Source organism: Lysobacter sp. Soil_N_51 (genome assembly GCF_057655755.1).
Genome location: NZ_JBDGLR010000002.1, coordinates 1 through 230,686, shown reverse-complemented (window position 1 = coordinate 230,686; position 230,686 = coordinate 1). Strand labels below are relative to the sequence as shown.

Annotated in this window: 188 protein-coding genes and 1 pseudogene (1 of these 189 cut by a window edge); 90 read left to right on the top strand and 99 right to left on the bottom strand. The window is 66.2% G+C overall.

What is annotated here, in order from left to right:
• The 3 genes from AC3A4T_RS03990 to AC3A4T_RS03980 all read left to right on the top strand — a co-directional run.
• Positions 1 to 2,260: the 3' portion of a type 2 lanthipeptide synthetase LanM family protein gene (locus tag AC3A4T_RS03990; protein ID WP_487674207.1), read on the top strand. The gene continues 581 nt to the left of window position 1, outside the view; 2,260 of the gene's 2,841 nt are visible here — the last part of the coding sequence; the start codon falls outside the window, past its left edge; the stop codon is at positions 2,258 to 2,260.
• 88 nt (positions 2,261 to 2,348) lie between these two features.
• Positions 2,349 to 4,424 carry a M13 family metallopeptidase gene (locus AC3A4T_RS03985; RefSeq protein WP_487674206.1) on the top strand — a complete coding sequence of 692 codons (2,076 nt, stop codon included), beginning with the start codon at positions 2,349 to 2,351 and terminating at the stop codon, positions 4,422 to 4,424.
• A gap of 145 nt (positions 4,425 to 4,569) precedes the next feature.
• Complete coding sequence (locus AC3A4T_RS03980; RefSeq protein ID WP_056115669.1) at positions 4,570 to 4,782, top strand: hypothetical protein; 213 nt, start codon at positions 4,570 to 4,572, stop codon at positions 4,780 to 4,782.
• Positions 4,783 to 5,111: 329 nt separating this feature from the next.
• Here the strand turns inward: AC3A4T_RS03980 and AC3A4T_RS03975 are convergent, their stop codons facing one another.
• The 3 genes from AC3A4T_RS03975 to AC3A4T_RS03965 form a co-directional block, all read right to left on the bottom strand.
• A complete protein-coding gene (locus AC3A4T_RS03975) occupies positions 5,112 to 6,695 on the bottom strand; it encodes a class I adenylate-forming enzyme family protein (protein ID WP_487674205.1) in 1,584 nt (527 codons plus the stop codon).
• A gap of 103 nt (positions 6,696 to 6,798) precedes the next feature.
• A complete protein-coding gene (locus tag AC3A4T_RS03970) occupies positions 6,799 to 7,686 on the bottom strand; it encodes an alpha/beta fold hydrolase (protein ID WP_487674204.1) in 888 nt (295 codons plus the stop codon).
• 49 nt (positions 7,687 to 7,735) lie between these two features.
• Positions 7,736 to 9,982 carry a TonB-dependent receptor gene (locus tag AC3A4T_RS03965; protein WP_487674203.1) on the bottom strand — a complete coding sequence of 749 codons (2,247 nt, stop codon included), beginning with the start codon at positions 9,980 to 9,982 and terminating at the stop codon, positions 7,736 to 7,738.
• 277 nt (positions 9,983 to 10,259) lie between these two features.
• On the opposite strand from AC3A4T_RS03965, the gene AC3A4T_RS03960 reads away from it, so the two are divergent.
• Positions 10,260 to 11,222, top strand: a complete 963-nt coding sequence (locus AC3A4T_RS03960) for an AraC family transcriptional regulator (protein ID WP_487674202.1) — start codon at positions 10,260 to 10,262, stop codon at positions 11,220 to 11,222.
• A gap of 19 nt (positions 11,223 to 11,241) precedes the next feature.
• Here the strand turns inward: AC3A4T_RS03960 and AC3A4T_RS03955 are convergent, their stop codons facing one another.
• Positions 11,242 to 11,703 carry a MaoC family dehydratase gene (locus AC3A4T_RS03955; RefSeq protein WP_487674201.1) on the bottom strand — a complete coding sequence of 154 codons (462 nt, stop codon included), beginning with the start codon at positions 11,701 to 11,703 and terminating at the stop codon, positions 11,242 to 11,244.
• A 364-nt stretch (positions 11,704 to 12,067) separates the two neighbouring features.
• On the opposite strand from AC3A4T_RS03955, the gene AC3A4T_RS03950 reads away from it, so the two are divergent.
• Complete coding sequence (locus AC3A4T_RS03950) at positions 12,068 to 13,012, top strand: extracellular catalytic domain type 1 short-chain-length polyhydroxyalkanoate depolymerase (RefSeq protein WP_487674200.1); 945 nt, start codon at positions 12,068 to 12,070, stop codon at positions 13,010 to 13,012.
• A 68-nt stretch (positions 13,013 to 13,080) separates the two neighbouring features.
• Here AC3A4T_RS03950 and AC3A4T_RS03945 read toward each other — a convergent pair whose 3' ends face one another.
• The 3 genes from AC3A4T_RS03945 to AC3A4T_RS03935 all read right to left on the bottom strand — a co-directional run bounded on the left by AC3A4T_RS03945 (position 13,081) and on the right by AC3A4T_RS03935 (position 17,022).
• Positions 13,081 to 15,963 carry a type 2 lanthipeptide synthetase LanM family protein gene (locus tag AC3A4T_RS03945; protein ID WP_487674199.1) on the bottom strand — a complete coding sequence of 961 codons (2,883 nt, stop codon included), beginning with the start codon at positions 15,961 to 15,963 and terminating at the stop codon, positions 13,081 to 13,083.
• A 259-nt stretch (positions 15,964 to 16,222) separates the two neighbouring features.
• Positions 16,223 to 16,411: a DUF6229 family protein gene (locus AC3A4T_RS03940; protein ID WP_036102482.1), complete on the bottom strand. Its 189-nt coding sequence runs from the start codon at positions 16,409 to 16,411 to the stop codon at positions 16,223 to 16,225.
• Between the two features lie 443 nt (positions 16,412 to 16,854).
• Entirely contained in the window at positions 16,855 to 17,022 is a 168-nt protein-coding gene (locus AC3A4T_RS03935) for a hypothetical protein (protein WP_487674198.1), read from the bottom strand.
• A 98-nt stretch (positions 17,023 to 17,120) separates the two neighbouring features.
• Here AC3A4T_RS03935 and chrA point away from each other — a divergent pair, with 98 nt between their 5' ends.
• From chrA to AC3A4T_RS03920, 3 genes are all read left to right on the top strand, one after another.
• On the top strand, positions 17,121 to 18,362 hold the full coding sequence (gene chrA / locus AC3A4T_RS03930; protein WP_487674197.1) for a chromate efflux transporter: 1,242 nt from the start codon (positions 17,121 to 17,123) through the stop codon (positions 18,360 to 18,362).
• 107 nt (positions 18,363 to 18,469) lie between these two features.
• Entirely contained in the window at positions 18,470 to 19,525 is a 1,056-nt protein-coding gene (locus tag AC3A4T_RS03925; RefSeq protein ID WP_487674196.1) for a sensor histidine kinase, read from the top strand.
• Positions 19,513 to 20,271, top strand: a complete 759-nt coding sequence (locus AC3A4T_RS03920) for a LytR/AlgR family response regulator transcription factor (protein WP_487674195.1) — start codon at positions 19,513 to 19,515, stop codon at positions 20,269 to 20,271. The genes AC3A4T_RS03925 and AC3A4T_RS03920 overlap by 13 nt, the downstream gene beginning before the upstream one ends.
• Before the next feature lie 8 nt (positions 20,272 to 20,279).
• On the opposite strand, the gene AC3A4T_RS03915 is transcribed toward AC3A4T_RS03920, so the two are convergent.
• The 6 genes from AC3A4T_RS03915 to AC3A4T_RS03890 all read right to left on the bottom strand — a co-directional run bounded on the left by AC3A4T_RS03915 (position 20,280) and on the right by AC3A4T_RS03890 (position 28,653).
• Entirely contained in the window at positions 20,280 to 21,551 is a 1,272-nt protein-coding gene (locus AC3A4T_RS03915) for a hypothetical protein (protein ID WP_487674194.1), read from the bottom strand.
• 144 nt (positions 21,552 to 21,695) lie between these two features.
• Positions 21,696 to 22,352 (bottom strand): DUF2894 domain-containing protein, encoded by a 657-nt coding sequence (locus tag AC3A4T_RS03910; protein ID WP_487674193.1) that lies wholly within the window; start codon positions 22,350 to 22,352, stop codon positions 21,696 to 21,698.
• Between the two features lie 6 nt (positions 22,353 to 22,358).
• Complete coding sequence (locus AC3A4T_RS03905; protein ID WP_487674192.1) at positions 22,359 to 23,000, bottom strand: OmpA family protein; 642 nt, start codon at positions 22,998 to 23,000, stop codon at positions 22,359 to 22,361.
• Entirely contained in the window at positions 22,997 to 25,267 is a 2,271-nt protein-coding gene (locus AC3A4T_RS03900; RefSeq protein WP_487674191.1) for a DUF802 domain-containing protein, read from the bottom strand. The genes AC3A4T_RS03905 and AC3A4T_RS03900 overlap by 4 nt, the downstream gene beginning before the upstream one ends.
• Before the next feature lies 1 nt (position 25,268).
• On the bottom strand, positions 25,269 to 26,012 hold the full coding sequence (locus AC3A4T_RS03895) for a DUF3348 domain-containing protein (protein ID WP_487674190.1): 744 nt from the start codon (positions 26,010 to 26,012) through the stop codon (positions 25,269 to 25,271).
• A gap of 346 nt (positions 26,013 to 26,358) precedes the next feature.
• Positions 26,359 to 28,653 carry a hypothetical protein gene (locus tag AC3A4T_RS03890; RefSeq protein WP_487674189.1) on the bottom strand — a complete coding sequence of 765 codons (2,295 nt, stop codon included), beginning with the start codon at positions 28,651 to 28,653 and terminating at the stop codon, positions 26,359 to 26,361.
• Between the two features lie 462 nt (positions 28,654 to 29,115).
• On the opposite strand from AC3A4T_RS03890, the gene AC3A4T_RS03885 reads away from it, so the two are divergent.
• The 7 genes and pseudogenes from AC3A4T_RS03885 (at position 29,116) to AC3A4T_RS03855 (ending at position 35,205) form a co-directional block, all read left to right on the top strand.
• Entirely contained in the window at positions 29,116 to 29,793 is a 678-nt protein-coding gene (locus AC3A4T_RS03885; RefSeq protein ID WP_487674188.1) for a winged helix-turn-helix domain-containing protein, read from the top strand.
• A complete protein-coding gene (locus AC3A4T_RS03880) occupies positions 29,777 to 31,009 on the top strand; it encodes a sensor histidine kinase (RefSeq protein WP_487674187.1) in 1,233 nt (410 codons plus the stop codon). The genes AC3A4T_RS03885 and AC3A4T_RS03880 overlap by 17 nt, the downstream gene beginning before the upstream one ends.
• A 138-nt stretch (positions 31,010 to 31,147) precedes the next feature.
• Positions 31,148 to 32,284 carry an agmatine deiminase family protein gene (locus tag AC3A4T_RS03875; RefSeq protein WP_487674186.1) on the top strand — a complete coding sequence of 379 codons (1,137 nt, stop codon included), beginning with the start codon at positions 31,148 to 31,150 and terminating at the stop codon, positions 32,282 to 32,284.
• 266 nt (positions 32,285 to 32,550) lie between these two features.
• A complete protein-coding gene (locus AC3A4T_RS03870) occupies positions 32,551 to 33,936 on the top strand; it encodes an amidohydrolase family protein (protein WP_487674185.1) in 1,386 nt (461 codons plus the stop codon).
• Between the two features lie 498 nt (positions 33,937 to 34,434).
• Positions 34,435 to 34,635 (top strand): FAD-dependent monooxygenase, encoded by a 201-nt coding sequence (locus AC3A4T_RS03865; RefSeq protein ID WP_487674184.1) that lies wholly within the window; start codon positions 34,435 to 34,437, stop codon positions 34,633 to 34,635.
• Positions 34,632 to 34,985, top strand: a pseudogene (locus AC3A4T_RS03860) (FAD-dependent monooxygenase); the annotation flags it as partial. The gene AC3A4T_RS03865 and the pseudogene AC3A4T_RS03860, both read left to right, overlap by 4 nt.
• The gene (locus tag AC3A4T_RS03855) at positions 34,936 to 35,205 is read left to right on the top strand and encodes an aromatic-ring hydroxylase C-terminal domain-containing protein (RefSeq protein WP_487674183.1); all 270 of its coding nucleotides are present in this window, start codon (positions 34,936 to 34,938) and stop codon (positions 35,203 to 35,205) included. The pseudogene AC3A4T_RS03860 and the gene AC3A4T_RS03855, both read left to right, overlap by 50 nt.
• Positions 35,206 to 35,262: 57 nt before the next feature.
• Here the strand turns inward: AC3A4T_RS03855 and AC3A4T_RS03850 are convergent, their stop codons facing one another.
• From AC3A4T_RS03850 to AC3A4T_RS03830, 5 genes are all read right to left on the bottom strand, one after another.
• Positions 35,263 to 35,835: an SRPBCC family protein gene (locus tag AC3A4T_RS03850; RefSeq protein ID WP_487674182.1), complete on the bottom strand. Its 573-nt coding sequence runs from the start codon at positions 35,833 to 35,835 to the stop codon at positions 35,263 to 35,265.
• Between the two features lie 366 nt (positions 35,836 to 36,201).
• Positions 36,202 to 36,696, bottom strand: coding sequence for a VOC family protein (locus AC3A4T_RS03845; protein ID WP_487674181.1), 495 nt, complete (start codon positions 36,694 to 36,696; stop codon positions 36,202 to 36,204).
• A 169-nt stretch (positions 36,697 to 36,865) separates the two neighbouring features.
• Positions 36,866 to 37,558: a phytanoyl-CoA dioxygenase family protein gene (locus AC3A4T_RS03840; RefSeq protein ID WP_487674180.1), complete on the bottom strand. Its 693-nt coding sequence runs from the start codon at positions 37,556 to 37,558 to the stop codon at positions 36,866 to 36,868.
• A 248-nt stretch (positions 37,559 to 37,806) separates the two neighbouring features.
• Positions 37,807 to 39,615 carry an XVIPCD domain-containing protein gene (locus tag AC3A4T_RS03835; RefSeq protein ID WP_487674179.1) on the bottom strand — a complete coding sequence of 603 codons (1,809 nt, stop codon included), beginning with the start codon at positions 39,613 to 39,615 and terminating at the stop codon, positions 37,807 to 37,809.
• Between the two features lie 3 nt (positions 39,616 to 39,618).
• Positions 39,619 to 40,533, bottom strand: a complete 915-nt coding sequence (locus AC3A4T_RS03830; RefSeq protein WP_487674178.1) for a hypothetical protein — start codon at positions 40,531 to 40,533, stop codon at positions 39,619 to 39,621.
• Between the two features lie 199 nt (positions 40,534 to 40,732).
• Between AC3A4T_RS03830 and AC3A4T_RS03825 the strand changes: the two genes are divergently transcribed.
• The gene (locus AC3A4T_RS03825; protein ID WP_487674177.1) at positions 40,733 to 40,936 is read left to right on the top strand and encodes a hypothetical protein; all 204 of its coding nucleotides are present in this window, start codon (positions 40,733 to 40,735) and stop codon (positions 40,934 to 40,936) included.
• 11 nt (positions 40,937 to 40,947) lie between these two features.
• On the opposite strand, the gene AC3A4T_RS03820 is transcribed toward AC3A4T_RS03825, so the two are convergent.
• Both AC3A4T_RS03820 and AC3A4T_RS03815 read right to left on the bottom strand, forming a co-directional pair.
• Positions 40,948 to 41,340: a DUF6869 domain-containing protein gene (locus AC3A4T_RS03820; RefSeq protein ID WP_487674176.1), complete on the bottom strand. Its 393-nt coding sequence runs from the start codon at positions 41,338 to 41,340 to the stop codon at positions 40,948 to 40,950.
• Positions 41,341 to 41,786: 446 nt separating this feature from the next.
• On the bottom strand, positions 41,787 to 42,377 hold the full coding sequence (locus AC3A4T_RS03815; protein ID WP_487674175.1) for a hypothetical protein: 591 nt from the start codon (positions 42,375 to 42,377) through the stop codon (positions 41,787 to 41,789).
• Between the two features lie 109 nt (positions 42,378 to 42,486).
• Here AC3A4T_RS03815 and AC3A4T_RS03810 point away from each other — a divergent pair, with 109 nt between their 5' ends.
• The gene (locus AC3A4T_RS03810; RefSeq protein WP_487674174.1) at positions 42,487 to 43,692 is read left to right on the top strand and encodes an XVIPCD domain-containing protein; all 1,206 of its coding nucleotides are present in this window, start codon (positions 42,487 to 42,489) and stop codon (positions 43,690 to 43,692) included.
• A gap of 85 nt (positions 43,693 to 43,777) precedes the next feature.
• On the opposite strand, the gene AC3A4T_RS03805 is transcribed toward AC3A4T_RS03810, so the two are convergent.
• The 8 genes from AC3A4T_RS03805 to AC3A4T_RS03770 form a co-directional block, all read right to left on the bottom strand.
• On the bottom strand, positions 43,778 to 44,863 hold the full coding sequence (locus AC3A4T_RS03805) for an MrcB family domain-containing protein (RefSeq protein WP_487674173.1): 1,086 nt from the start codon (positions 44,861 to 44,863) through the stop codon (positions 43,778 to 43,780).
• Positions 44,864 to 45,394: 531 nt separating this feature from the next.
• On the bottom strand, positions 45,395 to 46,522 hold the full coding sequence (locus AC3A4T_RS03800) for an XVIPCD domain-containing protein (RefSeq protein WP_487674172.1): 1,128 nt from the start codon (positions 46,520 to 46,522) through the stop codon (positions 45,395 to 45,397).
• A 31-nt stretch (positions 46,523 to 46,553) separates the two neighbouring features.
• Positions 46,554 to 47,108, bottom strand: coding sequence for a hypothetical protein (locus AC3A4T_RS03795; protein WP_487674171.1), 555 nt, complete (start codon positions 47,106 to 47,108; stop codon positions 46,554 to 46,556).
• A 268-nt stretch (positions 47,109 to 47,376) separates the two neighbouring features.
• Positions 47,377 to 47,730 (bottom strand): helix-turn-helix domain-containing protein, encoded by a 354-nt coding sequence (locus AC3A4T_RS03790; RefSeq protein ID WP_487674170.1) that lies wholly within the window; start codon positions 47,728 to 47,730, stop codon positions 47,377 to 47,379.
• A gap of 177 nt (positions 47,731 to 47,907) precedes the next feature.
• Positions 47,908 to 49,050, bottom strand: coding sequence for a DNA cytosine methyltransferase (locus tag AC3A4T_RS03785; RefSeq protein ID WP_487674169.1), 1,143 nt, complete (start codon positions 49,048 to 49,050; stop codon positions 47,908 to 47,910).
• A gap of 172 nt (positions 49,051 to 49,222) precedes the next feature.
• On the bottom strand, positions 49,223 to 49,951 hold the full coding sequence (locus tag AC3A4T_RS03780) for a hypothetical protein (protein ID WP_487674168.1): 729 nt from the start codon (positions 49,949 to 49,951) through the stop codon (positions 49,223 to 49,225).
• Positions 49,952 to 49,954: 3 nt separating this feature from the next.
• On the bottom strand, positions 49,955 to 50,764 hold the full coding sequence (locus AC3A4T_RS03775; RefSeq protein WP_487674167.1) for a hypothetical protein: 810 nt from the start codon (positions 50,762 to 50,764) through the stop codon (positions 49,955 to 49,957).
• Complete coding sequence (locus tag AC3A4T_RS03770; RefSeq protein ID WP_487674166.1) at positions 50,764 to 52,575, bottom strand: hypothetical protein; 1,812 nt, start codon at positions 52,573 to 52,575, stop codon at positions 50,764 to 50,766. The genes AC3A4T_RS03775 and AC3A4T_RS03770 overlap by 1 nt, the downstream gene beginning before the upstream one ends.
• Before the next feature lie 399 nt (positions 52,576 to 52,974).
• On the opposite strand from AC3A4T_RS03770, the gene AC3A4T_RS03765 reads away from it, so the two are divergent.
• Positions 52,975 to 53,259, top strand: coding sequence for a very short patch repair endonuclease (locus tag AC3A4T_RS03765; RefSeq protein WP_487674165.1), 285 nt, complete (start codon positions 52,975 to 52,977; stop codon positions 53,257 to 53,259).
• 256 nt (positions 53,260 to 53,515) lie between these two features.
• On the opposite strand, the gene aceE is transcribed toward AC3A4T_RS03765, so the two are convergent.
• The gene (gene aceE, locus AC3A4T_RS03760) at positions 53,516 to 56,221 is read right to left on the bottom strand and encodes a pyruvate dehydrogenase (acetyl-transferring), homodimeric type (RefSeq protein WP_487674164.1); all 2,706 of its coding nucleotides are present in this window, start codon (positions 56,219 to 56,221) and stop codon (positions 53,516 to 53,518) included.
• 366 nt (positions 56,222 to 56,587) lie between these two features.
• Here aceE and AC3A4T_RS03755 point away from each other — a divergent pair, with 366 nt between their 5' ends.
• Positions 56,588 to 57,070, top strand: a complete 483-nt coding sequence (locus AC3A4T_RS03755; protein WP_487674163.1) for an REP-associated tyrosine transposase — start codon at positions 56,588 to 56,590, stop codon at positions 57,068 to 57,070.
• Positions 57,071 to 57,244: 174 nt separating this feature from the next.
• Here the strand turns inward: AC3A4T_RS03755 and AC3A4T_RS03750 are convergent, their stop codons facing one another.
• Positions 57,245 to 57,574 (bottom strand): DMT family transporter, encoded by a 330-nt coding sequence (locus AC3A4T_RS03750; protein WP_487674162.1) that lies wholly within the window; start codon positions 57,572 to 57,574, stop codon positions 57,245 to 57,247.
• Positions 57,571 to 58,215 carry a glutathione transferase GstA gene (gstA, locus tag AC3A4T_RS03745; protein ID WP_487674161.1) on the bottom strand — a complete coding sequence of 215 codons (645 nt, stop codon included), beginning with the start codon at positions 58,213 to 58,215 and terminating at the stop codon, positions 57,571 to 57,573. Before gstA ends, AC3A4T_RS03750 begins: the two co-directional genes overlap by 4 nt.
• An 86-nt stretch (positions 58,216 to 58,301) precedes the next feature.
• On the opposite strand from gstA, the gene AC3A4T_RS03740 reads away from it, so the two are divergent.
• Positions 58,302 to 59,180, top strand: coding sequence for a LysR family transcriptional regulator (locus AC3A4T_RS03740; protein ID WP_487674452.1), 879 nt, complete (start codon positions 58,302 to 58,304; stop codon positions 59,178 to 59,180).
• A 358-nt stretch (positions 59,181 to 59,538) separates the two neighbouring features.
• Here the strand turns inward: AC3A4T_RS03740 and AC3A4T_RS03735 are convergent, their stop codons facing one another.
• Positions 59,539 to 60,435 carry a LysR substrate-binding domain-containing protein gene (locus AC3A4T_RS03735; RefSeq protein WP_487674160.1) on the bottom strand — a complete coding sequence of 299 codons (897 nt, stop codon included), beginning with the start codon at positions 60,433 to 60,435 and terminating at the stop codon, positions 59,539 to 59,541.
• Positions 60,436 to 60,635: 200 nt separating this feature from the next.
• On the opposite strand from AC3A4T_RS03735, the gene AC3A4T_RS03730 reads away from it, so the two are divergent.
• Both AC3A4T_RS03730 and AC3A4T_RS03725 read left to right on the top strand, forming a co-directional pair.
• The gene (locus tag AC3A4T_RS03730; RefSeq protein WP_487674159.1) at positions 60,636 to 61,280 is read left to right on the top strand and encodes a flavodoxin family protein; all 645 of its coding nucleotides are present in this window, start codon (positions 60,636 to 60,638) and stop codon (positions 61,278 to 61,280) included.
• A gap of 48 nt (positions 61,281 to 61,328) precedes the next feature.
• The gene (locus AC3A4T_RS03725; protein ID WP_487674158.1) at positions 61,329 to 61,529 is read left to right on the top strand and encodes a DUF6053 domain-containing protein; all 201 of its coding nucleotides are present in this window, start codon (positions 61,329 to 61,331) and stop codon (positions 61,527 to 61,529) included.
• A gap of 89 nt (positions 61,530 to 61,618) precedes the next feature.
• On the opposite strand, the gene AC3A4T_RS03720 is transcribed toward AC3A4T_RS03725, so the two are convergent.
• The 5 genes from AC3A4T_RS03720 to AC3A4T_RS03700 form a co-directional block, all read right to left on the bottom strand.
• Positions 61,619 to 62,680, bottom strand: a complete 1,062-nt coding sequence (locus AC3A4T_RS03720; protein ID WP_487674157.1) for a glycosyltransferase — start codon at positions 62,678 to 62,680, stop codon at positions 61,619 to 61,621.
• 11 nt (positions 62,681 to 62,691) lie between these two features.
• Positions 62,692 to 65,004 (bottom strand): NADP-dependent malic enzyme, encoded by a 2,313-nt coding sequence (locus AC3A4T_RS03715; protein ID WP_487674156.1) that lies wholly within the window; start codon positions 65,002 to 65,004, stop codon positions 62,692 to 62,694.
• Positions 65,005 to 65,252: 248 nt separating this feature from the next.
• Positions 65,253 to 66,347, bottom strand: coding sequence for an ABC transporter substrate-binding protein (locus AC3A4T_RS03710; protein ID WP_487674451.1), 1,095 nt, complete (start codon positions 66,345 to 66,347; stop codon positions 65,253 to 65,255).
• Positions 66,348 to 66,427: 80 nt separating this feature from the next.
• Complete coding sequence (locus tag AC3A4T_RS03705) at positions 66,428 to 67,861, bottom strand: sensor histidine kinase N-terminal domain-containing protein (protein ID WP_487674155.1); 1,434 nt, start codon at positions 67,859 to 67,861, stop codon at positions 66,428 to 66,430.
• Entirely contained in the window at positions 67,854 to 68,561 is a 708-nt protein-coding gene (locus AC3A4T_RS03700) for a response regulator (protein ID WP_487674154.1), read from the bottom strand. Before AC3A4T_RS03700 ends, AC3A4T_RS03705 begins: the two co-directional genes overlap by 8 nt.
• Before the next feature lie 216 nt (positions 68,562 to 68,777).
• Between AC3A4T_RS03700 and AC3A4T_RS03695 the strand changes: the two genes are divergently transcribed.
• From AC3A4T_RS03695 to phbB, 3 genes are all read left to right on the top strand, one after another.
• Positions 68,778 to 69,983 (top strand): OprO/OprP family phosphate-selective porin, encoded by a 1,206-nt coding sequence (locus tag AC3A4T_RS03695; RefSeq protein WP_487674153.1) that lies wholly within the window; start codon positions 68,778 to 68,780, stop codon positions 69,981 to 69,983.
• A gap of 238 nt (positions 69,984 to 70,221) precedes the next feature.
• On the top strand, positions 70,222 to 71,550 hold the full coding sequence (locus AC3A4T_RS03690) for a CitMHS family transporter (protein WP_036102571.1): 1,329 nt from the start codon (positions 70,222 to 70,224) through the stop codon (positions 71,548 to 71,550).
• A gap of 228 nt (positions 71,551 to 71,778) precedes the next feature.
• Complete coding sequence (phbB, locus tag AC3A4T_RS03685; protein ID WP_056115541.1) at positions 71,779 to 72,519, top strand: acetoacetyl-CoA reductase; 741 nt, start codon at positions 71,779 to 71,781, stop codon at positions 72,517 to 72,519.
• Between the two features lie 82 nt (positions 72,520 to 72,601).
• Here phbB and AC3A4T_RS03680 read toward each other — a convergent pair whose 3' ends face one another.
• The gene (locus AC3A4T_RS03680; protein WP_487674152.1) at positions 72,602 to 73,879 is read right to left on the bottom strand and encodes a flavohemoglobin expression-modulating QEGLA motif protein; all 1,278 of its coding nucleotides are present in this window, start codon (positions 73,877 to 73,879) and stop codon (positions 72,602 to 72,604) included.
• A 396-nt stretch (positions 73,880 to 74,275) separates the two neighbouring features.
• Positions 74,276 to 75,439: a ribosome small subunit-dependent GTPase A gene (rsgA, locus tag AC3A4T_RS03675; RefSeq protein ID WP_487674151.1), complete on the bottom strand. Its 1,164-nt coding sequence runs from the start codon at positions 75,437 to 75,439 to the stop codon at positions 74,276 to 74,278.
• A gap of 220 nt (positions 75,440 to 75,659) precedes the next feature.
• On the opposite strand from rsgA, the gene AC3A4T_RS03670 reads away from it, so the two are divergent.
• The 3 genes from AC3A4T_RS03670 (at position 75,660) to AC3A4T_RS03660 (ending at position 78,458) form a co-directional block, all read left to right on the top strand.
• On the top strand, positions 75,660 to 76,922 hold the full coding sequence (locus tag AC3A4T_RS03670; protein WP_487674150.1) for an aminotransferase class I/II-fold pyridoxal phosphate-dependent enzyme: 1,263 nt from the start codon (positions 75,660 to 75,662) through the stop codon (positions 76,920 to 76,922).
• Positions 76,923 to 76,929: 7 nt separating this feature from the next.
• Entirely contained in the window at positions 76,930 to 77,553 is a 624-nt protein-coding gene (locus AC3A4T_RS03665; protein WP_487674149.1) for an SGNH/GDSL hydrolase family protein, read from the top strand.
• Between the two features lie 236 nt (positions 77,554 to 77,789).
• Positions 77,790 to 78,458, top strand: a complete 669-nt coding sequence (locus AC3A4T_RS03660) for a methyltransferase domain-containing protein (RefSeq protein ID WP_487674148.1) — start codon at positions 77,790 to 77,792, stop codon at positions 78,456 to 78,458.
• Between the two features lie 175 nt (positions 78,459 to 78,633).
• Here AC3A4T_RS03660 and AC3A4T_RS03655 read toward each other — a convergent pair whose 3' ends face one another.
• A complete protein-coding gene (locus tag AC3A4T_RS03655) occupies positions 78,634 to 79,419 on the bottom strand; it encodes a polysaccharide deacetylase family protein (protein WP_487674147.1) in 786 nt (261 codons plus the stop codon).
• A 255-nt stretch (positions 79,420 to 79,674) separates the two neighbouring features.
• On the opposite strand from AC3A4T_RS03655, the gene AC3A4T_RS03650 reads away from it, so the two are divergent.
• Positions 79,675 to 80,601, top strand: a complete 927-nt coding sequence (locus AC3A4T_RS03650) for a glutaredoxin domain-containing protein (RefSeq protein ID WP_487674146.1) — start codon at positions 79,675 to 79,677, stop codon at positions 80,599 to 80,601.
• A 380-nt stretch (positions 80,602 to 80,981) separates the two neighbouring features.
• On the opposite strand, the gene AC3A4T_RS03645 is transcribed toward AC3A4T_RS03650, so the two are convergent.
• The 3 genes from AC3A4T_RS03645 to AC3A4T_RS03635 form a co-directional block, all read right to left on the bottom strand.
• Positions 80,982 to 81,539 (bottom strand): DUF924 family protein, encoded by a 558-nt coding sequence (locus AC3A4T_RS03645; protein WP_487674145.1) that lies wholly within the window; start codon positions 81,537 to 81,539, stop codon positions 80,982 to 80,984.
• Between the two features lie 533 nt (positions 81,540 to 82,072).
• Positions 82,073 to 82,642 (bottom strand): lysozyme inhibitor LprI family protein, encoded by a 570-nt coding sequence (locus tag AC3A4T_RS03640; protein WP_056115520.1) that lies wholly within the window; start codon positions 82,640 to 82,642, stop codon positions 82,073 to 82,075.
• 381 nt (positions 82,643 to 83,023) lie between these two features.
• Entirely contained in the window at positions 83,024 to 83,800 is a 777-nt protein-coding gene (locus tag AC3A4T_RS03635) for an AMP nucleosidase (RefSeq protein ID WP_487674144.1), read from the bottom strand.
• 151 nt (positions 83,801 to 83,951) lie between these two features.
• Here AC3A4T_RS03635 and AC3A4T_RS03630 point away from each other — a divergent pair, with 151 nt between their 5' ends.
• Positions 83,952 to 85,409, top strand: a complete 1,458-nt coding sequence (locus AC3A4T_RS03630; protein ID WP_487674143.1) for an amidohydrolase — start codon at positions 83,952 to 83,954, stop codon at positions 85,407 to 85,409.
• Entirely contained in the window at positions 85,406 to 86,707 is a 1,302-nt protein-coding gene (locus AC3A4T_RS03625; protein ID WP_487674142.1) for an amidohydrolase family protein, read from the top strand. The genes AC3A4T_RS03630 and AC3A4T_RS03625 overlap by 4 nt, the downstream gene beginning before the upstream one ends.
• Before the next feature lie 144 nt (positions 86,708 to 86,851).
• On the opposite strand, the gene AC3A4T_RS03620 is transcribed toward AC3A4T_RS03625, so the two are convergent.
• Both AC3A4T_RS03620 and AC3A4T_RS03615 read right to left on the bottom strand, forming a co-directional pair.
• Positions 86,852 to 87,100 carry a hypothetical protein gene (locus AC3A4T_RS03620; protein ID WP_487674141.1) on the bottom strand — a complete coding sequence of 83 codons (249 nt, stop codon included), beginning with the start codon at positions 87,098 to 87,100 and terminating at the stop codon, positions 86,852 to 86,854.
• Between the two features lie 58 nt (positions 87,101 to 87,158).
• Positions 87,159 to 87,530 carry a hypothetical protein gene (locus AC3A4T_RS03615; RefSeq protein ID WP_487674140.1) on the bottom strand — a complete coding sequence of 124 codons (372 nt, stop codon included), beginning with the start codon at positions 87,528 to 87,530 and terminating at the stop codon, positions 87,159 to 87,161.
• 534 nt (positions 87,531 to 88,064) lie between these two features.
• Between AC3A4T_RS03615 and AC3A4T_RS03610 the strand changes: the two genes are divergently transcribed.
• From AC3A4T_RS03610 to AC3A4T_RS03590, 5 genes are all read left to right on the top strand, one after another.
• Entirely contained in the window at positions 88,065 to 88,469 is a 405-nt protein-coding gene (locus AC3A4T_RS03610; RefSeq protein WP_487674139.1) for a DUF1761 domain-containing protein, read from the top strand.
• Between the two features lie 10 nt (positions 88,470 to 88,479).
• A complete protein-coding gene (locus tag AC3A4T_RS03605) occupies positions 88,480 to 89,121 on the top strand; it encodes a DsbA family protein (RefSeq protein WP_487674138.1) in 642 nt (213 codons plus the stop codon).
• A 101-nt stretch (positions 89,122 to 89,222) separates the two neighbouring features.
• A complete protein-coding gene (locus tag AC3A4T_RS03600) occupies positions 89,223 to 90,179 on the top strand; it encodes a DegV family protein (protein ID WP_487674137.1) in 957 nt (318 codons plus the stop codon).
• A 560-nt stretch (positions 90,180 to 90,739) separates the two neighbouring features.
• Complete coding sequence (locus AC3A4T_RS03595) at positions 90,740 to 94,249, top strand: amidohydrolase family protein (protein WP_487674136.1); 3,510 nt, start codon at positions 90,740 to 90,742, stop codon at positions 94,247 to 94,249.
• A 366-nt stretch (positions 94,250 to 94,615) separates the two neighbouring features.
• On the top strand, positions 94,616 to 94,960 hold the full coding sequence (locus AC3A4T_RS03590; protein WP_487674135.1) for a hypothetical protein: 345 nt from the start codon (positions 94,616 to 94,618) through the stop codon (positions 94,958 to 94,960).
• 156 nt (positions 94,961 to 95,116) lie between these two features.
• Here the strand turns inward: AC3A4T_RS03590 and AC3A4T_RS03585 are convergent, their stop codons facing one another.
• The 4 genes from AC3A4T_RS03585 to AC3A4T_RS03570 are packed head-to-tail and all read right to left on the bottom strand — an operon-like array spanning position 95,117 to position 97,051.
• Complete coding sequence (locus AC3A4T_RS03585; RefSeq protein ID WP_487674134.1) at positions 95,117 to 96,046, bottom strand: ADP-ribosylglycohydrolase family protein; 930 nt, start codon at positions 96,044 to 96,046, stop codon at positions 95,117 to 95,119.
• Positions 96,043 to 96,417 carry a cupin domain-containing protein gene (locus tag AC3A4T_RS03580; RefSeq protein WP_487674133.1) on the bottom strand — a complete coding sequence of 125 codons (375 nt, stop codon included), beginning with the start codon at positions 96,415 to 96,417 and terminating at the stop codon, positions 96,043 to 96,045. The genes AC3A4T_RS03585 and AC3A4T_RS03580 overlap by 4 nt, the downstream gene beginning before the upstream one ends.
• A gap of 59 nt (positions 96,418 to 96,476) precedes the next feature.
• Entirely contained in the window at positions 96,477 to 96,683 is a 207-nt protein-coding gene (locus AC3A4T_RS03575; protein ID WP_036102620.1) for a twin transmembrane helix small protein, read from the bottom strand.
• A complete protein-coding gene (locus AC3A4T_RS03570) occupies positions 96,680 to 97,051 on the bottom strand; it encodes a hypothetical protein (protein ID WP_487674132.1) in 372 nt (123 codons plus the stop codon). The genes AC3A4T_RS03575 and AC3A4T_RS03570 overlap by 4 nt, the downstream gene beginning before the upstream one ends.
• A gap of 374 nt (positions 97,052 to 97,425) precedes the next feature.
• Here AC3A4T_RS03570 and AC3A4T_RS03565 point away from each other — a divergent pair, with 374 nt between their 5' ends.
• Positions 97,426 to 98,838, top strand: a complete 1,413-nt coding sequence (locus AC3A4T_RS03565; RefSeq protein ID WP_487674131.1) for an aminotransferase-like domain-containing protein — start codon at positions 97,426 to 97,428, stop codon at positions 98,836 to 98,838.
• On the opposite strand, the gene AC3A4T_RS03560 is transcribed toward AC3A4T_RS03565, so the two are convergent.
• Positions 98,762 to 99,226: an MmcQ/YjbR family DNA-binding protein gene (locus tag AC3A4T_RS03560; RefSeq protein WP_487674130.1), complete on the bottom strand. Its 465-nt coding sequence runs from the start codon at positions 99,224 to 99,226 to the stop codon at positions 98,762 to 98,764. The two genes, AC3A4T_RS03565 and AC3A4T_RS03560, sit on opposite strands and share 77 nt — an antisense overlap.
• Before the next feature lie 191 nt (positions 99,227 to 99,417).
• Positions 99,418 to 99,825 carry a GFA family protein gene (locus AC3A4T_RS03555; protein WP_487674129.1) on the bottom strand — a complete coding sequence of 136 codons (408 nt, stop codon included), beginning with the start codon at positions 99,823 to 99,825 and terminating at the stop codon, positions 99,418 to 99,420.
• 99 nt (positions 99,826 to 99,924) lie between these two features.
• On the opposite strand from AC3A4T_RS03555, the gene AC3A4T_RS03550 reads away from it, so the two are divergent.
• Positions 99,925 to 100,881 (top strand): helix-turn-helix transcriptional regulator, encoded by a 957-nt coding sequence (locus AC3A4T_RS03550; protein ID WP_487674128.1) that lies wholly within the window; start codon positions 99,925 to 99,927, stop codon positions 100,879 to 100,881.
• A 163-nt stretch (positions 100,882 to 101,044) separates the two neighbouring features.
• On the opposite strand, the gene AC3A4T_RS03545 is transcribed toward AC3A4T_RS03550, so the two are convergent.
• The 8 genes from AC3A4T_RS03545 to AC3A4T_RS03510 all read right to left on the bottom strand — a co-directional run bounded on the left by AC3A4T_RS03545 (position 101,045) and on the right by AC3A4T_RS03510 (position 115,037).
• A complete protein-coding gene (locus AC3A4T_RS03545; protein WP_487674127.1) occupies positions 101,045 to 103,060 on the bottom strand; it encodes a S8 family serine peptidase in 2,016 nt (671 codons plus the stop codon).
• 984 nt (positions 103,061 to 104,044) lie between these two features.
• Complete coding sequence (locus AC3A4T_RS03540) at positions 104,045 to 106,021, bottom strand: GMC family oxidoreductase (RefSeq protein WP_487674126.1); 1,977 nt, start codon at positions 106,019 to 106,021, stop codon at positions 104,045 to 104,047.
• The gene (locus AC3A4T_RS03535; RefSeq protein WP_487674125.1) at positions 106,018 to 106,512 is read right to left on the bottom strand and encodes a hypothetical protein; all 495 of its coding nucleotides are present in this window, start codon (positions 106,510 to 106,512) and stop codon (positions 106,018 to 106,020) included. Before AC3A4T_RS03535 ends, AC3A4T_RS03540 begins: the two co-directional genes overlap by 4 nt.
• 11 nt (positions 106,513 to 106,523) lie before the next feature.
• On the bottom strand, positions 106,524 to 107,861 hold the full coding sequence (locus tag AC3A4T_RS03530) for a hypothetical protein (protein ID WP_487674124.1): 1,338 nt from the start codon (positions 107,859 to 107,861) through the stop codon (positions 106,524 to 106,526).
• A gap of 653 nt (positions 107,862 to 108,514) precedes the next feature.
• A complete protein-coding gene (locus AC3A4T_RS03525) occupies positions 108,515 to 110,920 on the bottom strand; it encodes a S8 family serine peptidase (RefSeq protein WP_487674123.1) in 2,406 nt (801 codons plus the stop codon).
• A 538-nt stretch (positions 110,921 to 111,458) separates the two neighbouring features.
• Entirely contained in the window at positions 111,459 to 112,409 is a 951-nt protein-coding gene (locus AC3A4T_RS03520) for an AraC family transcriptional regulator (protein WP_487674122.1), read from the bottom strand.
• Positions 112,410 to 112,625: 216 nt separating this feature from the next.
• Positions 112,626 to 114,437, bottom strand: coding sequence for an XVIPCD domain-containing protein (locus AC3A4T_RS03515; RefSeq protein ID WP_487674121.1), 1,812 nt, complete (start codon positions 114,435 to 114,437; stop codon positions 112,626 to 112,628).
• Between the two features lie 3 nt (positions 114,438 to 114,440).
• On the bottom strand, positions 114,441 to 115,037 hold the full coding sequence (locus AC3A4T_RS03510) for a hypothetical protein (RefSeq protein WP_487674120.1): 597 nt from the start codon (positions 115,035 to 115,037) through the stop codon (positions 114,441 to 114,443).
• Here AC3A4T_RS03510 and AC3A4T_RS03505 point away from each other — a divergent pair.
• The 3 genes from AC3A4T_RS03505 to AC3A4T_RS03495 all read left to right on the top strand — a co-directional run bounded on the left by AC3A4T_RS03505 (position 115,036) and on the right by AC3A4T_RS03495 (position 120,448).
• A complete protein-coding gene (locus tag AC3A4T_RS03505; protein WP_487674119.1) occupies positions 115,036 to 115,440 on the top strand; it encodes a hypothetical protein in 405 nt (134 codons plus the stop codon). The genes AC3A4T_RS03510 and AC3A4T_RS03505 overlap by 2 nt on opposite strands.
• A gap of 671 nt (positions 115,441 to 116,111) precedes the next feature.
• Positions 116,112 to 119,306: an efflux RND transporter permease subunit gene (locus tag AC3A4T_RS03500; RefSeq protein ID WP_487674118.1), complete on the top strand. Its 3,195-nt coding sequence runs from the start codon at positions 116,112 to 116,114 to the stop codon at positions 119,304 to 119,306.
• Complete coding sequence (locus tag AC3A4T_RS03495) at positions 119,303 to 120,448, top strand: efflux RND transporter periplasmic adaptor subunit (protein ID WP_487674117.1); 1,146 nt, start codon at positions 119,303 to 119,305, stop codon at positions 120,446 to 120,448. Before AC3A4T_RS03500 ends, AC3A4T_RS03495 begins: the two co-directional genes overlap by 4 nt.
• 173 nt (positions 120,449 to 120,621) lie before the next feature.
• On the opposite strand, the gene fghA is transcribed toward AC3A4T_RS03495, so the two are convergent.
• The 4 genes from fghA to ppc all read right to left on the bottom strand — a co-directional run bounded on the left by fghA (position 120,622) and on the right by ppc (position 126,466).
• A complete protein-coding gene (gene fghA / locus AC3A4T_RS03490; protein ID WP_487674116.1) occupies positions 120,622 to 121,452 on the bottom strand; it encodes an S-formylglutathione hydrolase in 831 nt (276 codons plus the stop codon).
• A 196-nt stretch (positions 121,453 to 121,648) separates the two neighbouring features.
• Positions 121,649 to 122,758 carry an S-(hydroxymethyl)glutathione dehydrogenase/class III alcohol dehydrogenase gene (locus tag AC3A4T_RS03485; protein ID WP_056116473.1) on the bottom strand — a complete coding sequence of 370 codons (1,110 nt, stop codon included), beginning with the start codon at positions 122,756 to 122,758 and terminating at the stop codon, positions 121,649 to 121,651.
• 94 nt (positions 122,759 to 122,852) lie between these two features.
• A complete protein-coding gene (gene frmR / locus AC3A4T_RS03480; protein WP_487674115.1) occupies positions 122,853 to 123,128 on the bottom strand; it encodes a formaldehyde-responsive transcriptional repressor FrmR in 276 nt (91 codons plus the stop codon).
• A 575-nt stretch (positions 123,129 to 123,703) separates the two neighbouring features.
• Entirely contained in the window at positions 123,704 to 126,466 is a 2,763-nt protein-coding gene (gene ppc, locus AC3A4T_RS03475; RefSeq protein ID WP_487674114.1) for a phosphoenolpyruvate carboxylase, read from the bottom strand.
• Positions 126,467 to 126,725: 259 nt separating this feature from the next.
• Here ppc and AC3A4T_RS03470 point away from each other — a divergent pair, with 259 nt between their 5' ends.
• Positions 126,726 to 127,481 carry a tetratricopeptide repeat protein gene (locus AC3A4T_RS03470; RefSeq protein WP_487674113.1) on the top strand — a complete coding sequence of 252 codons (756 nt, stop codon included), beginning with the start codon at positions 126,726 to 126,728 and terminating at the stop codon, positions 127,479 to 127,481.
• Positions 127,482 to 127,653: 172 nt separating this feature from the next.
• Here the strand turns inward: AC3A4T_RS03470 and AC3A4T_RS03465 are convergent, their stop codons facing one another.
• Positions 127,654 to 128,577, bottom strand: a complete 924-nt coding sequence (locus AC3A4T_RS03465; RefSeq protein WP_487674112.1) for a LysR family transcriptional regulator — start codon at positions 128,575 to 128,577, stop codon at positions 127,654 to 127,656.
• A 138-nt stretch (positions 128,578 to 128,715) separates the two neighbouring features.
• On the opposite strand from AC3A4T_RS03465, the gene AC3A4T_RS03460 reads away from it, so the two are divergent.
• On the top strand, positions 128,716 to 129,600 hold the full coding sequence (locus AC3A4T_RS03460; protein WP_487674111.1) for a DMT family transporter: 885 nt from the start codon (positions 128,716 to 128,718) through the stop codon (positions 129,598 to 129,600).
• Between the two features lie 248 nt (positions 129,601 to 129,848).
• Here the strand turns inward: AC3A4T_RS03460 and AC3A4T_RS03455 are convergent, their stop codons facing one another.
• Positions 129,849 to 131,228, bottom strand: coding sequence for a glutamate--cysteine ligase (locus tag AC3A4T_RS03455; RefSeq protein WP_487674110.1), 1,380 nt, complete (start codon positions 131,226 to 131,228; stop codon positions 129,849 to 129,851).
• A gap of 234 nt (positions 131,229 to 131,462) precedes the next feature.
• Here AC3A4T_RS03455 and AC3A4T_RS03450 point away from each other — a divergent pair, with 234 nt between their 5' ends.
• The 4 genes from AC3A4T_RS03450 to AC3A4T_RS03435 all read left to right on the top strand — a co-directional run bounded on the left by AC3A4T_RS03450 (position 131,463) and on the right by AC3A4T_RS03435 (position 135,865).
• On the top strand, positions 131,463 to 133,088 hold the full coding sequence (locus AC3A4T_RS03450) for a peptide ABC transporter substrate-binding protein (RefSeq protein WP_487674109.1): 1,626 nt from the start codon (positions 131,463 to 131,465) through the stop codon (positions 133,086 to 133,088).
• 10 nt (positions 133,089 to 133,098) lie between these two features.
• Positions 133,099 to 133,809, top strand: coding sequence for a VIT1/CCC1 transporter family protein (locus AC3A4T_RS03445; protein ID WP_487674108.1), 711 nt, complete (start codon positions 133,099 to 133,101; stop codon positions 133,807 to 133,809).
• On the top strand, positions 133,809 to 134,729 hold the full coding sequence (locus AC3A4T_RS03440; RefSeq protein WP_487674107.1) for an ABC transporter permease subunit: 921 nt from the start codon (positions 133,809 to 133,811) through the stop codon (positions 134,727 to 134,729). The genes AC3A4T_RS03445 and AC3A4T_RS03440 overlap by 1 nt, the downstream gene beginning before the upstream one ends.
• A 104-nt stretch (positions 134,730 to 134,833) precedes the next feature.
• Positions 134,834 to 135,865: a LacI family DNA-binding transcriptional regulator gene (locus AC3A4T_RS03435; protein WP_487674106.1), complete on the top strand. Its 1,032-nt coding sequence runs from the start codon at positions 134,834 to 134,836 to the stop codon at positions 135,863 to 135,865.
• Positions 135,866 to 136,060: 195 nt separating this feature from the next.
• Here AC3A4T_RS03435 and AC3A4T_RS03430 read toward each other — a convergent pair whose 3' ends face one another.
• From AC3A4T_RS03430 to AC3A4T_RS03420, 3 genes are all read right to left on the bottom strand, one after another.
• Positions 136,061 to 137,746 carry an alpha-amylase family glycosyl hydrolase gene (locus tag AC3A4T_RS03430; RefSeq protein ID WP_487674105.1) on the bottom strand — a complete coding sequence of 562 codons (1,686 nt, stop codon included), beginning with the start codon at positions 137,744 to 137,746 and terminating at the stop codon, positions 136,061 to 136,063.
• Complete coding sequence (locus AC3A4T_RS03425; protein ID WP_487674104.1) at positions 137,743 to 139,272, bottom strand: MFS transporter; 1,530 nt, start codon at positions 139,270 to 139,272, stop codon at positions 137,743 to 137,745. Before AC3A4T_RS03425 ends, AC3A4T_RS03430 begins: the two co-directional genes overlap by 4 nt.
• A gap of 199 nt (positions 139,273 to 139,471) precedes the next feature.
• Entirely contained in the window at positions 139,472 to 142,282 is a 2,811-nt protein-coding gene (locus AC3A4T_RS03420; RefSeq protein ID WP_487674103.1) for a TonB-dependent receptor, read from the bottom strand.
• 288 nt (positions 142,283 to 142,570) lie between these two features.
• On the opposite strand from AC3A4T_RS03420, the gene AC3A4T_RS03415 reads away from it, so the two are divergent.
• Together AC3A4T_RS03415 and AC3A4T_RS03410 are read left to right on the top strand one after the other, a co-directional pair.
• A complete protein-coding gene (locus AC3A4T_RS03415; RefSeq protein WP_487674102.1) occupies positions 142,571 to 144,223 on the top strand; it encodes an alpha-glucosidase in 1,653 nt (550 codons plus the stop codon).
• Positions 144,224 to 144,344: 121 nt separating this feature from the next.
• Complete coding sequence (locus AC3A4T_RS03410) at positions 144,345 to 145,229, top strand: putative signal transducing protein (RefSeq protein ID WP_487674101.1); 885 nt, start codon at positions 144,345 to 144,347, stop codon at positions 145,227 to 145,229.
• Between the two features lie 48 nt (positions 145,230 to 145,277).
• On the opposite strand, the gene AC3A4T_RS03405 is transcribed toward AC3A4T_RS03410, so the two are convergent.
• Complete coding sequence (locus AC3A4T_RS03405) at positions 145,278 to 146,126, bottom strand: tetratricopeptide repeat protein (RefSeq protein WP_487674100.1); 849 nt, start codon at positions 146,124 to 146,126, stop codon at positions 145,278 to 145,280.
• 329 nt (positions 146,127 to 146,455) lie between these two features.
• Positions 146,456 to 147,160 (bottom strand): ribosome biogenesis GTP-binding protein YihA/YsxC, encoded by a 705-nt coding sequence (gene yihA / locus AC3A4T_RS03400; protein ID WP_487674099.1) that lies wholly within the window; start codon positions 147,158 to 147,160, stop codon positions 146,456 to 146,458.
• Positions 147,161 to 147,356: 196 nt separating this feature from the next.
• Here yihA and AC3A4T_RS03395 point away from each other — a divergent pair, with 196 nt between their 5' ends.
• The 5 genes from AC3A4T_RS03395 to AC3A4T_RS03375 all read left to right on the top strand — a co-directional run bounded on the left by AC3A4T_RS03395 (position 147,357) and on the right by AC3A4T_RS03375 (position 151,566).
• A complete protein-coding gene (locus AC3A4T_RS03395) occupies positions 147,357 to 148,232 on the top strand; it encodes a c-type cytochrome (RefSeq protein ID WP_487674098.1) in 876 nt (291 codons plus the stop codon).
• Positions 148,233 to 148,629: 397 nt separating this feature from the next.
• The gene (locus AC3A4T_RS03390) at positions 148,630 to 149,292 is read left to right on the top strand and encodes a thiol:disulfide interchange protein DsbA/DsbL (protein WP_487674097.1); all 663 of its coding nucleotides are present in this window, start codon (positions 148,630 to 148,632) and stop codon (positions 149,290 to 149,292) included.
• A gap of 235 nt (positions 149,293 to 149,527) precedes the next feature.
• A complete protein-coding gene (locus tag AC3A4T_RS03385; RefSeq protein WP_487674096.1) occupies positions 149,528 to 150,385 on the top strand; it encodes a thiol:disulfide interchange protein DsbA/DsbL in 858 nt (285 codons plus the stop codon).
• Positions 150,386 to 150,410: 25 nt separating this feature from the next.
• On the top strand, positions 150,411 to 151,169 hold the full coding sequence (locus AC3A4T_RS03380; RefSeq protein WP_056115394.1) for an endonuclease/exonuclease/phosphatase family protein: 759 nt from the start codon (positions 150,411 to 150,413) through the stop codon (positions 151,167 to 151,169).
• Positions 151,170 to 151,347: 178 nt separating this feature from the next.
• Entirely contained in the window at positions 151,348 to 151,566 is a 219-nt protein-coding gene (locus tag AC3A4T_RS03375) for an ATP-grasp domain-containing protein (RefSeq protein WP_487674095.1), read from the top strand.
• A gap of 359 nt (positions 151,567 to 151,925) precedes the next feature.
• Here the strand turns inward: AC3A4T_RS03375 and AC3A4T_RS03370 are convergent, their stop codons facing one another.
• From AC3A4T_RS03370 to AC3A4T_RS03360, 3 genes are all read right to left on the bottom strand, one after another.
• Positions 151,926 to 154,820, bottom strand: coding sequence for a TonB-dependent receptor plug domain-containing protein (locus AC3A4T_RS03370; protein WP_487674094.1), 2,895 nt, complete (start codon positions 154,818 to 154,820; stop codon positions 151,926 to 151,928).
• A gap of 505 nt (positions 154,821 to 155,325) precedes the next feature.
• On the bottom strand, positions 155,326 to 158,253 hold the full coding sequence (locus tag AC3A4T_RS03365; protein ID WP_487674093.1) for a TonB-dependent receptor plug domain-containing protein: 2,928 nt from the start codon (positions 158,251 to 158,253) through the stop codon (positions 155,326 to 155,328).
• Positions 158,254 to 158,535: 282 nt separating this feature from the next.
• Positions 158,536 to 159,333, bottom strand: a complete 798-nt coding sequence (locus tag AC3A4T_RS03360; RefSeq protein ID WP_487674092.1) for a sulfite exporter TauE/SafE family protein — start codon at positions 159,331 to 159,333, stop codon at positions 158,536 to 158,538.
• Between the two features lie 461 nt (positions 159,334 to 159,794).
• Between AC3A4T_RS03360 and AC3A4T_RS03355 the strand changes: the two genes are divergently transcribed.
• From AC3A4T_RS03355 to AC3A4T_RS03340, 4 genes are all read left to right on the top strand, one after another.
• Entirely contained in the window at positions 159,795 to 161,867 is a 2,073-nt protein-coding gene (locus AC3A4T_RS03355; RefSeq protein ID WP_487674091.1) for a lytic transglycosylase domain-containing protein, read from the top strand.
• A gap of 10 nt (positions 161,868 to 161,877) precedes the next feature.
• Complete coding sequence (locus AC3A4T_RS03350) at positions 161,878 to 162,789, top strand: complex I NDUFA9 subunit family protein (protein WP_487674090.1); 912 nt, start codon at positions 161,878 to 161,880, stop codon at positions 162,787 to 162,789.
• Positions 162,790 to 162,960: 171 nt separating this feature from the next.
• Entirely contained in the window at positions 162,961 to 163,338 is a 378-nt protein-coding gene (locus AC3A4T_RS03345; protein WP_036112450.1) for a PH domain-containing protein, read from the top strand.
• Positions 163,339 to 163,375: 37 nt separating this feature from the next.
• Complete coding sequence (locus AC3A4T_RS03340) at positions 163,376 to 164,614, top strand: multifunctional CCA addition/repair protein (RefSeq protein ID WP_487674089.1); 1,239 nt, start codon at positions 163,376 to 163,378, stop codon at positions 164,612 to 164,614.
• Between the two features lie 300 nt (positions 164,615 to 164,914).
• Here the strand turns inward: AC3A4T_RS03340 and AC3A4T_RS03335 are convergent, their stop codons facing one another.
• The 3 genes from AC3A4T_RS03335 to AC3A4T_RS03325 all read right to left on the bottom strand — a co-directional run bounded on the left by AC3A4T_RS03335 (position 164,915) and on the right by AC3A4T_RS03325 (position 169,497).
• Positions 164,915 to 167,413 carry a TonB-dependent receptor plug domain-containing protein gene (locus AC3A4T_RS03335; protein WP_487674088.1) on the bottom strand — a complete coding sequence of 833 codons (2,499 nt, stop codon included), beginning with the start codon at positions 167,411 to 167,413 and terminating at the stop codon, positions 164,915 to 164,917.
• Between the two features lie 421 nt (positions 167,414 to 167,834).
• Positions 167,835 to 168,260, bottom strand: coding sequence for a VanZ family protein (locus AC3A4T_RS03330; protein WP_487674087.1), 426 nt, complete (start codon positions 168,258 to 168,260; stop codon positions 167,835 to 167,837).
• A gap of 52 nt (positions 168,261 to 168,312) precedes the next feature.
• The gene (locus tag AC3A4T_RS03325; protein ID WP_487674086.1) at positions 168,313 to 169,497 is read right to left on the bottom strand and encodes a class I SAM-dependent methyltransferase; all 1,185 of its coding nucleotides are present in this window, start codon (positions 169,495 to 169,497) and stop codon (positions 168,313 to 168,315) included.
• A gap of 229 nt (positions 169,498 to 169,726) precedes the next feature.
• Between AC3A4T_RS03325 and AC3A4T_RS03320 the strand changes: the two genes are divergently transcribed.
• Positions 169,727 to 170,593 carry a hypothetical protein gene (locus tag AC3A4T_RS03320; RefSeq protein WP_487674085.1) on the top strand — a complete coding sequence of 289 codons (867 nt, stop codon included), beginning with the start codon at positions 169,727 to 169,729 and terminating at the stop codon, positions 170,591 to 170,593.
• A gap of 186 nt (positions 170,594 to 170,779) precedes the next feature.
• On the opposite strand, the gene AC3A4T_RS03315 is transcribed toward AC3A4T_RS03320, so the two are convergent.
• The 3 genes from AC3A4T_RS03315 to tsaD all read right to left on the bottom strand — a co-directional run bounded on the left by AC3A4T_RS03315 (position 170,780) and on the right by tsaD (position 173,385).
• Complete coding sequence (locus AC3A4T_RS03315) at positions 170,780 to 171,607, bottom strand: DUF6159 family protein (protein ID WP_487674084.1); 828 nt, start codon at positions 171,605 to 171,607, stop codon at positions 170,780 to 170,782.
• 248 nt (positions 171,608 to 171,855) lie between these two features.
• Entirely contained in the window at positions 171,856 to 172,212 is a 357-nt protein-coding gene (gene folB, locus AC3A4T_RS03310; RefSeq protein WP_487674083.1) for a dihydroneopterin aldolase, read from the bottom strand.
• A gap of 150 nt (positions 172,213 to 172,362) precedes the next feature.
• The gene (gene tsaD / locus AC3A4T_RS03305; protein ID WP_487674082.1) at positions 172,363 to 173,385 is read right to left on the bottom strand and encodes a tRNA (adenosine(37)-N6)-threonylcarbamoyltransferase complex transferase subunit TsaD; all 1,023 of its coding nucleotides are present in this window, start codon (positions 173,383 to 173,385) and stop codon (positions 172,363 to 172,365) included.
• Positions 173,386 to 173,533: 148 nt separating this feature from the next.
• On the opposite strand from tsaD, the gene rpsU reads away from it, so the two are divergent.
• The 6 genes from rpsU (at position 173,534) to dnaG (ending at position 178,859) form a co-directional block, all read left to right on the top strand.
• Entirely contained in the window at positions 173,534 to 173,749 is a 216-nt protein-coding gene (gene rpsU, locus AC3A4T_RS03300; RefSeq protein ID WP_031371286.1) for a 30S ribosomal protein S21, read from the top strand.
• Between the two features lie 206 nt (positions 173,750 to 173,955).
• Positions 173,956 to 174,402, top strand: coding sequence for a GatB/YqeY domain-containing protein (locus AC3A4T_RS03295; protein WP_036112471.1), 447 nt, complete (start codon positions 173,956 to 173,958; stop codon positions 174,400 to 174,402).
• 118 nt (positions 174,403 to 174,520) lie between these two features.
• Complete coding sequence (locus AC3A4T_RS03290; protein ID WP_487674081.1) at positions 174,521 to 174,865, top strand: SEC-C metal-binding domain-containing protein; 345 nt, start codon at positions 174,521 to 174,523, stop codon at positions 174,863 to 174,865.
• A 420-nt stretch (positions 174,866 to 175,285) separates the two neighbouring features.
• Complete coding sequence (locus AC3A4T_RS03285; RefSeq protein ID WP_487674450.1) at positions 175,286 to 176,191, top strand: YihY/virulence factor BrkB family protein; 906 nt, start codon at positions 175,286 to 175,288, stop codon at positions 176,189 to 176,191.
• Positions 176,192 to 176,285: 94 nt separating this feature from the next.
• A complete protein-coding gene (locus AC3A4T_RS03280; RefSeq protein WP_487674080.1) occupies positions 176,286 to 176,912 on the top strand; it encodes a glutathione S-transferase family protein in 627 nt (208 codons plus the stop codon).
• A gap of 195 nt (positions 176,913 to 177,107) precedes the next feature.
• Positions 177,108 to 178,859, top strand: coding sequence for a DNA primase (gene dnaG, locus AC3A4T_RS03275; protein ID WP_487674079.1), 1,752 nt, complete (start codon positions 177,108 to 177,110; stop codon positions 178,857 to 178,859).
• A 444-nt stretch (positions 178,860 to 179,303) separates the two neighbouring features.
• On the opposite strand, the gene AC3A4T_RS03270 is transcribed toward dnaG, so the two are convergent.
• Positions 179,304 to 180,452, bottom strand: coding sequence for a dipeptidase (locus tag AC3A4T_RS03270; protein ID WP_487674078.1), 1,149 nt, complete (start codon positions 180,450 to 180,452; stop codon positions 179,304 to 179,306).
• A gap of 182 nt (positions 180,453 to 180,634) precedes the next feature.
• On the opposite strand from AC3A4T_RS03270, the gene AC3A4T_RS03265 reads away from it, so the two are divergent.
• Entirely contained in the window at positions 180,635 to 182,617 is a 1,983-nt protein-coding gene (locus AC3A4T_RS03265; protein WP_487674077.1) for a S9 family peptidase, read from the top strand.
• 253 nt (positions 182,618 to 182,870) lie between these two features.
• Here AC3A4T_RS03265 and AC3A4T_RS03260 read toward each other — a convergent pair whose 3' ends face one another.
• Positions 182,871 to 184,898 carry a hypothetical protein gene (locus AC3A4T_RS03260; protein ID WP_487674076.1) on the bottom strand — a complete coding sequence of 676 codons (2,028 nt, stop codon included), beginning with the start codon at positions 184,896 to 184,898 and terminating at the stop codon, positions 182,871 to 182,873.
• A 194-nt stretch (positions 184,899 to 185,092) separates the two neighbouring features.
• Here AC3A4T_RS03260 and AC3A4T_RS03255 point away from each other — a divergent pair, with 194 nt between their 5' ends.
• From AC3A4T_RS03255 to AC3A4T_RS03245, 3 genes are all read left to right on the top strand, one after another.
• The gene (locus AC3A4T_RS03255) at positions 185,093 to 186,040 is read left to right on the top strand and encodes a DNA/RNA non-specific endonuclease (protein ID WP_487674075.1); all 948 of its coding nucleotides are present in this window, start codon (positions 185,093 to 185,095) and stop codon (positions 186,038 to 186,040) included.
• 36 nt (positions 186,041 to 186,076) lie between these two features.
• The gene (locus AC3A4T_RS03250) at positions 186,077 to 186,451 is read left to right on the top strand and encodes a hypothetical protein (protein ID WP_487674074.1); all 375 of its coding nucleotides are present in this window, start codon (positions 186,077 to 186,079) and stop codon (positions 186,449 to 186,451) included.
• Between the two features lie 324 nt (positions 186,452 to 186,775).
• On the top strand, positions 186,776 to 187,780 hold the full coding sequence (locus AC3A4T_RS03245; RefSeq protein ID WP_487674073.1) for a bile acid:sodium symporter family protein: 1,005 nt from the start codon (positions 186,776 to 186,778) through the stop codon (positions 187,778 to 187,780).
• A gap of 333 nt (positions 187,781 to 188,113) precedes the next feature.
• Here AC3A4T_RS03245 and AC3A4T_RS03240 read toward each other — a convergent pair whose 3' ends face one another.
• The 5 genes from AC3A4T_RS03240 to AC3A4T_RS03220 form a co-directional block, all read right to left on the bottom strand.
• Positions 188,114 to 189,424, bottom strand: a complete 1,311-nt coding sequence (locus AC3A4T_RS03240; protein WP_487674072.1) for a Xaa-Pro dipeptidase — start codon at positions 189,422 to 189,424, stop codon at positions 188,114 to 188,116.
• A 55-nt stretch (positions 189,425 to 189,479) separates the two neighbouring features.
• Positions 189,480 to 190,412 (bottom strand): heme o synthase, encoded by a 933-nt coding sequence (locus tag AC3A4T_RS03235; RefSeq protein WP_036112490.1) that lies wholly within the window; start codon positions 190,410 to 190,412, stop codon positions 189,480 to 189,482.
• The gene (locus AC3A4T_RS03230) at positions 190,412 to 191,560 is read right to left on the bottom strand and encodes a COX15/CtaA family protein (protein ID WP_487674449.1); all 1,149 of its coding nucleotides are present in this window, start codon (positions 191,558 to 191,560) and stop codon (positions 190,412 to 190,414) included. The genes AC3A4T_RS03235 and AC3A4T_RS03230 overlap by 1 nt, the downstream gene beginning before the upstream one ends.
• Positions 191,561 to 191,639: 79 nt before the next feature.
• The gene (locus tag AC3A4T_RS03225) at positions 191,640 to 192,221 is read right to left on the bottom strand and encodes a hypothetical protein (protein ID WP_487674071.1); all 582 of its coding nucleotides are present in this window, start codon (positions 192,219 to 192,221) and stop codon (positions 191,640 to 191,642) included.
• A complete protein-coding gene (locus tag AC3A4T_RS03220) occupies positions 192,218 to 192,958 on the bottom strand; it encodes an SURF1 family protein (protein WP_487674070.1) in 741 nt (246 codons plus the stop codon). The genes AC3A4T_RS03225 and AC3A4T_RS03220 overlap by 4 nt, the downstream gene beginning before the upstream one ends.
• 192 nt (positions 192,959 to 193,150) lie before the next feature.
• Between AC3A4T_RS03220 and AC3A4T_RS03215 the strand changes: the two genes are divergently transcribed.
• Positions 193,151 to 193,378 carry a twin transmembrane helix small protein gene (locus tag AC3A4T_RS03215; protein ID WP_036112601.1) on the top strand — a complete coding sequence of 76 codons (228 nt, stop codon included), beginning with the start codon at positions 193,151 to 193,153 and terminating at the stop codon, positions 193,376 to 193,378.
• Positions 193,379 to 193,795: 417 nt separating this feature from the next.
• On the opposite strand, the gene AC3A4T_RS03210 is transcribed toward AC3A4T_RS03215, so the two are convergent.
• From AC3A4T_RS03210 to coxB, 5 genes are all read right to left on the bottom strand, one after another.
• Complete coding sequence (locus tag AC3A4T_RS03210) at positions 193,796 to 194,674, bottom strand: cytochrome c oxidase subunit 3 (protein ID WP_487674069.1); 879 nt, start codon at positions 194,672 to 194,674, stop codon at positions 193,796 to 193,798.
• A 31-nt stretch (positions 194,675 to 194,705) separates the two neighbouring features.
• A complete protein-coding gene (locus AC3A4T_RS03205) occupies positions 194,706 to 195,365 on the bottom strand; it encodes a cytochrome c oxidase assembly protein (protein ID WP_487674068.1) in 660 nt (219 codons plus the stop codon).
• Positions 195,362 to 195,493, bottom strand: coding sequence for a hypothetical protein (locus AC3A4T_RS03200; RefSeq protein ID WP_487674067.1), 132 nt, complete (start codon positions 195,491 to 195,493; stop codon positions 195,362 to 195,364). Before AC3A4T_RS03200 ends, AC3A4T_RS03205 begins: the two co-directional genes overlap by 4 nt.
• 76 nt (positions 195,494 to 195,569) lie before the next feature.
• Entirely contained in the window at positions 195,570 to 197,198 is a 1,629-nt protein-coding gene (gene ctaD, locus AC3A4T_RS03195) for a cytochrome c oxidase subunit I (RefSeq protein ID WP_487674066.1), read from the bottom strand.
• Positions 197,199 to 197,225: 27 nt separating this feature from the next.
• A complete protein-coding gene (gene coxB / locus AC3A4T_RS03190; protein ID WP_487674065.1) occupies positions 197,226 to 198,173 on the bottom strand; it encodes a cytochrome c oxidase subunit II in 948 nt (315 codons plus the stop codon).
• A gap of 569 nt (positions 198,174 to 198,742) precedes the next feature.
• On the opposite strand from coxB, the gene putA reads away from it, so the two are divergent.
• Positions 198,743 to 201,907 carry a bifunctional proline dehydrogenase/L-glutamate gamma-semialdehyde dehydrogenase PutA gene (gene putA / locus AC3A4T_RS03185; protein ID WP_487674448.1) on the top strand — a complete coding sequence of 1,055 codons (3,165 nt, stop codon included), beginning with the start codon at positions 198,743 to 198,745 and terminating at the stop codon, positions 201,905 to 201,907.
• Between the two features lie 375 nt (positions 201,908 to 202,282).
• The gene (locus AC3A4T_RS03180) at positions 202,283 to 202,735 is read left to right on the top strand and encodes a DUF3574 domain-containing protein (RefSeq protein ID WP_487674064.1); all 453 of its coding nucleotides are present in this window, start codon (positions 202,283 to 202,285) and stop codon (positions 202,733 to 202,735) included.
• 129 nt (positions 202,736 to 202,864) lie between these two features.
• Here AC3A4T_RS03180 and AC3A4T_RS03175 read toward each other — a convergent pair whose 3' ends face one another.
• A complete protein-coding gene (locus AC3A4T_RS03175) occupies positions 202,865 to 203,119 on the bottom strand; it encodes a DUF2164 domain-containing protein (protein WP_036112510.1) in 255 nt (84 codons plus the stop codon).
• 137 nt (positions 203,120 to 203,256) lie between these two features.
• The gene (locus AC3A4T_RS03170) at positions 203,257 to 203,979 is read right to left on the bottom strand and encodes an MOSC domain-containing protein (protein WP_487674063.1); all 723 of its coding nucleotides are present in this window, start codon (positions 203,977 to 203,979) and stop codon (positions 203,257 to 203,259) included.
• Positions 203,980 to 204,326: 347 nt separating this feature from the next.
• Here AC3A4T_RS03170 and AC3A4T_RS03165 point away from each other — a divergent pair, with 347 nt between their 5' ends.
• From AC3A4T_RS03165 to AC3A4T_RS03135, 7 genes are all read left to right on the top strand, one after another.
• Entirely contained in the window at positions 204,327 to 204,725 is a 399-nt protein-coding gene (locus AC3A4T_RS03165; protein ID WP_056115301.1) for a heavy metal-responsive transcriptional regulator, read from the top strand.
• Positions 204,722 to 204,979: a YHS domain-containing protein gene (locus tag AC3A4T_RS03160; RefSeq protein ID WP_487674062.1), complete on the top strand. Its 258-nt coding sequence runs from the start codon at positions 204,722 to 204,724 to the stop codon at positions 204,977 to 204,979. Before AC3A4T_RS03165 ends, AC3A4T_RS03160 begins: the two co-directional genes overlap by 4 nt.
• A 217-nt stretch (positions 204,980 to 205,196) precedes the next feature.
• Positions 205,197 to 206,216: an HOASN domain-containing protein gene (locus AC3A4T_RS03155; RefSeq protein ID WP_487674061.1), complete on the top strand. Its 1,020-nt coding sequence runs from the start codon at positions 205,197 to 205,199 to the stop codon at positions 206,214 to 206,216.
• Between the two features lie 35 nt (positions 206,217 to 206,251).
• Entirely contained in the window at positions 206,252 to 207,241 is a 990-nt protein-coding gene (locus tag AC3A4T_RS03150; RefSeq protein ID WP_487674060.1) for an HOASN domain-containing protein, read from the top strand.
• A gap of 41 nt (positions 207,242 to 207,282) precedes the next feature.
• Positions 207,283 to 208,653 carry an adenylosuccinate lyase gene (gene purB / locus AC3A4T_RS03145; protein ID WP_487674059.1) on the top strand — a complete coding sequence of 457 codons (1,371 nt, stop codon included), beginning with the start codon at positions 207,283 to 207,285 and terminating at the stop codon, positions 208,651 to 208,653.
• A 58-nt stretch (positions 208,654 to 208,711) separates the two neighbouring features.
• A complete protein-coding gene (locus AC3A4T_RS03140; RefSeq protein WP_487674058.1) occupies positions 208,712 to 210,169 on the top strand; it encodes a class-II fumarase/aspartase family protein in 1,458 nt (485 codons plus the stop codon).
• Between the two features lie 76 nt (positions 210,170 to 210,245).
• Positions 210,246 to 211,313 carry a class I SAM-dependent methyltransferase gene (locus AC3A4T_RS03135; protein WP_487674057.1) on the top strand — a complete coding sequence of 356 codons (1,068 nt, stop codon included), beginning with the start codon at positions 210,246 to 210,248 and terminating at the stop codon, positions 211,311 to 211,313.
• Between the two features lie 88 nt (positions 211,314 to 211,401).
• On the opposite strand, the gene AC3A4T_RS03130 is transcribed toward AC3A4T_RS03135, so the two are convergent.
• Positions 211,402 to 212,769, bottom strand: coding sequence for an OmpP1/FadL family transporter (locus tag AC3A4T_RS03130; protein WP_487674056.1), 1,368 nt, complete (start codon positions 212,767 to 212,769; stop codon positions 211,402 to 211,404).
• 265 nt (positions 212,770 to 213,034) lie between these two features.
• Between AC3A4T_RS03130 and AC3A4T_RS03125 the strand changes: the two genes are divergently transcribed.
• The 3 genes from AC3A4T_RS03125 (at position 213,035) to AC3A4T_RS03115 (ending at position 214,867) form a co-directional block, all read left to right on the top strand.
• The gene (locus tag AC3A4T_RS03125; RefSeq protein ID WP_036112535.1) at positions 213,035 to 213,730 is read left to right on the top strand and encodes a rhomboid family intramembrane serine protease; all 696 of its coding nucleotides are present in this window, start codon (positions 213,035 to 213,037) and stop codon (positions 213,728 to 213,730) included.
• A gap of 139 nt (positions 213,731 to 213,869) precedes the next feature.
• Positions 213,870 to 214,187 (top strand): DUF1820 family protein, encoded by a 318-nt coding sequence (locus AC3A4T_RS03120; RefSeq protein WP_036112538.1) that lies wholly within the window; start codon positions 213,870 to 213,872, stop codon positions 214,185 to 214,187.
• Between the two features lie 41 nt (positions 214,188 to 214,228).
• Positions 214,229 to 214,867 carry a hypothetical protein gene (locus tag AC3A4T_RS03115; protein ID WP_487674055.1) on the top strand — a complete coding sequence of 213 codons (639 nt, stop codon included), beginning with the start codon at positions 214,229 to 214,231 and terminating at the stop codon, positions 214,865 to 214,867.
• Between the two features lie 213 nt (positions 214,868 to 215,080).
• Here the strand turns inward: AC3A4T_RS03115 and AC3A4T_RS03110 are convergent, their stop codons facing one another.
• The 4 genes from AC3A4T_RS03110 to gpmI all read right to left on the bottom strand — a co-directional run bounded on the left by AC3A4T_RS03110 (position 215,081) and on the right by gpmI (position 220,473).
• Positions 215,081 to 215,305: a hypothetical protein gene (locus AC3A4T_RS03110; protein ID WP_487674054.1), complete on the bottom strand. Its 225-nt coding sequence runs from the start codon at positions 215,303 to 215,305 to the stop codon at positions 215,081 to 215,083.
• A gap of 491 nt (positions 215,306 to 215,796) precedes the next feature.
• The gene (locus AC3A4T_RS03105; protein WP_487674053.1) at positions 215,797 to 217,329 is read right to left on the bottom strand and encodes a S41 family peptidase; all 1,533 of its coding nucleotides are present in this window, start codon (positions 217,327 to 217,329) and stop codon (positions 215,797 to 215,799) included.
• A gap of 340 nt (positions 217,330 to 217,669) precedes the next feature.
• Complete coding sequence (locus AC3A4T_RS03100; protein WP_487674052.1) at positions 217,670 to 218,938, bottom strand: murein hydrolase activator EnvC family protein; 1,269 nt, start codon at positions 218,936 to 218,938, stop codon at positions 217,670 to 217,672.
• The gene (gene gpmI, locus AC3A4T_RS03095; RefSeq protein ID WP_487674051.1) at positions 218,938 to 220,473 is read right to left on the bottom strand and encodes a 2,3-bisphosphoglycerate-independent phosphoglycerate mutase; all 1,536 of its coding nucleotides are present in this window, start codon (positions 220,471 to 220,473) and stop codon (positions 218,938 to 218,940) included. Before gpmI ends, AC3A4T_RS03100 begins: the two co-directional genes overlap by 1 nt.
• Positions 220,474 to 220,714: 241 nt before the next feature.
• Here gpmI and AC3A4T_RS03090 point away from each other — a divergent pair, with 241 nt between their 5' ends.
• From AC3A4T_RS03090 to AC3A4T_RS03060, 7 genes are all read left to right on the top strand, one after another.
• Positions 220,715 to 221,380 (top strand): DUF4097 family beta strand repeat-containing protein, encoded by a 666-nt coding sequence (locus AC3A4T_RS03090; RefSeq protein ID WP_487674050.1) that lies wholly within the window; start codon positions 220,715 to 220,717, stop codon positions 221,378 to 221,380.
• Positions 221,381 to 221,567: 187 nt separating this feature from the next.
• Positions 221,568 to 223,346, top strand: a complete 1,779-nt coding sequence (locus AC3A4T_RS03085; RefSeq protein ID WP_487674049.1) for a M28 family metallopeptidase — start codon at positions 221,568 to 221,570, stop codon at positions 223,344 to 223,346.
• A 137-nt stretch (positions 223,347 to 223,483) separates the two neighbouring features.
• On the top strand, positions 223,484 to 223,945 hold the full coding sequence (locus AC3A4T_RS03080) for an MAPEG family protein (RefSeq protein ID WP_487674048.1): 462 nt from the start codon (positions 223,484 to 223,486) through the stop codon (positions 223,943 to 223,945).
• Between the two features lie 95 nt (positions 223,946 to 224,040).
• A complete protein-coding gene (locus AC3A4T_RS03075; RefSeq protein ID WP_487674047.1) occupies positions 224,041 to 224,775 on the top strand; it encodes a 2OG-Fe dioxygenase family protein in 735 nt (244 codons plus the stop codon).
• Between the two features lie 91 nt (positions 224,776 to 224,866).
• Positions 224,867 to 225,982: a DJ-1/PfpI family protein gene (locus AC3A4T_RS03070; protein ID WP_487674046.1), complete on the top strand. Its 1,116-nt coding sequence runs from the start codon at positions 224,867 to 224,869 to the stop codon at positions 225,980 to 225,982.
• An 18-nt stretch (positions 225,983 to 226,000) separates the two neighbouring features.
• A complete protein-coding gene (locus AC3A4T_RS03065) occupies positions 226,001 to 226,675 on the top strand; it encodes a response regulator transcription factor (protein ID WP_487674447.1) in 675 nt (224 codons plus the stop codon).
• Between the two features lie 17 nt (positions 226,676 to 226,692).
• Positions 226,693 to 227,988: a sensor histidine kinase gene (locus AC3A4T_RS03060; protein ID WP_487674045.1), complete on the top strand. Its 1,296-nt coding sequence runs from the start codon at positions 226,693 to 226,695 to the stop codon at positions 227,986 to 227,988.
• Positions 227,989 to 228,559: 571 nt separating this feature from the next.
• On the opposite strand, the gene AC3A4T_RS03055 is transcribed toward AC3A4T_RS03060, so the two are convergent.
• On the bottom strand, positions 228,560 to 230,203 hold the full coding sequence (locus AC3A4T_RS03055; protein ID WP_487674044.1) for a pectate lyase family protein: 1,644 nt from the start codon (positions 230,201 to 230,203) through the stop codon (positions 228,560 to 228,562).
• A 268-nt stretch (positions 230,204 to 230,471) separates the two neighbouring features.
• Between AC3A4T_RS03055 and AC3A4T_RS03050 the strand changes: the two genes are divergently transcribed.
• Positions 230,472 to 230,686 (top strand): hypothetical protein (locus AC3A4T_RS03050; protein WP_487674043.1); only part of this gene is annotated, 215 nt, incomplete at its 3' end.

Here is a 230,686-nt window from a genome sequence, read left to right as displayed (position 1 = left end):
GCGCGTTTTCGGCGACGACGCCGATCGCGTGCGCGTGCCCGCGGTGATCGATCGCGAACGCTACGGCTGGGCCGCGTTCGCCAAGCATCGCCACTGCGACGGCGACGATGAACTGCGCACTTTCTATCGCGGCCTGGGCCACTGGCTGGCGGTGTTGCGCCTGCTCGGCGGCACCGACATCCACCTGGAAAACCTGATCGCTGTCGGCCCGGTGCCGGTGGTGATCGACGTCGAAAGCCTGTTCGAGATCGTGCCCGAGCCGGTGCCCACGCCCTATGGTCAGGCCTTCGATTTCGCCCAGTCGCTGATCCGCAATTCGGTGCTGCGCACCGGCATCGTGCCGTTCCGCACCCGCGCGCTCGGCTTCGAAGGCGTCGACATGTCCGCCGCCGGCGCCTTGCCGGAGCAGCAGCCTCGCGTGCGCGCGCCGACCATCGTCGACGAAGGCACGACCCAGGCGCGACTGAAAGTCATCGAGGTCGATGTCGACATCGCCCAGAACCACCCCAGTCCGCGTCCGGACGTGTCGCGGTACTGGGACGAGATCAGCGAAGGCTTTCTCGACATCACCGCCCGCCTGCGCCGGCTCGACCAGACCGGCGAACTCGCGCCGCTGCTCGCGCGCTTCCAGGACTGCAAGGTGCGCGACATCCGCCGCACCACCCGCGCCTATGTCGAAGTCGGCCGCATGCTCTGGCATCCGGCCTCGCTGCACAAGGAAGCCGAGGCGATCGAGCGCGCGCGCGACCTGTTCGAGCGCAACGCGATCATGCTGCCCAACGAGCGCTCGAGCGACGCCGACGTGATGGCCGAGATCGACGCGCTGCGCTACGGCGACGTGCCGATCTTCGTCGAGCCGTTGAGCGCCGCGCGCATCGACGGCGTGCTGGCCGACTGGCGCGGCATGCGCACCGACCTGGAGGAACTGACGATCCGCAGCGCGCTGGTCGCCACCGACCTCAATCAACGCATGCGCGATCGCGAAGAAGAGCGCAGCGGCCATCGCTATGTCGCCCGCCATCCGCATCGCGAACGGCTCGAAACGCGCCGGCGCAAGCTCGCGGCCGAGGCGATCGCGCGACTGCTGCGGCTGTCGGTGCGCGGCGACGACGGCTCGACCACCTGGATCACGCCCGAGATCACCCAGGGCGGCTGGCTGGTGCAGCCGGTGCGCGCCGATCTGTATTTCGGGCTCGGCGGCGTCGCCGTGGTGCTCGCCGGCTATCAGCACGAAGTCCAGCACGGTCGCGCCGATCCGGTCGACGGCGTCGAACAGGCGCTGCAAGGCGCGCTGCAAAGCCAGATCGCGATGGAAGCGATCGACGTGCCGGACAAGGTCGGCGGCTTCACCGGTTACGCCTCGCAAGTGTGGACCTGGCTGACCCTGCACGATCTGCTGCGCCGGCCGGAACTGCTGCCGCACGCGATCGCCAGCGCGCAGGCGCTGGAACAACGCGGTTTCGACGACGACGAGCACTTCGACATCATCGACGGCGCCGCCGGCGCGATCGTGCCGTTGCTCGGATTGGCCGAAGCGACCGGCGACGCGCGCTGGACCGCGCTGGCCGCGCGCGCGGCGCAGCGGCTGGAAGCGGGCGCGATCGTCGACGAACGCGGCGCGCGCTGGCCGACCAGTGGATCGCCGCGGCCATCGAACGGCTTTTCCCACGGCGCCACCGGCATCGCCTGGGCGCTGGCACGGCTGGTCCTGGCCGGCGCCGGCGACGCGCCGCAACGCGCGCGCTGGAGTGCGCTGTCCGACGCCGCATTCGCCTTCCAGGAATCGTGCTACGACGAAACCCTCGGCAACTGGGTCGATTCGCGCGAGGTCGACGGCAGCTTCAACTTCCCGACTTGGTGCCACGGCAGCGTCGGCATCGGCCTGAGCGCCTGCGATCTGTACGCGCGCACGCGCAGCCCGCGCCATCTGCGCACCATGCGCCGCGCGGTCGCCACCGTGCGCGATCAATGGGGCACCAGCCACACCCTGTGCCACGGCGATATGTCGCTGCGCGAATTGCTGGTCACCGCGGCCGCGCTGGATCCGGAGCAGTGCGCGACCGATCCCGACGAGGCCACCGCGCAGATCGTTTCCTCGATCGAGGAACATCGCGGCATGGTCGGCGGCCTGACCCGCGCCGCGTTCACCCCGGGCCTGATGACCGGCCTGTCCGGCGCGATCCACGGCCTCAACCGCATGCATCCGCAATCGGGACTGGCCTCGCCGTTGCTGCTGGAACGACGGGTGGCGATGGCCTGAGCCGCGGCCGACGCGACGGCCTCGGTCCGTTGCCGCGGCCTTGCATCGTGCTAGTGTGACTACACCTGTAGTCACAAGAGCCGCGCGCATGAGCGATCGCGAACCACCGTCGGGCCTGCTCCTCGAACGCAGGCGGATCTGCATGGGGCTGGCGCTGCTGCCCTTGGTCGCGGCGACCCGTCACGCCTTCGCCGCCACGGCGACGCCCGCCGCCGACTGGGGCATCGAGCTGAGCCATATCAGCGACACGCTGCGACCCGGCGACGACTTCTTCCAGTACGTCAATCAAGGCTGGATCGACACCGCCACGCGGCCCGCGGGCTATGCGCAGTACGGCGAATTGAACGCGATGTTCCTGCGCACGCAGGCGCGCATCAAGACCATCATCGAATCCGCCGCCGCGCAAGCCGCGGGCGGCGACAAGCTCGCCGATCTGTACACCAGCTACGCCGACGTGGCGGCGATCGACCGCGCCGGCATCGCGCCGATCCGCGCCGACCTCGATGCGATCGCGGCCATCGCCGACCATGCCCAGGTCGCGCAGCGCATGGCCCATCCGCTCTCGCACACCATCGTGGGCTGCTACGTGTTCCTGGATGCCGGCGATACGCGCCGCAGCCTGCTGCATCTGGACCAGCAGACCGCGAACGGCCGCATTGTCGGCCTGCCGAACCCGGGCCACTACGACACCGGCAGCGACCAATACGCCAACCTGCGCGCGGCCTACCTCGACTACATCGCGCAGACCTTCGCCCGCGTCGGCATCGCCGACGGCGCGGCCCGCGCCGCCGCGATCCTGGCGCTGGAGGCGAAGCTCGCCAAAGTCCAATGGAACGCGCAGCAGCTGCGCGACCGCACGTTGAACTACCACCCGATGCCGTTCGCCGAACTGTCGGACTACGCGCCCGGCTTCGACTGGCGGGCGTTCCTCGACGCCAGCGGTTATCCCCCGGTCGATACCGTGGTGCTCAACACCGACACCGCCATCCGCGACAGCGCGGCCATCTTCGCCGCGACCCCGGTGGACACCTGGCGTTCGTACCTGGCCTTCCACTGGGTCCACAACCACGCGCACCTGCTTCCGACCGCGTTCCAGGATGCGAGCTTCCAGTTCTACGGCACCACCCTGGCCGGCCAGAAAACCCGACGCTCGCGCGCGGAGCGCGGCATCCAGTTCGTCAGCCAGAACCTGCCGGAACTGGTCGGCGCCCGCTACGTCGCGCAGTTCTTCAAATCGGCCGACCGCGACGCGGTCGAGGCGATGGCGCCGTTCATGAAGCAGGCGTTCCGCGCGCGCATCGCCAAGGCCGACTGGCTGGACCCGGCGACGCGCGCGACCGCGCTGGCGAAGATCGAGCGGATGGGGCTGCGTCTGGGCTATCCCGACGACCTGCGCGACTACGCCGAAGTCGAGATCCTGCCGAACGATCCGATCGGCAATATCCATCGCCTCAAGGCCGCGCAGATCAAGCTCGATGCGCTGTATCTCAACGATCCAAAAAGACCGTACCGCTGGCATCTGCCGCCGCAGTCGGTCGACGGCAGTTTCAGCCCGCAACTCAACGCGGTGACGTTTCCGGCCGGGCTGCTGCAAGCGCCGGCCTTCAGCGCCAGCGCCGACAGCGCGGTCAACTTCGGCGCGATCGGCGCGGTGCTCGGCCACGAGATGGCGCACGGCTTCGACGATCAGGGCTCGCGCTTCGACGATGCCGGCAATCTGCGCGACTGGTGGTCGCCGCCCGCGCGCGCCGCGTTCGAGGCGAAGACCGAGGTATTGGTAACCCAGTACTCCGCGTATGCGCCGCTGCCCGGCGCGCATCTGGATGGCCGCCGCAGTCTCGGCGAGAACCTCGCCGACCTGGTCGGCGTCACCGTGGCCCTGGACGCGTATCGCCTGTATGCGGCGGCGCACGGCATCGACACCCACGCGCTGCGCGACGGATTCAGCGGCGAACAGCGCTTCTTCCTGGGCTGGGCGCAGTTGTGGCGCTCGCTCGACAGCGACGAATCGCTGCGCGCCGACATCGAGCGCGGCTATCACTCGCCGTCGCGGTATCGGGTCAACGGCGTGGTGCGCAATCTGCAGGCCTGGTACGACGCGTTCGACGTGGACGCCGGGGCGAAACTGTTCGTCGCGCCCGATCGACGCGCCTCGATCTGGTAACCACCTCGGTTCGATGATCGCCGTGGTCCGGACCGACCCGGACCTCCCGAGACCGCCCGCCGGGTCGGCGCCGACGACACCGCGTTCTTACCCATGACACGCGGCTGATTTATCCTTGTCGGCCGCCCTCAAGGAAACACCCACAGTGGATTTGGAAACGATCGGAACGGTCCAGGAGACCGACAGCGTGCAGGACGTCAATCGGTTGCTGGACGAAGGCTGGGTGCTCATCGCCATCGCCACCGGCAAGCACACCGAGGGCGAGCCGTGGATTCGCTACTCGCTGGGCCAGCAGTACGAGGATGAGGACGAAGAAGACGAGGACGAAGAAGAGGAAGAGGAAGGCGAGGACGAATAAGCCTGCACGGGCGTGAGGCGCACGCGGGATCGCCCCGCGTGCGGACGGTAACGCCCGACTTGTTCGATCGTCGACGCGCCAAGCGGATCGACGGCGCGGACTGAAAGCGTCCGGCGATTCGCCATATACAAGCCGCCGCCGGGGCCTGGCCCCGGCGCGCGGTCCGGAACGCGCGCGACATCGCGGCGCGGGCCGCCCGCGGTCGCAACCGATGACGGGCGGATCGAAGACCCGATAATTCAAGCGGATATCGTCGCGCGGAATCGCCTCCGATCGGGGTGCGATGCCGACAGCGCAACTACCAGACGACAGGCGAATATGGCCGTCGATCAGGCCCCGGACCTAACATCTCGCCAATACGGCGCGCGCAGTTCGCGCTTGAGCAACTTGCCGGTGGGATTGCGCGGCAAATGCTCGCGCAGCTCGACCGCGACCACGCGCTGTTGCTTGCCCACGCGCTGATTGAGCCAGGCCTTGATCTGCTCGGCATCGCCGGCGCCGCGCTGCTTGAGCCCGCCATCCTTGAGCACGACCAACGCCAGCGGCGATTCGCCCCAGGTCGGGCTGGGGATGCCGATCACCGCGCATTCGCCGACATCCTCGTGCTCCATCAGCACCGCTTCGATATCGGCCGGATACAGGTTCTGCCCACCGGAGATGATCAGGTCCTTCTTGCGATCGAGAATGTACAGATAGCCCTCGTCGTCGAAGCGTCCGATATCGCCGGTGCGCAGCCACGGCAGCCCATCCGCATCGATCCACATCGCCTCGGCGGTCGCCGCGGGCCGGCGCCAGTACGCGTCCATCGCGAACCGGCTGCGGCCGACGATCTCGCCCGCCTGCCCGGCCGCGACCGCGCGATCGTCCGCGTCGAGAATCGACAACTGCACGCCCGGCAGCGGCTTGCCGACCGAGGCCAGCCGGCCTTGCGCGTCTTCCGGCGCCAAGGCGGTGAGGATGCCTTCGGTGGTGCCGTACACCTCGACCACATCGCAGCGGCAGGTCTCGATCAAGCGCGCCTTGGTCGTCAACGGCAACGACGACCCCACGCTCATCACCATTTGCAGCGAGGAACGATCCGTCGCCGCGAACGCGGGATGATCGAGCAGCCGCTGGTACTGCACCGGCACCATCGCCGTATGCGTGATCCGCTCACGCGCGATCGTCGCCAGGGTGTCGGCCACATCGAAGCCATGGCGCAGCACGACGGTGCCGCCGCTGAGCCAGGTTCCCAGCAAGGCCGCCCAGCTGATGTTCGAATACAGCCCGGTCACGATCAGGCTGCGCGCGCCCGAATGCTGGCGCAGGGCCAGGCCGATGTCGTAGGCCCACAGCAGTCGCGCCTGGTGGCTGTGCACGATGCCCTTCGGCTCGCCGGTGGTGCCGGAGGAATAGATGATGTTGCACAGGTCGGTGCCTGCGGTCGGAACATTCGGCGGCTCGACGCCGGCGCTGCCGAGCCAATCGACGTAGGTTTGCCATCCGGCCGCGCTCGAAACGTCACCGCGCGAACCACCGACCGCGCCGACTTCGATCCGCGCCACGCCCGCCATCGGCTGCAAGCGCGCGGCATGATCGGCGGTCGCGAACACCATCGTCGCGCCCGCGTCGGCGATCATCGCCGCCGCGCTGGCGTCGCTGACCGCGGTATTGAGCGGGACCGCGACGCAGCCGGCCTTCATGATCGCGACGATGAGCTCGGCCATCTCGATGCAGTTCGACATCAGCATCGCGATGCGATCGCCATGGCACGCGCCGCTCGCGATCAGCGCATTGGCGATCCGATTGGTCTGCGCGTCAAGGGTGCGCCAGTCCAGGCTTCGGTCCGGCGCGACGATCGCGGGCTTGGTGCCGAGCCAGCGGCCATGGGTCGCGAAGATCTCGGGCAACAACGGCGCGGGAATGGTGAGCATGACGCGGGAGTCTCCGGGCTGCGAGCTAGCCACGTGATTTTCATGGGCGGGACCTGAGTCCCGAGGCTTTACGATCGGGTTGCGACAAGCTCGGGCGATCGATTCAATCCACCTCGCGCAACAACGCCATGATCGCGGCGACCGCATCGGGCTCCGATAGCGACGGCGCATGCCCGACCTGCGCTACTTCGACCAGACGGGCGGTGGGCGACACCGCCGCCATGCGCCGCGCGGTGCGCGCTTCGAGCACGTCCGACAACTCACCGCGCAGGATCAAGGTCGGCCGCTGCGTGGCGAGCTTGCGGTACAGGCGCCACAGCAACGGCCGCAGCAACCACAGCTTGATCGGGCCCAGGGTGCGGATGATGCGCGGGTCGTAGTTGAGCACCAGCAGCCCGTCGTCGCGCACGCGGAACATGCGGTCGACCATGCCCACCCAATCGGCCCGCGTATAACGCGGATAGGCCGCGGCGCCGATCCGCTCGATATAGGCCGCGGCGTCCTCGCGCGTCATCGGCGGCACCGGGATGCCTGCGTAACGCGCGATCCGGTCCAGCGCGGCCTTCGGCGCTTCCGGCCCGGCGTCGTTGAGCACCGCCGCCACCACCGCGTCGGCGCGCTTGGCGGCGAGGGTCAGGGTCACCCACACGCCGAGCGAGGTGCCCATGAACACCGCGCGCGAGATCGATTGCGAGCGCATCAGTTCGAGGATGTCGAGCGCATAGGTATCGACGCTGTACGTCGCCGGATCGGTGGCGTAATGCGACTTCCCGCGTCCGCGCAGATCCACGGCGATCACCCGCCGTCCGCTAGCCGCCACCGTCGCCGCGATCTCGTTGAAATCGGCTGAATTGCGGGTCAGGCCCGGAATGCAGATCACCGGGCAACGCGCCGATGCCTCGGCGCCGGGCGCGCCCGGGTAATCGCGTGCGTACAGCTGCAATCCGTCCTGGCTGCGCCAGCGCAGCGTATTGAATCGTTCGGCCGACATGGTGGGTGTCAAATCCCCTGCGTGCGATGGGTTCGCGACTGGCGAGTGCTCAGAATTCATAGCGCGCCGACAAGGTCACCGTGCGTGGCGCACCATAGAACCCGGTCACGATGTCCAACGCGGCGACGTTGTAACCGGTGGTTCGATACGACTTGTCGGCCAGGTTGCTGCCTTGCAGGCTCAGCGTCCACGGTTCGTTGATCTGCCAGATCACCCCGGCGTTCCACAGCCCATAGGCGCGCTGCGCGATCAGCGGCGACAACGTGGTCTCCGGATAGATCTTGGTCTGATAGCTGTAGTTGATCCGCCCGCCCAGGCTGCCGCCGCGGGCCAGCGGATAATGCCCATCCAGACTGAGCCCACCCGACCAGCGCGGCGCGTTGGTGAAGCGCTGGCTGTCGGCGATATCGACGCCGCCGCTGAGGTACTCGCTGTACTTGGTGCGCAGATAGGCGAGGTTGCCGCTGAGCGTCCAGTGCTCCGACGGCTTCCACGCGAACTCCTGCTCCAGCCCCTGGATATAGCCCTTTCCGGCGTTGGTGTAGTCGCCGAAGAAACCGGTGCTGCCGCCGGGCAAGGTGTAGGAGGTGAACACCGACAACTGGATATTGGAATAGTCGTTGTGGAACACCGAGGTGTTGATCATCAGGCGATCGTCGAAGAAGGTCATCTTGCTGCCCAGCTCGTAGGACTGGACCTTCTCGTCGTCGATCGGCCGGCACGAACTCGGGATCACCGCGCAGTTGGCGCGGATGTTGTAGCCGCCGGAATGAAACCCGGTGTTGTAGCTGGCGTACAGGTTGATGCGATCGTTCGCGCGCCAAGACAGCGATACCTTCGGCGAGACGTTGCGCGAGGAATTCGAGCCGGTGAAGTTGGCCAGCTCCGCGATCGGCCGCTGGAACTCCGGATCGGCGTAGGCGTAGTTGAGGATCAGCGCGCGCTTGGTTTCGTCGGTGAAGCGCAGGCCGACGTCCAGGCTCCAGTCCGGATCGATGTCCCAGCTGAAATCGGCGTAGGCCGCGACGCTGCGGGTGTCGACCTTGCCGCTGCTGACGGCGAACTGCGACAGGCCCAGCAAGGTGTACGGCGGCGATCCCAGGAACGTGCTGCGGTTGATGCCGCCGGCGGCGCCGTTGAAATAGAACAGCCCGAACACGCCGTGCACGCTGCCGCCGGAATCGAAATTCGCCTGCAGTTCCTGGCTGAACTGGTGATCGCTGTAGCTGCCGCCGGCATCGCCGATCTTCTGCGGCAAGGTGTCGAAATCGATGTTCGAGCGGGTTTCCGAACTGCGGTAAGCGGTGACCGACTTGAAACTCCAATCGGCGTTGGCGATCCACTTCGCGGTCAGCGCGGCGCCTTCGAGTTCGCTGTGATTGACCTGCGGCATGCCGCTGCGGGTGTCGTAATCGCTGTCCAGCGGCCGGTACGACGGATAGAAGCGGTTGGCCTTGAGCATCCTGGCGCCGCGCGGGTTCGAATTGTCGTGCATGCCGTCGATCGCCAGCTCGATGCTGAACTCGTCGGACGGAAAGAAACCCAAGGTCGCGCGCGCGGCATTGGTGTTCTTGTTGCCGTTGCGGCTGTCGTAGGTCAGGTTTTCGCCATAACCGTCGTTGTGCATGCTCGCCGCCGCGACCCGCGCGCGCCACACGCCGTCGTCGCTGGCGCCGCCGAGGCTCGCCTTGATGCCCTGTTCGCCGTGCGTGCCGATGCTGGCCTCGACCGAGCCCTGGGTGGTTTTCGGCAAGGGGTTGGACACGTACTTGATCGCGCCGCCGATGGTGTTCTTGCCGTACAGGCTGCCTTGCGGGCCGCGCAGCACTTCGATCCGGCTGACATCGAACACGTCGAGCAACGCGCCCTGCGGCCGGGCCAGGTAGACATCGTCGAGATACACGCCGACCGCGGGATCGAAGCCCCAGGTCGGATCGGCCTGACCGATGCCGCGGATGTACGCGGTCAAGGTGGTGTTGGAGCCGCGCGCGGCATACACCTGCAACGACGGCACCTTGCCCTGCAGGTCGCCGAGGTTCTGCACGTTCTGTTCGAACAGCGCCGACGCGGTGAACGCGCTGACCGCGATCGGCACGTCCTGCAAGGTTTCCTCGCGTTTGCGCGCGGTCACGGTGACCGATTCGAGCTGGGTCGGTTTCTTCACCGACGCTTCGGTGCTTTGCGCCTGCGCCTGCGCCTGCGCCTGCTCAGGCTCGGCCGCGTCCTGCGCTTGCGCCTGCTGCAGATGCATCAGCATCGCCAGACCGATCGCCGCGCTCAAAATCCCTTGCTTCATTTCGTTCGATCCCCTCGCCCATGGCCGCGCAAGGCGCGGCCGTCATCGGATGCATGCCGCGCCGCGTGCGGCCCGGACGCCGGACCGCGTCCGACCCGAACCGCGCCCCATCGGCGCCGGTGTGTCGCAAGCAACATAGCGGCCATGGGTCGGGTCGGTTCTACGTTTGCAGCACCGCGCATTGACGATGACTGCACTCGATGTGCTGCGTCGCAGCATGCGGCGCGGGCCGGATCGCTCCTAAGATGCCGCTGATCCGATGCGCCCGAGGTGGCCGATGTCCGCAAGCGTTCCTTCCACGCGCGTGGTGTTTTCCGCGAGGAATGCGCCGAGTCCCGCGGTCGCGACGGGCGGCTGGTCGACCGTGTCCTCGCCCGGGTTCGGCAGCGCCGACATCCAGCTGACCCGGCCCGAAGGCCGCATGGGCTGGCTGGCGAGCCAGTCGGTCGGCGCGCTGCAGCTCAATCACATCGCGCTCAGCGGCCTGCACATGCGCCGCACCTCGGTGCATCTGTCCGGGCTGGCGCAGAACTACGTGCTGGCGCTGCCGGCCGCGGGGCGCTCGCGCAATGTCGTCGGCGGCCACGAGGTGCTGCTGGAGCCGCGACGCATTTATCTGATCTCCGCGGCGGTGGTCGGCGACGTGCAGCCCGAAGGCCACTACGAAAGCTTCAACACCCTGATCCCGGTGCACCTGCTGCGCCAGCGCGTGTCCAACCTGCCGACGGTGTTTTCCGCGCCGCTGGACGGCAGCGACCCGCGCGCCGAATTGCTCGGCGTGTACGCGCGCCAGATCGATCGCCTCGCCGGCCAGATCGGCGACAGCGAAGCGCAGGTGCTGACCACCCAGCTATGCGATCTGGTCGCGTTGATGCTGCGCGGCGATACCCGCACCTTCTGCGACGATCGTTCGCTGGCCGCCGCGCACAAGCAGAAGGCGCTGGACTGCATCGAATCGCATTACGCCGACGAAGATCTGTCGGCCGAGACCATCGCCCGGCGCTGCGGCATCTCCGAGGGCTATCTGCATCGGCTGTTCCGCGACAGCAGCCAGTCGGTGATGGAACGCTTGCGCGCGCTGCGCCTGAGCAAGGCGCGCGAGATGTTGACCAGCGCCGCGCTGGCGAATCTGCCGATCTCGGAAATCGCCTACCGCAACGGCTTCCGCTCGCAGTCGAATTTCTGCCGGGTGTTCCGCCAGATCTACGGCGTGTCGCCGACCCAATTGCGCCGTCACTGAGCGCGACCAGCGGCGACGCTTAGCGATACAACATAGCCGCCATGCTCGCGGTCAGCGCCGGCTTGTCCTTACCCTGCACCTCCAGCACATTGCGGGTGACCATCAGCAAGCGATCCGCGCCCTTGGGTTCGACCGAGGCCAGGGTCACCCGCAGCCGCACCGATTCGCCGGCCAGCACCGGCGACTGGAATTTCACTTCGCCCAGGCCGGCGTTGATCGCCCGCGACACGCCCGACGGCATCAGCCCCAGCCGCATCTGCATCGGCGCGAGCAGCGACAGCAACAAGAACCCGTGCGCGATCGGGCCGCCGAACGGGCTTTCCCGACGGCAGCGCTCGACATCGACATGGATCCATTGCCGGTCGCCGGTGGCCGAGGCGAACTGATCGATCGTCGCCTGCTCGACCGTCTGCCAGTCGGTCACGCCGATTTCCTGCGACACGAAATCGGCGACGGTATCCAGGCTATAGCGAGCGGTCATGCCCTCTCCACGGGTTGCGATGGGATTGCGCGGCGAGCCGCCAAACGGCGGCGTTTCGATCGGTTCGTGACGCGGCAGCGAACCCGCACCGGCGTCGCCGCATCATTGCGGACCTGCCGCGCGACTACAAGGCGGTTGCGGGCGTCGCGCGATGCCGCTCGCAATTCGGGTTCGGCGTACGTCAACAACGAGTTCGCCAACGGTAAAACGCAGTGGCCCGCAAGCGGCTACAACACCGTTATTCGAGCGCTCGTCTCCCTGCGCACCGCAGGCAGCGGCAATCGCGAACATCGCCGGCCTCGCCGATGATCGGCCCACGACGTCCGCACGCTCCACCCCGCCGTACCCACCAGGAGACAGTGGCATGTACGAGTTGCGCAAGTCGCTACGCCGTCGCCTCATCCTCGCGCTGGCCGCGCTGATGCTGGCCGTCGCGATCCCGAGTCCCTCCTACGCCGCCGGTTATTTCAACGGCGCCTACGTCAGCGTGTTCGGCGCGCGCGACTACCATGGCTATGTACCGACGAGTTACCGGCCGGGCGTGGCGATGCCGCTGCTGGTCGCGCTGCACGGCTGCACCGAGAACGACGTCGGCTTCGAACTGCTGTCGGGCTGGGCGCGCGTGGCCGAGCAACGCGGCTTCATCGTGGTGTTTCCCGACCAGAACAATTTCGCCAACCCGGCCGGCTGCTGGAACTGGTTCCTGAGCAGCAACCGTCATCGCGGCATGGGCGAACCGGCGCTGATCGCCGGCATCACCAACAAGGTGCGCTCGCAGTACAGCGTGGATGCGAAGCGCATCTACGTCACCGGCGTGTCCGCGGGCGGCGTCATGGCCAACATCATGGCCATCACCTATCCGGACGTGTATGCGGCCACCAGCATCCTGGCCGGCTGTGAATACGATTGCGACATCCTGCAACAGCAATCGGGAGCGGCTGCGGGAAACAAGGCGATCGCGGAAATGGGCAGCCGCCGTCGCGCGGTGCCCGCGATCATCTTCCAGGGCACGGCCGATATCGTGGTTCCACCGGCCACGGCCGATCGCATCGCCGCGCAATGGGCGACGATCGATGGCATCGATGCGGTCGCCGACGAGGTCGAATACGGTCAGGTTCCCGGTGGTCGTTCGTATACGCGCACGACCTATCGCGACGCCGCGGGTCAATCACTGATCGAGCAATACATGATCGACGGCGCGGGCCATGCCTATCCCGGCGGCTGCGCGTGCAGCCTGTACGGCGATACCTCCGGCCCCGATGCCAGCAACCTGACCTGGGATTTCTTTCTCGCCCATCCCAAGCCCTGACCGCCGCGTCGCATCGATTCGATCGAATCCGATGCGGCCGCCGCGCGCCGCATCGGATATCGACGTGCTCAGCGGCCCGGATCGGCCAGCGTCAACACCGACGGCAGGTCGCTGTCGGGATGCGCCCTGAGCAGTTGATAGGCGATGCCGCCCAGCCCCGACATCAGGCCCGGCACGAAGGTATCGCGCAATACGCCGCAGGTCGGGCCGTGATCCTCCAGGCTGGTCAGGATCGACGCCAGCAGATGCTCGCCACTGAGCCCTTGCGGCGCTTCGCCGAGCGCGATCGCGTGATCGAGCAATTCCCACGCACCCAGATCGCCATGGCACAGGCCGTGATTCGCGCCGAACCCCATGCGCCAGGTCGCCGCCGCCGCGCGCCGCACCAGCAGGCGCGTGGCGGAATCGCTCAACCGCGGATCGAGATCGACGTGAGCCAGGCCGATGCCGACCGAGCCGTGGCACCACGCCGCGGTCGAACGCGCTTCTTCGAAGTCGCGCAGATCCAGCCAGTTGTCTTCATCGTGATCGAACAACGAATCCTCGAACGCGAACGCCGCTTGCGCCAGCGCCTGATAACTCGACCGGCCGGAAGCGCGAGCGAGCCTGCTCAAGGCCCAGCCGATACCGGTGGCACCGTGGGCGAAGCCGCCCATGCCGTCGGGCCAGCGCGTCTCGGCCCAGCATGCGGCGCCGCCGCGATACTGGGCGCGTTCGGCCAGCAGATCGCCGAGTTCGCACGCCATCGTCAGATACGCCGACTCGCCGCTCGCGGTGGCCAGTGCGAGCAAGGGCGCGATCGCGCCGGCCACGCCGTCGATCAGATCGTTGCTGCGCTCGGCGGCCGCGGCGGCCGGAATGCGATCGGCCAGCGCGCGCGCGCGTTGCACGCCCTGACCGCCGTCGCGACCCCAATGCGCCAGCACGAGATGGGTCCATATCTGCGAACCCAGGCCGATGTAAGCGCCGATCGATCGCGGCCGCAGCTTGAGCGCGCGGCTTTCGGCGACGCGGCGTTTGTCCTCGGCGAGATCGAGCGTATGCAACGTCGCCGCCAACAGCTCGTCGACGCCGTCGACCGGATCGGCGCGGCCGGCCTGCATCTCGCGCGAGTAGGCCGCCGCAAGCAACGCGATGCCGCACACGCCGCCGTACAAGTCCTGCTCGATCGGTTGGATCGACGAACCGGTCGGACTCACGCTCGGCGCGATCCAGGCGACGCTGCCGTCGCGGCCGCGAATCGCCGCATCCAGTAAGCGGCGCATGATCGCGGCCGCCTGCGCGCGCCGGCGCGAGTCGATATCGCCGTCGCGCACCTGCTGCGGCCGCAGCGATTGCTCGCTCGGCACCCAGCCATCGTTGAGGTAGGCGCTGACCAGCGCGGCCTGGATGATGCTTCGTTCCAGCGGCAGGTCGGAGCTGCGCCATTGCTGCAGGGCGTGATCGACCAGATCGCAAGGCGCAAGCCAGAACGTGCCTCGTGGACCGGCCAGACGGCCGTCGCGCGCGAGCGTGCTGAAGAACGGCACGTCGCCGTCGAGCAGATCGTCGATCTCGGCGTCGATCACCGCCGGATCGGCCGGCGCGATCGAGTTATTGCGCGCCATCTTCGCCAGCACATCGTGGGCGCGCCGTCGCGCGGTGGCATCGTCGTGCAGCGAAACCGGATGCCACAGCATCCGGCCGATTTCGGCGTAGACCTCGGTCGCGCGCGTGACCACGCGCACTTCGCAATCGGCAAAACGCTGTAGACGTTGCCGCAACGCGCCGCTGTCGTCGAGCCGTTGCAGATGCGCGGTCATGCCGTCGAAGGCATCGAGCACATCGGGCCAGAACCTCGCCAGCGCCGGTTGCGCGCAGGGATGGTTCTGGGCCACGCCGGCCTCGAACATCGCCATGCCGATATGCGCCCGGTCGGTGCCGGCCTGGAGAATATGCGGCAGCGGCATCATCGGCTGCTGCCCCGGCAGCATGCCGATGCCGGAGTTGTCGACCCCACGCCAACCCAGCCCCTGGCCGCGTCCGGGCAGCAGGCCGATGGTCAGCACGCTGCGACCCAGCAGGCCCGCGGCCTGATCGTAGGCCTCGCCGAAACCCGACGGATGCGGCGCGATGCGCGGGGTGAACAAGGTTTCGCAATCCACCACCACCGGGCTCGGCCCTGTGGCGATCAGGTTCTCGGCGTGCAGATCGCTGCCGCCGAGCGCGCGCATGATCGCCAGCCAGTGACCGATGCCGCGATAGAACGCGCCGAGTTCGACCTCGTCGGCGGCGTAACGGTGGGCGACGAATTCGGCCCAGCCATGCTCGCCGCCCTCGATGACGCGCGGCACGCGGATGCTCGATTCGATAGCGGCGTCGGCGCTGAGTTCGCCGACGAACGCATGCAAGGCGCCGTCGATCGCGACCGAACGCGGCTTGTACACCAGCCGGCCGCCGTCGCAACGCAACAGCGCGACCGACAGCCCGCCGCGATGGCTGTCGCCGGCGCCGAAACTCAGTTGCCGCAGTTCGCCCGGCGCCTGACCGCACAACGGCGCCAGCATTTCTTTGTCGGCGCCCCAATGGCGGGCGAAATCCAGCGACGCCGCGCAGCGATTCGCGACGATCCGGCCGATGCGCAGCGGCAAGGACGGGTAATGCGGTGCGAGTTCGTCCCAGAACGAGCGCTGCGAGGACAGCTCGCGGAACTGCGCCCAGCGCAGCGCGGCATCGCTGCCGTCGAGGCGGCCGGTGACGCGCGCGGCGTTGAGTTCGAGCACCAGCACACGGGCGAGCTTGCCGTGCAGGAAGGTCAGCAGCGATTCGCGCGTCGCGGCGAGCACCGCCTCGGATTCGCCCGCGCCCAGGCCGTCAATCGCCGCAAGCTCGGCGCGCAAATCATCGAGCGCCGGTTCGACCAGGCAATGCAGCGAGGCCTCGAAATTTTCCTCGATCGCGGCGACGGTCACGCGCGATCGGCCGCGATGGCTGGCGGGAAACGCAACCGCGCAACCGGGCTCACGTCATCGCGACGGCGACGCCCGCCGCGCGCATGCTGCATTGCATCCATGGCATCGCCCTTGCGGCCGTAGCGAATCGGTAAGAAGTCGGGTCGTTGCCAAACCCGGGGATGCGCGACCGGCGCGCGGGCGCGGCCGATAAACCAGGCCGCCGACGCCGCTTGCGAGAGTCGGCGGACGGCCTGGCGCACATCGAGTGTCGCGTGGATCAGGCGCAGCAGTTAATGCGCATCGAACCGGTACAAAGCGAACACCCGGTGATGGCCGGAGCCACTTCACCGATGATGTCCGACTCTACGTACTCGCCTCCGATGAACAGAGGGCCCGCCGGGTTGTTGCTTTCAGCATCGGTGCGCCACTGGGCGACCAGGGCCGCGCCTTCGGAAACATCGCTCATCACCTACTCCTTGGTTGCGTCGACTGCGGTTGAAGTGCAGGAAAGACGTCTCGCGTCCATGCGTTGTTGCAGCGACTCCAGGCACGGAACGCGAGCGCACACGCTAGAGGCACGCTTGAGCGGTGTCAATCGGGATCGATTGCGGTATCGGCGTGTGAGATCGCGGGGCGATGAGTTTTTGCGCGGGTCGAAAAGGATCCTCGGATGGGAAACGCATACAGGCCCGGATTCGGACGCTGCGACAGCTTGCGCCCGGTCAACTAAAGGTGACCGCATCGACGCTTTTCCGCGGAAGACATCGCGAATCAAACACGTCGGGCGCGTCGCCACGGCGACGCCTGCTCTGTTGCGATGCACAAGCGTCTGTAGAACTCGATCGTGCGACGTCGGATCGATGCGACGCTCAAGCGCAAAGTGCGACTCGCGAGAGTTGGCTCATCGCCTCATGCGGCGCCACTGCGCGTGTCGATGTCGATAGCATTGGCGTGGCGCATGCCGAGGGAAGTATCGACGGGAAGATCGGCCCGACCATTTCGTCCGATGCTCGCTGCGCAATCCGGACGGTTGCCCGGTGTCCGATACGCCGCTTCGCTCACCTCGCCGACCGGCATGCGCAGCTCCACTCCGTTCGGTCCGCCGCGTTCGACCGATCGGCCGACTCGCCGGTTGTCGCCGTCATCGATCGAAATCGTCCCGCTACAATTCAGGCATGAATCCGCAGCCCGACCCCCAGTCGCATCCTTCGTTCACGACGCGCGGCGATGCAAGCGAAGTATTCCGGATCTTTCTTCGCCTGGGCCTGACCTCCTTCGGCGGGCCGATCGCGCACTTGGGCTACTTCCGCGAGGAGTTCGTCTCGCGTCGCGGCTGGTTCAGCGATGCCTCGTTCGCGCAGTTGCTGTCGCTATGCCAGTTTCTTCCCGGGCCGGCCAGCAGCCAGATGGGCGTGGCCATCGGCCTGTTTCGCGCCGGATGGTGGGGCGCGGCGGCGGCGTTCATCGCCTTCACCGCGCCGTCGATGCTGTTGATGTTCTGCCTCGCCGTGTATGCGCCGCGCCTGCTCGGTCATGCCGCCGGCGCGGTGGTGGTGCATGGGCTCAAGCTCGTGGCCGTGGTCGTGGTCGCGCATGGCCTGATCGGCATGGCGCGTACCCTGACGCCCGATCTGCGGCGCGTGGCGATCGCGGCCGCTGCGTGCGCGCTGGTGCTGCTGCTCGGCGGCGCCGGCTGGCAGTTGCTGGCGATCGCGGCCGGCGGCGCGCTCGGCGCGTGGTTGTGTCCGGCCGTCGCCACCGGCGCGATCGCATCCTTTCCGGTTGCCTACGGTCGCCGGACCGCGGCGATCTGCGCGCTGCTGTTTTTGGCCGGACTGGCCGGCTCATTGCTGCTACCGGCCGGGTCGCCCTCGTTGGGCGGGCTGGCGAGCGCGTTCTATCGATCCGGCGCGCTGGTGTTCGGCGGCGGACACGTCGTACTGCCCTTGCTCGAAAGCGAATTGGTCGCCACCGGATGGATGAGCGCCGATACGTTCCTGACCGGTTACGGCGCCGCGCAGGCGATGCCAGGGCCGATGTTTTCATTGGCCGCTTACCTGGGCGCCAGCGTCGACGCGGGCGCGGCGCCGCTGGCAAGCGCCATGCTCGCGCTGTTCTGCCTGTTTCTCCCGGGTTTCCTGCTGCTGTTCGCGACGCTGCCGGTATGGGCCGCGATAGCGCGGCGTCGCCTCGCCGCTCGGGCATTGGCCGGCGTCAACGCCGCCGTGGTCGGTCTGCTCGCCGCCGCGTTCTACGACCCGGTGTGGCGCGAGGGCGTGAACAGCCCGAGCGATATAGTCATCGTGGCGATCGGGCTGTGCATGCTGGCGATCTTCCGGTTGCCGGCGCTGTGGGCCGTGGCCTGGTGCGTGGGCTCCGCATCGGCCTGGGCATGGCTGAGCGGCGCGATCCAGTGAGGCGGGATGAAGCCGCACACGACGGCATCGTCCCGCCTCAAAGCGAATTATCCGGGCTTCGCGCCACAATCCTTGGCATCGCGCAGGTCAGCGGGCACCCTGGTTCGATGAAACGCCTGGACCTCCGCGCCGATCGCATCGAGACATGGGCACGGCTGTGGGTGCCGGCTTTAGTCGCCGGCCTCGCATTGGCCAGCATCGAGCTGGCGGCGATGTTCGACGAGCCGCCGGGTCGGTCGTGGTCCGCGCTGGGGCTGTACCTGTTCAATATCTACGTGATCGCGGAAGGCATTCGCGCGATTTCGCGCGGCCTCGACCGGCATGTGTCGTGGCGGACAGCCGGCGCGTTGCGGGTGGTGGCGCAGCTCGGCTTGTCGGTGGCGTTCGCTTGCGTTTACCTGTTGCTGATCTATGTGCCGCTCAAGCTCTACGAAATCGCCCAGGGCGCCGACGACGTGCTCGGATGGCCGCATATCGCCTTCACTCTGCTGCTGGCGCTGATCTTCGGCACCACCCTGGCCGCGTTTCAACTCCTGTTCGATTTCTTCCGGCAGTGGCGGGCCGCCCAGGCCGAGGCCGAACAGCAACGTCTGGCCGTCACCCGGGCCGAGCTCGACGCGCTCAAGGCCCAGGTCAATCCGCACTTCCTGTTCAACAGCTTCAACACGGTGTACGGACTGATCGAACACGATCCCGCGCGGGCGCGCTCGGTACTGCTCGATCTGTCGGACATCTTCCGCTACGTGTTGCTGCACAACCATCTCGACCTCGTGCCGTTGCCGCAGGAGCTTGCGTTTCTCGAGGCCTATCTGAAGATACTGCGGGCCAGGCACGGCGAAGGTCTGCAGGTGCGGATAAGCGGTTGCGACGAAGTCGCCGGCCGCGCGATCCCGCCGATGACCCTGCAACTGCTGCTGGAAAACGTGGTCTGCCACAACGACATCGAATCCGGACAAGGCATGCAAGTGGATATCCGCTGCGAGAACGACGCGCTGACCGTCAGCAATCCGATCCGCGAGCGCCGCGGCGATACGCGCGGAACCGGTAACGGCCTGAGCCATATCCAGGCGCGTTATCGCCTGCTGTCCGAGCGCGAGATCCGGATCGAACGCAGCGCGCACGTGTTCCGCGTCACCGTGCCGTTGCTGCCATGCGCGCCCTGATCGTCGAGGACGAGGCCATCGCGGCCCGGACGCTGCTGGATCTGCTCAGGCAGACCGCGCCTGAGTTGCAACTGGAACCGCCACTGGGCTCGGTCGCGGCCTGCATCGAGCGATTGTCGCGGCGGCCGCTGCCCGATTTGATGTTCATGGATGTTCATCTGTCCGACGGCCTGTGCTTCGAGATTCTCGATGCGATCCCGGCCAGCATTCCGGTCATCTTCACCACCGCCTACGATCAGTTCGCGCTGAAGGCGTTCGATACGTTCGGCATCGACTACCTGTTGAAGCCCTTGCGGCCCGAGCGCCTGGCGCTCGCGCTGTCGAAGTGGCGGCAGCTGACCCTGGCCGGTACAAGCCCGGCCCCTCGTCCTGTCGATCTGGCCCAGGCCTATTTCGGCCCGGGCCAGCGCTATCGCGAACGTTTCCTGGTCGCCACCGGGCAGGTGCTGACCTCGGTTCCGGTGCGCGACATCGCCTACTTCCACAAGGACCTCGTGGTCCGGCTGGTGACCCGCGAGGCGCGCGGCCATGTCATGTCGCAAAGCCTCGACGAGCTGATGCCGATGCTCGACCCTGCGCGATTCTTTCGCGCCAACCGCCAGACCATCGTCCAGATCGACGCGATCGCGCGCGTGCATCGCGGCTTCAAGGGCAAACTGGAACTGGAATTGATCGCCGGCTGCCAGCAGGACATCGTGGTGAGCCAGGAACGCGCCGGCGCGTTGCGCGATTGGCTCGGGGCCTGAGCCGCCGGTTAGTGATTCGACGCGGCATGGCCCTTGGACACCAGCACCACCGCGTCGTAGGTGTAGATCAGGCGATTGATCGGATTTCCAGCCGGCATGCGCGGCCCATCGGCCCGCAGCGAGGCCAGATCGATCACTACCGCGTCGTCCGCCGGCGCAACCGTCAGCAGCGCTTCGATGCCCAGGGTCTTCAATTCTTCCTTGGCATCGTAGGCGGTGCGTTCGTCCGTGGCGTCCTTCGAAAACGGGAAGTGGCGATTCACCTCGCCGCCGTTCATCAGCACCAGCACATGAAAGCTGCGCCCGCCGTTCGACTCGGCCAGCTCCGAGGCCAGATTGCCGATGTCGAATTGCTGGGTCGGGGTCAGGCCGCGCGCGGCGTGGTACGCGCCGAGTTTGAACAAGGCCCGCGGCCGCGGCTGTTTCGCCTGCGCCGCCTGATAGTTGCGCATGAACAACGACTTCATCATCACCGAGCGGGCGCGGTTGGACGCGTAGGCGCCGGTGTTCTGCGAACGATAGATCTCCGCGCTTGCGGCCATCGCGTCGATCAGGGCCACCGCTTCCTTGTCGCGGCTGGGATCGAAGATGCCACGCAGGCGGGCAAAGTCCTCGGCGCTCCAGTTGACCAGCACGATCGAGCCCGGATCGTGCTTGCTCACCATCTCGTCCCAGGCCGCATCGGCCTCGCGGCGGAACACCGACAACTGCTTGCGCTGCGGCTCGCTCGTGGTCAGTTGCTGCAAACGGTCCAGATGCAGTTGCGACGACAGCAGAAACTCCTGATCGATGCCCCACAGCGACGGCGCCGCGGGATCGCAGGCGGCGAACGAGGCCGCCAGCGCGCCGTCTTCGCTGAAGTTCACGAACGGCGAGAAGAACGGAAACGCCTGGTTGAGTCGCGCCAGCCCGTCCTTGCGCTCGCACTGGGCCGCTTCGACCCGGCGGGCCGCGTAGTAGCCGATTTCCAGGACCAAGTGATCGAGACGCTTGTCGCCCAGCGAGGCCTGCAAGCCTTGGGCGAACCGCGGCGTGTCGGCAAAGCCGTGGTCTTCGCCGATCAGGACGAACTGCGAGGCCGCCGCCTGCTCAAGCAGAAACCCGGCCCCCGCGCCCGACAGACCGCTCGACGCGATCCGCAGCGGCATGGCGCGCGCCTTGACCGCATCGACGAAGGTTTTCTCGGTTGCCTCGGGGGCCTCGGTCGTCTGGGCGCGGACATCAGCGCTGCCCAGCGCTATCGCCAGGGTCGCGCCGAGCAGCATCAGCAAAGACTTCATGCACTTCTTCTCTCATGGGTTGAAGTCTGAATTGTGGGCCAGCCGGCCTGCGTTGCGAGTAGAAACGTCACCAAGCGGGACAAGACCATGTCGAAGCCGCAGATCTCGCCTGCGAACCGGAGCGGCGCCGGTGTCGCTACCGCCTCATTCGCGCCGCTTGCGCGGCTTGTCGCGGGTACGCTTGCCGTTGGCCGCGGCTTGGGAGGTGTCGTCCGGCGCCAGCACGCCGTCGTCGCTCATCCGCTCCAGCCAAGTCAGGGCGTCGACATAGGCCATGAAGTGCTGCAGATAACCCGGCGACACTTCGCGCATCAGGGTCAGCGAGCGATGCACCAGAGCGCCGGAATTAAGCGGGCCGGCATCGGTGGGCACCTGCTCCAGCGACACCCGGGTCTGGTTTTCGACGCGCACGGCCGACCACAGCTTCCTGAAATCGTCGAGCGCGGCGAGTTCCGGAAATGCGGGGCGCGGTGTGGCGTCGTCTGCCGCGACCTCGTCGCGTAGCGCCGCCTGCTCGGCGATGTAGCCGACCAGTGCGCTGATCGCATCGCTCGCGGGCATGTTCGCCGCTGCCTCGTCGCGCGTCGCGAGCGGGGCTGCGGCGGTTTTCAGATCGGCGGCATAGGCCGCGATCAGTTCGGCCAAACGAGCGTCGAGAAGACGCCGCACTTCGCCGTCGTGGCTGGCGGCGCGGCGCTCCAGCGCATCGAGGCGGTAAAACCGCACGCGGCTCATGCGATCGGCGCCTTGCTCGCGCCATGCATCGAGTACCGAGCGCGCATTGGCCTGGCTATCGCGCACGGTGCGTCACTTCGCCTTGGGCGGTTTGGGGATCGGCGCGATTTCCACCCGCCGGTTCTTCGCCCGCCCTTGTTCGTCGGCGTTGGAACTCACCGGCTGCTCCGCGCCGAACGCGGCGGCGAATACCGACGAGGCCGGCACGCCTTCGGCGATCAAGGTGCGAGTCACGGTCAACGCGCGCCGCGCCGACAGTTCCCAGTTGTCGGCGAACGGGCCGCTGCCCTCGCGCACCTGGCGGTCGTCGGTGAAGCCGCTGATCATCAGGATTTCGTTGCGGCTCTTGAGGTAACCCGACAGCGGGCCGGCCAGACTCTTCAACAGCTCGCGGCCTTCCGGCTGCAGGTGCTCGGAGTTGAACGCGAACAGCACGCTGCCGCGAATACCGATGCGACCGTCGACCAGGGTCACCCGTCCCGCCGCCAGCGGCACCGCCAAGGCCTGTTCCAGCGAACTGCGGCGTTGCGCTTCGAGCCGACGCTGCCTGACCTCTTCGTCCAGTCGGCTCGACAGCTGCATCTGCACGCCGAGCACGCCGACCAGGATCAGCACGAACACGCCCAGCAGCACCGACATCAGGTCGCCGAACGCAGCCCAGACCGGCGCGGTCGATTCGCCGTCGCCGCCGTCGTCGTAGATGTCCGCGCTCATGCCGCCTGCTCCCCGTCGACGGCGCGCCGATCGGCCAGCTGATGCATGTCCTCGATGATCTGCTTCTGCGAGAGCATGCTCAGGTCGATGACTTCCCTGGCCTGCGCCACGTAATACGCCAGTTGTTCGTCGCTGCGCGCGAGCGACTTGTCCAATGCGGTCTCGATGCCCTGCAAACGAATCACCAGGGCTTCGTTGGATTCGCCGAACTGCTGCACCGCCGCGCCGAACGCATCGCCCAGGCTCGCGACCTCGACCGCGCCCGCGGCGACCTGGGCGGCGACGACCCCGAGCTTGCCGGTTTCAGCGCCGACATGATCGATGAAGCGGGTGCCGACGCGATCGAGCAGATCCGCCGAAGTGGCCACCAGCGCATCGACCGCGACCCGCTGTTCGGTGGACGCGTGATTGACCGCGTCGAGCAGGGTTTCCAGCGTGGCCAGCAGACGATTGCGCTCGTCGAGCATGGCGGTGTCGCGCGCCATGCTGTCGGACAGTTTCTGGCGCAATTCGGCGATGACCTCGGCCGCGGCCTTGGGCGCCTGCGACGCGGCATCGACCAGACGCGACATCTCGGCGATCGTCTCCTGCGCCTGCGCCTGGGTCTGCGCGGCGATGTCGCGCGCGGACTGCGCGAGGACATCGCAGATCTGTTGCTGGCGTTCGACCGAGTGCTCACCGCTGCGTTCCCAGCGCTGGCCCAGTTCGGCGGCCATCGACGCGAACGCGCCGGTCCACGCGGCCAGGCGCTGTTGATCGCGCGACTCCAGCTCGGCCTGCAGGCTTGCGTGCGACTCGCGCATGGCCTGCAGCAGTGACGCGGCGTGCTGCTCGAACGTCGCCGCGGCCGCGATCAAAGCTTGCTGATTGCGCGTCGCCACCTCGTCGTTGGCGCTCGATTGCCGCGACAGAGCCTCGTTCCATGCATCCGCCGCCGCAACCTGTACTTGCTGATTACGCGCGGCCATGTCTTCGTTGGCGCTCAACTGACGCGACAGCGACTCGTTCCAAACATCCGCCGCCGCGACCAGCGCCTGCTGGTTGCGCGCGGCCACGTCCTCGTTGGCGCTCGCCTGCCGCGATAGCGCGGTGTTCCAGGCGTCCGCCGCCTGCTCGGCGGTGGCTTCGAATCGCGCGCAGACGGTGTCGACCAAACCGGTCGCGCCGCGATCGAAGCTGTCGGTGAAGCGCTCCAGCGCGCTGCCCAGGTTCTGCACCAGGCCTTCATTGGACTGGCGCTGGTCGACCAGCGCCTGGCTCCAGATGCCCGCCACGGTGCTGGTGCTGGCGGCGAAACCCGCCGACAGCCCATCCATCTGCCGCTGCACGGACTGGGTAACGGCCTCGTGCAACGACGCGGTCTCGCGCGCGATCGCCGCCATCGTGGTTTCCACGATCGGCTGCAACGCCGCGCTGGTGACGCGCGCGCTCTCGGCGATGCTCGCCTTCAACGATGCCTCGACCGACGACGCCAGTCGGCTGTAGGCCGCGTCGGTGCGCTCGTGAAACGCGTCCTGACGCGACGTCAGCTGCTCGTGCGCGACCTGACTGTGCTGTTCGATCGCCGCGGTCATCGCCTGCAGCCGCTCGACCAGGGTCGGCATCACCTCGACTTGCTGTTGCAACAGCTTGAACGCTTCTTCCCGGCGATAGGTTTGCGAATGCGTGCGCAGCGTGGTCGCGATGGCGACATCCAGCCGCTGCGCCGCCAGCGCGCGCTCGCGCCGGCACAGCGCGGACAGCAGACCGAGCATCGCCGACGCAGCGACACCGGCGATCGAGGTGCCGAAGGCGAAGCCCAGTCCCGCGACCGGCGCGGCGATGGACTCGCGAATGGCCTGCAGGTCGCTGGCGCTTTCCAGCGCCATGCCGGTTCCGCGCAGCGTGGTCATCATGCCCAGCAAGGTGCCGAGCATGCCCAGCAGCACCAACAGGCCGACCAGATACGGCGTCAGCGACGGCGCCGGCAAGGCCACGCGCTCGCCTTCGATGCGCAGGCGCGCCGCGTTGCGTATCGAAGGATGCAGGCGACCGAGCCAGTCGCCGAGGTTCGACGGCGGCTGCGACAGGTCGGCGACGGCCTGCTGCAACGTCGCGGTGGCTTGACGGTAGCGATACAACTCGAACCCGCCGGCCAAATAACACGCGGCGATCAGCGCCACCACCGACAACGCCAGCGGATTGGCGGCCACATAGCCCGCGCCGACCCAGCACACGGTGATCAAACCGGCGGCGAAGACCGCGGGATAAAGCAGATTTCTGAGCATTTCAGTTCTTTGCATGAGTGCGAAGGGCCGCGAGCAGGCCCTGCGCCGGTTGTAGGCGAACGTCCAGTTCGGCGAGCAATACGTTCTGCATGTCCTTGCGAAATACGTCCAGCCACGCGGTCGGCGCGGCGGTCGGCGCGTCGCCCTCTGCGTCGTCGGCGGCGGCGCTCAGCGCGGCCTGACGCAGGCGCTCGAAGTGTTCGCTCAGCAGCGTCGGCGCGGCCGCCAGCAACGCCCGCTCGCGTCGGCTCAAGGCCCGCTCCATGACCGCATCCACGGCGGCGAGCCGGACCAGGCCGGGCGCGGCGTGCGTGAGCAGCGCGCGCAGGCGCTCGCGCAGGCGGCCGACACCGGCTTCCATGGTCTGTTGCAGGGCGAGATAACGCTGACGGTAGAACGGGAAATCCAGCGTTTCGTCCGTGTCGGCGGCGTTGCCCGGCCCCGGCCCACGCGGCGTCGCCGCGGCGAAGGCGCGGTCGGCGGCGATCGCGCCCGTCAGCGAGGCGCGCACGCGCGCGCATTCGTCGTCGTCGGCGCTGCTGAGGATCCGGTCGTCGAGCAACGCCGCGGGCGGCCTGCCGTCGAGCGCCGTGGACAGCGCCACGGCGTGGGTCCAATCGACCCATTGGCTCAGCTGATCCGACAACGATCGCGCGGGAGGTGGTACGTCGGCGGCGGTCAGGCGAGCGAGCGTGCGGATGAACGTCGGGCCGCGAACCGTAGCCCGTCGAGGTGCTTGCATCATTACTACTGGCTAAAAGATCGCCATTTTACACGCGAATGGCCGCGGCCTGCCGATCGATGCGTACGCGGACGGGCCGACGCGCCGATATTCGCGGCGCTCGCGGCCGATTTAGCGAATTCATGCGCGCGCGCACTGCGTTCCCTAATTGTTCATAAACCGGACGGCCGCGATTGGCCAACACCGCGAAAACCCCTTGTTCTCATGGGTTTCCGACCGCTTTCGCCGGTGTGAGCCTCGCCATCCGCGCCAACGCCCCACAACGCAACGCCGAGGGATCGCTCCCTCGGCGTCGCTGCTACCGGCCGCAACCGTCATCGACGGCCGGCCATTGCCTGCTTCACTTCGCTCAGTCGCCCGCGGCCTTCGCGGCCTCCTTCGCGTTGACTTCCTGGGTGCGCGCGTAGGTCTGCGCGAAGCCGCGCTCGCCGGTGATCATCACGTCGAACACGCAGTTCTGGCGGGTCCGCTCGTCCTTCACGATGCGGCATTCCTGCACCGCGACTTCAAGCGGCAGCGGCTTGACCGGTTCGGCGCCCGGCAGGTTGCACGGCGGGCTTTCCATCGGCCAGTCCTTGTTGGTGAAGGTCTCGGTCGAGGTGCCCGGCGCGTAGTCGAACAAGGTCGTGCTGTGGTTCACCCGCCACGCGTCGCCGAACTTCTTGTACAGATGCACATAGCGATCGTGCAACGCAGCCGGACGCAGGCCCAGGCCCGAACCGTCGGGCAGCGGCGGCAACCAGCTCTTCGGCGCCAACGGCGCGCCGATGCCGCCGACCAGGTTGCTGCCCGGCTGCGCGCCGTTCGCGCCATCGGCGACCTTGCGGGTCACGCCGATGTTGAGATACCACTTGGATTCGCTCGACCACCAGCCCGGCGTCACTTGCAGGTTGTACTTGTCGGGATAGGTGATCTTGATGCCGCCCGGCGCGGAGGTCGGATTGATGCTGCCGCCGTTGCCCAGGTTGATGCCGCCCGAACCGAGCTGGGTCAGCCGGCCGTCGATGCGCAGTTCCAGTCCCTTGGGGTCGGGCACGCCGTTGAGGTTGGGCTGATAGGTGACGCGGTACTTGCCCACGCGGGTGGCGACCGCGCTGTTGAGGCTGACGCAGGTGGCCAGCCCGCTGTACGGATCGGCGCCCGGCGTGAACGAGGTGGCGATCGGCGTCTGCCGCGCCTGGATTTCCACGCCGCTCGGATCGCGCAGGATCGTGTACTCGCCGGCTCCCTGGAAATCGTAGCGGGTGCCGTCGAGCGTGGTCACGTGCGGGTCGCCGTCGACACCGATGATGCCGGTGTTGGTCGGATCGAGCCAATCCTTGAGCCGCGTGGCGGCGGTGCCGCCGCCGTTCCAGCTCACGCTGAGCTTGCCGTACCAGTCCGAGGTGGTCGGCGCGCTGCACGAAGCGTAGCCGCCATGCAGTTGACCGACGCAGCGCTTGGTCGACGCGCTCCACAGACACGAGCCGGACGAACCGCCTTCGGTGGTGCCGTCTTCCCACGCATCGACCCGCCAGTGGTTCGCCGCGGCGTTGACGGTGTTGGACAGATACGCGGTGGAGGTAACCGCATTGGTGTTGAACGAGATCGCCTTCTCATCGCCGGACGGATGATGAATGCCGACCGTCGAAGCCGGCGCCACGCCGCTCGCGTCCCAACCCGAGTAGAACACGTTGGACAGCGGATCGGGCTCTTCTTCCAGCTCCACCAGCAGGAAGTCGCTCGGCGAGTAGGACGCACGGAAGATCGCGCCGGTCTGGTTGTCGGCCAGACTGCCACCGCTGAGCGCGCCGCAGGTGGGCGACTGGAAGTTCCAGTAGAACACCAGGGTGTCGTCGTTGGCGGCGGTGACGCCGCAGTGGTGGGCGCTGAGGAAATACGGCGTGAAATCGAACGAGGTGTTGTTGACCAGCTGACCGCTGCACAGCGAAGTACCGCTGATGCTGTAACGCGCGACCGAGCGAATCTCGTTGGCCCACGGAGCGCCCACCGGGCAGACCACGTCGTTGTTGCACGAGCCCTGTTTTTCAGTACTGTCGTCGGCGAAATCGCGATAGCCCTGATTGACCTTGCCGATCGTCACCGCCGGTTGCGCCACGCCGTTTGGCACGAACACTTCGACGATGATTTCGTCGCCCTTGATGATCGGCGTCCACAAGCGGCCGTCGTGGCTGCGGTTGTGGGTGAGGTACGGGCCTTCCACTTGCTTGCCGGCCGTATCGTAGATCCACAACTTCGCGCCCACCGGCATGTCGAACCGGGTCAGGCCGAGGTTGTGGCTGACCGCGCCGGGCGACTGGATGCGCAGACGCCACAGGCGTCCGTCGGCGAGTTTCTGCCAGGTGCCCGCGTTGTTCAGATCGAACGCCACGCCGGCATCGACCGCGAAGCGGATCGGTTGCGGACCTTGCGCGACTTTGCCGCGCGCGCGGTCTTCGGCCAACAGGCGTTGCGCATCGACCGCGGTCAGCGTCTTGCGCTGCACGGCCTTGAGCGATTTGTCCTGCAGCGAAAAACTTCGGGGTGTTTCGTGCATCCTGGCCACCGCCGCTTGCAGCGGCACGCAGACCAGCACGGTCGCAATGGCCAGACGGCGCAGCCATCGCCTGCCGCCGGTTACGTCTTTGAGCCATGTGGTTCTCATAGCACTCTCCTTGACTGAGTCGGATTTCCCTGCTGCAGGCCTGGGTGAAGTCGCAACTTCGTTGTGGCGTGGATCACGCCTTGCGCATGCCGTTGGATCGCATGCGGGGCATCAGCGGTCGTCGTGCGAGCCGGCCTGCGCGGCTTGCTGATTCGCTCAATGAGAAGGTCAATGAACTCGCCCCGTTCTGGTCAACGCCCCGCACCACGATCAACGGACAGGTGAAGAGGCATTGAGTTGTTAAATCAATACGCAGTTCACCTTCCGAAGCGTTCCGCGATCCATCGCATCGGTGCGCGGCAGCGCTGGCGCGACGGCCAATGCAGCACACATCAAAGTGGCCACGGCCGCGGGCGGGCGACAAGGACGATCCAGGGCGGAAAACGGGCATTGCCGGGAAGGTTTCGAAGCAAACTGTGACGCCCCGCGCGTCCGCGCCGCGGCGGCGGTAAGCTCTCGCCCATGCGCCTGCTCGTACTCGAAGACCAGACCGATTTGCGCGATGCCGTCGCCGGACGCTTGCGCGCGCACGGGCACGCGGTGGACGAGGCCGCCGATCTGGCGACGGCCGAATCTTTCGTGCTGTCGTATGGCTACGACGCATTCGTGCTGGATCGCACCCTGCCCGATGGCGATGCGCTCGCGTTGTTGCGGCGATGGCGCCAGCGCGGCATCGCCACGCCGGCCTTGTTCCTCACCGCGCGCGACGCGGTCGAGGATCGCATCGACGGTTTCGCCGGCGGCGCCGACGATTATCTGATCAAGCCGTTCTCGATGGACGAACTGATGGCGCGCATCGGCGCGATCGGCCGACGCGGCGGCGCGATCCGTCCCAGCGTGTTGCGCGTGGCCGATCTGGAAGTCGACCTGGGCCGTCGCGAAGTCCGTCGCGGCGGCATCGCGCTGCCGCTGCGGCCGAAGGAATTCGCGTTGCTGCAATTGCTGGCCGAGCGCGCCGGGCAAGTCGTCGCCCGCGGCGACATCATCGCCAGTTGCTGGGGCGAAGGTCAGGAGCCGGCATCGAATGCCGACGAGGTGTTGATCGCCGCGTTGCGCCGCAAACTCGGCAGCCCGCCGTTGCTGCACACGGTGCGCGGCGCGGGCTATCGACTGGACGGACGCGATGACGCGACGGCGTGATCAGGTCCTGCGTCGGCTGCATCTGCGCCTGACCGCGGTGTGGACGGCGGCGTGGTTGCTGTGCGTGGTGGTGCTGTGTTCGGTCGCCATCGCCACGCATGCGCGGCTGGCGCAACTCGACCTCGCCTCCAGCGCCAAGCTGCGTGCAACGGCGGTGTACGGCTTGACGTGGTTCGACAGCGACGGCCGCTTTCACGACGAAGTGCTGCGCAAGGAACCCGACGTGATCGACAGCGGCAGCGATATCTGGGTGATCGGCAAAGGCCCGCCGCCGAAGGTGTTGCTGCGACCCGAGCATCCGCGTTTCGATCTCGCCGAACCGTTCGCCTTGGCCGAGGCCGTGATCGCCGGCGGCCGCGATATCGCCAACGAAGGCCACGACCGGCGCGGCCGCGCCTACCTGCTGCAGGCCAAGCCGACCTACGACGATCGCGACCGACCCATCGCCGCGATCCTGGTGTTGGCCGATCCCGGCGCGCGCGATGCCGCGCATGCCGCCTTCGTTCGCTGGACCGTGTCGATCGCCGCGGCGCTGGCCGCGTTCGGCATCCTCGTCGGCCATGTGCTGTCGCGCCGCTCGCTGCGGCCGGCGATAGCGTCGTTCGAACAGCAGGAACGTTTCATCGCCGCGGCGGCGCACGAGCTGCGTACGCCGGTCGCGCGCTTGCAGGCGCTGTGCGAATCGGCGCACGACGGACGCGAGTCGCCGGCGCAGGTGCTGGCCAAGATCGAGCGAGTGACCACGCAGACCGCCGGTCTGGTCGATCAGTTGCTGCTATTGGCGCGGCTGGATGCGGCCGACACGCCGATCACCAAGGAACCCGTGCGCCTGGATCTGCTGGTCGAAGCGATCCTGCCAGAGGACCGGCCGATCGCCTTCCACGCCTCCGAGTCAGTGGTGAACGTGGATCTGCGATTGGTGCAGACCGCCGTGCGCAATCTGATCGACAACGCGTTACTGCACGCGGCGACCGACGCCAGCGATGAGCCGATCAGCGTGACCGTCAGCGGCCGCAAGGTGATCGTCGAGGACCGCGGCCCGGGATTTCCCGATGCGTTATTGCAACGCATCCGCGAACCTTTCGTGACCGGCCCGGGCAGCCGCGGCAGCGGACTCGGCCTGTCGATCGTCCAGCACATCGCCCAGTTGCACGGTGGCGAGCTGCGTCTGGAAAACCGCGCCGACGGCGGCGCGCGGGTGGAATTGGCCTTGTGATGGCGCGGGCGTGATGATGGCGCGGGCGTCATGGCGGCCGCTGTTGACGGGTAATCCATCAGCAAACCACCGCTATCAGCTGGATGTCAGGTTCGCTGGCTAAGGTGCGCCTCCAAGCCCACCCGACAGGCTCCTCCCATGAATATCTCCACCCTTCCCCGCGCCGGCTGGTGTCCGCTGGTCGCCGGCGTGCTCTGCGCCCTCGCCCTGAGCGCCGCCGCCACCGGCGCGGCGCGCGCGCAGAACGGCGGCTACATGCCCGACGAAACCGCGCGCCACGAGGGCACCTGGCTGCAATGGCCGCACGCCTACACCCACGGCCGCGCCTACCGCGACCGGCTCGATCCGACCTGGGTGGCGATGACCCGCGCGCTGGTCACCAGCGAGAACGTGCACATCATCGTCTACGACACCAATGAGCAGAGCCGCGTGCGTGCACTGCTCAACGCCGCCGGAGTCGCGCTGACCAAGGTGAGTTTCCTGATCCGCCCGACCGACGATGTGTGGGTGCGCGACAACGGCCCGCTGTTCGTCTACGACCGCAACGACCAACTCACGATCACCGACTGGGGCTTCAACGGCTGGGGCCTCGATGCGCCTTACCGCAAGGACGACGCCGTGCCCGCCACCGTCGCCGGCCACCTCGGCCTGCCGCGCATGAACGTGAACGACGTGGTGCTGGAAGGCGGCGCGATCGAAGTCGATGGACGCGGCGTGCTGATGGCCACGCGCAGTTCCACCCGCGAGCGCAACCGCAACGCCGAACTCAGCGAAGCCGAACTCGAAGCGGTGCTGTCCGAGCAGCTGGGCGTATCCAAGTTCATCTGGCTCGACGGCGCGCCCGGCGGCAAGGACGACATCACCGACATGCACATCGACGGCTTCGCCCGCTTCGGCACGCCGGACACCGTGGTCACCATGAGCCGCGCCGATTTGCGCCAATGGGGCCTGTCCTCGGCCGATATCGATCGCCTGTACCGCGCGAGCGATATCGACGGTGCCGCCTATCGCATCGTGCAGCTGCCGCTGACCGCGCGCGACGTGGTGACTGCGTACGGCTATGAACTGGGCTACAAAGGCTCGTACGTGAACTACTACGTCGGCAACAGCGTCGTGCTGATGCCCGAGTACAAGGATGACAACGACACCGTCGCCAAATCGATCCTGCAAGGCCTGTATCCGGGCCGCAGCGTGATCGGCATCGACGTGCGCAATCTGTATCGCAACGGCGGCATGGTGCATTGCGTGACCCAGCAGCAGCCGGCTGCGCGTTAAATTGGTCGCAAGCCAAGGGCCTCGATTGCGGTAGTCGGTAGCGGTATAACCATCTGTGCTTGCCCTGCTCGCGGAAAAGCAAAACGCCCGGCATCCGGCGACAGCACGGGCGCGGATTTCCACGACCCGCCTCGCGCCGGCGGAACGGTTCGTGCCGATGCGGCATCCGCGTTAGTCTTCCGCCTGGCGCTTCGCGTCCGGCCCGGACCCGCACCAGGAACCGCGGACGACGCGCAACCGCCCTGGCACGAACATGAGGCTACCCCATGCTGTTGCGAACCGCCCTGCTGATGACACTCTGCGGCGCAATCCTGACCGCGAACACCGCAATCGCCGCGACGCCACCGTCCGTCACCGCGTTCATCCGCGTCAACGTCGTGCCCATGGACCGCGAGCGCGTGTTGCGCGATCAGACCGTCATCGTCGAAAACGGACGCATCCGTGCAATCGGGACCAGGCTCAGCGTGCCCGAACACGCCCGCATCGTCGATGGCGGCGGCAGCGCATGGCTGTCGCCCGGGTTGGCGGACATGCACAGCCATTCCGACAGTCGCGAGGACATGGCCGTCTACCTCGCCAACGGCGTCACCACCGTGCTGCACATGGGCGAGGCGCCCAGCGCCTTCATCGTCAAGACCCGGGCGGCCATCGACCGCGGCGAGTTGCCGGGACCGCGCGTGTACGCAGCCATGATGATCGACGGCTCGCATCGATATGGTCATCTCGCTGTGCATACCGCGCGGCAGGCGCAGGCCATCTCCGCGTTCGCACAGGCCAACGGCTTCGACTTCATCAAGGTCTACAACGACCTCGGCGCCCCGGCATTCGCCGCGTTCGTCGATGCCGGCAAGGCCGGCGGCCCACCGGTGATCGGCCATGGCGTGAACGCAGTGGGGCTTCGGCACCAGATCGAGGCCGGTCAGGCGCTGGTGGCGCACGCGGAAGAATTTTTCTACTCGGTGTTTTTCGCGCCCGGCGAAGACGTCGGCACCGCGGCCCCCGATCCCGCGCGTATCGCGCCGCTGATCGATTTCCTGAAACGCCATCGCACTTACCTCACCACCGACCTGGCCACCTACGCCACCGTGGCCTCGCTGTGGGGCCGCGCCGATGTCGCCGCCACCTACCTCGCACGGCCGCAAGCCCGTTATCTGGCGCCGAGCGAGCGCCTGGACTGGCGCAACCGCGGCAACGGTTATGCCGCGCGCACGGGGTCGCTCGCGGAGCGTCTCGCATTTCTGCGGCGCTTCGTCGGGGCCATGGCCGACGCCGATCTGCCGTTGGTGACCGGCACCGACGCGCCGGTGGTTCCGGGCGTATTCCCCGGTTACTCCCTGCACGCGGAACTGGCCGAATTGGAAGCCGCGGGCTTGAGCCGCTATCAAGCCCTGCGCGCCGCCACGCGCACACCCGGACGCTTCATCGCCGAGTACCGGCCGGGCGGCGAGCGCTTCGGCGAAATCGCGCCCGGGTATCGCGCCGACCTGATCCTGACGTCCGCCAATCCACTCGACGCGCTCGGCGTCTTACGCGCTCCACTCGGGGTGATGGCGCAAGGACACTGGTACTCACGGTCGGCGCTGCGGGCCATGACCGACAAAGTGGCGGCCGATTACCAAGCCGCTGCGTTGCCGTCCACGAAAACGCCTTGATCGACCCATGTGCTTTTAGGCAGCGCGTCGTTCTCAAGCCCACTCCCGCTTACGAAGCGGGAATCGCCGGGGCGCGGATAAGGCTCCTTCTCAGCCGAATCTTCTCGCCGCGACGAGGGCGGGCAGATGGACCGGCGGAATTATTAGAGCTGGTGATTTCCTGAGTGGATGGCGCAAGTCCCCAGGCGCGGTCGTATCGACCTGAAGCAGACAACGCGGGTGCCGCCCCTCTTTAAAGGGGGCAATGTTTCCGTTCGCTGTTGTTGTTGATGTTTTTGTTTCTGCCACTGCCTTTGTCGCCCCGCTTGGGAACTGCTGTTGCTGTTCCCGCCTTTGGAAAATTGGGGTACGGGATTCGCTTGGACGCGGACAAACTCCGTTCGGGTCGTCACTACACCGCGACCGGCATGTTCACCTATCAGCCGTCCGGCACCATCGCGATGCTCGATTTCGACGGCGGCGCGTATATACCGAACCCAGCCGATCACGCCGGAGCATGTGCAGACGGTGTTGCGCCGCGTCTGCGGCACCGACGTCACCGTGACCGCGCTGCAACTCGCCACGACCTGGACCGACCGCACCTATCAGGCGACGGCCTATCGCAACGCACGCGTGTTGCTCGCCGGCGACGCCGCGCATATCCATTCGCCGCTGGGCGGCCAGGGGCTCAACCTCGGTCTCGGCGATGCGATGCGATGAACCTGGGATGGAAGCTCGCCGCGACCATTCGCGGCGACGCGCCGGCCGACCTGTTCGACAGTTATTTCAGCGAACGTCATCCCGTGGGCGCGCAGGTGCTGGACTGGTCGCGCGCCCAGGTCGCATTGATGCGGCCCAGCCCGAGTACGCGCGCGCTCGAAGCCATCATCCGCGACCTCATCGACACCCGCGACGGCGCCGCCTATTTCGCCGAGCGCGTGTGGGGCGTCGGCCTTCGCTACGACCTGGGCGACAGCCACCCGCTGGTGGGGCGCAGCGCGCCGGACTTCGAACTGGCCGATGGAACCCGGCTCGGCGAATTGCTGCGCAATGGCAAGGGCCTGCTGCTGGACTTCGACGCCGATGCGCGGTTGCGCGCGGTTGCGCACGCTCGCGCAGCGCTGGAGCGATCGCATCGCGTATGTCGCCAGCGACGCCATGGATCGGCTCGGCGTGAGCGCCGTGCTGGTGCGTCCGGATGCCTTCGTCGCATGGGCAAGCGAACATGCGACCGACCATGACCAAGCCGCTCAAGCCGCGCCGCGATGGTTCGGCGAACCCGCAGGCTGACGATCGGTTCCGATCCGCGGCGGTTTCGATCCGAACGCGGATTCGGATTATCGGCGTTCAGTCGCCGATGCCCCGCGGCAGCGCCAGGCCCGACGAACCCGCGACCACCTTGCGCACGCTGGAGACGGCGGCCGAGGCAAGCGAACGATGCACCAGGAACGCCGGCGCGCTGCCGCCGATGTCGGTCAGCGAGGCGTAGGTCAGGCGCGTCCCGGCGCCGGTCGGCGTCATCGTCCACTCGCCGCGCGCGCGCAAGGCGATGCAGTCGGGCATCGGCTTTCGGCCGGCATAGTCGAGCGATACGAACGTCACCCGTATCGCTCCGTTGGCCAGCGCCTGCCGCTCGAAGCGCATCGAGTAACAACGATCGCTGGCGACCGAGGTGCTGAGCACATCGGACCACAGCGCCATGTCCGGCCCACGCTGGATGAACGTCCGGTTGATGTTCTTGTTCTTCTCGTCGAGGTACTTTCCGAGCAGATAGTCGGCGACCGTCTTCGGCGAGGCTTTCAGCGACGTGGTGACGCGAAGCTCATCGAAACGCTCGCCGGGAATGCGCCGCGCCTCCAGGCGGATGCCGTCCTTGTCGCTGAGCGATCGCCACTGCGAAGCCTGCTCACTCGCGAACACCGGGCACGCCGGCAGAAAGAACACAAGCCAAGTCAAATACAGGACAAACGCGCGCGAAACAGCCGGAACCCGGCCTGAGACTGGTATGCGGAACGGAGCCATGCTCGTCTCCCGGCGCTTGAGCCGTTGCGCGGATTCGATGCCACGCGCATGACAGGGTCAAGACAGCCGCGATTCGAGCGGCGGCGCCCGGCCACCTAAGACGCGGGGAATGGAGTTGCGACGCAGGCAGCACGAGCGCGTCGCGGGCCACCGGGACCCGGCCCTGGCGGCATCCCGTGATTCGGCGAATCTGAGTTGCCGCCGGTGCCGGCGCGAAACCGCCGCTTCAATCGCGGCCTCATCCACCGCAGTCGCGCGCTCCGATCAGCCGCGCACCGCGGCCTCGATCGTGGCGATATCGATCTTCTGCATCTTCATCATCGCGTCGAACGCGCGCTTGGCGACCTTTGGATCAGGGCTGGTGAACGCATCGGTCAGCACGCGCGGCGTGATCTGCCACGACAGACCCCACTTGTCCTTGCACCAGCCGCACTCGCTTTCCTTGCCGCCGTTGCCGACGATCGCATTCCACAAGCGATCGGTTTCGGCCTGATCGTCGGTCGCGACCTGAAACGAGAACGCCTCGGTGTGCTTGAACGCAGGTCCGCCGTTCAAGCCCAGACACGGAATGCCCATCACCGTGAACTCGACCGTCAACACGTCGCCTTGCTTGCCGTCGGGATAATCGCCGGGCGCGTGATGCACCGCTCCGACCGCGCTGTCGGGAAACGTCTTCGCGTAGAACGTCGCCGCGTCCAGCGCGGTGCCGTCGTACCACAGACAAATCGTGTTCTTGCTGATCGCATTCTTGTTGACCATGGCCGTTCTCCTGGTTTCAGGTGGATACGTGCATTCAACTGGCGCAGAGCACTGGCAAGCGTTTATGCCCTGCCTGCCACGAAGCGCATGCGCGATGGTCTCATGGCGCCGCCGCATGCCCGATCACATCTTTAAACAGGACCCCGACGAGTGCCGGGCAAAAATAGCATCAAGCGCGCGGAAAACAACGGCATGTCGCCATCATTCGCAGATGCCTGGTCGTATTGATCGACGGCGTGTGCAAAAGCCGCATGTCCATCAGACAAATGTCACCCGCGCGGCCTGACATTTCGACGATCGATACGCCCGATCCGCGAAGATCGCGCTCCAGTTCATCGGAAGTCTTCAACACCCTGCGCAGCTCGGACGCGGACCCCGGCCCCAGCGCATCGACCCGATGCGATCCCGCCAGCGCGAGCGTCGCGCCGCCGCGCGGCGACACATCGTCGATCAGAAAGAACGCTTGAATGCCGGGCAGCCGCTGCGACGGATCGGCCGTAACATCCACATGCCAGTTCAAGCCTTTCAAGGTCCACTCGCCCTGGTTCGGCGGCGACAACAGCAACTGAGTGCCTTGGTTTGGCGTCAATGTCCGACCGCCCAATCGGGCGATCAGTTCGATGAGCTCCGGCGTCGCCAACGCGTCGTGCAACCCCGGAACATCCACGAGCGCCGACAGCTTTCCGATCTGCTGAAAGAACGGAAGTTGCCGCAACGACTTCATCGGACTCGTCCGCGCCGACAGCCGTTTCATCTCATCGAGCACCTTCTGCCTGATCGCCGCCATCCGGCTCTTCGGATGGAACGCATCCAACCGCAAGAAACCTTGCGTGGCGAAGAGTTCGGCTTGATCCGGTTTCATCAGGTCGCCCGAGCGAGAAATACGAGGCCTTCGTCCTGCGCCAATGCTTCGTCATCGTAATGGATCAGCCCAAACGCAGCGACCTCGATGATGCAGCCGTGCAGCAAATACACCCGATCCACGGCCACATAGCCAGGCAGCGCCGTCTATTCGCCGATCACCACCACGGCCAGCCCACGCTCATCGTGACCCCAGCGAAGCACTGTCGCCCAATCGCAGGCCTTGACCCTCTTGCTAGTGCAGTGCAGTCATCGCCCCATGCCCGGCGCCTTGGTTGGCTCCTCTTGCATCTGCCCGAGTGCCTGCGCCTGAGCTGTTTGCCGGGCGATACGCTCGTTGATCGCCTCTACCGTTTCGAACGAAGCCGCCTCCGGCGCACGAACGGCCTCGTCCGTTTTCATATGCGCCCGCAGATGCGCCGGGTCGTCGATCCGCCCTTGTACGACGAATACGTTCTCGCCCGCGGCGACTTTTTCATTCCTGGCGCTGAAGACCACGTGATCCACCCGCGACAAGCCATTTTCTTTCGCCAGAACCAACAGGCTTGCGGTCATACGCTCGCTGGTTTCGTCCCATTGACGGCCGTGCTGTTGATCCTGTTGTCGAACCTGGGTCGCGATCTGGCAGTACAAGCCGTGATCCGGATGACTTTGCTCCATCGGCGTCAAACGCTCGCGGCCCAGAGCGACAGGATCGTCCGCCAGAACGGCCGCATCGATGGGCACATGCTGGCTCAAGCTGCGTCCCGTCTTGGTGTGATCGAAGTGCTGGAGTGCGGGCGGCGACCGGCTGGTGTCGTAGTAGGCCTGCCGTTGCTCCGGACGCGGGTCTATCTCCAACCCAAGCCGCTCGATCAAGCGCTCGTTGAGACGCAAAGCCGCCATATCGATGTGCATCTGCGGCTCGACTCCGTTGATCGTGCGCGCGTGCTTCCTGTCGATCGTTATGAGTCGCTCGATCGCGTTTCGTCCGTAGTAGTTGGCATAGTCGGCCTCTCTATGCGGACCGAGCGTGGATATTTCGCGGGCATTCTTTCCGGGCGTGTTCAAGGGCTCCCGATCGAAGTAATTCTTGCCAAGAGTCTCGATGTTGGCCGCCGTCGGCTCGAGGCTGAGTCCAGGTCCGAATGTCAGTCCCGGACGTCCCTCAAACTTGCGCGTGGCGTCGTTCCTTTCGACGAATAAATGGCTTCGTATATTGTTTACACGCCCCATGGCATCCAGTCCCGCCTCTGGATTGACGTGTTTCACCATGCTGGCCACCGCGTTCCATCCGGCGATCTCGGCCTTGGCCTCGTCCTGCCGACCTGCACCGATCAGTCGACCTATCGGTGCGGTGTAGTCGTTGATTGGGTTCTTATCGCGTGCGATATCCCGAACCTCGCGATCGAATACAACATAGGCCTGTCGCTTGGCCGCATGATTGAACCCATGCTGGGTTTCATGCGCGAGCGTGTAAGCCATGCTGAACGGATCGAATCCATCCTCACTGGTGGCGGACGAATTCTGCAACCTCGCGGCTGGAATGTTGATCGACTTGCTGTCGCCGTCATAGGTCGCCCCCGCGCCAAAGCCGGCATCGAGGATGTCGAACTTGATCAAGTGCGGGGAAGGCTTGGCGCTGACCGCCGCTTTCATTTGCGCGGCCAATTCCGGCGACTGGTTGATCGAGTCCTGCAAGTTTCCGAGCATTTCCTGCGAGACAGGAACTTTTCTGCCCGACGTATCCGCATAGACACTGTTTCCGAATCTCACGGACATGTCCTGCAGCTTCAAGACGGCGGTCAGATCTTCCGAGGCAGATACGCCTGATGGACGAAAGCTGGCAGTTGGCAAGGTCACCGCGCCCGATTGGATGTCGTAGCGTCCCGCCGGCCCTTCTTCACCGATGACGAAGGCCTTGATATGCCCCAGTTTCGCCTCATCGTTCATGCGATCCAGCAGCTTGCTATCCGAAGCGAGCGCGTCACGTAACTGAGCGACCCGGTCCGCGGTGGCGCCCGGGTCCGCCGCTAGCCGATCGATGGCGTCGGATAGCTGTTTATTTGGTCTGGCCATGGATTAACCCGCTGAATAGACAGTCAGGCGCTCGACACACAAGGGCGCATCAACGTCTTTTACGGTCCGGTTTCGGGGTCCTATCCGAATCTTCAGCCCTTCGCGATGAAAAATGTATTCATCCAACATTCCGATCTCATTGCGATCCTCACTAACGCTGTACCCCGCTCGTTTCAAGGCGTCCGCATAGGCATCGAAGTCGAGTTTGCATACGGGGGTCATGTCCGCGTCGCTGCGGTTAGCGGGATTGCGTACCTCGTAGGACAGCCTCTCGTTGTAGCGGCCGTCGGCCGGCTCGAATGTCAGCATGTAGAGCCACCCCGAATCAGGCATGCGAACCGTAAATCCATAAACGCCGGCTTCTGGAGCCAACTTGAGGGGAAGCCCGGTTTTCTCGATTACTTGTTGCGCCGTCAGCCCCTTCAGGGAGGGCAGTTCCTTCAATAGCTTTAACACCCTCAGCCCCACCTCTTCGGGCGGCAATGTGGGGTACTCCGAGGCGTCGCTGATCCGATAGTGTTCGTTCGACGTCATGCCATGAGGCTCCTGGGCGGTAACGGCGGTGTGCGGCGGTGTCGGGCTATGGGCGCAGGCGCTGACCGCGAGGACATTGAGAACAATCAATGCGGGCGCGATTGTGTGGGGACGAATGGCTGCGGCGACACAGCGGAACTGGAAGTTGCGCATTGCTTGGATCGCACGCAGAAAGGATGCGCTGAGCATAAGCGAGCCATCATGAGATAAACAACGACCGTTGCGGAAATCATCCGCAAGATCGAAGAAAAAGCCGAGAATTGATGGTGACACATGTGGCTTTTTCAGGCATTCCTGCACCAGGATTTCGTTGACGCTTATCATCGCCTGCTTCGTATCCGCTTGCTCGAATACCAGACTGATACTGCGCGGGACACTATCCAATTTTCTTGCTAAGAGCCTCCCGACACTCCCACTTCATGAAGGCCCCGCTGGGTTCGATCGTCTGGACAAAGACGTTGCACGACCACTTCAGCGCCAACGAGGGCGCAAGTGCGACTGGTCGAATCGAGCAGCAGAAGCCTGCCACGCTGCGTATGGCCATGTAATCCGTCGCTACCTGCGCCTGGATGGCGACCGCCATATGCTGTTGGAGCTGAGTGACGAACCCTGCTTCCCGATCGAACAGGCCATCGCGATCGGGCGGCCCGATCCAGCGTGCATGGTTTATTACCAACGCACGGGACTCTATACGGCAACGAGCCCGGCGATGTCCGTCGGCTTTTCATTCAAGGGATTCGAGCGGCATTGCGTGACGTCGCTTGAAATCGCGGAAACGCCGCGATGACATGGCTAGCGCTATCCGTCGCCTCTGGCCAGTTCCACGCGCTGCCAGACTTCCGCACTGACCCCTGGCGGCTTCCAAACGCCGTGTAACAGTTCGCGGAAGGCTTCATCGCCGCGAGCTACCGACTCGATGCGATCAATGAAATCGGCACCGTAGTATCCGATAAGTTCTTCCAGCGGCCCTGCCGCCAGACAGTAGAACGTGTGCTCGGGCGGGTTCCTTGCCAGCACCGCCAGAATGAACTCCCAAAGGGAGTCCGGGCTGACTTGCCTGGAAGTCACCATCGCGCGCTCGATCGGCCACCAGTGCGGGCCGTTCACATCCCGTTGCTCGACCGGGACCTCGTTCGCCTCGAGGTAGGCGTCCACCCATCCATCGAGCGTCTTTGCTTGCTTAAACCACATGGTGTTTCTCTTGTTTCTTATCAGGCCCGCCGTGCGAAACGGGCCGATGCCTGCCGTCGCGAGTATGGCGCCGACCTTCGGGAGTGCGGATTTCGCTCTCGCGTGTCCCGAATTCACTCTTCGCGATCCCTCAGCGGGATTCGCGAAGGCTTCGGTGGCTTTCCGCAATGAGGCGCGGGACCACACGCAGACCCGGATGGACCACAGGCGGGGCGCTTCGGACTGAAGGGACGCTCGTGCGATCCGACGCAACGCCAGCACTGCTCACGCCAGAGCGCGGCTTACGAACCCGCGCGGCCGGCGGACGCTTGCCCCAGGTGCGGCGCGCGATCGCCAGATCGGCGTCATGGACTGCCTTCTCGTAGCGGTTGATCCCCTCCGCTGCGGTTTCTTGCCCAGTTCCGTGAAGCTTTTGTTTGTTGAGACATCAGAAGCCTGAAGCTTCATTAGCGATCGAGGGTCGGCAGGTTTTTCGCGGGGAGCTCCAACTTGTTCTCTGCCACGAATTCGGAGGCCACTTTCACATTGACCAGGCGGATTTCGGACAGGCATTCCTCACCTTTGGCGAACGTCCCAATGTTCACATCAACGCCGTTCGCAATCGCCGAGTGAGTGTCGTAATCAGGGCCTTCGACATAGGGATAGCTGACCGCTGACACGGATTTAGCGCCGGTAATCTTCACGGCATCTTTCAGTTTGTAGCATTGGGTTTTGTCCACACCGACACTCAAAACACCGGCCTTGGTGTAGTCGATGACGATATTGATTCGATGACCATCGGAGAGCGTTAACGGCCCACTTTTCGTCACAACATCGCCAGTGATCGTTCCCGGCGCGCTGGGATAGTTCGCAAGATGGAAAATATCGGACGTTATCTGTCGCAGCCCTGCCTCGCCTTGTGTCAAAGGCAGCGAGAGGATGCGTTGGATTGTCACATCACTGATGTTTTTCGACTGCACATCTGGTGTTCGATCCCGTGATCGCCCTGCCGAGCATGCACTCGTAGTAATAACCAGCGCTATCATCAACAGCAGCAAGCCTTTCGCCTGATGCTTTCCATGTACTTGCATAACTGCCTCTGTAATGCCGGTTAACGGATGCGGACAGGCATACCACAGCGAATCATCCTAGATCGGAACTATAACGATGACGCCTGCCACTGACGACCCCAGGAACAATAGCCATGCGAAAAACACCGAACTGTTGCGCGAGACCGCACAGTTCAACCAACTGCCCGATCGGGTGAAAGGCTGGGTCATCGACTCTCCGCTTGCTAGCGCGCAGTTCGCCCAGTTCTTCCGCGACGGCGGCGTAATCAAGCCTGAGACAGGCGAAGCCTTAGCGTCATACAGGGAGCGCGTACCGCCCGAGATCGCGATCAATCCCAGCTATTACCCACTGGTCAATCTCGGAGGTAAGAGCACCGAGTACCAGGAAGGCCGGCTGTTCGCCATGATGGCTCACGAGATAGGGCATCACTCGATCAACAGCCGCACGCATCCATTCACAGGAACGACACGCGAACAGAACGTGCAGTACCGCGCCGAGCATGAGGGGCAGACGGTCCTCAATGCATTCAAGATCTTCGATGAGCTGCGAGACAAAGATGACAGCTTCCGGCCGCGGTACGACAGCGTTGGCTATGGCTCTGACCTTCAGATCGCGGTTCTGTATCAGGATTGGAGAAAGAATCACGACGAGACCGCCACGGTGCAAGGCGTCGCTTCGATCGTGTTGAGCACCCGCGATTCTCGGACCACTCAGGGTCTGGACACGGTTCCCGACTACAACAAGGATGGCACGGTCACCAACGCAGAGCGCTTCATGCGCGACTGGGACCGCAGCCAAGAGCTGAAGCAGAATGGGCCGCGCGGCAAGGAGGCGCCATCCGATACCCATCAGGAGCCACGAGCATCGGACGGCGCGCCTGCGCGACACGGCGACTCAACGAGATTGAACCACGCGGATCACGTGTTTCTGAAAGGCATCCGAGACAAGACGGGTGCGGAATTCGCGCAGCATGGACTCAGCTGCACGCCCGATCAACTGGATTGCCTGGCTGGCTGCATGGCTGCCGAGGCAAGACGTGGCGGACTCGCGCAGGTCGATCATGTCGTACTGAGCCGCCACGACAATGGCGAGATCGGCCGCCACCTATTCGCTGTGGAAGGTGCATTGAACGACCCCGCCAATCTACGCGCGCATGTCGCAACACAGCAGGCGATGGCGACACCGGCGGCCGATTCGTTGCGACAGTTCGAAGCGGTCACGCAGCAGACCAATCAGCAACAAGCGCTGTCTGCGAACGCGGAGAACGTCTTTATCGAACGTGGGCCTACGCGTCAAATGTGAAAGCCGCTACAACAATGCCCGCCCTATGTCCCTTCTATTCCTCGCAAACCTTTTTTTGTCCATCGTAACCCTGTGCTCCAGCCCATCATCCTAGGCTGTACTTGAAGGCGATTCCTTTCAGTCTATCGTCGTCGACCAACCAAGGCATCCAGACTTCTATAGTTCCGCCGCTCGCGCAGGGCACCTCACTCCGCTCTGTCAATTCGATGCCATGCACCAACACTAGGGCGTTCTCGGGATATTCCCTCTTGTGGAGCTCTACTTCATTAGAAGTCAGAAGTATCGTGCCGATGCTTCCAGTAGTGCCCTTGACCTCAACACTAACAACTTGACTGCCACGGGTCGCCAGGAGATCGAACGACTCGGTTGCGCTTACGTCTTTGATGACGAAGCCCTTGCCCTGAAAGTACGCGCTAGCCAGATCCATTGCGCGCATTTCGATAGCCTGGCGCTCAGGAGCGGTGAGAGCGAAGCCTTGGCCCATCCGTGGGCTGGCTGGGCTGGCAATCCTATTGATCGCCTCATCTGCATCGCGAACATCCGGATTGGGCGAATCGGGAGCCAATCCTAGCCGCTCTGCTCGATACAGCCGTCCAAGCAGGTCCGCTAGAACCAACGTATCTCGCTGGATCGCGGCATCGACTGGAATCGAAGCTGCGGGATAGTAGTAGGCCGCAAGACAGGACTTCTCATACGCGAGGGCCAATTTAGCCTTGGCACCCAACCGCACCTCGTACACGAGTGTCGGATCGATCATCAAACGCTCAGAAAGCGTCGCTCTTCCCCATGCCATCAATCTTGCGAGCTCTTCATCGGAGCGAGCAATAAATGCTCCTCCGTCGAAATGAGTAGAGCCATGGGCCAGTGCCAAGTACGCGCCTGCCCCATCGCGACGATGCAGAAGGACCACGTACCAACCCACTGTTGCGCTGGGGGAAACGGCCTTGGAGGCGAATCGCACCCACGGAACTCGTGATTTCAACCCCGTTCCATCTCGGCCCTCAATCAGCAGGTCCTCGCTCTTAAGGCCAGTCGCTTGCAAAAGAGCCGGTCGGAATTGCTCCCATGACGCGGGGATAACGTTGCGAATCAAGTCGCCCCGGCGCCCCATTTCAATCGTGTTCGACGATGAATAAGCGGCTTGAAGCTCCAAAACTTCGGCTACGGCCATCCTTAGCTCCATGGCTTCACTTCCTTGGCGGTGACGTGATCGGAAGCCTATGGAACGGCTCCCCTGAGAACACGCTAACCGTAGCTTAAGTTCATACCAAAGGCACTCTTCTAGCACCTATTCAGCAGAATGAGGCACCGCACCGATCGGCAAGACCAAGCCGATCTCAACCTCGCTTAAGAAAGCGCAGCGCTCCAACTGGAGTCGGACGCTGCGTGAAGAGTTTTGTGTGATGCGCGAACCTATACGAGAGGTGCCGAGGAAACCGGCCTAGCCTTCATCGCACAGCTGGTATTCGCCGATGGCCCGGGCGTGAAGCCATGTACTGGTCAGAACTTGTCGCGCGTGACAATCGATTGGCTCAGGCAGGCTTTGAGGTCGGCCACGGCCTAGCGCTGCTCGGGTTTGGACAACAGGCCCAAGGTCAGGATGGCCTCGGCCATGGTGTCGGTTTCGACGTAGAGCAAGGCGAGCGGGACGCCCAAGGCCCCGGCGATGCGGCGCGCGGTCGCCGTCGGGCATGCGGACTATTCAGCCCATCCGTGGCCCACGGTTCGGAGCTTCTGGGCCATCCAGCGATGCAGCCTGCTGGCGGTTGAGCTGTTCGACTTGGTCCAAGCTTTTGGACGCTGGAGCGTTCGCCGCCTCGGTGGCGTTCACGCTTGTCAGGAAGCGGGGTTCTTTGTCGCCCCAGGACTGGTAGACGGCGAAGACGTGGACATCGCCATTGGCTTGGGGATTGCCGACTACTACTTTGTCCAGACGCTGGCTGAGCGTGTCGGCTTTGTGGGCGAGAAGCAGATTCGCCGAAGTATTCCGACTTTCCTCTTCGCTCCACCGGCCGGATGCTTGCACCGTGCCGCGAATCATTTCGTAAGCCGCGTTGTACGCGTGCGAAGGGTGATCGGCCTGTCGAGAACGTTGAGGAGCACGTGATTCGGGCTCCGGTTTAGAGGATCGCGAATCGTCTACCAGCGTTGGCGGCCGATGCATCAGTCGCTGGAAGTCTTGGAGATAGACGTCGCGTTGCGTCAGAACACCATCGCCGTTCTGATCGGCCAGAGGTTCTTTGCGTGTGTAAGGGAAGTTCGGGATCGGCGCCGCCAGATGAGCGACGGCCGTCGCGTCGTTGATACGGCCCGCCTTCCATTCGGAGTAGATACCCGCCGGCTCAAGTCCGCTGCCTCGGCCGTATCCAACCGCATCCCACTTTGCGCGGAATTCGGGGTCGCTCTTCTGCAAGTCGTCGAAAATCGGAAACGCGTTGAAGACCGTCCTGGCTTCCAGCTCACTGCGGTACTGAACGTATTCCTCGGCCGCCTTGCCCTTGAATGGCTCGGTACCTGGATTGTGTTTGTCGTGACCGATCTCGTGCGCCAGGGTGGCGAACAATCTCAGCTCGGTATCCATATGGTGCGCGGCATCCGGACCGGTCAGATCGGAATGCGTCTTGGCGCTGATGTAGATCTTCGGCGGCTGCGTGGCATGGTAATAAGGCAGATCGACACTCTGCGCCGGCTCGACCTTCCCACCTTGGGCGAAGAACTCGGCGAAGTCCTGCGTCGCATGAGGGGATTGCAGAATCCAGTCTCGCGTGCGCTCCGGCAGCGATTGAAATCCGGGTTGCGAATCAAGCAGTTCGGTGCGTTGCGTCGGCATGGCCCATTGATCCTTCAAAGGCGTTGATCGCTCAGTTTGTTCGCCGGGTCGTCGCGAGATGAAGGAAGCTGATATCGGCGAGGCAACGCGGGTTGTTCTGCGATTCGGTCAGCGTCAGCTTCATGCCGTTTTGCTCGACAGAAAAGCTTCGCCCCACGCCACCAGCCGGTGCCGGTGGACTCCACTGAACACCCGCGGTCTTGGCGGCCCGATCCATCGGGAAGCAGGGCTGCTCGGCGATGAAGACCGAGGCCACCGCTCGATACCAGTATTGGTTGTCCACCTGCGCACCCGCCAGGCTGAAACCATCGCTCAGGCGGACCGGATTTCGCGCATACACAGTGGGTGGTGCCGCGCTGAACGCCTGTGCGCGATACACGCCGAGCAAGGCAGTAACCGCTTTGTCGTAGCCTTCCGGCCCTTGCAAGGGCCAGCGCAGGAAGTCCTCGACCGTGGGCGTTATTTCCTTCGTCGCGTCGGATACGGACACTGGACGCGTGGCCGCGCTGCAAGCGCTTTGCGCCAACAAGGTGAGCAGCAACGCCGCCTTGAAACAACGTCCCTGTGCGTTCATCGCGGTACTCATAGTTGCGCGCTCCCTTCGTGCGCAGTCCGGCTGCCATTCGAGAGTAATGCAGTTACTTGAAGTGCGACAGCGCGTCTTTGGACGGCGTCAGCGTGGCAATGCCCTGATGCTTCTTCACCCGTAATGACAGGCACAAGCAAGTCACGGATTTATCGAGCGTGTCTGCGACGACACTACCAAGCGGAGCGCCGGACCGGATCGCTCAGCACCTCAAGACCATTGGCGCGAACCATCAGCCGATCAAGCTGCGACGCGATGCCTATCCGGCTCAGGACTTGTCGCGCGCAGCGATCGACTGGGTCAGGCGGGTCTTGAGGTCGGCCACGGCCTTGCGCTGCTCGGGTTTGGACAACAGGCCCAAGGTCAGGATGGCCTCGGCCATGGTGTCGGTTTCGGCGTAGAGGAAGGCGAGCGGGACGCCCAAGGCCTCGGCGATGCGGCGCGCGGTCGCCAGATCGGCGTCATGGACCGCCTTCTCGTAGCGGTTGATCCGCACGGCCGCGGTTTCTTGCGGTAGACCTATGGTCATGCCCAGCTCCTTCTGCGTGAGCCCGACATCTTCCCTGGCCTGCTTCAAGCGCTGGGCAAAGATGGAGCGGGCGTCTACTTCGGTCTGGGCCATGTGGTGAAGGATGGCTTCAAACCGCTGGAGCGTAAATTACGTTAAACGTAATAAAATGTCCAGCCCCCGAATCACCAATGCTTTTGGATAGGCAATAGCCCCCTCTTGCCTAGCATTTGGCTTTGTTGCATCGAAATGGGTCGTTCAATTATTGAGGCACGCTTAGCCAGGATGAAATCAACGTCCTTTAAATTCAGCATGCAACCGGACGGCTTTTTTGATTTGAGAGCGAACAGACGAACTCAAATCCGCATATTCTCGACGTCGCTCCAACGCCTGGATGGCATCCAGAGGATCCACAGGCATGCGCTTGGCGTGCAAGATACGGTTGGCCCGCTTGAATCGCGAGATGACGTTACCGGCGGTACGCGGGGTGTAACTCTGTGTATCGGTCAGCCAAGTTCTGAATGTACGGTCGCCTGGTGTCATCGAGCGTACCTCCTCAAAAGTAAGGATAGCCTTCGCCACATAGCGAGCCAATCTCACAGGCACCGCATTGGCGATCATGATGTCCTTCTGATTTGCACTGCCCAGAAATTTGAAGCCTTTAGCAAAAGTCTGGATCCGCGCGCGCTGCTCCGGCGTCAACTGCTTGACCGTCGAAGGCGCGACTGCATCATCTGGATGTCGCTTGTAACCTGGCGGTACTGGTCTGTTAGTGGAGCGAATCGTGGCCGATGGTTCATCAACGGAGTAAATAGCACGGCGCCCCCACGTGCGAGGGTGGCGATAATAGTGATCGAAATCGAACTCGTCCTTAACGAATTCACGCACGGTCATCGGTGTATCCGCAGCACCATCGAGAAGATCATCCAATAGGAAGTCGTCGTCTTCCTCTAAGCGGCCCACAGCGAAAAAGCGCTTTCGATTCTGCGGCACACCGTAGTAGGCTGCATTAAGTACGCATTCGGTAATGCCATAACCAGCGCTGCTCAGCAACCGTCGTGCGCTCAACCAAGACATGCTCTTCCGGGCTTCCATGACGTTTTCCATCAGGAACCAAGTCGGGCGTACCGCACGGATAATTTCGGCATACGATACCGTCAACCTGGCGCGGTGACTTTCGATCCTATCGCCAGCGGCAGAAAAATCCTGGCAAGGTGGTCCGCCGACGATGATTTCCGGCCTCTCTTTCTTGACACCTGCAACGGCATCAATCAGATCAGCCAGATCAAGATCTTTTACTGGATGATCAAAATTCTTCTCGTACACAGCACGCGCCGGCTGCCATTTCTCCACTGCGAGCGCCAGTTCGAAGCCAGCAGCCTCGAAGCCTTTGCTTAGCCCCCCGCACCCTGAGAATAAATCTACCGTCCGCATGTTGACACCCTCCTGTTCGGCGTCAAGCTAGCTGACAGCAGCAATGACGTCAATAAATTGACGCCGAGCTCGATCCGCGGCTCGCATTGTCCTGGCGAATCAGAGCACTATTAAGGCAGCACAGTCTCGTGCGCCGCGACAGCAGCATCTACAGTGCGCGACTGATGGGCTCTCAAGCTTGCACAGCTACGGGACGAAACTCGGGCGCAGGCAATAGCTCATACAACTGATCGGCAGTCAATGAAGGCAAATCAAAAGTGACATCGATTTGCCGCAGCACTTCGACTAGCCGCACCACGCTACCAGCGCCGGTACTTGCAGCACCTTTTCGCAGCCTACCTTTCGGACCATCCCAGTACAGCTTATGCACGACCTCGATCAGCGGCTGCGAGTATGCAAAGCTGGCACCCACCTTACGGCTGAGCAACTGTTCCTCGACCTTCGTGTGCTGAGCCGGCCCGCCCAATAAAACTCGCGCGTAGTCATTGAACTGAAAAACCGACTGCACAGCACCTCGCACCAGGTGCCGATGGTAATGGTCATATTCCTTCCAGGCAGCTTTATTGACGCCCAACATATGCCGACTGCGGTCGCCGATGAACCAGCGATCATCCTTTTTCGGCATGGTGGATGCCGAATAGAACAACGACAACCACGCCCACACTGCATGGTCGCGCAACAGTTTGGGTACTTGTGGGCGCTCCACCGCGACACAGATTGTCATCCCAAGATCAAACTTACTCTCGAAAGTCTGCAGCTCCAGATTTGCGTCAACTGGACCGGCCTCTGTGTATCGTGGATCCTCGAGTAAGTCACAGGGTGGCGGCAAAGCTTGATACTTCTCCGACAGATACGCAGCAAAGCACTCCAGACCGGCCGCATTGAATCGCCTGATTTTCATGACTTAATCCTCCGCCGGGCCTTGGATCAGCTCATTGATTTTATCGGTGAACTGAAAATGCATGCAAAATGCAGACAGCAGCTCATTGACCCACCGTTCAATATCCAGCCATTCGGCGTTATGACCATCTTCGCCGACAGGTGGATCGCTGGGAGCATGCACACTGGCATACTGCAGCCACTGCTTAGCCCATGATTCCTCGCGTAAATCTCGATCCTGAAGCAGACGCAATAGCACCATTCGTAGCGCAGCAGGCACAACGGCACCCTGCATAAAAGCGTCTCGCGTAAGGAAGTTATCCGTGCCTAGGATTCGCTTATTAACTTGAATGATGGGACCGATGCCATCTTCCCAGTGGAGTCGCCATGGCTCCTGACCCAGTTCGTACTCTTGCACTGGCAACAGCTCATGTCTTTGCGCCGAGTCGTCAGCAATCCGAACGTTTTTTGCTTCGGCCAATAACAACCCTGCCAACCGGCTCACGATTTTTACTGTAAAGACGACGTTCTCGTCCGTATCGAAATCTTCAAGCGTGGCACTGAACTGCGGGCCGGGCCGGCTCAGAACCTCACCGACCAAGCCTGCGAACAGGCGAGCGAAAGAGCTCGTTGTGTGACGATTGGCTTCCAAAATTACCTGAGCGCTGAGCCATTCCTCCGAGTCATGCGCTACTTTTATCTGGCTTAACCCAAAATCTTCAACGATGACTCGCGGCGGCCCTCCTGGGAGCGACAGTGTGCGCATCTTCACCGCATTGCGAGGGATCCTCGCGCGCTCGGTGTAGTTGAACTGACGCTTGACGTTGATACGCATCACGTCGTCTCCTCTGACGCTGCGCTTAGATCAATTACAAGGTCACGCTTGGGATCAAAGCCCTTGGCCGCCAAGACAAAACCCGGCCCTACATCCTTTAGGCGAATCCTATTACCTTCAAACGATACGTTGCCATCACCTGTTTGCACGATAACGATCGACTCGCCGAAAATGAAATCCGCAGCATTCCACTTCATACTACCCCGACGGACTGCATACCCCACGTCTACGACGGCGTGAAGCAGATCAGCGCCAACCTCATCGGCTACTCGCAGCTCAAAGCCGCCGACTATTTGATGCACCTCAATAGCGGGGTCCTGCGACTCTATATCAGGGAAGTCCTTTTTCTCTTTGACATCATCAGGCTTCTCTTCTGGGGGCTTCGGTTGCCAGAAGAAGTCTTTTAAGAGATTCTTGATATGTCGATCTTCGTCTTCATCGACGAGAATACGTTGTAGATCGCCCAGGCCATGCCGAATCGGGCGGAACGAAGTCTCCACTCCTAGATATTTGTCGCGTAGCTTGTTCATTACCCATCTCACATGGGAGACCCCTTCGGAATCGCCGAGAAAGCGCGAGGCCGGGCCATGATCTGCTACAAGCAACCCCAAAGTAGAAGCACCAACCAGGACACGCTGCTGCCCTGGGACCGTCACGCGGCCCCGCACATAGGTCTCTCGAGCGGCGTTGGCATCAGAGGCTCGACGGACGTAGAGAAATACAGCGCCAATCTGCGGACCACTTTCTCTCGGGCGGATTTCAACGGGCAAGCGCACGGCCACCGTCTTACCCTCCCGATAGAGATCGCGCATGACCGACAAGTCTTCCTCGCGAAAATGCTCAATTTTTAAGCGATCGCGTAAAGCCCCTTCTTTCGGTTCAAACGGCCTCAGAGTGCCTGATGCTACCTCAGCACTAAGCTCGGCAGCGGCGCGCAAGCGTGCGTCGGCGTGATTGGCAACGACCGATAACAGCGTCTCTTTGGAAAGGTCGATATCATCGATTTCCAGATGTAAGTGGCCACTGAGGATTTGGTGAAAGCAATGCTCCACGGCGGCCTGAACCAGGGCCTCTTTGGTGATTTCAGGCAGTGGGTACGGCACGATCAGCGATAACCCCGCTTCTGCTTGTCGCTCGAGCTCGAAGTCAACCTTGGCTTGCTGCACGACCTCACCTTCGAACGGCATAGCCCAGACATCATCTTGACTAGGTGAGAACTGACCAAAGGAATCATAAACTTCGCCATCGATCCGATGCGGACGTAGAACGACTTGCCCCATCATCAGCTCACGGTCGTCGTCGAATCGATGCGTCACGCCGTAGAACGTGCGGATTCGGCTGCTGGAAGGCACCACGCTTTTGCCGATTCCATGGCGGCCGCCTGCATCGTCGCCCTTGCTGGAGGCCCCGTACCGCTTCCAGAAGGCAAGGAAAGCGCTTTTCTCTTGATTAGAGTCGTCGTAACCGCCAATCAGCCCCGTAGTCCCAAAGTCCTCGATAACCAAAACCGGCACAGGGCCGTCGGCATCCAGCGGCAATGGAGTCCGCAGGCCAGATGCAGTCAGATGCTCGTGCAGTGAGGGGCGCCCAGGAAGAGCCGCCAGGTAACGTGATCGGAAGATATCCGGATCGATCGTTCGAAACTGAAACGACAGCCGAACCTCTCCCGCGCCCCTGGCGGCATCACCTGAATTTTGCGTCAGCTCGCGGATCAGTGCGTGCGCACTGTCGCGCACGTCGCTAGCGAAGAATTCATCATGCTTCGGTGCCGCCTCGATCATGCGCGGCGGATGAACGGCGAATCCCCACATAACAGCCCCCTGTGTACAGCTTGAATTCCATGTCGTTGCGCGGCCCCAATTCATTAAAGCGGCGCTCCAGCTGCTCAACTTCTCAGTTCAGAGCGCTCACCACTTTGCGAACGTCTGGATCTGAGAAGTCGTAATGCGCTCTATTGGACAAAATTGCTTACTAGTCGAATGACCCTGATCGATTTGACTATCCGCAATTCGACCAACCCCACGAACTTGCCTCGCTAATCTCGTTTCCCGTCTTTTTTAGCGCTTGCTTTCAAGGCAACCGCCTATAGCGCGCCAGCTTCAACCATACACCCTCTTTAAATACTGTCAACACTGGTGCAAATATTATTTTAATCTGCACAGCACGGAAACCATCACGCCCCTTTGCAGACCTTACAAGCGGCTAAGCTCATGCCCGACAATCTCACTCCCGAGCAACGACGACGGACCATGCAAGCGGTTCGCAGCTTTAACACCGGCCCGGAAATGAAACTCCGGCAAGCGGTACACGCGCTAGGCCTTCGTTTCCGAATTCATCGCAAGGATCTGCCTGGAACCCCAGACCTGGTATTTCCTCGCTGGAAGGCGATAGTGTTCATCCACGGCTGTTTCTGGCACGGACACGCGCAATGTCCAAAGGCCGCCATACCCGCAACGCGTGTCGAATATTGGAAACAAAAACAAAGCCGAAACTAGGAACGCGATAGACTCGCGGCAAAACAACTACGTGATACAGGTAGGCGAGTCCATATCATCTGGGAATGCCGTTTGAAAACCCAAAGAGGTCGCCGTAAGTCTGCGGAGATGGGTACAGCGCGCGCGCCCCCAGAATTGCCAGCGCTAGAAATTAGCGTGCGGGCAGATATGTTACGGCAATGACGGCAAATTACCCCCCCTTAACGTGACGCAAAAAAGGCGGCCTAAGCCGCCTTTCTCTAGCTCAAATTGAACATCAAACCCCCAACGGATTCGGCTTCTCCACATCAATCTTGTACTGCTTGATAGCCCTCGCCACATCCTTCCCAGTCATCTTGCCTTCCGCCGCCAGCGCCGCAATGGCCGCATGCGCGATGTAGTACCGATCGACTTCGAAGTGGCGCCGCAAGTTGGCGCGGGTGTCGGAACGGCCGAAGCCGTCGGTGCCCAGCACGGTGTAGCGCATCGGTACGAACGCGCGGACTTGCTCGGGGTACATGCGGATGTAGTCGGTCGCGGCGATCGCCGGGCCGGCGCGGCCTTCCAGCAGTTCGGTGATGTAGGGCTTGCGCGCGGTCTTGGCTTCGGGGTTGAGGCGGTTCCAACGCTCGACATCACACGCGTCGCGGGCGAGTTCGTTGAAGCTGGGGCAGGACCAGATGTCGGCGGTGACGCCGAAGTCTTTGTCCAGCAGCTCGGCGGCGGCGATGGCTTCGCGCAGGATGGTGCCGCTGCCCAGCAGCTGCACGCGCAGTTCGCCCTTCTTGGGCTTGCCGGCGTCCTTCAACAGGTACATGCCCTTGATGATGCCGTCGGCGCTGCCTTCGGGCATGTCGGGGTGGGTGTAGTTTTCGTTCATCAGGGTGAGGTACCAGTACTCATCCTGTTGTTCGGTCAGCATGCGCTGCATGCCGTGTTGCAGCAGGGTCACGACTTCGTAGCTGAAGGTCGGGTCGTAGCTGCGGCAGTTCGGGATCAGGCCGGCCTGGACCATGCTGTGGCCGTCTTCGTGTTGCAGGCCTTCGCCGTTGAGGGTGGTGCGGCCGGCGGTGGCGCCCAGCAGGAAGCCGCGCGCGCGCATGTCGGCGGCTTGCCAGGCGCTGTCGCCGATGCGCTGGAAGCCGAACATCGAGTAATAGATGTAGAACGGCAGCATCTGCAGGTCGTTGGTGCTGTAGCTGGTCGCGGCGGCGAGCCACGACGAGAACGCGCCGGCTTCGGTGATGCCTTCTTCCAGCACTTGGCCGGTGGTGTCTTCGCGGTAGTACATCAGTTGGTCGCGATCGACCGGCTTGTACTTCTGGCCATGAGGGGCGTAGATGCCGAGCTGACGGAACAGGCCTTCCATGCCGAAGGTGCGCGCTTCATCGGCGACGATGGGAACGATGCGCGGGCCAACCTGCTTGTCGCGCAGGGCGATGTTGAGCGCCTGCACGAACGACATGGTGGTGCTGATTTCGCGCTCGCCGGTGCTCTTGAGCAGGCGGTCGAAAGCTTCGAGCTTGGGCACTTCCAGCGAGGTGCTGGCCTTGCGGCGGCGCTGCGGCAGGAAGCCGCCGAGGGCCTTGCGGCGCTCGAGCATGTATTCGACTTCCGGCGATTTTTCGCCGGGGTGGTAGAACGGGACGGCGCCGTCTTTGAGTTGTTCGTCGGTGACCGGGATGTTGAAGCGGTCGCGGAACAGGCGGACGGCTTCGTCGTCCATCTTCTTGGTGCCGTGGGTCGGGTTGAGCGATTCGCCCGATGCTCCCATGCCGTAGCCCTTGACCGTCTTGGCCAGGATGACGGTGGGCATGCCCTTGGTGTTGACGGCTTCCTGGTAGGCGGCGAAGACCTTGTGCGGGTCGTGGCCGCCGCGGTTGAGGCGCCAGATGTCGTCGTCGGACAGGTTGGCGACGAGCGCGGCGGTCTCGGGGTATTTGCCGAAGAAGTTGTCGCGGGTGTATTTGCCGCCGAAGGCTTTGCAGTTCTGGTATTCGCCGTCGACGGTTTCCATCATCAGCTGGCGCAGCTTGCCGGTGGTGTCGCGCGCGAGCAGCGGATCCCAGTAGCTGCCCCAGATGGTCTTGATGACGTTCCAGCCGGCGCCGCGGAACTGGCCTTCGAGCTCTTGAATGATCTTGCCGTTGCCGCGCACCGGGCCGTCGAGGCGCTGCAGGTTGCAGTTGATGACGAAGACCAGGTTGTCGAGGCCTTCGCGGCCGGCGACGGAGATGGCGCCGAGGGATTCGGGTTCGTCGGTTTCGCCGTCGCCGAGGAAGGCCCAGACCTTGCGGTCGGACTTCGGCATCAGGCCGCGGCCTTCGAGGTATTTCCAGTTGCGCGCCTGGTAGATGGCGCTGATCGGGCCCAGGCCCATCGACACGGTCGGGACTTGCCAGTAATCGGGCATCAGCCACGGGTGCGGGTAGGAGCTGACGCCGCGGCCGTCGACTTCCATGCGGAAGTTGTCGAGCTGGGATTCGCTCATGCGGCCTTCGAGGAAGGAGCGCGCGTAGATGCCGGGGGAGCTGTGGCCCTGGATGCCGATCAGGTCGCCCGGGTGGTCGGCCGAGGGGGCGCGCCAGAAGTGGTTGAAGCCGACGTCGTACAGGGTGGCCGCGGAGGCGAAGCTGGCGATGTGGCCGCCGAGGTCGCCGGGCTTGCGGTTGGCGCGCACGACCATGGCCATGGCGTTCCAGCGGATCAGCGAGCGGATCCGCCATTCCATCGCGTTGTCGCCGGGGCTCTTGGCCTCCAGGTGCGCGGGGATGGTGTTGATGTATTCGGTGGTCGGCTGGAACGGCAGGTGGGCGCCGGCGCGGCGGGTGACCTCGACCATGCCTTCGAGCAACTGGTGGGCGCGCTCGGCGCCGTCGCGGGCGATGACGGCCTGGACGGATTCGACCCATTCCTGGGTTTCGGTCGGGTCGGGGTCGTTCTGCAGGAGGTCGTGCAGGGAGCTGGCAAGCGGCTGGTTCATCTATCTCGCGGCCCCGTGGCCGCGCCTCGAATGTTGGGGGACGGATTAGAGCGTCGAGTCTAACAAACGGGGGGTGGGGTTCGGCTTGCTTTGGGTGGTCGGTGGGGTGGGATAGTTCGTATTGGCTAGGGGCGTTTGGGCGGACTGGGGTGGTTGGGCGCGCGGGTGGGTGGATACGCGGGCGTGTGGTCAGGTTTGTCGGGGCTTGAGGTGTCGTGGTCGCGGCTCACGCCGCTCCTACCCCGGACTGCGCTGCTCAGGGGGTAGGAGCGGCGTAAGCCGCGATCCGATGCCGGCACGAAACCCGACAGCCGAAACAGCCTTTCGCCGATTCGGCCAAATCGGGGCAGCGGTCATCTTGTCGGCATGCCTCAACTTCGACGAAAACCCGCTCCCGGACATGCGGCCCTGCGCCGCGGCCGGGCATCCGAGGCTCACCATCTTTATCTGGTTACCTTCGCCACGGCGCATCGACGGCCTTTGTTTGCCGACGCTACGCTGGCCTGCGTAGCGGCCGAGGCGCTGTTGGACGCGCGTGCTTGGGAACGCTCGAAATTATTGGCCTGGGTGTTGATGCCGGATCATTGGCACGGGCTGATCGAGTTGGGCGATGGTGAATTGTTGTCGGCGCTGGTGCGGCGGCTTAAATCGAACTCATCGCGCTTGGTGCGTCGGAAGGAGCCCGCGCTGAAGGCCGTGTGGGCGCAGGCGTATCACGATCACGCGCTGCGGCGAGAGGCGTCGTTGATTCATGTGGCCCGGTATGCGGTGATGAATCCGGTGCGGGCGGGGTTGGTGCGGCGAGTGGGGGAGTGGCCGTATTGGGGAGCAGTGTGGGTGCAGCGGTGATCGCGCAACGGGCGTGATGACGCCGGCATGACAGGTGTCGGTCCCGGTGTGGAGGTTCTCGGTCGCGGCTCACGCCGCTCCTACAGTCGCTACGCACGATCCCCTTGTAGGAGCGGCGTGAGCCGCGACCGCGTCAATTGAACTACGGCGCTAATGACCTCCAGCCCGCGCCACTCACGCCGGCGCGCTATGCAACACCACGATGCCCGCGACGATCAGGCCGACACCACCCAGCTTCATCGCGGTGATCGATTCGCCAAACACCATCGCGCCCAGCAACACCGTGCCGGCGGCGCCGATGCCGGTCCACACCGCGTACGCGCTGCCGACCGGCAAGGCGGTCAACGCGCGACCCAGCAGCCAGACGAAGGCGATCAAGGTGACGATGGACGCTGCGGTCCAGCCGGGCCGGGTGTAGCCCTGCGACAACTTCATCGACAAGGCCCAGGCCACGTCGATCAGGCCGGCGGCGATCAGCATTGTCCATGCGGTCGAGGCTTTCATGCCGATGCGGGCTCGGGTTTAACCCGCGCGTCCTCGCGTTCGCGGCGCAATGCATCGCGCACGCTGTCGCGCTGGCCGATGCGGTCGAGGTAGGCGTCCAGGGCCGGGTACGGGTGCAGGTCCATCTTCAGCGCGCGCGCCCAGCCGGCGATGGTGTAGAGGTAGGCGTCGGCGATGCTGAAGGTCTTGCCGAACACGTAGGCATTTTTTGCGAGGTGACGATCGATGTAGGCCAGGCGCGGCTGCAGGCGCTCGCGCACGACCGCGCCGGGGGCGTCGCCGTATTCGGGATGGAACAGCCACGGGCTGAACAACTTGTGCAGTTCGGAGCTGATGAAGGTCAGCCATTGCTGCAGTTCGATCCGTTCGAAACTGCCCGGCGGCGGAGCGAGATCGCTGCCCGGGTGCTGGTCGGCGAGGTACTGCACAATGGCGACGCCTTCGTGCAGGATGCGGCCGTCGTCGAGTTCCAGCAGCGGCACGTAACCCAGCGGACTGAGTTCGCGGAAGTCGCGGCCGTCGGCGACGACGATCGGGTCCGGGCCGATGCGCACGCGTTGCAGTTCGGCGTCGATGCCGAGTTCGCGCAGGACGATATGCGGTGCGAACGAGCAGGTGTGCGGGGTGTAGTAGAGCTTCATGGCCGTGTATCCGTGGAGGAGTGGCGCTACTCTCCCTGCGCGGGCCTTCGCCGGGAATACGGCGCGATCACAAGGATTGCTTGCGGATGCGACAAGCTCGGTTGTCTTTGGAGGATTTCGAACTGCTGCGCGCGATCGGCGCGCACGGCAGCCTGAGCGGCGCGGCCAAGGCCTTGGCGCTGGATCATTCCAGTGCGTTCCGGCGCTTGGCGGCGATCGAGGCGCGCGCGGGCGCAGCGCTGTTCCGGCGCAGCCGCAGCGGTTATGTCGCCACCGACGCCGGGGCGATCGCGATCGCCGGCGCGCAGCGGATTCTCGACGATGCCGATCGGCTGCAGCGGCAGTTGGCCGGGCGCGATGCGCAGACGCAGGGGCGGTTGCGGATCACCATCCCCGATACCTTGGCCGGGGTGGCGGCGCGGATGTGCGCGGCGTTTTCCACGCAGCACCCGTCGGTGCGTTGCGATTTGAGCGTGGCCAATGCGTTCGTCAATTTGCAGCAGCCCGATGCGGATGTGGCTCTGCGCGCGAGTGCGTTGATGCCCGATGGGTTGTCGGTGCGCAGGATCGCTTCGATTTCGACGGCCGTGTATGTGGCGAGCGCGGCGAAGGTGAGCAAGCGTGCGGGGCTGGCTGATGGCGAGTGGGTCGGGTTCGACGATGCGTTGTCGCATCTGTCGTCGGCGCATTGGCTGCGCGCACATGTGGGCGATGAGCGGATCGCGATGCGGGTCAATTCGCTGCCGGCGGCGTTGGCGGCGTGTCAGGCCGGGATCGGGCGGGCGCTGTTGCCTTGTTACTACGCCGATGCGGCCGGTGGGGTGAAGCGGTTGTCGGGGCCGATGGCGGAGGTGCCGACGGAGTTGTGGTTCGCGGTGCATCCGGATTTGCGGCGCTCGACGAAGGTGAGGCTGTTGCGGGAGTTTGCGGTGGGGTGGTTGCCGGGGCGGGTTGAGGTTGGGTAGGTCTTTGGTGCTGGTTGTGTTGAGGCCGATTGTGTTTTGGTCCGTTATGCCGTGACTGGTTATGCCGTGGCCGGCTGTGTTGTGGTTTGTTATGCAGAGCTTCGCTGGTGGGATCCGGCTGAAGTCACTGGATTCCCGCCTTCGCGGGAATGACGGTAGGAGAGTGCGTCCTCGCCTGCGACTTCGCTTTTCTTTTGCTCGTCATTCCCGCGAAGGCGGGAATCCAGTGACTTTAGCGAGCAGCCGCCAACGCCTCGTCATCACCGCAAGCAACGCCACTAGCACCACAAGCGCCGCCCGACACTCACAATCTCCTCACTCCTCACTCCTCACTCCTCTGCTTCTCGCTTCTCGCTTCTCACTCCTCGCCCCACCCCATCTGCTCATCCAACCACCGCAAGAACGCCTTCACCGGCGGATGCCGCTCCCGCCCCGGCACGCATAGCACGTGGTAGGTCTCGCCCGGCACGGTGATGTCGGGACGATGCATCGCCAACAACCCGCGCTCGACGCTGCCCGCGGTCACCACCGAACTCGCCAGCACCAGCCCCTGCCCCGCGCTCGCGGCATGCAAGGCGTAATGCTCTTCGTCGTAGGCGCGCATCACCACGCCGGATTTCATCCAATCCACGCCGGCGCGGCCGCACCAGCTCTGCCAGGTGCATTCGTACAAGCGCGATTCGCCCCACTCCACCGAGATCAAGGTCGGCGAGGACTTCAAAGTTTCGCTCTCGATATGCCCGGGCGCGCCATACACGCCGAAGTATTCGCGCAGGCCGCCATGGCGATGCAGTCCGGCAGGCACCGCGCCGCCGTAGCGGATCGCCAGGTCGACGCTGGCGTCCTGCTGCAGATCGACGACCTGCGCGCCGGTGTCGATGCGCACGGCGATGTCCGGGTGCTGCTGATAGAAGCCGCCGATGCGCGGGATCAACCACAGCGCGGCGAACGACGCGGTGGTGGTGACGGTCAGGCGGCCGGTGCTGCGTTGCGGTTGCAGTGCGGCCAGCGATTGCGCGATCTCCAACAGGGCGCCGTGCACGTCGCGGAACAGGCGGCGGCCGTCGCCGGTCAGGGCGACGCCGCGCGGCAGGCGGTCGAACAGGGCCAGGCCCAGGGTGTGCTCGAGCTGCTTGATCTGGTGCGAGATCGCGGTCGGGGTGACGTGCAGTTCTTCGGCCGCCGCCTTGAAGCTGCGGTGGCGGGCGGCGGATTCGAAGCTGCGCAGGGCGGTGAGGGGGAGGTTGGCGAACATGGGCTCGGGGTGGATGAGTGGAACTGGGGCGAGCGGGTGTCGCAGGTGGGTGAGGATTTCGCTGGGGTTTGTGGGGGCGCGGTCGCGGCTTACGCCGCTCCTACAGCCGGGGTGAGGATGAGCTTGATTCATGCGGGTGCGACTATCGTCATTTGTGACGCTGTGTTGCGGGAAATAGATTCAAGGCTCGACCTCATACGGTGTTTCGCCCGATGACTGTTTCCGCTCCGCCACAACGATTGCTCGTCCTCGTCGCCAGCCCGCGCCGCGACGGCAACAGCGCCACGCTGGGCGCGGCGGTGGTGCGCGGCGCGCAAGCCGCGGGCAGCGAGGCTTCTCTGTGTTTCATCGACGATCACCTCGATGGCTTGGTGCGCGATTGCCGCGAATGCCGCGATGAACACGGACGCTGCCGGATCGAGGACGGGTTCGGCGGGTTGTTTCTGGATCGGTTCCTGCCCGCCGACGGGGTCGCGCTGTGCACGCCGGTGTATTGGTACGGGATGTCGGGGCAGGCGAAGGTGTTCTTTGATCGGATGTTCTGTTATTTCGCCAAGAGCCACGCGGGCTCGGCGCAGGTGCGCGAGCGGATCAGGCGCAAGCGCGTGGCCTTGCTGACCTCATCGGAGGAGATGTATCCGGCGATCGCGCTCGGGATCGTGCATCAGTTGCAGGAGTACGCGCGCTATACCCATTCGCGGTTTATCGGAACGGTGCATGGCTGGGGCAACGGGCGAGGCGAGGTGATGCGCGATCCGCAGGGGTCGGTGGCGGCAGCCGAGGCCTTGGGGCGGGAGTTTTTCGCGCGGCCGTATCTGGATTTGCAGATGGATACGGTGAGGTAGCTCCGCTCGACCGAATCTTCCCCATCCCGCGTTGCGGCGAAGTCTTTTGTGGGAGGGGCTTCAGTCCCGACGCTTTTCGATCCGGTTGCCTGTAAGTGTTGTCGCGTCCGAGCGGAAAGCGTCGGGGCCAAAGCCCCTCCCACAAAAGACCTCGCCGATGCGATGCAGATGAATCAGCGCAGGTCTGGCCTGGCGCGCGGGATCACTCGCTGTCTCGGCGCGGGTTCGCGCGTGCGATGGAGTGGTTGATTCGATTACGACCTCGCGCAAGCGACGTAAGTGCGGGTTCGCGGTCGCGGCTTACGCCGCTCCTACAGGGGCCGTGGGAGCTACGCGGATCAGCGCAGGCCAAACCAGGCGCGCGGGATCAGCAGTTTGAGGGCGCGCTCGGCGCTCTTGCGGCGCAGGCCGCGTTGGGCCAGGCCGCGCATCACCGGGCCGATCCAGCGCCAGCGCGGTTGCAGCAGGATGGCTTCGCGCGCCTGCGCTTCGATCCGGTACATCGCCAGCACCTGTTCGGCCAGGCGGCGCTTTTTCGCCGGCAGGTCGGGGATCTGGCGCAGGCAGGCGTCCAGGTCGTCGGCGGTGCCGCGGTAGAACTGCACGGTGCGTTCGTAGCGGCGGCGCATCGCCACCTCGCGCGGTTCGTCGCGCGCGAACACGGTGCCGCTGACGCTGCCGCAATGGCGCCGGTACTGGATCAGCGGTTGCCGCAGGCACAGCGACTGACCGAGCAAGGCGCCGCGCAGGCTCAGCGCGTTGTCCTCGATAGGCCCGAGCAGCGGCCCGAAGCGATCAAAGACGCAGCGACGGAACGCCAGGGTCGCGCCGAGCAGGCCGATCAGGCGGCCGATGCGCACGTAGTATTCGAGCTCGTACTGCCGCGGACGCTGGCGGAAGCTGATCCGGATCGGACGGCCGTCGGTGTCGATGCCGTCGAAGTCGCTACCCAGCACCATCGCCTGCGGCGCGTGCTTGAAGGCCTCGACGATGGTCGCCACGCGTTGCGGATAGGCGATGTCGTCGCCGGCCATCATCACGATGATGTCGCCGCTGGCCAGCGTCATGACCTCATTGAAATGCGCGGTGACGCCGAGGTTGCTCGCGGTGCGGCGCACGCTGACCCGGTGCGGGCCGCGGTAGGTAGCAACGTGCTCGACCGCCAGCTCGAAGGTGCCGTCGTCGGAGCAGTCGTTGGAAATGATGATTTCGCAGGCCACGGTCTGCGCGAACGCGCTGTCGATCGCGGCGCGGATGTAGGCCGCGTCGCGATAGCACAGCAGCAGGATGCTGACCTGCGGTGCCGTTGCCGGCGGCGGCGCCGGCAACGGCGGCGCCAACGAAGCAGCGGCCGAAAAATCGGCCGCTGCGGGGATGGCGAGGGCGCCCATATCGTTCATGGGCGCCGCGGTCAGACGCCGCCGAGTTCCGACAGACCCTTGCGCTCGGATTCGCGCGAGGCGCGGATCTGCGCGTCCACCGCCGCGATCGCGGTCATGTTGACGACGCGGCGCGGGGTCGAGGCGGGAGTCAGGATGTGCGCGGGCTTGTCCAGGCCCATCAGGATCGGGCCGATCGCCACGCCGTCGGTCATCACCCGAACCATGTTGTAGGTGATGTTGGCCGCGTCGAGGTTGGGCAGCACGAACAAATTGGCGCGGCCGTGCAGGGTCGCGTTGGGGAAGATGCGCTGGCGCAGCGCGTCGTCCCAGGCGGTGTCGGCCTGCATTTCGCCGTCGATCTCGAGCTTGGGCTGGCGCTGTTTGACGATCTGCCGGACCTTGCGCATCTTCGCCGCGGACGGGTTGTCGTGGCTGCCGTAGTTGGAGTGCGACAGCAGCGCGACCTTGGGCTCGATGCCGAACAGCTTGAGGCGGTAGGTCGCCTGCAAGGTGGCTTCGGCGATCTGCTCGGCGGTCGGATCGACCTGCACGTGGGTGTCGAGGAAGAACCACGCGCCCTGATCGTTGATCACGCCGGTCATCGCCGAGGTGCCGGACACTCCGGGGTCGAAGTCGAAGATGCTGCGCATGTAGCCGAGCTTCTTGTGGAAGCGGCCGACCAAGCCGGAGATCATCGCGTCGGCTTCGCCGCGCTCGACCATCAGCGCGGCGATCAGGGTCGGACGCGAACGCAGCAGGTTCTTCGCCGCCGCCGGACTCACGCCGCGACGCTCGGTCAGCGCGTGGTATTGCTGCCAGTATTCGTTGAAGCGCGGATCGTCGTTGATGTTGGTCAGTTCGAAATCCACGCCCTCGCGCATGCGCAGGCCCAGGCGCTGGATGCGGGTTTCGATCACGTCCGGGCGACCGATCAGGATCGGATAGGCCAGCTCTTCGTCGATCACCGTCTGCACCGCGCGCAGCACGGTCTCTTCCTCGCCCTCGGCGTAGACCACGCGCTTGCGGTCGCTGCGGGCGCGGTCGTAGACCGGCTTCATCAGCAGGCCGGTGCGGTAGATGTACTGGCTGAGCTTTTCCTCGTACGCGTCCATGTCGGTGATCGGACGCGTGGCGACGCCGGAGTCCATCGCCGCCTTGGCCACCGCCGGCGCTAGCATGACCAGCAGGCGCGGGTCGAACGGACGCGGGATCAGGTACTCGGAGCCGAACGTGGGGACATCACCGCCGTAGGCGCTGCCGAGGTCGGACGATTCCATCCGCGCCAGCGCCGCGATCGCGCGCACGCAGGCCAGCTTCATCTCTTCGTTGATGACCGTGGCGCCGACATCGAGCGCGCCGCGGAAGATGTAGGGGAAGCACAGCGCGTTGTTGACCTGGTTCGGGTAGTCCGAACGGCCGGTCGCGATGATGCAGTCCGGACGCACGGCCTTGGCGTCTTCGGGCAGGATTTCCGGGTACGGATTGGCCAGCGCGAGGATGATCGGCTTGTCGGCCATGGTCGCGACCATTTCCGGCTTGAGCACGCCGCCGGCGGACAGGCCGAGGAACACGTCGGCGCCGGCGATGATGTCGGCCAGGGTGCGCTTGTCGGTGTCGCGCGCGTAGCGCTGCTTGTCCGGGTCCATGTTGCCGCGACCGGTGAAGAGCACGCCGTCGCGGTCGACCGCGAGGATGTTCTCCGGCTTCATGCCCAGCGCGACCAGCATGTCCAGGCAGGCGATGCCGGCCGCGCCGGCGCCGCTGGTGGCGAGCTTGACGTCTTCGATCTTCTTGCCGACCACTTCCAGCGCGTTGAGCACGGCGGAACCGACGATGATCGCGGTGCCGTGCTGATCGTCGTGGAACACCGGGATCTTCATCCGCTCGCGCAGCTTGCGCTCGACGATGAAGCATTCCGGCGCTTTGATGTCCTCCAGGTTGATGCCGCCGAAGGTCGGCTCCAGCGACGCGATGATGTCGACCAGCTTGTCGGGGTCGCGCTCGTCGATCTCGATGTCGAACACGTCGATGCCGGCGAACTTCTGGAACAGCACGCCCTTGCCTTCCATGACCGGCTTGCCGGCCAGCGGGCCGATGTCGCCCAGTCCGAGCACGGCGGTGCCGTTGCTGATCACCGCGACCAGGTTGCCGCGCGCGGTGAGCTCGCTGGCGGCGGTGGGGTCGGCGACGATCGCCTCGCAGGCGTAGGCCACGCCCGGCGAATAGGCCAGGGCCAGGTCGCGCTGGGTGACCATCGGCTTGGTCGCGGTGACCTTGATCTTGCCCGGCGGGCTGAGGCGGTGGTAGTCGAGCGCGGCGGTTTTCAGATCGTTATCGGACATCAGAGGATGGCTGCCGTGGCAAGGGCGCGAGGTGATTGGACTTGCAGTCTAATGGATCGCCAAGGCGGATTCGCGCGACCGCCGCGGCTTGTTCATTAGTACTTTGGAGTTGTACCACCGGCCCGCGCCAGCACTTTGCCCAACCCGGCGGTGAAGCTGTCGCGGGGCGTGCACGGGCCGGCCGCGCGCGCAGCGGCGGGGGCGAAAACGTGACCGGCGCTGCGGAAACCGACGCCTGCGTATGGGGCTCAGGGCGCATCGGCCGCCGCCTTGCCGGGCTGCACGGTGCTGCGCCACGCCTCCAGGAACTGGCGCCGCTTGAGCGCGTCGAGGTACACCAGCAAGCCTGGCCCCAGCGCGATCGGCCGCAGCGCGCGCACCCGCGCGCCGTCGCGCGCATGCGGCGACAGCGGCGCGCCGTCGGCGGCGCGGATCGGCTGCAGGCCGACCTGTCGGGCCAGCATCGCCTGGCCGCGCGGCGACAACAGATAGTCGAGAAACTGCCCGGCCTCGGCCGCGTTCGGCGCGGTGCGCGGGATCAGCGCGGTGCGCAGCAGGACCAGGGTGTAGTCCTGCGGCAGCACGATCCCGAGCGGCGCGCCGGCATCGACCCGGGCCTGGGCGTAGGACCCCAGCACGTTGTAGGCCAGGGCGAGGTCGCCGCGCGCGACCCGGTCGAGCAAGGGCCCGGTGCGTTCCTCCAGCTGGACCCGGTTGTCGCCGAGCGCGGCCTGCAGCGCGCCGGCCATGCTGCCGAGCTGATGGTCCTGAGTCGCCAGCAGATACCCCACGCTGCTGCGGGCCACGTCGTAAGTGCCGACCCGCCCGGCCAGCTTCGCCGCCGGATCGCGCAGCAGGGCGAGCAGTTGCCGGCGCGTGCGCGGCACCTGCTCGGGCCGCAACAGACGCTTGTTGTAGACGATCACCACCGGCTCGTAGCTGATGCCGAAGGCTTCGTGCCGCCATTGCGACCACGCCGGCAGCGCGGCGGTGGCCGGCGAACGATGGGCCAGCGCATGGCCGTCGTTGGCCAGTTTGGTCTGCAGGTCCATACCGCTGCTGATCAGCAGGTCGGCGCGATCGCCAGCGCCAGCGCGCAGGTGGCGGGTATAGATGTCCTGCGCGACCAGATCGGAGTACTCGACCTGGGTGTTGGGATGCAATCGCTGGTAGTCGGCGATGACCGCGGCGAAGTTCTCGATGTCGGTGGAGCCGTGGATGCGTAGGTGGGCGGTGGGGGTTTGCGCCGCCTTGAAGGTGCGGGTGTCGCCTGGGGCGGCGTAGGCGGCGGAGAAAAACGAGTGCAGAAGAGTGAGGAATGAGTAAAGGCAGAAGCGGCGCACGGCGTTGTAACGCGAGGTCGCGCGCTTTTTCTCGTTTCTCACTTTTCTGCACTCGTTTTTTGCATTTCTGCATTCGTTTTTCAAGCAATGCTCCTCGGCAGCCGCAACGTCACCACCAACCCGCCGCCGACCCGATTGCTCAGATCGATGCGGCCACCGTGGCTGTCGACGATGCGCTTGACTATCGCCAGGCCGAGCCCGGCGCCGCCCGAGGCGGCGTCGCGGCCGCGGGCGAAGCGTTCGAATACGGTTTGCGCATCGGCGGCGGCGATGCCGGGGCCGTGGTCGGCGACGGTCAAGACCGCGCTGGACGCGGCATTGCCCTCGCCTGCGGCTACGGTCAGTGCGATCTGCAATGGCCCACCGGGTTGGCCCGGACGCGGCTGGCCGTGTTTAAGCGCGTTGTCGATCAGGTTCTTGATCGCCTCGCGCAGCAGCAGCGCGTCGCCCTGCACGCGCACCGGGTCGCTGGTCACGGCCAGATTCAGATCCGGGCGCGGGCCGGACTGCGGGATCGATTCGTACAGCGCCTGATGCAGCAGTTCGGCCAGGTCGACGGTTTCGAACTGTTGCAGGTGCGAGCGATGAATCGCGCTAGCGTCGCTGAGCAACTGGTTCAACAGCCGGCTCATGTGATTGGCGTTGCGTTCGATCATCACCAGACTGCGGCGCTGTTCGGCCGGATCGTCTTCGTCCAGCGCCAGCTGCGCCTGCGCGCGCAGCGCGGCCAACGGCGTGCGCATCTGATGCGCGGCGTCGCCCATGAACGCGCGCAGGGTTTCGTTGCTGGCCGCCAGCCGGCCCATGAAGCGGTTCAAGGCGCCGACCAGTTCGCCGAGTTCCAGCGGCACCGAACCGGGCACCGGCTTGAGATCGGACGGTTCGCGCAGCGACAGATCGCGTTCGAGTTTCTGCAACGGGCGCAAGGCACGATGCACGCCGATCCACACCAGCGCCAGCGCCGCCAGCGACAACGCCACGATTGCGATCAGTGCGCGCAGCACCACATCGTCGGCCAGGGCTTCGCGCGCGATCCGGGTCTGGCCGACCTGCACGATCGCCTGACCCTGGCTGGCCGGACCGGCGACCCAGCGCGATACCGCGACGAAACGCGTGCGTTCGCCCAGGTATATCGCATCGAACAGCTTCGGCTTGCCGTCCAGCGGCGGCGACGGCGGCGCGGGCAGATCGGCGTAACCGGTGATGGTGCCGCCGTCGCGGCCAGCGCCGCGATTGCTGGAAACCCGGTAATACACGCGATCCTCCGGCGCCATCGCGAGCAGGTCGAGCGCGGCATACGGCAGGTCCACCTGCCATTGCCCGTCGACCAGCGCGACGCTGTCGGCGATCGACAGCGCCGAGGCGATCAGCAGATGGTCGTAGGAACGGTCGGCGGCGGCGCGGCCATAGCTGCGCGCGGCGAGGAACAGCAGCACCGCGCCGATCAACGACAACACACCGAGATACAGCAGCAAGGTGCGGCGGATCGAATGCGGGCGCACCGGCTCAACCATCGGCCGGCTCCACCGCTGCATCGGCCGGCGCGGCATCGGACGCTTCGATCATGTAACCGGCGCCGCGCACGGTGACGATGCGCAGCGGCGCGGCGGCCAAGCGCTTGCGCAGACGGCCGACGTACAACTCGATCGCGTTCGGCCCGGCCTCGTCGTCGAAACCGAACAGGCCGTTGCCGATCTCGTCCTTGCTGACCACCTGACCGAGCTTGCCGATCAGGATTTCCAGCAGGCGGAATTCGCGGTTCGGCACCTCGATCGCTTCGCCGTCGAGACTGACCCGATGCGCGCCGCTGTCGAAGGCGAAGCCGCCGATCTGCACGATCGCGCTGGCCTGGCCGCGGTTGCGCCGCAGCAATACCCGGCAGCGCGCTTCGAACTCGCGGAAATCGAACGGCTTGGCCAGGTAGTCGTCGGCGCCGGCATCGAGCGCCTGCACCCGGTCCTCGATGCCGTCGCGCGCGGTCAGCATCAACACCGGCGTGGCGTCGCCGCGTTCGCGCAAACCAGCGAGCAGGCCCAGCCCGCTCAAGCGTGGCAGGCCGATGTCGAGCACGATCAGGTCGAAGCTTTGATACCGCAGCACGCTGGCGGCCTTGAGCCCGTCGGACTGCCAGTCCAGCGCGTGCCCGTCGCGGCGCATGCGCCGCACGATCGCGTCGGCCAGATCGGCGTTGTCCTCCACCAACAGAATTCGCACCAGATCGACTCCGTCGCTCAGTCAGAAGCCGCGTTCGGCAGCGGCCAGCGAAAACAGCATCCGCGATGACAGGTCTTTGACAGCTTGCGCCGCCTAGCCTGCGCTGGATGGGTTGGGACAGGCCGTGCGGGCCGACCCGACTATAAGCGCAGTGAGCGCGCATGTCGCGCGAAACCGCCTGAAAACGCACGAAAAGAAGGGTCGGGAGAACCATCGATGGCTGTTGTCCACCACGCCGGCGCGTGCGTCGCGCTGTGCCTGCTCGCCGCGTCCGGCGGCGTCCATGCGCAGGCAAGCGACGAACGTCCGGTCACCGCCGAACTCGGCGGGCGCATCCACTGGGACTTCGCCCAGTTCGACAACGACGGCCGCGGCCTCGCCAACCCCGACGACACCGAAGTGCGACGGCTGTGGCTGGATGTGTCGGGCCAGTTCTACGGCTGGGGCTACAAGATCGAAGGCGACTTCGCCGGCCTGCAGGACGATTTCAGCGGCGACAGCGTCGAAGTCAAGGACGTGTATGTCACCCGTGACTTCAAGGCCGGCAAGCTGACGATCGGCCAGTTCAAGCAGTACTTCACCCTGGACGACCGGATCAGTTCGAACTACGGCGCGTTCATGGAACGCAGCATGTTCGCCAGTTCGGTCGCGCCTTTGTATCGGTTAGGCGCGGCTTGGATCACCGCGGGCGAGGACTACACCGTCGGCGGCAGCGTCTACAGCCTGGAGAGCATCGACGTGTGGCAAGTGAAGGGGCGCGCATTCGGCGCGCGCGGCACCTGGGCGCCGCGTCATGACGACGGCGACACCTTGCACCTGGGCCTGTCGCTGGCGCGCGAGTACTACGACCACCCCGGCCGCGACGGCGCCAACGGCCTGCGCATCGCGCCGCGCCCGGCCGGGCATCTGTCCGACAACAGCCGCGCGACCTTGGTGAATTTCAATCGCGGGCTGGATACCGATGTCGACAAGTATTCGCTGGAGTTCGGCTTCACCCGCGGGCCGTGGTATCTGCAATCGGAAGTGAGCGGCGCCAATTTCGACGACGGCTCGCAACGCGGCGAAATCCGCTCGGCGTACGGCCTGATCGGCTGGTTCATTACCGGCGAGTCCACGCCGTACGACAGCAAGTCCGGCCGCTTCGCCCGGGTCAAGCCTGCGCGCAGCAGCGGCGCTTGGCAGCTGGCGGCGCGCTACGACACGATCCGCGGCAAGCAGCATCTTTACGGCGCGGCCGGCTTCAACAGAGCATGGGTCAGCGACGTGTCGATGGATCAGGCGAGCGTCGGGGTGAACTGGTATCTGCGTTCGAACCTGCGCTTCATGCTCGACTGGATCGAGAGCCGCAATCGCGATCGGTTGGCGGATGCGACGCTGGATCGGACGCGCGCGGTCACGGGGCGGTTTCAGTACGACTTTTGAAGACAGTAACGAGTGCAGAGGAGTGAGGAACGAGTAACAGCCATCCACCGGCAGCTCTCACCTCTTACGCCCCACCACTCACTCCTCACTCCTCTCCACTCGTTTTAAGCAACCAGTGCAGAGGAGTGAGGAACGAGTAACAGCCATCCACCGGCGGCTCTCACCTCCCACGCCCCACCACTCACTCCTCACTCCTCACTCCTCTCCACTCGTTTTCTCGCTCCAAAGGAGTCCGCAAATGCTGACCGCGCTCGGCTTCGGCATGGTCCTCACCTTCATGTACCTGATCATGAGCAAGCGGCTGTCGCCGCTCGTTGCGCTGATCGTGATCCCGATCGCGTTCGCCCTGCTCGGCGGTTTCAGCGCCGGCATCGGCGAGATGATGATCGAGGGTATCAAGAAGATCGCGCCGACCGGCGTGATGCTGATGTTCGCGATCCTGTACTTCGGGGTGATGATCGACGCCGGCCTGTTCGATCCGATCGTGCGCCGCATCCTCAAGCTGGTGAAGGGCGACCCGGTCAAGATCGTGGTCGGTACCGCGGTGCTGGCGATGCTGATCTCGCTCGACGGCGACGGCTCGACCACCTACATGATCACCGTCTCGGCGATGCTGCCGCTGTACCAGCGCCTGCGCATGAACGCGCTCAACCTGACCTGCGTGACGATTCTTGCCGGCGGGGTGATGAACCTCACGCCCTGGGGCGGACCGACCGCGCGCGCGGCGACCGCGCTGCATGTCGATCCCAGCGACGTGTTCGTGCCGCTGGTGCCGGCGATGGCGATCTCGCTGCTCGGCATCATCGCGCTGGCCTGGTACCTGGGCATCCGCGAACGCAGTCGGCTGGGCATCGTGACCCTGCCCGGCCACGGCGCGGACTGGAACCCCGACCTCGACACCGACAGCGACAACCTGCCCACGCTCGCCGACAGCGAAGACACCAAGCGGCCGAAGCTGCTGTGGGTCAACGCCGCATTGACCGTCGCATTGATGACCGCGCTGGTGCTCGGCGTGCTGCCGCTGCCGGTGTTGTTCATGATCGGCTTCGCGATCGCGCTGGTGATCAACTACCCCGACCTGGCCGAACAGCGCCGCCGCATCGGCAACCACGCCGGCAACGTGCTCGCGGTGGTGTCGCTGATTTTCGCCGCCGGCATCTTCACCGGGATCCTGTCCAACACCGGCATGGTCGAGGCGATGTCGCGCAGCTTCCTGGCGGTGATTCCCGATGCCTGGGGCCCGTATCTCGCCGTGATCACCGCGATCGCGAGCATGCCCTTCACCTTCTTCATGTCCAACGACGCGTTCTATTTCGGGGTGCTGCCGATTTTGTCGGAAGCGGCCGGGCACTACGGCATCACGCCTGTCGAAATGGCGCGCGCGTCCTTGGCCGGGCAACCGGTGCATCTGCTCAGCCCGCTGGTGCCATCGACCTATCTCTTGGTCGGCATGGCCAACGTCGATTTCGCCGACCACCAGAAATTCACCTTGAAATGGGCGGTACTGATTTCGTTGTTGTTGATGGTCGCGTCGCTCGCGTTCGCTCTGTATCCCTTCGCCGCCTGATGGTCTCCCTGTAGGAGCGGCGCGAGCCGCGACCGCGACATCGCGCTTACGACGCAGTTGTGAGGTCGCGGTCGCGGCTTACGCCGCTCCTACAGTCGCATCCCCAACAGCGAGGAACGAGTTCACAGGAGTGAGGAGTGAGTAAGAGCCAAGGCCACCCTCCCCACGTCCCGCTTTTACTCACTCCTCACTCCTACGAACTCACTTCTCGCTCCAAGGACTAAAGCCATGACACTCCGCATCGCCTACGTCACCAGCGGCATGGGCAGCCTCGGCACCGCGATCTGCCGCAAGCTCGCGCTCAACGGCCATACCGTGGTCGCCGGTTGCGGGCCAAATTCGCCGCGCAAGGCCGGCTGGCTGCGCGAGCAGCGCGAACTTGGGTTCGACTTCATCGCCTCGGAAGGCAATGCCGCCGACTGGGACTCCACGGTCGCCGCGTTCGCCAAGGTCAAGGCCGAGGTCGGCGAGGTCGACGTGCTGGTCAACAACGCCGGCGGCACCCGCGACATCCTGTTCCGGCAAATGACCCGCGAGGACTGGAACGCGGTGATGGCCGGCAATCTGCATACCTTGTTCAACATCACCAAGCAGGTGATCGACGGCATGTCCGCGCGCGGCTGGGGCCGCATCGTCAACATCGCCTCGGTCAGCGCGCAGAAGGGCCAGATCGGCCAGGTCAACTACGCCACCGCGAAGTCGGCGATGCATGGTTTCACCCGCGCGCTGGCGCAGGAGTTCGCCGCGCGCGGGGTTACCGTCAACACCGTGTCGCCCGGGTATGTAGCAAGCGCCGCGATCAGCGCGTTTCCGCCGGATGTGCTCGATCGGCTGGCCGCGTCGGTGCCGGTGCGGCGGCTGGGCAAGCCGGAGGAAGTCGCGAGCCTGTGCGCGTGGCTGGCCTCGGACGATGCGGCGTTCGTGACCGGCGCGGATTATGCGGTCAATGGCGGTTTGCATATGAACTAGAGCAGAAACGAGTGCAGAGGAGTGAGGAGTGAGTGGGCAAGGCTTTTGCTCACTCCTCACTCCTCTGCACTCGTTCTTCGCTTCAACCGATTTCGCTGAAATCGCCCTCGGCCATCTGATCCAAACGAATGCGATTGGCGAACAGCGAGAACGCCAGCATGCCGGCCAGACCGTTGGCGCGGGTGATCCACGGCGGCATCCAGCGCGGAGGCGCCAGCACGCCGTCCTGGAACAGCGGTTCGAAACGCTGCACGTCGCCGAGGGTCATCTTGCCGGCGAACAGCCAGCGGCACAGATGCAGTTTCTGCTGGCGCAAGGCCCAGCGGAAAAAAGTATGCACGCCGACCAGGCCGCGCAGGTACACGGTGTCCTTGGTGAAGGCCGCGCCGCCTCCGGTCGGCACGCCGCGGAACACGCGCTGCGCCGAGGCGAAACTTTCGTCCTGGGTCTGGCCGGCGTCGATGAAATAGCGGAACACTTCGATGAAGTCGGCGCCGTCGAGCGCCATCGCGACCGCGTCGATGCGCAGGCTCAGGCGCTTCATGCGGCCGATGTCGATGCTGCCGGTAATCTGTTCGGCGAAGGTCGCCAAGCCTTCCTGCGTGGCGGTGCTGCGCGGCGACGACAGCGCCAGGCTCGGCAGCACCGGTTGTTCGCGGCCGTTGAGCGCGGTCAGCGAATGCACGAAGGCTTCGTGCTGCAGCAGCTGGTGGCGGTCGTAATCGCTGAACGCCGCGCCGGTGCGCAGGCGGATGCGGGTCGCACCGGCCGCGGCCTTGGCGATCAGGGTCGGATCGAGGACCACGTCGATCACGCGGGTGTCGAAATAATCGTCGAGGTCGCGCTGCAATTGCAGGCTCAACGCGGTCGCGGAGATTTCCACGGTTTCCGCCGGCGACATCAGTTCGCGATCTAGTTCGTTGGCGATGGAAATGAAGTGATTGGCCGCTTCGCGGGTGCTCGGGCCTTGTCCGGGCAGGGCGACATCAGGTTTTCCGAACAATTGCACCGAGTAGTCGGTGACCTGCGGGGTGCCGAGGCATTCGAGCAATTGCGCGGCGATGCCCCAGGAATGCGCCGATTCGATCAGGTATTCGCCGAGCGGATGGTCAGGATCGGCTTCGTTCGCGACCGCTTCGAGTTCGGCGCGTACTTCGCTGAAATCGTGCTTGGGGTAATCGATCACCGGCAGCCGGGCGACGCCGCGCGCGTAGTCGGCGAGGAACGGCGCTTCCAGCCCGGCCGGCCAGCTGGCCATGGTCAGCAGTTTGATGCCGCGCGCGGCGCGGACCATGCGCGCGTCGAGCGCGGCGTGGTGCTGGATGTCGGAGGCGAGGCTGGGCGGGGGCGGCAGGCTCATGGGCGGGGTCCGCGGGGGCGGTTGGGATTCGGTGTTGGCGCTGTTGGCAAAGGCTGGAGCGACAGCAAAAGCAAATCCCTCCTGCCCCCCTTTTGCAAAGGGGGGAGGCGATCGGCGAGGTTTGTCGCTTGCCTGATGAGGCGATGGCGTTCGCCGCGGTCGCAACAGGTTTCGCTGCAGCGGCGATGGCTCTCAATGCAATCGGGATGACGTTCACCGCGGTCGTGGCAACAAACCCGCCGCACACCACGCTTCAAGACCGACGCGTCATCACCCGCAAACCCGTGCTGTTCCCCCCTTTGCAAAAGGGGGGCAGGGGGGATTTGCTTTTGCTTTTGCTCTCCGAGAAGACAAAGCAAACGGCCACCCCACCCGCGCGATCCCAGACCGCCGCGCTCAACGCCGCCCATGCTTATCGCCCGAACTCTTGTTCGAAGGCTTGCCCGCGGGCTTCCCCGGCGCCTTGATATCGGTCTTGTGCGCGCGCCGGTTGGCGAGCTTGCTGGCCGCGCCCGAGACCTCGCCGCTCAACTTCAGATAGCTGGCAAACCGCTGCGGGTCCAGCTTGCCGTTCTCGATCGCCTCGCGCACCGCGCAGCCCGGTTCGCTCGCGTGCGAGCAATCGCGGAACTTGCACTGCTCGGCCAGCGCTTCGACATCGGCGAAATTCTCGGCCACGTCCTCTTCGCCGGTCGGCTTGAGTTCGCGCATGCCGGGGGTGTCGATCAGGCAGGCGCCCGACGGCAGCGGGATCAAGGCGCGATGGGTGGTGGTGTGGCGGCCGCGCGCGTCGCTTTCGCGCACCGCGCCGGTCTTCATGCGTTCGTTGCCGAGCAGGCTGTTGGTCAGGGTCGACTTGCCGGCGCCGGAAGACCCGACCAGCACCACGGTGCGCCCGGGCTTCAGCCACGGCGACATCGCCGCGACGCTGCTTTCGCGATCGCGCGCATTGACCGCGCGGATCGCCACGCCCTGCGCGAGTTCGATCAGCGCGCCGCTGGCCTCGGCCACCGCATGCTCGTTCGCGGCGAGCGCTTCGTCGGCCTTGGTCAGCACGATCACCGGCTCGGCGCCGCCGCGCACCAGCAACAGATAACGTTCGATCCGGCGCGGATTGAAATCGCCGTCCAGCCCGCACACCACGAACACCGTGTCGATGTTCGCCGCGATCAGCTGCTGCTTGTAATGCTCGCCGGCCGCGCCGCGCTTGATCGCGCTGTAGCGCGGCAGCAGGGCCACGACCTTGGCGCGTTCGGGCTCGCCCTCGACCAGCATCCAGTCGCCGACCCCGGGCCGTTGCTCGGGCGCGAGCGAACCTTTCTTGTAATTGGCCGCGCGCTGCCACTCGGGCAGGGACTCGACCCGGTAACCGCTGTCGGGGCCGTCGGAGACCACGTAGCCGCTGCGGTGCTGCTCGGTGACCCGCGCCGGGCGGGCCCGCGGGTGGTCGGCGAGGGCCTGGCGCCAGACCGGATCGGCCGGCAACGGGTCTTCGGCCGTGATCGGCCAACCGATCGCCTGCAAGGCGGCGAATTCAGGAGTCAAAGGCGCGACAGGCATTGGGCATGGCGCGATTCTATAGGCCGCGTGCGGCTTTTGGGCCGAATCGATCGGTCGGCGCGCCGGTTTGCGGGCCGGGGCCGGCCCGCGACGTTGGCCGGATCGTCGAATCGTGCGTGCGGTCGAAAGCGACCGATCCCCTGCCCACCCCGCCCCCGCTGAATCCTGAAGCCGATTCAGCTAGTCTGGACGCCACTTTCATCGACCCCGACCCGCCGCGATGTCCTTGCCGCCCCTGAAAACCCGCGAACGCCTGTCCGAAGTCCGTTACGAAATCCGCGGTGAATTGGCCCGGCGAGCCCGCGAGCTGGAGGCCCAGGGTCGCAAGCAGATCAAGCTCAACATCGGCAACCCCGGCGCGTTCGGATTCCGCGCCCCCGAGCACCTGCAGCGCGCGATCGCCGACCACATCGCCGACACCGATCCCTACACCCATCAGCAAGGCCTGCCGGCCGCGCGCGAAGCCATCGCCGCGTTCCACAAGAAGCGCGGCACGCCCAACGCTTCGCCCGAACGCGTGTTCGTCGGCAACGGCGTCAGCGAGCTGATCGACCTGTCGCTGCGCGCGCTGCTCAATCCCGGCGACGAAGTGCTGCTGCCCTCGCCCGACTACCCGCTGTGGTCGGCCGCGACCATCCTCAACGACGGCCGCCCGGTGTATTACCGCTGCCAGCCCGAGAACGGCTTCCTGCCCGATCCGGACGAGATCGAGCAACTGGTGTCCAGCCGCACCCGCGCGATCGTGCTGATCAATCCGAACAACCCGACCGGCGCGGCCTATCCGCGCGAGTTGATCGAACGCATCGTTGCCATCGCCGCCAAGCACAAGCTGCTGCTGATGTGCGACGAAATCTACGACTCCATTCTTTACGACGGCGCGCAGTTCGTGCCGGTCGCGCCGATCGCCGGCGACCTGCCGTGCCTGAGCTTCGGCGGCCTGTCCAAGGTCCATCGCGCCTGCGGCTGGCGCGTGGGCTGGGCGGTGCTGTCGGGCGATCCGGTCGCCAGCGGCGATTTCCATCACGCCATGGACCTGCTCGGCGCGCTGCGCCTGTGCGCCAACGTGCCGGGCCAGTTCGCGATCGAAGCCGCGCTCAACGGTGAAGACACCATCGCGCCGCTGTGCGCGCCCGGCGGCCGTCTGTACGAAGCGCGCCGCGCGGTGATCGAGTCGGTCGAAGCCAGCAAGCATCTGCAACTGGTCCAGCCGGCCGGCGCGCTGTACGCGTTCCCGGCCGTGGTCGGCGCCGCCGCGCAGGGTTTCGACGACCACCGCTTCGCGCTGGAGTTGCTGGAAACCGAAGACGTGCTGGTCGTGCCCGGCTCCAGTTTCAACGTGCCCTACCGCAATCACTTCCGGGTGACGTTGCTGCCGCAGCCGGCCGACGTGCGCGAAGTGTTCGGCCGGATCGAGCGCGTGCTCGACCTGCAAGCCGAGCGCGCCGAGCACAACGCGCAGGCGCTGTCCGCCGCGGTCGCCTGATCCGTCGGTGAGCGAGTTCAGTTACCTCGCGCTGGGCGACAGCTACACCATCGGCGAAGCGGTCGCCGAGTCGGGACGTTGGCCGGTGCAACTGGCGGCCGGCCTGAGCGAACGCGGCATCGCCGTGGCGGCGCCGCGCATCATCGCCACCACCGGCTGGACCACCGACGAACTCGCGCTCGCGCTGGACCTGGCCGAGCCGCTGGGCGAATGGGATTTCGTCAGCCTGCTGATCGGGGTCAACAACCAATACCGCGGCCGCGGCGCGAGCCAGTACGCGGGCGAGTTCCGCGAGCTGCTGGAACGCGCGATCGGCTATGCGCACGGCCGCAGCGATCGGGTGCTGGTACTGTCGATCCCCGACTGGGGCGCAACCCCGTTCGGCGCGAGCGACAAGCGCGGCCCGGCCACGATCGGCGCCGAACTCGACGTGTTCAATATCACCGCCAGCGAAATCTGCGCGCGCCTCGGGGTCGCCTTCGTCGACATCACCCCGGTTTCGCGCGAACGCGGCAGCGAGCCGGCGATGGTGGCCGAGGACGGCCTGCATCCGTCGGCGGCGATGTATGCGCAGTGGACGGCGCTGGCGCTGCCGGTGGCGATGGGTTTGTTGCGCGATCGGTCACCCTGAGCGCATCGGCCCATTCGCGGCCCGATAGCCCCTGTAGGAGCGGCGTGAGCCGCGACCGCGACACCACGGTTACGACGCAGGCGTGGTGTCGCGGTCGCGGCTCACGCCGCTCCTACAGTCGGACTCCGGCCAAGCGCTCGATTCGTGGATTTCCCCATCCGCGCGCGGAATGCCAAACTGCCCGACCACCCCAGCGACGCGGCCTTCGACCAGCGATGACCCCAGCGGCCCAAGCCATGGCTCCAGGACAGGCGTTGCACATCGCCCGCGCCTACCTGCCCGAACATCCGCTCGGCAATCGCTGGGACTATTACTACAGCCGCGCCAAGCTCAGCAGCGATCCGCTCTACCCCGGCGTCAGCGAGGCCCTGCGTGGCACCGATGCGCCCTTGCTGGATCTGGGCTGCGGGCTGGGCCTGCTCGCCCACACCCTGCACGCCGACGGTATCCGCGTGCCCTACCGCGGGGTCGACAGCGACGCGGCCAAGATCCGCCGCGCGGTGCGCGCCGCCGCCAAGGTCGGGCTGCAGGACGCCCGCTTCGACACCATGGACCTGTCGCGCGAACTGCCCACGCATCGCGGCAACGTGGTGATCCTCGACGTGCTGCAGTTCATTCCGTACCCGGCTCAGGCGCAGGCGATCGACCAGATGATCGCGATGCTCACGCCCGGGGCGAAATTGGTGATCCGCACCGGCCTGGACGACGGCACCGCGCGCGCGCGCGTCACCCTCGCGGTCGATCTGTTCGCGCGCGCGCTGGGTTGGATGAATGCGATGCCGCGTTACTACCCCGACGGCGAAGCGCTGCGCGCGCGCCTGCTCGCGGCGGGGTTACAGGTCGAATTCACCCCGTTGTTCGGGCGCACGCCATTCAACAACTGGCGGATCGTGGCGTCGAAATAAATCGCGATAGCGATCGCGTCGACGCAGCGAGGTCTTTTGTGGGAGGGGCTTCAGCCCCGACGCCTTTCGTTGCGATCGCGGCGTGGCTTCATCGCAGCTGATCGAACAGCGTCGGGGCTGAAGCCCCTGCCACAAAAGCCTCCGGCATCGATATCGCGTGGCATTGCCGGATCGGCTATCGCACCACCGGCACCACGCAGCGATAGCCCAGCGCCTGCAAGCGCGCCAGCAGCATCGCCATCGTCTCGACATTGCGCCCGTGCCGCGCGCCCTCGTGCATCAGCACGATCGCGCCGGGCACCAGGCCGCGTTCGATCCGCGCCACCACCGTGGCCGGATCGGCGGCGACCGCGTCGAAACCGCGCGCGGTCCAGGCCACCCGCGCCAACCCGCAATCGCGCAGCCAGCGCGCGGTGAACGGATTGGCCATGCCGACCACCGCGCGGAACCAGCGCAGCGGGTAACCGGGCAAGAGTTCGCGCAAGGTGCGGTCGGCATCGACGATCTGCCGCCGCATCGCCGCCGGTCCCAGTCGCCAAAACGCCGCCGAGGGATGATCGGCGCTGTGGTGGCCGATGCCGTGGCCGCGCTGCACGATCTGGTTCAACATATCCGGCCGCGCGCGCGCGCGTTCGGCGACGACGAAGAAGGTCGCCTTGACCGCGTGCGCGTCGAGCAGATCGAGCATGGCCGGGGTGTCGGCCGAGGGGCCGTCGTCGATGGTCAGCCAGACCTCGCGCTCGCGCGTCGGCAGGCGGCTCAGGACCGGCCCGAACAGACGCGAGCGCGGCCACAAGGTGCCCCAGAAGATCACCGCGTGGGTCGCGAACATCGTCAACAGCCCGGCTCGCCAGCCCCAGCCCAGCCAAACCGCGATCACGCCCAGTTGCGAGGCGGCGAACAGCCACAGCCAGACGAAGGGTCGGCGCGGCGGGCGATGGGCGACGGTCGGGGTCATCAAGGGATCGGGGGAGGCTCGGGAATCGGGAATCGGGAATCGGGAATCGGGAATCGGGAATCGGGAATCGGGAATCGGGAATCGGGAGCAGCACAGCACCGGCGTGAAGCCTTCACAAGCCGATGGGCTGTGCTGACGGGTTTCGGGCCAATTCGGCATGGCCGCCAGCGGCGCGGGCGCGTGCCCTGTGCCGCATCCTACCTTGCGGCGGCAGCGCGCCGCCCCCATGTGGGCCTCATTCCCGCCAGACAGACCGCCATGTCCCTCGATCCCGCCCTGCGTTCGCGCATCGAAACCCTGCTCCAGTCCAACCGCGTCGTGCTGTTCATGAAGGGCGAGCCGAATGCGCCGCAGTGCGGCTTCTCGGCCAAGGCCGTCGGCGCGCTGAACGCGCTGCTGCCGCAGGGATATGCCCACATCGACGTGCTGTCGAACCCGGACCTGCGCGAAGGCATCAAGGTCTACGGCGAATGGCCGACCATCCCGCAGCTGTATATCGACGCGCAGTTGGTCGGCGGCAGCGACATCATCGAGCAGATGGCCGGCAACGGCGAACTGCACGGCCTGCTCGGCCTGCCCGCGCCGGACCGCAGCCCGCCGAAGCTCAGCATCACCCCGGCCGCGGCGCAGATGCTGCGCGACGCGGTCGCCAACGCCGGCGAAAACTTCGCCGTGCAGCTCGACGTCGACGCGCGCCACAACGTGCGCCTGCAGCTGGCGCCGGTCGATGCCGACGCGGTCGCGGTGGACATCGACGGCGTGCGCGTGCAGACCGACTGGATCAACGCGCGCCGAGCCGACGGCGTGTCGATCGACTGGGCCGACGACGAACGCGGTCGCGGCCTGGTCATCACCAACCCCAACGCACCGCCGCCGGTGCAGTCGATCGCACCGGAACAAGCGAGCGAACGCGTGAGCGCCGGCAGCCTGCGCCTGGTCGACGTGCGTCCGGCCGACGAACGCGCGATCGCCCGGGTCGGCGTCGCCTTCGACACCTTCGACGCCGGCACCGACGCGCTGGAATCGCTGCCCAAGGACACGCCGCTGGCGTTCGTGTGCCATCACGGCGGCCGCAGCGCGCAGGCGGCCGAACACTTCCGCCAGCAGGGCTTCACCCAGGTCTACAACGTGATCGGCGGCATCGACGCCTGGGCCGATCTGGATGGATCGATCGCGAAGTACTGATCCGCTGCGAATGTGATGAACGACGGCCGCGATGTCATCCATCGCGGCCGTTTTTGTTTCTAGCCGCCGCGAAGCCTCGATAGCCCCCTGTAGGAGCGGCGTGAGCCGCGACTGCGAATCGCGCAGGCCGGCGCAACGTCGGCTTACGAGGTAATACCGGCTTGGTGCGGCTTTCGTCGGTGATCACCGCGATCATTGCCAGCTCCCTGTAGGAGCGGCGCGAGCCGCGACTGCGAATCGCGCGGGCCGGCGCAAGGGTGGCTTATGAGGTGTTACGAGCTAATGGGGCTTTTCGCCGGCAACCGATGTTTCGCGGTCGCGGCTTACGCCGCTCCTACAGGGGGCTTCGATGCCGCGACGTTGAGCGCGGGCCGCGTCGCTCAGCCCTTGAAACCGCCATCGTCGAGATAGGCCTGTTCCTCGGCCGTGGTCTCGCGCCCCAGCGCCGCGTTGCGGTGCGGGAAACGGCCGAAACGCTCGATGATCTGCAGGTGCTTGACCGCCCACAGCGCGGCATCGGTGCCGTCGTCGTTCGCCGGCAGGGCGCGGTGCAGTTCGACCGAGCGGCGCTGATCTTCGATCGCTTCGGAATGCTCGAACGGCAGATAGAAAAACGCACGCAGCGCCGGTTCGATGCGCTGATCGTGGCCGACTTCCAGCGCGCGCCGCGCGTAATGTCGCGCCAGCGGATCGGTCGCGTACGAATGCGCGCTGTTGCGGAACACGTTGCGCGGGATCTGGTCGAGCAGGATCAGCAGCGCCAGCGCCGATTCGGCGTCGCGCTCGATCCAGTCGTCGTATTCGCGACGCGCGGCCGCGTGGTGCGCTTCGAGAAAGCCGCTGCGGCATTGCTGGTCGAAATGGTCGCTGCGGTCGAACCATCGGGCGGGACCGGCGTCGCGCCAGAACGCGACGACTTCTTGGGCGGTGACGGGCATGCGGGGGCTCGCGGGAGGTGATGATGGAACCGTAGCAAACAATTGGTGATGCGGCACGGTCGGCGGTACACGGTCGGCTTTGCATGCGCTGCGCGAGGTGTGTCCTACGAATGCGAAGCCGCCTTCTTCGCCGAGGCGTGGCAACCGGTGGGGACGTCGCTTTGGGCTACGACTGTAGGAGCGGCGTGAGCCGCGACCGCGACCGCGCGATCACGACGCAAGCGTGGTTTCGCGGTCGCGGCTCACGCCGCTCCTACAGTCGGGATTGAGGCAGGCGATGGCTGATGCTTCGATTTCAAAGGACGGCGCCTCGCGTCCTGGCAAATTGCCAAGACCTGCCGTAACTCTCCTGCCGTCATTCCCGCGAACGCGGGCTCCGTCTTATTTCGGTGGAGCCGAAGTAAAGCGGAGCCCGCCTTGGCGAGAGTGGCGTTCTTGAGAGATTGCTCTGAAGTCTCTGGATCCCCGCCTTCGCGGGGATGACGAGCAAAAGCAACGGCCACGCTTCGCGGCGCTCCGATCGCGCCACCCAATCAACCCGCCTCACCCTCGCCCAGCTGCGTCTCCAGCTCGTTGATCCACGCCACGGTCAGACTCTCCATGGTCACCGCATAGATCAGCGGGCGGATCGAGCCGGCCGAGTACGATTGCGAGACGAAGCGCGCGTGCGCTTCGCGAAACGCCAGCCACGCTTGGTGCGCCTGCTCGAACGCGGCCAGGCCGTCGCTGTCGAGCTGCTTGCGCAGATGCGCGACCAGCCCGTCCAGCCGCACTTCCTCGCGCCCGAGTTCGGCGATCGCATGTCGGCTCATGTCGGCCTGGCTGACGCCGTCGTCGTCGCTGTCGCGCGCGATCGCTTCGGCCTTGCCGAAGTAGTTGTCGGCGATGCGCGCGGCGGTTTCGGCCTTGCCGATCAGGCGGTTTTCGAACCGGCGCAGTTCCTCGACGCTGGTGTGCGCGCCGTCGAGTTCCTGCTTGAGCGCGAGCAATTGCTTGCCGCGTTCGATCGCGTCGACGGTGCCGCGACGTTCGGCGATGCGTTGGATGAAGTAGAACGCCCAGGTCAGCAGGGCGCCGATGATGGTGAAGATCAGCTGTTCCATGACCTGTCCTCCGGCCTTGGTCCACAGTGTCGTCTTCGAAGGTCTCAGCTCATGCGATGTCGCGTGTCGCGCGTCGCAAAACCCCTATAAAAATAGGGATTTTGTTTGTGACATGGGTAAACGATTCAGGCTGTTTCGGCCAGGGGTCGGCGGCAACAAAATGGCCGCGTTGGTGCTTTTGGCCCTCACCCCAACCCCTCTCCCGCAAGCGGGAGAGGGGCTATGAAGCGGAGCGTGAAGATATCTTTTCGCTTGCTTGACAGCAATTTTTTGCGTGGCGGAAATTGTTAGTAGGCCCGCGTCGCAATTCTCCCTCTCCCGCCTGCGGCGACCAACGGGAGTGCAGAGCTGAGAGGGTCGGGGTGAGGGCCGCCTTCCGCCTTATTCGTCGAAGCGCAAATGCCTCACCGACTTGCCATGCCGGCGAATCAGCTTCAACGCTTCGATGCCGACATTGATATGCGTATCGACGAAACTCGCGCTGACCTTCGCATCCGAAGCTTCGGTCTTGACGCCTTCGGGAATCATCGGCTGATCCGACACCAGCAGCAGCGCGCCGCACGGGATGCGGTTGGCGAAACCGGCGGCGAACACGGTCGCGGTTTCCATGTCGATGGCCATGCAGCGCATCGCGCGCAGGCGTTCCTTGAACGCTTCGTCGTGCTCCCACACCCGGCGGTTGGTGGTGTAGACAGTGCCGGTCCAGTAGTCGTGACCCAGGTCGCGGATCATGGTCGAGACCGCGCGCTGCAGCGCGAACGCCGGCAATGCCGGCACTTCCGGCAGCAGGTAGTCGTTGGAGGTGCCTTCGCCGCGGATCGCCGCGATCGGCAGGACCAGGTCGCCCAGTTCGTTCTTGCGCTTGAGCCCGCCGCACTTGCCGAGGAACAGCACCGCCTGCGGCATGATCGCCGACAGCAGGTCCATCATCGTCGCCGCGTTCGGGCTGCCCATGCCGAAATTGATCATGGTGATGCCGTCGAAGGTCGCGCTCGGCATCGGCCGGTCCAGGCCGACGATCTCCGCGCCGGTCAGGCGCGCGAAGGTATGCAGGTAGCCGCCGAAATTGGTCAGCAGGATGTGCTGGCCGAACTGGTCCAGGGGCACGCCGGTGTAGCGCGGCAGCCAGTTTTCGACGATCTGTTCTTTGTCTTTCATCGTTTTCGCCTGTTCTTGTTGTTGTCCGGCCATTGTCGCACCGCCCATGACCTTAGTCAGGGTTGGCAGCGGCGAAAGCGGCGGCTACGGTTCCAAAGTTCGGTTCCGACCACCTTCCGCACGCTTTCGCTCGCCTTTCATGGGGACATCCATGCTCCGACCGCTCTTGGCCGGCTTCGGCCTGGCGCTGCTTGCCGGCGCCGTGCAGGCCGCCACGCCCGCGCCCGCACCTTCGCGCTACACCCAGGACCCGTATCCCAGCACCTACAAGCCGCTCGCCGGCGGACCGGTGCTGCTGCAGCACGCCACTGTCCTCACCGGCACCGGCCAGCGCCTGGACAACGCCGACGTGCTGTTGCAGGGCGGCAAGGTGGTCGCGGTCGGCACCGCGCTGGACGCGCCGGCCGACGCCACCCGGGTCGACGCGACCGGCAAATGGGTCACCCCGGGCATCATCGACGTCCATTCGCACCTGGGCGTGTACCCCAGCCCCGGCGTCGGCGCGCACAGCGACGGCAATGAAATGACCGGCCCGGTCACCCCGAACGTGTGGGCCGAGCATTCGATCTGGCCGCAGGACCCGGGCTTCGCGACCGCGCTGGCCGGCGGCGTCACCTCGCTGCAGATCCTGCCCGGCTCGGCCAACCTGATCGGCGGCCGCGGCGTCACCCTCAAGAACGTCCCGTCCACGACCTACCAGGGCATGAAATTCCCCGGCGCGCCGTGGGGCCTGAAGATGGCCTGCGGCGAAAACCCCAAGCGCGTCTACGGCAGCCGCAACACCTCGCCGGGCACGCGCATGGGCAATGTCGCCGGATATCGCGCGGCCTTCATCGACGCCAGCGAGTACCTGCGCAAGACCACGCCCAAGCCGGCCGCGCCGAAGAAGTCGCGCTGGTGGCAGAGCTCCACCGCCGCCAATGGCGCCGACAGCGAGAAGGACACCGGCGGCAAGCGCGACCTCAAGCTCGACACCCTCGCCGGCGCGATCAAGGGCGACATCCTGGTCCACATCCACTGCTACCGCGCCGACGAGATGACCACGATGCTCGACCTGGCCAAGGAATTCGGCTTCAAGGTCGCCGCTTTCCATCACGGCGTGGAGGCTTACAAGATCGCCGATCGGCTCGCCGCCGAGAACGTGTGCGGCGCGCTGTGGGCCGACTGGTGGGGCTTCAAGATGGAGGCCTTCGACGGCATCCAGGAAAACATCGCCATCGTCGACCGCCCGGCCAAGAGCTGCGCGATCGTGCATTCCGATTCCGAGGAAGGCATCCAGCGGCTCAACCAGGAAGCGGCCAAGGTCATGGCGCACGCGCGCCTGGCCGGCATGGACATCGCGCCGGAACGCGCGATCCGCTGGCTGACCCAGAACCCGGCCAAGGCGCTGGGCATCGGCGAGCGCACAGGCACCCTGGAGCCGGGCAAGATGGGCGACGTGGTGGTGTGGAACGGCAATCCTTTCAGCGTCTACGCCAAGGCCGAGCAGGTCTACATCGACGGCGCGCGCATCTACGACCGCGCCGATCCGTCGCGGCAGCCGAAGTCGGATTTCATGCTCGGACAACCGGCTGCGCGGACGGCGCCGCAGATCGGAGGTGTGCGATGAGCCGCGTGTCCGTGTTGCGGCGCGCGCCGCTGTTCGCCGCGTTGTTGTTGGGCGCGAGCTTCGCCGCGCCCGCGCAGAACGTCCTGATCCGCAACGCCACGGTCCACACCGCGACCGCGCAAGGCACGCTGAAAGGCGCCGACGTGTTGGTCGGCAACGGCGTGGTGCGCGCGGTCGGCAAGGGCCTGAGCGCGCCGGCCGGGGTCAAGGTGATCGAGGCCGAAGGCCGGCCGCTGACCCCGACCCTGTTCGGCGGCATCACCGAGATCGGCCTGGAGGAAGTCTCCGGCGAAAAATCCACGGTCGACCAGACCGTCGCGCTCGGCGCCGACACCAAGGAAATGACGGTGCGGCCGGAGTTCGACGTGACCCTGGCCTACAACCCCGATTCGGTGCTGATCCCGGTCGCGCGCATCGAAGGCATCGGCTGGACCCTGCTCGGCGCCGGCACCGCCACCGGCGGCTCGATCGTCGCCGGCCAGGGCGGCATCGAACGCCTCGACGGCGGCCCCGACCCGATCGGCCCGCGGGTGCTGTTCGTGCGTCTGGGCAAGGACGGCCTGGGCCTGAGCGGCAGCTCGCGCGCGGCTCAGTGGATGATCCTCGACCAACTGATCGACGAAAGCCGCGGCCGCATCACCCCGGACAACCACGCCGCGCTGCTGACCCCGGCCGGGCGCGCGGCCTTGCAGAAATACTTCGGCGGCGGCGGCCGGATCGTGTTCGGCGTCGATCGCGCCGCCGACATCCGCCAGTTGCTGCGTTGGTCGGCGAAACACCAATTGCGCATCGCGATCGCCGGCGGCGGCGAGGCCTGGCGCCTGGCTCCGCAACTCGCGGCGGCCAAGGTGCCGGTGTTCGTCAACCCGCTGTCCAACCTGCCCAGCGATTTCGATCAGGTCGGCGCGAGCATGGAAAACGCCGCGCGCCTGCAGGCGGCCGGGGTCGCGGTCGGTTTCAGCGAAGGCGGCGCCTCGCACAACGCGCGCAAAGTGCGACAGCTGGCCGGCAACGCGGTCGCCGCCGGCCTGCCCTGGGACGCCGGCCTGGCCGGACTGACCCGGGTGCCGGCCGAAGCCTTCGGCGTGGCCGGCGAAGTCGGTTCGATCGCCCCGGGCAAGCGCGCCGATCTGGTCTTGTGGAGCGCCGACCCGCTCGATGTCAGCAGCGTCGCGCTGCAGGTGTGGATGGACGGCCGCGCGATTGAAATGCGCAGCCGCCAGACCGAGCTGCGCGATCGCTATATGAGGCCCGACAACGGCTTGCCGCGCGCGTATCCGGCGCCGTCGGGGAATTGAGTTCGCGTAGTTGAAGTCTTGGACCGAGGGTCCGGCCGGCGCCGATCGCGCCGGCCGGGTCGCGATCCGGGAGGGCGCCGGCTCTCGCTAGCGCGATTGGTACGCCGCCGCGTTGGCCAAGCGTCTACAGGCGCGCCGGGAAAGTCAGGGGATACTCGAAGCGATGGCGATTTCCGCCTGGGCCCCGGCCTCGCCAAGGCTGCCCGACGCCCATAGCCGGTACTCGCAAACCGCGGCCCACACGATCGCCCACTCGCGGCGATCGGCATCGTCGAGCGATCCGTCCGATGCCACCGTGTCGAAGAATGCCCACCGCCGGCCCCAGTCGTCGTAGCGCTCGATGGCGTCGATGGGCTTTTGCCCCTGCGGCGTGCGCCACCTTGCGCCGGTCACTGCTTCTACAGGTCGAACAGGGCCGCGCAAGGTTTCGGTGGGAACCCGCGATCGCGCGTTACAGGTTCATCCATTCCAGAAAGGCGCCGAACCCGCTCAGCGGCAGCTTGCAGGCGAGGTTCTCGCCCAGCCCGTACCAATTGCATGCGAACCAGCCGAACGGCATCAGCAAGGCCAACAGAATGATCGCGTCGGTTAGATAGCCGGCTGGCCACTTGCGTCTGATCTGGACGATGAAGTCGATGAAGAACCCCAGCAACATCGTCAGCGATACCAGGCCCAGCACGATGGCGATCCCGAGCCCGGTATCGCCACGATGCTCCTGACCGCGCGCCTGCTCGAACGCGTTGAGCGCGAACAGGTGCAGCGCATACAGCGGAGCGATGAACAAGAACAGCCGGACGACGATGGCGTACGCGTGTTGTTTCATGGCGGCTCGAGGTTCGGAACGAACCGTCCGCGAGGACGGCGGGGATAGAGGACTGCGCTCGGTCATTTGTCTGTTGGTGCAGGGTGGATGCGACGGCCGGCTTGCACCGTGCATGCACGGCCCGCCGACTGGCCAGCGCGCTCGCCATGAAGCAGTCGACCGATGGCGGCTACACGATAGCGCGGCTCATGCGACTTCATCGCGGTGGCAAAACGTCCCGTCGCTCGAAACGCACTCGGGCCGAGCCAGCGCGCGAGCGGCAGCGTATCCTGTCGGCGTTACCCCGGCGGCGGCGTGCGCTTCGGGCCGCGGCATGGCGTGGTCGATGCGCGTGGGTTCGCGGCATGACGATGTGGGCAGGCGGGCAGTGGCTTTGCGGCGGCTATAAGTTTCGCTTCGGTCGACTGCGTATGAGCTTGTCGCTGCTGCCGTTTAAGTGGGCTGCTGATATTTTTTCTTCGGAGGAAGACTCATGAGTTTGTCTTTGCTGCGAGTTGATGGTGCTGTTGATATTTTCGCTTCGGAGGAATGCGCATGAGTTTGTCTTTGCTGCAACTTAATTGGCTCGCGATTCTCGCCGCCACCGCTTCGGCCTTCCTGCTCGGCGGCCTGTGGTACGGCCCGTTGTTCAAGAAGGCCTGGTGCCGCGAGGCCGGCATCGATCCCGACGCCAAGCCCGGCCATCCCGGCCGCGTGTTCGCCGTCGCCATCGTCTGCGCGTTCCTGGCCGCGACCATCTTCTCGATGCTGATGCCGCCCAGCGCCAACGCGGTCGACGGCTTCGGGGTCGGGTTCGTCGTCGGCGTGTTCTTCGTGTCGATGAGCTTCGGCATCAACTACGCCTTCGCCCAACGCAGCCTCAAGCTGTGGATGATCGACAGCGGTTACCACATCCTCCAGTTCATCCTCTACGGCGTGATCCTCGGCGCCTGGAAATAAGGACTCGATCATGAGCGACCCTCAGCCGCCCGCGCTGCGCTGGTATTTCGATTTCATCTCGCCGTTCGCCTACCTGCACTGGCACAAGCTGCGCCCGCTGGCGCGCGAACGCGCGATCGACCTGATGCCGGTCGCGTTCGGCGCGGTGCTCGCCGCGCACGGCCAGAAAGGCCCGGCCGAGATCCTCGGCAAACGCGAGTTCACTTACCAGCACGTGCTGTGGACGGCCCGGCGCGAGGGCGTGCCGCTGCGTTTTCCGCCGGCGCATCCGTTCAATCCGCTGACCGCGCTGCGGCTGTGCATCGTCGCCGGCAACACCCACGACGCGGTCGATGCGATCTTTGACTGGATCTGGCAACAGGGACAGGCGGGCGACAGCGTCGAGGCGCTGAGCCCGGTCATCCAGGCCCTCGGCGTGGACGCCGCCGCGATCGGCGCCGACGCGACCAAGGCGGCCCTGCGCGACAACACCGAATCGGCTCTGGTGGCCGGTGTATTCGGCGTGCCAACGTTGAGTATCGATAAGCAGTTGTTCTGGGGCAACGACGCACACGATTTCGCCCTTGACGCACTGCAACATCCTGAACTGTTTGAGGATCCGGAAATGCAACGCCTGCAACGGCTGCCTGTCGGCATTCAGCGTCGAGCCTGAACCCGACCGCAAATCAGGCACCGCGCCGACGGTGACACCGGACCCGAAAAGGTATGCTGCGGTCACACTTAACCGCCACGCGCCACGACCCGGGGGGGACCATGCGCATCGGACTCGTCGTCGATTCGGCCTGCGATTTGCCGTTGGAGTATCTGCAACGCAATCGCATCCATCTGCTACCGATCACGGTACGCATCGGCCAGGCGGTGCTGGCCGACCACCGCAACGAAGAAGCCACGCTGCAGTTCCTGAACACGCATCTGGCCGAGCGCGGTTTCGAAGCCGAGACCACGCCGTTCTCGGTGCAGCAGATCCGCGATCTGTTCGTCAGCCAGTTCGCGATCGACTACGACTACGTGTTCTGCATGACGATCACCAAGACCCGCAGCCCGGTGTACGAGAACGCCAATCAGGCGAGCTTCGCGATCCTCAACGACTACCGACCGGTGCGCAGCGCGGCCGGGATCAACACGCCGTTCGCGTTGCGGGTGATCGACACGCTCAACCTGTTCGCGGCGCAGGGCATCACCGCGGTCGAGTCGGTGCGCCTGCGCGACGCCGGCGAGGGCGCGCCGAAGATCCGCGCGCGACTGGAGCATCTGGCCTTGCACACCCACGGCTATCTGATTCCGCGCGACCTCAACTACCTGCGCGCGCGCACCCGCGTGCGCGGCGATCGCAGCGTGAGTTTTCTCAGCGCCACGCTCGGCACCGCGCTCGACATCAAGCCGGTGCTGCACTGCAACCGCGGCGAAACCGGGCCGGTGGCGAAGATCAAGGGTTACGAGAACGCCGCGCAGAAACTGCTCGAATTCACCGCGCGCAAGGCCGGCGCGAGCGGCGGCGACGGCCTGCTGACGCCGACCGTGTGTCTGAGCTACGGCGGCGAACTGGCCGAGTTGCGCGCGCTGCCCGGATACGAGCGCCTGCGCACGGTCTGCCGCGACAACAACGTCGAACTGTTCGAAAGCGTGATGAGCCTGACCGGCATGGTCAATGTCGGCAAGGGCGCGCTGGTGGTGGGGTTCGCGGCGGAGAAGGCGGAATTTGCTGGGTGAGTTGTCGGGAGTCGGGAGTCGGGAGTCGGGAGTCGGGAGTCGGGAGTCGGTTAGAGCGTAGCGGTCCATCACTGCCGGTTACGCAAACTATCCGAAGTAACGTACTCCCATATTCCAACGTACTTCCCTACCGTCATTCCCGCGAAGGCGGGCTCCGCTTTACTTCGGCGGAGCCGAACATCCAGTGCCTTTCGTGCGAGAACGCTTGAAGTCTTGCAAGGCCAAAGTCGCTGGATGTTCGGCTCCGCCGAAGTAAAGCGGAGCCCGCCTTCGCGGGAATGACGTTCTGGTGGGATGACGCTGAAGGCTCTGGATGTTCGGCTTCGCCGAAATAAAGCAGAGCCCGCCTTCGCGGGAATGACGGACCAGTGGGATAGCGCCTAATAAGTTTCGGCTTCGCTTATGCAGCGCGGAGTCCACCTCGGTAGAGGTGACCTTCTCAAACGACAGCACCGACAGCCAAGCCTCACCGCAATCCCCCCAACCACGACTTCCAGCCCACGCCCCGCCCATCCATGCAGGTTAGCCTCGGGGTTTGTCAGCCCCAGGTAGCCCGCTCGATGCCCACTCACCGCCTGCTCGTTCTCGCGCTCGCCAGCGCGCTCGCCGCCGTGTCCGCCAGCGCGGCGCATGCTCAGACTCCGCCGCAGCCCGCGCCCCAGGACAAGTCGGGCGATGCCAAACAGGGCGACGACAAACAGGCCGGCGACAAGAAGGACGCCGACAAGCCGGCCGCACAGCTCGAGCAGGACGCGCTCAAACCCGCCGGCACCGACCCGGCGCGCGCCTCGGCGCAGACCGCCAAGGGCGTGGGCAAGGGCGAGGACAAGGACGAGAAGAAGTGGGACGTCAACGCCGCCCACGGCCCGACCAAGTCGATCGCCTTCGACACCGACGAAGGCACCTGGATGGATCTGGACGTCTCGCCCGATGGCCGCCAGATCGCCTTCACCCTGCTCGGCGACATCTACCTGCTGCCGATCGGCGGCGGTCAGGCGCGGCGCATCACCAGCGGCCCGGCCTGGGACGTGCAACCGCGCTTCTCGCCCGACGGCCGCGAGATCGCCTTCACCTCCGACCGCGGCGGCGGCAACAACCTGTGGCGGATGAAGGCCGACGGCAGCAACGCCACCGCGGTCACCAAGGAAGATTTCCGTCTGCTCAACAACCCGGCGTGGACACCCGATGGCCAGTTCCTGATCGGCCGCAAGCATTTCACCGGCGAGCGCTCGCTCGGCGCGGGCGAGTTGTGGATCTACCACGCCGCCGGCGGTGGCGGCGGACTGCAGCTGACCAAGCAGAAGAACGATCAGCAGGATCTGGGCGAACCGGCGGTGTCGCCGGACGGGCGCTACGTCTATTACTCCGAAGACGTCAGCGGCGGCCCGACCTTCCAGTACAACAAAAACCCACACGACACGATCTACGCGATCAAGCGCCTGGACCGCCAGAGCGGCAAGAGCGCGACGGTGATCGACACCGGCGGCGGCGCGGTGCGGCCGCAGCCGTCGCCGGACGGCAAGTCGCTGGCGTTCGTCAAACGCATCCGCGAAAAGTCGGTGCTGCACGTGCTCGACCTGGCCAGCGGCGAAGCGCGGCCGGTGTGGGACGGGCTGTCGCACGACATGCAGGAGGCGTGGGCGATCTTCGGCCCGTACGCGAATTTCGACTGGACCCCGGATTCGAAATCGGTGGTGATCTGGGCGCAGGGCAAGCTGTGGCGGGTGTCGATCGCCGACGGCAAGCACGAACAGATTCCGTTCGCCGCCAAGGTCGAACAGACCGTCGCCGCACCGCTGCGCTTCGAACATAAGCTCGACGAAGGCCGCTTCGCGCCGAAGATGATCCGCGATGTCGCAACCAGCGCCGACGGCAAGACCCTGATCTTCCACGCGGTCGGCCAGTTGTGGCGCAAGCGTCTGCCCGACGGCAAGCCCGAGCGGCTGACCGGCAACGACAACCTCTACGAATACCAGCCCAGCTTCAGCGCCGACGGCAGCAAGCTGCTGTACACGACGTGGTCGGACGAAGCGCTCAGCGCGATCTACGTCACCGGCGCGGGCGGCGGCGGCAGCAAGCGGCTGACTCAGGAAAAGGGCTTCTATTACGGCCCGCGCTTCTCGCCCGATGCGCGCCGCATCGTCTACGCCAGGACCGGCGGCGGCGGACTCACCGGCAGCCTGTGGTCGGTCGATCGCGGAATCTACGTGATGAACGCCGACGGCAGCCGGCCGGTGCGCGTGGCCACCAGCGGCGAGTCGCCGCAATTCAGCGCCGACGGCACGCGTATCTATTACCTCAGCGGCAGCGGGCTGAAGAAGAAGCTGATGTCGGTCGGACTCAACGGCGAGGACGAGCGCGAAGTGTTCAATCTCAAGTACGTCGACTCGGTCAGCATCAGCCCGGACGGCAAGTGGGTGGCGTTCACCGAACTGTTCAACGCTTACGTCGCGCCGCTGATGACCGCCGGCGCGTCGGTGGAATTGAGCAAGGACAGCAAGGCCCTGCCGATCGCGCCGGTCAGCGCCGATGTCGGCAGTTACTTGCACTGGTCGGCCGATTCCAAGTCGCTGCACTGGATGGTCGGCAATCAGTACTACTCGCGCCCGCTCAACCAGGCGTTCGCGTTCTTGCCGGGCGCACCGGCGACGCCCGCGAAACCGTCGGCCGACGAACGCGGCATCCCGGTCGGCCTGGACCTGCCGGTGTACGCGCCGAGCGACACGGTCGCGTTCACCCATGCGCGCGTGGTGACCATGCGCGATGCGGAGAACAATCAGGAAGTGATCGAGGACGGCACCGTGGTGGTCCGCGGCGACCAGATCGTCGCGGTCGGCCCGAGCGCGTCGGTCAGCGTGCCGGCCGGCGCGCGCAGCATCGACGCCAGCGGCAAGACCATCGTGCCGGGCTACATCGACGTGCATGCGCATGCCGCGCATTTCGGCCGGGGCGTGGTGCCGCAGCAGAACTGGGCCTATTACACCAACCTCGCCTTCGGCATCACCACCATGCACGATCCCTCGGCGACGACCGAGTTCGTGTTCTCCGAAGCCGAACTGCTCAAGGCCGGCAAGATGGTCGGCCCGCGCGTGTTTTCGACCGGCACGATCCTGTACGGCGCCGACGGCGACTTCAAGGCGGTGATCAACTCGATCGACGACGCGCGCAGTCACCTGCGCCGGATGAAGGCCAACGGCGCGTTCTCGGTCAAAAGCTACAACCAGCCGCGGCGCGAACAGCACCAGCAGATCAACCAGGCCGCGCGCGAACTCAACATGCTGGTGGTCGAGGAAGGCGGTTCGACCTTCAACCACAACCTGCCGATGATCCTCGACGGCGCCACCGGCATCGAGCACAACATCCCGGTCGCGCCGCTGTACAAGGACGTGGTCGAACTGTGGCGGCAGACCGATGTGCGCAATACACCGACCCTGGTGGTCAGCTACGGCGGTTTGTCCGGCGAGTATTGGTGGTACGCGCGCGACAACGTGTGGGAAGACAAGAAGCTCAATCGCTTCTTCCCGCGCGAAACCCTGGATGCGCGCTCGATCCGCCGCGAAACCGCGCCGGACTGGGATTACTGGCATATCCAGGTCGCCAAGTCGGTCAAGAAGCTGCGCGACGCGGGTATCAAGATCCAGGTCGGCGGCCACGGTCAGTTGCAGGGCCTGTCGGCGAACTGGGAAATCTGGATGCTGACCCAGGGGGGGATGAGCAATTTCGAAGCGCTGCGCGCGGCGACCATCGACGGCGCCGATTACCTGGGCATGTCGAAGCAGCTGGGCTCGCTGGAGACCGGCAAGAAGGCCGACCTGGTGGTGCTCAACAGCAACCCGCTGGAAAACATCCGCGCGACCATCGACACGCGTTACGTGATGGTCGACGGGCGCTTGTTCGACGTCGACGCGGACATGGCCGAACTGGGCAACAAGGCCGAGAAGGCGCCGAATTTCTACTGGCAGCGCCATCGCGACGGCCGCACTTTCGGCACTGAGTTCGGGCCGACCTCGGTGTGCCATTGCCCGAAGGGGCATGGGCCGCATGAGGCGCACGATCATGATGAGGAGTGATGGGGTGGCGCGGTATTCGGCGTAGGCGCTGAAGAGCGAAGAGCAAATCCCCCCTGCCCCCCTTTTTCAAAGGGGGGAGGTTTCTGGTGGGGATGGGAAGGGTTTGGCGATGTCGGCTTCGAGATGTGTCCATCGTTTGTTTGTGCGGTCGAACGACACCATGTGGTTTGCCCACCCTGAAGCCGCCCGCTTGTCTTCCCCGTCTTGAAAGGGGGCCGCGGGGGATTTGCGTTTCCGCGCGATAACACATCGCTAACAACATTAGCACTCCACAAGCGCGACCCACGTAGCGCACTCGCGCGATATTCACGCCTGGCGCATATCGGCGCGTTTACCCTTGATCGATCCTGCAATCGAGACCCACGCATGGCCACCCGTTATTACCTGAGCATTCCCGACGCCGATCGCGCACGCGGCAACGACGCCGACCTGTCGTTCACCGCGATCAGTTCGGAAGGCTTCGCCGCGCAGCTGCAATCGGCGTTGCGCGGCGACGAGCTGTTCGAACGCTGGCGCGCCAAGCAGCCCGATCCGGACGAAGTCGACCCGATGCTCGGCGCCACCGATCCCAGCGCGGTCGTGCACGGCGAACAACGCGATCTGCGCATGGACCTGGTGGTCACCACGACCTTGTCCGGCACCGTGCTCAAGCATCGCCTGCGATTGCTCGCCGGCAGCGGGTGGGAATTGCGCGACGTTACCGCGGGTTGAGGCGACGGCGCGCGTAGTCGCTACGCAGTCGGCGCGCGGTCTGCAGAACGATCTGCAGACCGCGACGACTCAGCGCCGGCGAGACGCCGGCCTTGGCCCGATTCGAACCAATCAAAACAGTACGGCTCAAACCAACGCAGCTCGAACTATCTCGGCTCAGGCCAATCCGGCCGGGTCGTCCGATAGCTGCAGTAACTCCTCGGCCATGCGACCGATCTCCTCGCGCATCACCAGCTTGTCCAGCCACGCGGCGGGGATCGCATCCACGCCGTAATAAGCGCCGGCGATCTGCCCGCAGATCGCCGCGGTGGTGTCGGCATCGTCGCCGAGGTTGGCCGCGCGCAGCACCGCCGCTTCGAAGCTGCCGGTGTGCAGAAAACACCACAACGCCGCTTCCAGCGACTCGACGCTGTAGCCCGAGCCGACGATCTCGGCCTCGCGCTTGCCGGCATAGGCGCCAGCATGGATCGCCGCGACTTTTTCGCTGCCGAGCAACGGTATCGACGGCGCCAGCACCGCCTCCTTGCCGGCGCCCATCAACGCCGCGCGCAATTGCGCGGCGAACAAGCGCGAGCAGTCCAGCGCTTCGGCCGCGCCGTGGGTGGTGCGAGTGGATTCAACCGCGTAATCGCCGGTGCGACGCGCATCCAGGCGCCACAGCATCGGCACCGGCGCCAGGCGCATCAGCGCGCCGTTGCCGGCCGCGCGCGGACCGGGATCGCCGGCATACGGATCGTCGCTCTTGCGATACCGGTCCAGCGCCGCGCTCACCGTCATGCCGATGTCGAAGCACTCGCCGTTGCTGCTCATGTAGCCGTGCGAGCGCCAGTTGCAGTAGCGATTCATCTGATCGCGCGCATCGAAGCCGCGGCGATGGATCAGGCTGGCCGCCAGGCACAAGGCCATCGAGGTGTCGTCGGTCCACTCGCCCGCGCGCAGCGCGAACGGCCCGCCGCCGGTCATGTCGGTCAGCGGCGCGAAACTGCCGCGCGAGCGGAACTCGACCGTGGTGCCGACCGCATCGCCGCAGGCCAGGCCGAGCAGGCAGCCCAGGTAGCGTTCGCGCAATCCGGGCGCGGCGCTCATGCGGCCTCCAGGTCTTCGTAGCACTCGGGCACGAACCGCGGGGTGCAGACCGCGATGAAGACCAGATCCTCGTCGCCCAGGTTGACGATGCGTTGCGGCGTGTCGGCGGGAATGAACACCGCGTCGCCCGGACCCACCTCGCCCGGCGGCAGATCACCGACCTGCATTCGGCCGCGTCCGTGCAGGATCAGATAGCGCTCGCTGGTGCCGCGCAGACGATGCAGTTGAGTACTCACCCCGGGCTCGACCCGGATGCGCGCGATCGAGCTGTGCGCATCGTCGGGCGAGTTCCACCACTCGATCACGTGGCAGCGTTCTGCGATGTAGTACTCGGCCGTGTCGGCGTTGGAGACGATGCGGGCGGTGGCCATGGCGGTGTCGGCGTGGAAACAGCCGACAGCTTAACCGCGCGCCGCGCTTCGCTTCGCGCTCAGACGCCCACGCCGTGCGGCTGGACCACGCCGGTGGCGATGCCGACCACGACCAGCGCGATCAATGCGATTGAAAAGCCGATGCGCCGGGTCAGGGCGTTGACCGTGCGCTTGCTCGCGCCTTTGTCGACCAGCATGTAGTACAGGCCGGCGCCGAGGTTGTAGACGATCACCGACAGGAAGGCGGCGACGAACAGGATCTTCATGATTCGACCTTGCCCGGGAGCGGGCGCGAGTGGTCTTGGGAGGATTGAGACACGTCGGTCTTGCGGGCGCGCAGCCAGCGCCAGCGCACCACGATGGCGATCGTCATCAGGCCCAGGAACAGGCCGTAGGCGACCGAGGTGGCGAGCACCTGTTTCCAGATCGCGCCGGCATGCGGGTCGGCGTTGTACATGCTCCAGTGCATGCCCCAGCCAGCGGCCAGGGTGGAGACGATCAGGCTGGCGCTGTCGTAGACGGTGCGCAGGGCGCCGCGCGGCTGGCGCGGGTAGGCCCAGAACAGCCAGGCCAGGATCGAAAACCAGGGCACGAACAGGATCAGGGCCAGATTGAGTTCGACTTGCGGGTTCATGGCGAGCGCGAGGCGTTATGGCGTGGCGCAGCTTCTGCTGCGGGGTCCATTGTTCGCCGACTGGCGCAGATTGCATAGAATCAGGTTTGGGATAAAAAACCGGATCAGTTGGGGGCGGGAATCGGGAATTGGGAGTCGGGAATCGGAAGAGCGGGTTCCGCGGCCGTGTTGGGCGCGAAGGGCTGTTGGGGCTTCAGCTCCGACGCTATCCGGTCAGGCCCGTGCAGCTTCCGACGAACTGAGCCGAGCATCGGGGGCGAAACCCACAAAAGATCGGCGCCTCATGCGACCCCGCATTCCGTAGCCTCACCCAATCCCCAATCCCCAATCCCCAATCCCCAATCCCGAATCCCGAATCCCGAATCACGGCTCCCATGAAACGCTACCAGGCCCTGGCCGACGACATCGCCCGCTCGATCCGCCAGGGCCTGCTGAGCCCGGGGCAGCGTCTGCCCTCGGTGCGCCAGGCCAGCGCCGCGCGCAAGCTCAGCCCGGCGACCGTGTTCCAGGCCTATTACCTGCTCGAATCGCAGGGTCTGGTGGAGCCGCGCGCGCGCTCGGGCTATTACGTCAGCGAACGCGCGCGGGCGATGCCGCCGGAGCCCGACACCGCTTCGCAACCCGACGGGCAGGCGCGCGCGGTCGATGTCAGCGAACTGGTGTTCGAGGTGCTCGAATCGGCGATGGCGCGCGACATCGTGCCGCTGGGCTCGGCGTTCATGAGCCCGACCCTGTTTCCGCTGGCCAAGCTCGGCCGCGCGATGGCGCACGAAGCGGTGCACCTGGACCCGCGCAGCACCGTCGACGACCTTACCCCGGGCAATGCCGAACTGCGCCGGCACATCGCCTTGCGCTATCGGATCGGCGCGGTGCCGATCGGCGCCAACGATCTGGTGGTGTGCAACGGCGCGATCGAAGCGCTGAACCTGTGCATCGCCGCAGTGACCCGGCCCGGCGACGCGGTGCTGGTCGAATCGCCGTGTTTCTACGCCGCCCTGCAAACGCTCGAACGCCGCGGGCTGCACGCGATCGAAGTGCCCACCCATCCGCGCGAAGGCATCGAGCTGGGCGCGCTCGACGCGGCGATCCGCCGCCACGCGCCCGCCGCGTGCTGGCTGATGACCAATTACCAGAACCCGCTCGGCAGCACCCTGCCCGAAGCGAAGAAGCGCGAACTGGTTGAGTTGCTGGCGCGCCACGAGCTGCCGCTGATTGAGGACGACGTCTACGGCGAACTGCATTTCGGCGCGCATCGTCCGGCGCCGGCCAAGGCGTTCGATACGCGCGGTCTGGTGCTGCATTGCTCGTCGTTTTCCAAGACCCTCGCGCCGGGGTATCGAATCGGCTGGGCCGCGCCGGGGCGCTATGCGCAGCGGGTGGCGCGGCTGAAATTGACCAACACCTTGGCGACCTGCGTGCCGGCGCAACTGGCGATCGCGCGCTATCTGCAGCGTGGCGGTTACGACCGCCACCTGCGCGGCCTGCGCAAGACCCTGGCCGCGCAACAAGCCGCGTACCTGGATGCGGTCGCGCGCTATTTTCCGCCCGGAACGCGGGTGACCCGGCCCGACGGCGGCTATTTCCTATGGATCGAATTGCCCGAAGGCACTGATGCGTTGGCGGTGCAACGCCGCTCCGCGCAACAGGGCATCAGCATCGCGCCGGGGCCGATGTTTTCGGCCAATCGCGGCTATGCGCATTGCCTGCGGCTCAACTACGGCCACGCCCTCGATGCGCGGGTGGATGCGGCGTTACAAGTCTTGGGCGCGCTTTCGTCGGCGCGATAGGCGTCAGCCGCAGGCGTTGTTCCTCGCTCGCATCGGCCAACGCCTCGGCCTGGCGCTTGCGACTGAGGTTGCCGAGCGCGCGCCGGTACGACCAGTCGACCAGTTCGCGCAGATAGTCCGCCGGCATGCGCTTGACCTCGACCACCGTGACCCAGTGATAGCGGCCCATGAACCGCGCCGGCTTGGCGCCGGGCATGTCGGTGAGCTCGACGAACCGTTCCGGCGTGGTCTTGAAACTGAAACGCCAGCGTTCGGGTTCGCTGGTCTTGAAATAGGCGAAGAATTTTCCGCCGACGCTGTAGACCAGGATATTGGACGGCGCCGCGTGCAGGACTTCCTCGGCGCCGGGGTAGGCGCGGCAAAGTTTCTTGAGGGCGTTGGTGTCCATTGCGGCGAGGTGGCGATTGGGTAATGCATGGTCGCATGCGCTGTGAGGCTGCGCTGGGACTTCGGATCGCTCGTCGTAAGCGATGTTTCGCGGTCGCGGCTCACGCCGCTCCTACAGGTAGCCCATGCAGGAGCGGCGTGAGCCGCGACCGCGACACTTCAACCGCCGCGAACGCCGCGACAAACCCGCGCTCACATATGCGAGGTAATCTTCGGCACGTTGAACCAGTCGTTGTTCAAGCCATCCATGAACTGCACCGGCGCGGCCGCCAGCACCGCATGATCCACATCCAGGCAGGCGATGTTGATCGAGTAGTACTTGCCGCCCAGCACCTCCAGCTCGCCGGTCCCGTAGGCATGCACCGCGCAATGCTTGCAGAAGTGATAGGTGCCGCTGAAAGTGCCGAACTGGTAGTTGCCGGTGTCTTCGGGGCCGCCGCTGAGCAGGCGGAACGCATCGGGTTTGACGATCGCGCCCCACTTGCGCAGCTTGTTGCACATCGAACAATTGCAGCGCGAGGTGCCGGCCGCCAGGTCGAGGTCGACCTCGTAACGGATGGCGCCGCAGTGGCAGCTGGCCTGGTAGGTCTCGACGGTCATGGCGGTTCTCCGATGGCGAGGGGCGGTGGGCCCGGGACAGTCACAGGATAATAGCCATTGAGGACAGGATATGTCCTCAATAGCTTTTACACTGCGCCCATGCTCAAGACCTCGACCCGCCTGCTGCGCCTGTTGTCGCTGCTGCAATCGCGCCGTCACTGGACCGGCGCGGAACTGTGCGAGCGCCTGGACGTCGACGGCCGCACCGTGCGCCGCGACGTCGACCGGCTGCGCGAACTCGGCTATCCGGTGCAGGCCTCGACTGGGGTCGGCGGCGGTTACCGGCTCGCCGCCGGTGCCTCGCTGCCGCCGCTGTTGCTCGACGACGACGAAGCCGTGGCGATGGTGGTCGCGCTGCGCAGCGCCGCCGGCAGCGTGGCGCGGATCGAGGACACCACCGTCGGCCTGCTCGGCAAGCTCGATCAACTGCTGCCGGCGCGGCTGCGGCGGCGGGTCAGCGCACTGTATTCGGTGACGGTGTCGCTGGCGCACAACGAAACCGGTCCGGACGTCGACACCCTGACCGGACTGGCCGGCGCCTGTCGCGACCATCGGCTGATCGACATGGACTACAGCGATCGCGGCGGCCGCGCGAGCCAGCGCAGCATCGAACCGCTGCGCCTGGTCAGCGCCGGTCGGCGCTGGTATCTGCTGGCCTGGGACCGCGGCCGCGAGGACTGGCGCCTGTTCCGCGCCGACCGCATCGTCGCGCTGCGTTGCGGCGGCGGCGCGTTCGCGCCGCGCAAGTTTCCCGAAGACGTGGCGGCGTACGTGCAGCGTTCGCTCAGCCAGCCGAACCAGGGCCCGACCGCGCGCGCGCGCCTGCGCGGATCGGCCGACACCCTGGCGCCGAACCTGCCGCCGTGGTGCGGGTTGCTCGAACACATCGACGAGCACAGCTGCATGCTGCACGTGCGCGGCGAAACGCCGGAAGAAATTCTCGCCTTGCTGGCCCTGACCGGGGTCGAGTTCGAACTGCTCGACGCGGGCGATCAGTTGCCGCGCTTGCGCGAGGTCGCGCAGCGTTTGTTGCGGGCGGTGGAACCGGCGGCCTGACGGCGGCGCGCTCGCCGGATGATCGCGCTGGATGACGAATGGCCGGACACGAACAGTCAAGGAACATCGCCGAAGCGGCGAAGCACGGACGGCCGATAACGAAACAGGCGCCGGAATCGCTCCCGGCGCCTGTACGGCCGACGTAACCAGGCGGCCGAAACCACTACCCGCCCGAACTGAACCTCAAGCCGATGCAGCCCTGATTGTGATCCGAGTAGGTGATGTCGTAGCTCGGCACTCCGGAATGAAGCTGCGGATCCGGCGGCGTCAGCCAACGGCGATAGCGCAATTCAGGATGATAGAGCGACGCCAGGAAGCACGACTGCGATCCAGGCTTGAAACGCAGCAGGCCTCGACCGTACCTGTAGTCGTGGCTGAGGTGGGTGTTGGTCTGGGCGACGCTATACATCGAGCTGAGGGTGGCTTCGGCGATGTCTTCCGCGCGCTGCACCAGCAAAAGCGGGAATTGCGAGCGATAGTGCTCCGCGTTGAAACGCGCGTTGGCCACCGCCGGCAACAAGCTCCCGACCAGGGTCGATTCTGCCAACGCCGCGGCATCCGGCAGTACGCGCCAACTCAAGTCCTGGGTGCCCCAGCGCGCGTTCGCCATACTCGCCAAGCGCTGGTATTGCATGGACAGCAACGTCAGTCCGGCCACATGCGGCGCGGCGGCGGAGGTGCCGCTGAACGCCTGGGGAGCTCGCGTGTGGGTCTCGACATTGGTGAAACTGACGAGATTCGGCTTGGGGTTGGAATCGTGCCCGCCCTCCGCCGGACGCGCGCCGCCCGGACCGAGCACGGGCCCTTGCGAGCTGTAGCCCATGATCAGCCCATTCGCGCCGACCGCGCCCACCGCGACGACGTCCGGCGAATCGGCCGGCGAATCCATCGTGCGCGATTGCACCGAATGCGTCGGCGAGTACACGCTGTCGCCGGTCGACAAGCGCACGAAGTTGGCGCCGCCCTGGGTCTTGCGGACGACTCGGACACCGAAGATCCCGCCGCCGGCCTCGCGTCCCACGCCCGCCACGGGCGGCGGAAAGATCTGATCGCAACGCCGCGTCCGCGTCTCGGCCCCCGGCACGTACGCGATCTCCTCGATCGGCTGATCGCCGTTCATTCCGTTCTGGCGCGAATCCGACTGCGCGGCCAGCGTCCAGCCCGCGGGACTGACGACTTCGACCCGCCCCGCGACAGTACGCGTGACCTCGTCCGCCCAACGAACCAGTTCCAGCCGGTAGTCCACGGTGGTCATGCGATCTTGCGTGCTCCAATCGTTCCACGCCAACCGCGCCCGTATCGCGAACAAATCGGCGAACACCGGATCGGTCATCCCGACCGGCAGGCAATCGCCGTGCTGCGCGGAGAACTTCAGTATTTCCACGTCGTCCACGATGGGCGCGCCGTTGGCATCACGATTGAGCGGATCGAAATCCTGCGCCGTCGATGCGACCGGCGCGGGCGTGCTGTCGCCGTCCCAGTACTGTCCATCCAAGTTGCCCGCGCTCTCAACGAACACGACGCCATTGATCCTGGCCCACTCTATCGCTTCATACAGACCGCGCAGGTCGCTCATGCCGCCGGTACCGTCGCCCGGCGAGAAACCCGGGGAAAATCCCAACGACATGTTGATGACCTGGACGCGCGCGGTCGTTTCCGGAACGTTGTTTTCGTCCAGGCCTCCCGCGTCCTGGATCGCGGCGACGATATCGGCCAAGGTAAACACGTCGTAGAGACGGTAATTGGCCTGTGGCGCGAAATCGTAGACGATCTCGGTCACGGCATTGCCGTGGGATTGCTCGGCGTCGCCGAACGCTACTTGTCCCGTCGCCGGAACCAGCACCAGCTTGCCCGGCCGCTCCTCGGTGTTCTTCGGCCAATCCTGCGATTCCTGCAGTCCGGCGATGATCGAACGGCTGAAACCGTCGATGACCGCGACCGTGGTGCCCTCGCCCTGGAGCTGACGCCGAAGATCCGCCGGGACCGACTCGGCGTGCAGGCCCAGCGAGCGCAGCGTATCGGTTCCGCTTTGCGCCACGCCGCCGCTGATCTCGGCGAATTTCGGCAGCGCGATCAACGAAACCCCGCTCACCTGCTGCAAGTTCGCCACCGACTCCAGGCGCGCCAGCGGCACCGACGCTTCCAGCGCGGGAGAGCCGGCCACGATCCGCGCCTGCACGCCCGAGGCTTGCAAGGCATCGCGCAGGGCCGAGGTCGCCTGATTGATCTGCCGGGTGTTGACCGACTGTCCGGCCGGCAACGCCACGCGAAGATGGAGCTTGATCTTCTCGCCATCGCGATAACGCGACGGCAGGCCTGCGCGATCGAGCGCGGCGATCTGCGCGGCCCGGCTCGAGGCACCGCCGGTGGCCGCGCCGTGGTGACGGTTGAACCACGCCAGCGCCTGCAGCAATTGGCCGCCACCCAACTTGGCCTGGGCCGGCGTTCGCGGAATCGGCGCTATCTCGACCGCGCGCGGATCGGCGTACGACGACGAGGAGGGTGCCGCGGGCGACACGGAGGCCGCGGACGGATCGTCCGCCGCGGCCTGTTCCGCCGCCGACGTCGTTACCGCGTCCGGCCATAGCGCCGCGGCGGCGCACAGCGCGCCCACCGCCGTCGCCAGCGCGTGTTTACGGGAAAATTTTCTCATTCAAGGATCTCCTTATCGACCGCCCGCCGCGCATCGCGCGCGAACCGCGGAAATTGACGGTAAAGAATCGTCCCGAAGTGTCCGACTTCAGATCATTCCGGATTCGATGCGGACGCGACCGCCATGACTCGCATGCGCTGTCGATAGAAACGCAGTCCTTCCGAGTCAGCCCCACTAAGACTTGTCTGAGTTACCGCATCGGCGGCGGCGATTCGTGGACGTCTTCACAATGCAGCGATCGCGCTCATCGTTCGCCGCATCGCAAACCGCGATTCAATTCGCATTTTCAGCCTATGCGATCGTTCGAACGCGAACGCGGCCCGCGATGGGCCTGGCACGACCGAAGGCGCGATCGCGGACACGATCACGATCACGCATGCGGGTGGCCGACGCGGTCGTCCGGGGCGCCGGTGCCGCCACGGCGAGACGTTCGGAAACGAACGCAACGAGGCCGCGCCCTCCCCGGACGCGGCCTCCTCTACCCTCCCTGCAGCATCCTGCGACCCGGCGTCAGCCGAGATCGGCCAGGATATTGTCCGCCGCCTGCAACGCCAGCGCGGCGATGGTCAGGGTCGGATTGGCGGTGGCGGTGGTCGGAAACACGCCGCTGCCGACCATGTACAGATTGCTGTGATCCCACGATTGCTGGCGCGCGTTGAGCACCGAGGTCGCGGCGCTGTCGCCCATGCGATACGTGCCGATGATGTGGCCGGCGCCGTAGAAGGTGAACGTATCGCCTTGGTACTGGAACGTGGTCGGGCTCGGGCTCGGATTCGTCCCGCTCAACACCGGCGGCGCCGGCACCTGGGTGTATTCGGTCGCGCCGAGCGCCTGGAAGATCTCGGTCGACGCCGCCTTGGCCGACACGAACCCATTGCGCACGTAGTTTTCGCGAATGCGATAGGTGACCTGCGGCCGCGGCAAGCCAAGATGATCCTTGTACTGGCTCGACAACTGCACGCGGTTGTCCGGGTCGGGCAGCTGCTCGATCAGATAGCCCAGGCGCAACTGGCGGATGTAGACGTTGTTGAGCGTGGCGACCAGTTTCGAGCCGTACAACTGACTGAAGGCCGGCAGGTTCGGATCGAACCGCAGCGGCGTCCCCTGCTGGTTGACCGAATCGCCGTTCAACTGGGTGTTGTTCTGGCCGAACACGAAATCGGCGAGCGTGGTGTAGGGATCGTTGGTCGCCCAGTTCCAGCCTTCGTTGCCGATTTCGATGCGATAGGCCGCGCGCTGATTGCGGAACGCGCCGTCGCGCACCGACTCGATGCCCGAGGTCGACAGCGGCCCGCGGAAGGCGTAGATCGGGTCCTTCGCCAGGCCCCAGGCCAGGTACATCACGTGATCCATCAGATTGCGCCCGACCTGATCGGAGCGGTTGGCCACGCCGTTGGGATAGCCCGGATTGCCGTTCGACATCAGCAGCAGCTTGGGCGTTTCGATCGCATGCGCGGCGAGCACGTAGCGCTTGCCGACCGCGGTGCCCTTGCCGGTCGACGGCCCGGTCTGGCTGTCGTAGGTGAGGTAATCGATGCCGCTGACCTGATCGCCCTTGAGGCTGATGTTGCTGGCGACGGTCTTGTACTGGATCTGCACGTTGCCGGTCTGCAGCGCCTCGGCCAAGGTCACCGTGCCGTCGTACTTGGCCTGGATCGGGCAGATCGGAATGCAGTTGGTGTTGCCCGCGCACTGGCGGCGCTTGCCCGGCTGCGAGTTGCGTCCCTGCGGCGTCGGGGTGACGAACAAGCCGATGTCGTCGATCTTCAGCGAAGTCACGTTGTCCGCGTACAGCACATCGTTCATGGACGCAGCGATGCCCGGCATCGGGAAATCGTAATTCGGTCCATACGTGCCGTCGGGCTGCACATCGAAGGTCTTGTACAGATCGACCATCGGCTGCTTGTCGGACGACACGCCGATGGTTTCGGTGGCCTTGCGGTAGTACGGCAACAGCGTCTGATAGAACTGCGCGCCGCCGGGCCAGTCCACGCCCTGGCCGTACTTGGTCTTGAGCTGGAAATCGTTCGGCAGATGATTGAGCGAGGTGCCCAGCCAATGCCAGGTGGTGCCGCCGGCGACGCGTTCGTAGGAACTGCCGAACGCGAAGGTCATCTCCGGATCGTCGGCGCGGGTAGCGGTCTGCGGCGGATAGACGAAGTAGCACTGCGCCGGGTTCTGCCACGCGTTGATCTGCAACACGGTGTAGCGCGGCGTGTTGAGCGTGGCCGGATCGGGCTGGCCGAGCGGATTGGTCGGGCTGCCCGCGCCTTGCATGGTCGGCGGATACGGCGACTCGGGCGTCTTCGCGTTCGCGGTGAAGAACGTCTGCATGTAGTCTTCGCGGCTCTTGGGCACCGGCGGGCCGCCTTCGAGGATCAGCACCTGCTTGCCGGCCTTGCCGAGCTGGCAGGCGATGATCGAACCGGAGATGCCCGAGCCCACGATCACCACGTCGAAACCGCCCGCTGGAATGGTGATGCTCATGCCGGATTCTCCAGGTAGGCCTGCAGCGGCGGCGGCGTGCTCGCCCAATAGCCGTAGGTGTAGGTGGAACTGCCCATCGGATGCGATTGCATCACCCGCCACACCAGGCCCTGGGTGTAACTGGTCGCCGAGATCACCTCGCTGAAGGTCTGGCCGCGCGTGGGCGATTTGTCGGGCACCACGGTCGGCCAGGCGCCCATGTACCACAGGTAGATCAGCTGACGCAGCGCCAGCACTTCGGCAGGGTACGTGCCGCTGAGCAGCGCGCCGGCAATGGCTTCGTTGTTGCCGTCCTTGCCGCCTTCGGCTTCGTTGAGGTTGTAGTACTCGCAGATGATCTGATCGGCCATGCCGTTGGGCAGCTTGTCGCGGAACACCTGCAGGTACACGGTCTTGATGTCGACCGGATCGATCTGCGGCGCGATCGCGGCGCGGGTGAAACCGGTCAGCCCGACGCTGAGCCGGATGAAGTACTCCATGTAATCGACCATGTCCGTGCTCCTTATTGCGCGCGCTGCAGCAGGTAGGTGAAGTCCGAGGGCTGACGATTGGTCATCGTCGCGTTGTTGTGGCAGGCCATGCAGCTCGACGAGGCCAGCGGCACCTTGCCCTGGATGTAGGTTTCCAGGGTCGCGTTGGCGAGGAACGACGGCGCCGGATTGCCGGTCGGATCGGTCGGGTTCTTGGCGTTGGTCGGCCACTGCGTGCTGATCAACTCGTAGTTGGCCCATACCGTGCCCGGGAAGGTCTGCTGCAACAGTGCCTGGTAGCGCGCGTTGAGCGATTTGGTCGACGCGGTCAGCGCGACCTCGCGCATGATCTGGCTCGGCGGGGTGTGCGGGTTGTTGGGATTCCACGGCCGATCCGGCGGCTCGTTGACTGCGCAGTCGCCGCTGCAGTTCTTGTTGTAGAAGTTGTACTGCGATTTATCGATCGGCTCGCCCTTGACCGGCACGTTGTCGACGTGTTCGAACGTCGACCACACCCATTGCGGCTCGTCGGCGGTCTTGTGGGCGATGTGCAATCCGACCAGCCCGACCGTCTGCAGCTTGCACGAGGCCTGCACGCCGTCGTGTTCGTCGGGGTTGGTGTAGACCAGCGCCTGGATGGTGTGGAAACGGCTCGCCTGGTCCTTGCCGCCCATCACCTTCCACGACGACTTGATCATGATCGCGCCGGTGTTCTTCGACCCGGCGGGCTGGGCGAAGTTGGCTGGCTTGCCGAATTTTTCCTGCCCGGCCTTGCTGTACAGACCGTCGCTGACGATGGTGTTGAACATGTCCTGGTTGACCATGATCGCGAAGCGCACGTACTGGCCGTTCTGATCGATCAGCGGGCCGGTGTCGAACGGCTCGCCGCTTTCGTCGAGCACGTTCGGGGTCTTGCCGACCTGGGTCAGGTTCAACACGCCGTTGCCCATGCCCTTGCACACGTCCGGCGGCGGCGGGTCCTGGCCCCACGGCGGCGGCGTGGCGCCGCCGGGCAGGAAGATGTCGCGGCTTTCCTTCCAGTTCTCCCACACCGTCGGCACGTTCGCGCCGAAGGTCGAGCCGGGCTTGGGATTGCCGTCGCTGCCGCCGGGCCAGTTGACCGCGATGAAGGACTGCCACGAGAACAGATCGAAATCGTCCTGCAGGTCCTGCAGGTTCGGGTTGGCTTGCGGCACGCTGATCTCGAGCGGAATCGTCGAACTCAACGGCGGCAGCGGCGCGGTGGCGGCGCTCGCGTGCTGGCTGATGTCCGCGCGCGACAGACTGTCGTGCGGCTCGGGCTTGAGATGGCTGTCGGTGCATGCCGCCAGCGCGAACACGAACGTGGCGGCGGCCAGCGGCCCGATCATTGGCCTGACCAACGAAATGGACCGCTGCGGGCCAAGACGGTATCGATGATTCATGGCGAATCCCTTCTCCCTGTTGATACGAAGCGAAGATTCGCTTCGCCGCGAGGCAGGCAGCGCGCCGCAGCAGGCTGCGGAGAAGGAACACAAGCCAGGTTGGTTGGCTGGCGATCGAATCGCTGGCTACGTCGCGTCGGGCGCAGACGCTACCACGCGTTCGGCGAAAAAATGCGACTGTTCGCGCAGAAACAAACTAAACGATGTTTCTTTGCGATCGAGCGCGAAACGTTGTCCTGCGCGAGCGCGCAATTGCGTTGTCTATTCAAGCGGCAGGCATTGCCCCGATGAAATACGCGGCGTTTTTGCGTTAGCGGCGGTGGTGCGATGGTGAGCGTCGGTGAGCCCGCGCGCGACTTGTTTGCGTTGCAACGCGGGCTTGCGCGAATGCGACGCGAGTCGCTATCGCAAAAGCCGACACCACCGCGATGGGTGGCGTCGAAAAAAAGCACCGGACCTCGTGTCCGGTGCCGGGGGAACCCGTGCGGCTTGCGCTCGCCGGGTAAGAATCGCTTTGCTTATCCATCGAGACGCGCGATGAACCGCGCGCTCGATTTCCACGAATGGCTTGCGCGAACGCAAGCCGCTTCGTCCGCCGCTCAGTTGGCCGCGCAGCTCGCGCTGTTGTCGGCGCGCAGTTGGTCGTAGGTCTTCTGTCCGGCCGGCAGCGGCGTCACCTGCGCGGGCAGCAGCGAGCGATACGACGGGTCGTAGGTCGCCGACAGGAAGCAGGCCTCGGACTGGGCGTGGAACTTCAGTCGTCCGTTGCCGTAGCTGCTGTCGAAACCGGCCGCGCCCAGATCGTTGCCGCCGGTGCTGGCCACGTACACCAGCGAGTCGTACACCGAGTTGGACAGACTGACGTTGCGCTGCTTGAGCAAGGCGGCGCGATCGGCCTTCTGCTGCGCGGTCGCGTTGGCCGGCAACGCCGCCGGCACGGTGGCGTTGGTCAGCTGGCGCTGATGCTGCAGACCCAGCAGCGCGAGCGCGGCCACGTGCGGCGTCGCCGAGGAAGTGCCGTTGAAGGTGTTGTCGCCGTAGGACACGGTGTCGACATTGGCGAAGTTGGCGATGTCCGGCTTGGCGTTGCCCGCGGCCTGCCCGTTCGGACGCGCGCCGCCGGCGGCGAGCACCGGGCCGCGCGAGCTGTAGGCTTCCAGGTTCGAGGTCGCCGCATCCAATGCCGCCACCGTGATCACGTTGGCCGAGTCGGCCGGATGCACCAGCGAACGATCCTGCACGCCGTACTGGAAGTTATGCAGGCCGCCGCTCATCAGGCGCAGGAAGTTGCGGGCGTTGGCGGTCTTGCGCACCACCCGCACGCCGAACTTGCCGCCGCCGGAAAAGCGCGTGGTGTTGAACAGGTTGTTGCAGGTCGTGGTCTTGGTGGTGGCCGCCGGCTGCAGGGCGATGCGTTCCAGCGGTTGCTGTCCGGCCAGGCCGGTCTGGGCGTCGTCGGACTGGGTCACGGCGACCCAGCCGGCCGGCGTCACCACCCGGCCATTGCGGGTCACCGCATCGGCCCAGCGCACCAGTTCCAGACGGTAGTCGGCGTTGGTGGTGTTGTTGGCGCTGGTCCAGTCGTTCCAGCCCAGCCACACGTCGATCGCGATCAACTCGGCGTCGGCCGCGGTCTTGCCGCCGACCGGAATGCAATCGCCGAAGCCCTGGCCTTCCAGGCGCAGCAGATTGATGTTGTCGGCGATCGCCGCGCCGTTGGCGTCGAGGTTGCCGACCACGAAATCCTGCAAGGTGTTGGCGACCGCGCCGGCGGTGCTGTCGCCGTCCCAATGCACCTGCGCTTCGTTGCCGGCGGCGTTGAGGATCAGCACGCCGTTGCGCGCCGCCGCGTCGATCGCATCGTAAAGACCTTTGAGATTGCTGCCGGTGCCGGTGCCGTCGCCCGGCGCGTACAAGGCCATGCCCTGCGAGGCGGTCAGCACCTGCGCGCGCGGTTCGCCCTGCGGCTCGTTGAGCGCGTTGAGGTTGGCCGCGTCCTGGATGCCCTTGATCCAGTCGGCGGTCTGGCCGGCGTCGTACACGCGGAATTTCGCTTCCGGCACGATGTCGTAGACGATCTCGACCACGGCGTTGCCGTGCTTTTGCCTGGTGTAGCCGAACGCGCCCGCGGCCGGCTTGAACAAGGTGAGTTTGTCGGCGACCGCGGCGGTGTTCTTCGGCCACTCGTTCGCGTCCTGCAACGCCTTGACCTGGCCGGTGTTGTCGGCGAACTGGTCGAACACCGCGACGGTCAGGCCTTCGCCCTTGAGATCGCGGCGCTGCGCGGCCGGCAGTTGCGCATAGTTGCCGAGCGAACGCAGCTGATCGAGATTGCTGGCGGTGGCGCCGTCGGTGAACGCGGCGGTGTTCGGCATCGCCAGCAACGACACCTGCGCGACCGGTTGCAGGCCCGCCACCCATTCCAGACGCGCCAGCGGCACCTTGGCTTCCAGGCTCGGCGAACCGTTGATCTGCTCGGCTTCCAGGCCCGCGGCGAGCAAGGTCTCGCGCAAGGTCGAGGTGGCGCGATCGAGCAGGCTCGGGTTCTGGATCTGTTCGTGGGTCAGGGCCAGATTGACGTTGACCTTGAGCTTCTCGCCGTCGCGATAACGCAGCGGAATGCCGACCCGATCGAGCACCGCGATCTGCGCGGCGACGCTGGCGCCGGCATAGGCCGGGCCGCGCGCCGAGGACGATGCGCCCGTCGACGCCGATGCGCCCGCGGCGTTCGGCATCTGCGACAACGCCTGCACCGCCTGCAGCAACTGACCGGCGCCGAGCTTGCTCTGCGCGTCGTTATGCGGCGTCGGCGCGTTCATCGCGACCGGTTGCCAGCTCGGCGCGGGCAACGCGCCCGACGCCGTTGCTGCGCCCGCGGCATTGGCGAGCGCGCCGGACGCGATCGCGCCTGACGTCTGCGCTTCGTTGCGCGACCAAAACAACACCGTGGCACAGGCCGCGGCGAGACCGAGCACGGCGAATTTTTTCGACGACATCTTGTTCATTCGTTGGTTCCTGATGCGGATTGCAGTCATGGTCAACCGCTGCCGACGGGCGCAAGCCTGTGGCACGGCCGAGGCGCGAAGACCTGGGTGCGGGAAAGGGGAACAGCGATGGGAGCGCGACGATCAGGGGAAGGAAGGGATCGGGTTTTCGTCGCGCTCAATCCTCAAACGCAAAAAGTGCGACTTCCCCCCATCACCGTGGCACTTATTTTGACAGCACGATTTTTCATATCGATGCGGCACGCGCGGGTTTCGCCGCGCGCGAAACGCAGGTGCGTGGCGAACGCCCTACCCCGTTCGCGCATCGTGCGTTGGTTTATTCGCAACCGCGTGCGTGCATCGCGATACGCGCGCCGCAGCATCGCGTGGCGTGCGGTTTCATTCGAAACTTTTCGCGACGTTGCAGACGATCACGCGAACACATCGCGTGTTCGCGGATATGCACGGGATTGCGAAGATTTCGTCCGTCGACGACGAACCTGTCGGTCTGGGAGCGCGCCTCGCCACACGCGAAGCATCGACAGATCGCGATGCAACCTCAGCCCTGCGGCATGCCGCGCGCCATCACCACCTCGGCGCGCGGCGGCGCGCCGAACAAGCGCTTGTACTCGCGCGAAAACTGCGACGGGCTTTCGTAACCGACGCGGTGCGCGGCAGTTACCGCCTCGACGCCGCTGACCATCATCAGGCGCCGCGCTTCGTGCAGGCGCAGATGTTTCTGGAACTGCAGCGGCGACAAGGTGGTCACCGCCTTGAACTGGTGATGCAGCGAGGAGGTGCTCATATGCACCTGCTCGGCCAGTTCGTCGATGCTCAACGGCTGCAGATAGCACTGGCGCAGCACCGCCACGGCCTTGGCGATGCGGCTGGAACGGCTGTCGGTCAGCGCCAGCGCGCGCAGTCGATGGCCGAGGTCGCCCATCAACACGCGATAGAAAATTTCCCGCAATGCCATTGGCGCGAGCACCGGCAGGTCCTGCGGCGTATCGAGCAGACGCATCAGTCGCAGCACCGCGTCCATCAAGGTGGTGTTGACCCGCGCCGCATACAGACCCAGGTCGACGCCGTTGCCGCCGTGACCGTGATCGACCGTCGGCGACTGACCGGCATCGACGATCAGGCTGGCGATCTGCGCCGGATCGATATCCAGGCGCAGGCACAGATACGGTTTGTCCGGCGTCGCCTCGACCACCTGGCCGATCATCGGCAGAGTCACCGACACCACCAGGTAATTGAGCGGGTCGTAGTGATAGGTGCGATCGGACAAGGTCACGACCTTGCGGCCCTGCGCGACCACGCACAGGCGCGGCTCGTACACCGACGGCGAACATTCGGTCGGCGCGCTCATGCGGATCAGGTGCAGCGGCTGCACCGCGGTGGCGTGGACGCCGTCGCTGTCGGTCAATCGGGCAATCCGATCGACCAGTTCGGCCTGCGCGGCGCAGCCGCCGCGTTGCGCGATCGATTCGGCGGAGCTATTGGCGTTCATGGCGTCCCGTGCGGAGTCGGGTTGCCTCGATTATCGGCACGAACAGAGCCGCGGACTGTGCCTAGTCGGCCGGTTTGCAGAAATAGGCAAGGATTCGACGGAATCAGGCGCGGCCGCGCGGCGCCGGACATAAACCGGAGCGGCGCGACGGCCGCGCCGCGTGTCCGCCCCGGCCGGTACCACGCGGCCGGGACGCTGAAACCATCGCTCGGCGGGCTACTGCTGCATCCCGCGCGCCTGGGCCTGCGCGCCCTGGGTTTCGGCCTGGATGCGGGCAGCCTCCTGCCCCTGCTGCAGCGACTGCAAGCCGGGCCGGCTGGCCTCCGAGGATTGCTCGACCGGCGTCGCGATGGCGCGCTGCACGTTCACGCCGGCCAGGTGGTGGGTCGGGTCGTTGAGCGGCCCCTGCACCCCGATCAGCATGCTGCGGTCGCGGTTGAACACGACATGGTCGATCCGCGCCGCCGGGAACGCGTCGCGCTGATTGAGCGCCTGCGCGACGATGCCGGCGGCCAGACGCTCTTCGTCGTGCGGCTGGAACGTCCCCGGCGGGATATTCACCGAGTGCCGCAGCCCCTGCAGCGCGCTGGTGTACATGGAATGACCGGGATGCTCCGGATCGGACAGCACCGCGGCGCGGCCCGGTGCCGCTTCGTTGCGCGTCGGGCCATCGCCGGCACCGCCCGCGACCGAGCGTTCGTTCTCGCGCGCTGGCGGCGCGTCGACCGGCACGTGTTGATGCTTGTGCGGCCCATCGAAGGTGTGATCGAACCGGCCCGCCACCGGCGGCGTCGTGCTGGTGTCGCGATACGCCTGCGACCCGGGGCCGGCGGTGGTCTGGATGAAGATGCCGTTCTCTTCCAGCAGCGTTTCGTTCACGCCCAGGCTGCTCATGTTGAGGTGCATGCGCGAGGCGTTGCCGTGCTTGGGCACCGCGACGCTGCGCTCGATCCAGATCGCGCGCCCGACGATTTCGGCGCCATAGATGTTGGCGTAATCCGAATGGCCGTGCGGCCCCAGGCCGATCGTGGCGTGCGCGGCGACGCCCGGCGTTCCCACCGGTTTCTGATCGAAGTAGTACTGGCCCATGGTCGCGACATTGGTCGGCGAACTGGTCAGGCTGCCGTCGGCATTGAAGGTCAGATTGGCCCGCGCCACCGGCGCGCCGGCGGCGTCGAGTTCGAGGAAATCCTCGACCCTTCCGCGATTGGCGTTGTTCCACATCTCGGTCAGGCCGGCGTTGGGATTGCCGCTGCGCTGTTTCTCGTAACTCAGCATCGCGTTCCAGCCGGCGATGTGGGCCTCGGCTTCGTCGTTGCGATTGGACTGCATCCAGCGCACGCTCGGCGCGGTGTAGTCGTTGATCGGGTTGGCGTCGCCGGCGATCTGCCGCGCCTGCGCATCGAACTGGTCGCGCGCCCGATCCGAGCCGGCGCGGTTGAAGCCGTGCTCCATTTCGTGGCCGAGCACGAAGCTCATGTTGTGCTGATCGTAGCTGGCGGTGGTCAGGCTCGCGGGCGTGAGGTTCATGACCCGGGTGGTCGGATCGTAGCTGCCGCCAGCGCCGGGCGCGGTGTGCAGCGCGAAACCGCGCAGCTCGCGCTGAGCCTCGTTGCGCACCGCGTCCTTGAACTGATCGACCAGCACCGGCGAGCCGTTGAGGGTGCGCTCCAGGTTGGCGTGCATGTCCGCGGTGACGTTGGCGGTGTGGGCGAAACGCAGGCTCATGTCCTGCAACTTCAGCACCGCGCGCAGGTCCGGATTGACCGGCGTGGCGCCGGTCAGCACCTCGGCCGGCAGGGTGACCCGGCCGCTGGCGATATCGTATTGGCCGATCGACTCCGGCCCCGGCGGCGCCAGCGCGAAGCTGCGCAAATGCCCGTTGGCGGCGTCGGCATTGAGGCTGGTCAACAAGGTCGGGGTGGCGGTGATCGCCGCGCGCAACTGCGCGGCCTGCGCCGGGGTGACGCCGGGTTCCAGCGCGAACTGATCGAGCGCCGCGGTCAGCTGAGGATTGGGGCCGGGCATGGCTTAGCCCTCCTCTTTGGCTGCGTCATAAGCATTCAAGCGCACCTCGATGCTGCGCACGCAGGCATGCGCGCGCGTGGCCTCGGACGCGGCCGATTCGCGCTGGGTCACGATGTCCACGTTCACGCCGCCGCGCCGGAACACCTGCGCCAGGGTGCCACGGGTGGCGTATTCGATCTTGCTCGGGGTCGCCGGGCCTTCCTCGAATCCCATGTCGAGCAACGCGCGCCGATAGGCCGCGTAATCCATCGCGCAGACCGGCCCCAAGTCGAGTTGATCCTGATCGGCCTGAGCGCCTTCGTAGTCGAGGCGGTATTCGATCTTCTTCGCGTCGCTCGCCGACGCATCGTCGGAATAGGCGATGGTCTGCGACCAGTCGCCGCCGGCGATCGCTTCGGAAAATGCTTCGTAACCCGGTTCGCGCTCGCCGGCGTCCGCCGACGGTTCGGGCAGGCGCATGACCGCCTTGAAGCGATCGAGGCTGAAATCCGCCGGTGTCCTGAGGCTGTCGATCAACTTCAACAGCCGCTGCCCGGCTTCCTGCGAGGTGAGCGTTTGCCCGCCGGCGGCGGGCAGCGAAGACGAGATGGTTTCAGACATGGCGGCGCTGACCTTCACAGGTTCGGACGGAGGCGAGAGTTCGTGCGGCTGTTTCGCGGCGCAGGCGCCGAACAAGCCGGTTGCGGGCAACAGCATCGCCACTGCCAGCCAGGCCGGGATCCGGGTGTTGACCATCGACGTCTCTCTCCCTGTCGTGCCGTGGCTCGGTGCGAGCGATTCCGTGAGCGTCGAGTATGCCAGCGAGCGCGCGCCTGGGAAGCGGGAAGCGCCCGATCGCCGGCGCGCCATCGTCGGATCGCCACGGGTTCGTCGACTGCGACGACACCACGTCAGCGCCGCGCGGTGGCCACGATCGAACGGAACCTGGGCGCCGCTCGATCAGGCAATCCCGCCGCTTCGCCAAGTGCCGCGCCATGCGGCTGCGGCGGCCACGGCGAATTAGACGAAGGTCTTAATGTTCCGGGGTTCCCGAGCAATACCGGCTCGCGCCGGCATCGGTAGAAATCTGCCCGCAAGCTGTGCCGATCCGGCCAAATTGCAGAAATAGGCAACGATGCGACAGTAATGTACTAACGCACGCGCGAGTCACGGACTAACGTAACCGTACTCCCCAATGCACCCTGACCAGCGAACGCTGGGCGACGACCTTTCACCCGACGCCCGCCTCGGCGGTACGCCGGGTAGCGGCGGTGGTCGCGCAGGCCCCGGAGCGGGCCGGGCGAAACGCGAACAGATGCCGCCGGTCCAACAGCGAGCGAGGTCCACCCAACCCACACTCGACACGACCCAACCCTCGACACGCAACGATCGCGCGCATCGGACCGACGTGTCCGCGCCGATCGTTCGCAGCGCGCGCTCGCATCGCCACGTCCGCGCAACTGACGAATTTGTCAGCCAAACGACAGCTTCGCGTACGCGTGCCGCGCCTAGAGTGCCGCGAGGGTTTGCGGTTTTTCACCGTTCGTTTTTCACCGTCCCTTGCGCGACGCATCGCCAGCGTTGCGGCCTGCATACGAACCGTTCCACGCGACACGGCTGCGGTCCGGTCGCCAGGCGCGGACACTTCGCACCACTCATCCAGCCGTCGGCTCCCTCACTCGGACTCCCCTCACGATGTGGATTGTTCAATACGCCCTGAGCCGCCGTTACACGATCGGCGTCCTGGCGATCCTGATCCTGCTGTTCGGCGTGCTGTCGGCGCGCAAGATGCCTACCGACATCCTGCCGGAAGTCGGGATTCCCTCGATCAATCTGGTGTGGACCTACACCGGCCTGCCGGCGGCCGACGTCGCCGCGAAGATGACCTCGTTTTCCGAGGCGGCGATCCTCAACACCGTCGACGACCTTAAAGAGGTTCGATCGGAAACGATCAACGGCGCCAGCATCGTGCGCATCGATTTCCAGCCCACGGTGAGCCTGGACCGCGCGCTGGTGCAGATCACCGCGGTCTCGCAGACGATCCTGCGGCGCATGCCTCCGGGTACGTCGCCGCCGCTGGTGGTGCGCAACAACGTGTCGAGCACGCCGGTGCTGCAACTGGTGCTGTCGTCGGATTCGCTGACCGAGGCGCAGTTGTACGACTACGCGCGCCTGCAGTTGCGCTCGCAGATCCAGACCATTCCCGGCATCCGCATGACCCTGCCCTACGGCGGCGCGCCGCGGCAGATCATGGTCGATCTCGACCCGGCCAAGCTGCAGACCTACGGCCTGACCCCGGCCGACGTAACCGGCGCGCTCGAGCGCGGCAGCCCGACCCTGCCGTCGGGCTCGATCCGCGAAGGCCAGCGCGAGATGCAGATCTCGATCGACACCAGCCCGGCGACCGCGGCCGAGTTCCTCGACATCCCGGTGGTGTCGCGCGGCGGCACCGTGATCTACGTGCGCGACGTCGCCTCGGTGCGCGACGGCGGCGCGCTGCAGACCAACGTCGCGCGCATGGACGGCTCCAGCGCGGTATCGGTGGCGCTGATCAAGCTCGGCGGCGCGTCCGCGGTCGAGATCGTGCGCGCGGTGCGCGAACGCCTGCCCGAGATCGAAGCCTCGGCGCCGCCGGGCACGCGCATCCACGCGATCTTCGACCAGTCGGTGTTCGTCGACAACGCGATCAGCTCGATCGAACACGAAGCGCTGCTGGTCGGCCTGCTGGTCGCGCTGGTGGTGCTGATGTTCATCGGCTCGTGGCGCTCAAGCATGATCGTGCTGTCGGCGATTCCACTCGCGCTGCTGTCGTCGATCGCGATGCTGCATCTGCTCGGCTATACCTTCAACGTCATGACCCTCGGCGGCCTGGCGCTGGCGATCGGCATCCTGGTCGACAACGCGGTGGTCGACGTGGAGAACACCAACCGCAACATCGCGCTCGGCAAGGACGTGCGCACCGCGATCCTCGACAGCGCCAAGGAAGTGGTGTTCCCGGAAATGGTCTCGACCATTTCGATCTGCATCGTGCTGACCCCGATCCTGTTGATGACCGGCCTGTCGGCGTGGGTGTTCACCCCGCTGGCGCTGGCGGTGATCTTCGCCATGCTCGCCTCGTTCCTGCTCTCGCGCACGCTGATTCCGGTGCTGTGCTACATGCTGCTGCCGGCCGACATCAAGAGCCGCGCCAACCCGCGCTGGGCGCCGGAAAAGCTGCTACTGAAGATCAACCACAAGGTCGATCACGTACTCGATTCGCTGCGCGACAAACACCACGCGCTGCTGATCAAGCTCGGTCATCACGGCCTGGCGCTGACCGTGGTCGCGCTGCTGGTGTTTGGCGTCGGCGCGCTCGCCGCCGCCTCGCTCGGCCGCGAGTACTTCCCGCAGGTCGATGCCGGCCAGCTGCGCATGCAGGTGCGACTGCCGTCGGGCACCCGTCTGGAGGAAACCGCGGCCAAGCTCAGCGAGATCCAGCGCGAGATCCGCTCGATCATTCCGCCGCAGGAATTGCAGACCGTCTACGAGCAGATCGGCGTGCCCGACGCGATCAACCTGTCGCTGGTCGACAGCGCGGTGGTGGGTTCGTTCGAGGCCGAGCTCATGCTGCAGCTGCGCTCGCCGCACGCCAACAGCCACGACTATCTGGTCAAGATCCGCAAGCGCATCGCCGAGCGATTCCCCGACGTGAAGCTGTTCGAGCGTCCGCCGGACGCGACCAGCCGCACCCTCGCCGGCTCGGCCGCGGCGGCGTTCGAAGTGCGCCTGATCGGCCGCGACGTGCCCGGCAATCTGGCGATGGCGCGCGAGATCGAACAACGCCTGCACAAGGTGCCCGGCGCGGTCGACATCGCCTTGCGCCAGGTGCTCGATCTGCCCGAGTACCAGGTCAAGATCGATCGCACCCGCGCCGCGCAACTCGGTCTTGATGCGCAACAGGCCAGCCGCGCCGTGCTCGCGGTGCTGGGCTCGGCCGGCACGGTGTCGCCGGTGTACTGGACCGACACCGTCAATGCGATCGCCTACACCGTGCAGGTGCAGGCGCCGATCAATAATCTGAAAAACATCGATGCGCTTATGAATTCGCCGCTGCGCATCGGCGCCAACGGCGAAGCGGTGCTGTTGCGCAATATCGCCACGGTCACCGCGCGGCAAGTGCCGGCCAGCGTCGCCCGCACCACCCTGGCGCCGACCATCAGCGTGATCGCGAACGTGGAAGGCACCGACCTGGGTTCGATCTACGATCAACTGACGAAGATCACCGGCGAACTCAACGCCAAGCTCAAGCCCGGCAACCGCATCGAAATCGTCGGCCAGGCCGGCGAAATGCAGAGCGCTTACGGCGAACTCGCGACCGGCCTGGTGATGTCGGCGATCCTGGTGTTCCTGGTCCTGGTGGTGAACTTCCAGTCGTGGATTCAGCCCGCGGTGGCGATGTCGGGCCTGCCGATCGCGATCGCCGGCGCCGCCGTCGGCCTGTGGGTCACCGGTACGCCGCTGAGCGTGCCGGCGCTGATGGGCGTGATGATGGTGATCGGCGTGTCGACCGCCAACAGCGTGCTGGTCACCAGTTTCGCCCGCGGCCTGATCGCCGACGGCCACGATCCCGAACTGGCCGCGTACGAATCGGCCGCGGTGCGCCTGCGCCCGGTGCTGATGACCGCGAGCGCGATGGTGCTCGGCATCATCCCGATGGCGATCGGCCTGGGCGACGGCGGCGAACAAAACGCGCCGCTCGGCCGCGCCGTGATCGGCGGCCTGCTGTTCGGCACGCCCGCCACCTTGATCCTCGTTCCTTCCATCCTGGCCGTCGTCGGCCGCCGTCGTAAGCCGCGCGTCGAGGACGAATCCTCCGACAGCGCCGGCGTCCCCGCAGGAGTCGCTCCATGAACCGCTCGATCCGTGTCTCCCACCCGCTCGACCGGGCCGGCCTGAGCCTCGCCCTGGCCGCCGCGCTGCTGACCGTGCTGGCCGGCTGCAGCCGCAGCGACGCCGAGACCACGCCGGCCAACGCGCTGCCCGAAGTGCTCACGGTGCAGGCCAAGGCCGCCGACGCCGCCTTTGATCTGTCCCTGCCCGCGCGCGCGCAGGCCGGCGAGTCGGCGCAGCTGTACGCGCGCGCGACCGGCTTCGTCAGCGAACGCAAGGTCGAACTCGGCGACAAGGTCAGCGCAGGCCAGGTGCTGGCGACGATCTCGGCGCCGGAAATCGATCAGTCGGTGCGCGAGGCGCGCGCGCTGCTGGCGCAGACCACGGCCGATCAGGAACTGGCCAAGGTCAACTACGACCGCGCCCAGACCCTGATCGGTACCGGCGCGGTGTCGAAGGAATACTTCAGCGATCGCAAGGGTAACTACGACGTGGCCGTGGCCACGCGCAACGCGGCGCAGGCGCGGTTGACCTCGGCGATCGAACGGCAGTCGTTCCAGTCGGTGCGCGCGCCGTTCGCCGGCGTGGTGGTGGCGCGCAATGTCGAACGCGGCGACCGCGTGGTCGGCGATTCGGCTTCATCGACCGTGCCGATGTTCGAGGTCGCGGTGCTCGATCCGCTGCGGGTGGTGGTCGACGTGCCGCAGAACGTGTCGATGCAGATCCAGAACGGGCTGGAAGCGGACGTGAGCTTCCCGGAATTGCCCGGCCAGGTGTTCAAGGCGCAGGTCGCGCGCAGCGCGCGCACGCTGTCGCGCGACGCCGGCGTAATGCGCACCGAGCTGCGCCTGCCCAATCCCGACAGCCGCATCCCGGCCGGCATGGTCGGCTCCGCGCGCCTGCACCTGCCGCGGGTCGCGCCGGCAGTGGTGCTGCCGGTGTCGACCGTGATCCAGCGCGCGACCGGCGTGCAGGTGGTGACCTTGAAGGCGGACTCGACCCTGTCGTATCGCGACGTGACCCTGGGCCGCAACCTGGGCAACGAAGTCGAAGTGCTGACCGGCATTCAGGCCGGCGACACCGTGGTGCTGGCGCCGAACGCGCTGCTGGCCGACGGCAACAAGGTACATGCGAAGGCGTTGCCGGCGCCTAAGAAGTCGTAAGGTCCGCGTTCCCTCATCCGGCCCTTCGGGCCACCTTCTCCCGCGTCGCGGGAGAAGGGCGCGGGTCACTCGGGATATTTACCTCTTCTCCCGCCTGCATCGACCACTTCAGAATCCTCCCTCTCCGCACGCGGGAGAGGGCCGGGGTAAGGGCTCGCAAATCTCAGCCGTGCTCAGCCGTGCAACGCCTTGGCATGATGCGCAATATGCTCGCCGATGTAACTGGCGATGAAGTAATAGCTGTGGTCGTACCCCGGCCGGATACGCAGCTCCAGCGGATGCCTGGCCACCTCGCACGCAACCCGCAGCAACTCCGGCTTGAGCTGCGGCACCAGAAACTCGTCGTCGCCGCCCTGATCGATCAACAACGGCAACCGCTCGCGCGCACCTGCAACCAACGCAGTCGCATCCCAGGCCTTCCACGCCTCGCGATCCTCACCCAGATACGCAGTGAACGCCTTCTCGCCCCAAGGCGAATGCGACGGCGCGGCGATCGGCGAGAACGCCGACACGCTGCGGTAGCGGCCCGGATTCTTCAACGCGATCATCAGCGCGCCATGCCCGCCCATCGAATGCCCGCTGATGGCGCGCGCGCTGGTGGTCGGAAAATGCGCGTCGACCAGGGCCGGCAATTCATCGACCACGTAGTCGTACATGCGGAAGTTCGCCGCCCATTTGGGCCGCGTCGCATTGAGATAGAACCCCGCGCCTTGCCCCAGATCGTAGCCTTCGGCATCGGGCATGCCCTCACCGCGCGGACTGGTATCGGCCGCGACCAGGATCACCCCGTGCTGCGCCGCGAACTGCTGCGCGCCGGCCTTGGTGATGAAGTTCTGCTCGGTGCAGGTCAGCCCCGACAGCCAATACAGCACCGGGCAATCGCCGCGCTCGGCCTGCGGCGGCAGGTATACGCCGAAGCGCATCGTGCAGCCCAGAGTGGTGGCGGTGTGGCTCCAGACTTCCTGGCGGCCGCCGAAGCAGGCGTGGGATTCTATTTTTTGCATGGTGCTCTCTCTCGATATTCGCCGACCAGCGAAGCGCCGCGGCCCTCATCCGCCCCTTCGGGGCACCTTCTCCCGCATGCGGGAGAAGGACACAACTCGCACTCAGCCCCTCTTCCACTCGCGGGAGAAGGACACCACTCGCACTCAGCCCCTCTCCCGCTGGCGGGAGAGGGGTTGGGGTGAGGGCCGCAAGCGATCAGTAATGAATCACCGTACGGATCGACTTGCCCTCGTGCATCAGATCGAAGGCCTCGTTGATCCGCTCCAGCGGCAGGGTATGGGTAATGAACGGATCGAGATCGATCTCGCCCTTCATCGCCTGCTCGACCATGCCCGGCAACTGGGTGCGGCCCTTGACCCCGCCGAACGCCGAACCGCGCCAGACGCGACCGGTCACCAACTGGAACGGACGCGTGCTGATTTCCTGGCCCGCGCCGGCCACGCCGATGATCACCGACTCGCCCCAGCCCTTGTGGCAGCACTCCAGCGCCGCGCGCATCACGTTGACGTTGCCGATGCATTCGAAGCTGAAATCCACGCCGCCGTCGGTCATCTCCACCAGCACGTCCTGGATCGGACGCTCGTGGTCCTTCGGATTCACGCAATCGGTCGCGCCCATCGCCTTGGCCAGTTCGAACTTGCCCGCGTTGGTGTCGACGCCGATGATGCGCCCGGCCTTCGCCTGCACCGCGCCCTGGATCACCGCCAGGCCGATGCCGCCGAGTCCGAACACGGCGACCGTGTCGCCAGGCTGCACTTTCGCCGTGTTGTGAACCGCGCCGATGCCGGTGGTGACGCCGCAACCGAGCAGGCAGACTTTTTCCAGCGGCGCTTCGGGGTTGACCACCGCCAACGACACTTCGGCGACCACCGTGTATTCGCTGAAGGTGCTGCAGCCCATGTAGTGATGGATCGGCTTGCCTTCATAGCTGAAACGCGAACTGCCGTCGGGCATCACACCGCGGCCCTGAGTCGCGCGCACCGCCTGACACAGGTTGGTCTTGCCAGACAGACAGAACTTGCACTTGCGGCATTCGGCCGTGTACAGCGGGATCACGTGATCGCCGGGCTTGACGCTGGTGACGCCCTCGCCGACCTCGACCACCACGCCGCCGCCTTCATGGCCGAGCACCGCCGGGAACAAGCCTTCCGGATCGTCGCCGCTGAGGGTGAAGGCATCGGTGTGGCAGACGCCGGTCGCGGTGATACGGACCAGCACTTCGCCGGCGCGCGGCGGCTCGACGTCGATCTCGACGATCTGCAGCGGCTGTCCGGCGGCGAAAGCGACGGCGGCGCGGCTTTTGATGACACGGCTCATGGCGAGGTTCTCCTAAGTGGCGTCCCGATGGGCGGGAGGGAATGGATGACCGCGTCGCGCCATGCGCGCTCGCGGACGGTGTTCATTTCAAGTACGAACGCACCAGCGCGGCGACCTCGTCGATGCTGGCGCTGCGGGTCTTGTGCGACGACACGGCCTGGCCGAGTTCCTCGCGGATATGGCTTTCCAGCACTTCCGACATCAGGCCGTTGATCGCGCCGCGGATCGCGGCGATCTGCTGCAGCACCGCCGCGCATTCGCTGCCCTGCTCCAGCGCGCGCTCCAGGGCCTCGGTCTGGCCCTTGATCCGGCGCACGCGGGTGAGCACGCGTTTTTTCTCGGCGGGGGAATGCGGCATGGCGGCGGTCTCGGGCAGCAGCGGCGGGGCGGCGCTGGATACTGGGGGATAGTATCAGATCGACTGTCGAGCCACGCCGGCATGCGTGGCTCGGCGATGTCCCGGCCCTGCAGGAGCGGCGCGAGCCGCGACCGCGCCATTGCGACTACGGCGAAGCTTGCGCGGTCGCTGCGGATTCGCGGTCGCGGCTTGCGCAGCTCCTACAGGGAGCTACGGATCGATTCGTCGGCGGTTGGAGAATCCGGCGGACGCGCCATCGTTACGGTGTCCAACTGTAGGAGCGGCGCGAGCCGCGACCGCGCCATTGCGGCTACGGCGAAGCTTGCGCGGTCGCTGCGGATTCGCGGTCGCAGCTTACGCAGCTCCTACAGGAAGCTACGGATCGATTCGTCGGCGGTTGGAGAATCTGGCGGACGCGTCGTTGGTGCGTCGTCCGACTGTAGGAGCGGCGTGAGCCGCGACCACGCCATTGCGACTACGGCGAAGCTTGCGCGGTCGCTGCGGATTCGCGGTCGCAGCTTACGCAGCTCCTACAGAAGCTGCGGATCGATTCGCCGGCCGGGTGGAGTACGCACTCAACCGGTGTTCTGCACCCCGGCCGCGATGCCGTTGACCGTCGCCACCAACGCCTGCTGCAGGCCGTCGTCCGGCCGCCCCGCCGCGCGCCAGCGCGCGAGCAGATCGACCTGCAACAGGCTGATCGGATCGACATAAGGGTTGCGCAGGCGGATCGACTGACGCAGACGATGATCGCCCAGCAACAGCTCCTCGCTGCCCTTGATCGTCAGCACCGCGCGGCGGGTGCGTTCGAATTCCTCGGCGATGCCGGGATGGAAACGCGCATGCAGGTCGCCTTCGGGCAAGTCGGCGGCGAGCATGGAATAGCGTTCGAAGATCGCCGGGTCGGACTTCGCCAGCACCATTTCCAGATCGTCGATCAGGGTGCCGAAGAACGGCCAGTCGCGCGCCATCTCGGCCAGCGCATCGCGGCCGTGTTCGGCCAGCGCGCGTTCCAGGCCGGTGCCGACGCCGTACCACGCGGTCAGGCCGGCGCGGTTCTGCGACCAGGCGAACACCCACGGGATCGCACGCAGCGAACCGATGTCGCCGACGCCGGCGCGCTTGGCCGGGCGCGAACCGATGCGCAACCGCTCGATCACGTCGATCGGGGTGGCGGCACGGAAATACGCGGGGAACTGCGGGTCTTCGTGCACCAGCGCGCGGTAGTGCGCGCGCGCCTTCAACGCCAGTTCGGCGGCGATCGCGCGCCAGCCGGCTTCGCGCGGCTCCGGCGCGCGCGGACGCAGGGTCGCGCGCAGCACCGCGCCGGTGGTCTGTTCGAGATTGCGCAGCGCCAGCGCGCGGATGCCGTACTTGCGATGGATCACTTCGCCCTGTTCGGTCAGACGCAGATACCCGTCGACCGAACCGCGCGGCGCGGCGATCACCGCGCGCTCGGTCTTGCCGCCGCCGCGGCTGATCGAACCGCCGCGACCGTGGAAGAACGCGATCCGCACCTGGCTGTCGTGGGCCAGCGCGGTCAACGCGATCTGGGTCTGCTGCAAGGCCCAGCGCGAGGCGACCATGCCGCCGTCCTTGGCGCTGTCGGAATAGCCCAGCATCACCACCTGGCGATTGCCGCGCGCGCGCAGATGCGCGCGGTACATCGGATCGGCGAACAGCGCGCGCAAGGTGTCGGCGGCGGCGTCGAGGTCGTCGACGGTTTCGAACAGCGGCGCGACGTCCAGCGGCACCCGGCCGTCGCCATCGACGCAACCGGCGGTCTTGGCCAGCGCGAGCACCGCCAACGCGTCGGCGGCGCTGCGGCTCATGCTGACGATGTACGGCCCGAATGCGCGTTCGCCGTAACGCGGACGCAGTCGCGCGACCGCGCGGAACACGTCCAGGGTCGACTGCGCGGCATTGGCCGCGGCGCGCGCGGGCGGCGCGTCGCCATCGAGCAGGCTGTGCAGACGGGTGGCGCGGGCGGCCACGTCCAGCGATTCCCAGTCGGGCATATCCAGCAGCGCGGCGAGCGCGGCGTCGTGGGTGCCCGAGTCCTGACGCAGGTCCAGGCTGGCCAGATGGAAGCCGAAGCATTCGGCGCGCCGACGCAGACGGCGCACCGCGAAACCGCCGGCGTGTTCGCCTTGATTGGCGGCCAGGCTGCGTTCGATCAGGGCGATGTCGGCCAGGAACGCGGGCGCATCGGGATAGCCGTGCACGCTTTCCTCGACCGTGGCCTGCAGGCGCGCTGCCATCAGACTGAGCAGGTTGCGATACGGCATGTCGGCGTGGCGCGGCTTGAGCAGCGCGGCCGCCTTCGGCAGTTGATAACGGTAATCCTCGACCCGCGCGAGCACCGCGTCGTCGATGCGCACGCGGGTAACCGACTGGCTGAGCAGTTCGGCCAGCGAGGCCAGATCGTTGCGATAGGCATTGAGCACCAGCGCGCGCTGACCGGACAAGGTCGCGGCGATGGTGTCGGCGCCGACGTTCGGATTGCCGTCCATGTCGCCGCCGACCCAGGTGCCGAAACCGAGCACGTCGGGCAACGCGGCGCCGCCGTCGCCGAAGCGCTCGCCGTAGATTTCGCGCAGCGCATCCTCGAAGGTTTCGTAATACACCGGCAGCACCCGGTACAGCACGTCGGACAAATAGAAACCGACGTGTTCGAACTCGTCGGCGACGCTGGGCTTGGCCGCGGGCGCTTCGGCGGTCTGCCAGCTCGCGGTCAGGGCCAGGCGGATGCGTTCGCGGTCGGCGCGGCGTTCGGTGGGGGTGCGGTTGCGGTCGATGTCGGCGACCAGACAGCCGACGATGGTGCGTTCCTTCTCCAGCAGCGCGCGTCGAACCGCTTCGGTGGGATGCGCGGTGAATACCGGCTCGATCCGCAGCCGCGGCAGCAACGCGGCGACTTCCTCGGCGCTGACGCCCTGGCGCGCGAGCAGGCCGATCGCGTCGCGCAGGCCGCCGGGCTGGGCGCCGGCGCCGCTGCGTTCGTGGTCGCGGCGACGACGGATGCGGTGCACGCGCTCGGCCAGATTGACCGCCTGGAAATAGGTGGCGAAGGCGCGCACCAGATCGCTGGCCTGATCCAGATCGATATCGGCCAGCACCTCGGCCAGGGCGCCGATCGGCGCTTGCGCTTCGCGGCGGCGGATCGCGGCGCGGCGCAGGCGTTCGACATCGTCGAGGAAGGCCGGGCCGCGCTGTTCGGCGAGGATTTCGCCGACCAGGGCGCCCAGGGTCTTGACGTCGTCGCGCAACAGGGCGTCGGTGGAGGCGAAATCGACCGCGCGCAGCGGTTCGTCGCTGGTATCGAGAAGGACATTCATGCTTAAAGGCTACAGCACGTCATGCGCGATGTGCCGAAGGTTGCAGGTGTGACGGATTGGCGACAGCGCTGCCGAACAATGCCGCCGCGCGCTGCCGCCTCGGGCACGCGGCCGGTCGTGCCTCGGCATGAGCCACGAATGCATGGCCGAGCGCACCGCCGACGGGGCGACGAGCGGCGCCGCAACCCCCTGGCGCGTTGCGACCGGAATCACGAAACTATCGGCCGTCCGTTTTGCCCCTACTCGCAAGGATCGCGTCATGCCGTACCTGGGCCTGGGTTTGCACGTCATCGTCGCGCTGTGTTTCGCCGTGCACGTCGTGCGCAGCGGCCAGGACCGCTACTGGCTGATGATTCTCTTCATGTTCCCGCTGCTGGGCAGCGTGGTCTACGGCGTGGCGATCTGGCTGCCGGACCAGCGCCACACCCGTCACGGCCGCGCCTTGGCCGGCAACGTGCGGCGCCTGCTCGATCCGGGCCGCGAACTGCGCGAGGCGCAGGATGCGTACGAAACCGCGGCCACCACCGACAACCGCATGCGTCTGGCCGATGCGTTGCTCGGCGCCGGCCGCGCCAGCGACGCGCTGCCGCTGTACCGCGCCGCGCTCAGCGGCATCCATCGCGACGATCCGCAGATCCAGGTCAAGCTCGCGCACGCGCTACTGGAAGCCGGCGACGCCGCGCAGGCGCGTCAGACGCTGGAGGACTTGATCGCGCGCAAACCCGATTTCCGCTCGCCCGAAGGCCATCTGACCTATGCGCGCGCAGTCGCGGCGGGCGGCGACAAGGCCAAGGCGAAGGAAGAATTTGAGGCGCTGGTCGGTTACAGCAGCAGCTTCGACGCGCATGTGCACTACGTGGAATGCCTGATCGGCTGGGGCGAACTCGGTCGCGCGCGCGAGGTGTGCGAGCAGGCGCAGACGCGGGCCAAGCGCTTGCCGGCGTATGCGCGGCGGATGAACAAGCCGGCGCTGGATAGGCTCAAGGAATTGGGCAAGCGCGCGCAGAGCATGTAGGGCGAGGCGATTTGAGCGAAAGGCGTCGGGGCTGAAGCCCCTCCCACAAAAGACCTCGCGGCGACGCAATCTTTTGTGGAAGGGGTTCCTTTTGAAAGCAGTTCCTCCCAGATGAAGACGGCGCCGCTGCGAGGTCTTTTGTGGGAGGGGCTTCAGCCCCGACGCTTTTGTTTCAGCTCGCCGCGCCACCACCCAACAATTCCCCCAGCCAGTCGCGCACGCGCTCCAGCCGCCCGCTGCCCTGCGCCTCGGGCAACCACGCCAGGTACAGGCGCTTGACGTGCGCCGGATACGGCGAAGGCAACACACGCAATTCGCCGCTGGCCAATCGGTCGGCGATCAGGCGCGGATACATCAGCGCGATGCCCTGTCCCGCCAGCGCGGCGCTGATCGCCGGCATCGGCGAGGACAGGCTCAAATGCGGCAGCGGCCAGGTCGTCGGATCCTCGCCGAACCACGCCGGCCAATCGTGACGCCAGCCGTCGCTGACCACATGCAGCACGCGCACGCCCGGCGTCGCGTCCTGCCACCAGCGCCGCGGGTCCAGGCGCGCGATCAACTCGGGCGACGCCACCGGCAGCAAGGCTTGCTCGAACAGCAACTCGCCCTGCAGTCCCTGTTCGCGCGGATCGCCGTGCATCAGCAAGGCGTGGATGCGGCTGTGGGCCAGATCCGCTGCCGCGGCCGGACAGAACAGTTGCAGGTCGAAGCCGGCATCGGCGCCGAATTCCTCGATCCGCGGCAACAGCAGGCTCACGCTCAGGCTGGTCGGCGCGCCCAGCACCAGCCGCCGGCTCTCGTCGCCACGCAGACGCAGGCGCGCGGTCGCCGCTTCGATCTGTTCGAAACCGGCGATCAAGGCCTCGCCGTACTCGCGGCCCAGCGCGGTCGGCCGGGCGCGGCCGCCGCCGCTGCGGTCGAGCAGGCGCAGGCCGAAGGCTTCCTCCAGGTGCTGGACGTGCTGGCTCAGCGCGGCGTGGCTCAGGTGCAGGTGTTCGGCGGCGCGGCGCATGCCGTCGTGGCGGATTACGGCGGCGAAGGCTTGCAGGGCTCGCAGGGGTGGCAGGCGTCTGGGGTTATGGTCGGCTGTGGTCATTTTTACTTACCACTATGGTGGGTTTTGTAGATTTTTAATGGCGGCTTGCAGGTCTATCTTTACCATATGTCTGCTGCCCCTCTGATTGCCTCGGCTGTACGTTCGCCGTCCCGTCCCTTGGTTGTTCGCGCCGGCCTCATGGCCTCAGCCTCGATCTGCCTCGCCTTGCTCGGGCTGCTCAGCCGCTACACCCGCGGCCTGCCGCCGGAGCTGGTCACCTGGCTGCGGTTCGCGATCCCCGGCTTGATCCTGGTCGGGCTGGCCCGGCGCGAGGACTGGCGCGCGGTGTGGTCGTTCGCCGACCGGCCGGGCTGGGTGCGCGCGGTGGCGGTGATCGTGTCGCAGGGTTGTTTCGTGCTCGCGGCGATGCGCGGCGACCTGCTGCACGCGGTGCTGCTGTACAACACCGGGCCCTTGTTCATCCCGCTGATCGCGCGCGCCTGGCTCGGCGAACGCTTGCAACCGGCGACCCTTTGCGGCCTGGCGGTCGGCTTCGCCGGCGTGCTGGTGGTGCTGCAGCCCGGCCGGCACGGGCTCGACGCGAACGCGCTGGTGTCGTTGTTCGGCGGTTTCGCGATGGCCGCCTCGCAGGTGCTGTTCTACCGCAGCGCCCAGCATCAGCCGCCGTTCCGCACCCAGTTCAAGCTGTATCTGCAGGCGGCGATGATCGGCCTGCCGCTGGTGCTGCTGGCGAGCTGGCGCATGCCGGCGCAGCCGTTCGCGGTCGAGCCGCCGCTGGTGTTGCTGCTCGCGTTACTCGGCATGGCCGCGTGCAGCCTCGGCAGTCAGTCGCTGCGCGACCTCGCCTATCGCGGCATGGACAACGCCTCCACACTGGCTCCGCTGATGTATGTGGCGGTCCCGGTCAGCGCGGCGCTGGACTGGCTGCTGTTCGGGCATGCGGCGCGCGCGGCGACCTTGATCGGTGCGGCGCTGATCGTGGCCGGCGCGATCGCCGCGCTGCGCGGCAATCGTCGCGCGGCGCCGGTCGCCGCGAATCCGAATCCCGGTGGTCCCGCATGAGCACTGCGACTGGAGATGCTGGGGACGGTGGCGCGGGTGGTGGCTGCGCGGGACGTGCGGTTTACCGGGTGAATCGGTTGCGGGATTGGGCGCGATGCGGGTCGATTGGATTCGCTGGGATCTTGTGGGTAGAAGCGAATCCCCCCTGCCCCCCCCTTTTGCAAAGGGGGGAAAAGCACGGGAGGGCGTGACCACCGGTTTGGTACGGATGCGCTCAGAGAACGCATCTACCGGCGACAAGCCGAACCTCAGTACGCAAATTCCTTGAACACCGGATCCACGCTGCCGCCCCAGGCGCCATGGAACAGCTCGAGCTTGCGTTCGGCCGGGCTCTTGCCCATCGCGACGAACTCGGTCAGCGGCTCGAGATAGATCGATTCGTCCGCGCCGTTGTGGTTCAAGCGCGCGCGGCGCTTCAAACCGTGCGCGGAGATTTCCAGCGCGCGCCGCGCCAGGTCCAACACCTTGCCGTCGCGGAACGGCAGGTGGAAGCCGTGCTGCGGCACGCCGTCGCGCAAGGCGTGGCGCTCGGCCGGAGTGAAGTCGAGCACCAGGTCCCAGGCCGCGTCGAGCGCATCGGCGTCGTACAGCAGGCCGACCCAGAACGCCGACAGCGCGCAGATCCGGTTCCACGGGCCCGAGTCGGCGCCGCGCATTTCCAGATACTTCTTCAGCCGCACTTCCGGGAACGCGGTGGTGGTGTGATCGGCCCAGTCCTTCAAGGTCGGGCGCTGGTTCGGATACGCCGGCAGCTTGGCTTCGAGGTAGTCGCGGAACGACTGCCCGGCCGCATCGATATAGGTGCCGTCGCGGTACACGAAGTACATCGGCACATCGAGCAGGTAATCGACATAGCGCTCGTAACCGAAGCCGTCCTCGAACACGAAATCGAGCAGGCCGGTGCGGTCGCGATCGGTGTCGGTCCAGATGTGCGAGCGGTACGACAGATAGCCGTTCGGCTGGCCTTCGGTGAACGGCGAATCGGCGAACAGCGCGGTCGCGATCGGCTGCAACGCCAGCGACACGCGGAACTTCTTCACCATGTCGGGCTCGTCGCGCACGTCGAGGTTGACCTGCACGGTGCTGGTGCGGGTCATCATGTCCAGGCCGAGCGAACCGACCTTGGGCATGTAGTCGCGCATGATCTTGTAGCGGCCCTTCGGCATCCACGGCATGTCGTCGCGGCGCCACTTGGGCTGGAAACCCATGCCGAGGAAGCCCAGGCCCATCGGCTCGGCGACGGTGCGCACTTCGCGCAGATGGGTCGCCGCCTCCACGCAGGTGTCGTGCAGGGTCGCCAGCGGCGCGCCCGACAACTCCAGCTGACCGGCCGGCTCCAGCGATACCGAGGCCTCGTCGCGGGTCAGCGCGATCACCCGGCCTTTTTCCTCCACCGGCGTCCAGCCGAACTGGACCAGGCCCTTGAGCAAGGCCTCGATGCCGCGATCGCCGTCGAAGGTCGGCGGCCGCAGATCGTCGGTGCGGAAACCGAATTTCTCGTGCTCGGTGCCGATCTTCCAATCCGACTCCGGGCGCACGCCCGAGGCCAGGTAATCCACCAGCACGGCGCGCGCGCCGCCCTTGATGTCGGGAATCTCGAGATCCTTGACCTGGCTGGGACCGGACACATCCACCTCGCTGAGAAAAACCTGCTGCAAGGCACTATGCCCTGCTCGCGCATCGCTGCGCGGATTGCGCGCCCGCCAACCCAGCGGACGCGGCCGGCGCCTCGACGGGCGAGGACCGGCGCAAACCTGACGACCTGCATTGCCTGGGTTTCGGGTCTGGATATGCGGCACCTGCCCTACAATCGCAAGACCCCCGGCAGTGTAGACCCCGCCTTGCACCGAACAACGTCCGCCTTGCAACGCTATGGTGCGGCCTTGCCACTGGCGCTGGCGTTGCTGTGGCTGATAGCGCCGGGCGCGCGGGCGCAGGCCGCGGCGGCGACGCTCGAACGCGGCAACGGCCCGGAGCCGAGCACGCTGGACGCCCACCGCTGCCAGGAAGTCGCCTGCGGCAACGTGCTGCGCGACCTGTACGAAGGCCTGGTCACCGAGGACGCGCGCGGCCGGCTGATCCCGGGCATGGCGCAGCGCTGGTCGGTCTCGGCCGACGGCCGCAGCTGGACCTTCACCCTGCGCGAAGGCCTGCAGTGGAGCAACGGCGAGCCGATCGACGCGCACCAGATCGTCGCCAGTTTCCGCCGCGCGTTCGCCCCGGCCACCGCCGCGCCGTTCGGCGAACTGTTCGACGCGCTCGACAACGCGCAGGCGGTGCAGGCCGGCAAACTGCCGCCGGAACGGCTCGGCGTCAGCGCGAGCGACGCGCGCACCCTGGTGTTTCGACTGAATCGCAGCGCCGGCTTGCCGGCCTTGCTGACCTTGCCGATCGCCTTCCCGGTGTACCTGCCCGCGGTCGAACAGTACGGCGCGCAACATACGCGGCCGGGGCGATTGGTATCGAACGGCGCGTACCGATTGGCGGCGTGGACGCCGCAGGCCAACCTGGTGGTGGAGAAGAATCCGCGTTTCCACGATGCCGCCGCGGTCGCGATCGAACGCGTGCGTTTTCAGGTCACCGAAGACGCCGCCGCCGAACTGCAACGCTTCGCCGCCGGCGACCTGCACATCACCGAGGTGGTGCCGCCGCAGCCGTTGCCCGCCTTGCGCAAACGTTTCGGCACGCAGTTGCGCTTGTCGCCGTACCTGGGCGCGTTCTGGCTCGGCATCAATCTGACCCGCCCGCCGCTGCGCAGCGCCGCTTGCTCGACGCCGCCCTGCGACGACCGCGAACTCGCGCTGCGTCGCGCGCTGACCCTGGCGATCGATCGCGACAAACTCACCCGCTATGTCACCGGCCTGGGTGAAACCCCGGCCTACGGCATCGTGCCGCCGGGCATCGCCGGGTATACGCCCGCGGCGATGCCGTGGCAGTCGTTGAGCCAGGCCGAACGCGAAGCGCATGCGCGCGCACTGTATCGGCATGCGGGTTATTCGGACGACAAACCGCTGGTGATCGAACTGCGCTACAACACCTCGACCCCGCACCGTCGCCTGACCCTCGCGGTCGCGGCGATGTGGCGGCAGACCCTCGGCGTGCAGGTGCGGCTGCGCAACGAGGAATGGAAAGTGTTCGTGCAGAACCGAAAGCAGCGCACCATCACCCAGGTGTTCCGCGGCGGCTGGATCGGCGATCTGGCCGATGCGCGCAACTTCCTCGCCGCGTTCGGCAGCGACGGGCCGTTGAACTGGATGGGCTACGACGACGCCGGTTATCGCGAACGCCTGGCCAAGGCCGATGCCGCGCATTCCGAAGCGGCGCGCAATGCCTGGCTGCGCGCGGCCGAGCAGCGCCTGTTGAACGACAACGCGGCGATTCCGCTGTATTTCTACAGTTCCAAGCATCTGGTCGCCGACAACGTGCGCGGTTTCGAAGCCAACGCACTCGATCGCCACGCCAGCCGTTGGCTGAGTCTGTCGCCATGAGCGCATCGCCATGACCACGCCGCAATCGCGCAGCCGCCATCCCGAACGTCACCGCTCCGAGCGCGTGGGCTGGCTGCGCGCGGCCGTGCTCGGCGCCAACGACGGCATCGTCTCGATCGCCGGCCTGGTGGTCGGCGTCGCCGCCAGCGGCGCATCGCCCGGCGCGATCCTGACCAGCGGCATCGCCGGCACCGTCGCCGGGGCGATGTCGATGGCGGCCGGCGAATACGTGTCGGTGCAGTCGCAGGCCGACACCGAACGCGCCGACATCGCGGTGGAACAGCGCGAACTCGACGACGATCCGCAAAGCGAACTGGCCGAGCTCGCGCGCATCTACGTGCAGCGCGGATTGACGCCGGAACTCGCGCACGAAGTCGCGCAACAGCTGACCGCGCACGACGCGCTGGGCAGCCACGCGCGCGACGAACTCGGCATCACCGACACCTTGCGCGCGCGGCCGGTGCAGGCCGCGCTGACCTCGGCAGCGGCGTTCATCGCCGGCGCGGTGCTGCCGATCGCCGCGGTGCTGCTGGCGCCGGCCGGCCGGACCGAGGCGGTCGCGATCCCGATCACCTTGATCGGCCTGTCGATCTCCGGCGCACTCGCGGCCTGGACTGGCGGTGCGCCGGTGCTGCGCGGCGCGCTGCGGGTCGCGTTCTGGGGCGCGCTGGCGATGGCCGCGGCGAGCCTGGTCGGCCGACTGTTCGACGTGCACGTCTGATGCGCGCCGATTCCTTGCCCGCGCGCTTCGCCTCGCGCCTGCTCGAAGCGCTGGTCACCCTGCTGTTGCTGGCGACGCTGTGCTTCGCCCTGCTGCGCGCCGCGCCGGGCGGCCCGTTCGACACCGAGAAAGCCGCGCCGCCGGAAGTGCAGGCCGTACTCGACGCGCAGTACCGGCTCGATCAATCGCTGCCGATGCAGTACCTGGGCTGGCTCGGCGACGCGCTGCGCGGCGATCTCGGGCCGTCGTTCCAATACCCCGACTACACCGTCAATCAGCTGATCGCCAACGCGTTGCCGGTGTCGGCCTTGAACGGCGGCCTGGCGCTGCTGCTGGCGGTGCTGATCGGCGTCAGCGTCGGCGTGTGGGCGGCCTTGCGCGCCGGCGGCTGGACCGATCGCGCGCTGATGCTGCTCGCCGGTCTCGGCCTGGCGGTGCCCAAGTTCGTGGTCGCGCCGCTGCTGGTGCTGTTGTTCGCGGTCACCTTGCACTGGCTGCCGGCCGGCGGCTGGGGCGACTGGAACAACGTGGTGCTGCCGGTGATCGCGCTGGCCTTGCCGAACATCGCTTACTGCGCGCGCCTGACCCGCGCTTCGATGCTCGACGTGCTGTCGGCCGACTACCTGCGCGCGGCGCGCGCGCGTGGTTTATCCGATACGCGCTTGCTGTTCGCGCACGCGCTCAAGCCGGCATTGCTGCCGGTGGTGGCGTGGCTGTCGCCCGCGCTGATCAACGTGGTCACCGGTTCGGCGGTGGTCGAGCAGGTATTCGGCATCCCCGGCATGGGCCGCTATTTCGTCCAGGGCGCCTTGAACCGCGACTACACCCTGGTGCTCGGCGTGGTGCTGGTGATCGGCGCGCTGATCGTGGCGATCAATGTGGTGGTGGATGCGTTGCGGGGGTGGATGGATCCTCGCTGAAAGCCGGGATTCGGGATTGGAGATTCGGGATTCGGGGGTAAAGCCGGCCACGCCGCCTTGAATCTCGAATCTCTAATCCCGAATCCCGTGCCAAACTCGCCACCATGCGCAAGAAGTCGAAAGCCACCTCGCTCGACATCGCCCACCTCGCCGGTGTGTCCCAGGCCACGGTGTCGCGCGTGCTCAGCGGCAGCACCCTGGTCAACGCCGAGACCCGCAAACGGGTCGAAGCGGTGGTGCGCGAGCTCAATTACAAGGTCGACCGTCACGCCTCCAGCCTGCGCCGGCAGCGCTCGGGCACCTTGGCGATGCTGCTGTTCGAAGACCCGACCCCGGACGAATCGCACATCAACCCGTTCTTCCTGTCGATGCTCGGCTCGATCACCCGCGCCTGCGCGCGCCACGGCCAGGACTTGCTGATCTCGTTCCAGCAACTGTCCGACGACTGGGCCGGCGACTACGAAGACAGCATGAAGGCCGACGGGCTGATCCTGCTCGGCTACGGCGATTACCTCGCGTATCAGGGCAAGCTGCAGAAACTGGTCGAGCAAGGCACCCGCTTCGTCCGCTGGGGCGCGGTGTTGCCGGACCAGCCGGGCCTGTCGATCGGCTGCGAGAACATCGGCGGCGGCCGACAGGCCGGCGCGCATCTGGTCGCGCTGGGACGCAAGCGGGTCGCGTTTCTCGGCGACGCGTCCACCCACTATCCCGAATTCCTCGATCGCTTTCTCGGCTGCGAGCAGGCCTTGCACGACGCCGGCTTGGTGATGGATCGCGCCTTGCAGGTCGACGCCGAAAGCTCCGAAGACGCCGGCCACGCCGCCGCGCGCGAATTGATCGCGCGCGCGCTGCCGTTCGACGCGGTGTTCGCGGCGAGCGACCTGATCGCGCTGGGCGCGATGCGCGCGCTGACCGAAAGCGGGCTGCGCGTACCCGAGGACGTGTCGGTGATCGGCTTCGACGATATCCCGATGGCGCGCTTCGCCCATCCGCCGCTGACCACGATTTTTCAGGACACCAAGCAGGCCGGGGAGCTGTTGGTGGATACGCTGATGACCTTGGTGCGGGGGGAGGCGGCGGAGAGTATTCGGTTGCCTACGGCGTTGGTGGTGCGTAAGTCGTGTGGGGCGGAGTGAGGTGGGCCGACAGGCTCTTCATTAGTCACCAGCCTCGACAATCCTACCTACCGTCATTCCCGCGAACGCGGGAATGACGATCTGGTTGGACCGCGCTGAAGTCACCGGATTCCCGTCTTCGCGGGAATGACGATACAAAACATTCGTCGGGACTTGGCAATTTGCAGATGCAAGCGCCGCAATCAAACAGCGCACTCAACGCCGCCGCGCACGCCCCATCGCGCGATCCAACGCCACACGCAGATCCTCGCGAACCACGGGCTGATCGAGAACATAAACCTCAACCCCATGCGCCGGCACCGACGCGCGAAGCATCCCACCCTCGGCCACGTCCATCTCGCCCCCACCCAGCGCCGCGCGCCAACGCCCGGCCTGCAGATACTCGCTTACCTCGAAGCGCGCCGCCGCATCGCCCTTGTTGAGCAGCACCAGGGCGATCTGCGATTGCCCGGCATGCTCGTACACCCGGTAGAACACCGCCCGGTCGCCGCGCAACTCAACATTCAACTGCAAGCCGCGCTGCAACGCCGGCGAAGCTTCGCGCACCTTCGCGATGCGCTTGAGCGATTCGCGAATCGGATTACCGCGCGCCGCGTCGACGCGCGACTGGCCGAAATAATTGCGATTTCCCGCATGCTCCGCGCGCCCGCGCTCGAAGCCGACCTCCGAGCCGTAATAGATCACCGGTATCCCGCGCGCGGTGAACAGCCAGTGGTGCGCGTCGATGAAACCCTCGTCGCTGGCATCCAGGCGCGGCATGTCGTGGTTGTCGTAGAACGTCATCAGCTCGTACGGGTTCGCGTACGGGCCATCGGTCAGATACAGCCGCTCGGTCAGCAATGCGAAATCGCCGCGCTTGCGCCCGAACACCTCGGCCATCCGCTCCTTGAGCGGGAAATCGAGCACGCTGACCCCGCCGTTGCTCGCCCAGGTGAACGGCGCGATGTTCTCGGCCTTGTAGTCGAAGGCCTCGCCGAACATGAAAAAGCCCGGCCGCTTGGCGCGGATGCGGTCGGAGAACCGCTTCCAGAACGCCGGCGGCATGTGTCGGATGGTGTCGATGCGGAACGCGTCGGCGCCCTGGTCGATCCATTGCGAGTACGCGCCGACGAAGTAATCCAGCACCGCGGGATTGGTGTCGTCGATGTTCGAGAGCTGCACCAGATCCTTTTCGTTGTGGAAGAACCGGTGCAACGGGTTATCAGCGGGATCGAGTTGGTCCGGCGCGAGATTCTGATGATCGGCGACCAGCACGCCGTCGCGATAGATCTCGCCGTACTTGGGCTGATCGACCGGCATGGTGAACGACGGCGAGCCGTGATTGGCGACGATGTCGAGCACGGTCTTCAGGCCATGGCGCTTGAGCCCACGGGTCAGTCCGGCGAAATCCAGATCGCGGCTCGGCAGATGCTCGTCGAGCCGATAGAAATCCACGCCCCAGTACCCGTGATAACCGGTCTTGCCGCGATCCTGGAACGCACCGCCCCAGGTCACCGCATCGCCGCCGGTGAAAGCCTGATCGGGATTGTCGACGATCGGCGTCAGCCACACCGCGCTGAACCCCATGTCGCGGATGTAACTAGCGTTGTCGAGCAGACCTTTGAAGTCGCCGCCGAGGTAGCCGATGTTGTCGCTTTGTCCGGGTGGTCCGCCCGCGACCGGACGATCGAAGGTCCGCGTCGCCGGGTCCGGCCCGCCCTGCTCGCGCTGGTCGTTGCTGGTATCGCCGTTGACGAAACGGTCGGTGACCACGAAGTACACCGCGTCACTCGCCATCGGCTCCAGGGTGCCGTAGTAATCGCGCGCAGGTTTCGCATCGCGCGCGCCATGCGCGCAGGCCGCCAGCGTCAGACTCAACAGCGCGATCGTAAGCGTCTTCATGCGCGCGCCTGCTCGGCAGCGACCGGCTCCGCAGCCTGACCGGGTTCGCGCACCCACAACACGCACAGCCCGGCCAGGAACAGGCTGACGCCGCCAATCACCAGCGCCATCGCCGGCTGTCCGCCGAACAGATGCTTGAGCAGAAAGCCCAGCAGGCTCGCCGCGACCAGCTGCGGAATCACGATGAAGAAATTGAAGATGCCCATGAACACGCCCATCTTCGCCGCCGGCACGCTGTCGGACAGCATCGCGTACGGCAGCGACAGGATCGAGGCCCAGGCGAATCCGACCCCGAGCATCGACAGCAGCAGCCATTGCGGATCGCGGATCAATGCGATCGAAATCAAGCCGGCGCCGCCGAGAAAGACGTTGAACAGATGGCTCCAGCGCAGGCCCCAACGGCGGGTCATCGGCGGGATCACGATCGCGGCCAGCGCGGCGAAGCCGTTGTAGGCGGCGAACAACACGCCGACCCAGTTCGCGCCCTCGTTGTACGCGGCCGAGGCGGTGTCGCTGCTGTGGTAATGCAGTTGGGTGACCGCCGGCGTGGTGTAGATCCACATCGCGAACAAGGCGAACCAGGAGAAGAACTGCACCACCGCCAGGCGCAGCATGGTGGTCGGCATCGCCGCCAGATCGTCCATCACCGACGCGAAACCGCCGCTGTCGCCGACCACGCCGCGCAGCGCCAGCGCCAGCCCGAACGCGGCGATCAGCGCGGCCAGCACATACAACTGCTTGTCCCAGCCGAGCATCGAGATCGTGGTCGCGACGATGGCGCCGACCACCATCCACGACGCGCCCAGCAGCAGGCAACGCACGCGGTCGCGATTGGGTCGCGCCAGCACCGGCGCTTCGTCGAAGGCGTGCAGTTGCGCCGGCGGATATTCGCGCGTGCGCAGCACGGTCCAGCCGACCGACAGCAGCAGCACCGCGCCGCCGAAGTAGAACGCATAGCGCACGGTGTCGGGCACTTCGCCCGGTCCGGCGGTGTTGCCGACGCCGAAGTGGGCGAGCGCGAACGGCAGCAGGCTGGCGATCACCGAGCCCACGCCTATGAAGAAGCTCTGCATCGCATAGCCGCTGGCGCGTTGCTGTTGCGGCAGTTGATCGCCGACGAAGGCGCGGAACGGCTCCATCGAGATATTGATCGAGGCGTCGAGGATCCACAGCAGGCCGGCGGCGATCCACAACGTCGGCGAGTTCGGCATCGCGATCAACGCCAAGGTCGCGAGCACCGCGCCGATCAGGAAATACGGGCGGCGGCGGCCGAGGCCGGTCCAGGTGCGATCGGACAGGTAGCCGACGATGGGCTGCACGATCAGGCCGGTCAGCGGCGCGGCGATCCACAGCATCGGGATGTCGTCGATCGGCGCGCCCAGGGTCTGGAAGATGCGACTGACGTTGGCGTTCTGCAACGCGAAGCCGAACTGGATGCCGAGAAAGCCGAAGCACATGTTCCAGATCTGCCAGAACGAGAGCTGCGGCTTGCGGGACGGGGCGCTGGGGTCGCGGCTATCGGTCATGGCTGGATACTGGCATGGGATGAGGCGACGGGCTGGCGCTGAGGAGCAAAGTCAAAAGCGAATCCCCCTCAATCCCCCTTTTGCAAAGGGGGAAGACAAGCGGTTGCGACGCGGTCTTCATCCATCCGCGTGCTGTTCCCCCCTTTGAAAAAGGGGGGTTAGGGGGGATTTGCTCTCACCCACCAGCTGCCGCAACCGATCAGAACTGCGACGAGAACCGCACCCCATACATCCGCGGCGTATTCAGATAGCGAATATTGGTCGCGTTGTTGACGAAGCCCTTGCCCGAATACACCTCGTCGGTGAGGTTGGACACGAAGCCGTCGATGCGGAACTGATTGTCGCTGCCGAAATTCAGGCCGGCCGAGACGTTGACGGTCATGAAGCCGTCGACGTCGTCGCGCATCGCCATACCGTTGGCCGGGCCGCCGCCCGCGGCCGGGTTGGAGCCGTTGTTGAACGGCATGTCGCGCAGCGGGATCTCGATCACCCGGCCGTTCGCGTCCAGGCCGAAACCGCGGCTGTTGAACGCGGTCAGGTAGTAATCGGAGCGGTAGGTCAGGTTGATCGTCCAGTCGAACGAGGACAGCGCGCCGCGGCCGATGTCGATGGTCTGCGACAGGCTGACGTTGGCGTTGTACTTCGAGGTGTTCGGCAGGCGGTTGCCGTCCAGCGGCACGATCAGGCCCAGACCGCCCGAACGCGTGTCGAGTACATTCGACTCGTCGAAGGTCGCATCCAGGTAGGTGAAGTTGTAGCCCAGGTTGAAGCCGTACGGCAGACCGACCCGGCCTTCCAGTTCCAGGCCCAGCACGCTGGCGTTGGCGGCGTTGTCGTTGAACACCTGACGGCTGGTCGCGTTGGGATTGGTCGGGGTCGGCGCCGGCACGTCGATCAGGTTCTGCAGCACCTTGTTCTTGTAATCGTAGTAGAACACCGACGCGTTCAGGCGCACCGGGGTCTCGCCCCAGACGTAATCGCCCTTGATGCCGGCTTCGTAGGAAGTCAGCTCTTCGGGTTCGAAGGTCGGCGCCAACGCGCTGCCGTCGTTGAGCAGCAACGGCCGGTTGATGCCGCCCGAGCGGGTACCGGTCGACACGGTGCCGTACACCATCACCTGCGGATTGATGTCGTACTCGAAGCCCACGCGCCAGTCGACGTAGCTGTCCTTGTAGACGTCTTCGCTGCGGCCGTTGGGGAAATCCGAACGCGCGATCACCTGGATCTGGTCGCGGTTTTGTTGCAGGAACTGCTGCCAGTTGTCCTGCGCGCCGAAGTTCTGGATGCCGCCGAGGAAATAGTCGAGCGTGTTGCCGCCGGGGCCGCAACGCAGATCGGCCGGACTCCAGCCAGTGCAGATGCTCGGAGAGCCGCCGCCGCGATTGCCCGGAGGCGCCAGGCGAAAGCCCGGCGAACCCAGGATCAGGCCGGTGGTGTAGGGGTTGGTCGCAGTGTTGATCGGCTGGCCGGTGAACTGCGCGAACAGTTCCTCGGGAATGATGAACTGGTATTTGACGTTGGATTCGCGCGCGATCTTCTTGTCGCGGGTGTAGCGCACGCCGCCGATCAGGCGCAGCGAATCGGTCGCGGCGAAGCTGAAATCGGCATAGGCCGCATTCGATTCGACCTTGGAGTTGTCGCCGCGGTTTTCGCCGCCCAAACCATCCTGATAACCGCAGATCGTGCCAGGACGCCACCAGTCGCAATCACCGAAGTAGCCGTTGCCGACGTCCCACGAGGTGTAGTCGTACTTTTCTTCGTAATTGAACAGGCCCGCCGACCAGATCACCCGGCCGGTGTCGCCGAAGAAGCGCAGTTCGTTGATGGTCGAGCTGGACTTGTCGGCCTGGTAGAAGGTGTCGTACCAGTCCAGGCGCTCGGGATTGAAATAGGCTTCGCGCTCGGAGCCCGGATACACCGGGCCGAGCTGCCACTCGCGCGAGGCGTTGCGGTTGTAGAAATCGTACTTGCGGTACGAGGTGTTGAACTCGACCGAGACCTTGTCGTTGAAGGCGTAGGTGAAGGTGCCGGCGATGCCTTCGATGTCGTTGGTGGTCTGGCCCTGGGTGCGGAAGTACTGCTTGAACGGATCGTCCAGGTCCTTGATGTCGTAGCCCGCCGACAGGCCGCGCTCGGCGAACAGGCCCGGGTCGCCGGTGCCGCGCTCGGTGACCTTGTCGAGCATCACGAACGCGGAGAACTTGTCGTTGGGCTCCCACAGCATCGACAGGCGCGCGGCCTGATTGTCGAGCGCGCCGGGGCCTTCGGCATCGAACAGCGACTTGGGGTAACCGTTGCTGATGTAGGAGGAGCGCTCCTCGTCGAACAAGGCCGCGCGCAGCGCGAAGGTCTCGCCGATCGGCAGGTTGAGCACGCCCTCGGCGTTGGTGAAGTCGTAATTGCCGGCGCCGATCTTGAGCCCGCCGCTGGTCACGCCGAGTTCCGGGCGCTTGGAAATCACGTTGATCGAGCCGCCGGTGGCGTTGCGGCCGCGCACCGTGCCCTGCGGACCCTTGTTGACCTCGATGCGGTCGACGTCGAAGAACATCGGCCCGATCGAGCGCGGACGCGGCAGGTAGATGCCGTTGTAGTAGGTCGCCACCGACGGATCGGAGGAGAAGTCCGAATCGGCCGCGCCGATGCCGCGCAGGAAGATTTCGTACTTGCCTTCCTGCTTGGTGATCTGCAGTCCGGGCACCACCGCCTGCAGGTTGCGGAAGTCGGTGTTGATGCCGAGCTTGGCCAGGTCCTCGCCGCTGAACGACTGGATCGTGCCGGCGTATTTCTGGATCGACTGCACGCGGCGGTTCCCGGTGACCTGGACCGCGTCGAGTTCGTGCGCGGCGCTTTGTGGTTCAGCCTGCGCGGCTGCGGGCGCAGAGTCCTGCGGCGCCGGCGCATCGGCCGCCCACACCGTCCACGAACTGCACAGCCCCAGCGAGGCCAGGGCCATCGCCAACAGATGGCGATTGAATTGCGATTGCGGCGTGGCCGGCTTGAGTCTCGACATGCTCCCCTCCAGAAGCGCTGTGTGTCGTCCGCGCGCGCACTGCGGCGCGCTGCGGTTGCCAGGGCGGCGTACGCCCTCGGTCTGAGGCGCATGTTAGGCAAGCGATCGCGCCCGCAGCGGGTTCTGCATACGTATTCATGGGATGAAGTCGCATTCATGTCGCACTTCGTCTGGCGATTGAGGGGTGAATACGTATGCACAGGCTCGGGGCGCGCCGGTTCGCGGCGGTAAGCTGGCGTGCATCGCGGCAGTGCAGCACGAAGACCGCAATCGAATCAGGGGCGTCACTTGTCAGCCGTCAGCCTTTCCACCGATCCCTCCCCGCGCGATGACCTGTGGTGGCGCGGCGCGGTGATCTACCAGATCTACCCGCGCAGCTTCCGCGACCTCGACGGCGACGGCGTCGGCGACCTGCCCGGCATCATCGACAAGCTCGGTTATGTCGCCGACCTGGGCGTGGACGCGATCTGGATTTCGCCGTTCTTCAAATCGCCGATGGCCGATTTCGGCTACGACATCGCCGATTACCGCGCGGTCGATCCGCTGTTCGGCAGCATCGACGATTTCGACCGGCTGTTGGCCAAGGCGCATGCGCTGGGCCTGAAGGTAATGATCGATCAGGTGCTCAGCCACACCTCCAGCGAACACGAATGGTTCAAGCGCAGCCGCGAAAGCCGCGACAACGACTACTCCGATTGGTACGTGTGGGCCGACGCGCGCGAGGACGGCACCGCGCCGAACAACTGGATGTCGCTGTTCGGCGGCGTGGCCTGGCGCTGGGAACCGCGCCGGCAGCAGTACTACCTGCACAACTTCCTGTCGTCGCAGCCGGATCTGAATTTCCACAACCCGGCGGTGCGCGCGGCGGTGCTCGAAAACGTGCGCTTCTGGCTCGAACGCGGCGTCGACGGCCTGCGCCTGGACGCGATCAACTTCTGCTTCCACGACGCGCAACTGCGCGACAACCCGGCCAAGCCGCCGGCGCAGCGCGTGGGCCGCGGCTTCAGCCCGGACAATCCGTACGCGTTCCAATACCACCACTACAACAACACCCAGCCGCAGAATCTGGCCTTCCTCGCCGATCTGCGCGCGCTGCTGGACGAATACCCCGGCGCGGTGGCGCTGGGCGAAATCTCCTCGGAAGACTCGCTGGCGACCATGGACGAATACACCCGTCACGGCCGCCTGCACATGGGCTACAGCTTCGAACTGCTGACCGACGATTACAGCGTCGCCCACATCCGCGACACCGTGCAGCGGCTGGAAGGCACGATGCGCGAGGGCTGGCCGTGCTGGGCGATTTCCAATCACGACGTGCAGCGCGTGGTCACGCGCTGGGGCCGCGGCGCCAGGCCGGCGCATTTCGCGACCATGCTGAGCGCGTTGACCTGTTCGCTGCGCGGCTCGGTGTGCGTGTATCAAGGTGAGGAACTCGGCCTGCCCGAGGCCGAGGTGCCGTACGAATCCTTGCAGGACCCCTACGGCAAGGCGTTCTGGCCGACCTTCAAGGGCCGCGACGGCTGCCGCACGCCGCTGCCGTGGGACGCGAGCGAACGCGCCGGTTTCAGCACCGGCGAGGCGTGGCTGCCGATTCCGGCCAGCCATCGCGGGCTCGATGTCGCCACCCAGCATGCCGATCGCGATTCGATGCTCAATGGCTTTCGCCGTTTCCTGAGCTGGCGCAAACGCCATGCCGCGTTGCTCGATGGCGCGATCGCCTTCGTCGACAGCGCCGAGCCGGTGATCGCGTTCGTGCGCGGCGAAGGCAGCGAGGCGATGCTGATGGCGTTCAATCTCGGCGACGGCGAGGCCAGCGTCGAACTCGGCGCGATGGCGGACTGGCCGGTCGATTCGGGACACGGCCTGCCGCAGGGCCGGGTCGTCGACGGGCGGCTGATCCTGCCGGCCTACGGCATCTACGCGGCGCGCGCCGGCCGCTGATCGGCGCAACGGCTCCTACTGCGCGCGGCGGCTGATCGCGGCGCGGCCTTCGTGCGTCGCGCCATCGCGCCGATGCATACTTCGCCTGCGCGAGCGCGTCGCCGCGCGCCAGGGGGAATCGATGCAGATCGTGTATCACGCGGCCCATTCGGCCGACGCGCAGCTTGTGCGGGGATTGTTGGCGCAGGAAGGCATTCAATCGTTCGTGTTCGGCGGCGCGCTGGAAGGCGGCGCGGGGCTGTTGCCGGTCGGCGGTTCGGTGCGGGTCGAAGTGGCGGACGAACATGTCGCCAAGGCGCGCGCGATCATTGATGAGTGGCAGGCGGCGGCGGTGCCGGCCGACGATGTTGAGGACGAATCGGCCGACGACGGATTCAACGACACGGCCGCGGTCAAGCCCGACGACGATCCCAACCTCTACAAACCGCTGCATCGCTCCAAGCCCGTACCCAGCCGCTTCGGCGTGCCCAGCCTGGTGCTCGCGCTGGTCGTCGGTGGCGTCATCGGCGCCGTGCTGACCGCTGCCGCGAAACGGCCCGAACCGTTCACTGGCCGCTTCGATTTCGATGGCGACGGCAAGACCGATGAAACGGTCTTCTACAGCAATGGTCTGCCCGAGCGCGTGGAGACCGACCGCAACCGCGACGGCAAGATCGACCAGATCGTGTATTACGAAGATGGACTGACCTCGACCATCGAACGAGACGACGACTTCGACGGTTATCGCGAAGGCAAGGGCGCGTATCGCCACAACCAGCTGTCGAGCTACACCATGGATTACGACGGCGACGGCGAGCCCGAGTACCGCGATCGAGCCTTGTTCGACGTGGTGCAAGTCCAGGAATGGCAGGACAAGCAGGGCCGGGTCATCAAGCGCATGCGCTATGTCGGCAGCCGCTTGGTCGACGATCAACTCGACCGTGATGGCGACGGTGTCATGGATATCGAGCGTCGTTACGATCCGATCGGCGAAATCACCACGACGCGTTCGTTGCCTCGGCCCTGAGACGGTCGCGACGTTTCCGCGCCGCGACGCAACCGCTGACGATCGCCATCAATGCGTCGGGACCGCGCGTCCCTCGCGCGGCGTGACGCTCGTCGGCGGACGCACCGGCGTGAGCGGACGCACCGGCGCGGTCCGCGACGGAGCCGCCAACGTATCCAACCGCTTCTTCGCCCCGCTATTGCCCAGATCGGCCGCTTTCTTCAGCACGACCTTGGCTTCCTCGATGCGGCCCTGGCCGACATAGATCTCGCCCAGGCCGCTGAGCGCGGTCGCGCGGGCCTTGGGATCGTCGGCCGGCGCGTCCTTCACCGCCTGGGTCAGGGTTTGCTGCGCGTTGGCCAGTTGGCCGCTGGATAACTGCTTCCAGCCGCACAGGGTGGCGTCGCCGCCTCCTTCGCACGGGTCCTTGCCGGCGCTGGACGCGGCGGCGATTTCCTCGGCCAGTTCCTTGGGCTGGCTGGCCAGCGCGGCGCTGCCGAGCGCGTTCTGCAGTTGCTGATTGTTCTGCTGCAGGCCCTTGACCGTCTCGATGATCGAATCGACCGAGATGTTGATGCTGCTGTTGTTGTCGGCGACCCGGATCGGCGCGTTCGGCGCCAGGGTCTGGCCGCTGTATTCGATCACCGGGTCGGGCAGCTTCACCGCGGCGAAACGCGGCGAGAAGGTCAGGTAGACGTTGGGCACCACGCGTTCGCCGCTGCGCCAGCTCTTGAGCGTGTCGAAGCCGATCATCGCCACCACGACGATGGCGCCGATGCCCAGGTACCAGCGCACGTTCTTGTTCTGTTCGGCGTTCTTGGTCTTGAGCAGCGCATACGCGCCGTAGGCGAAAAACAGCAGCGCGGTGCCGTAGGCGCCCGCGGCGAGAATGGTTTGCGGATCGGTGATCGTGTCCATGCGGTCTAGCGTCCTGAGCCGGGGCCTGCACGCGCAGGCCGGGTCTTCGCGCAGTGCGCGAAGGTCCTTGAGTCACCCAGTCAGTAACGCGAAGCGTGGTACGAAAGCGGCCAGCGGTCACAAAAGCCGGCGATCGGGATGGGGCGGGCTTCAGCCCCTGCGCTTGTCGATCGCCGCGAAAATATTAGGTTTTTTGTGAGAGCGGCTTGAGCCCGGATGCTTTTCGATCAGTGTTCGGCAGGCGCCGAAGACTCGTCGGCTGATCGCGATCTGAGAGGAAAGCGTCGGGGCCCAAGCCCTTCCCACATAAGCGGCCTGCGCATCGGCGGCTATTCGTCGTCCGACGCCAGCGGCGGGAACAGCGCTTCGGGCACGGCCAGCGGCGTCGGCGCCACCGACGGCAGCAGCCCCAGCCAGCCCATCACCTTCTCGCGCGCTTCGTCCACGCCCTGCTTGGACTCGCCGGAAAAGGTCTGCACGCTGACCGTGTCGCCGAAGGCCGCGTTCAATTCCTTGCGCACCATCATCAACTGCTGCTGTTGCTGGCCGCGGCCGAACTTGTCGGCCTTGGTCAGCAGCGCGTGCGCCGGCAGGTCGCGGCTGACCGCGTAACCGAGCATCTGCCGGTCGTAGTCCTTGAGCGGGTGGCGGATGTCCATCACCACGACCAGCCCGCGCAGGGCTTGGCGGGTGCGGAAATAGCGGTCCAGGAACGCCTGCCAGTGCGCCTGCAGGTTCTGCGGCACCTTGGCGTAGCCGTAACCGGGCAGGTCGACCAGGAACTTGTCCGGCTCCGGCGCCGGATCGGGGCCGCGGTACGGCAGGCTGACGTCGAAGAACACCAGCTGCTGGGTGCGGCCGGGGGTCTTGGACACCCGCGCCAGCGCGTTCTGCTGGCACATGGCATTGAGCGCGCTGGACTTGCCGGCGTTGGAGCGGCCGGCGAATGCGACCTCGAAGCCGCCATCGGGCGGCAGTTGCTTGACGTTGTGCGCCGACAGCAGATAGCGGGCGCGGGCGAGGTGGTTGGTCATGCGGGTAGGATCGCACGGCGCACCGGAATACTTGCCCTTCCGGTCACATCCGGATGAACCCGCGTTGACCCGATCACGGCCGGCGAAGATAATTCCGAGGTTCCGGTGTCGGCCCAGCCGCCCCGTACCGCCTTTCAGCCAGCCTCTTCAGCAGCAAGCCAGCCCTGAAGCAACGAGTAGTTCGGAGCCCAGCTACATGAGCCAAGCCCGCGTCCTGAGCCTCGTCGGCCTCGCCGCCTTCGCGGTCGCCGCCGTTGCGTTCGCCCAGACCACGGTCACCCCGATTCCCGACAAGGAGCCGGTCCAGACCGCGCCGCTCAACGGCGGCCCGAAGGCCACCTGGGGCGACGTCAAGGCCGGCGCGACCAAGGCGGGCACCTGCGCGGCCTGCCACGGTCTCGACGGCAATCCGACCGATCCGCAGTACCCGCGTCTGGCCGGCCAGAGCGAGCGTTACATCGCCCACCAGATCGCCCTATTCAAGACCGGCGAGCGCAATACCGGCATGTCCGCGGCGATGAAGCCGTTCGCCGACGCGCTCAGCGAGCAGGACGCGCGCGACCTGGGCGCCTATTTCGCGACCCAGAAGTCCGGCGCCGGCGTCGCCGACGACACGGTCGTGGCCTCGGGTCCGAACAAGGACAAGAAGTTCTATCAGATCGGCGAAGAGCTGTTCCGCAACGGCGACAAGGCCCGCGGCATCCCGGCCTGCATGGCCTGCCACGGCCCGAGCGGCACCGGCAACCCCGGCCCGGCCTACCCGCACATCGCCGGCCAGCAGGCGGCCTACTCCAAGCGTCGCCTGGAGGAATACCGGGCCGGCACCAGCACCCAGAAGGACCCGCACCTGTTCAACATCATGGCCAGCGTGGCCAAGTCGCTGACCGACGAAGAGATCGGTTCGCTGTCGAGCTACCTGCAGGGCCTGCACGAACGCGCCGACGACGTCGCCGCGGCCGACTCCGCGGCGGCGGCCAAGCCGTCACCCGCGCCGGCTGCGGCCCCCGCCGTGGCTCCGGCGGCCGCGCCGACCACCGCTCCGGCGGCACCGGCACAGCCCGCCAAGGGCTGAGCGCGCGCCAAGGCAATACCCGGACGCCGGCCTGGCAACAGGCCGGCGTTTTTGTTGGGTCAAGGCGCGAGGCGGCAAACGTCGGCCTGGCCACCGGACCGCGCCCGCGAATCCGGCGCGGCGGCGTCATCAAGACACTCCGCCGCGGCTCACGACCACGAGAAATCATCGTGCCGTCGGCACTCGCCCTTTGCCCCGGGCCGCGATCCACGCCGCATAAAGTGACCGCCATCACTGCCTGAGCGCTCAGGAACTTCTTCGGGCGGTTTCGATCTCACTGCATACTCTTGGTTCTGCACGCCGGCCGTTATCCTTGCTGCCGGCGTTTTTTATGTTTCCCGGCCAGCGCGAACCCCGTTCGCCGCGCGCCGGCCATCCCCACCGACGAGACCTACCGATGAACCTGCGCCTGGCCACCCTGCTGCTGCTCGCCGTGCTTCCCTTCGCTGCCTCCGCCGCGCCCAAGGCCGCCGCCGGCGCCGCGCCCGTCGTGGGCGTGGACTACGTCGAGATCGAAGGCGGCAAGCCGTTCGCGCCGGTCAAGGGCAAGATCGAAGTGGTCGAAGTGTTCGGCTACACCTGCCCGCACTGCGCCCATTTCGAACCGCAGGTCGCGGCCTGGAAGGCCAAGCTGCCGAGCGATGTGAATTTCGTGCCGCTGGCCGCGCCGTTCGGCGGCTACTGGAACCCATATGCGCAGGCGTTCTACACCGCGCAGGCGATGAAGCTGCAGCCCAAGACCCACGAAGCGGTGTTCAAGGCCCTGCACGAAGAGCGCAGCCTGCCGATCCAGAACGCCTCGGCGGCCGAGATCGCCGCGTTCTACGCCAAGTTCGGCGCCGACCCGGTCGCCTTCGCCGCGGCCATGAACGGCCCGGCCACCGCCCAGGCCATGGACCGCGCCAAGGCCTTCATCATGGCCAGCGAAGTCGACAGCACCCCGTCGATGGTAGTCGCCGGCAAGTACCGGATCATCACCCAGAAGGGCTTCGACGACATGCTGCGCGTGGCCGATGGGCTGATCGCCAAGGAACGTGCTGCGGGTGCCGCCAAGCGCTGAGGCGCTTGACGGCCGGGATTGGGGATTCGGGATTAGGGATTCGGAAAATCACCAGCAGTGACTTGCCGTGGCTGTTGCGAATCCCGAATCCCGAATCTCCAATCCCGGCTCCCAACCTACACTCCACGTTCAGTCCCGCGGCCGCTATGCTGGCCGCCGCCCTAGTCGGCTTCGCGCATGGCGTTCGCAACGCCCCGAGGCCCTCGTCTTCTTTGATCGTTTGCGGAGATTCCCGATGAATTCGCGTATGGCCTCGTTGTCCCGCTTTCCGCTGGTGCTGACCGCGCTGTTCGCGCTGGCCGCCTGCAACAAGACCGAAACCGCGCCAGCCGAAACCGCCGCCACGCCGGCCGCGACCGAAGCCGCCGCCACCCCGGCCGCCGAGGGCGCCACGCCGGCGCCGACCGAAACCGCGCCGGCCCCCGCGGAACCGGCGATCCAGCCGGCCGCGGTCGCGACCCCGCCGGCCGGTCCGGCGCCGACCGTCGGCGCCGACTACGACGAAATTCCCGGCGGCCAGGCCTTCGACCCGGTCCCGGGCAAGATCGAAGTCGCCGAGATCTTCAGCTACACCTGCCCGCACTGCGCGCAGTTCGAGCCGGTGCTGCTCGACTGGCGCAAGAAGCAGACCGCGGACGTGAAGTTCACCCCGATCGCAGGTCCGTTCGGCGGCAACCCGATCCCGTTCCAGAAGGCCTTCTACGCCGCCCAGACCCTGAGCCTGGTCGAGAAGACCCACGAAGCGATGTTCCGCGCCGTCCACATCGACCAGTCGCTGAACTACCAGACCGTCACCGACGAACAGATCGGCGCGTTCTACGCCAAGTACGGCGTCAAGGCGGCCGACTTCATCGGCACCATGAACAGCTTCGCGATCAACGCCAAGGGCAAGCGCGCCGAACAGTTCATGCAGCGCTCGGGCGTGAGCTCCAGCCCGTCGCTGGTGGTCAACGGCAAGTTCCTGGTCAAGGGCAAGAGCTTCGAGGACATGCTGCGCATCACCGACCACCTGGTCGCGCAGGAACGCGCCGCGCTGCAGGCCAGCGCGCCGGCCGCGGCCGCTCCGGCCGCCGACGCGGCGCCGAAGCCGTAATCGGCCCGCAGGCATCGACCCAAGCATGACCACACGCCGGCTGCGCCTGCTCAGCGCGAACATCCAGGCCGGCTCCAGCACGCGTCGCTACAGCGATTACGCGACGCGCAGCTGGTCGCACGTGCTGCCGGCCGGCAACAAGCGCGGCAGCCTCGACACCATCGCCCAGTTGGCCGGCGAGCACGACATCGTCGGCCTCAACGAAAGCGATCCGGGCAGTCTGCGTTCGGGTTTCACCAACCAGACCCATTACCTCGCCCAGCGCGCCGGCTTCGATTACTGGAGCCACCAGCCCAATCGCCGCGTAGGCAATGTCGCCTCCAGCGCCAACGGCCTGCTGAGCAAGCTGGAACCGCGCGAAGTCGTCGACCATCCCCTGCCCGGCCGCATTTCCGGCCGCGGCGTGCTGATCGCGCACTACGGCAGCGGCGACGACGGCCTGACCATCGCCGTCGCCCATCTCTCGCTCGGCGCCGGTTCGCGCGCCTCGCAGCTGGCCTTCATCGCCGAACTGCTGCACGACCATCCGCACGCGGTGCTGATGGGCGATTTCAACTGCTCGGCCGATCGCCCCGAGATGCAGGCCCTGTTTCGCAACACCCGCCTGCAGCCGCCGAACGAAGTGTTTCCCACCTTCCCGAGCTGGCGTCCGCAGCGCGCGATCGACCACATCCTGCTGGGCGACGGCCTGAGCTTCGCCAGCGCGCGCGCGGTGCCCGCGGCGCTGTCGGATCATCTGGCGTTGTCGCTGGAGCTGGATGTACCGGATCACGCGTTGCGTTGATTTGGATGCGTGTCGATCGACGCGTGCGTGGGGCATTGAACGATGATCGGGTGATACGCGCGGGATTCGCGGGGCGGGCGGGTATGGGTGGGTACGCGTCGGGCGTTTGTTTGCCGCGTCGGGCGTTTGTCTGCGTCAATAGAGATCCCGTTCGCGCCACGCTCTTGCTTTTTCCCCTTTGGAAAAGGGGAAAAAGCAAAGTCTGTTCATCCCCTTCTTGCTCGCTGATTCGCGCGTGGATCTGCCGCGCGCCTGCGTGCTCGACGCGGGCATCATCGACGGCGGCGATTGGGCCTGCGTCGAGCAGAACGCGGCCTGGGGCGCGGGGTTGTATGCCTGCGATCCGGACGCGGTGCTGGAGGTGTTGCGGCATGCGGGGACGCGAGCGGTCGGCTGATCGGGCCGTGGGTATCTGCCTGTAGGAGCGGCGCGAGCCGCGACCACTCGAAGAGGTTCAATACCACGCAACCACCCGAAGCGATGACCGTCGAGCCGCCGCTCTAAGTATCCGGGGTGCATGGGCTTGGGTGGTTCGCTTGCGCACACCTCTTCGAGTGGTCGCGGCTCACGCCGCTCCTACAGGGGGCAGCCATAAGCGACGTGCGACGAGAAGCGTGCAACGAGCGAAAGGCGTCCGTGAACTTGCCGCCGCACAAACGCAAACAGCCGGTGGCGAACCACCGGCCGTTGCCTTGAACGCATCGATGAACAACCGCGGCCGGTCAACAGCCGCGGCCTTAAACGCCACCGCTGCGATCAGAACCGCAGATCCGCGCGCAGGTAGTAGTAACCGCCACCCGGCAGGTCGTAGGTCGAGCCGTCGAAGCCGTTGAGGTTGCAGGCCAGACACACCGGCGGGTCCTTGCCGAACACGTTGTTCATGCCCGCCTGCAGCTGCAGGCCCTTGAGCACGTCGAAGCGGTAGCCGACCTGGAAATCGTGGAAGGTCGTAGCGCCCAGACGGTTCTGGCCGGTCTGCGGATCGTTCTTGCACACCGCGAAATCGGCGGCGTCGCCGCAGTCTTCGACCAGCTGGCTGATGTGGCGCGCGGTCCACGATGCGTTCCAGTGGCCGTGGCTCCATTCCAGGGTCGCGTTCGAGGTCCATTCGGGAATCGAACGGGTCACCGGATCGCTGACCAGTCGGCCGACCTGCAACGGCTGCAGCGAACCGTCGGCGCCGACGGCTTCGTAATTGCCCACGATGGTGTTCTGCCAGATCAGCTTGAACTGGCCGAAGCGCGTTTCCGGCAGGGTCCAGAACACGTCGATGTCCCAGCCGTCGGTCTTGATCACGCTCAGGTTGCCGAGGAAGTTGGCGAAGCCGTCGATCTGGTCGGTGATCGGATTGCGCTGGATGCCGCCGCAGAATTCCGGCGACAACGTCTGCACGCACAGGTTGAGCTGGGTCTGCGGATCGATGGCCTGGATCGCGCCTTCGATGCGGTGGCTGTAGAACGTGCCCTCGATGTCGACGCGCTTGGCGATCGCGCTGTCTTCGAGAATCGACGGCGACCACACGAAGCCCAGCGAGAAGCTGGTCGAACGCTCCGGTTCCAGGTTCGGATTGCCGCCGGTCAGCACCGAAATCTGCGGATCGACCTGACGCGTGCCCGGATTGACGCCTTGCGCGGCGCAGTTGGCGGCGTTGCCGGTCGGCGGCGCGCCGTTGGAGCCGATCAGGCACGGATCGATCATGCCGACGTCGGCGCGGCTCTGCGAGCCGAACAACTCACCGATCGACGGCGCACGGAAACCTTCGGCATAGGTGCCGCGCAACAGCAGCTCGTCGGCCACTTGCCAGCGCAGGCCGTACTTGGGCGTGAACTCGCCGCCGAAGGTGGAGTAGTCCGAATAGCGGCCGGCCAGGCTCAGGTCCAGGCCCTTGCCGAACGCCGAGTCCTTGAACAGCGGCACGTTGAGTTCGACATAGACTTCGTTGACGTCGTACTCGCCCTGGGTCGGCAGCGAGGGCACGCCGTTGTACTCGCCGCGCACGGTGATCGGGTCGGGACGGTACGAGCCTTCGTACTTGCGGTACTCGTAACCGGTCGCGAACGACAGCGGGCCGGCCCACATCTCGAACAGATCGCCGGACAGGTTGAACGTCGCCTGCTGCAGCTTGTTCTCGCTGCGGTCGTGCAGCACCGGGCTGATCCACTTGAGCATCGCCGGGGTGATGGTGTTGTAGCCGAAGATGTTCAACGGCGTGCAACCCGGCGTGGCCGCGCAGATCGCCGGATCGCCCATCGCCAGGGCGATGTTCTTGGCGTTGTAGCTGCCGCGGTTGGTCTGTTCGGCCTTGTTGCGGCTGCTGGCGAGGTTGGCGTCCCAGAACCAGGCGCGCTCGCCGACGTCGAAGGTGCCTTCCAGGCCGGTGCCGACGAACCAGGTATCGACCTGCTGTTCGAAGCGGCGCGGGCCGCCTTCGACGGGACGGCGACGCAGGATGCTCAGGTTGCTCGAATCGAGCTGCACGCCGAACGGATTGAACGGATGGTTGACCGGAATCACCACGTTGGCGGCGAAGTCGTTGCCGGCGCCGGGACCCAGGTCGATCGGCTCGGGCGCGGCGCGATTTTCCGAATCGCGACGGTTGAGCAAAGCGCGCGCGTACCAGCGCACCTTGTCGTTGATGTCGAAGCGGAACTGGCCGAACACGCCCTTGCGCTCGGACGGCGACAGCACGTAGTTGAACGGCGCGAAGTTGAACGGATCGTTGGAACCGAAGCAATGAAAGCCGTCGGTGCGCGGCACGCCGGCCGAGCACGGCGCCTGGCCGGGCGTGTAGGTCGGATTGCTCTGGCCCGCGTTGGCGACCAGGTCGTACTTGCGGCCGTCCGGCGCGGTGAAGGCGATGCGGCCGCCGGGCACGCGCGAACTGCCCAGCGCCAGGCCGGTGCCGGGCACCGGGAAGCGCGAGCGCTCGCGATCGGACGAACTGACTTCGTCCTGCTTGGTGTAGCTGGCGCCGAGGAACCAGGTGGCGCGATCGCTGCTGCCGCCGTAGGCGAAGTCGAGGCCGCGGCTGGTGCCGTCGCCCTCGGTGTACTGGCCGAAATTGGTGGTGAGCTGGAAGCCGTCGAAATTGCGCCGGGTGATGATGTTGACCACGCCGGCGATCGCGTCGGAGCCGTACAGCGAGGACGCGCCGTCCTCGAGCACTTCGATGCGTTCGACGATGGCCAGCGGGATCGTGTTGAGGTCGGTCGCCGAACCCACGCCCGAAGCCGACGACTCGTTGACCCAGCGGATGCCGTCGACCAGCACCAGCACGCGCTTGGAACCCAGATGGCGCAGGTCGACCGTGGTCGCGCCGGCGCCGACGCCGCCGCCGTCGGACGGGAAGCCGTCGTTGCCCGAGGCGTTGCGCTTGCCGTTGAACGAGGAGCCCGAACCGGTGAGTTCCTGCACCACGTCGCCGATCGAGGTCAGGCCGGTGCGTTCGATGTCTTCGCGGGTCAGGGTCTGGACCGGGACCTGACTTTCGATCTCGGCCTTCTTGATGCGGGTACCGGTGACCTGGACGGTGTCCAGCGTGGTGGCCTCGCGGGCGGGTGCGGCATCCTGCGCGGCGGCGAAGCCCGGCAGGCCGATCAACAACGACAGTTGGATGGCTTTCGCCAAGGCATGACGACGCGACGCTTTCATCGACTCTTTCTCCCTCAAGGTGATTGGCCCGGCTCTGACGGCCGGGCTCGCCGTCGCCCCCAGCGGACGGCTGCCGAGTTTGTAAGCATTCGCGAAGCAGCCGCAAGACAGCAAAAACATGCATTGACGCTGTGCAGGAACTCAAGTCCATTTAAAGCGTGATGCGATCGCGATTAGGCCGTCGCATGTCGGTCGAGAGCACTCACCAAAAACGTGCCGATCGGGCTCTCGAACGGAATCGTCCGGCGCTGATTCGCCCGGCAAGATCCACTCAACAAGATCGGCCCGGAACGGTCCGCGCAACAAAAATCCGCCGGAGGAAATCGGCCTGATGAAATCGGCCCGACGAAATCCGCCCGGCAAATCCGACCCAACAAAAACGGCCGGTAGTTTCCTACCGGCCGTCTTGGGTTTCGATGTTTCGGTTATGCACTGAAACCTGAGTCGATCGGTTGCGTCCGGGTTGCGGCCGCGCGATCAGCTCGACGCCATCAGCTCGACTCCATCAGAAGCGCAGATCCGCGCGCAGGTAGAAGAAGCGGCCGCCCGGGATGTCGTAGGTGGACGCGTCGTAACCGTTGAGCGAGCACGACAGGCACACCGGCGGATCCTTGTCGGCGACGTTGTTGACGCCACCGGTGATCTGCAGGCCCTTGAGCAATTCGAAGCGATAGCCCAGCTGCAGGTCGTGGTAGGTGATCGCCGACAGCTTGTTCTCGCCGGTCACCGGGTTGTCGCAGTACGGCGAGCCCAGCGCCGAGGCCTGACAGATTTCGGTCAGCTCGGAGATGTGGCGGATCGTCCACGACGCGTTCCAGTTGTTCTTCTTCCACGACAGCGTCGCGTTGGACGACCATTCCGGGATCGCGCTGTCGTTGACTTCCACGCCGGGCTTGCGCGGCTGGATCTGGCCGGCGGCGCCGATCGCTTCGTACTGGGTGACCCAGGTGTTCTGCCAGTTGATCTTGAACTGGCCCCACGAGGTTTCCGGCAGGGTCCAGAAGAAGTCGATGTCCCAGCCGGAGGTCTTGATCGAACCCAGGTTGGTCAGCTTGTTCTCGAACGAGGAGATGCCGCCGATCGTGGAACGGGTGATGCCGCCGCAGTACAGCGGATCGAGCGTCTGCACGCACAGGTTGAGCTGGGTCTGCGCGTCGATCGCCTGCACCGCGCCTTCCAGCGAGTGGCGGTAGTAGGTGACTTCGAAGTCGAACTTGTCCGACCACGGCACGCCCGCGGCCCAGGCCGGGCTGTAGACGAAGCCGGCGGTGAAGCTGCGCGCGGTTTCCGGCTCCAGGTCCTGGTTGCCGCCGGTCTGCACCGAGATCTGGCTGTTGGCCTGGGCGGCGCCGGCCGGCACGCCGAGCGCGGCGCAGTTGGCGCGGCTGCCGGTCGGCGGATCGCCGGTGATCGAGGTCAGGCAGGGATCGCTGAGCTGCAGGTCGGCGCGGCTGGCCGAACCGAACAACTCGCCGATCGACGGCGCGCGGAAGCCTTCGGCGTAGGTGGTGCGCAGCAGGAATTCATCGGCGACCTGCCAGCGCAGGCCGTACTTCGGGGTGAACTGTCCGCCGAAGGTCGAGTAATCCGAATAGCGGCCGGCCAGGCTCAGGTCGAGGCTCTTGCCGAACGAGCCTTCCTTGATCAGCGGCAGGTTGAGTTCGACATAGGCTTCGTTGACGTCGTACTCGCCCTGGGTCGGCAGCGACTGGGTGCCGTTGTAGAAACCGGCGACGGTGATCGGATCGGGGCGGTAGAAGCCTTCGTACTTGCGGTATTCGTAACCGGCCGCGAACGACAGCGGACCGGCCCACAGGTTGAACAGGTCGCCGGAGAAGTTGGCGGTGAAGGTCTGCAGCTTCTGCTCGCTGCGGTCGCGGATGACCGGGCTGATCCACTGCAGCATCGCCGGGGTGATGGTGCCCGGGCCGCCGAAGATGTTGAGCGGCACGCAGCCCGGGGTCGCCGCGCACAGCGCCGGGTCGCCCAGGGCGATGTTGATGTTGCGGACGTTGTAGCTGCCGTAGTTGGTCTGGTCGGCTTCGTTCCTGTTGCTGGCGACGTTGACGTCCCAGAAATAGGTGCGGTCGCCGACATCGAAGCTGCCCTCCACGCCGGCCGCGATGTACTTGGTGTCGACCTGCTGCTCGAACACGCGCGGGCCGCCTTCGATCGGTCGGCGCGCGATCGTGTCGAGATTGGCGTTGGGGCCGATCGAGGTCAGGTCGAAGCCGAACGGGTTATACGGATTCAGGCGCGAGATGGTGATCTGCTCGGACCACGGATTGCCGGTGCCGGCGCCGGCGCCGAGGAAGATCGGTTCCGGCGCGGCCTGGTTGACCGACTCGCGGCGGTTGTACAGCGCCTTGACGTAGCCCTGCACGTTGTCGCTGAAGTGATAGCGGAACTGGCCGAACGCGCCCATGCGCTTGGACGGCGTCAGCAGCATGTTCTCGCGGGCGAAGTTGTAGCGGTTCGCGCCGGTGAACGGAATGAAGTCCTGCGGATAGCGCACGCCGTTCGGGAAGCTGCTGCCGTTGGGCGTGGTCATGTTGCAGAACGGCACCGCCGGGGTCGAGGGATCGTCGTCGACGTCGGTCAGCGGACACGCGGTGCTCGCGGTCGGCGGGTTGAAGATGAAGCGGCCGTTCGGGGTCGCCGAGCTGCCGGTTTCCACGCCCAGTCCCGGCACCGGGAAGCGGGAAACGGCGCGGTCGCGCGAGTACACCGGGTCTTGATCGACATAGCTCAAGCCCAGGAACAGGTTGGCGCGGTCGGTATTGAAGCCCCACGCCAGGTCGACGCCTTGCAGCTCACCGTCGCCCTTGCCGTACTGGCCGTAGTTCAGGCTGATCTGGCCGCCATCGAAATTGCGCCGGGTGATGATGTTGACCACGCCGGCGATCGCGTCGGAGCCGTACAGCGAGGACGCGCCGTCTTCGAGGATCTCGATGCGCTCGACGATCGCCAGCGGAATGGTGTTGAGGTCGGTCGCCGCGCCCACGCCCGAGGCGGAGGACTCGTTGACCCAGCGCATGCCGTCGACCAGCACCAGCACGCGCTTGGGACCGAGGTGACGCAGGTCGACCTGGGCCGAGCCGGCGCCGATGCCGTCGCCGTTCGGCGAGAAGCCGAAGTTGCCCGAGGAGTTGAACTTGGTGTTGAGCGCCGAGCCGGCGCCGGTGAGTTCCTGTACCACGTCGCCGATCGAGGTCAGACCGGTGCGTTCGATGTCTTCTCGATTGAGGGTCTGGACCGGGACCTGGCTTTCGATCTCGGCCTTCTTGATGCGGGTGCCGGTGACCTGGACGGTGTCCAGCGTGGTGGCGTCTTTGGCGGGTTCGGCTTCCTGGGCGGCTGCGAAGCCCGGCAGGGCGACCAGCAGGGACAACTGGATGGCTTTCGCCAAGGCGTGACGACGCGACGCTTTCATCGACTCTCTCTCCCTCAAGGTGTTTGGCTTGGCTCTGATGGCCATTGGCGCACCGCCCGCGCGGGGGCCGGCGGCACCGGAAGGTTGTAAACAATTCGTGAAGCCGCCACAAGGCGCAAATAGTGGGCACTTGCCAACTGGGTCTCAGTTTTGATTGGCATGTGGCCCGATGCGGGGCAGCGACCGGTTCGGGCAGGCTCGCGCGCCGGATTTTCGTGTGCCCGCGGGCACGCTGCGCGGGCCTTGCCCTACGCGGCTTAAAACGAGAAACAGGTCGCGGTTTCAGCCGCCCAGCAGCAGGCTCACCGCGACCAGCACCAGAAACGCCGCGAACACCCGCTTGAGCGTGTCGCCATGCAGCTTGTGGGCGAGCCGCGTGCCGTAGGGCGCGCACAGCACCGAGGCGATGGCCACGCCGATCGCCGCCGGCAGATACACATAGCCGATCGCGTGCTCTGGCAAGGCCCCGGCCGGTGCGTTGAGCGCATAGCCGATCGCGCTGGCCAAGCCGATCGCGACACCGCAGGCCGAGGAGGTGCCGACCGCGCGCACCGGCGCGACCCCGCGCCAGACCAGCAAGGGCACGGTCATGCTGCCGCCGCCGATGCCGACCACCGCCGACACCGCGCCGATGCCGACGCCCGCGGCGGTCATCGGCGCGCCTTGCGGCGGCGGCGCATCGGCGCCGAGTTGGGCGCGGTTCTTGCCGAACAGCAGTTGCGCGGCGGCGATCAGGCAGTAACCGGCGACGATCCAGCGCAGCCACTCGCCGTCGATGCGCACGGCGACGAAGCTGCCGAGCCAGCCGCCGAGCAGCAGGCCGGGAACCATCCAGCGCACGGTCGGCCACATCACGCTGCCGCGCTTGGCGTGCGCGCGCGCCGACGCGGTCGCGGTCAGCACGATGCTGGCCAGCGAACTGGCCAGCGCGGTGTGCATGGCCGCTTCCTGCGGAATACCGATTTCCGGCGCGATCCACGCCAGCGCCGCGACCAGCACCAGACCGCCGCCGATCCCGAGCAAGCCGGCGAGCACGCCGGCGACCGCGCCGAGCGCGAGGAAAACCAGCCAGATCGCCATGCGGTGCTCCAAAGGATTAGCGAAGCGACGATCGTGGGTCGACCCACAGGCCTGCCGACAGCGTCACCCGGCAAACGTCGCGATGCACCGATTCTGCATGCCATCGCTCCCACACGCGACCCACTTCCCGCATCTTCGCTTTTCTTTCTTGCCTTCCCTGCCGTTGCTTTCCCTGCCGTTGCTTTTCACCCCTTTGCAAAGGGGGGCAGGGGGATTCGCTTTTGCTTTGCCTTTCCCATCGCCAAGCAAAAGCCGCGCCCACCGAATCTCACTCAACCACAAGCCGCGCCCAAGACATCGCAACAACCTCGCCATTGCAAGGCCACACTCGCTTCCTACAGCCGAACAACTCTTTCGCATCGCAACTCCCACCGCGAAACACCGCGACCGCATTCCCACTCCACCCCATCCACCCACCGTTCACATAAGACATTCATCCACGCTCGGCTATAGTCCCGAACATGCTCCCGCGCCCCCATTCCCTGCTGTTCGCCGCGCTCGCCGCGACCCTCGCCACCACCGCCTGCGCCCAGACCACGGCCGCGGCGCCGACCCTGCCCGCGGTCAAACCCGCGGCGATCAGCAACGCCTTGCCCGCGCCCGCGGTCGATCCGTTGCTGCCGCGCGTGCGCGCCGCGATCGACGCTGCCGAACGCGGGCCGTTCGACGCCGGCCAATACGCCGACATCGCCCGCCATCCGCTGTACGGCTGGGTCGAGTACGCCAGCCTGCGCCGCGCCATCGACAGCGTGAACAACGGCCAGGCCCAGGATTTCCTCAACCGCCGCGGCAACGAAGCCTCCGGCGACGCGTTCCGCGACATCTGGCTGGCCGCGACCGCGCGCCGCGAAGACTGGGCCGCGTTCACCGCGGCGTGGACGCCGAAGAACAACAGCGGCAAGGACCGCAGCGTCAGCCTGCGCTGCGCCGAATTGAACGCGCGCCAGGCGCTCGGCAAGGCCGATGCGCAATGGACCAAGGACGCGCAGGCGATCTGGCGCAGCAGCGGCAAGTCGCTGCCCGACAGCTGCGATGCGCCGTTCGCGGTGCTCGCCGCGCAAGGCGGGCTGAGCCCTGAACTGCGTTGGGAACGCATCGACGCGGCGGCAGCCGAATGGCAGCCGGCGGTGATGCGCGCCGCCGCGCGCGGTCTGCCGGCGGATCAACTCACTCAGGCCAACGACTACGCCGCGTTTCTGGATAACGTCAACGAACGCGCGCTGAGTTGGCCGAAAACCGAACGCAGCCGCAAGATCGCCTCCTACGGCCTGGCCAAGCTGGCCAAGGCGCAACCGGCCAGCGCCGAAGCGCAGTTGCCCAAGTACGCCTCAGCGCTGGCCTTCAGCGACGAAGACCGCGGCCGCGTGCTGTACCAGACCGCGCTGTGGTCGGTGGCCTCCTACGATGCGCAATCCGCGCGCCGCCTCAACGCGGTGCCCGAGGTGGCCTATGACGAACGCCTGCACGAGTGGCGCGCGCGCGAAGCCATGTCGCGTTCGGACTGGGCCGGCGCGCTGGCCGCGATCCGCAAGATGGGCGCCAAACAGCGCGACGAATCGCGTTGGGAGTATTTCGAAGCGCGGCTGAGCGAAATCGCCGGCGACAAGGCCAGCGCCGCGCGGCTGTATCGCGAATCGGCCAAGAACGCCGACTTCCACGGCTTCCTGTCGTCCGACCGGCTCGGCCAGCCCTACACGCTGTGCCCGGTGCAACCCAAGGACAGCGTCGCGGCCAAGGCCGCGATCGCGCGCGATCCGATCCTGATGCGGGCGATGGGCCTGTTCCAGATCGAACGCGCGGCCTGGGCGATCCGCGAGTGGGACGATGCGCTGACCCGTTACGACGACACCCAGCGCCGCATCGCGATCGAAGTGGCGCAGAGCTACAACTGGTTCGACCGCGCGGTGTTCTCGCTCAACAAGACTCCGAACGAACAGCGCATGTACTACCTGCGCTTCCCGCTGCACCACGGCGATACCATCCGCCGCGAGTCGGCGCGCAACGGCATCGACCCGGCCTGGGTCGCCGCCGAGATCCGCGCCGAAAGCATCTTCAACCCGACCGCGCGCTCGGGCGCCAACGCGATGGGCCTGATGCAGGTCCTGCCCGGCACCGGCGCACAGGTCGCCAAGAGCCTGGGGCTGCCCTGGGGTGGCGCGGCCAGCCTGTACGACTCGGACACCAACATCATTCTGGGCACCGCCTACCTGCGCCAGTTGCTCGACAAGTACGGCGGCCAGCCGTATTTCGCCATGGCCGGCTACAACGCCGGCCCCGCGCCGCTGGGGCGCTGGCAGTCGCAGCGACCGGGCATGGATCCGGATTTCTGGATCGAGACCATCAGCTACAAGGAAACCCGCGAGTACGTCGCGCGCGTGTTGGCCTTCAGCGTGCTCTACGACTGGCGCCTCAACGGCGATGCGCTGAAGGTCAGCGACCGCATGCGCGGAATCAACAACAGCCCGCGCAAGTCCTTCACCTGCCCCACATCGGCCGCCACCGCGACGGCGCCGTTGCCGGCCGAAACCGACTGAGCGCGCGCCGATGCCCGCGCCCCGTCGCCATGTCCTGATACTGGGCGGTACCGGCTTCGTCGGTCGCCACCTCGTCGAACAGCTGCTGCGCGAACGCTGCCGCATCACCGTGCTCAGCCGCGGCGTCGACCCGCTCAAGAAGCAACTGCTGTCGCGCGACGCCAGCCTGATCGAAGGCGATGTCGGCAACCCGGATTTCCTGCGCGCAGTGCTCGACGATGTCGACGCGGTGGTCAACCTGGTCGGCATCCTCAACGAACAAGGCGACAGCGGCGCCGGTTTCGAGCATGTCCATGTCGAACTGCTCGATGCGCTGATCGAGGCGATGCGCGACATGGGCGTGATGCGGCTGCTGCAGATGAGCGCGCTCAACGCCGGCACCGGCCAGAGCCATTACCTGGAATCGCGTGGCCGCGCCGAACAGAAAGTGCGCGCGAGCAAACTGTCGTGGACCTTGTTCCGGCCGTCGGTGATCGCCGGCCCGGGCGATGGCCTGTTCTGTCGCTTCGACCAGTTGCTGCGCTACGCGCCGCTGCTGCCGATGGGCCGGGCGAATGCGCGCTTCCAGCCGGTCTGGGTCGGCGACGTCGCCCAGGCCTTCGTCAACGCCTTGAACGACGACAGCCACATCGCGCGCAGCTACAACCTGGTCGGGCCGGACGTGATGAGCCTGGGCGAGATCGTGCGCGCGACCGCGAAAGCGCGCGGCCGACTGCGTGCGGTGCTGCCGCTGCCGGATGCCTTGGGCAAGCTGCAGGCCGATATCGGCGAATTCCTGCCGGGCAAGCCGATCAGCCGCGACAACTGGCGCTCGCTGCAGAGCGATTCGACCAGTGTCGAGAATGGCTTGCTGAAGCTTGGAGTCACGCCGACGCCGGTGTTGCCGCGCTTGCCCGAAATCCTCGGCCTCACCGCGGCCTGACATCGGCTCCCTGTAGGAGCGGCGTAAGCCGCGACCGCGACATCACAGTCACGACGTAGGCGCGGTATCGCGGTCGCGGCTTACGCCGCTCCTACAGGGGGGCGACGCGACAACGTCGTCTCGACCGCCCTGCGCTAGGATGCGCATCACCGCCACGACAAGGACAGCCCCATGGGCCTGCTCGACACCCTGCTCGGCCATGCCGGCGAAAAATCCACCGACAAGGTCAACGAGGACTTCGCCCCGCTGCTCGCGCCCGGCGAAAGCGTGCAGCGCGCGTTCGGCGAAATCCGCGACCTGATCGTGTTCACCGACCGCCGCCTGATCCTGGTCGACAAGCAGGGCGTGACTGGGCGCAAGACCGAATTTCTCAGCCTGCCCTACCGCAGCATCGTGATGTTCTCGCTGGAAACCGCCGGCCATTTCGACCTGGAAGCCGAACTGCGGCTGTGGGTGTCGGGCCAGCCCAATCCGATCATCCGCCACCTCGGCCGCAGCGCCGGCTCGGAGGACATCATCGCGCTGCTCGCGCAGAACACGCCGCGCTGACGAGCGCACATCGCAACGGTATTTGAGGAACGCAAGGATGAAGGTGTACTTGGTCGGCGGCGCGGTGCGCGATTCTCTGCTCGGCCTGCCCGCCGGCGATCGCGACTACGTGGTCGTCGGCGAAACGCCCGAGGCGATGCTTGCGGCGGGCTTCAAGGCGGTCGGCAAGGATTTCCCGGTGTTCCTGCACCCCGACAGCGGCGAGGAGTACGCGCTCGCGCGCACCGAGCGCAAGTCAGGACGCGGCTACCGCGGCTTCGTGGTCGACGCCGATCCGTCGGTGACCCTGGAAGACGACCTGGGCCGGCGCGACTTCACCATCAACGCGATCGCCCGCGACGAACGCGACGGCCGACTGGTCGATCCCTACGGCGGCGCGCGCGACCTCGAGGCGAAAGTGCTGCGCCACGTCGGCCCGGCCTTCGTCGAAGACCCGTTGCGGGTGCTGCGCGCGGGCCGCTTCATGGCGCGCTTCGCCGAACACGGCTTCACCGTCGCGCCCGAAACGATGGCGCTGATGCGGCAAATGGCCGAGTCGGGCGAACTGTCCGACCTGGTCGCCGAGCGGGTATGGCAGGAACTGCGGCGTGCGTTGAGCTGCGCGCGGCCATCGGCGTTCCTGCGCACCTTGCACGACGCCGGCGCGCTGGCGGTGGTGCTGCCGGAAGTCGACGCCTTGTACGGCGTGCCGCAGCGCGCCGAATTCCATCCCGAGGTCGATACCGGCATCCATACCGAGATGGTGGTCGACATGGCCGCGCAACTCGCGCCCGGCGACGACCTGATCGGCTTCGCCGCCTTGACCCACGACCTGGGCAAGGCGCTGACCCCGGCCGACATCCTGCCGCGCCATCTCAATCACGAACGCGCCGGGCTGGAACCGCTGGCCGACTTGTGCGCGCGCCTGAAAATACCGACCGAGCACCGCCTGCTCGCCGAGGCGGTCTGCCGCGAACACCTCAACGTGCATCGCTTCAACGAACTGCGCGCGCGCACCGTGTTTGAGCTGATCGCGCGCTGCGACGGCTTCCGCAATCCGAAGCGGATCGAACAGATGGCGCTGGTGTGCGAAGCCGACAAGCGCGGCCGGCTGGGCTTGCAGGACGGCGACTATCCGCAAGGGCCGGCCCTGTGCGAAGCCCTGGCCGCCGCGTTGAAGGTACGCGCGAGCGATTTGCCGCCGGGGCTGGAAGGCCCGGCGGTCGGCGAAGCGATGCGGCGCGCGCGGATCGCGGCGATCGCGGCGATCGCGGCGGCGCGCAAGGAAGAGGGCTGAGGTTTTACCTGGTTGCTTGGTTGCTTGGTTGCTTGGTTGCTTGGTTGATTGATCGCTTCGTTGATTAATCGCTTGGCCGCTTCACAAATGCAGCTCCCTTCGCGTCGTGTTCTTGCTCGTCATTCCCGCGAAGGGGGGCTCCGCCTTCGCGGGAATGAAGCCTCGGAATGACGATACCGACGCCTATCCCATCCGCACCCTGCCCAAAAGAGAAAAGCCGTCGCGCAAAAACATGCGCGACGGCTTTTCCGCATCCACGGCAACCACGGCAACCACTCAAATCACCGCGGCAACCACGACTCAGAACCGATAATCGATCCGAGCGTAATAGCTGCCGCCGTTCATGCCGAACGGCAAGGTTTCCCAGCCGTACTTGAAGCCCAGCTGCGGGAACGGCGCGCCGGTCTGCGGGTCCCACTTGTCGGGGTAGGTGTCGAAGATGTTGTTGCCGCCGACGGTCACGCTGGTCTTGTCGTTGAACTTGTAACGCACCGCCAGGTCGCCGAGCCACTTGCCGCCCCAGGTCTGCTTGATGCCCGGGGTGAAGCCTTCGCCGGTCACCGGGCCGTAGTAGTTGGCGCGCGCGGTCCATTCCCACTTGTTGATCTCGTACACGCCCTGCAGCACGTGGTGTTCGCGCGGCTGGCCGCGTTCGATCAAGGTCACCTGGGTGTCGTCGAACAAGGCGCTAGGCGACAGGATGCTCGACTGCGACCGGCGATCCTTCACTTCGGTCTTGTTGAAATGCACCAGCGCGGTGAGATTCAACTTGGACCCGCCGGCGAACTCGGTGTTGTGGTTGGCCACGATGTCCACGCCGGTGGTCCGGGTGTCGATGGCGTTGGTGAAGAACAGCACCTGGCCGACGCCGATCGGGTCGAGGATCGCGCGGATCGGGCAGTTGCCGTTGCCCGGCGCGCACGGCTGGCCGTTGGTGCCGACCGACTCGGGCTGGATGTTGCTGGAGAAGATGATGCGGTCGTCGATGTCGATGCGGAACACGTCCATCGTCAACGAGAAGCGATCGTTCGGCTTGAGCACGAAGCCGACCGAGGCGCTCTTGGAGGTTTCCTCCTTCAGCGGCTCGATGCCGAACGCGCGGGTGACCGCGCTGTCCTGGCGCGCGGTCAGGGTGTCGGTCAACACGCCGGCGGCATTGAGGTTGGTCGAGCGCTGGCTGTAGAACAGCTGCTGCACGCCCGGCGCGCGGAAGCCGGTGGAGACGGTGCCGCGCAGCGCGAACTGCTCGGTCGCGTCGAAGCGCGCCGACAGCTTGCCGGTGGTGGTGTTGCCGAAATCGGAGTAGTCCTCGTAACGCACCGCGCCGCCGAGCAGGAACTTGTCGGTCAGGTTGGTTTCGGCGTCGAGGTAGATCGCGTAATTGTGGCGGCCGTCGTCGACCGCTTCGTTCGGCGAGAAGCCCGGGAAGCCCTGCATGCCCGGCTGCGCGGTGTCGCCGGTCTGGCCGACGATGTTGATCGCGCGGTTGTTGGTGCGGCCGTAGGTGTAGGTCACCGGCGCGCCGGCGCGGATCTGGTAGTCGTCCTTGCGGTATTCCACGCCGGTGCCCAGGTACAGCGGACGATCGTTGACGCCCTTGAGGGTGCCGCGGAAATCCAGGTTGAACGTGGTCTGGTCGAACTGCAGGGTGCCGGTGTCGGCGCGGGTCGGCGACTCGGCGTAGATGCCGCCGCCGGGCTTGGGCTCGTACCACCAGCTGACGTTGACCGAGTTGCTTTCCTCGAAGCCGAACTTGCTGCGGCCGCGGTTGACCGAGATGTCCCAGTCCCAGTTGTCGTTGATCGTCGCCTTGTAGCCGACCGCGAGCGAGGTGTCGTCGACCGTGGTCAGGATATTGGGCAGGAAACCGTCCGGGTACAGCGCCGGCACCGTGCGGTTGTCGCCGGGGCTGCGGAAGAAGCCGGAGGAATCGCCCTTGCGCTTGGACAGGCCGCCGAACCAGTACAACTCGCCGGTGCCGACCGGCAGGCCGCCGTTGAACCAGAAATAGGCGTCGGTCGCGTCGGCGTCGCCCAGGCGCTGGGTCACCCGCGGCGGGCTCACCCGCAGGCTGTCCGGGCCGGCGCGGTTGGTTTCGGCGCGATCGCGGTATTCCAGCGACAAGTTGAGGAAGCCGCCGTCGTCGCCGAGCTTGACCCCGGTGTTGACCGAGCCCTGGTAGTTGGCGCCGTCGCCGGCGTAGTTCTTGCCGGCCTGGAACGACAGCTGGGTTTCTTCGGTCTGCTTCTTCAGGATGATGTTGATCACGCCGGAGATCGCGTCCGAGCCGTACTGCGCCGCGGCGCCGTCGCGCAGCACTTCAATGCGCTCGATCGCCGACAGCGGAATGGCGTTGATGTCGGTACCGGCCGAACCGCGGCCGATGGTCTGCTGCACGTTGACCAGCGCCTGCTGGTGGCGGCGCTTGCCGTTGACCAGCACCAGCACCTGATCGGGGCCGAGCGAACGCAGCGTCGCCGGACGCAGGATGTCGGTGCCGTCGCTGACGAAGGTGCGCGAGAAATTGAACGACGGCTCGAGCATCTGCAGGATCTGGCCGATCTCGGTCGCGCCGGTGGCGTTGAGTTCTTCCTTGCCGATCACGTCGACCGGCGCCGCGGTGTCCTCGGCGGCGCGACCACGCGCGCGCGAACCGGTCACCTGCACCGCGTCGAGGGTCGTCGCATCGCGGCTGGCCGGAGCGGCGTCCTGGGCGAGCGCGGCGGAGGGGACGAAGGCGCTGGCGGCCATGGCGGCGGCCACGGCCAGCGCCAATCGGTTGCGATGCACTGAAGACATGAGTCGGTTCCTTGCGAAAGAGAGGCGGGCTCCCGTGGCCCGCGCTGGAGCCTCACAAGTTCTTAACCTTTACGCAATACGCCGTGTGACTGTGCCGACTTTGCCTTTGTGACAGATTTCCTAGAATGACGAATGGCTAATGAGCGGTTCAGCGGTTAATGGGTGGGCGTCACTGAATGGGTTCGGCGAGTGGCGGCGCTTGTGTGGCACGGCTTGTGCGCACGGTGTGTGCCAGATGCGCGAAACGGGAGGTTGCGCTGGGGTAGTCGGGGCGTCGTCGTGGGTGAGGTGGCGCGGTCGCGGCTTACGCCGCTCCTACAGGAGGCGCCAGCACCTGCGTAGCTGGGCGAAGCGACTGTAGGAGCGGCGTAAGCCGCGACCACGTCAATAAAACGACGCCGCAATCTCGCTGTCGCCCCGCTCAACCCCGCTTTGACGCCAACCTGCGATCGACCCGCTGTAACCACAGCGCCACCGGCGTGCGCGCCACGAACAAACCCGCCAGCGCGCCCAGGCCGTTGGCCAGGGCATCGGCGGCATCGCCGCTGCGCGAATCGGTCAGGTTGGCCTGGGCGAATTCCAGGCCGACGCCCATCGCGATCAAGCCGATCGCCGCGATCGCCTGCGGCCGCATCCGCGCGAACAGCATGCCGGCATACGCCGACATCGCCAGATAGGCGCTGAAATGTTCGATCTTGTCGAACTGCGAAAACGGGGTCGGCGGCAGATCGCGCGCGGGCAACAGGCAGGTCGCGACCACCACCGCGATCATCGCCAGCCACAGCGCGACCCACAGCGCGGGACGTTCGAACTCGCGCAGCCACGCGCGCGACGGCGCGGCGCTCACGGACGCGCGCTCACGAACAGCTCGACACACCGTTCGACAAACAGACATGCGCTCACAGGCGATGACTCAGATCGCCCGCCAGGAAGGCAACGCCGAACTCGACGTCCTTCTGCAAGCCCATCACCTGGAAGCGCTCGCCCATTTCGCTGGGCAAGGTGAGCTGTTTGACCTCGCTGAGACGACGCTGCTTTTCGCCTTCGTCCTTGATCGACTCGATCCGCTGCAGCACGCCGGCCAGGCCATTGCCGAGCAGGAAACTCGCCTGCGAACAGTAACCGGCCAGATCGAACCCGGCATGCACACCGGCCTCGACCAGCGCGGTGAAATCCACCGACGCGGTCAGATCTTGCAAGCCCGGCCACAGCAAGGGATCGCCGTGCATGCGATGACGATAGAACGCGCGCAAGGTGCCGTCGCTGCGTTCGGGCGCGTAGAACTCGCCGCGCGGATAACCGTAATCGACGAACAGCATCGCGCCGCGGCGCAAACCACCGGACACGGCCTGAATCCAGTACGGCAGCTGCGGCAACAACTCGGAGCGATAGCCTTCGGCGAACGGATGCTCAAGCCTGCGCTCGGCCTGGCGCACCGCGTTGGCGAGAAAATCGTCGGCCGGGCGCAACTCGCGGGCGAAGCCATCGCCCTCGACCACGATGTGTTCTTCGTGGATTTCCTCGTTGTGGATGGCGAAACGCGGCGTCGGCAGCGCGTCGATCACTTCGTTGGCGAACAGCACGCCGTCCCACTCGTCGCCGAACGGGCCGTCCGGCCATTCCAGCAGTTCGAACAACGGCGGCACCAGCCGTTCGCGCAGACGCTCGCGCTGACGGTGACGCAGTTGCGCGCTGGGTTCGAGGATGGCGTAACGGTCCGGCAACGCATCGAGTTCCAGCAGCCGCTTGAGCGCGACTTCGGCGAACGCGCCGGTGCCGCCGCCGACTTCCAGAAACCGCGCCTGCGGTCCGATCTGCTGCAACACCGGCGCCACCGCTTCGGCCACGCAGGCGGCGAAGATCGGCCCGAGCTCGGGCGCGGTGACGAAATCGCCGTCGCGGCCGAACTTGCTCGCACCGGCGCTGTAATAGCCCAGGCCGGGCGCGTACAAGGCCAGTTCCATGTAGCGCGAGAACGGGATCGCCCCGCCGTTCGCGGCGATCTGCTCGCGGATCAATTGGGCCAGGCGCGCGCTGTGGGCGAGCGCGTCGGCGTCGGGAGGCGGCAGATCGAAGGTTTTCACGGTGTGGGGTACGGCGGGCAGCAGGAACAGGGCGTCAGGATACGGCCCGGCGATGGCGGCGGCGAGTCGCGGGCGTCGAACGGGCTGTTGCGGCACCTGCGCGCGGCGCCGCGCCGCCCGACGCCAAACGCTAGCGCTTTGGTACTAAACCCGCGGCTTTCGATGCCATGTGCGGTTTACTTTCAAACTATCCGTGCAGCATGGCGCGGTCATCCAAGGAGGCTCGCGCATGAGCACGGTCGATCCGGCCATCGCCCGGCGCCAGGAACTGATCGATCAATTCCAGCAGCCGCAGCGACCCAACTGGCTGTTCTGGGTCTTGGTTTTGATCGTCGCCGCACTGTGGGGCCTGTTCGCCTATTCGGTCGCGCACGTGGGCCAGTATCCCGTCGGCGACGGCTATGTGGCGCCCTTGGCGTATGCGGCCGACGCCACGCCTCCGATGTCCTGGGGCATCTTCGTCGGCGCCTCCGGCGCATTTATCCTCGGCTTCCTGCTGAGCTTCGTGCTGGCCGAACTGTACGGCATGGCCGCGACCACCTGGGGCAGTTTTGCCGTGACCCAGATCGCCTGGGCGCTCGGCCTGTGGCGCGGCGCCGCGGATTCGTGGCTGCCGCCGGTGCCTGTCGGCGCGTCGCTGGCCGCGCCTTCGCCGCCCAGCGCGCAGTGGGACTGGCTGACTTGGCTGGGCTGGCATTCGCAGTATTGGGCGCCGCTGTTGCTGGTCGCGATGGCGATGGTGTGCGCGATGCTCGCGCTGCGCGCTTATCGCAAGCGCGTGCGCTACTTCCTGCGTCTGCGCCGGATCGTCAGCGAGGGCACGCGCACCGCCGGCGTGGTCACCGAAACCCACGACACCGGCGTGGAAATCCTCAATCAGCCGCGCATTCGCTACGTGGTCAAGTTCAGCGATCACCAGGGCGTCGAGCGCTGGGTCACCAAGACCAGTCAGTTCGATGCGATGCATTTGCCGCGAGCGGGCGATGCGGCGGTGGTGTGGTTCTATCCGGATCAGGCCGGCGATGAAAGCCAGATTGCCGTGGCGTTGGGTGCGGCCGACGATGAGTTGCTGGCGGCGGCGTTGGCGAAGACTTAGCGTTGGTGTGTGCGGCGCGGCGATTGCGTGGGTTTCGGCGTGGTTGTTGTGGCGCGATCGCGACTTGCGTCGCTCCTACAGTCGGATTGCTTGATTTCGATACGGGCGTGCTGACCGCAACTTTGTAATCGCAAACAAATCGGGGCGCCGAAGCGTCCCGATCCTGGCCATCACGAATGCCCCGCTTCAACGCGCCAGCGGGCTTTCCAGTTGCAAGCCTTCAAAGCCGCGCGGCACTTCGCCGTCGACCGCATACCGGTACAACGCCGCCGAATAAACGCCGCCGAGCGCGCTCTGGTACACCGCCAGCGCCAGCAGCACCAGCACGGTGATCGCGCCGAGCAGCACCGCCAACGCCGAGGACAGCAGGCCCAGCACATAAGCCAGGCCGAAGCCGAGCAGGCCGACCGCGACCATCGCCAGGCCCGTGGCCAAGCCGATGCCGACCATGCCCGCCGCGCTCTCGCCCCAGGTGCGCTTGAACATCGCCACGCTGCGCTTGACCGCATCGATCGGGCCGACGTCCTCGGCGACCAGCACCGGCACCACCAGGAACGTCGCCATGGTCCAGGCCGCGCCGAGCGCGCCGCCGATCAGGCGCACGATGAAGTTGTTGTCGCGGTCCTTGAGCGCCTTGAGGATCATGCCGACGGTCGCGGCGATCGCCGCGTACCCGGCGATCGCGCCCAAGCGCGAACGCGCGGCGTTGAAGCCGTCGGCCAGGGTCGGGTCGCCGCCCTCCAGCCGGATCATCGCCGCGCTGACCAGCGCGCAGTTGCAGAAGATGATCGCGAAGTACTGGCAGAAGTAGAACGCGAAGGCGAACAGCAGCGAGCCCGGCCCGTAGCCGTCGGCGAACACGTCCAGCACCAGCGCCGGAATCAGGAACGTCGCCAGCACGACCAGCACGCAGACCGCGGAAATGATCGGGAAGATCAACAGCTCCCGATCCGAATTGAGCACCGCCGCGCTGGCCTTGGCCAATTGCCAGCTGCGGGAAATTTTCTCGAACATCGCCTGCCCCCAGGTTTAGTGACCGGGGCATCGTCGAACCTGTGATGGGAATTCGCAAGTGGAATGTGGGCCGCGGGCGAGCTGGGACAAAAGCGTCGGGGCTGAAGCCCCTCCCGCAAAAAGCGACGCGTCATGCCTTCGGCGCATAGCGAAAACCAGCTGCTGGCGTTGAGGCCGAGAGGTCTTTGCGGGAGAGGCTTCAGCCCGACGCTTTCGGCTCAAATCGCCGATCACCCCAAGCGATCCGCTCAACCGCCGCGGCTGCGCTCGATCGACACGCCGACGCCGCGCGCATTGCGAATCGCACCGGGCTTGCTGAGCTTGAGCCGGACCCGTTCGACCTTGAACTCGTCGAGCACGATCGCGGCCACGCGCTCGGCCAGGGTCTCGACCAGGCCGAACTGCGACTGCGCGACGAACTCGGTGATGCGCGCACACACCGCCGCATAGTCGAGCGTGTCGCCGATCGCATCGCTGGCCGCGGGCACGCGGTTGTCGAACGCCATCTCCAGATCGAACACCAGCGGCTGGCGAATACCGCGCTCCCAGTCGTAGATGCCGATCACGGCTTCGATTTCCAGGCCTTCGATGAAAACGTGATCCATGAGCGATGGGATTCGTGATTAGAGATTAGGGATTCGCAACAACAAAGCGCGAAGCAGCGCATGCTACTCGCAGCCGGCGACAAGGTCATGGTCGGGTCGAATCCGCCGTTGCGAATCCCGAATCCCCAATCACCAATCCCCGCCCCTCACTCACACCGCCTGCAACAACGCCATATCCCAACGCGGCGTCACCTTCACCGCGGCTTCCTCGTGCTGCCCCGCCTGCAATCGCAGCGCGCCAGCGTAGGCGATCATCGCGCCGTTGTCGGTGCAGAACATCGGTCGCGGAAACGCGACTCGGCCGCCGCGTTTTTCCGCCATCGCGGCGAGTTTGGCGCGCAGGCGCGTGTTGGCGCCGACGCCGCCGGCGACCACCAGGGTCTTGCAGCCGGCCGCGTCGAGCGCGCGTTCGCACTTGATCGCCAGGGTGTCGACCACCGCGTCCTCGAACGCGCGGGCGATGTCGGCGCGGGTCTGCTCGGCCTGGTCGCTGTTCTGCCAAGCCAGCAGCACCTGGGTCTTCAAGCCGCTGAAACTGAAATCCAGGCCGGGCCGGTCGGTCATCGGCCGGGCGAACTTGTACTTGCCCGGGGTGCCGAGTTCGGCCTGCGCCGCCAGTTGCGGGCCGCCCGGGTACGGCAGGCCCATCAGCTTGGCGGTCTTGTCGAAGGCTTCGCCGGCGGCGTCGTCGAGGGTCTCGCCGAGCAGGCGGTACTGGCCGATCCGATCGACCGCGACCAACTGGGTATGCCCGCCGGACACCAGCAAGGCCACGAACGGCGGCTCGGGCCGGCCGAGCGGGTCGTCCTCCATCAGCGGCGCGAGCAGGTGGCCTTCCATATGGTGGACGCCGATCGCCGGCACCTCCAGCGCCCAGGCCAGCGCGCGCGCGACCCCGGCGCCGACCAGCAGCGCGCCGACCAGGCCCGGGCCGGCGGTGTAGGCCACCCCGTCGAGTTCGTCCACGCGCAGCCCGGCTTCGGCCAGGGTCTGGCGGACCAGCGGCAGCAATTTGCGCACGTGGTCGCGGCTGGCCAGCTCGGGCACCACCCCGCCGTACTGCGCATGCAGGGCGATCTGGCTGTACAGGGCGTGCGCGCGCAGGCCGGTGTCGGTGTCGTACACGGCCACGCCGGTCTCGTCGCAGCTGGTCTCGATGCCCAGGACCTTCATCGGGATGGGACCTCGGACGAGGCGGGGACCGCCGTTTTCTGGGAGAATGTCGCGTTCATGGGGTGTATGTTGCACCTTCGGCGAGAGCATCGCTATAATGCGCGGCTCTCCCGGTCCTCCGGGCCGGTCCCAGATAACGAGATTACGTATGCCCAGCGTCAAAGTCCGCGAAAACGAGCCTTTCGAGTTTGCCCTGCGTCGCTTCAAGCGCACCTGCGAAAAGGCCGGCGTCCTCGCCGAAACCCGCAAGCGCGAGTTCTATGAGAAGCCGACCCAAGAGCGCAAGCGCAAGGCCGCCGCCGCGGTGAAGCGTCAGGCGCGCCGCGCCTCGCGCGACGTCACCAAGCGCCAGCGCTTGTACTGATCGCGCATTCCGCGCATGGCCAGCTTCGCGGCTGGCCCTGCATGGGATGACCATCAAGCCGGCCGCGCCTTGTGCGCTGCCGGCTTTTTGCGTTCAAGCCGGGATTCGAGATTGGGGATTCGGGATTCGCAAAAGCGGATGCCGGTCATCCTTCCCTCGCTTCCCGATCCCGAATCCCGAATCACCAATCTCGAATCCCAGCACTTATGAGCCTCAAGCAACGCCTCACCGAAGACATGAAGGCCGCGATGAAGAGCGGCGACAAGCACTCCCTGGGCGTGATCCGCCTGATGAATGCCGCGCTCAAGCAGAAGGAAGTCGACGAACGCATCGAGCTCGACGACGTGGCGGTGATCGCGATCCTCGACAAGATGGTCAAGCAGCGCCGCGACTCGGTCAGCCAGTTTGAGGCGGCCGCGCGCGAAGACCTGGCCCAGGTCGAGCGCGAGGAGATCGTGGTGATCGAACGCTACCTGCCGGCCAAGATGGGCGAGGCCGAAGTGCTGGCGGTGATCGAAGCGACCATCGCCGAAGTCGGCGCGACCGGTCCGGCCGACCTGGGCAAGCTGATGGGCCCGCTCAAGGCCAAGCTGGCCGGCAAGGCCGACATGGGCCAGGCCTCGGCGCTGGCGAAGAAGCGTCTGGCCGGCTGAGCCGCGCCGCGACACGCCGCGACACGCCGCCCATCTGGACGAGGGCGGCCCGGAACCCCGCAGGTGCCGCGACCGTGGCGCCTGCGATCCCTCGCCCGCAAGGGCCGCACACCCGGGGGTGCCGCATGAAGCGCAAGACCATCCACCGCGACTGCTTTCGAGCCGCTGCCGCGCGAGACCACGCCGGCGTTTGACGCCACGACCTGCTTTCGAGGCCGACTTCGAAGCAGCGCTCCATGATGATGACTGCGGCATCGTCGACCCTGCGCTCGACGCTGAGCCCACGCGCGAAATCACCCGCAAACGGCGCAAAGGCTATCCATCCGAATCCCGGGTCAAACGCGGCCGGCGCCTGGTCCATGGCGACAAGGAACTGGTCGAGAAGCTGGGCCGCAACGATCCCTGCCCCTGCGGCTCTACGCGGAGGTTTAAGGAACTGTTGCCTCGGCGCCGGGCGGTATGAAGGGGTCGAGCGCGACGATTACTTCCGTGATTGATCGCTTCGGCGGCTGAGAATGGCCGCCGTGTTTGCTGTCGCGTCGCTTGCTTGCAGGCGGCGCGGCGGTTTGGTTGGCGCGGTCGCGGCTTACGCCGCTCCTACAGGTGCATACGGGGCATTCGACCGCAGTTTGTGGCGGTGAATCGCTGACCCGCGCTGCGCCTGAACACCACCCGCGCGATCTGCACATCACGCCGACGCGCCGCTAACCCGATTGGCGGATACTGAATGCGACGCCGCACGCGCCGCTATCTGTTCCGCATGCCCGTAAATTCCGACCAGCCGACCTCGCCCGCGAACGATCACGCGCCCCCGCGCGATGTCGCATCGCGCGCCTCCAACCCGGACCTGCGCACCGGCGCCGGCGAGTTCGCGCACGAGACCATGGAGCGCATCCACGCCCTGCAGGCCCGCCTGGAGCAGAGCTGGCCGGGCAAGTTCGTACAGCGCTTCGTCGACTACGACATCCTCGCCCTGGCCGCGGCGCTGTCGTTCTACACCTTGCTCTCGCTGGCGCCGCTGATTTTGATGGTGCTGTGGCTGACCACCGCGCTGTACCCGTCGGCGCAGGAGGAATTCTTCCGCCAGATCGGCCTGCTCGCCGGCAGCCAGGTCGAAAGCACGGCGCGGCTGATCGTGGAAAACGCCGAAAACCGCCCGGGCACGGGGTCGTTCGCGGCGCTGCTCGGCACGGTCGCGCTGTTGGTCGGCGCCTCGGCGGTGTTCGGGCAATTGCAGGCCGCGCTCAACCGGGTGTTCCGCAGCGACGCCAAGCGCCTGGGCGGGCTGGCCGCGTGGCTGCGCAAGCGCCTGCTGTCGTTCGGCATGGTCATCAGCGTCGGCTTCCTGCTGGTGGTGTCGATGGCGGTGCAGGCCGCGTTGCAACTGTTGATCGCCTACGTGCCCGACCTGCTGCCGGTGTTCGCGGCGATCGCTTCGTTCGTGCTGTACGCGCTGGTGTTCGCGGCGATGTACCGCTGGCTGCCCGATCGTCCGGTCAGCAAGGGCCGCTCGTTGGTCGGCGGCGCGCTGACCGCCGGCTTGTTCATGCTCGGCCGCAGCGCGATCGGCCTGTACCTGGGCCAAGCCAGCCTCGGCACCGCCTACGGGCCGGCCGGCGGCCTGGTGATCATGCTGGTGTGGATGTACTACTGCGCGGTGGTGTTCCTGCTCGGCGCGCTGATCACCGCGATGCTCGACGAGCACGCGCGGGTGCGCCGGCGCCTGGCCGAGGAGCGCAAGGCGGCGGGATTGGCGGCGCACGACGCCGCAACCTCGGCCGGAACCTAGTCGGCCCCGACCGCCGCGCGGTGAACGCGGCGCCTGTCGATTCCGCGCGTGCCCGTTCGTCGCCTGAGTATCCGCAGCGCAAACGAGGTCACCGATGGAAATCCACTGGATCCAAGCCCAGGCCCCGCGCCGGGTGCTGGCCCTGGTCAGGCACCTGGGCATCGAGGCCGAGCTGATCGAGCACGACCTCATGGCCGGCTCGATGAAACACCCCGACTACGCCGCGCTCAATCCCAACATGAAAGCGCCGACCCTGGTCGACGGCGAGGTGGCGCTGTGGGAAGCCTCGGCGATCATGGCCTACCTGTGCATCCGCGCCGGTTCGGACATGTGGCCGGCGCACAATCCGGCCGAACAGGTGCAGGTGCTGCGCTGGCTGTCGTGGAACGACTGCCACTGGGCGCCGACGATCGATGCGCACTACTTCGAATACATCGTCAAAGGCCACTTCGGTTTCGGCGAGCCGGACCTGGAGCTGCTGCAATCGCGCCAGCGCGACATCGCCAAGTACGCCGGCGTGCTCGACGGCCACCTGCAAGGCCGCGATTTCGTCGCCTGCGACCGGCTGACCATCGCCGACTTCCAGCTGGCCTCGATGGCGACCTATTGGCGCCAGTGCCATCTGCCGCTGGGCGACTACCCGAACATCGTGCGCTGGCTGGACGGGCTGATGCGGATTCCGGCCTGGGCCGAGCCGTGGCCGGGGCGGCCAGGGTTGTAGGCGCGGCGGCGGAAAGCCAGCGAGCGCCCGGGCGTCGGATTGAAGCCCGGGCCGCGCAAACGAAGCCCCATCCATCGTGGCGGCGCACACCCACCCGAAGCCCGCCCGATCCCGTCGCGGCCTGAGCGCGCGGCTCATGGCATCCTAGTCGCCGATCCGCAACGAGTTCCGCCGCCCTTCGCGGGCGCCCCCGGCATGGCCCGCATCCCCGACGGCTTCATCGACGACCTCCTCGCCCGCACCGACATCGTCGAGGTGGTCGGCGCGCGCGTGCCGCTGAAGCGTCAGGGCAAGGAATACTCGGCGCGCTGTCCGTTCCACGACGAGCGCTCGCCCTCGTTCTGGGTCTCGCCGACCAAGCAGTTCTATCACTGCTTCGGTTGCGGCGCGCACGGCACCGCGATCAGCTTCCTGATGAATTACGACCGGCTCGAGTTTCTCGATGCGGTCGAGGAACTGGCCAAGCGGGTCGGCGTGGAAGTCCCGCGCGATACGCGCTCGCGCAACGAGGACTCCGACACTCAGGAACTGTTCAACGCGCTGGAAGCCGCGCAGCGTTTCTTCCTCAAGCAATACGCGAGCAGCGGCAAGGCCCAGGGTTATCTCGACAGCCGCGGGGTCAGCATCGACATCCGCGACCGCTTCGGCATCGGCTACGCGCCCGACGGCTTCAACGCGCTGCGCGACGCGCTGGGCACCGACGAGCGCCGGATGAAACTGCTTGAACGCGGCGGCATGCTGTCGAAGAACGACAGCGGCCGGGTCTACGACAAATTCCGCGACCGGGTGATGTTCCCGATCCACGACCGGCGCGGCCGCGTGATCGCCTTCGGCGGGCGCGTGCTCGACAAGGAAGACGGGCCGAAGTACCTCAACTCGCCGGAAACCCCGCTGTTCCACAAGGGCCGCGAGTTGTACGGCCTTTGGCAGGTGCGCCAGACCCACAACAAGATCCCGCGCCTGATCGTGGTCGAGGGCTACATGGACGTGATCGCACTGTTCCAGCACGGCGTCGACACCGCGGTGGCGACGCTCGGCACCGCGACCACGCCCGACCACGCCGAGTTGCTGTTCCGCAACGCCGCCGACGTGTATTTCTGTTTCGACGGCGACCGCGCCGGGCGCGGCGCGGCGTGGAAAGCGGTCGAATCGGTATTGCCGCGAATGAAAGACGGGCGCCAGGCGTTCTTCCTGTTCCTGCCCGACGGCGAAGACCCCGATTCGCTGGTGCGCAGCGAAGGCGCCGAAGGTTTCGACCGGCGCTTGCGCGAGGCGACGCCGCTGTCGCAGTTCCTGTTCGATTCGATCGCCACCGACGTCAACCTCAACACGCTTGAAGGCAAGGGGCGTCTGGCCGAACGCGCCAAGCCGCTGCTTGCGCAGATTCCCGCCGGCGCGTTCGCCGATCTGATGAAGCAGCGACTGACCGAGCTGACCGGCGTCGGCGGCCGTCAGGCGAGCCCGGACACGCATGTGCCGACCCAGCGCGCGCATTCCGGCGGCGGCCGCCACGCGCCGACGCCGAGGCGCTCGCTGGTGCGCAGCGCGATCGGCGTGCTGCTGCAAAAACCCTCGCTGGCCGCTGGGTTGACCCCGCCGTATCGCTTTTCCGCCTTGCGCCAGCCGGGCATCGACCTGCTGACCGAGATCGTCGAGGTGGTGCAGCAGCGCCCGGAAATCAGCACCGGCGCCTTGCTCGAACATTTCGCCGAACATCCGCAGTCCGGCGCCTTGCAGAAGCTCGCCAGCCAGAGCCTGCCGGGCAACGACGACACCTTGCAGCGCGAGTTCTTCGATGCGGTGGGGCAGTTGGAAAAGCAGATGGTCGAGCAGCGGCTGGCCGAGTTGCAGATGCAGCAGGGTGAGACCGGGCTTGGGGATGAGGAGAAGCGGGAGTTGCTGGCGTTGTTGCAGGCTCGGTTGAGTAGGCCGCGGGCGCCGGGGTGAGTCGGGAATCGGGAATCGGGAATCGGGAATCGGGAATCGGGAATCGGGAATCGGGAATCGGATAAAGGCTATCGCGCTGCGCTACTTCCGCAAGTCCCCCGTTGCTACAAGTCATCTAATTCGAAAGTCGCCCGAAGTAACGCATCTTTCCAATCGCACAGACCTCACCTACCGTCATTCCCGCGAAGGCGGGCTCGGTTTTACTTCGGCGGAGCCGAACATCCAGTGCTTTTCGTGCGAGAACGTTTGAAGTCGCTGGATTCCCGCTTTCGCGGGAATGACGTTCTGGAGGAATGACGCTGAAGTCTCTGGATGTTCGGCTCCGCCGAAGTAAAACCGAGCCCGCCTTCGCGGGAATGACGGCTTGGCGCGACGCGGTTTACGACGGGACATCTAGCGCTAGCATTTATCACACGCGCAAGCATCGTATCCATCGCTCAACCCTCACCCCCAAACCTGCCCCATCACCCGTGCGAAATTCCCGCCCAGAATCTTGCCGATCCGCGCATCCGAATGCCCACGCGCCGACAACATCCCGGCCAGGGTTTCGAAGCGTCTCGGGGTATTGAGGTCGGGGATATACAGATACACCGTCTCGCTTTCGCCCGGCGCGGAAATGCCCAGGCGACGGCGATCACGGATGTCCTCGCGATGGCGCGCCTTGTACTTCTCGCTCAGCTCCACCGGCGACAGCATGTTGTCGGTGCCGACGCCGACGTGGTCTTCGCCGCAGATCTTCACTGCGTGCTCGATATGCCGGATCAGGTCGGCCGCCATCGGCTGACCGCTTTCGCGCAGGAACGGCATCAGGTAGATGCCGACCACGCCGCCGCCGTCGGCGACCGCGCGCAATTCGGCGTCGGTCTTGTTGCGCGGACGTTCGACCAAGGCCGCGCAACCGGTATGGCTGATCAATACCGGCGCCTTCGATGCGGCGATCGCCTCGGTCGCGGTGCGGCGGCCGCTGTGGGCCAGGTCGATCAGGATGCGGCGCTCGTTGAGGCGTTCGATCAGGCTTTGGCCGAAACGGCTGATGCCGGCGTTGCCGGCTTCCATGCAACCGTCGCCGACCAGATTGCGGACGTTGTAGGTCAGCTGCACCGTGCGCAGACCGAGATGATAAAAATCGTCGACGCGTTCGAGCTTCTCGCCGATCGGCGCGCTGTCCTGGAACTGATAGACCACGCCGAGCTTTTTCTCGCGCCGAGCGCGCTCCAGGTCGGCGCCGGTGCGCACCCGCGCGAACACGTCCGGATGCCGGTCGATTTCGTTTTCCCACAGGCCGATGCTGCGCACCGCGTCTTCGTACGCGCCTTCGTACTGCGCGACCGGGCCGACCGTGGTCTGCAGCACACGCAGGCCGCTGCCGCGCGCTTCGTCGATCAAGCGCTGCGACAAGGCCTCGCCGGGCCCGGAGTCGGCATCGCCGATGAAGCCGCAGCCGTCGATCACCATCGCCTCGTCGTACGGCGCCCAGCGCGGCGGCCCGCTCGCAATCGCGCCCGCCGCGCGCAACGGACCAGCGGCGCCGGCGGCGAACACGGCCGCGCCGGCCAGCGCGCCGCGGATCAAAAACGACCTTCGATCGAGCATCGATCTTCTCCCTGGACGCGGCACCCGGCGCGACGCCGGTCCCGCACTCTAAGCCAAACGTCGGACGCTTCCGTCCGTGACTTTCGGGATGGATCACAGCGGCGGCGCGGCGCGCTAAGCTCGGGGTCCGTGCGTCAGCGCCGCGGGCCTGACGCCCCATCGACACACCGGGGAGAACGACGATGCCGCTGCGCCATGCCTTATCCGTCAGCGCGTTGGCGCTGGCATTCGCTCAACTCGCCTGCGCTCCCGCCCACGCGCAGGATGTTGCACGCCAGGAACAAGGCAACCGGGTCAGCGAGAACGTACCGGCGATCAGCCCCGAACTGCAGGAGCGGCTCAACCGCTACCAGAACACCCGCGGCGCCGGTTTCGCCGGCTGGACCCACGATGGCTGCGTGCTGATCGGCACCCGCTTCGCCGAAACCACCCAGGCCCATCGCGTCTGCCAGCCGCTGGGCATGCGCGAGCAACTGACCTTCTACCCCGAACCGGTCAATCGCCTGACCGCGGCGCCCGGCGGCTTGAACGGTTTCGTGTTCGGCAAGGACATCGGCGGCAACGAGTTCTGGCAACTGCACTGGTTCGATCTGGCATCGCGCCAGGTGAGCCTGCTGACCGACGGCAAGTCGCGCAACGACGGGCCGCTGTTCTCGCACGATGGCAAGCAGCTCGCCTACAGCAGCACCGTGCGCAACGGCAAGGACACCGATGTGTGGGTGATGGACTTCGCCACGCGCAAGCCGCGCGCGGTGGTGACCGAGGGCGGCAGCTGGGACGCGGCGGATTTCTCGCCCGACGGCAAGCAGTTGCTGGTGAGCAAGTTCGTGTCGGCCAGCGAGACCTATCCGGGTCTGGTGGACCTGCAGACCGGCAAGCTGGAAATGTTCCCGGTCGACGGCGGCAAGGCGGCGATCGGCGATTTCCGTTTCGCCAAGGACGGTCGCGCGGTGTACTTCGTCTCCGACGAGCCGATCGACGGCAAGGCGCAGGAGTTCACCAGCCTGCGCCGGCACGATCTTTCCAATCACAAGCTGCAGGTCCTCAGCGCCGATATTCCGTGGGACGTGGGCGGCGTGTCGCTGTCGCAAGACGGCAAGCACCTGTTGTTCGTCAGCAACGAAGACGGGATCAGCAAACTGCATGTGCTGTCGCTGCCCGATCACAAGCCGGTGAAACTCCCCGACCTGCCGATCGGCGTGATCGGCGGTGTCGATTTCTCGCCGGACGGCAAGCGCATCGCGGTGTCGATCAACACCGCGACCTCGCCCAGCGACGTGTACGTGATCGATCTGGCCAACCGTCAGCTCGCGCGCTGGACCCGCAGCGAAGTCGGCGGCCTGGATTCGAGCCAGTTCGTCACCCCGACCCTGGTGCGTTACCCGACCTTCGATCAGCTCGACGGGAAGCCGCGCACGATTCCGGCGTTCTACTACAAGCCGGCGAACGCGCCGGCCGGCAAGAAACTGCCGGTGGTGATCCAGATCCACGGCGGCCCGGAAGGCCAGGCGCAGCCGACCTTCAACGCGACCGCGCAGTTCCTCGCCAACGAACTCGGCGTGGCGGTGCTGGTGCCCAACGTGCGCGGCTCATCGGGTTATGGCCGCACGTATCTGGGGCTGGACAACGCCGAGAAGCGCGAGGATTCGGTCAAGGACATCGGCAGCCTGCTCGACTGGATCGCCAAGCAGCCCGAACTCGACGCCAAGCGCGTGGGCGTGCATGGGGGCAGCTACGGCGGCTACATGGTGCTGGCCTCGCTGATGCATTACAGCGACCGCATCCGCGCCGGCGTCGACATCGTCGGCATTTCGGATTTCACCACCTTCCTCAACAACACCGAGGCCTACCGCCGCGACCTGCGCCGCGCCGAATACGGCGACGAGCGCGTGCCGGAGATGAAGGCGGTGTTCGATCGTATCTCGCCGTTGAAGAACGCCGGCAAGATCCGTTCGCCGCTGTTCGTCGCGCAAGGCAAGAACGATCCGCGGGTGCCGTACACCGAGGCCGAGCAGATCGTCAAAGCGGTGCGCGGCAATGGGCAGCCGGTGTGGTTCTTGATGTTCAACGATGAGGGGCATGGGTTTCAGAAGAAGGCCAATGCCGATTACTTCAGTGCGGCGACCATGGAGTTCTGGCAGCGGCATTTGATTGGGGAGAAGTGAGGTTGGGTTGTCGGGGTAGAAGCTAAAAGCGAATCCCCCCTGCCCCCCCTTTTGCAAAGGGGGGAAAAGCGGGGCGCGCTTGGTCGGGCGGGATGCGTCGCATCCCGATTCCCGATTCCCGATTCCCGATTCCCGATTCCCGATTCCCGACTCCCGACTCCCGACTCCCGATTCCCGATTCCCGATTCCCGACTCCCGAACCCCGAACCCCGAATCCCGAATCCCGAATCCCGAATCCCGAATCCCGAGTTAATCAATCAATCTCGCTGATATCGTCCGACAACCCATTCGCATCGCGGCGAATCTCGGCGCGGTCGCGTTCGTCGGCGATGCCGCCCAGGCCGCTTTCGCGGAACGCGTCGGCCACGGTCTGGCGTTCGACCAGCGCAGTCAATTCCGGATTCGATTCCAGGTTGCCGTACAACTGCTGCTTGGCCGCGTCGGTCAACTGCCCGGTCGCGGTGTCGATGACCTCGCCGGTCAGACCGGTCAGCGCCTCCTGCACCAGCGGATTGTTGGCGAACAAGGTCTCCAGCTGGCCGGTCGCGCGCGCTTCCAGGCGCGCGGGCAAGGGCACCGCGACCAGCGCCAGGTCGACCACGAACGCGATCGCCTCCTGCTTGGCCTCGATGTCGGACTGCAGCTTCTCGAAGCCGCGATCGACCGCGACGTCGCTCGCCGCCGAGATCACCACCAACCGGCCCGAAGCCTCTTCATAACCGGGTGAATTGGTCTGTCCCAGCGAGTCGTTGACGATCTTCGCCTGCTCGCCGAAGTACTCCAGCACGCCCTGACGCGCGGTCTCGCGGTGGCTGCTGGCGATCTCCGGATTGAACGTGGTCAGCTCCAGCACCGCCGCCAGATCGCGGCCGTTGACCTCGTACTGCTTGCGATCGGTGTCGTCGCCCAGGCCGCGCGCGCCGCTGTCGTCGTATTCGCTGAGTTCGTCGAGCACCGCGTCCGAATGCGCGCCGAGCATGTCGGCCAGCGCTTCGTTGCGCGCGACCTGGCCCTGTTCGAACCAGTCGCTGTGCTCGCCCGGCAAACGCGCGAGCTGCGCGGCCAGATCGCCGGCCTGGGCGCGATCGTCGCGCGCGACCGCGGAGAAGATCGTCGCCATCATGTCCGGCTCGGCCTGCGGCAGCTGCGAACCGATCGCGATCACCTTGTCGAGCTGATCGGCCGGCAGGCCGCGCAGGAAATCGGTCAGCACTTCGGGATGCTGCGCATCGCCGCCGGCGACGTTGATCGCCAGTTCCAGTTGCCGGTAGTTGTAGCTGTGAAAGCCCAGGTCGGTCGGGTACGGCGATTCCGACCAGGTCTTGAAGATGCGATCGGCCAGGGCGCCGCGCAGCTCCAGCGTTTCCGGGCCGCTGGATCCGCCCAGGAAATCGGTGATTTCCTGGTACTCGCGCACCTGATCGGGGCCGTAGTCGATATCGGCCAGGCCGTCGAAGGAATCGGCGTCGATCTTGCCGTCGTTGTAGGCCTGCGCGATCTGTTCGGTGATGTCGGCGCGGGTCGCCGCATCGATCTTGCCGTCGTTAGCCAGGCCGAGCACGCCGCTCGGCGTCAGCCAGGATTTGACCGCGCCGGGGTCGCGTTCGAGCACGGCCGCGGTGAGGTATTCGCGATACGCCTCGGGCTCGCCGCGCACGGCGTCGGCGAAGGCATCGCGGCGCGCGCCGTAGTCGTCCTCGCCGTCGCGCTTGCCGACATCGAGAATGCCTTGCGCGTCGTTCTGCGCGTCCTGCTTCACGGTCGGGATGCGCGCTTCGCCGAGCAGGTCGGCGGTGCGGGCCGGCAGCGCTTCGGCGGTGATGCCGGCATCGCCGATGCCGCCGACCGCGTCGACGTACTGCTGGATCTGGTCGTAGGCCTGCATGGTCTGTTCGGTACTGGCCTGCGGCGAGATTTCGCGGTCGACCGCCTCGAGCACTTCGGGCCGGTATTTGCTCGGCACGTTTTCGTTGCGCATCGTGTACAGCGCGATTGACTTCATCGAGGTGTCGTCGATCTGCACGAAATCGCCGCCCGAAGCGCAGCGTTCGACATAAGCCTGGGTTTCGCGATAGGCGGTGTTGCGCTGATCGACCGTGGCGTCGGGGCTGATGGTGGCGTCGACCGCGGCCTGGACGTCTTCGTGCTGGGTGCCGGTCGGCGGCACCACGCCCTCGGCCTGCTGCTGCGGCTTGACCGGCTCGACCGGCGCCGTCGGCGGTTCGCGCTGCAGGAACAGCGCCGGATTCTGGAAATAGCCGTTGTTGAAGATTCCGCTCATGGCCGTCGCGCCGCGCTGGGGGGAGAGGGCTTTCACGCTAGTCCTCGCCTCCGACCGTTGCCAGATGGGGCCGACCCTAGCGAAAACCGCGGAAGTCATTGAATTGACACACTTCACCAGGGTTTTCCCCACTGGGATCGCGGCGCATTAATGGCTAACTTCCTGTGTAACCAATGCACAGTCAGGCCCCGTCGATGACCGACCCGATCAGCTCGCGCCCCGCCTTCGAGCGCCTGCCGCCGTTGGACCGGTCGACGGATTCATCGGCCGCGGCGATCACGCCGCAGGCCCTGCGCGACGCCGATCCGGCGCAGGCGCGCGCCGCGACCGACGCGCTGACGCCGCCGCAACTCGAGCGCTTGCGCGAGCAAGTCGATGCCTTGCCGCTGGCCGATCGCGACACCCTGGCGCAAAACCTCGCCGGCAAACTCGAGGCGCCGCAATTGCAGAAACTCGAAGCCGCGTTCGGACACGACACCATCGCCGGCGCGGTCGAACACAGCGGCGGACCGCAGGTGCGCGACGCCTATGCGGCGCTGCCGCGCGACGACGGCGACGGCGGCCTGGTCGACAAGCTCAAGCAGTGGCTGGGGCTGTCGCCGTCGTCACAGGACGACACCCGGGAAATCTCCGCCAGCGTCGTCAATCCCGACAGCGGCGAAGTCAACGACGCGGTCTGGACGGTCGATTCGGAAGGCCGGCCGATCCATGCCGAGGGCACCTTGCGCACCGTGTTCAGCAAGCTCGAACGCAGCGACGCGGAGACCGACGCGCAAGGCGCCGCCGCCGATCGCGGCATCGAAGGCGACCAGGGCGGCCATGTGTTCGGCCACCGCTTCGTCACCGATCAGGGCCTGAAGAACCTGTTCCCACAGAACGGCAACTTCAACATGGGCGCCTACAAGACCCTTGAAAACGAGTGGGCGGCCTGGGTCGACAAGGGCATGGACGTGCAGATCAGCGTCGATCTGACCCCGCGCAACGTCGATCGACCGGACCGGGTTCGCATTTCCTATGAGGTCATCGACCCGAGCGACGGCAGCAGGGTTTACGATCAACGCGTCAGCTTCGACAACCGCGCCGGCCAGCGCTACGACCGGGTCGACGGCAGTCAGATGGACGACATGATCGCCGCCGGTTGATCGCCGGCGCGCCCTTACCGATACGCAAGGCAGGACATGAACAGAGACGAATTGCTTGGCGAGATCGCGCGCCTGATCGTGGTCGACCCCAAGGCCGGCGAACGGCCGTGGGACGGTTACGCGCTGATCGCGTGGTACGGCGACGGCATCAGCCGCCTCAACGGCTTCCGCTACGACAAGGGCCAGCCGGGCGAACCGCTGACGCCGTCGGGCGTGGAGATCGAGAACCGCCTGGAAGAACTGCGCCGGGTCACCCAGGTCAAGGACAAGGCGCCGTGGCGGGTGTGCATCATCCGCATCAACCGCGAAGCGGCCGAAGTCGCGATCGACTTCGAGTACGAAGACCCGGGCAAGTGGTACGTGACGCCGGACAGCGCGGCGGAGATCGCGGACAAGGTCAAGCCTTGGTGAGGTGAACGACGCGTTCGCGAGTGCGCAATCCGCACTCGCGACGCAGGCTTCGTCCGCCCCCTGTAGGAGCGGCGCAAGCCGCGACAACGCCACTTCGCATGCCGACGTTTCTGACCTGGGTCGGTGACGCATCGGCGCTCGACCTCGCCGTTGCGGCGAAGTTTCATTGCCGCAGTCGCGGCTCGCGCCGCTCCTACAGTGCGAAACCCACATTCGGCGATGGCACCGCCGTTGATCCCCAATCCCCAATCCCCAATCTCGAATCCCCAATCTCGAATCCCCAATCTCGAATCCCCAATCTCGAATCCCGAATCCCCGCCCTCCATGCACTGGCTAAAACGTCTGCGCGTCGACGCCTTCACCCTGGCCCTGCTCGGCGCGGTCGCGCTGGCGTGGTGGTTCCCGGTCCGCGGCGTGTCGGCAGGCGCCCTGGACGACTTCACCAATATCGCGATCGCCGCGCTGTTCTTCCTGCACGGCGCGCGTCTATCGCGCGAGGCGATCCTCGCCGGTGCCTTGCATTGGCGATTGCACCTGGTGATCTTCGCCAGCACCTTCGTGCTGTTTCCGCTGCTCGGCCTGATGCTGCGGCCGCTGTCGGGCCATTGGCTGACGCCGGAGCTGTATCTGGGTTTGCTGTTCCTGTGCACCCTGCCCTCGACCGTGCAGTCCTCGATCGCGTTCACCTCGATGGCCGGCGGCAACGTGCCGGCGGCGGTGTGCAGCGCATCGGCGTCGAGCCTGCTCGGCGTGTTCCTGACCCCGCTGCTGATGGGCGCGCTGGCCGGCGCGCACGGCGCGATGGCGAACCCGGGCGAGGCGATCGGCAAGATCATGCTGCAGCTGCTGGTGCCGTTCGTGGCCGGGCATCTGCTGCGGCGCTGGATCGGCGCCTGGGTCGAACGCCAGCGCGCGGTGCTGCGCTACACCGACCAGGGCACGGTGCTGCTGGTGGTGTACACCGCGTTCGCCGCCTCGGTCAGTAGCGGCCTGTGGCAGAACACGCCGCTGGGCGCGTTGTACGTGGTGATCGGCGTATGCGCGCTGCTGCTCGCGGTGGTGATGCTGACCACCACCTTCGCCGCGCGCCGGATGGGGTTTTCGCGCGAGGACGAAATCGCGATCGTGTTCTGCGGTTCGAAGAAGAGCCTGGCCACCGGCGTGCCGATGGCGAAGATCCTGTTCGCGAGCAGCGCGCTCGGCGCGATCGTGCTGCCGGTGATGATCTTCCATCAGCTGCAGTTGATCGTGTGCGCGCATATCGCACGGCGTTATGCGCGGCGTGCGGCGCAGCAGGCGCAGGCGGTGCCGGATCAAGTGGCGGACTGATCGGCCTGCGGATTGACCAGCCTTGCAAATTCATAACGAAGGGTTCCCCCCTTTGCAAAAGGGGGGCCAGGGGGGATTCGCTTTTTACAGTCAGATCGCCGCGCCCTCGCGAAGAGCGAATCCCCCGCGCTGCGCATCTACCAGCAACGATTTCGCGCCGGGCGCCGCCCCCTCTACAAAGTGGGCAAACCTCAGCGCGCTCGGATGAGGGTGGGCGTTCTATCCGAGCAGCAGCAAGGCCGCTGCGAATCGGCAGTACACGAGCCGCGTCGAGGTTCGCCCACCTCCGACTCCGACTCAACGCCACGTCGAGCGCTCAACCAACGAAAGCGCTCAGCGCGCGTCCTTCACCACCTCGCCGCCCTTGATCACCACCGGCACCGACGCCAACAAGGCCACGTCCTGGGTCGGATCGCCGGCCACCGCGATCAAATCGCCCCAGCGGCCTTTCTCGACGATGCCGACATCCTTGCGACCCAGCGCCTCGGCCGCGTTCGCGGTCGCCGCCTGGATCGCCTGCGCCGCGCTCATGCCGTAATGGGTCATCACCGCGAACTGGCGGCCGTTTTGCCCGTGCGGGTACACGCCCGCGTCGGTGCCGTAGACCATCTTGACCCCGGCCGCATGCGCGCGGCGGAAATTCTCGCGCTGGATATCGGCGACTTCGCGGTCCTTGCGCAGGTTGTCTTCGAGCACGCCGTTCTTCTTGCCCTCGGCCTGGGTGTAGTCGGTGTTGTAGATGTCCATCGACAACCACGCGCCGTGCTGCTTGGCCAGACGAATGCCTTCGTCGTCGATCAGGCTGGCGTGTTCGATGGTGTCGACGCCGGCGCGGATCGCATCGCGGATGCCGCCGGCGCCGTGCGCGTGCGCGGCCACGCGCAGGCCCCACTGGTGCGCCTCGTCGGCGACGGCCTTCATGTCCTCATAGCTCATCTGCTGCTGGCCCGGCTCGGTATTGCGCGAGAACACGCCGCCGGTAGCGCAGATCTTGATCACCTGCGCGCCGTACTTGCGCAGCTCGCGCACGCGCTGGCGCGCCTGTTCGGGCGAGTCGGCGTTGTACGGGCTCTTCTGGTTCATCGACGGCGGGAAAAAGGTCGAATCGCAATGCCCGCCGGTCGCGCCGAAGGAATACGCCGCGGTGACGATGCGCGGACCGCGCAGTTGGCCTTCGTCGATGGCCTGGCGCAGGCCGACGTCGTTCCAGGCATCGGCGCCGACGTTGCGCACGGTGGTGAAACCGGCATCGAGGGTCTGCTGCGCGTGCTTGACCGCGAGCACCGACCAGAACCGATCGTTGAACTGCAGTCCGGTGTAGCCGCCGTAGGACGGGTCCGAATCCAGATGGGTGTGCATGTCGATCAGGCCCGGCAGCAGGGTCATGCCGGCCAGGTCCAGGCGCTTGATGCCGTCGGGTGCGGCGTCGCCGACGCGGCCGACCTCGACGATGCGGCCGTCGCGGATCAGCACCTGCGGCCGATCGATCAGCTTGCCGCTGCGCGCGTCGAACAGCTTGGCCGCGGTCACCACCAGATCGTCGGTCGCCGACGCGTTGGCTGGCGACGCGGTCTGCGCCGAGGCCGCGAAGGCCATGGCCAGCGGCAGGAGCGCCGTGATGGAACGAAGGACCGGATTCCTCATCGACAGCATCTCCCCTGAACTTCAATGGTGGTCGCGCGTTCGGCGGCGCGACCGATCAACCCACCTGGCGCAGCTCGAAGGCCGCGGCCGGCTGCAACGCGGGCAGCATCCAGTGGTCGATCATCAAGAACGCGAACAACGCCATCAAGTAGACGATCGAGTAGTTGAAAACCCGCATCGCGTACAACTCGTCGGGCGGGTCCATCAGTTTCCAGGCGTAGTACAGGAACATCGCGCCGAGCACGAGGGCGCCGCCCAGGTAGAACACCCCGCTCATGCCCACCGCCCACGGCAGCACGGTCACCGCCACCAGCAGCACGGTGTAGAACAGGATCTGCCAGCGCGTGTACTGCACGCCGTGGGTGACCGGCAGCATCGGCACCATCGCGCGCGCGTAGTCGGCGCGGCGGAAGATCGCCAGCGCCCAGAAATGCGGCGGCGTCCACACGAAGATGATCAGCACCAGCAGCAGCGCGTGCGCCCAGTCCCACGGACCCTGCATGCCGGTGACCGCGGCCCAGCCCAGCAGCGGCGGCGCGGCGCCGGCGACGCCGCCGATCACGATGTTCTGCGGCGTGGCGCGCTTGAGGAACACGGTGTAGATCACCGCGTAGCCGATCAGCGAGGCGAAGGTCAGCACCGCGGTGATCACGTTGACCCACAGCACCAGGATCAGCATCGAGGCGGCGGCGAGGATCAGCGCGAACACCAGCGCCTGGGTCGGCGACACCTGGCCGGCGACGATCGGCCGCCACGAGGTGCGCGCCATCTTCGCGTCGATGCGCGAGTCCAGCAGTTGGTTGATCGCCGCGGCCGAGGACGCGGCCAGCCAGATGCCGAGAAAGCCCAGCACCGACTCGCGCAGCGGCGGCCAGCCCGGCACCGCCAGGAACATGCCGACGATCGCGGTGAACACGATCAACGCGACCACGCGCGGCTTGGTCAGCGCCCAGTACTGCCTCGCGGTGGGACGGCTGGTGGCGTTCATCAGGTCTCCGGCGTGCGCAGGCGCGCGAGCAGCGATACCAGCACGAACAGCAGCAGCACCGCGCCGGCGTTGTGCGCAACCGCGACCGCGAGCGGCAGGCTGAGTTTGACGTTGGCGATGCCCAGGCCGACCTGCAACAAGGTCAATGCGCCCAGCAGGCACGCCCAGCCGCGCATGCCCGGGGTGCGCAGCAGCTTCAGCATCAGGCCAAGCAGATAGACGAACACGACCATCGCCATCGCCCGGTGGGCGAGCTGGATCGCGATGCGCGCCTCGCCGTCGAGGATGCCGCCCTCGTAGTCCACGCCGATTCCGCGCCACAGCACGAAGGCTTCGCGGAAATCGTGGCGCGGCATCCATTGGCCGACGCAGGTCGGGAAATCGTTGCCGCAGGCGAGCGCGGCGTAATTGGCGCTGGTCCAGCCGCCGAGCGCGATCTGCACGCCGAGCACGGCGATGCCGAGCATGATCAGGCGGCGCACGCCGACCGCATCGGCCAGCCGGATCGGCTGGTTGGTCGCGCGCCACGCGATCCACACCAGCAGCGAGAAGGTCAGCAGGCCACCGAGCAGATGGCCCATCACCACGATCGGCTTGAGCAGCCAGGTCACCGTCCACATGCCCAGCAGGGCCTGGAAGATGATCACCGCCAGGGTCAGCGCCGAGGCGCGAGACAGATCGGTATTGCTCCAACGCAAGGCCGCGATGAGCAAGATCGCTTCACCGACGATCGCCAGCGCGGACGCGGCGACGTGCTGGCCTTTCATGTACAGCGGAATCGCGATCGCGACCACCGCGGCGGCCAGCGCGATCTGCGCCATGCCCTTGCTGCGCCGGCGCGCCGACACCAGCGCCAGGGTCAGCACCAGCACGCCGAGCAGGCCGGCGATCATGCGGTGGAATTGTTCGCGCCAGGCCTTGTGCACTTCGACCGGTCGGATCGCGGTCGCGGCGTGATCGGTGATCTCGTGCGCGGTGGTCGGCCACGCGGCGCGGCCGTAGCAGGTCGGCCAGTCCGGGCAGCTCAGGCCGGCGTTGGACAGGCGCACGAAGGCGCCGAACACGATCACGCACAGGGCCAGCGCGACGGCCAGCCAGGCGATTCGGTGGAAATTCTTGTACAGGCCCGAAGCACTCAGGCCGGTCATGCTCGCTACGCTCATTCGAAAACTCTTTCCTGCTCGAGGCTTGCGATACCGGGGCCAGCGCGCCGCGCCAGCCCACCGATCACATCAGTTTCAGCAGCTTGACGAGGTCCGCGCGCAGACCGCCGGGTTCGAAGCCGGGAGCGTAGCGCAGAATCACGAAGCCGTTCGGGTCGATCACATACACCGGCGTGCCGGCCGGATCGTTCAGGCGCGGCAGCAGCGCCCGCGTCGACGGCGAATCGGCCAGCACCCGCAGCGACGGCGGCCGCGCGGCGCCCTCGGGCAGGGCGCCGAACCACAGGATGTCGACCTGATCGGCGTCCTTGCCGAACAACTGCCAGACCGTGTCCAGCTCGCGCGACAGCTTGACGCAGGCTTCGCGGCAATCGGCCTTCGGCGCGACCAGGATGCGCCACACCCGCGCCTGCGGCTGCCACGGATAGGGCTTGCCGTCGGCCAGACGCGGCTCGTGCGTGCGCAGGTCAGGCTTGGGTTCGAGCAATTCGCCGTGCTGGCGGGTCACCGCCGGGTGGTGATCGGTGAAGCGCAGAATCCCGGCCACCAGCATCGGCACGAAGAAAAACGCGGCGATCAGCACCAAGGTCAGGCGATTGCGGTTGCGCTGCTTGTTGGCGGCGGCGGTCGAAGCGGAGTCGGTCATGGGTTCGCGGCGTCGGGACGGGTCCGCTTGCGGCGGAAGGTGAGGATCAGCGCGGTGGTCAGCACCGCGAGGGCCAGCGCGTACCACTGCAGCGCGTAGCCGCGATGCTGCGGCGGCGGCAGGGTGTTGGCGAGCAGTTCCAGATCGCGATCGAAGCCGAGCTTGATCGCCGGGTCCAGGCGCAGCACGCGCGGCGCCAGCGGCGCCGACAGGCCGGTCGCGGCGGCGATCGCGGCCGGATCGACCCGGGTCAGCAACCAGCCCTCGCCTTCGCGGCCGATACCGGCGCCCAGGGCGATGCCGCTGGACGGCGGCGCGGTCAGCAGGCCGCTGAGCGCGAATTCGCCCTCGGGCTTGGCGATGACCGGCAGCTTGCGGTCGCCGGCCAGCGGCAGCCAGCCCAGGTCGACCAGCAGCGGGCCGCTCTGGCGCGGCAGGAAGATGCGGTACACACGCACGCCGGCGCGGCCGTTGCGCTGTTGGTTGTCGAGCAGCAGCGGGCCGCGCGCGTCGAACGCGCCGAGCCCCGAGGCCCAGTCGTAATCGCGCAGCCGCGCCGGATCGTCGGCGAGCGACAGCGGCTTGGGGCGACGATCGTGCAGCACCGCGGCGGCGGCATCGAGCATCGCCTGCTTCTCGACCGCGCGATGCGATTGCCAGCGGCCCAGGCTGGCGAACACCGCGATCGTCGCCAGCGCCAGGATCCAGCCGAACAGCAGGGTGCCGCGGCGGCTCATCGTGCGCGGTCCGCGTGAACGATGAGCGCGTGGGTGGCGTGGGCGCGCATGCCGCCAATGTAGCGGCGGCGAGCGCGACCGGCACGGTCATGACGGTGCGACCCGATGCCGCACTCGGCGCGGCCCGCCAATCGGAGCGATAATGCGGCCTTCGCATTCATGCGCGCGCCGCGCGCGCCCGAGGAGGCCGCGATGAACGAGTCGCTGAAGATCCTGCTGGTTGTCGCCTTCCTGATCGTCATCGTGTGGAACCTGGGCGCCGGTCTGTATTACATGCTGGTGGACAAGGGTCAGAGCAAGCGCACCGTCAACGCGCTGACCCGTCGTATCGCGCTGTCCGTCGCGCTTATCCTGCTGGTGGTCCTGGCGATCTACATGGGCTGGATCACGCCGCATGGGGTGGGGTCGAATCCGAATTGAGGCGGTGGATGGCTGGCCGAGGTTGGCTGGCTGACTGCGTTGGCGGCTGACCCGAAGCCGTCGAACCTGCAAGGCTTTCGCCTGTTTGAGACCATCATTCCCGCGAAGGCGGGCTCCGCTTTACTTCGGCGGAGCCGAACATCCAGTGACTTTCGTGCGAGAACGTTTGAAGTCACTGGATTCCCGCCTTCGCGGGAATGACGGTCTTGAGGTGTCGTGCGCTATTGGCGCACTTACCTCTTCGACTGCCCGCTACTGCTCTTAAATCTGCACGCTGCCGATATCGAGCGCGTCCGCGGCGAGAAACAAACGCGGCACCGCCATAAACACAACCCAACACCACCGACATCATCAAAAAAACGAAAGGCCGGCAGCGCCGGCCCTCGTCATGGTTTTACCGCTCTCGTCGTCGCGCGCTTACAGCACGTACACGAACAGGAACAAACCCAGCCACACCACGTCGACGAAGTGCCAGTACCAGGCCACCGCTTCGAACGCGAAGTGGTTGTCCTTGTCGAAATGGCCCTTGAGGCAGCGGAACCAGATGATCGCCAGCATCAAGGTACCCAGGGTCACGTGCAGACCATGGAAGCCGGTGAGCATGAAGAAGGTCGAACCGTAGATGCCCGAACCCAGGGTCAGGTTCAGCTCGGTGTAGGCGTGGATGTATTCCTCGGCCTGGAAGAACAGGAACACGCAGCCCAGCAGCACGGTCAGGCCCAGCCAGAACAGCAGCGCCTTGCGGTGACCGGCCTTGAGCGCGTGGTGCGCGGCGGTGACGGTCGAACCCGAAGTCAGCAGGATCAGGGTGTTGAGCAGCGGCAGGCCCCAGGCCGGGATGGTCTCGAACGCGCCGCCGACGCCGCCGGGGCCGCTGCTCGGCCAGGCCGCGCTGAATTCCGGCCACAGCAGGCTGTTGGTCATCACGCCGTCGCCGTCGCCGCCGAGCCACGGCAGCGCGAACTGGCGCGCGTAGAACAGCGCGCCGAAGAACGCAGCGAAGAACATCACTTCCGAGAAGATGAACCAGACCATGCCCATGCGGAAGGACACGTCGACCTGCTTGTTGTAGTTGCCGCGCACCGATTCGCGGATCACGTCGCCGAACCAGCCGAACAGCACGCCGATCATCATCGCGATGCCGACGAAGAAGGTGGGCTTGCCCCAGCTGACTTCATTGAGCCAACTGGCGACGCCGATCATGGTGGTGAACAGCCCGATCGAACCGAGGAACGGCCAGCGGCTGCTGTGCGGCACGAAGTAGATATTGGCGTCTGGCGTGTGGGCGTGGGCCATGGCGGCGTTCCGTTGGTGATTAGTGCGAGGCTTACGGCGCCGCCAGCGGCGAGGCCGGCGTCTTCGACGTCGCCCCCTGCTGCAGGCGCGCGGTCAGCGCGTCGTTCTTGAAGAACGTGTAGGACAAGGTGACCGTTTCGACATCGGCCGGAAGATTCGGGTCGATGATGAAACGCACCGGCATTTCGCGCGCTTCGCCGGCCTGCAAGGTCTGGGCGGTGAAGCAGAAGCATTCGGTCTTGTTGAAATAGCCCGACGCGCGCGCCGGCGCCACCGAAGGCGAGGCGCTGCCGACGATCGCGCGATCGGTCGTGTTGCGGGCGTAGTAGGTGGTCTCGTACTGCTCGCCCGGCCGCACCTTCATGCTGAGCACGTGCGGCTTGAAGTCCCACGGCAGCTTGGAGTTGACGCTGCCGTCGAACTGCACGGTGACCATGCGATCGGCGACCGCGTGACCGCCGACATCGGCCTCGGCCACGCCGCGTTCCAGGCGGATGCCGAACACTTTCTCGCAGGCGATGCGGTACATCGGCACCAGCGCGAAGGTGAAGGCGAACGCTCCGAGCGCGACGCCGACCATGATCTTGGTCATCTTCGGGCCGGACTGGGCGCGGGCTTGATTCAAGCGGTCCTGGTTCGGATCGCTCTGCTCCAGACCAGGCTGATCGGCCTTGGACTCGTGCTCGCTCATTGGTTCAGCACCCCGAGCGCGATGAAGCCGACATACACCGCGATCGCGGCCAGCCCGAACCACAGCGCAGTGCGGCGCGCGGCCGAACGGCGTTGGGTCAGATCGGTCTGGTCGGTCGTCTGGGTCATGGCGGTCTGGTGGGTGGGGCGTGCTGCGCTCGTTCGCCGAAGCGTCCGAGCGCGGGCTTCACCCGATCATGCGCTCTTAGTGGGTGATGTCGCCGTGGGCCAGATCGCCGTCGCGGATGACCGGCGGGGTGCCGAAGGTGTGGTGCGGCGCCGGGCTCGGCACGGTCCACTCCAGGCCCTTGGCCGATTCCCACGAACGCGCCTCGGCCTTGACGCCGTAACGCTTCGAGTGCCACAGGATGCCGAGCATCATGAACGGGGTCAGGAACATGCCGAACGCGCCGATCGAGCTGATCAGGTTCCAGTCCGCGAACACCACGTTGTAGTCCGGGATGCGGCGCGGCATGCCGGCCAGACCCAGGAAGTGCTGCGGGAAGAACAGCAGGTTGACGAAGATCATCGTCCACCAGAAATGGAACTTGGCCATCGGCTCGCTGTACATGCGACCGGTCCACTTCGGCCACCAGTAGTAGACCGCGGCGATGATCGAGAACAGCGCGCCGGTCACCAGCACGTAGTGGAAGTGCGCGACCACGAAGTAGGTGTCGTGGTACTGGAAGTCGGCCGGCACGATCGCGAGCATCAGGCCCGAGAAACCGCCGATGGTGAACAGGATCACGAACGAGATCGCCCACAGCATCGGCGCTTCGAACGAGATCGAGCCGCGCCACATGGTGGTGACCCAGTTGAACACCTTCACGCCGGTCGGGACCGCGATCAGCATGGTCGCGAACATGAAGTAGATCTCGCCACCGAGCGGCATGCCGACGGTGAACATGTGGTGCGCCCACACGATGAACGACAGGAACGCGATCGAGGCGGTCGCGTACACCATCGCCTGATAACCGAACAGCGGCTTACGGCTGAAGGTCGGGATGATTTCCGACACCACGCCGAACGCCGGCAGGATCATGATGTAGACCTCGGGGTGACCGAAGAACCAGAAGATGTGCTGGAACATCACCGGGTCGCCGCCGCCGGCCGCGTTGAAGAACGAGGTGGCGAAGAACTTGTCGGTCAGCAGCATCGTCACCGCGCCCGCCAGCACCGGCATCACCGCGATCAGCAGGAACGCGGTGATCAGCCAGGTCCAGCAGAAGATCGGCATCTTCAACAGGTCAACGCCCGGGGCGCGCATGTTGAGGATGGTGGCGATGACGTTGATCGCGCCCATGATCGAGCTGATGCCCATCATGTGGATGGCGAAGATCGCGAAGGCCACGTTGGAGCCGCCCTGCAGCGACAGCGGCGGGTACAGCGTCCAGCCGCCGGCCGGCGCGCCGCCCGGCAGGAACAGGGTCATCAGCAGCAGGGTGAAGGCGAACGGCAGGATCCAGAACGACCAGTTGTTCATGCGCGGCAGCGCCATGTCCGGCGCGCCGATCTGCAGTGGAATCATCCAGTTGGCCAGGCCGACGAAGGCCGGCATCACGCCGCCGAAGATCATCACCAGCGCGTGCATGGTGGTCATCTGGTTGAAGAACTCGGGCTTGACGAACTGCAGGCCCGGCTCGGCCAGTTCGGCTCGGATGATCACCGACATGCCCGCGCCGATGATGAACATCACGAAGCTGAAGATCAGATACAGCGTGCCGATGTCCTTGTGGTTGGTCGAGAAGAACCAACGCTCGATGAAGCCCTGCTGGTGGGCATGATGATCATCGTGGTCGTGATGATGATCGGCGACGGGGTGCGTGGCTGCCATGGCCTACCTCTGAGAATGCTTGGACGATCAACCGGCGACCGCGGGAGCCGCGGTCGTGGTGTCGGAATTCGAAGCCGCGGCGGCCGGCGCGGCGGGCGCCGCTTCGGTCGGGGCGGCGGCAGGCGCAGCAGCCGGGGTCGCCGGCGCGGCAGGCGGAGCGTTCTTGGCCTTCTGCTCGGCCAGCCAGCGCTGGTACTCGACCTTGGACACCGCGCGCACGACGATCGGCATGAAGCCGTGGTCCTTGCCGCACAGCTCGGCGCACTGGCCGCGGTAGATGCCCGGTTCCTTGATGTCGGTCCAGGCCTCGTTGACGATGCCCGGGATCGCGTCCTGCTTCCAGCCCAGGGCCGGCACCCACCACGCGTGGATCACGTCGTCGGCGGTGATCACGAAGCGGATCTTGGTGTTGACCGGCAGCACCAGCACGTTGTCGACGTCGAGCAGGTAATGCTCGTGGTCGGCGGCGCTGACGTGCTTGCCGCTCTGGCGCAGCTGGTCGCTCTTGCGGTCCAGGCGGCTGGTCAAGGACACGCCTTCACCCAGGTAATCGTACTTCCACATCCACTGGTAGCCGGTGACCTTGACGGTCATGCCCGCGTCGCGGGTGTCGTACATCGCGATCAGCTTGCTGGTCGCCGGGAACGCCATCAGCACCAGCAGCACCACCGGCACCACGGTCCAGACGATCTCCAGCTTGGTGCTGTGGACGAAGTCCTTGTCGGGCACGGCGCCCTTGGACTTGCGGAACTTGAACATGGCCACGGCCATCGCGCCGAAGACCAGGATGCCGATCACCACGCAGATCCACAGCGCCAGCATGTGCGCGGAGTAGGCGTTCATCGACTGGGCGGTGACGCCCTTGCCCATGTTCAGCTGCCACGGCTTAGGGTCCGCAGCCTGGGCAAACGCGAGGACCGGCAGCGCCATCGAGGCGATGCCCGCTGCCCACTGCTTGAAACGACCGGCTTTCATCAGTTCGAGCCCCGAAAAATCAGTGTGATGTTCACGACGCGCTCCGCGGGCTGCCTTTCCCGGCACCGTCCTGCGCCATGGAGCTGGGCAGGGGGCCGTCCGGTCTAAAGGTGGCTGGCGAGCCCTGATCAGGGCCCATCACGCCGGCATCGGCGCTACGGATAACCGAGAAATGGTAGCGGCCGACCCGTCCTGCGGCAACCCGGAACTGCGAACCTGGCGCGCGCGCCACCGCCGTCGCGCTACGCCGCGCGGGGCTTTGCGCGTGCTTCCGGGCGGTTATGGCCTCTCGCCGAAGTCCCACGCAAACGTGATCCATGCAAGTTCCAGTGGGCCATAACGCGCCGATCGCGCCATCGGCGCCCGCCGCGCGCCGCCGCGACCTTGCCCAGCGTGTCCCTTCGGGCCCTCGCCGTGGCCCGACGCCGCGGACGCGACCCAGGCCCGGTCCCGGGCCGTCCGCGCCCGAGAGAAAGCTCTAAAATGTCGGACTTCCCACCCCCGTGCCGGGCCCGATGTCCACCAATGCTCCCTCCGCCGTCGCCAGCGACGGCCCGCCGCCGACTTCAATGATCAGCCCCGAGCTGCCGCCGCCCACCTCCGGTCCGCGCGCCGCGCTGACCTCCGGCTGGGTCCGCGACGAAGCCGATCACGTCCGCCACCTGCTCGAGATCGCGCGCCTGCCCGATGCCGACCGCGACGCCGCCCAGGCCACCGCGGCCGATCTGGTCAAGCGCGTGCGCGCCCGCGCTCAGGATCAGGGCGCGATCGAAGCCTTCATGCGCCAGTACGACCTCGGCAGCGACGAAGGCGTGCTGCTTATGTGCGTGGCCGAGGCTTTGTTGCGCATTCCGGATCAGGACACCGCCGACAAGCTGATCCGCGACAAGCTCGGCGACGCCGACTGGAAGCGGCACCTTGGGCAATCGGACTCCGTGCTGGTCAACGCCTCGACCTGGGGCCTGATGCTGACCGGCAAGCTGGTCGATCTGGCCGACGACACCAAGCGCGACGTGCACAACGCCTTCAAGCGACTGGTCGGCCGGGTCGGCGAACCGGTGATCCGCCTGGCCGTGCGCCAGGCGATGCGGATCATGGGTCACCAGTTCGTCATGGGCCGCACCATCGGCGAAGCGCTGTCACGTTCGAAGAAAGGCGACAACGCAAACTACCGTTACTCCTTCGACATGCTCGGCGAAGGCGCGCTGACCACCAAGGATGCGCTGCGTTACCAGCAGGCCTATCGCGATGCCATCCACGCGATCGGCAAGAGCGGCAATTACAAGAACGCCGACGTGTTCGCCACGCCGTCGATCTCGGTCAAGCTGTCGGCGCTGCACCCGCGCTACGAGCACGCCAAGCGCGAGCGCGTGTTCGCCGAACTGACGCCGCGCGTGCTGGAACTGGCGCAACTGGCCAAGAGCTACGGCATCGGTTTCACCATCGACGCCGAGGAAGCCGATCGCCTGGAAATGTCGCTGGACCTGATCGCCGCGGCGTACAGCGACAAGTCGCTGGACGGCTGGGAAGGCTACGGCCTGGCGATTCAGGCGTACCAAAAGCGCGCGCCCGAGGCGATCGACTTCATCGCTGATCTGGCGCGCAAGACCGGCCGCCGCATCCCGGTGCGCCTGGTCAAGGGCGCGTACTGGGACAGCGAGGTCAAGCGCGCCCAGGTCGACGGCCAGGCCGGCTATCCGGTGTTCACCCGCAAGCCGAACACCGACGTGTCGTATCTGGCGAACGCGCGGCGCATGCTCGAAGCCGGCGACGCGATCTATCCGATGTTCGCCACCCACAACGCGCAGACCATCGCCACCATCCATCAGCGCGCCAAGGCCATGGGCCGCTCGCAGCACTTCGAATTCCAGAAGCTGCACGGCATGGGCGACGATCTGTACGCCGAAGTGATTCCCGCCGATCGCTTGAACGCGCCGTGCCGCGTGTACGCGCCGGTGGGCTCGCATGAGGATCTGCTTCCTTACCTGGTGCGCCGCCTGCTCGAGAACGGCGCCAACTCCAGCTTCGTCAACCGCATCACCGACGAGGCCATCGCGATCGACGACCTGATCCAGGACCCGGTCGAGACCGTCGCCGCGTTCGACAGCATCCCGCATCCGCGCATTCCTCTTCCCGCCGATTTGTATCGCAGCTTTGGCTTCGACAGGACCAATTCCATGGGCGTCAATCTCGCCAACGATCAGCAACTGCAGACCCTCGCCGCGCAAGTCAACGCCGCCGCGGCCGCCGATTGGCGCGCCACCCCGCTGGTGCCGGGCGCGACCGTCACCGGTCCGGATATCGCCGTGACCAACCCGGCCGACCGGCGCGAGATCGTCGGCCAGTGGCAGGCCGCCGACAGCGCCACGGTCGAGCTGGCGCTGAAGAACGCGGTCGCCGCGCAGGAAGCCTGGGACACGATGCCGGCCGCCAGCCGAGCGACCATCCTCGAACACGCCGCGACTCTGCTTGAACAACGCATGCCGCAGTACATCGCGCTGTGCACCAAGGAAGCCGGCAAGACCATTCCCGACGGCGTCGCCGAAGTGCGCGAAGCGGTCGATTTCCTGCGCTACTACGGCGCCCAGGCGCGCAAGCTGTTCGCGCCCGAAGCCCTGCCCGGCCCGACCGGCGAATCCAACACCTTGCATCTGTCGGGCCGCGGCGTGTTCGTGTGCATCAGCCCGTGGAACTTCCCGCTGGCGATCTTCGCCGGTCAAATCTCCGCCGCGCTCGCCGCCGGCAACAGCGTGATCGCCAAGCCGGCCGAACAGACCAATCTGATCGGCTATTACGCGGTCAAGCTGTTGCACGAAGCCGGCGTGCCCGAAGCGGTGCTGCAGTTCCTGCCCGGCGACGGCGCCACCGTCGGCGCCGCGCTGACCAAGGATCCGCGCGTGGCCGGCGTGGCCTTCACCGGCTCGACCGACACCGCGCGCGCGATCAACCGTTCGCTGGCCGCGCGCGACGCCGCGATCGGCGTGCTGATCGCCGAGACCGGCGGCCAGAACGCGCTGATCGCCGACTCGTCCTCGCTGCCGGAACAACTGGTCAAGGACGCGATCGGCTCGGCCTTCACCTCGGCCGGCCAGCGCTGCTCGGCCGCGCGCGTGCTGTTCGTGCAGGACGACATCGCCGACAAGGTCACCACCATGCTCGCCGGCGCCATGGCCGAGCTGAAAGTCGGCAACCCCGGCCTGCTGTCGACCGACGTCGGCCCGGTGATCGACGAAGACGCGCTGAAGATGCTGGCCGAACACGCCGCGCGCATGGACAAGGAAGCAACCAAGATCGCCGAAGTGCCGGTCGACGCCGACAGCGCCCACGGCAGCTTCTTCGCCCCGCGCGCGTACGCGCTCAAGTCGCTCGATCAGCTGCACAAGGAAGTGTTCGGTCCGGTGCTGCACGTGATCCGCTGGAAGGCCGATCAGCTCGACGCGGTGATCGACGCGATCAACGCCACCGGTTATGGCCTGACCCTGGGCATCCACTCGCGCATCGACGAAACCATCGACCGCATCAGCGCGCGGGTGAAGGTCGGCAACTGCTACGTCAACCGCAACCAGATCGGCGCCGTCGTCGGCGTGCAGCCCTTCGGCGGCCAGAACCTGTCCGGTACCGGCCCCAAGGCCGGCGGCCCGCACTACCTGCCGCGCTTCACCACCGAAAAGACGATCACCGTCAACACCACCGCGGCCGGCGGCAACGCTTCGCTGCTGACCCTGGGCGATTGATCGCCACGCGGCGGGGCGAACTGTTCGTCCCGCCGCGCAGCTTGCGCCGCTTCCTGTAGGAGCGGCGCGAGCCGCGACCGCGACACCTCGCCCGCATCGCAGGCACAAGGTCGCGACTACGCCCACGCTCCCGACGTTTCGCCACGCGGGATCGCCATCCCCTGGCGGCGCGCGATCACGACACCCCGGTTACGACGTCGGCGTGGTTTCGCGGTCGCGGCTTGCGCCGCTCCTACAGTCGGACTTCGGACGTTCGCGCAGGCGGGTGGTTGATTCGCCCAGCGCGCCCCGACACCCGGCCTGCGACCGCCGTCGCAGATGCCCCTACGCCCGAGCGCAGTACGCTTACGCCATCGCCCAGCCGAGACACGGACCATGTCGCGCAACCTGCTGCTGTCCGCCGCAACCTTATGCGCGCTCACCGCCTGCGCCACCCTCGCCCCGCTGCCGGTCAAACCCGGCGATCCGAGCGCATGCAGCGAACGCCGCCAGGATCGGGTGCTGTTCGGCATGAACAGTCCCGACGGCCCGGTCAGCGAAACGCAGTGGCAGGCGTTCCTCGCCGAGGTGGTGACGCCGCGTTTTCCCGCCGGGCTCACCGTGTATCAGGCCAAGGGCCAGTGGCGCGGCGACAGCGGCCAGGTCGAGCAGGAAGACTCGCGCGCGATCGATCTGATCCACGACGATACCGCCGAGGAACGCAAGCGCGTGGTCGAGGTCGCCGACGAGTACAAGCGCCGCTTCAAGCAGGAAGCGGTGCTGATCGTGAGCACGCCGGCGCGGGCGTGCTTCGCGCAAGCGCGGGCCGGATCGCGGCACGAAAGTTGATTCGGTAGTTCGCCCGAGCGAATCGGACCGAATGGATTCAATGCCGGGTCGGCGAAGCCATGCGTGCATCTTTCGATCAAAACGTACGCGTCACCGATCGTTTCCGCAAATCCGTTAGCGCTAAATCCGTTAGCGCTTGAAATCGGTCCGCCGCTCCAACTGAAACAGCTGATCGCCGATATCCTCCAGCCGCGCCGCGACCACCGTCTGCGCGTCGTACACCCCGCGGTTGTAGTAGTACCCGCCGATTTCTTCGGAAATGAAGTCGATGAGGAACTCAGCGTCGAAGCGGCCGATCTGTTGCTTCAACTCTTCGCTGAAGTAGCGCTGCAGCTTGGCCACGATCAGGGTCTTTTCTTCGCTGGAGAATTTGATGTCGCTCATCGATCGGTCCGGGCAAGGAGAGGAAGGCAGGATGCGGACCGCGCCGCATCCTCGCCGGTCGCGCACAGTATGCGTCGCGCGTCGCAGGCGCTGATTCGCGCGCGGCATCACGCGCCGATGCACACACCAGGCAAAGCTCAATCCGTCGCCGGCCCATCGATACGCGGCCGCCAATCCTCGACCGCACCGCGCGCCAGCCGCGCCTCCACCAGCCTGCGCCACGACGGCACCAACGGCAGCGCCAGCGCGGCGCGCAACTCGTCCAACTCCAGAGTGCGCGTATACAGCAGGGTCGCGATGCGTTGCAGCGTCCACTGCGGCCACGGCCGCTCAAGCAGCGTCATCGTCTCGCCGGCGGCGATCTCGCCAGGTTGCAGCACCCGGTAATACCAGCCGGTGCGCCCGCTGGCCTGCATCTGCCGCGCCATGTCGGCCACGCCGAAGCGATCGTTGAGTTTCCAGCACGGCTGCCGGGCCTGGCTGACTTCAATCAGCACTTCACCGATGCGATAGCGATCGCCCAGGCATACCTGCGCCTCGGTCAGTCCGTGACTGCTGAGGTTCTCTCCGAACGCGCCGGGCTCGCGCAACAGCGGGTGCGCGCCGATCCGCTCGGCCCACCAGGCGTAATGATCGCGTGGATAGTGATGCAGCGCCTTGTCCGGTCCGCCATGCACGCGCAGGTCGCCCTGCTCGTCACCGTCCAGACCTGATTCGCCGACCTGCACGCGCCCGGCGAACGCGCGCTTGGCGATCGCGCTGACGCTGCCCGGCCGCGTGTAAGGCCGGGCGCGGCCGCGCAACAGCGCGTCGATGACGGTGTCGGACTGGATCAAAGCGATGGCGCTCTCTAACGTCATGGCCGGCGTGGTCTATGCCGCCATTCTCGCACCTGCGCGAGGTCATGCCGCTTCAGGCCAACCGCGGCCAGGAGAAACCCACAAACGCACTCGTCCGCGTTGCGCGCGCCCTCTCGCCCATGGCGATGGCCCGGATGAACGAACCGGGACCTCAATCACCAGGCGCGCCCGCTCGAACGCGGATGCGGTCGGCCCGGGCCCGGCCTTCCGGCGCATCGTCCACGGACGTCGACTGTGAGAACTCGGTCAACGTTGCTGGAAGTCGGTCGCAAAAAGGCTTGACTCTGGACCATGGTCCAGACCGAACACTGTTTCAATACCCGCCACTGTGAACATGGAGGTGCGCAATGAAGATTGGGGAGCTCGCGCAGCGCGCTGGGGTGGGTATCGACACGGTGCGCTATTACGAACGCCGGGGTCTGTTGCCGCTGCCGATGCGCCAATTGTCGGGCTATCGGCGTTTCGAGGCGAAGGACATCGCCCGGCTGCAGTTCGTGCGCAAGGCCAAGGCGCTCGGATTCACCCTGGAGGAAATCCGCGAACTGCTCGCCCTGTCCAGCCGGCGCGGCGGCGACATGGCCGGGGTGAAGGCGACCACGACCCAGAAGCTGGCCGACCTGGAATCCAAGATCGACGAACTCACACGCATACGCAACGGACTGCGGATCCTGCTCAATTCGTGCCCCGGGCACGGAGCGGTGGAGCGCTGCCCGATTCTCAACGCCCTGGGAGGGGATGAAACATGAGCGATACACAGGCATCGGACAAGCCATCCGATAACGTCGAAGACGTCGCGCGCGACTGCTGCTCCGCCGCGCGAACCTGCGGCAGCACCGCCGCTGCAACGGCAACCCGCATCGATCCTGTCTGCGGCATGCAGGTGGACCCGGCCGCAACGCCGCATCGCCTCACCCTCGCCGGTGTCGACCACTACTTTTGTTCGGCGCATTGCCGCCAAACGTTCGCCGATTCCAACGCGCAGGCATCGGCGGCGCGCTGAAACCTAGCTCCAGCGATGTAGGGGGAACACCCCCGGTAAGCGCAGCGGCCGCGCATAGCGAAGCCATCCGCGCAGCCTGACGGGCCGCCGAGCGCGGCGCGGCATCCGGGGTTCTTGATTGCCAACAACCACCATGGTCGCGAGTCGATCGCGGCGCGTGCGCCTGCGCGCCGTTCATTCACAGCCAGCGGCCATTCGCCAGCAAACGGGGACACTCATGAACGAGACCAGCACGTTTCGCGATACGCAGCACGCACACCTTCCTTCCGGCCACGCCACACCGGCGCCGGCCGACGCATCGATCCTGCTGGCCGAAGCGCTGAAGCCCGGCGCGGCCAGTTCGCGGACCGCGCTCGCGGCCGACGCCTTACTCGCGCTCACCCAGAAGGGACTCGAGGGCGACGCGGCCGCGTATGCGCAGTACCAGTCCATCCTGCTCGACCTGCACGTTCCCGGCGAGCCGCGCACCGAGCCGACCCGGCGCTGGCTGGCGAGCCAGATCTATCAGGTCGAAGACCGGTTCGCACCGGCGCTCGCGGACTTCCAGTTCCTGCCGGTGGATCAGTTCCGCGCCCGGGTCGATGCCGAAATCGCCTCGCGCACGCGGGTCAAACACCCAATGTCGCTGCACCTGTTCCAGGGCACGCCGCCGCTGCGCGACGTGCGCCTGTTCCTGCAGCATCACTGGAACCGCTCGTACAACTTCTACAGCCTGCTGGCCGAACTCGCGTTCCGGTTCGAGGCCATCCACGACGCGTCCGTTTTCTATCGCAACCTCTACGGCGAAGCCGGCGCGCAGACGCCCGACCGCGCGCATCCGACCTTGCTGGCGCGGCTGATGGCGTATTTCGACATTCCGCTGCGGGTCGACTTCGCCGCGCTCGATCCGCTGGAAAAGGCCTACCTCAACAACCGCATCCGCTGCGTTCGCCACACCGACGTGGCCTGGGGGTTGTCGCTGGTGTACGCGGTCGAATCGGTCAGCTGCGTCAACCACCTGCGGATCTACGAACTGCTGCAGCGCATGGGCGTTCCCGACGGCCCGAGCGAATTCCATCGCCTGCACGGAACCCAGGACGAGATCGACACCGAGGAGATGTGGGAACTCATCGCCAAGTTCGCCCACAGCGAATCGTTCCAACGCACCTTCATGCAATCGCTGACGCGTCACTTCGACATCAATCGGGCCTATTTCGACATGTTGTGGCGACAAATGCAGGGACAGCACATCCACTAAGCCCGATTCCTCACCGTGCCTGCCAAGGAGCGCGCATGTCGAACACTCGCAATCACTCCCTGCCGCAACTCGAAGCCCTTCAGACCAACCGCGCGCGCATTCTCGCCCGCGCGCTGGAACCCAAGGCCTCGTTCGCCCATCTGGAAGCCGCGGCCAAGACCTTGTCCGAACTCGCCGAAACCGCGCTCAACGGCAACAGCGACAGCCATGCCGAGTACCAGAAGCTGCTGTACATCCTGTCGCTCAGCGACGACACCGCCACCGCGCTCGCGCGCCGCTGGCTGTGCAACTGGGCGTATCGGGTGGAGGAACGTTTCATTCCCGTCGCGGTGGTGCCCACCGCCTTGTCGGAAGCCGAATTCCTGGCGCGGATAGAACAAGAGGTGTCGTCGCGCTCGCGCGAGAAGCACCCGATGTCGCAGTACATCTTCGAAGGCTCCGCCTCGCCCGCGCAGCTTCGGGTGTTTCTGCACCGGCAGTGGTTCCGCACCTTCCGCCTGTACCGCGAGGCCGCGGACCTGCTGGTGAACCTGGTCGATGTGGACGACGCGGCGGCGCTCGGCCGCTACCTGCACGGAGAACTGGGCGAAGACGACGAAGTGCGCTCGCACCCGCGGCTGCTGGCCAAGTTGCTCGATGCAGTCGATCTGGACGCGGACTTCCAGGCCGTCAGCACGATGCCCGAGGAAATCGCGTACTTGAACAATCGCGTGCGCAGCTTCCGCAACCCGGACGTGGGCTGGGGCCTGGCGGTGTTCTACATCACCGAAATCGTCGTGCCGGGCAATCACGAGAAGCTCTACAACGCGCTGCTCCAGGCCGGCCTCAGCGAAGACGCCGCCGAGTACTACAAGATCCACGTCAGCCTGGTGCCGCCGCGCGCCAAGCGCGAGTGGCAGCTGATCTCGCGGCGCATCGCCGACCCGGCGTTCCAGAAATCGTTCCTGACGTCGCTGGCGCAGCACTTCCGGGTCGAGCGGGCGTACTACGACGCGGTCTGGGACGAAATGCGCAGCGTGCAGTGACCGTCCTTCCGCCCGCCAGCCAAACCACCGGATCAGCCAGCATGCCGAGCCACGTCAGCGAATCGCGCATCCATGGCGGCGTCTACTCCGATCCGGAGTTCGCCGCGATCTTCTGCGATTGCAATCAGCTGCAGAAATGGCTCGATGTCGAGCGCGCGCTCGCGTCGACGCAGGCGCAGATGGGCCTGATCCCGCATGAGGCGGCGCAGGAGATCGCGCGCCGCACCCATGTGGAGTTGTTCGATCTCGAGCGGCTCGGCCGCGAGAGCCGCGAAACCGGGCACATCCTGATTCCGACGATCTGGGCGCTGGCCGAGCGCTGCCAGGACGGATGGGGCGAGTACGTTCACTACGGCGTGACCACCCAGGACATCCTCGACACCGGTCTGATGCTGCAGGTCGCCGAAGCCTGGGAACTCGTGCTGGCGCGGCTGCGTTCGATCCAGACCCAACTGCTCGCGCTAGCGCGCAAGCACCGGCGCACGCCGATGGTCGCGCGCACCCACGGCCAGCACGCGTTGCCCACCACCTTCGGTTACAAGGTCGCGGTCTGGGTCGACGAGATCGATCGGCATCTGCAGCGATTCGACGAAGCGCGTGCGCGGGTGATGGTGGGCAACCTCACCGGCGCGGTCGGCACCATGGCCTCGTTCGGCGCGCAGGGGTTCGAGATCCAGCAGCGCACCTTGGCCAGCCTCGGGCTCGATGCGCCGCGCACCAGTTGGCATTCGGTGCGCGATCGGATCCTGGAGGTGGGCGGATTGCTGGTCCAGTGCGCGGTCACCATGGGGCGGATCGCCAACGAGATTTACCACCTGCAGCGGACCGAAGTCGACGAGGTCCGCGAAGGAACCGCTCCCGGCAAGATCGGCAGCAGCACCATGCCGCACAAGCAGAATCCTTCGACGGCCGATCTGATCAGCGCGTTGTCGCGGCTGATCCGGGCACAGATGGTCGCGCTCACCGATGCCGCGTTTCATCTGCACGAGCGCGACGGCACGGCCTGGCGGATCGAATGGGCCGCCCTGCCCGAGCTGTTCGTCTACACCGGCGCATTGCTCGCGCGCATGGACGAGATGTTGGCGGCGGGCCTGGACGTGCGCGAACAGCGCATGCGCGACAACCTCGACCTGCTCGGCGGGTTGATTCTGTCCGAGCGCGTGATGCTCGCGCTCGGCGGTCGATTCGGCAAGCAGACCGCGCACGAACTGGTGCATGAAATATCGATGGAGGCGCGGCGGCGCGATGTTCCGTTCCGCGACGCCTTGCTCAAGGACGAGCGCCTGCGCGGCAGCTTCACGCCGCAGGCGCTCGAAGATCTGCTCGATCCGGTCACCTATGCGGGGCTGGCCGTGGAGATGGTCGACCGGGTCGCGCGCGACGCGACCGGCCATCCGCGCGGCCGATCCTGAGCGGGCGACATCATCAAACGAGTTTCCAGTCAGCCCATTCTTGGATGGAGGGTATGCGATGGAACCACAGACCTTGAAAGTGACGCCGCATCCCGCGTTCGCCGCGCGCCGCGGCTGCTCGGTGAGCGAGCCGGCGGTGGTCGACGATTGCCGGCACGAACACAGCCATATTCTGGATTCGAAGGTGCATGGCGGCGGCTACGCCGGTTCCGCGAGCCGGGCGATCTTCTGCGGCCGATGTCGGCTGCAGCGCTGGCTCGACGTCGAATCGGTGCTGGCGATGGCGCAGGCGGAAGTTCACATGATCCCGCTGCAGGCCGCGCTGGAAATCCAGCGCTCGGCGAAATTGTCGGCGATGAATCTGGACCAGATCGCCGACGGCGTGAGCAAGACCGGGCACTCGTTGATGCCGCTGCTGCGCGCGTTGCAGGACAACTGCAGTCCAAGCGCGCGCGAGTATGTTCACTACGGCGCGACCACTCAGGACATCCAGGACACCGCGCAATCGCTGGAGATGCGCGACGTGCTCGACAGCGTCGACGTCGCGCTCGATGGCTTGATCGCGCAGCTCGCGGCGCTGGCGAACGCGCACCGCGGCTCGCTGATGGTCGCCAGAACCCATTCGATACCGGCCTTGCCCACGACCTTCGGCTTGAAAGTGGCCGGCTGGATCGACGAGTTGTTGCGTCATCGCGATCGCCTCGACCAGGCGCGCCAGCGCGTGCTCGTGGTGCAGTTGTTCGGCGGAGTCGGCACGATGGCCGCGTTCGGCCCCGACGCCATGGCGCTGCTGAACGTTTTCGCGCGCCGGCTGTGCCTCGGCGTGCCGCATGCCGGCTGGCATGTGGCGCGCGACCGCGTCGCCGAATTCGTCAGCGCGCTGGCGATGATGACCGCGTCGCTGGCGCGGGTGGCCGACGAGATCCGCACCTTGAACCGCTGGGAGATCGCCGAGGTCGAAGTCGGCTGGTCGGAGCAGCAGATCGGCAGCAGCACGATGCCGCACAAGCGCAATCCGGAAGGCTGCGAGCAGGTCGTGGTGATGGCCCGCCTGGCCAAGGCGCAGGTCGTTCTCGCATTGGACGCGATGATCCTGGAGCACGAACGCGACTACCGCGGCACCCGCCTGGAATGGTGCGCGGTCGCCGATGTCTCCCACTACGCGCTGACCGCGCTGGCCTTGCTCAGCGACACGGTCGGCCGGCTCACGGTCAACGACGCGGCGATGGATCGCAACGCGCACGCCTACGGCGACGCGATCTGCATGGAAGCGTTCGTGTTCGAGATGGCCAAGACGCTCGGCAAAAGCAGCGCCTACGAAATCATCTTCGAACTCACCCAGGCCTGCCAGCGCGACCGGGTGTCGATCCGCGAGGCGGTCGAATGCGATCCGCGGGTGCTCGCCGCCGTCGACGAGGGAAAGCTCGCGCGCCTGTTCGAACCCAGGGCGCATCTGGGAATGGCCGAGACCATCGTCGACGACGTGCTGACCCAGGTCGGCAACCGTCGTTTCTGAAGCATTGGATTCACCAGCGCGAATGATCCGCGCGAACACACGCCGCCGCATAACTCATCGGGAGAAAGGAATGTCAGTGAGCATCGAAGCCGATCCGGCCAAGGTCCAGCAGTTTTCCGCGCGCATCATGGAGGATTACGGCAACACGCTGCGCGGCGCCATGCTCTATATCGGCGACCAGTTGGGCCTGTTCAAGGCCCTGGCCCAGACCGGCGCGGTGACGCTGGAGGAACTCACCGATCACACCGGCCTCAACGCGCGCTATCTGCGCGAGTGGCTGGGCAGCATGGCGACCGGCGATTACGTGAGCTACGACCGCCACAGCAAGCGCTATCGCCTGCCCGACGAATTCGTGCCGGTGCTGGCCGACGAGGACTCGCCCTACTTCGCCGGCGGCATCATCCAGCTGAGCGTTCCGTTCGTGTCGATGGCGCCGCGCATCATCGAGGCGTTCCGCCACGGCGGCGGCGCGCCGGAAGAATCCTATCCGGTCGAAACCTGGCAAGGCATGGAGCGCATGACCATGCCCTGGTACAAGCATTTCCTCGTCCAGCATTGGATCCCGTCGCTGAGCGGGGTCAAGGAAAAGCTCGAAGCCGGCGGCAGCGTGCTCGATTTCGGCTGCGGCAGCGGATTGGCCGCGATCACCATGGCCCAGGCCTTTCCGAACGCCAGCATCCTGGGCTGCGATTTCCATCTGCCCTCGATCGAACGCGCGCGCGCGAACGCGCATGCGGCCGGACTCGGCGATCGGGTGCGTTTCGAAGTCGCCGATTCCGATGCGCTGCTGGGCAAGAAGTTCGACTTCGTGACCACCTTCGTGGTGATCCACGACGCGGCCGATCCGCAGCAGATGATGAAGGACCTGCGCACCTCGACCGCCGACGACGGGACTTACCTCATGGTCGAGCTCAACCTGTCCGAGGAACTGCACGAAAACATGAATCTGTTCGGCCGGGTGATGTACCCGCAGAGCACGCTGTACTGCATGACCTGTTCGTTGTCGCACGGCGGCGCCGGGCTCGGCGCCTTCATGGGCGAAACCCGCGCGCGCGACATGGCCGCCAAGGCCGGTTTCAGCCGGGTGCGCAAGGTACCGTCCGATCGGCCGCCGCTGCCGGCGTTGTTCGAACTGCGGCCCTGAGCCGCGGCGCCAGCCGTCGCTCGGCTGGTCGCGGGCAAAAAAAAACCCCGCCGAGGCGGGGTTTTTCGTGCAGCGATACGCCGTTGGATCAGAACTTGTACTGAGCGGCGATACCGAACAGATCGGCGTGGCCGGAGTACTTGCCGACCAGACGCGAACCGCTGTTCGACATCACATCGATCTTGGGGCTGTCGATCTCGATGCGGGTGTAGGCGGCGTCGACGCTCAGATGCTCGCTGGCGTTCCAGGTCAGGCCCACCGAGTACAGCATGCGGTCGTTGTCGGGCAGACGCGGGGTGCGCGTGCGGTCGTTGGTCGGGGTTTCGTCGTGCGCCACGCCAGCGCGCAGGGTGAAGGCATCGTTGAGGTCGAACTCGGCGCCGAGTGCGTACATCATCGTGTCTTCCCATTCGAAGTCTTCGAAGCCGACCTGGGTGTTGAGGGCGTTGTGACGACGGATGTCGACTTCGCGCAACGAATGCCAGTCGGTGGCCTGGACGTCGGCCATCATGCGGAAGTTGTCGCTGAACGCGTAGGAGACGCTCAGGGTGTCCACACTCGGCGTGGTCAGCTTGGCGCCGCCAGGACCGTCGGCAATCAACGCAGCCAGGCCGGGGTTGCCGGCCGCGGCGCCCGCGACAGCGGCGGGGACGGTGAAGTCGACCGTGCCGGAGATGTCGTGGTCGATTTCGGAGCGGTGCGAGTAACCGATCGACAGCTTGTCGGTCGGCTTGAACTGGAAGCCGACCAGCCAGCCCAGACCGTTGTCGTCGCCGGTCACGTCGACGAGGCCGTCGTTGCGCTGCGGACCGAACGGCGAAGCCGGCGAACGGCAGGCCGGGTTGCCCGCGCAGATACGCGAACCCAGATCGACGGCGCTGGTCAGGGTGACTTCGGCGCGCTCGTAAATGACGCCGAAACCGACCGAGAAACGATCAGTCAGAGCCACCGCGGCCGACAGGGTCAGGTCGATGGTCTTGACGTCGGATTCGATAGCGTTGTAACGGCCGACCCAGTTGCGGTCGTATTCGGTCTTCAGGCCGAACGGCGCGCTGACGCTGGCGCCGAGGGTGACCTTGTCGAATGCGCCCGACAGCGGCACGACGATGGCCAGCGCCGGCACGGGCTGCGCATCGCCGGGGTCGCCGCCGTTGCCGCCGGTGAGCGGGGTGCCCGCCGCCGAGGTGCCGCCGCCGCGGAACTTCGCGGTCAGGTCGATCACGGTGACGTCGGTGCGGACGGTGGTGCTGTCCAGGTTGACCATCGCCGCCGGATTGTTCGACACGACCGCCGCGTCGTCCTTGGCAACGGCGCTGCCGGCGAAGGCACGGCCCTGGTTCTTGACGCTGTTCTCGCGAATCTGGAAACCGGAAGCGCCGGCCGAACCGAAGCTGATGACGCCAGCGATGCCGAGCGCGATCGCGGTCAGGCGGGTGTAACGGTGTGAGGGTTGCATGCGTGTAGTCTCCGTTGGAGTATTTTTAGTCTTTCTCGGCCGTGTGCGCGGACCCGCTGGTGCGAGCTCCATGCCGCCGGAAACCCCTCCCGACGTACGACGCCGTATGCACTATAGCGCGGCTATTAACCGAACGCTAACAATACGCCCAAGACCGCAAAGCCGTCCGTACCGATGTCGCAAAGCCAAGCCACGCAACCACTTACCTGTCTTTCGTGCCTTAATGGGGTAACTGTCGGCAGCCCCGGCTGGCGGAGCTGAGCGCGTGTTCGTCACCATCCCCACACGCGAACGAACCCGGCTGCGCTGGGCCACTCCGCTGCTGTTCGCCTTGCTGTGGCTGTGCTTCATCGTCTCGGCGGTGGTGCTGCCGGACCCGGAGCAGCGCCGGCTGATGCTCGAGTGGGGCGCCTTGTCGGGCGGCCTGTCCAGCCCGCTGGCGTGGTGGGACGCGGTGCGCGACGGCAGCCTGCTGCGCCTGTTCAGCGCGCTGTTTCTGCATGCCGACTGGGCCCATCTGCTCGGCAATCTGGTGTTCCTGCTGATCTTCGGACTGCCGGCCGAGCGCGCGATGGGGCCGTGGCGGCTGTTGGCGCTGTTCCTGTTCGGCGGCGCGGTCGCCAACCTGGCCGCGGTGATCGCGATCGGCACCCCGGACCGCTTGATCATCGGCGCCAGCGGCGCGGTGTCGGCGCTGATCGGCGCCTACCTGGCGCTGTTCCCGAGCGCCAAGCTCGGCGTGGTGGTGCCGCTGGGCCTGTTCCTGCAATTCGTCAAAGTGCCTGCGCCGCTGCTGATCGGCGTGTGGGCGGCGTTGCAGGTGGTCTTCACCTTCATCGGCCCGGCCTTCGGCGCGGTGGCGTGGTCGGCGCACCTGGCCGGCTTCGCGTTCGGCGGCGCGTTCGCCCTGATCGCCCGCGCCGGCATCGCGCGGCGGTTACGGCGCAAGCGCGGGTATTGAGGTCGGGAATGGGGAGTCGGGAATCGTAAGAGCCGCCCCGACGCTCTTGAGTTGGCACCGCAAGCCCACACGCTGTTTTCAGATCGCGTCATTGCCGCTTTTACGATTCCCGACTCCCCATTCCCCATTCCCGGCCCCAATGCCTACCCTCTACAAAGTCACCTTCCTCAACGCCGGCAAGATCTACGAGTTGTACGCGCGCAAGATCGGCTCGGGGTCGCTGTGGGGGTTCACCGAGGTCAGCGACCTGGTGTTCGACGTGCATGAAGGCTTGGTGGTCGATCCGACCGAGGAACGCCTGCGCGACGAGTTCGGCAACACCAAGGTGTTGCATCTGCCGATGCAGAGCATCGTGCGGATCGAGGAAGTCGAGCGCAAAGGCCAGTCGGCGATCCGCGACGCGGCCACCGGCGAGAAAGTCGTCACTCCGTTTCCGTTTCCGGCCAAGCCGCGCTGATTGACTAGACTGGGGACCGGCGAGACGCGGAGCAGCACGCGATGACCGGCACCACGGTCGATACGATCGAACTCAAGGACCGGCGCTTCGCGGTCGAACGCGCGCAGGTGCAGGGCTGGCTGTACGACGATGCCAGCGGCGAAGTCTGCTGGTCGATCGACGTGCGCGGCGTGGCGACGCGCTTCGGCGACGGCGAATTCAGTCAGGACCTGAGCCCGCATTTCTACGACGAGGCGATGCCGCTGCGGATCGACGACTGGCGCAAGCTCGAAAACAGCGGTTACCGCTTCGATCTGGAAGACGACGACGAAGGCGACAGCCTGCCGACCTTGTACCTGTGCTCGCACCTGGCGCTGCCGCGTTCGCAACTGCATTTGGGCGCGCGTCGCGGCCACCGCTTCGCGCTGGAGTGGCACGGTCTGGCTGAGGCGAACTGGGATGAGGAATTCGGCCGCGACCTGCCGTTCCGGATCGCGCTGGACATCGAGTTCGCGCAGCAGGAGGTGCGGTTCTGGCATCGGCACGACGATGAAGACTTCGAAGCCGCCGCGCGCGAGGTAATGGCGCGGCGCAGCTTGTCCGGCCAGCATCTGAGCTATCGCGATCATCGGCGTTTTCGCGACGATCCCGATGATGAGCATTACCGGCTGATACGCGCGTTCTTCTTGCCGATCGACTGAACCGCGCCGCGCATTGACGCGGCCTCGGGCGAGCGCCTGGTGACGCCGTTACCGCTGCCGGCCAAGCCGCGCTGACGCCCGGGCTCGCGTTGGGTCTTCAGCCCGACGCGCCCTCGCTACGGGCTTGATCCATCGAATCCGCCGTCACCGTCGGCATGTCGGCGCGGGTCCGCCGTCCGCATGGCTGTGGACGAACCGGGATGGGTGTCGTGTTCAAGATAGCGCATTGATAAGGGCGATGAGCGCCAGTCCCCAGCCCGGCATGGAGCGGGCACGGGCGAAGTTTCGGTATCGATACGTGTTCAAATCGACGACGAAGAGCACCGTGTTGATCGACAGCGCCGCCGCCGGCAAGTACCACCCACTCAAGGCGGGAAAGTTGTGGGGAATCGCGATCGCCGCAATTCCCACGGCAAACGAGACCAGACCGATCAGCATGGCGAAGCTCCTCAGCGGCCCTGCACGCATGCGCCCAGCACTGCGGCTGCTTCGGCGCCAGGAGTGGACATCGCTCGACCGTTCGCAAACGCACTCGCCCCACGGGGATCGGCATGAACACCGTTCGCGCCGGGCAGGATGCGGCGCGCCTTCATTCTTGCCATCGGCCAGGCGTGGCCCCGCAGGACATTTCCAGCCAGCGCTGCGGATGGCCGCGCATCGTCTGCGATTGGTCGCCGATAGCGCCGACCGTTCGGAACGCGCCCGAAAATCTCTCGTTGCAGATCCGGCGAAGACTCACCACGGGATCATGAGGCCCCGCCCCTGCGCGAGGCGAGCGTCGGCGCAGGCGATCGCGCGGTGCGCGTCGATCAGGCGCGCGATCGGCTTTGTGCCGGATCGCCGCGATCCGAAAAACAGCGTCGGGATTCAAGTCCCTCACGAAAACGCCCGGCTCGTGCCGGGCGTTTGGTTGCCGCCTCGCTGCAGGCTCAGCGCTTGGCCGCGGGCGTCGCCGCCTTGCTGACCGTCGCCGGCGTTTTCGCGCCCGCGGGTTTCTTCAGTTCGGCCAGCGCCGAAGCGATCGGGCCGTCGCCTTCGAGCACTTCGCCGGCGTTGGTGCCGGGCGTGTCCTCTTCGTCGCCGTGCAGATGCCCGGGCAAAGTCGCTTCGGTGTAGCTCGGGCGGCCGTCGGCATCGGGCGCTTTCGGCGCGCGCAGCACCACGTCGGGCACGATGCCCAACGCCTGGATCGATTTGCCGCTGGGCGTGTAGTAACGCGCGGTGGTGAGCTTGACCGAATCGCCGTTGTCGAGCGGCAGCACGGTCTGCACCGAGCCCTTGCCGAAGGTGCGGCTGCCGACCACGCGCGCGCGGCCGTTGTCGCGCAAGGCGCCGGCCAGCACTTCCGAGGCGCTGGCCGAACCGGCGTCGACCAGCACCACCAGCGGCGCGCCGTCGAGACGATCGCCCGGGGTCGCGCTGAATTGCGCGTCGCTGATCGCGATGCGGCCGCGGGTGCTGACGATCTTGCCGCTGTCGAGCAGGTCGTCGGCGATCTGCACCGCCGAGGTCAGCAGACCGCCGGGATTGCTGCGCAAGTCCATGACCAGGCCGCGCAGCTTGCCGCCGGACTGGGTCTTCAACTTTTCCAGCTGGGTTTCGAAATCCGCAGCGGTGTCGGCCTGGAACGCGCTGATGCGCAGATAGGCGTAGCCCGGTTCGAGCATGCGGCTCTTGACGCTGGTGACGCGGATGGTTTCGCGCGCGACGGTCAGGTCGAAGGGTTTGTCGCGGCCTGCGCGCACGATGGTCAACACCACCTTGCTGCCGGGCGCGCCGCGCAGGGTGCTGGAACTGTCGCCCTCGTCCACTTTGAACGGCTTGCCGTCGATGGCGATGATCAGGTCGCCGGCCTTGATCCCGGCGCGCGTCGCCGGTGTGTCGTCGATCGGGGAGATGACCTTCAAGGTGCCGTCGGGCTGGCGCTGCAGTTCCACGCCGATGCCGTCGTAGTTGCCGCGCGATTGTTCGTCGAAGTCTTCGGCCGCGACCTTGTCGAGGTACACGCTGTGCGGATCGAGATCGAGCAGCAGGCCGCGGATCGCCGCGTGCATGAGCTTGGCGTCGTCGACCGGTTCCACGTACGCCTGCTTGACCGCGTTGTAGACCGCCACATAGCGGCGGATTTCCTCGATCGGCACCTTGGAGTCGACGCCGTCGCCGTCCTTGCCGGGCTTGGCCTTGGCGGCGCGCGCGGGCGGGGCCGGCTGCGGCGGAGTGTCGGTGTCGGCTGGATCGGTGTCGGCTGGCGAAGTGCCCGACTTGGTGTCGGCTGGTTTGGTGTCGGTCGGTTTCTTGTCGGTCGGCGGGGTGGCCGGTGCCGTCGAAGGCGCGGGTTGGGGCGCGGACTGAGGCGCGACCGGCGGCGGCGTGGTCGGCGCCTGCTGCGCGAGCGCCAGCGGAGCGGCGCCCAGCGCCAGGGCGAGCGGTAGCAGACTACGCAGGGGGTGACGCAGGGACATGCACGGCGCTCCGGAACGGGTACGAATCAGGTAGCGATAGGACCGCGCGAGGCGATCCGGGTTCGATCGATTATCTGCGCACGTTAAGCCGCGCGCTTGCAAGCTTTTGTTAAATCGTCGGCGGGTTGCGGATTTGGACTCCTGCGCGCGCTACGAGGTCTGTGTGGGCGGGGCTTCAGCCCCGACGCTTTCGGCTCAGACAAGGCAGGTGTCCGGCGATCCGAGCGAAAGGCGTCGGGGCTGAAGCCCCTCCCACACAGACTTCCACACAGACCTCCCGCTACGACACGATCGGCACGCTTCGAACTGGATCAGCCGTTTACCGCCGCGGCGCCCTGCCTCAACGCCGCAACCAGGTATTCGGATTGACCGGCTGGCCGCCGCGACGCAGTTCGAAATACAGCGCCGGCCGGCCGTGGCCGCCGGAACTGCCGACGGTGGCGACCGCGTCGCCTTTCTTGACCGTCGCGCCGGCGTCCTTGAGCAGGGCGTCGTTGTTCGCGTACAGACTCATGTAGCCGTTGCCGTGATCGACGATCAGCAGCAGGCCGTAGCCGGTCATCCATTCCGAATACACCACGGTGCCGTCGGCGACCGCCTTGACCGTGGCGCCGGCCGGCGCGCCGATCAGCAGGCCTTCGCTGCTGCGGCCGTCGGGCATGGTGCCGCCGAAGCCGGCCAGCAAGGCGCCCGACACCGGCCACCCCAGGCCGCCGACCTGCGGCGCGGGCGCGCGGGCGACCTGCACCGGCGGTTTGCGCACCGGCGCGGGCTTGCCTTGCGCCTTGGCTGCGGCGGCGGCGGCGCGCGCTTCGCGGGCCTCGCGTTCGGCCTTGGCCTTGGCGGCGGCGCGACGTTGCGCCTCGGCGCGCGCGGCGGCGGCGCGCAGCTTGGTCAGCAATTGCTCCAGGCCCTTCGCATCGCGGCCGAGTTCGCGTTCGCGGGTGCTGCGGTCCTGGTATTTCTCGTTGATCTGGGCGACCAGCGCGGCGCGGGTCTTGCGGTCTTTTTCGAGTTGGCCGAGTTGGTTGCGCTGTTGCTTGCGGGTGCTGTCGAGGCTGGCGCGGCGCTCGACGATCTGACGCTCGAGCGCATCGAGTTCGCGCAGCTGCGCGCTCAGTTCGGCGATGCGGCGCGCGCGATCGCGCTGCACATAGCCGTGATAGGTCAGGATGCGGCTGCTGTCGGCGACCTTGTCCTGCGACAGCAGCAGTTTCAGCGGCGCGTCGTTGCCTTGCGCATACGCGGCGCGCACCAGCCTGGACAACTCATCGCGCTTGGAACCCAGGCTCGCGTTGAGCGCGTCGCGCTTGCTCTGCAGATCCTTCAATGCGGCCTGCTCGCGCGCGAGCCGGGTTTCGGTGTCGCGCAGGGCGCGGTTGGAATGGCCGACCTGTTCGTCGGCCTGGCGCAGTTGCTGCGAGGCGTCGCCGCGCTGGCCCTCCAGCTTGCGCCGTTCGGCCGCGACCGACTTGAGTTCGGTCTTGATCTTCTCGAGCTTGCGCTCGGCGTCGCGGCTGTTGCTCTGCGCGGCCGCGTGGGCGCCCAGGCTCATCGCCAGCGAGCATGCCGTCACACTGGCCAGCCACCACGCGCGCGCGCTCGCCATCAGCGCTCCAGCAGGCTCGTGCCGGTCATCTCGGCCGGCTGGGCGATACCGAGCAGGTCGAGGATGGTCGGCGCGACATCGCGCAAGGCGCCGCCGCTGCGCAGCGTGGCCTTGCGCGGGCCGACATAGACCAGCGGCACCGGGCCGACGGTGTGCGCGGTGTGCGGTTGGCCGGTGCTCGGGTCGCGCATCATTTCCAGATTGCCGTGATCGGCGGTGATCAGCAGCGCGCCGCCGACCTCCTGCACCGCGGCGGCGATCGGGCCGATCGCCTTGTCGACCGCCTGCGCGGCCAGGATCGCGGCCTGCAGATCGCCGGTGTGGCCGACCATGTCGGGGTTGGCGATGTTGCAGATCGCGACATCGATCGCGCCGGACTTGATCGCTTCGATCAGTTTGGCGGTGACTTCCGGGCAGCTCATCTCCGGCTGCAGGTCGTAGGTCGCGACCTTCGGGCTCGGCACCAGGATGCGGCTTTCGCCCGGGTAAGGATCTTCGCGTCCGCCGCTGAAAAAGAAGGTGACGTGGGCGTATTTCTCGGTCTCGGCGATGCGCAACTGGGTCAGGCCGTGGGCGGCCAGCAATTCGCCCAGGGTGTTGTGCAGATCGTCGGGGCCGAACGCGACCGGCGCCGGCAGGCGCGCGTCGTATTCGGTCAGACACACGAAACGCGAGAGCTTCGGCCGGCGCGCTTCGTAACCGTCGAAGTCGGGATCGACGAACGCCGCGCTCAACTGGCGCGCGCGATCGGCGCGGAAATTCATGAACACCACCGCGTCGCCGTCGGCCATCGCGGTGGCGCCGTCGATCACGGTCGGGGCGACGAATTCGTCGGTTTCGCCGCGCGCATACGCCGCTTCGAGCCCGGCCAATGCGCTCGGCGCGTGCTCCGGGCTGTCGGCTTCGACCATCGCGTTCCAGGCGCGCAACTGACGATCCCAGCGCTTGTCGCGGTCCATCGCGTAGTAGCGGCCGCTGATCGAGGCGATATGCGCGTTGCCGAGGCGATCGCACACGTCTTGAAGGCGTTGCAGGCTCGGCGCGGCCGACTTGGGCGGCATGTCGCGGCCGTCGAGGAACGCATGCACCGCGACCCGCGCCACGCCTTCGCGCTGGGCGAGTTCGAGCATCGCGAAGATGTGCTTCTCATGGCTGTGAACGCCGCCGGGCGAGAGCAGGCCCATGACGTGCAAGGTGCCGTTCGACGACTTCGCCGCCGCGCAGGCCGCGCGCAGTTCTTCATTGGCGTAGAAGCTGCCGTCCTCGATCGCCGCGTCGATCCGGGTCAGGTCCTGATAGACGATGCGGCCGGCGCCGAGGTTCATGTGGCCGACCTCGGAATTGCCCATCTGCCCGTCCGGCAGGCCGACGTGGCGGCCTTCGGTGTGGATCAGGGTGTGGGCCTGCGAGGCCAGCAGCGCATGCCAGTTCGGCAAGGTGGCCTGGGCCAGGGCGTTGTCGGCGGGGTCGTCGCGATGGCCCCAACCGTCCAGGATCAACAGCACTACGGGCTTGGGTCGGGCATTCGCTGACACGTGGGGGATTCCTATGACCAGGGGCAGGGGCCGCCGCAGGCGGATTCTGCGATTGTAGCGAAGCGGACGATGAAGCCCCGGGGAACGCGGCGACGGGTTCGCAGCGGTGTCCGCAAGTGCTTGATAGTGCTTGACCCGGCACGTCGCGCACCCGCCGACATCACGAAATGCGCATTCGCCTTAAACCGATCGCGCGCTCGCCGCATCACAGACCTTGCCCACCAAGACAACGGAACACGCCATGACGCGCACCCGCCTCACCCTCAGCCTGTCGGTCCTGATCGCCCTGTCCTCGCCGCTGGCGTTCGCCGACGACGGCATCAGCAAGGTCAACGGCAGCATCACCGTCGAAGCCAGCCAGCGCCAGGGCGACCTGGATACCGTCAACGGCAGCATCCGGATCGGCGACAGCGCCCGCGTCGGCAAGGCCGAGACGGTCAACGGCAGCATCCACGTCGGCAACAGCAGCCAGACCGGCGGCCTGGAAACGGTCAACGGCAGCATCCGCGCCGGCACCAACCTGACCGCGAACGGCGGCATCGAAACCGTCAACGGCAGCATCTTCGTCGATCGCGGCGGCACCGTGCGCGGCGACCTGGAAACCGTCAACGGCGCGATCGGCCTGGTCGACACCGACGTCACCGGCGGCATCGAGACGGTCAACGGCGACCTCACCGTCGGCGTGGATTCGCACGTCAGCGGCGGCATTCGCTACACCAAGCCCAACGGCATCAAGTTGCTCAAGCAGCGCGACCCGCGCGTGATCATCGGACCGAACGCGCGCGTCGACGGCGCCCTGGTGTTCGAGCGCGAAGTGAAGCTGTACGTGCACAGCACCGCCAAGACCGGCCCGATCCGCGGCGCCACCGCGATCGCGTTCAACACCGCGACCCCGCCGGCGGAGTAACGCCGAAAAGGCCGCGCCCGCGCCCCGTCCGAGTCGCCACGGCCCCGGCCATGGCGATCCGGGCGGGGCGTTCGCACCGCGCCGACCGCTCGGCGAGCGAACGGATCGGGACAACACCGCGAAACCGCAGCACCTAGAATGGACCTCCCCCACCCCCGGCCTCGCGCCGCTCCTGGAGGTCTCGACCTTGTTGCCGAAGCATCTGTCCCGAACCACCCCGCTGCTCACCGCCACCTCGCTGGTGGCCGCCGCCCTGGTCCTGTCGGCCTGCGACAAGACAGCGTCCAAACCCGACACCGGCGCGAGCGCCGCCACGCCGGCCCCGGCCCAGCCCGCCGGCGAGCACGGCTTCGACGGCGCGATCAACGCCGCCGACTTCGCCCAGCACGTCAAGGTCCTGGCCTCCGACGAGTTCGAAGGCCGCGCGCCCGGCAGCGCCGGCGAGGAAAAAACCGTCCAGTACCTGCAGGCCCAGTTCCAGCGCATGGGGCTCAAGCCCGGCAACGGCGACAGCTATTTCCAGACCGTGCCGATGGTCGAGACCACCGCCGACGAAACCACTTCGCTCACGCTCGAGGTCAAGGGCCAGCCGCGCGAATTGAAGTTCGGCACCGACATGGTCGTCGGCACCCGCACCGGCCAGCCGGAAATGAAGGTCGACGGCAGCGAGCTGGTGTTCGTGGGCTACGGCGTCAACGCGCCCGAGCAGCAGTGGAACGATTACGCCGGCGTCGACGTCAAGGGCAAGACGGTGGTGATGTTCGTCAACGACCCGGGCTTCCACGGCCAGGACGCGACCTTGTTCGAAGGCAAGCGGATGACCTATTACGGCCGCTGGACCTACAAGTTCGAAGAGGCCGCGCGTCAGGGCGCGAAGGCCGCGTTGATCATCCACGACACCGCCGGCGCATCGTACGGCTGGGACGTGGTCAAGAATTCGTGGTCGGGCGCGCAGTTCGACCTGCCGGCCAAGGACGATCCGGAACCGCGCCTGCCGGTGCAGGGCTGGATCAGCAACGACGTCGCGCGCAAGTTGCTCGGCGATCTGGGCCAGAACCTCGATCAGTTGTATCAGGCCGCCGGCAAGCGCGGCTTCAAGGCGATCGCGCTGCAGGCCAAGGCCTCGGTGGATCTCAAGAGCAAGATCAGCCAGAAGTCCTCGCGCAACGTGGTCGCGCGCCTGGACGGCGCCAAGCGTCCGGACGAAGCCATCGTCTACATGGCGCACTGGGATCACCTGGGCAACCACACCGGCGAAGGCGGCCACGAAGGCCATGGCGCCGACGCCAAGACCACCGGTCCGGACACGATCTACAACGGCGCGATCGATAACGCATCCGGCGTGGCCGGCATCCTGGAAATCGCCGAAGCCTTCAGCAAGCAGATCCCGCCGCCGGATCGTTCGCTGCTGTTCCTGGCGGTGACGCTGGAGGAATCGGGCCTGCTGGGTTCGAAGTACTACGTCGCCCATCCGACCGTGCCGCTGAACAAGACCGTCGCGGTGATCAACCTCGACGCGATGCCGATCATCGGCAAGGCCCGCGACATGACCGTGGTCGGTTACGGCAGCTCCGAGCTCGAGGACATCCTCAAGACCGTCGCCGACGGCCAGCAGCGCGTGCTGCATGCCGAAGCCACCCCGCAGGACGGCTTCTACTTCCGCTCCGATCATTTCAACTTCGCCAAGGCCGGCGTGCCCGCGCTGTACGCCAAGGGCGGCAACGACCTGATCGACGGCGGCGTCGAAGCCGGGCAGAAGGCCCAGGTCGATTACAGCCAGAACCGCTACCACAAGCCGTCCGACGAATTCGACGCGGCCTGGAAGCTCGACGGCGTGGTCCAGGACCTGGACGCGCTGTACGGCGTGGGCAAGATCCTGGCCGGCAACGAGCAGTGGCCGAACTGGTACGAGGGCAACGCGTTCCGCGCCGCGCACGACACGCTGATGGCGCCGCCGGCGAAGTGAGCCGAGCCCGCGCGCGGGGCCGGTCCGGTGGGCCGGCCCTTGCCGCACAGCGATCCGACCACGGCGCCCAAGGGCGCCGTGGTTTTTTCCGCTAGGCTTTAGCAGCCGCGGCTTGCGGTATGCCAGAAGGAACACGCATGTCCATCTCCATCGCCTACTGGTGCGTGCTGATCGCCGCGTTGTTGCCGTACCTGTGGGTGGCCGTCGCCAAGGCCAGCGGCAAGCGCTACGACAACCGCGACCCGCGCGGCTGGCAGACCCGCCAGGACAACCCGCGATGCCATGCCGCCTACGCCGCCCACCTCAACGCGTTCGAAGCCTTCGCCCCGTTCGCGGCGGGCGTGATCGGCGCGCAGATGACCGGCGTGGCCACCGACTGGGTCGTCGGCCTGGCGATGGCCTTCATCGTCTTCCGTGTACTGCACGGCGTGTTCTATGTGGCGCGCCAGCCGCGGCTGCGCAGCTTGGCCTGGGTGCTGGGCTTCGGCTGCGTGCTGGCCTTGCTGGTCCTGGCCGCGCTCGCGGCGTCCGAAGACGCCAGCGCGCAGGTGGTGCTGCGTCTGCTCGACGGCTCCTCGCAGGCCGGTTTGCCCAGCTGAGGCTTGCGCGCAAGTCGTTCGCATCCATCCTTTGCGAACGCGGCTCGCGTTCGCCACGTCCCCCCGCCGCATCCCGCTGTCCCGAAGAGTCGCGAATGTCCCCCGCCCCGCGCACCGATCACGAAAACTTCGCGCAATCCCTGCGCGGCGACGGCTTCTGCTTCGTCGGCGGTGAGCACATGCGCGAGCATCTGCTGCAGCACGGTTCGCTGCAGGATTGGCCGGCCTTCGCCGACAGCTGGAACGACCTGGCGCCCGATCAGTACCTGGCCAGCATCGGTCGCCATCGCCGCCGCCGGCATGCGGTGTTCCGCGCCGGCCGCGACGGCGCGATCGAGCGCCAACCGCATCAGCCGCATTACCAGAGCCTCGACTACAACACCCTGCAAGGCGACATCGAACGCTGGTTCGAACCGGTGCGCGACGACATCGGCGGCGGCGCCAGCCTCACCACGGTGCTCGGGTTCTGCCGCGATTTCTTTTCCACGCTCGCGCCGGATACGCAGGCCTGGCATATCGAGCTGCACCAGTTCCGCATCGAAGCGCGCAGCGACGAAGACGGTCAGCCCACACCCGAGGGCGTGCATCGCGACGGTGTCGACTACGTGCTGGTGCTGTTGATCGACCGCCACAACATCCTCAGCGGCACCACCACCATCCACACCGCCGACGGCACCGAACTGGGCAGTTTCACCCTGACCGCGCCGCTCGACGCCGCGCTGGTCGACGATGCGCGCGTATTCCATGGCGTCACCGCGGTGACGCCGCAGGACCCGCAACGCGAAGCGCATCGCGATGTGCTGGTGGTGACGTTCCGCAAGACGGCTTGAGCGCGCGCGGGTCGGCGCGGCCGCGCGGTGTTTGAAGTTTGATTCACAGCCCCTGCCGAGACTGAGGCTCCCTCTTGCCGAGATCGCCTCCATGACCGCGCACCGTATTCGCCGCACCGTCCTCGCCTTGTCGTTGCTGCTAGCCGCCCTGCCTTCGATGGCCGCCGACAAGATCCTGATCGTGGTCAGCGGCGAAGGCCGCGACCAGGGCAAGACCCGGCCCGGCTTCGAAATGGACGAATTCGCCCAGGCGTATTTGATCTTCCGCGACAACGGCTATGCCGTCGACGTCGCCAGCCCGAACGGCGGCCGCGTCGAAGCCGACAAGTACGACGCCAGCGAAGCGTTCAACGCGCGCCTGCTCGCCGATACCGACGCGACCGGACAACTCGCGGCCACGCGCAAGACCGGCGATCTCAAAGCCGCCGACTATGCCGCGGTCTACGTGGTCGGCGGCAAAGGCGCGATGTTCGATCTACCCACCGACCCGGCCTTGCAGCGCGTGGTGGCGGACATCTACGAACGCGGCGGCGTGGTCGCGGCGGTCTGTCACGGACCCGCCGCGCTGGTCGACGTGCGTCTCGGCAACGGCGCATGGCTGGTCGACGGCAAGCGCATGACCGGTTTCAGCAACGAAGAGGAGGCCGTGTTCGGCAAGCGCTGGGCGAAGCAGTACCGCTTCCAGCTCGAAGACGCGCTCAAGGCGCGTGGGGCGCAATGGCACGAGGCCGCGTTGATGATGCCCAAGCTGGTCGTCGACGGCCGTCTGATCACCGGGCAGAACCCGTACTCGACGCCCGCCGTCGCCGAAGCCATCGTCGGCGCGCTCGGCCGCCAGCCCAAGGCGCGCACGGCCTGGCGCGACGAACGCACCATGGCCCTGGTGGAGCGTGCGTTGAACGGCGAATCCGCCGCCGTGCGCCAGGCTTTGGCCGAGAATCGCGAGCACTATCACGTGCAACTGATCGGCCTGCTCGGCTACTACCAATCGCAGTCCACCCAGGACCCGGCGGCCACCCGCGACGCGCTGGCGATCATGCAACTGGCCGCGCCGTACATGCCCGAGCCGCAACTTCGGCTGGGCATGGCCGAGGCGCACCTGCGCTTGGGCGATCGCGAGCAAGCGCGTGCGCTGACCGGCGAAGTACTGGAAAGCCACCCCGACATGGCCGAAGCTAAACAACTGTTGCAACGCATCGGAACCTGAGCCGCGATGGTGGAGCGTCTGCGCATACTCGTGGTCGAAGATCATCTGCCGCTGCGCGCGGCGATGGCGGCGATGTTCGAGTCGCACGGCCATCAGGTCGACTTCGCCGCCGACGGCCGCACCGGCTTGCGCCTGGCGCTGGACGATCCACCCGACGTATTGGTGCTGGACCTCAACCTCCCCGGCCTGGACGGCCTGCGCGTATGCACGCAGTTGCGCGAGCAGGCCGACCGTCGCATCCCGGTGCTGATGCTGACCGCTCGCGACACCCTCGCCGACAAGCTCAAGGGCTTCGAGGCCGGCGCCGACGATTACCTGGTCAAGCCGTTTGCGGGCGAGGAACTGCTCGCCCGCTGCCTGGCGCTGTCGCAGCGCCATCGCGGCGGCGAACAGCATCTGCTGCGGATCGGCCCGCTCAGCATCGATCGCCGCGGCAACAGCGCGCAACGCGACGGCACGCCGCTCGAATTGCATCAGACCGCCTACCGTATTCTGCTGATTCTTGCCGAAGCCTGGCCTCGCACTCTCACCCGCAGCGAACTCATGCAACGCTTGTGGGGCGATGAAGCGCCGCCGTCGGATCCGTTGCGTTCGCATCTGTATCTGTTGCGGCAAGCGCTCGACAAACCCTTCGCCTGGCCGATGCTGCACACCGTGCATGGCGTCGGTTTCAAGCTGCGCGAACGTCCATGAAGCGGCCGCGGCGGCGCATGCGCAACCGCTTGATGATCGCGTTCGGCGGATTCGCCGTGCTGGTCGCCGGCGTGTTCGGCCTGTACGCGGTGGTGTTCATGTATGCGACCGAAGACGCCTTCTTCGACGCCGCGTTGCGACAGGAAGCCGCCGCCCTGGCGCGCGCGCGACAGCAGCACGGCCGCTGGGAAACGCCGCGCAGTCCGTACATGAAGGTGTATACCGACGTGGCGCAATTCCCCGACGACTTGCGCTCGCCTTATCAAGAAGAACCCTGGCGTCATGAATACGCGGGTCGCGACGGGCGCCACTACCATCTCAAAACCCTGCAGGCCCCCACGCCGGCCGCGAACGCATGGCTGGTCGCCGAAGTCAGCCAGCAGTTGGTGGTGCGGCCGATGCGCGACCGCATCCTGCAATTGCTGGCCTGGTCGGCGGTCGCGGTGTTCGCATTGGCGCTGTTGATCGCTTACTGGCTGGCGCGACGGACCGCGGCCCCGCTGGCGCGACTGGCCGCGCAAGTCGGCTCGATTACCCCGCAGCGTTTGCCCGTGCTGCCGCTGCCCGAACGCGCCGACGACGAAGTCGGCATGGTCGCGCAAGGCGTCGCCGAACTGATCGAACGCATCCGCACTTTCATCGAACGCGAACAGGAATTCACCCGCGACGCCAGCCATGAACTGCGCACACCGCTCGCGGTGATCGCCAGCACCAGCGAGCGCCTGCTCGACGAGCCCGGCCTGTCGCCGGCCGGACGCCAGCACTTGATGCATCTGCGCCAATCGGCATCGCAACTCGAGCAGACCGTCGCCACCCTGTTGAGTCTGGCGCGCGAATCGCAAGAGTCGGCGCAAGCGGGCGATCCCGTTGCCGTGCTGCCGCTGCTGGAGCGGGTCATCCTGGATCAGGCGGTGTTGCTGGAAGGAAAACCAATCGAGCTCGACATCCAGGTACCGCCCGACACCCGCAGCGTATTGCCCGAACCGGTACTGCACATCCTGCTATCGAATCTGATCGGCAACGCGTTCGCGCACACCGAAGCGGGCGTGGTGCGTATCTGGATCGAACATGCGGCAAGCCAGGACCGCGCAAGCTTCAACATCGTCAACAGCGGGCACGCGATCGAACCGGACTTGCTCGCGACCCTGCACCGACCGTTTCAGCGCCGCGAAGGCAGCGCCGGCCTCGGACTCGGCCTGGCGATCGTGCGCCGACTGTGCGAACGCTATCGGATCGACTTGCGGATCCAGGCCGAGGATGCAGACACGCGGGTTGAACTCGGTCTGGCGCCGCGGGGTGATCGCGTCGCTTGAGATGCGAACGACTGCTGCGCGGTGTTCGCGATCGTTTGCACGATCCGTGCGGTAACTCGCCGGCCGTTACGAACCGAAATTATCGCGGCAGCGATCAGTCGAAAAACGGCTGACAGTCCGCGATGTTCTGCGTCCATTGCCAGAGGTTGGCGCCTGTATATCGGTTAGTCGCCACCCGCGCGACCACCATCGCAACCACAGTCAATAGCCAGGCTCGACATCCCCTGTCGGAGCGGCGTCCTATTGGATTTCCTTCGGTCATAAGCCGCGACCGCGTAACTCACACTCGAGGCAAGCGCGAAATAGATCGCGGAATCGGACTTGGTGCTGAACCTTGCCGACGGTTGTGAACTTCATCTGGACCTTTACTGGCGATCTCGGATCGGCCGGCCCGGGATCAATCGCCGGGCCGTGCGCGTCGCGATGCGCGACCAAGGACGGGGACAACCGCGCTGCGCTCTCGCTGCATCCGACCAAAGTCGGTGAATGACGAATTACATCGATGGCGACTCCCGCCAAATTCAGCAGAGCATCGCGACTGCACCGACGTGGTCGACGCGAGCAGCAACGCTCAGCGGCTGCCGCCTGATTCGAACCAGCTCACACCGTCGGTCACGAACTCGATCGTGCGATACGCCGTCACCGCCACGCTCGCTGCGCCGCCCTTGAGCTGCAGCACGCCGTTACCGGTGAAGTTCAAGCCACCCATGCCGGCCTGGATGGTTACCCGGCGACCGGGATTGCGCGGCACGATGTCCTGTATCGCGATGCCGCCAGTGACCTGGTAGAACTCGGCACCGTAGTTGAGTTGAATTTGCGCGGACGCGGTCAGATACGTCGCCGCATCGCTGCGCACCGCCTCCACCACCGGGCCCTCGCGGTAATCGGCGCCATCGATGTAGGCGGTGGCCGGCGCATCCTTCAGCACCAGGCCGCTGATCGAGCAACGCGCCGGGCCGCCGGGCTGCTTGTTGATGCGGATCGCCGAGCCGGTGAATTGGCGAATACGGCAGCCCACGATCAGGGTATCGCTGGCGTTCGGACCGATCACGATGCCGTTGACGTTGCTGCTCAAGTCGCCGGAAAGCTCGCAGTTCTTGATCGAATTGGCCGGGCCGTTGACGACTAAACCGCAAAAATCGGCCTTGAGCCCGTTAATTTCGCACGAGCTTGCACCGACGCCCAATTCGACCGCCGCGCCATTGCCGACAATGCCGCCGATCCAACCGCCGACGATCTGCACGCTTTGTCCCTTGTTGACGACGATGGCGCTACCGCCGTTATTGCCGCCTTCGATATTGACGTTGACGATGAAGAAATTGGTACCGTCCTCGGTCACCGGATCGGAATCGATATGGAACGCCGGCAACTGGCTGGCCTGCATCACGATCAGATCGTTGACGAACATGCCGCCGGTATGAGCACCGAAATGCACCTGGTGCCCACCGCAGGAATAGATCCGCAGCGACTCCATCCGTACATCGACCGTTCGATACGGATTTGGACTCGCGGCATGCGGCGAGCCGCCGGTATGAAGACCGTCCTCACGGAAATACCGCACACGGCAATGACGAATGAAGCCATCGGAAGCACGGAACAGGGTCATGCCGCGGAACAGGCGTGACTGATTTCCGTAGCGCCCGTAGAAATCGCAATTGCGGATGTCGAAGTAGGCCGCGAAGTTGAGGAAGATGCACGAACCGGTGGTCGAAGCGGCTGCATTTGGACCGGGCACGAAGGTAAACCCGTCGATCAGGGTGTTCAGGCTGGCGAGCATGCCGCTCTCGGTGCCGTTCCCGATCACGATGTGATCGCGATCGGCGACGTCCATCAGCAACTGCACCCCGCCCTGCGCCGCACGCAAGCTTATGCCGCTCAGGATCCGCAGCGCGGCCGTGAGCCGATAGTTGCGCCGCGTCGCCCAGACGTCGCGCCCCGGATTGTCGTTGATGGCGGCCTGGATCGCCGCGGTATCGTCGGCCATGCCATCGCCGACCGCGCCATAGTCCTCGAACGTAATGAATTCGTCTGTAGGCAGCGGGGCCGCTTGCGCCATGGAAGAAATTCCGGCGGTGGCCGCCGCGGCCGTCAGCGCGAGCGGCACACCCATGAATTGGCGTCTTTGCATGTGGGTTCCTTTGGATCCGGTCGGATTGGGCGCAATGGATGCCTGCACGTTGATGCTGACAGCCACGGATCGCAGGCGCTGCGCCACGGGCAACGCGATCGCGTCACTACGCCTGCAGAAGCTGTGGCGAGGAATGACGGTCGTAAGGGCGCAGTCATCGATTATCCACGCCGGTGCACAGTTGATACGCAGCGGCGCTAGCTCCCTGTAGGAGCGGCGCAGGCCGCGACCGCGCCACCGCACATACGCCGTAAACCAGAAACCGCCGGTATCGGCAAGGCCTTCAGAAGCTGTAAGTCCCGATTCGCCACCAAGGTGGGACTATGGGGCCACCATACTGGCGCGGTCGCGGCTCGTGACCCAAGGAAATCAATCGGACGCCGCTCCTACAGGGGCATTCGCTGCGGCATTGATTATCAAACCAGCCGCTGCGATCAATTATCAGCGGATTAACTCGTGGTCGAACCAAGGGCCTGGCGTGACTTTATTCCGCGCAAAGAAAAACGCCGCAACCAGAAGGTTGCGGCGTTTTAGGGTAAAGCCCCTGGCGATGACCTACTCTTGCATGGC

Coding starts and splice junctions, on each gene's coding strand:
- AC3A4T_RS03985 (WP_487674206.1), top strand. CDS start 2,349: ATGAGCGATCGCGAACCACCGTCGGGCCTGCTCCTCGAACGCAGGCGG.
- AC3A4T_RS03975 (WP_487674205.1), bottom strand. CDS start 6,695: ATGCTCACCATTCCCGCGCCGTTGTTGCCCGAGATCTTCGCGACCCAT.
- AC3A4T_RS03970 (WP_487674204.1), bottom strand. CDS start 7,686: ATGTCGGCCGAACGATTCAATACGCTGCGCTGGCGCAGCCAGGACGGA.
- AC3A4T_RS03965 (WP_487674203.1), bottom strand. CDS start 9,982: ATGAAGCAAGGGATTTTGAGCGCGGCGATCGGTCTGGCGATGCTGATG.
- AC3A4T_RS03960 (WP_487674202.1), top strand. CDS start 10,260: ATGTCCGCAAGCGTTCCTTCCACGCGCGTGGTGTTTTCCGCGAGGAAT.
- AC3A4T_RS03955 (WP_487674201.1), bottom strand. CDS start 11,703: ATGACCGCTCGCTATAGCCTGGATACCGTCGCCGATTTCGTGTCGCAG.
- AC3A4T_RS03950 (WP_487674200.1), top strand. CDS start 12,068: ATGTACGAGTTGCGCAAGTCGCTACGCCGTCGCCTCATCCTCGCGCTG.
- AC3A4T_RS03940 (WP_036102482.1), bottom strand. CDS start 16,411: ATGAGCGATGTTTCCGAAGGCGCGGCCCTGGTCGCCCAGTGGCGCACC.
- AC3A4T_RS03935 (WP_487674198.1), bottom strand. CDS start 17,022: ATGCCGGTCGGCGAGGTGAGCGAAGCGGCGTATCGGACACCGGGCAAC.
- chrA (WP_487674197.1), top strand. CDS start 17,121: ATGAATCCGCAGCCCGACCCCCAGTCGCATCCTTCGTTCACGACGCGC.
- AC3A4T_RS03925 (WP_487674196.1), top strand. CDS start 18,470: ATGAAACGCCTGGACCTCCGCGCCGATCGCATCGAGACATGGGCACGG.
- AC3A4T_RS03920 (WP_487674195.1), top strand. CDS start 19,513: ATGCGCGCCCTGATCGTCGAGGACGAGGCCATCGCGGCCCGGACGCTG.
- AC3A4T_RS03915 (WP_487674194.1), bottom strand. CDS start 21,551: ATGAAGTCTTTGCTGATGCTGCTCGGCGCGACCCTGGCGATAGCGCTG.
- AC3A4T_RS03905 (WP_487674192.1), bottom strand. CDS start 23,000: ATGAGCGCGGACATCTACGACGACGGCGGCGACGGCGAATCGACCGCG.
- AC3A4T_RS03900 (WP_487674191.1), bottom strand. CDS start 25,267: ATGCTCAGAAATCTGCTTTATCCCGCGGTCTTCGCCGCCGGTTTGATC.
- AC3A4T_RS03895 (WP_487674190.1), bottom strand. CDS start 26,012: ATGATGCAAGCACCTCGACGGGCTACGGTTCGCGGCCCGACGTTCATC.
- AC3A4T_RS03890 (WP_487674189.1), bottom strand. CDS start 28,653: ATGAGAACCACATGGCTCAAAGACGTAACCGGCGGCAGGCGATGGCTG.
- AC3A4T_RS03885 (WP_487674188.1), top strand. CDS start 29,116: ATGCGCCTGCTCGTACTCGAAGACCAGACCGATTTGCGCGATGCCGTC.
- AC3A4T_RS03880 (WP_487674187.1), top strand. CDS start 29,777: ATGACGCGACGGCGTGATCAGGTCCTGCGTCGGCTGCATCTGCGCCTG.
- AC3A4T_RS03875 (WP_487674186.1), top strand. CDS start 31,148: ATGAATATCTCCACCCTTCCCCGCGCCGGCTGGTGTCCGCTGGTCGCC.
- AC3A4T_RS03870 (WP_487674185.1), top strand. CDS start 32,551: ATGCTGTTGCGAACCGCCCTGCTGATGACACTCTGCGGCGCAATCCTG.
- AC3A4T_RS03855 (WP_487674183.1), top strand. CDS start 34,936: ATGGAACCCGGCTCGGCGAATTGCTGCGCAATGGCAAGGGCCTGCTGC.
- AC3A4T_RS03845 (WP_487674181.1), bottom strand. CDS start 36,696: ATGGTCAACAAGAATGCGATCAGCAAGAACACGATTTGTCTGTGGTAC.
- AC3A4T_RS03840 (WP_487674180.1), bottom strand. CDS start 37,558: ATGAAACCGGATCAAGCCGAACTCTTCGCCACGCAAGGTTTCTTGCGG.
- AC3A4T_RS03835 (WP_487674179.1), bottom strand. CDS start 39,615: ATGGCCAGACCAAATAAACAGCTATCCGACGCCATCGATCGGCTAGCG.
- AC3A4T_RS03825 (WP_487674177.1), top strand. CDS start 40,733: ATGCTGTTGGAGCTGAGTGACGAACCCTGCTTCCCGATCGAACAGGCC.
- AC3A4T_RS03820 (WP_487674176.1), bottom strand. CDS start 41,340: ATGTGGTTTAAGCAAGCAAAGACGCTCGATGGATGGGTGGACGCCTAC.
- AC3A4T_RS03810 (WP_487674174.1), top strand. CDS start 42,487: ATGACGCCTGCCACTGACGACCCCAGGAACAATAGCCATGCGAAAAAC.
- AC3A4T_RS03805 (WP_487674173.1), bottom strand. CDS start 44,863: ATGGCCGTAGCCGAAGTTTTGGAGCTTCAAGCCGCTTATTCATCGTCG.
- AC3A4T_RS03800 (WP_487674172.1), bottom strand. CDS start 46,522: ATGCCGACGCAACGCACCGAACTGCTTGATTCGCAACCCGGATTTCAA.
- AC3A4T_RS03795 (WP_487674171.1), bottom strand. CDS start 47,108: ATGAGTACCGCGATGAACGCACAGGGACGTTGTTTCAAGGCGGCGTTG.
- AC3A4T_RS03790 (WP_487674170.1), bottom strand. CDS start 47,730: ATGGCCCAGACCGAAGTAGACGCCCGCTCCATCTTTGCCCAGCGCTTG.
- AC3A4T_RS03785 (WP_487674169.1), bottom strand. CDS start 49,050: ATGCGGACGGTAGATTTATTCTCAGGGTGCGGGGGGCTAAGCAAAGGC.
- AC3A4T_RS03780 (WP_487674168.1), bottom strand. CDS start 49,951: ATGAAAATCAGGCGATTCAATGCGGCCGGTCTGGAGTGCTTTGCTGCG.
- AC3A4T_RS03775 (WP_487674167.1), bottom strand. CDS start 50,764: ATGCGTATCAACGTCAAGCGTCAGTTCAACTACACCGAGCGCGCGAGG.
- AC3A4T_RS03770 (WP_487674166.1), bottom strand. CDS start 52,575: ATGTGGGGATTCGCCGTTCATCCGCCGCGCATGATCGAGGCGGCACCG.
- AC3A4T_RS03765 (WP_487674165.1), top strand. CDS start 52,975: ATGCCCGACAATCTCACTCCCGAGCAACGACGACGGACCATGCAAGCG.
- aceE (WP_487674164.1), bottom strand. CDS start 56,221: ATGAACCAGCCGCTTGCCAGCTCCCTGCACGACCTCCTGCAGAACGAC.
- AC3A4T_RS03755 (WP_487674163.1), top strand. CDS start 56,588: ATGCCTCAACTTCGACGAAAACCCGCTCCCGGACATGCGGCCCTGCGC.
- AC3A4T_RS03750 (WP_487674162.1), bottom strand. CDS start 57,574: ATGAAAGCCTCGACCGCATGGACAATGCTGATCGCCGCCGGCCTGATC.
- gstA (WP_487674161.1), bottom strand. CDS start 58,215: ATGAAGCTCTACTACACCCCGCACACCTGCTCGTTCGCACCGCATATC.
- AC3A4T_RS03740 (WP_487674452.1), top strand. CDS start 58,302: ATGCGACAAGCTCGGTTGTCTTTGGAGGATTTCGAACTGCTGCGCGCG.
- AC3A4T_RS03735 (WP_487674160.1), bottom strand. CDS start 60,435: ATGTTCGCCAACCTCCCCCTCACCGCCCTGCGCAGCTTCGAATCCGCC.
- AC3A4T_RS03720 (WP_487674157.1), bottom strand. CDS start 62,680: ATGAACGATATGGGCGCCCTCGCCATCCCCGCAGCGGCCGATTTTTCG.
- AC3A4T_RS03715 (WP_487674156.1), bottom strand. CDS start 65,004: ATGTCCGATAACGATCTGAAAACCGCCGCGCTCGACTACCACCGCCTC.
- AC3A4T_RS03705 (WP_487674155.1), bottom strand. CDS start 67,861: ATGGTTGAGCCGGTGCGCCCGCATTCGATCCGCCGCACCTTGCTGCTG.
- AC3A4T_RS03695 (WP_487674153.1), top strand. CDS start 68,778: ATGGCTGTTGTCCACCACGCCGGCGCGTGCGTCGCGCTGTGCCTGCTC.
- AC3A4T_RS03690 (WP_036102571.1), top strand. CDS start 70,222: ATGCTGACCGCGCTCGGCTTCGGCATGGTCCTCACCTTCATGTACCTG.
- phbB (WP_056115541.1), top strand. CDS start 71,779: ATGACACTCCGCATCGCCTACGTCACCAGCGGCATGGGCAGCCTCGGC.
- AC3A4T_RS03680 (WP_487674152.1), bottom strand. CDS start 73,879: ATGAGCCTGCCGCCCCCGCCCAGCCTCGCCTCCGACATCCAGCACCAC.
- rsgA (WP_487674151.1), bottom strand. CDS start 75,439: ATGCCTGTCGCGCCTTTGACTCCTGAATTCGCCGCCTTGCAGGCGATC.
- AC3A4T_RS03670 (WP_487674150.1), top strand. CDS start 75,660: ATGTCCTTGCCGCCCCTGAAAACCCGCGAACGCCTGTCCGAAGTCCGT.
- AC3A4T_RS03660 (WP_487674148.1), top strand. CDS start 77,790: ATGGCTCCAGGACAGGCGTTGCACATCGCCCGCGCCTACCTGCCCGAA.
- AC3A4T_RS03650 (WP_487674146.1), top strand. CDS start 79,675: ATGTCCCTCGATCCCGCCCTGCGTTCGCGCATCGAAACCCTGCTCCAG.
- AC3A4T_RS03645 (WP_487674145.1), bottom strand. CDS start 81,539: ATGCCCGTCACCGCCCAAGAAGTCGTCGCGTTCTGGCGCGACGCCGGT.
- AC3A4T_RS03640 (WP_056115520.1), bottom strand. CDS start 82,642: ATGGAACAGCTGATCTTCACCATCATCGGCGCCCTGCTGACCTGGGCG.
- AC3A4T_RS03635 (WP_487674144.1), bottom strand. CDS start 83,800: ATGAAAGACAAAGAACAGATCGTCGAAAACTGGCTGCCGCGCTACACC.
- AC3A4T_RS03630 (WP_487674143.1), top strand. CDS start 83,952: ATGCTCCGACCGCTCTTGGCCGGCTTCGGCCTGGCGCTGCTTGCCGGC.
- AC3A4T_RS03625 (WP_487674142.1), top strand. CDS start 85,406: ATGAGCCGCGTGTCCGTGTTGCGGCGCGCGCCGCTGTTCGCCGCGTTG.
- AC3A4T_RS03615 (WP_487674140.1), bottom strand. CDS start 87,530: ATGAAACAACACGCGTACGCCATCGTCGTCCGGCTGTTCTTGTTCATC.
- AC3A4T_RS03610 (WP_487674139.1), top strand. CDS start 88,065: ATGAGTTTGTCTTTGCTGCAACTTAATTGGCTCGCGATTCTCGCCGCC.
- AC3A4T_RS03605 (WP_487674138.1), top strand. CDS start 88,480: ATGAGCGACCCTCAGCCGCCCGCGCTGCGCTGGTATTTCGATTTCATC.
- AC3A4T_RS03600 (WP_487674137.1), top strand. CDS start 89,223: ATGCGCATCGGACTCGTCGTCGATTCGGCCTGCGATTTGCCGTTGGAG.
- AC3A4T_RS03595 (WP_487674136.1), top strand. CDS start 90,740: ATGCCCACTCACCGCCTGCTCGTTCTCGCGCTCGCCAGCGCGCTCGCC.
- AC3A4T_RS03590 (WP_487674135.1), top strand. CDS start 94,616: ATGGCCACCCGTTATTACCTGAGCATTCCCGACGCCGATCGCGCACGC.
- AC3A4T_RS03585 (WP_487674134.1), bottom strand. CDS start 96,046: ATGAGCGCCGCGCCCGGATTGCGCGAACGCTACCTGGGCTGCCTGCTC.
- AC3A4T_RS03580 (WP_487674133.1), bottom strand. CDS start 96,417: ATGGCCACCGCCCGCATCGTCTCCAACGCCGACACGGCCGAGTACTAC.
- AC3A4T_RS03575 (WP_036102620.1), bottom strand. CDS start 96,683: ATGAAGATCCTGTTCGTCGCCGCCTTCCTGTCGGTGATCGTCTACAAC.
- AC3A4T_RS03570 (WP_487674132.1), bottom strand. CDS start 97,051: ATGAACCCGCAAGTCGAACTCAATCTGGCCCTGATCCTGTTCGTGCCC.
- AC3A4T_RS03565 (WP_487674131.1), top strand. CDS start 97,426: ATGAAACGCTACCAGGCCCTGGCCGACGACATCGCCCGCTCGATCCGC.
- AC3A4T_RS03560 (WP_487674130.1), bottom strand. CDS start 99,226: ATGGACACCAACGCCCTCAAGAAACTTTGCCGCGCCTACCCCGGCGCC.
- AC3A4T_RS03555 (WP_487674129.1), bottom strand. CDS start 99,825: ATGACCGTCGAGACCTACCAGGCCAGCTGCCACTGCGGCGCCATCCGT.
- AC3A4T_RS03550 (WP_487674128.1), top strand. CDS start 99,925: ATGCTCAAGACCTCGACCCGCCTGCTGCGCCTGTTGTCGCTGCTGCAA.
- AC3A4T_RS03540 (WP_487674126.1), bottom strand. CDS start 106,021: ATGAGCATCACCATTCCAGCGGGCGGTTTCGACGTGGTGATCGTGGGC.
- AC3A4T_RS03535 (WP_487674125.1), bottom strand. CDS start 106,512: ATGGTCGATTACATGGAGTACTTCATCCGGCTCAGCGTCGGGCTGACC.
- AC3A4T_RS03530 (WP_487674124.1), bottom strand. CDS start 107,861: ATGATCGGGCCGCTGGCCGCCGCCACGTTCGTGTTCGCGCTGGCGGCA.
- AC3A4T_RS03525 (WP_487674123.1), bottom strand. CDS start 110,920: ATGAACAAGATGTCGTCGAAAAAATTCGCCGTGCTCGGTCTCGCCGCG.
- AC3A4T_RS03520 (WP_487674122.1), bottom strand. CDS start 112,409: ATGAACGCCAATAGCTCCGCCGAATCGATCGCGCAACGCGGCGGCTGC.
- AC3A4T_RS03515 (WP_487674121.1), bottom strand. CDS start 114,437: ATGCCCGGCCCCAATCCTCAGCTGACCGCGGCGCTCGATCAGTTCGCG.
- AC3A4T_RS03505 (WP_487674119.1), top strand. CDS start 115,036: ATGGCGGCGCTGACCTTCACAGGTTCGGACGGAGGCGAGAGTTCGTGC.
- AC3A4T_RS03510 (WP_487674120.1), bottom strand. CDS start 115,037: ATGTCTGAAACCATCTCGTCTTCGCTGCCCGCCGCCGGCGGGCAAACG.
- AC3A4T_RS03500 (WP_487674118.1), top strand. CDS start 116,112: ATGTGGATTGTTCAATACGCCCTGAGCCGCCGTTACACGATCGGCGTC.
- AC3A4T_RS03495 (WP_487674117.1), top strand. CDS start 119,303: ATGAACCGCTCGATCCGTGTCTCCCACCCGCTCGACCGGGCCGGCCTG.
- fghA (WP_487674116.1), bottom strand. CDS start 121,452: ATGCAAAAAATAGAATCCCACGCCTGCTTCGGCGGCCGCCAGGAAGTC.
- frmR (WP_487674115.1), bottom strand. CDS start 123,128: ATGCCGCATTCCCCCGCCGAGAAAAAACGCGTGCTCACCCGCGTGCGC.
- ppc (WP_487674114.1), bottom strand. CDS start 126,466: ATGAATGTCCTTCTCGATACCAGCGACGAACCGCTGCGCGCGGTCGAT.
- AC3A4T_RS03470 (WP_487674113.1), top strand. CDS start 126,726: ATGCCGTACCTGGGCCTGGGTTTGCACGTCATCGTCGCGCTGTGTTTC.
- AC3A4T_RS03465 (WP_487674112.1), bottom strand. CDS start 128,577: ATGACCACAGCCGACCATAACCCCAGACGCCTGCCACCCCTGCGAGCC.
- AC3A4T_RS03460 (WP_487674111.1), top strand. CDS start 128,716: ATGGCCTCAGCCTCGATCTGCCTCGCCTTGCTCGGGCTGCTCAGCCGC.
- AC3A4T_RS03445 (WP_487674108.1), top strand. CDS start 133,099: ATGACCACGCCGCAATCGCGCAGCCGCCATCCCGAACGTCACCGCTCC.
- AC3A4T_RS03440 (WP_487674107.1), top strand. CDS start 133,809: ATGCGCGCCGATTCCTTGCCCGCGCGCTTCGCCTCGCGCCTGCTCGAA.
- AC3A4T_RS03435 (WP_487674106.1), top strand. CDS start 134,834: ATGCGCAAGAAGTCGAAAGCCACCTCGCTCGACATCGCCCACCTCGCC.
- AC3A4T_RS03430 (WP_487674105.1), bottom strand. CDS start 137,746: ATGAAGACGCTTACGATCGCGCTGTTGAGTCTGACGCTGGCGGCCTGC.
- AC3A4T_RS03425 (WP_487674104.1), bottom strand. CDS start 139,272: ATGACCGATAGCCGCGACCCCAGCGCCCCGTCCCGCAAGCCGCAGCTC.
- AC3A4T_RS03420 (WP_487674103.1), bottom strand. CDS start 142,282: ATGTCGAGACTCAAGCCGGCCACGCCGCAATCGCAATTCAATCGCCAT.
- AC3A4T_RS03410 (WP_487674101.1), top strand. CDS start 144,345: ATGCAGATCGTGTATCACGCGGCCCATTCGGCCGACGCGCAGCTTGTG.
- AC3A4T_RS03405 (WP_487674100.1), bottom strand. CDS start 146,126: ATGGACACGATCACCGATCCGCAAACCATTCTCGCCGCGGGCGCCTAC.
- yihA (WP_487674099.1), bottom strand. CDS start 147,160: ATGACCAACCACCTCGCCCGCGCCCGCTATCTGCTGTCGGCGCACAAC.
- AC3A4T_RS03395 (WP_487674098.1), top strand. CDS start 147,357: ATGAGCCAAGCCCGCGTCCTGAGCCTCGTCGGCCTCGCCGCCTTCGCG.
- AC3A4T_RS03390 (WP_487674097.1), top strand. CDS start 148,630: ATGAACCTGCGCCTGGCCACCCTGCTGCTGCTCGCCGTGCTTCCCTTC.
- AC3A4T_RS03385 (WP_487674096.1), top strand. CDS start 149,528: ATGAATTCGCGTATGGCCTCGTTGTCCCGCTTTCCGCTGGTGCTGACC.
- AC3A4T_RS03380 (WP_056115394.1), top strand. CDS start 150,411: ATGACCACACGCCGGCTGCGCCTGCTCAGCGCGAACATCCAGGCCGGC.
- AC3A4T_RS03370 (WP_487674094.1), bottom strand. CDS start 154,820: ATGAAAGCGTCGCGTCGTCATGCCTTGGCGAAAGCCATCCAACTGTCG.
- AC3A4T_RS03365 (WP_487674093.1), bottom strand. CDS start 158,253: ATGAAAGCGTCGCGTCGTCACGCCTTGGCGAAAGCCATCCAGTTGTCC.
- AC3A4T_RS03360 (WP_487674092.1), bottom strand. CDS start 159,333: ATGGCGATCTGGCTGGTTTTCCTCGCGCTCGGCGCGGTCGCCGGCGTG.
- AC3A4T_RS03355 (WP_487674091.1), top strand. CDS start 159,795: ATGCTCCCGCGCCCCCATTCCCTGCTGTTCGCCGCGCTCGCCGCGACC.
- AC3A4T_RS03350 (WP_487674090.1), top strand. CDS start 161,878: ATGCCCGCGCCCCGTCGCCATGTCCTGATACTGGGCGGTACCGGCTTC.
- AC3A4T_RS03345 (WP_036112450.1), top strand. CDS start 162,961: ATGGGCCTGCTCGACACCCTGCTCGGCCATGCCGGCGAAAAATCCACC.
- AC3A4T_RS03340 (WP_487674089.1), top strand. CDS start 163,376: ATGAAGGTGTACTTGGTCGGCGGCGCGGTGCGCGATTCTCTGCTCGGC.
- AC3A4T_RS03335 (WP_487674088.1), bottom strand. CDS start 167,413: ATGTCTTCAGTGCATCGCAACCGATTGGCGCTGGCCGTGGCCGCCGCC.
- AC3A4T_RS03320 (WP_487674085.1), top strand. CDS start 169,727: ATGAGCACGGTCGATCCGGCCATCGCCCGGCGCCAGGAACTGATCGAT.
- AC3A4T_RS03315 (WP_487674084.1), bottom strand. CDS start 171,607: ATGTTCGAGAAAATTTCCCGCAGCTGGCAATTGGCCAAGGCCAGCGCG.
- folB (WP_487674083.1), bottom strand. CDS start 172,212: ATGGATCACGTTTTCATCGAAGGCCTGGAAATCGAAGCCGTGATCGGC.
- tsaD (WP_487674082.1), bottom strand. CDS start 173,385: ATGAAGGTCCTGGGCATCGAGACCAGCTGCGACGAGACCGGCGTGGCC.
- rpsU (WP_031371286.1), top strand. CDS start 173,534: ATGCCCAGCGTCAAAGTCCGCGAAAACGAGCCTTTCGAGTTTGCCCTG.
- AC3A4T_RS03295 (WP_036112471.1), top strand. CDS start 173,956: ATGAGCCTCAAGCAACGCCTCACCGAAGACATGAAGGCCGCGATGAAG.
- AC3A4T_RS03285 (WP_487674450.1), top strand. CDS start 175,286: ATGGAGCGCATCCACGCCCTGCAGGCCCGCCTGGAGCAGAGCTGGCCG.
- AC3A4T_RS03280 (WP_487674080.1), top strand. CDS start 176,286: ATGGAAATCCACTGGATCCAAGCCCAGGCCCCGCGCCGGGTGCTGGCC.
- dnaG (WP_487674079.1), top strand. CDS start 177,108: ATGGCCCGCATCCCCGACGGCTTCATCGACGACCTCCTCGCCCGCACC.
- AC3A4T_RS03270 (WP_487674078.1), bottom strand. CDS start 180,452: ATGCTCGATCGAAGGTCGTTTTTGATCCGCGGCGCGCTGGCCGGCGCG.
- AC3A4T_RS03265 (WP_487674077.1), top strand. CDS start 180,635: ATGCCGCTGCGCCATGCCTTATCCGTCAGCGCGTTGGCGCTGGCATTC.
- AC3A4T_RS03260 (WP_487674076.1), bottom strand. CDS start 184,898: ATGAGCGGAATCTTCAACAACGGCTATTTCCAGAATCCGGCGCTGTTC.
- AC3A4T_RS03255 (WP_487674075.1), top strand. CDS start 185,093: ATGACCGACCCGATCAGCTCGCGCCCCGCCTTCGAGCGCCTGCCGCCG.
- AC3A4T_RS03250 (WP_487674074.1), top strand. CDS start 186,077: ATGAACAGAGACGAATTGCTTGGCGAGATCGCGCGCCTGATCGTGGTC.
- AC3A4T_RS03245 (WP_487674073.1), top strand. CDS start 186,776: ATGCACTGGCTAAAACGTCTGCGCGTCGACGCCTTCACCCTGGCCCTG.
- AC3A4T_RS03240 (WP_487674072.1), bottom strand. CDS start 189,424: ATGAGGAATCCGGTCCTTCGTTCCATCACGGCGCTCCTGCCGCTGGCC.
- AC3A4T_RS03235 (WP_036112490.1), bottom strand. CDS start 190,412: ATGAACGCCACCAGCCGTCCCACCGCGAGGCAGTACTGGGCGCTGACC.
- AC3A4T_RS03230 (WP_487674449.1), bottom strand. CDS start 191,560: ATGACCGGCCTGAGTGCTTCGGGCCTGTACAAGAATTTCCACCGAATC.
- AC3A4T_RS03225 (WP_487674071.1), bottom strand. CDS start 192,221: ATGACCGACTCCGCTTCGACCGCCGCCGCCAACAAGCAGCGCAACCGC.
- AC3A4T_RS03220 (WP_487674070.1), bottom strand. CDS start 192,958: ATGAGCCGCCGCGGCACCCTGCTGTTCGGCTGGATCCTGGCGCTGGCG.
- AC3A4T_RS03215 (WP_036112601.1), top strand. CDS start 193,151: ATGAACGAGTCGCTGAAGATCCTGCTGGTTGTCGCCTTCCTGATCGTC.
- AC3A4T_RS03210 (WP_487674069.1), bottom strand. CDS start 194,674: ATGGCCCACGCCCACACGCCAGACGCCAATATCTACTTCGTGCCGCAC.
- AC3A4T_RS03205 (WP_487674068.1), bottom strand. CDS start 195,365: ATGAGCGAGCACGAGTCCAAGGCCGATCAGCCTGGTCTGGAGCAGAGC.
- AC3A4T_RS03200 (WP_487674067.1), bottom strand. CDS start 195,493: ATGACCCAGACGACCGACCAGACCGATCTGACCCAACGCCGTTCGGCC.
- ctaD (WP_487674066.1), bottom strand. CDS start 197,198: ATGGCAGCCACGCACCCCGTCGCCGATCATCATCACGACCACGATGAT.
- coxB (WP_487674065.1), bottom strand. CDS start 198,173: ATGAAAGCCGGTCGTTTCAAGCAGTGGGCAGCGGGCATCGCCTCGATG.
- putA (WP_487674448.1), top strand. CDS start 198,743: ATGATCAGCCCCGAGCTGCCGCCGCCCACCTCCGGTCCGCGCGCCGCG.
- AC3A4T_RS03180 (WP_487674064.1), top strand. CDS start 202,283: ATGTCGCGCAACCTGCTGCTGTCCGCCGCAACCTTATGCGCGCTCACC.
- AC3A4T_RS03175 (WP_036112510.1), bottom strand. CDS start 203,119: ATGAGCGACATCAAATTCTCCAGCGAAGAAAAGACCCTGATCGTGGCC.
- AC3A4T_RS03170 (WP_487674063.1), bottom strand. CDS start 203,979: ATGACGTTAGAGAGCGCCATCGCTTTGATCCAGTCCGACACCGTCATC.
- AC3A4T_RS03165 (WP_056115301.1), top strand. CDS start 204,327: ATGAAGATTGGGGAGCTCGCGCAGCGCGCTGGGGTGGGTATCGACACG.
- AC3A4T_RS03160 (WP_487674062.1), top strand. CDS start 204,722: ATGAGCGATACACAGGCATCGGACAAGCCATCCGATAACGTCGAAGAC.
- AC3A4T_RS03155 (WP_487674061.1), top strand. CDS start 205,197: ATGAACGAGACCAGCACGTTTCGCGATACGCAGCACGCACACCTTCCT.
- AC3A4T_RS03150 (WP_487674060.1), top strand. CDS start 206,252: ATGTCGAACACTCGCAATCACTCCCTGCCGCAACTCGAAGCCCTTCAG.
- purB (WP_487674059.1), top strand. CDS start 207,283: ATGCCGAGCCACGTCAGCGAATCGCGCATCCATGGCGGCGTCTACTCC.
- AC3A4T_RS03140 (WP_487674058.1), top strand. CDS start 208,712: ATGGAACCACAGACCTTGAAAGTGACGCCGCATCCCGCGTTCGCCGCG.
- AC3A4T_RS03130 (WP_487674056.1), bottom strand. CDS start 212,769: ATGCAACCCTCACACCGTTACACCCGCCTGACCGCGATCGCGCTCGGC.
- AC3A4T_RS03120 (WP_036112538.1), top strand. CDS start 213,870: ATGCCTACCCTCTACAAAGTCACCTTCCTCAACGCCGGCAAGATCTAC.
- AC3A4T_RS03115 (WP_487674055.1), top strand. CDS start 214,229: ATGACCGGCACCACGGTCGATACGATCGAACTCAAGGACCGGCGCTTC.
- AC3A4T_RS03110 (WP_487674054.1), bottom strand. CDS start 215,305: ATGCTGATCGGTCTGGTCTCGTTTGCCGTGGGAATTGCGGCGATCGCG.
- AC3A4T_RS03105 (WP_487674053.1), bottom strand. CDS start 217,329: ATGTCCCTGCGTCACCCCCTGCGTAGTCTGCTACCGCTCGCCCTGGCG.
- AC3A4T_RS03100 (WP_487674052.1), bottom strand. CDS start 218,938: ATGGCGAGCGCGCGCGCGTGGTGGCTGGCCAGTGTGACGGCATGCTCG.
- AC3A4T_RS03090 (WP_487674050.1), top strand. CDS start 220,715: ATGACGCGCACCCGCCTCACCCTCAGCCTGTCGGTCCTGATCGCCCTG.
- AC3A4T_RS03080 (WP_487674048.1), top strand. CDS start 223,484: ATGTCCATCTCCATCGCCTACTGGTGCGTGCTGATCGCCGCGTTGTTG.
- AC3A4T_RS03075 (WP_487674047.1), top strand. CDS start 224,041: ATGTCCCCCGCCCCGCGCACCGATCACGAAAACTTCGCGCAATCCCTG.
- AC3A4T_RS03070 (WP_487674046.1), top strand. CDS start 224,867: ATGACCGCGCACCGTATTCGCCGCACCGTCCTCGCCTTGTCGTTGCTG.
- AC3A4T_RS03060 (WP_487674045.1), top strand. CDS start 226,693: ATGCGCAACCGCTTGATGATCGCGTTCGGCGGATTCGCCGTGCTGGTC.